Raw genomic sequence first — 218620 nt, 5'->3', positions numbered from 1 at the left:
CCGCCACCCCACATCGGGCGGCAACTTCGTCTACTTCGAAGGCCACGACGAGGTGATCTTCGAGTACTCCAACAGCGACCGGCACATCGTCGGCGACCTGGAGAACTACCGCCCCCGCCAGTTTCCGCTGCATCCCTCGTCGTTCTGCATGTGGGGCTCCAAGCCCGACATCGCGGAGTTCCGCGATTGATGGCCGCGCCACAACCAGCCGAGCTGACCGTGCGCCGCATGGCGCGCGCGCTGGGCAACAACGGCCTGTCCGGGCCGTTCGGTCACTGCAGCGTGCGGCTCGACACCGGCCACTTACTGGTGTGCGCCGCCCGCCCCATGGCCATGGTCGGCGTGGGCGAAGCCGGCACGGTGGTGCCGGTGAATGGCGCGCTGCCGGCCGGTGTGTTGGGCGAGGTGCGGTTGCACCAGCAGATCTACCGGCGCCGGCCCGACGTGCAGGCCATCTGCCGCTTCATACCGCCGCAGATCACCGCGCTGGCCGCGCTGGGCCGCGTGCCGCGTGCGCGCCACGGTTTTGGCAGCTACTTCCAGGCCGGCGTTCCCCTGTGGCCAGACGCCGCGCTGGTGCGCAACGACACCGCGGCCGAACAGGTGGCCGCTTTGCTCGGACCGCACCCGGGCCTGGTCCTGAACGTGAACGGTGCCGTCACCGTGGCCGAAACGCCCGAGCGCGCCGTGGCCCTGGCCTGGTTTCTGGAAGACGCCGCGCGCGTGGAGCTGGCCGCCCTGTCGAGCGGCCTGGCCGACACCGCGCCCGTGCTGGGCACCGAAGTGGCCGCCCAACGCGCCACCTGGGACGGCCGCATTGCCGAGCGGGTGTGGGAATACCTGCTGCGCAACGACCCCGAGCCCCTTCCCCCCTGATTCCCCTGGCCTCGATTCCCTTTCACAAAATGTTCTGACAACACCGGAGACAACCATGAACCCACGCACCCCCCCAACCTTGCGCCTGCTGGGCGCGCTGGCCACCGCCGCCCTGCTGGGCACAGCCGCGCAGGCCGAAGAGATCACCCTCAAGGTCCACCACTTCCTGCCGGCGGGCGCGCCCATCCAGGCCAAGGTGCTGGAGCCCTGGTGCGCCAAGATCGCCAAGGAATCGGGCGACCAGATCAAGTGCAAGATCTTCCCGTCCATGCAACTGGGCGGGACGGCGCCACAGCTGTACGACCAGGTCAAGGATGGCATAGTCGACGTGATCTGGACCATTCCCGGCTACACGCCCGGGCGCTTCCTGGTGACCGAAATCTTTGAACTGCCGTTCATGATGACCACACCCGAGGCCACCAGCCGCGCGCTGTGGGAGTTCCAGACCCGCTACAACGCGGCCGAATACCGCGAAGTGAAGCCACTGGCCTTTCACATGAACGGCCCGGGCAACTTCTACACGCGCAGCAAACCCATCCAGAGCCTGGCCGACTTCAAAGGCCTGAAGATGCGCGGTGCCACGCGCCAGACCACCAAGATGCTCGCGGCCCTGGGCGCCACCCCGGTGGGCATGCCCCTGCCCGCCGTGACCGAAGCGCTGTCCAAAGGCGTGATCGACGGTGCGCTGACGCCCTACGAAGTGGTGCAGGCCACCAAGATGCACGAGCTGACCAAGTTCACCACCGAAAGCGACCCCAAGTCCAACGCGGTGTATGCGCAGGTGTTTGTGCTGGCCATGAACAAAGCCCGCTACGAAAGCCTGCCCGCCGACCTGAAGAAAGTGATTGACGCCAACAGCGGCGCGGCGTTTTCCGCCTGGGTCGGCAAGATGATTCACGAAGCCGACGTGCCCGGCCGCAAGCTGGTGCAACAGGCCGGCAACCCGATCTACACCCTCTCGGCCAGCGAACTGCAAACCTGGAAAAAGGCCACCGACCGGCTGGACGACGAACTGGTGACCGAGATCGGCAAGCGCGGGCTGGACGGTGCGGCGCTGCTCCAATCGGCGAAGGAGTTGATTGAGAAAGCCCAGGGACAGTGAGGTGAGGGGGTTGGCGCAACGCCGCCTCGGGCGTGATCCTGGCCACCAAGGATGCCCCCTTCGACGACCTCAAAGGCCTGGTCGCCTATGCCAAAGCGAACCCGGGCAAGGTCACCTAAGCTTCTGCGGGCCTCGGCTCGGTCGGGCACATGGTGGGCGAATCGCTGAACCAAGCCGCAGGCATCCGCATGACGCACGTCCCCTACCGCGGCACCACCCCGGCGGCGCAGGACCTGCTCGCCGGCAGCGTGACGCTGTTCATCGAAACATCGCTGAGCACCGCCTTGACCTACCTGCCCACCGGCAAGATCAAGGCCATCGCGCTCACGCGCAAGGAACGCTCGCCCCTGCTGCCCGACCTCCCGGGCATGCGGGAGGCGGGCTTCCCGGAAATCGACAGCCCGGCCTGGTTCGGCGTTGTCGGCCCCGCCGGCCTGCCGCCTGCGGTGGTCGACAAACTCAACAAGGCCATTCACGCCAGTCTGCAGGACAAGCAGATCACCGAACAGCTTGCCAAGTTCGGCGCCGAACCGGTGCCCAGCTCGCCCAAGCAATTCAAGACCTACATCGAGCAGGAAATCGTGCGCTGGAAGCAGGTCGTGAAACAGGCCAACATCAAGCCGATGTGACCGGCCTCAGCCCCCGGCTTCACGCCGCTTGATGCGGTACTCCACCTGGCCGCGCCGCAGTTGCAGCAGCCGCGCCACCGCCGACACGTTGCCGCCGCAGCGATCGATGGCGCGGTCGATCAGCATGGCCTCGATGTCGGTGAACGCGGCCTGCTGGTCCAGCAGCCGGTCCACCAGGCTGGGCAGGTCGCCCGCCGAATCGTCGCCAGGCCCCGGGAAACCGGGCGCGGCGTGGCCATGCCCGCCGGCGCGCACCAGATCGCCCGCCGGCCCCAGGCCCCAGGTGGTGCCGCGCAAGGTCTCGCCCCCGGCAAATAGGTGCTGCACATCGATGCTGCCGCCCTCCTCCGCCAGGATAACGCCGCGCTCGATCATGTTTTCCAGCTCGCGCACATTGCCCGGCCAGTCGTAGTCCCACAGCGCGGCGTAAGCCTGCGGACTCAAACCCTTCACGTCTTTGCTGCAGCGGCGCACGCTGCGTTCCAGGAACAGTGCCACCAGCAGCGGGATGTCTTCCAGCCGCTCGCGCAGCGGCGGGATCTCGATCGGGAACACGTTGAGGCGGAAAAACAGGTCGGTGCGAAAGCGCCCTTCGCTGACTTCCTTGCGCAGGTCGACGTTGGCGGCGGCGACGATGCGCACGTCGGCCCGCCGCACTTCGGTACCGCCCACGCGCTCGAACTCCCGCTCCTGGATCGCGCGCAGCACCTTGCCCTGTGCGGGCAGGCTCAAGCTGGCAATTTCGTCGAGAAACAGCGTGCCGCCATCGGCGCGCTCGAAGCGCCCGGGCCGCGCGCGGTCGGCGCCGGTATACGCCCCGCGCTCGACCCCGAACAGCTCGGCCTCGACCAGGTTGGCGGGAATGGCGGCGCAGTTGATGGCGATCATCGGTCCCGCAGCGCGCGGGCTGATGGAATGCAGCGCCCGCGCGAAGCATTCCTTGCCGACACCGCTCTCGCCCCGAAAGAGCACCGTCGAGTGGGTGGGCGCCACGCGGCGCACCAGATGGGCCACGGCGCGAAACCCGGCCGAGGTCCCCACGAAGCCGCCCAGATTCTCACCAGGGTCGGCCACCGCGCCCGCGGGCGCGGCACGGGGCTGACCTGCCGATGCCGCGGCGGCGGTATGAGCCCCCGGCACCGACCACGAACGGCGGTGCCCCACACGGTCCACAAAGGTGTCGACCTGCAGGTAGTCGGTGTCGTCTTCGCCACCCTGGGGCGCTTCCCGTTGCCATTCCACCAGCGGCCGACCGATGACGCGGCAGCGCGCGTGCCCCATGGCCACGCACTCCACCTCGCGCCAGTGAATGGGCATGCCGGTCACGGCCGTGCAATAGCCGTCGGCATACCCCACCATGGTCCAGCAAGCCGGTGAGCCGCTCACGCCGCAGTGCGCGAGGTGGGCCTGCGCCTCCCAGCTCGCGCTCCAGTAGTAGTCGCCCCAGAACTGGCCCTGCGCGATGTCGACCTGCATGGCGTCGACCGGCTGGTTGCGCACAAAGCCTTCCATCTCGCGCAAGCGCGGCCCCAGCACCAGCGCGTCGGCGGGGTCGGCCCCGCCCAGTTGCTCTCGCACCCGCTGCCCGTCGTCGAAGCCCTGCTGGTAGCCCAGCCGCATCATGAGCGCGCGCGTTTTCGCGGTGCCGAGGCTGACGATGAGTTCGCGCCGCAGCTCGGCGAACGACTCGGCCTGCATGAGCAGCATGCGCTGGTCGAACAGCTGGATGTGGCCCGCGTCGGGCGAGAAATGCAGGTGGCCTGCCAGCAGTTTGGCGGGATCGATGGCAGGGGTCTGGAGCATGGTGGCGTGGGGTGTCGAAAAGGTCGGCAACCGTTCTTGAGCGCCGCATCGGTTTCAGCAATTCCCGAAATCGGCGCCAGCCGGTGTTTCCGCAAATCCTGAAGACCGACCCTCTCCCACGCCATCATGGTTTACCCCCGTTTTCCAAAAAACCGTTGCGCGACAACGGCTTGCCGAAGCGTTCCAAGCCGTTCGCGCGATGGCACAACGCTTGCACAGCAAGGCCACAAAGGCCGCGCCCAACGGGTGGTGCAGCGGCCATCACAACGACGGAGACAACACATGAACAACCCGACAGCCGCCGCGGCCAACGGCCTGCTGCGCGTGCGCGTGTCGCACCGCGAGGTGCAGGCCGAGGACGTGGTGGCGCTCACACTGGTGCCCACCGACGAAGCCCCCGATGCGTTGCCCGCCTTCGACGCCGGCGCCCACATCGACCTGCACCTGCCCAACGGGCTGGTGCGCCAGTACTCGCTGTGCAACGCGCCGCACGAGCGCGGCCGCTACCTCGTCGCCGTGCTGCGCGAGCCCGCCGGGCGCGGCGGCTCTGCCTGCGTGCACGAGGCCCTGCACGTCGGCACCACGTTGCCCATCAGTCGGCCCCGCAACGCTTTTGCACTGGCCCCGTGCCCGCACACGTTGCTGCTGGCCGGTGGCATCGGCCTGACGCCGCTGCTGGCCATGGCCGAACAGCTCTGGGCAGAGCAGCGGTCTTTTGCACTGCACGTCTGCGCCCGCTCCGCCGCGCGGCTGCCGTTCCGCCAGCGTTTGCAGACAGCCCCGTGGTCCGCACACGTGCACCTGCACCACGACGACGGGCCGCCCGCGCAAAAGCTCGATGCGCACACGCTGCTCAGCCGCTCACCTCACGGCACCCAGGTCTGGGTGTGCGGCCCGGCGGGCTTCATCGGCCATGTGCGTGAGCGCGCGCAGGCACTGGGCTGGCCGGCCAACCGCGTGCACGCCGAACACTTTTCCGCGGCGCCCGGTCATGCGGCGGGCGCGCAGGCGGCAGACGGTGCGTTCACCGTCGAGTGGCAGCCCACGGGCCAGCGGGTGCCGGTGCCGCCGGGCACCAGCGTCGCGCAGGCGCTGGAGGCCGCCGGCATTGCGCTGGCGCTGTCGTGCGAACAAGGCATCTGCGGCAGTTGCAGCGTGCGGCTGGTGGCCGGCGAGCCCGACCACCGCGACCAGTTCTACACCGCCGCAGAACACGCCGACCCCGGCCACTTCACGCCCTGCTGTTCGCGCTCGCACAGCCCGCTGCTGGTGCTGGCGCACCACTGAAACCGCATCCCCCTTTCCCCCACCCGGCCGGCAACGGCCTTCATTCCCGCAAGCACAAACAGGAGACAACATGGACGCCCCCACCCGAACCACCGCCCCGATCCCCATCTACACCCATCCCAGCGGCAACCCCGTGGGCAAGCCGGACACGCCGTACCTGCTGAACTGCTGGTACGTCGCGGCGATGTCGCGCGAGCTGGGCGCCGAAGCCATGCTCACACGCCAGTTGCTCGACACCTCGGTGCTGATGTACCGCAAGGCCGACGGCACGCCCGTCGCCATGCACGACCGCTGCCCGCACCGCTTCGTGCCCCTCTCGATGGGCGAGCGCCAGGGGGACGACGTGGTGTGCAAGTACCACGCACTGCGCTTCGACTGCAGCGGCCAATGCACGCACAACCCGCACGGCACCGGGCGCATTCCCGCTGCCGCCAAGGTCCGCACCTTCCCGCTGCTGGAGAAGTACGGGTTCGTCTGGATCTGGATGGGCGACGAGCCGGCCGACACGGCGAAACTGCCCGACTTCTCGGCGCTCGACAACGGCCCGGCCTCCGGCGTGGCGCACACCTACATGCCGATGAAGGCGCATTACGAGCTGATCGTGGACAACGTGATGGACCTGAGCCACATCGACCACGTGCACGGCGAGATCATCACCACGCGCGGCCAGCTCTCGCCGTTGATCCCGCCGGTCAAGGAAGAGAACGACACCGTCAACGCGCGCTGGGAATGGCGCCAGACCCCCGCAATGATGATATTCGCCAACTTTCTGCCCGACCCGGCGGCCGAGGCGCGCGGCTTCTTCGACATCACCTGGAGCGCGCCGGCCAACATCCAGTTGAGCGTGGGCGCAATCCAGGGCGAAGGCCAGCTCGACCTGAACGACACCGTGGGGCAGTACGACCTGCACACCTGCACACCCGCCAGCGCCACCGAAACCCACTACTTCTTTGCCACACGGCGCAACCACATCGTGGACGACGGCGAGTACAACCAGATGAAGATCGAGGCCATGCACAACGCCTTCGTCACCGAGGACGGCCCGATCATCGAAGCCGTGCAGAAGGAGATGAACACGAGCGACTTCTTCTCGCTCAACCCGGTGCTGATGAGCAACGACGCGGCGCCCGTGCGGGTGAGGCGCCTGCTGGCCCGGCTGATCGCCCAGCAGAGACGCGGCTGAGCGCTGGGTCAGTAGCCGCCGCTGGCCTGGGGCCGGGCGGCGACCGCGCCGTCCGGCAGAAAGCGCTGGCGCAGGCCGCTCGCCGCCTTCACCAGCAGCGTCGTGTCCACCCCCACCGCCACGAACAACGCGCCCGCGTCCAGGTACTGCTGCGCCAGTGCCGGGTCGGTGGCGAGGATGCCGGCGGCCTTGCCGGCGGCGCGCACGGTGGCGATGCCGTCGAGGATGACCTTCTGCACCTCGGGGTGGCCGGGCTGGCCGCGGTAGCCCATGCTGGCCGACAGATCGGCCGGGCCGAAGAACACGCCGTCCACGCCTTCGGTTTCGGCGATGGCTTGGAGGTTGTTCACCGCGGTCACGGTCTCGGCCTGCACCAGCAGGCACATCTGGCCGTTGGCCTGGTTGAGGTAGTCGTCCACCTGGTTCCAGCGCGAGGCGCGCGCCAGCGCCGCGCCCATGCCGCGGATGCCTTCGGGCGGGTAGCGCATGGCCTGGACCATGAGCGCGGCCTGCTCGGCGGTGTCGATCATCGGGATCAGCAGGGTCTGTGCGCCGATGTCGAGGTACTGCTTGACGAGGGCCACGTCGGCCTGCACCGCGCGCACGACGGCGTGGGTCTTGGTGTAAGGGGCGACCGCGCGCAGCTGGTCGAGCGCGGTGCGCGGGTCGTTGGGCGCGTGTTCACCGTCGATGAGCAGCCAGTCGAAGCCGCAGCCGGCCAGGGCCTCGGCCACATCGGGCGAGGCGAAGCCGACCCAGCAGCCGATCTGCGGCTTGCCGGCTTTCAGGGCATCGCGGAAGGTGTTCTGGGGGGTCTTCATTGCGGTGTCTTCGTCGGTTCTGGGTAGAGGCCGCGCATCTGGCCCATCAATCTGGTGAGGCCCATGAGCGCGTCCATGTTGGGCGTGGCTTCGCCCAGGTGCCGCCCGATCTCGCGCACGGCGCCCACCAGCGCGTCGAGTTCGATGGGGCGGCCGGCTTCCACGTCCTGCAGCATCGAGGTCTTGAACGAGCCGAGCTTGCGCGTGACAGCGTGGCGGTCTTCGGGGTTCTGGTCGATGGGGATGCCGATGCGCGCGCCGATGGCCTGCGCCTCGCGCATCACGGCGCTGCAGAAGCCGCGCACGAGTTCGTCGTCCAGGATGCGGTCGCAGGGCGCACCGGTGATGGCCGAGACCGGGTTCATGGTCATGTTGCCCCAGAGCTTGAACCAGATGTCGCGCTGGATGCGCTCGGACACGGTGACGCCGAAACCGGCCTGCGTGAGCAGTTCGCCCAGCGCCTGCACACGGGCAGATGTTCCGCCCGCGGGCTCGCCGAGGATGAGCTGGTTGTTCTTGATGCGCTCGATGCGCGCCGGCTGGGGCGCGGTGGCGCTGGCGTGCACCACGCAGCCGATGACCTGCGCCGTGGGGATGTGCTGCGCCGTCAGGCCCAGCGGGTCCACCGCCTTGAGCTGCAGGCCCGCGGCTTCGCCCGGCAGACCGTCGAAGAACCACCAGGGCACACCGTTCATGGCGACCAGGACCACGGTGTGCGGGCTCATGAGCGCGCGCACGGCGGGTGCGACCTGCGGCATGGCCGGGCCTTTGACGGAGACGATCACCAGGTCCTGCACGCCCAGGCTCGCCGCGTCGTCGCTGGCGTTGACCGCCACGCTGTGTTCGGCGCCGTCGGCATCGACCCACACCAGGCCGCGCTCGCGCAGGGCGCGCAGGGTCTCGCCGCGCGCCACGGCCGAGAGCTGGATCTGACCGGCCGGCAGGCGCGAACCGAGCCAGCCGGCGAACAGGCCGCCGATGGCGCCGACGCCGACGATGGCGACCTTCTTGAAGCTGGGCGAATCACTCATGCGCGGTACCCCGGGTCGATGCGGTCGATCAGCCGCTGCATGGCGGCAAAGGAGTCTTCGCCGGCGCCGTATTTCGGGTTGAAGTTGAGGGAATCGCGCACGCAGCCTTCGAGCACCGGCACCGGAATCTGCCGCAGCTGGCCGAGCGTGGCCGAGGCCACCTGGATCTCGCAGGCGCGCTGCACCAGCCACATCAGGTTGAACGCCTGCGGCAGCGTGTGGCCGATGACCACCGGACCGTGGTTGCGCAGCAGCAGCACGCGTTTGCCATTGGCTGAAGCGAGGATGCGCGCGCCCTCTTCGCGGTGCACCGTGATGCCCTCGAAGTCGTGGTACGCCACCTGGCCGTACAGCTGCGCAGCGTAGAAGTTGGTGTAGCTCAGGCCCTCTTCGCTGCAGCACACGGCCATGGTCGGTGTGGTGTGCACGTGCATCACGCAGTGCGCGTCGGGCAGGGTGGCGTGGATGGCGCCGTGGAAGGTGAAGCCGGCCGGGTTGATGGGCCAGTCGTCGTTGCCGATGATGTGGCCGTCCACATCGACCTTGACCAGGTTGGACGCGGTGACTTCGGTGTAGTGCAGGCCGAAGGGGTTGATGAGGAAGTGGTCGTCCGGCCCCGGCACGCGCAGCGAGATGTGGTTGTAGATCAGCTCGGCCCAGCCCAGGTGGGCAAAGATGCGGTAGCAGGCGGCCAGCTGCACGCGCGCCTGCCATTCGGCGTCGCTGAAGCGGGCGGGTTTGAGGAAAGCGTCGGCCATGGTGTCTCCTTTGGTCGATCAGATGAACTTGAACTTGAGGCAGCCCAGCGGGCCGTAGTCGGCCTCGAACAGGTCGCCCGCCTTGGCCGCCACGGGCCGCGTGAAGCTGCCGGCGAGCACGATCTCGCCGGCCTGCAGCGTCTCGCCCCAGGGCGCGAGCTTGTTGGCCAGCCAGGCGATGCCGATGGCGGGGTCGCCCTGCACGCCGGCGGCCAGGCCCGTCTCTTCGACCGCGCCGTTCTGCCGCAGGATGGCGCCGCACCAGGGGCGGTTGGTGGTGTGCGGGTCGGCACGGAAGGCCGGGTCGCCCGCGCCAATCACGATGCCGGCGTTGGCCGCGTTGTCGCTGATGGTGTCGTAGACCTTGCGCATCACCTTGGTGTGGCGGTCGAACTGCTCGATGCGCGCGTCGATGATCTCGATGGCGGGCGTGATGTAGTCCGTCGCGGCCAGCACCTCTTCCACCGTCACGTTCGGACCGGCCAGCGGTGCCTTGAGCACGAAGGCCAGTTCGACCTCGACGCGCGACGCGATGAAGTTCTTCACCGGAATCTCCAGCACCTCGCCGGCCTGGGCCACATAGAGCATGTCGTCGAGCAGGGTGCCGTAGTCGGGCTCGTCGATCTGGCTGCTGATCTGCATGGCGCGGCTGGTCAGGCCGATCTTGTGGCCGATGACCTTTTTGCCGGCGGCCTTCTCCAGATCCACCCAGGCGCGGCCGATGCGGTAGCCGTCTTCGATGGTCATGCCGGGGTGGCGCTTGGAGAAGTGCTCGACCTGCGTGCGGGTCTGCTGGGCGCGTTGCAGCTCGGCGGCGAGCTGCTGAACGAGGGCGTCGTCGAACATGGTTTATGGCTTGTTGAAAAGCGGGTGCAAGGAACTGTTCTTGGCGTCGAAGACCTCGTGGCCTTCGTCGACCTGCACGGTGATGCCGATGGGGCGCTTCGCCAGCTGTTCGGCAAAGCGCTCCTTGACCACCGCGTTGAGCGCCTCGCCCACGCGCTGGTGCACCACCGGGGTGCGGCCCATGGCCATGCGCAGGTTCATGTAGATGAAGGCGTAGTCGCCACCCAGGCCCGCGGAAATGCCGGCCGCGCCGCCATCGGACACGGCACTGTGCGCGGCCGGGTAGGCCAGCACACGCGTGCCGCCGGTGGGGAAGACCTGTTTGCCCAGTTCGTCGCGCACGGCGAGCATGGCGTCGGCCAGTGCACGGCACAGGCCACTCATGTCGACGCCGCCCTGCGAGGCGGGCTTGTCGAGGTTGGGGGTGTAGAGGATGACGAGGTGGGGCATGGGGTGCTCCGGTTCACAGGCGCGTGGCCACGGTGGAGAAGCCGTCGGCGCGCGAGGCCACGGGCGGCGGGATGGCCGATCCGCTGACCGGCAGCACCGGGAACAGCGCGTTGATCTGGCCGGTGCCGCTGGCGCCGAAATACGGCGTGACGATCTCGGCCTGGCCGGTGTATTCGCTCCAGCCCAGCACGCCCAGCATCATGGCCGTGTCGTGCATGAAGCCTTCGCCGTGGCCTTTGGCGGCGTACTCGGGCAGCATCTCGCAGAAGTCCTTCCACTCGCCGGCCTTCCACATGCGCACCACTTCGTCGTCCAGGTGCTGCAGGAAAGGGCTCCAGACCTTGAACGCGAATTCGGGCGCCAGGCCGTTCTGCGCGAAGCGGTGGCTGAGCGAGCCGCTGGCGAGGAATGCGACGGTGCCGTCGTAGTGGCCTTCGACCGCCTTGCGCATGGCCCAGCCCAGGCGCGCGCTGTCGTTGAGGTAGTGCGAGGTGCACAGCGCCGAGACCGAGACGGCCTTGAAGTGCTGGTCAGCATTCATGTAGCGCATGGGCACGAGGGTGCCGTACTCGGGCTGCAGCGTGGTGGCGTGGTGGGCCAGGGTCTCGACGCCGTGTTCGTTGGCCACTTTCGCCAGCAGCTGGCCCAGCGCAGGGTTGCCGGGGATGGCGTAGCCCATGTTGCTGATGAAGTGGGGCAGCTCGTTGCTGGTGTAGGTGCCCTGCCAATGCTCGGCGCAGTTGAGGTGGTAGGTGGCGTTGACGAGCCAGTGGGTGTCGAAGACGACGATGGTGTCTACGCCCAGTTCCTTGCAGCGGCGTGCGATTTCCTTGTGGCCGTCGATGGCGTCCTGGCGAGTGCCTTTGCGGGGGCCGTCGATTTCGCTGAGGTACATCGAGGGGACGTGGGTGATCTTGCCGACCAGTGCTACTTTGCCCATTTGGCTTGTCTCCTGTTTTGTGCGTTGTCTTGTCTGACGTTTGTGGTGGAAGGTGAGGTGGGTGGTGTACCTCCGCTCATGTCCCCCGGTCTGCGCTGCGCGCAGCCCTCCTCCTTTACTTCGCTGCGGCACACCACCCACCTCGCCTTCTCTCGCTGCGCATCGGCGCTCGAACCAGGGAGCGCCAACATCGTTTTTGGATCGGCGAGTCTGGGTACTCGGCGCAGCGAAGTAAAGGAGGAGAAACGGGCAAAGCCCGTTTCGGGGGACATGAGCGGAGCCGGGTACCCGGGATCGCCGATCACGCCCAGGTAGTCGAGCGAAACAGAAGAAGAGAGCAAATCAAACACCCCAATGAGGAATGTGGTGCGAACCCATGGACACCGCGACGTTCTTGGGCTCCAGGAAGACCTCGTAACTCCAGGTCCCGCCCTCGCGACCGGTCCCAGACGCCTTGGTGCCGCCGAAGGGCTGCCGCAGGTCCCGCACGTTCTGCGAGTTCACGAAACACATGCCCGCCTCGATCGAGGCCGCCACACGGTGCGCCTTGCCGATGTTCTCCGTCCAGACATAGCTCGACAGCCCGTACTGGATGTCGTTGGCGATGCGGATCGCGTCCGCCTCGTCCTTGAACGGAATCAGGCAGGCCACGGGGCCGAAGATCTCGTCCTGCGCAATCTTCATGCGGTTGTCCACGTCGGCGAACACCGTCGGCCAGACGTAGTTGCCGCCCGCCACATGCGACGGCAGCTCGGCGGCATACGAAGGACGGTCCAGCCCGCCGCACAGCATCGTCGCGCCCTCCTTCGGACCCAGCTCAATGTAACTGCGCACCTTGGCCAGGTGCGCCTTGCTGATCATCGGGCCGATGGTGGTCTTCTCATCCAGCGGGTCGCCCACCACGATGCGCTTGGCGCGCTCGGTGAACTTCGCCACGAAGTCGGCGTAGATGCTCTGCTGCACCAGGATGCGCGAGCCGGCCGTGCAGCGCTCGCCGTTGTTGCTGAAGATCATGAAAACGGCCGCATCGAGCGCGCGGTCCAGATCTGCGTCGTCGAAGATCACGAAAGGACTCTTGCCGCCCAGTTCCATGCTGAACTTCTTAAGGCCCGCGGTCTTCACGATGCGGTTGCCGGTGGCGGTGGACCCGGTGAAGCTGATCGCGCGCACGTCGGGGTGGGCGCACAGCGGCTCGCCGGTTTCCTTGCCGAAGCCGTGCACCACGTTGAGCACGCCGGCCGGGATGCCGGCTTCCAGGGCCAGCTCGCCCAGGCGCGCTGCGGTCAGGGGCGACAGCTCGCTCATCTTGAGCACCGCCGTGTTGCCGAACGCCAGGCACGGCGCGACCTTCCAGGTGGCGGTCATGAAAGGCACGTTCCAGGGCGAGATCAGTGCGCACACGCCCACCGGGTGGAACAGCGTGTAGTTCAGGTGCGTGGGCGTGGGGTAGGTGTGGCCGTCGGTGCGGGTGCACATCTCGGCGAAGTAGTAGAAGTTGTCCGAGGCGCGCGGAATCAGCTGCTTGCCGGTCTGCGCGATCACCTGACCGGTGTCCTGTGTTTCGGTGTTCGCAATCTCGGGCACGTGTTTCGCGATCAGGTCGCCCAGGGCGCGCACCTTCTTCGCGCGCTCGGTGGCCGGCAGGCCGGCCCAGGCGGGAAAGGCATCCTTGGCGGCCTGGACGGCGGCATTCACTTCGGCCTCGGTGCCCGAAGCCACCTCGGCCAGCACGCCCTGCGTGGCCGGGTTGATCGTTTCAAAGTAGTCGGTGCCGGCAACGGTCTTGCCGTTGATGAGGTGGTTGATGCGTTGCGTCATGCCTTGCTTTCGGAAGTGATGGTGTTCGTGAGGGCGCCGATACCGTCGATCTCGGTGACGATCACGTCGCCGGGCTGGCAGTCGACGACGCCGTCGGGCGTGCCGGTGAGGATGAGGTCGCCGGGCATCAGGGTCATGAAGGCACTGAAGTACTCGATGAGCGTGGCGACGTCGAAGATCATGTCCTTCGTGTGGCCCTGCTGCGTGACCTTGCCGTTGACGGTGGTGCGCAGCGCGAGGTTTTGCGGCCCGCCCAGCTGTTCGTGCACATCGGCCGCGTCCACCAGCCAGGGGCCCAGCGGCGTGCAGGTGTCGCGGTTCTTGACCTTGAGGTTGGGGCGGTACCAGTTCTCCAGGTAGTCGCGGATCGCGTAGTCGTTGGCGACCGTGTAGCCGGCGACGTAGTGCAAGGCGTCGGCCTTCTTCACACGCTTCGCAGGCTGGCCGATGACCACCGCGAGTTCGCATTCGTAGTGCATGAAGTTCACGCCGTCGGGCCGCACGGTGAAGGCCTTGTGTCCCGTCAGCGAGGCTTCGCCCTTGACGAAGGCCAGCGGTTCTTCGGGCGCCCTGAAGGCCAGTTCTTTCGCGTGGTCGGCGTAGTTCAGGCCCAGGGCCAGCACGGTGCGCGGGCGGTTGATGGGGGCGAGCGGCGGCAGCCAGACCACCTCGTCGAAGCCGACGCGGCGACCTTTGAAGGCGGGTGTCTGGAGTTCAAGCTGGCCGTCAACTTCAACAGCGTCGTGGACCGCGCCGGCCCAGGCGATGCGGGCGTGCTTCATACGGCCTCCTGCACGAAGTGGTTGACCAGCGGCGCGAAGCCGGTGGCGGTGATCTCGACCGAGTCGCCGGCCTTGGCGCGCGGCCGCGTGCCGTCGTCCAGGCAGTCGGTGCCGACCATCAGCACGTCGCCCGGCCGCATGCTCTGGAAGGCATTGACATCGGCCCAGAGCGTGGCCGCGTCGCGCACCAGGTCGGCGAGCGTCGTGCGCTGGCGCATCACACCGTCCACGCGCAGCTCCAGCACCAGCGACGAGAGTTCGGCCAGCGAGGCCACAGACCGCAGTGCATCGCCGACGCCGAGAAAACCGTCCACGCAACGGAACTTCACCGGCGGGCGGTAGTAGCTCTCGTGCGGAATCGCCACGTCGTTGAACAGCACGGCGCCGGCCACGCGGCCGCCCTCGCCCGCCACCAGCCCCAGGCTGGCCGCGACCTCGACCTCGCTCACGCCCTTGGGCAGGGCGATGGCCTGGCCGCTGCGGGTGAAGGTGTTGGCGGTCTTGATGTAGAGCACCGGTGCGTTCGGCGGCGCCTGGTACGGCGCCTCGTGCATGCGCGGCGCCCACAGCGCGTGTTCGCGCCGGAAGTTCAGCAGCGTGCCGTAGACGGTGCCGCCGGGCAGGTAGGGGTTGGGGTTCATGGGGTCACTCCTCGATGTCGTCGACCTCGACGCCGCCCGGCGCCTCCAGCGCGATCACGTCGTCCAGCAGGTCGTAGAGCTGTGCCAGACGCTGCGGGCCGAGCTGCGCTTCCATCCACTGGTAGTGCGACTCGATGGTCAACGACAGCTTGCGCACCAGCTTCAGGCCCGCAGGCGTGGCGCGCACCACGGTGCGGCGCGCGTCCTGCGGACAGCGGTTGCGGGCGATCAGGCCGTCGCGCTCCATGCGGTTGAGCACACCCGTCAGGCTGGGGCCGAGCAGCAGCGCCTCGCGCGCCACGCGGCCGGTCTCCACGCCGGCCGGGTCGCGCGCGTGTTCGCCCAGCACGCGCAGCACGCGCCACTGCTGGTCCGACAGGCCGTGCTCGCGCAGGCTCGGGCGGGTGTGCTGCATGACCGCCTCGCGCGCCTCCAGCAGCAGGCGCGGGAGGTTGCGGTGGACAAAAGAAAGGGTGCTGTCGTCGGTGGCCATGGGTTTGTGCGATTTATTTAATATGTTAAATGTTTTTCCGACCTTCTCGAAACAGGGGTTAACCCTCACCCCCGGGGACCGACCGACAATCGCGGCATGAACTCGCTCGCCCAACGCCTGAACGTCGATCGCCTGCTGCTGCAGGCGCCCATGGCCGGTTCGCAGGGTTCGGCCCTGGCGCTGGCGGTCTGCCAGGCCGGCGGCATCGGCGCCCTGCCCGCCGCCCTGCTCACGCCCGAGGCGCTGGTGCAAGAGCTGACCACCCTCTCGCAAGGCACCTCCCGGCCCTGGAACGTCAACTTCTTCTGCCACACGCCGCCCGCACCCGACACGGCGCGCGAGGCCCGCTGGCGCGAGGCGCTGGCACCGTTCTACGCCGAGGCCGGGCTGGACATCGCCGCCGTGCCGGCCGGCGCGGGGCGCGTGCCCTTCAGCCACGCGGTGGCCGACCTCGTCGAGCCGTTCCGGCCGCCCATCGTGAGCTTTCACTTCGGCCTGCCAGCGTCCGACCTGCTGGCGCGCGTGAAGGGCTGGGGCAGCGTGGTGCTGTCGTCGGCGACGACGGTGGACGAGGCGCTGTGGCTCGAAGCCCAAGGCGTCGATGCCGTGATCGCGCAGGGTTCTGAGGCGGGCGGCCATAGAGGCATGTTCCTGACCAACGACCTCACAACCCAGGTCGGCACCTTCGCCCTGCTGCCGCAGATCGTGGCCACCGTGCAGGTGCCGGTGATCGCAGCGGGTGGCATCGCCGATGCAGCCGGGGTGCGCGCCGCGCTGGCGCTGGGTGCGGCCGGCGTGCAGGTGGGCACGGCCTACCTGTGCAGCGACGAGGCCCTGACCTCCCCCATCCACCGCGCCGCACTGCAGAGCGAAACGGCGCGCCACACGGCATTGACCACGCTGTTCAGCGGCCGGCCGGCGCGCGGCATCGTCAACCGGGTGATGCGCGAGCTGGGGCCACTCAGCCCGGCGGCGCCCGCCTTTCCCACTGCCACCGCCGCCATCGCGCCGCTGCGCGCGCATTTTGAAAAGCAGGGCAGCGGCGACTTCTCCCCCCTGTGGAGCGGCCAGAACGCCAGCGGTTGCCGCAGCGCGTCGGCGGCCGAGATCACCCGCGATCTGCTGAAAGGCTTCTGAACATGTTCGTCGTGATCTTCCGCGCCAAGGCCCGCGACCTGGACGCCGAGTACAGCGCCATGGCCGCGCAGATGCGCCAGCTCGCGCTGACGCAGTTCGGCTGCCTGGACTTCACCGCCGTCACCGAGGGCGACCAGGAGATCGCCCTGTCCTACTGGCCCGACGAGGCCAGCATCCGCGCCTGGAAGCAGCACACCGACCACCTGATGGCGCAGAAGCTGGGCCGCGAGCGCTGGTACGCCAGCTACTCGGTCGAGGTGGCCGAGGTCACACGGCGCTACAGCCACCCCGCACAAACTCAGAAGTAGTCGTCCGGGTCGCGGTCCGCCCGCACCGGGCGCGGCGCTTCGCGCTGGCGATTGAGCCAGCGCTTGAGCGCCGCCACGTGCTGTGCCGCGGCCAGATCCTGCTCCAGCTGCGCCACCAGTGCTTCCAGCCCCGCCACCTGCGACAGCAGCGCCTGCCTGAGCGTGTTCGGGTTGGCCACCTGGCCGGGCGGCAGCTCGAACTCGGTCGCCAGCTGCCCCTGCCGCGCTGCGCGTTCGCGCTCCAGCCCGGCCACCTGCTGCTTGAGCAACAGCGTCAGCGCGGCCAGCCGGTCGTCCGCCAGGCGGGAGACGGCGGCCGGGTCGGCCAGCTCGGCGCGCAGCTGGATCTGCATCAGCGTCACCAGGTCCTTGCGCGCGTAGGAGGTGTTGGCCTCGCTCATCAGCGCGGTCTTGCGCACCCGTTCGGTTTCGTCGGGCTCGCGGTCGGGGTGCAGGGCGCTGGCCAGCTGGCGGAACAGGGTGCGCAGCTGGGTGTCGGCGTCGGCCGCTTGCGCCTCTGCTTCGGCGGGCCGGCTGCCCGCCTTCTGCCGGGCCTTGCGCGCCTGCGCCTTGGCCTGGCGGCGCGCCTGTTCTTCGTCGCGTGCCGCCCGCAGCCGCGCCATGCCGGCGCGCACCAGCTCGTCCATCGAGAGGTCTTCATCCCCGCGGCCCAGCGGCTCACCCAGCGCGGCCTCCAGACGGGCGCGCATCGCGTCGGCTGCGGCCTGTTTCTTCTGCGCCAGGGTCTGGCGGCTGTGCCGGTCGTGCAGCGCGACCATGTCCGCCTCGCCCTCCTCGGCCAGCGCCTGTGCCAGTGCGCACAGCGCCTCGGTCGCCGTCTCCTGCTGCAGGCGGCTGAGCGCCTTGCCCTGCAGATGCCCCTCCAGCGCCAGGGCGAGCGCACGCATCTGCCGACGCCGCTGCTGCTGCAGGGGCGTGAGCCAGCGGTGCCGCTCGGCCCGGTGCGCACGACCCAGGGCGTCCAGCTCGTCCAGCTGCGCGCGCAGCTTGTCGACGCGGGTCAGCTGCAGGTTGAAGGCACGGGCCGCGGCCGACAGCGGCTGCTCGCCAGGGGCCAGGGCCTGCAGGGCGGCGGCGGGGACGATGCGGTTCGAAGTCGCGGAGCGGGCAGAGGACACGGCGGTGAGGTGCGGAGGGACCGGGCATGGACCGGCCCGTCGGAGTGTCGACTATATTGCCGGCCACATGGCCAAAGAAAAGACGATCTACACCTGCAACGAATGCGGTGGCACCAGCCCGCGCTGGCTGGGCAAATGCCCGCACTGCAACGCCTGGAACACGCTGATCGAGTCGGTCGCCGAATCCGGCGCCCCCACCAGGAACCGCTTCGCCGCCCTGGCCAAGACGGCCGAGGTGACCACCCTGGCCGACATCGAGGCCACCGACGTGCAGCGCACACCCACCGGCCACGACGAGCTGGACCGCGTACTGGGCGGTGGCGTGGTCGAAGGCGGCGTGGTGCTGATCGGCGGCGACCCGGGCATCGGCAAGTCGACGCTGTTGTTGCAGGCGCTGGACGCGCTGCAGCGCGCCGGCCAGAAGACGCTCTACGTCACCGGCGAAGAGTCGGGCGCCCAGGTCGCGCTGCGCTCGCGCCGGCTCGGGCTGGACGGTTCGCAGGTCCAGGTGCTGGCCGAGATCCAGCTGGAGAAGATCCTGGCCACACTGTCTGCGCACCATCCCGCCATCGCGGTGATCGATTCGATCCAGACCGTGTATTCCGAACAGCTCACCAGCGCGCCGGGTTCGGTGGCGCAGGTGCGCGAATGCGCCGCCCACCTCACCCGCGCGGCCAAGGCCTCGGGCACGGCCATCGTGCTGGTGGGCCACGTGACCAAGGAAGGCGCGCTGGCCGGCCCGCGCGTACTGGAACACATGGTCGACACGGTGCTGTATTTCGAGGGCGACACACACTCGAGCTTCCGACTGATCCGCGCGATCAAGAACCGCTTCGGTGCGGTGAACGAGATCGGCGTGTTCGCGATGACGGAAAAGGGCCTCAAAGGCGTGAGCAACCCGAGCGCGATCTTTCTCTCGCAACATTCGGAACCCGTGCCCGGCAGCTGTGTGATGGTGACGCTGGAAGGCACGCGGCCCATGCTGGTGGAGATCCAGGCGCTGGTGGACAGCGGCGGCCCCTCGCCGCGGCGCCTGTCGGTCGGCCTGGACCGCGACCGCCTGGCCATGCTGCTGGCCGTGCTGCACCGCCACGCGGGCGTGGCCTGCATGGACCAGGACGTGTTCGTCAACGCGGTGGGCGGCGTGCGCATCAGCGAGCCGGCGGCCGACCTGGCCGTCATGCTGGCCATCACCAGCAGCCTGCGCGGCCGCGCCCTGCCCAAAGGCTTCATCGCCTTCGGCGAGGTCGGCCTGGCCGGCGAGGTGCGCCCCGCGCCACGCGGCCAGGAGCGCCTGAAGGAAGCGGCCAAGCTGGGCTTCTCCGTCGCGGTCGTGCCCAAGGCGAATGCACCGAAGAAGAACGACAAGGCCTTTGAAGGTCTGACCATCCACGGCGTGGACCGCATCGAAGAGGCCATGGAGCTCGCACGCAGCCTGGCCTGACGGGGTGATCTACGCAGATTCCGCAGTGGCCTCATGCACCGCTGCCCCGACAATCTCGCCATGAACTTCCAGCGCATCGCCGTCCCCCTGCTCGTCATCGGTCTGCTCGTCTTCGCCGGGCGCCAGTACGGCTGGGCGGGCGTGGCCGCCGTCGGCGGGGGCCTGGTGATGTGGCTGCTGCTGCACTGGACTCGGATGATGACGGTGATGAAGCGCGCCGCCCACCGGCCCATCGGCTGGGTCGCCAGTGCGGTCATGCTCAACGCCAAGCTCAAGCCGGGTGTGAACCTGATGCACGTGATCGCCATGACCCGTTCGCTGGGAGAGCGCCTCAGTGCCGAGGGCGAACAGCCCGAGCGCTACCGCTGGACCGACAACGGCGGCTCCACCGTCACCGTCACCCTGCAGGGTGGTCGCGTGACCGCCTGGGAACTGCAGCGTCCGCCAGCCGAGGCCTGAAAACAGGCGGTTCGGCGCCCGGGGCGGGCACCTAAAATGCGTGTTTCTGCGGCGCAAGACCGCACTTGAGACACCCCATTTTCAAAGGACCCCTCATGAGCCCCGTGATTCCCTCGATGTCCGACCGCGACGGCAAGATCTGGATGGACGGCCAGATGGTGGACTGGCGCGACGCCAAGGTCCACGTGCTGACCCACACGCTGCACTACGGTTGCGGCGCCTTCGAGGGCGTGCGCGCCTACAAGACGGCCGACGGCAGCACCGCCATCTTCCGACTGGAAGAACACACCGACCGCCTGTTCAACAGCGCCAAGATCCTGCGCATGGCCATCCCCTTCACCAAGGAACAGGTGAACGAGGCCCAGAAGGCCGTGGTGCGCGAGAACCAGCTGGAGAGCTGCTACCTGCGCCCGCTGACCTGGATCGGCGACAAGAAACTGGGCGTTTCTCCGAAGGGCAACACCATTCACCTGATGGTGGCGGCCTGGGCCTGGGGCGCCTACCTGGGTGAAGAGGGCATGAAGCGCGGCATCCGCGTCAAGACCAGCAGCTACACCCGCCACCACGTCAACATCACCATGACGCAGGCCAAGGCGGTGAGCAACTACACCAACTCCATCCTGGCCAACATGGAAGTGACCGATGAGGGCTACGACGAGGCCCTGCTGCTGGACAGCTCGGGCTTCGTGTCCGAAGGCGCGGGCGAGAACATCTTCGTGGTCAAGAACGGCGTGATCTACACGCCCGACCTGTCGGCCGGAGCGCTCAACGGCATCACGCGCAACACCATCTTCCACATCGCCAAGGACCTGGGTCTGGAGATCGTGCAGAAGCGCATCACGCGCGACGAGGTCTACATCGCCGACGAGGCCTTCTTCACCGGCACCGCCGCCGAGGTGACGCCCATCCGCGAGCTCGACCGCATCACCCTGGGCGAAGGCAGCCGCGGCCCGGTTACCGAAAAGATCCAGTCGGCCTTCTTCGACATCGTGGGTGGCCGCAATCCCAAGTACGCGCACTGGCTCACCAAGGTCTGAGGAACATCCCATGAGCACTTCGTCCAAGATCGAACTGGCCGCCAAGGACCTGAACCCGCAGGGCGGCGTGTTCTGTCCCAACCCCAAGGCCGACATGAAGCTCTGGAACAGCCACCCCAGGGTGTACCTGGACGTGGCCAAGACCGGTGAAGCCCGCTGCCCCTATTGCGGCACGGTGTACGCCCTCAAGGCCGGCGAAGCGGTGGCGCACGGACATTGAACATGGGGACGGTGGGCAGCGTCGAGGTGGTGGTCTCGACCTACAACCACCCCCGTGCGCTGGACCTGGTGCTGCACGCGCTGCTGCGGCAGAGCCAGCCGGACTTCCGGATCTGCATCGCCGACGACGGTTCGGGGCCGCAGACCGCCGAACTCATCGCGGCGTGGCAGCAACGCCTGGGTCCCCGGTTGCGCCACATCTGGCAGGCAGACCGCGGCTTTCGCAAGAACCGCATCCTCAACAAAGCCATCGCCAGTTCGACCGCCGACTATTTGGTCTTCCTCGATGGCGACTGCCTGCCGTCCGAGCACTTCGTGGCGCGCCACCTCGCGCTGGCGCGACCCCGGCGCTTCTGCACCGGCGGGGTGATCCGGCTCACCCTGGCCGCCAGCGAGGCGGTGCAGGCACCAGGGGTCGACTCGGGCGAGGTCTTCACGCCGTCCTGGCTCGCCTCACACGACGCCCTGCGCAGCACCAGCGCCCGGCTCAAGGCGGGCCTCTACCCGCCCTGGGCCTCCCTCCTGGCTGAGCGCCTGACCACCGTGCGCCGCACCTGGAACGGCGGCAACAGTTCCACCGCGCGCATCAACCTGATCCGGGTGAACGGATTCGACGAGAACTTCGGCTACGGCGCCGAGGACATTGAACTGGGTTTCCGCCTCAACAACGCGGGCATCCGGGGGGTCCACCTGCGGTACACGGCACCCGTGCTGCACCTGGAACACCGGCGCGACTATGCCCACCCGGACGAACGCGTGCGCAACAAACAGGCGGCGCGCCAGGCGCTGCGGCAAGGCAAGACCACCACGACCCACGGCATCGTCGAGCTCTGACGATGCCCCGCGCACCGACCAAAAAAAAGCCACCTTGCGGTGGCTTTGAAAGTCCTTGGAAGGACGTCGTTGGGAGACCGGTGCGAGCGACGTTTTGGGTTTGGAATTGAGCCGTCACTCGCTTTGTTGTGACAGCAACCCGTTAATTGTGCGTTGCGGCACACCTTCCGACCATCCCCTGTTTGGGGGAGAACTGTGGACCTTTGTTGCAATTCGCTCAAAACTTGGGCGGCAAATCAGCACCAAATGCTGCCGAGCCCACAATACCGTGACAAACCGCACACCTGGGCAGCCAACAATATTTACACCCAGTTACAGAGGCAATTCGACGACAAAGCGTGCACCGCCCCCGGGGCGGTCTTCGCAGCGCACGCCGCCCAGGTGCCGCAGGGCGATCGACCGCACCAGCGACAACCCCAGACCCACCCCGCCCACGCTCTCGCTGGCGCCCGGCAACCGGTAGAACGGCTCGAAGATGCGCTCCCGCAGTTCGGGCGGAACGCCCGGCCCATGGTCCTCGACGCTCACCCGCACCAGGGTCTGGCCACCAGGCACCGTGATCCGGTCGATGCCCAGACGGGCCGGTTCGGCGGAGCCCCCCGCTTCCGGCCGGTGGCCGTAGCGCCGTGCGTTCTCCAGCAGGTTGCGCAGCAGTCGGCGCAGCAGCTTGGGGTACCCCTGCACCAGCACCGGCGAAATGCCTTCGGCCACGTCCAGGTCGGCGCCGGTGCGCGCGCACTCCTCGGCCGCCAGCCCCACCAGGTCGACCTCCTCGGTCGGGCCCAGCGCCGAGGCCTCGTTGGCATCACGCAGGTCCAGCCGGCTGGCCATCAGGATCTCGTCGATCAGCTGGTCCAGCTCGTCGATGTTGCGCGCGATTTCGGCCCGCTGCGGTGCCCGCGCCGGGTCGTTGCCCAGCAACTCCAGGCCGATGCGGATGCGGGCCAGCGGAGAACGCAGCTCGTGCGAGGCATTGGCCAGCAGGGTCTTGTGCGAGAGCATCAGGGTCTGCACACGCTCGGCCGCCGCGTTGAAGCGCTCGGCGAGGAAGGCCACCTCGTCCTGCCCGCTGACCGGCAGGCGGGCGCTGAGGTCGCCCTGCCCCCAGCGCTCAACGCCGCGCTGCAGCCGTTCCAGCCGCTGGGTCAGGCGCCGCACGATCGGGTAGGCGCCCAGCGCTACCGCCAGCCCAACCAGGCCCAGCAGCCAGGCAAAGCCAATCGGCGACTGCAGGCCGAACAGGCTGCGCCGCCCCGGCGCGGGGCTGCCGGGCTGCCGGTTCGGGCGCGGCAGCTGGATGTACAGCGTCTGGCCGTCCTTCATCTGCACCTGGAATTCCAGCCCCTGGCCAGGCACCCGCACCGCCTGGGCCGGCGCCGCACCGAGCACCTCGCCGGCGCCGTTGCGCAGCACGATCTCGCGCGCGATCCGCGCATCGCGCTCCTCGCGGTCGCGGTCCAGCGCCATCTGCCAGAGCCAGCCGACAACCAGGGTCAGCACCGCGACGGCGGCCACGATGGCCAGCCAGATGCGCAGGTACAGCTTCTGACCGAGCAGGCTTTTCATTCAGTCCTGCTGCTTGGCAAAGACATACCCCACCCCGCGCACCGTGAGGATGCGCTTGGGCTCCTTGCTGTCGGCCTCGATGGCGTTGCGGATGCGGCCGATGTGCACGTCGATGCTGCGGTCGAAGGCCTCAAGCTCGCGTCCGCGCACCGCCTCCATGATCTGGTCGCGCGTGAGCACGCGGCCGGCGCGTTCGGCCAGCGCCACCAGCAGATCGAACTGGTAGGAGGTCAGCTCGCAGGCCTTGCCCGCCACCTGCACCGTGCGCGCGTCGCGGTCGATCTCCAGCGAGCCGAAGCACAGCACCGGCGTGGCGCGCGTCGTGGCCGCGGCGGCGGTCGCCTCACCGCGGCGTCGCAGCACGGCGCGGATGCGCGCCAGCAGTTCGCGCGGCTCGAAGGGCTTGGGGAGGTAGTCGTCGGCGCCGAGTTCGAGGCCGATGATGCGGTCCATCGGGTCGCCCTTGGCCGTCAGCATCAGCACCGGGACGCGGGCGTTGCCATTGGGCAGGGCCCGGATGCGGCGGCAGACCTCCAGGCCGTCGATGCCCGGCATCATCAGGTCCAGGATCACCAGCTCGGGCTGCAGCAGCGGCAGCTGTTCCAGACCCTTTTCGCCGTCGGGAGCGTGGGTGACCTCGTAGCCGGACTGGGCCAGGTACTCGGTGACCATCTGCGCCAGGCGCGCATCGTCTTCGATCATCAGGAGGCGGGTGGGGGTCGGGGCGTTCATGCAGGCAGTTTATAGACCTGGACCATGCATGGTCTCCCATGCGCGTGAACCGTTTGTCTCGCTCACGTAAAGTTGCCGCCATGTTCACGCCCGACGCCCCTGCCCTGCCCGCCCGCTCGCTGCCTGGTCTGCTGCACGGTCTGGTGCAGACCCAGCCCGACGCCCCGGCCATCCGCTGGCTCGACACCGCGACGGACACCCGCAGCGACTGGAGCTTCGCCCGGCTCAACGCGGTCGCCGACACGCTGGCCCGCTGCTTCATGGTGCTGGGTGTGCGACCGGGCGACCGCGTGGCCTGGCTGGGCTTGAACCACCCGGCACTGATCGCCGCGCTGTTCGCGCTCGGGCGCCTGGAAGCGGTGCTGGTGCCGCTGAACACGCGGCTGGCCGTGGCCGAGTGGAGCGCGGTGCTGGACGACTGCACGCCCAAGCTGCTGGTGCACGACACCTCGTTCAACGAGGCGGCGGGCGTGCTCTGCGACGGCCCCGGTCGCCCGGTCGACCTGACGCTCGACCACCTGCTAGCGTGCGCGCCGTCGACCCTGCTGCCGGAAGCCCCGACCGAGGCGCTGGACCGCCCGGCGCTGCTGGTCTATACCTCGGGCACTACCGGCACGCCCAAGGCCGCCGTGCACACCCAGGGCAACCTGCTGGCGAACATGGCCATCGCCGCGCAGGTGCAGGGCCTCACGGCGGAGGACACGGTGCTGACCGTGCTGCCGCTGTTCCACGTGGGCGGCCTGTGCATCCAGACCCTGCCAGCGCTCTCGGTCGGCGCCACCGTGCTGCTGCACAGCCGCTTCGACCCCACGGCCACGCTGCGTGCCATTGCCGAGGAACGACCCAGCCTGACGCTGCAGGTGCCCGCCACCCTGCAGGCGCTGACCGCCCACCCCGGCTGGACCGCCACCGAACTCTCATGCCTGCGCACGGTCTGGGCCGGGTCTTCGGTGCTGCCACCCGAGCCGCTCAAGGCCTTCATGGCGCGCGGCGTGCCGGTGAGCAATGTCTACGGCAGCACCGAGACCGGCCCGTTCTCCATCGCCCTGCCACCGGAGCACGCCGCCACCCACCTCGGCTCCTGCGGCTGGCCGGCGCCGGGCGTGGACATCCGGCTGCTGGGCTTCGACGGCCGGCCCGCGCCCGCTGGACAGGTCGGCGAGATCGCGGTGCGCGCGCCCAACGTGGTCGCGACCTACTGGCCCGACCGGCCCGCCCTCGACGCCGACGGGTTCTTCCACAGCGGCGACCTGGCGCAGCAGGCCGCGGACGGCAGCTTCACGGTGGTTGGCCGCGCCAAGGACATGATCATTTCGGGCGGCGAGAACATCTACCCAGCCGAGATCGAAAACCTGATCGCCACCCACCCGGCGGTGGCCGAATGCAGCGTGGTCGGGCAGGCCGACGCGCGCTGGGGGGAGGTCGCGGTGGCGGTGGTGGTGCTGCGCGACGCATCGGCCGCTGCGGAGGGCTGGGACGCACCGCTGCGCGCCTTCATCGACGGCCGGCTGGCGCGCTACAAGTGGCCGCGCCGCTGGGTGCGGCTGGAGGCCCTGCCGCGCACCGCGCTGGGCAAGGTCCAGAAGGCCGCGCTCAAGGCGTTGCTGGAGACGCCGCCGGCGAACTGACGCGTGTGGCCAGCCAGATCAGCACCAGCACCGGAAGGCCGAGCAGCGCGGTGGCGGTGAAGAAGGTCGGGTAGTCGTAGGCGTCGACGAAGGCACCGGAGTAGCCCGCCAGCCACTTGGGCGCGAGCAGCATCATGGAACTGAACAGCGCGTACTGCGTGGCCGAGTAGCTGACGTTGGTCAGGCTCGACAGGTAGGCGATGAAGGCCGCCGACGCCACACCAGCGCTCAGGTTGTCGGCCGAGACCACGGCGATCAGCGCGGTCACGTCGTGGCCATGGCCAGCCAGCCAGGCGAACAGCAGGTTGCTGGCGGCCGAGAGAATGGCGCCGAGCATCAGCACCCGCATCACGCCCAGCCGCAGCGAGAGCGCACCGCCGACAAAGGCGCCCACCAGGGTCATGATCACGCCGTAGACCTTGGTGACCGCCGCCACCTCGTCCTTGGTGTAGCCCATGTCCACATAGAACGGGTTGGCCATGATGCCCATCACCACGTCGCTGATGCGGTAGACGCCGATCAGCGCCAGGATCAGCAGCGCGTGCGTGCCGTAGCGCTTCAGGAAATCGGCGAACGGCTCGACAAAGGCGCCGCGGAACCACTCGGCCGCGTTGCGGCTGGGCGGCAACGCGACCTGCGCCGGCTCGCGCGAGAACAGCACCGTGACCACCCCCACCAGCATGCTCGCCGCCATGACGAGGTAGGCAGTGGTCCAGGCGGCGTTCTGGTAGAGCGCGCCGGGCGCCGGTTTGGCGGCTTCGACAGCCCCCGCCACCGCAGCCGCCGCAGGCGCCACCTCGGCCCGCGCCGCCAGCCAGAGCACGCCGGCACCGGCCCAGATCATGGCCAGCCGGTAGCCGGTCTGGTAGGTCGCTGCCAGCGCGCCCTGGTGGGCGGCGTCGGCCGACTCGATGCGGTAGGCGTCCAGTGCGATGTCCTGCGTGGCCGAGGCGAAGGCCACCGCGAGCGCGCACCAGACCACCGTGTCCAGGTGGGCGCGCGGATCAGCGAACGCCATGCCCGTCAGCGCCACCATGATCGCGAGTTGCGACAACAGCAGCCAGCTGCGGCGGCGGCCCATGGCGCGGGTCAGCAGCGGGATCGGCAGCCGGTCGACCAGCGGCGACCAGACCCATTTGAAACCGTATGCAAGTCCGACCCAGCTCAGGTAACCGATGGTGGTGCGGTCCAGCCCCGCCTCGCGCAGGCGGAAGCTCAGCGTGCCCAGCACCAGCAGCAGCGGCAGACCAGCCGAAAACCCGAGCGCGAACATGCGCAGGCTGGCCGGTTCCAGATAGGCCTTGAGGGTGTCTCCCCAGCTGGGGCGGGGGGTGGTGGCGTGGGTGTCGGGCGACGCTGGCGTGACGGATGGCTGGTTCATGAACAGGGTGGGCGCGAGGCCAAGCGGCGGACCCGTGGCAGGCGACGGGGGCTTTGCCTATTATTGGCCCATGTGCTTTCTCTGCGACCTCAAACAGCGCTCCCCCGATGCCCCGGCCGCCGGCCCCTGGCAGGCCCGGCGCGCCTTCCTGCTCGCCGCGTCCGCGGCTGCGGCCGCCCCGGCCATGGCCCAGGTCGACGTCGGCAAGGCGTCGGGCATGCGCAAGCTGGTGCCCGCCGAAACCATTGAAAAGGCCGGCGCCCAGCAGTTCGTGGCCACGGTCCAGGAGGCGAAGAAGCAGAACGCGCTGATGCCCGCCGACCACCCGCAGACCAAGCGCCTGCACACCATCGCCAAGAAGATCATTCCGTTCACCGCCGCCTGGAACCCGCGGGCGAAGGACTGGCAGTGGCAGGTGGCGCTGATCAACAGCGACCAGATCAACGCTTTCTGCCTGCCCGGCGGCAAGATCGCCTTCTACACCGGCATCCTGAACAAGCTGCAGCTCAGCGACGACGAGACCGCGATGATCATGGGTCACGAAATGGCCCACGCGCTGCGCGAACACGCGCGCGAACGCCTGGCCAAAAGCAGCGCCACCAACCTCGGCCTGCGCCTGGGCGCCGAACTGCTGGGTCTGGGCAACCTGGGCGCGGTCGCCGCCGACATGGGCTCGCAGCTGCTGACGCTCAAGTTCAGCCGCGAAGACGAGAGCGAAGCCGATCTGGTCGGCCTGGAACTGGCGGCGCGCGGCGCCTACCAGCCCAATGCCAGCGTCAGCCTCTGGCAGAAGATGGCCAAGGCCGGCGGCGGCAATGGCATCGCCTTCCTCTCCACCCACCCCAGCGGACCGGAGCGCATCAAGCAGCTGCAGGCGAACGTGCCGAAGGTGCAAGGCCTGTACGAGCAGGCCCGGCGGGGCTAGCATCCGCCCGTCGGCGTCCGCCGACGCTCATACAAAGGAGACACGCCATGAAAGCCCTGGTGACCGCGTCCGCCCTGATGTTCTGCTCGGCGGCCTTTGCGCACAACTGCCCCAACGAAATGAAGGCGATCGATGCCAAGCTCGGCACCAACCCGAGCCTGTCCGCGGCCGACATGGACAAGGTGAAGTCCTTGCGCGCGCAAGGAGAAAAGATGCACAAGGAAGGCAAGCACGACGAGTCCATGAAGGCCCTCGGCGACGCGAAGAAGCTGCTCGGTCTCTGAGCGGGCGGTGTCCGGGCGGGCCGTTCAGGCCGCCTGGACATACGGGTTGAAACGCCGCTCCTCGCCCAGCGTGCTCTCCGGCCCGTGCCCCGGGATGAACACGGTGTCGTCCCCCATCGGCCAGAGCCGGTCCTTGATGCTGGCGATCAGCTGCGCGTGGTTGCCCTGCGGGAAATCGGTGCGGCCGATGCTGCCGGCGAACAGCACATCGCCGACGAAGACCCGCTGCGCCTCGGGTGAGTGAAACACCACGTGGCCCGGCGTGTGGCCCGGGCAGTGCCGCACGTTGAGCGTGCAGCGCCCGATCTGCACCGTGTCGCCGTCGGCCAGCCAGCGCGTCGGCGTGAAATGGCCCGCTGGCGGGAAGCCGAACATCCGGCTCTGCTGGGGCAGGCCGTCGATCCAGAACTGGTCGCCCGGGTGGGGGCCGATGATGGGCAGGTCCAGCCTTCCGGCCAGCTCGGCCGTGCCGCCCGCGTGGTCGATGTGGGCATGGGTCAGCCAGATGGCCTTGAGCGCGACGCCCAGCTGCTTCGCCGCGTCGACCAGGCGGTCGAGGTCGCCGCCCGGATCGATCACGGCGGCGTCGCGGGTTTCATCGCACCAGACGATGGAGCAGTTCTGGGCGAAGGCGGTGACGGGAATGGTCTGGTAACGGAACATGGTGGGTCGGCATCGCAAAGACGTTGGGGTGGCGGCCAGGCCCCGGATTCTCCACCACCCAGATCAGCCAACCAGGGAACGCGCACCCACCCATTGCCCCTGACGGCAAAGCCGCTGCATCGTCTCCACGGCCAGTGCGGCCACCGCCTGGCAGGCCGTGGAGCGGGGAATGTGCGCCGAACTGCACACCGCCAACACCCGCTCCAGGGGCGGAGGGCCCACCGGCGTGGCGCGCAGCAGGCCCGCGTCGATGTCGGCTTGCAGGGGCATGACCGGCAGCAGCGTGCGGCCCAGGCCGGCCTGCAACGTGGTGCGCAGGATGCTGATCGAACTGATGTCCGCCTCGACCCGCGGTGGCGGCAAGCCTGCGGCGGCCGCCGCGGCCTCGATGATCGGGCGCACACCGTGCGGACTGGCCGGCAGGATCAGCGGCTGCGCCAGTGCCTGCTGGAGGGTCAGCGTGCGGCCCCGGCGCCCGGGCCGGGGCGCGCTGGCCGGCTCGATCAGGCAGAGCTGCTCGCTCAGCACAGGGCTCACCGAAAAGCCCCCGAGCTGGCCATCGTCGAACAGCACCGCCAGCTGGATCTGGCCGGTGCGCAGCTGGCGCGAGAGGTTCCCGGTCAGTTCCTCGGTCAGCTCCAGCGTCACCCGGGGAAAGCGCTGCCTCACCTCGCGCAGCAGCGGCAGCGCCAAGGCGCTGGAGGCGCTGTGCGGCAGGCCGAACACCACCGTGCCTTCGGGCTCCTGGCGGGTGCTGCGGGCACTGGCCACGGCCTCCTCGGCCTGGCGCAGGATCGACACGGCGTGCGGGAAAAACCGCTGCCCGGCCTCGGTCAGGCCGACCCCGCGGCGCGAGCGCTCGAACAGGCTGACCCCCAGCTCCGCCTCCAGCTGCGCGAGCTGGTGGCTCAGCGCCGACTGCGCCACGAACACGCGCTCGGCCGCCTTGGTGACGCTGCCACTGTCGGCGATCGCCACGAAATAGCGCAACTGTCTGAGTTCCATCGCCAGCACCAATCCATCTGTTTTCGAGATGGTAGTGTGAATGCTCTGTATTGGACAGATGACCCTGACCCGCGTTCAATACACCCACCCCAGCGGACCACCGTCCTGCCCGCCACAAGCGGTCAGTCAGCGCCCCACCAGGCCGGCACGGTCGTCCGCAGCACCGCTCACCGGCGGTGTGGCCCAGGGTTTTGAGCAGCGGCTCAGAGCTGGAAGTCGTATTCGATGGTGATCGGGGCGTGGTCGCTGAACTTCTCGCCCTTGTAGATCGCCTCGCTGCGCGCGGTCTCGGCGAACGCCGGGGTTGCCAGGTGGTAGTCCAGCCGCCACCCCACGTTGTTGGCATAGGCCTGGCCCCGGTTGCTCCACCATGTGTAGCAGGTGTCGGTGGTATCGGGCTGCAGCCGGCGGTAGACGTCGACCAGCCCGCCTTCGTTCAGCAGCTTCGTCATCCAGGCGCGCTCTTCGGGGAGGAAGCCGCTGTTCTTCTGGTTGCTGCGCCAGTTCTTCAGGTCTTTTTCCTGGTGCGCGATGTTGACGTCGCTGCAGATCACGAACTCGCGCTTCTGTTTCAGCGCCATCAGGTGCGGGTACACCAGGTCCAGAAAGCGGTACTTGGCCTCCTGCCGCTCGGGACCGGACGAACCGCTGGGAAAGTACACACTGATGACCGAGAACTTGCGCTTGGGGGTGTCGAAGCGCAGCTCGGCCCAACGCCCTTCGGCGTCGAACTCGCCGCCATCGAAGCCAATGACCACGTCACTCGGCTCGTGCCGGGTGTAGACCGCCACGCCCGAGTAGCCCTTCTTCTCCGCGAAATGGAAGTGCCCCTTGAGGCCGACCATCTCTTCGAACCGACCGGCTACGTCGGCGGCCTGGGCCTTGACCTCCTGCACACAAATACAATCCGGCGCATGCCCGGCGAGCCAGGTTTCCAGCCCTTTGTTGCTGGCCGAACGGATGCCGTTGAGGTTGAGGCTGGTCAGTTTGAACAAGGATTTCCCCATGTCGTTGGATGCGGGCGCCGTGGGCGCCGGTGCAAAAAAGGATTCGCTGGCGCAGGACTTCGTGCAGTTCTGCGTGGACTCGGGCGTGTTGCGCTTTGGCGAGTTCAAGACCAAGGCCGGCCGCCTGTCGCCCTACTTCTTCAACGCCGGTCTGTTCGACGACGGTGCCAAGCTCGGCCGGCTCGCACAATTCTATGCACAGGCCCTGATCGCCAGTGGCATTGAGTTCGACATGATCTTCGGCCCCGCCTACAAGGGCATTCCGCTGGGCGCCGCCGTGGCCATCGAGCTGGCCCGCCTGGGTCGCAATGTGCCGTTTGCCTACAACCGCAAGGAAGCCAAGGACCACGGCGAGGGTGGCACGCTGGTCGGTGCGCCGCTCAAGGGCCGGGTGCTGATCGTCGACGACGTGATGAGCGCCGGCACCGCCGCGCGCGAGTCGATCGCCCTGATCCAGGCCGCCGGCGCCACCGCCCACGCCGTGGCCATCGCACTGGACCGGCAGGAAAAGGCCACCGAAAAAGCCGCCGACGGCACGGTGCGGGATGTGGACCACAGCGCCGTGCAGTATGTGCAGAACGCCCTCGGTCTCAAGGTCTGTGCCATTGCGAGGTTGGAGGATTTGCTGCAGTATCTGACGGGCCGTACAGGTGCCGAACTGAACCAGCACCGGGACCGCGTGCTGGCCTACCGCGAACGCTACGGCGTTGCCTGAGGAAACGCCTTGATCCGATCTGTGCCCACCGCCGCCACCACTTGTTGCCACTGCCTGGCCGGTACGGGCATGCTGTTGCTGGCCCTGACGGCCCCGCTGGCCGTGGCCCAGGAAAAGAACAGCGGCGGCATCTACAGCTGTGTGGACAGCAAAGGACGACGCCTCACCTCGGACCGCCCCATCGTTGACTGCCTGGACCGGGAACAGAAGGAACTGGGCGCCTCGGGCACGGTCCGGCGGGTCGTGCCGCCCAGCTACACGGCCGAAGAGAGAGCCCGACTCGAAGAACAGCGCCGTGCGGAAGAACTGGAGCGCTCGCGGATCGCCGAAGAGCGGCGGCGCGAGCGGGCCCTGCTGATCCGCTACCCCAACCAGGCCATGCACGACAAGGAGCGCGCCGAAGCGCTCAAGCAGATCGACGAGGTCATCGAAGCGGTGAAAAAGCGCGTGACCGAACTGGGCAGGCAGCGCCAGGAGATCGACCAAGAGCTGGAGTTCTATCAGGGCGACCCCAAGAAGGCGCCGCCCTGGCTGCAGCGCAAACTGGAAGACAACGCCCAGCAGGTGCAGGTGCAGAACCGCTTCCTGAGCGACCAGAACCTGGAAAAGCAGCGAATCAACGCCCGGTTCGACGAAGAGCTCGCCAAGCTGCGCACGCTCTGGGTGAAACGATAACCCCCCTGCGCCGCTGAAGCGGCTTCCCCCCTGAGGGGACAACGCCTGTGGCCCGGCGAAGCCGGTTCCACGGCGTTCACTTGAAGCAGGCACGCGCTGCGGACGCGCACCATCCGGTCGGGACGCGTTGACCCGCTCAACCCAGCTTTTGCTTGAGCAGCTCGTTGGCCTGCTGCGGGTTGGCCTTGCCCTTGCTGGCCTTCATGACCAGGCCCACCAGCGCGTTGAAGGCCTTGTCCTTGCCGGCGCGGAACTGCTCGACCATGGGGGCGTTGGCGGCCATCACCTCGTCGATGATCTTCTCCAGCGCGCCAGAGTCGTTCATCTGCTTGAGGCCCTTGGCTTCGATGACGGTGTCCACGTCCTGGCCTTCGCCTGCCCACAACGCGTCCATCACCTGCTTGGCGGCGTTGTTCGACACCGTGCCATCGGCGATGCGTTTGAGCAGCGCGGCCAGCGTGTCGGCGCTCACCGGCACCTGGGCGATGTCCTTCTCTTCGTTGTTCAGCCGGCGCGAGACCTCGCCCATGATCCAGTTGCTCGCCATCTTGGCCTGACCGGATGCCTTGGCCGCGGTCTCGAAATACGCCGCCATCGCCGGGCTCTGCGTCAGCGTGGTGGCGTCGTATTCCGGCAGGCCGTAGTCGGCCACCAGGCGCTCGGCCATCTGGCGCGGCAGCTCTGGCATGCTGGCCTTCACCTCATCGACCCACGAACGCGCGATCACCAGCGGCGGCAGATCAGGATCGGGGAAGTAGCGGTAGTCGGCCGCGTCTTCCTTCGTGCGCATGGCGCGCGTCTCGCCGGTGTCGGGGTCGAACAGCACCGTGGCCTGCTGGATGGCGTGGCCGTCCTCGATCTGTTCGATCTGCCAGCGCACCTCGTAGTCGATGGCCTGCTGCATGAACTTGAACGAGTTCAGGTTCTTGATCTCGCGGCGCGTGCCCAGCGGCGCGCCTGGCTTGCGCACCGAGACGTTGGCGTCGCAGCGAAACGAACCTTCCTGCATGTTGCCGTCGCAGATGCCGATCCAGGTCACGATCTTGTGCAGCTCTTTCGCATAAGCCACGGCCTCGGCGCTGGAGCGGATGTCCGGCTCGGTCACGATCTCCAGCAGCGGCGTGCCGGCGCGGTTGAGGTCGATGCCCGACTGGCCGATGAAGTCTTCGTGCAGGCTCTTGCCCGCGTCTTCTTCGAGGTGGGCGCGCACCAGGCGCACGGTCTTTTTCTCGTCGCCGAGGAAGAAGCTGACCTCGCCACCCTGCACCACCGGGATCTCGAACTGGCTGATCTGGTAGCCCTTGGGCAGGTCGGGGTAGAAATAGTTCTTGCGTGCGAACACGCTCTGCTCGGCGATGTGCGAGCCCAGCGCCAGACCCAGGCGGATGGCGCAGGCCACGGCCTCGCGGTTCATCACCGGCAGCGTGCCCGGCAGCGCCAGGTCCACCGCGCAGGCCTGGGTGTTCGGCTCGGCACCGAAGGCGGTGGGCGCGCGGCTGAAGATCTTGCTGTTCGTGGCCAGCTGGGCGTGGGTCTCGAAGCCGATCACGACTTCGTAACCTTGCACCAGCAGGGAAGCTTGTTTCTGGTTGCTCATGTTCAGAAGCCCTCCGGCGTTTTCGTGTGCCAGTCGGTGGCCTCCTGGAAAGCGTGCGCGGTTTGCAATAGCGCGGCTTCCTGGAAGTAGTTGCCGATCAGCTGCAGGCCCACAGGCAGTTGGCCCGAACCGAAGCCCGCCGGCACGCTCATGCCGGGCAGGCCGGCCAGCGAGGCCGGCAGCGTGAAGATGTCGGCCAGATAGTTGGCGACCGGGTCGTCGCTTTTCTCGCCGATCTTCCAGGCGGTGGTGGGCGCGGCCGGGCCGGCGATCACGTCGCATTGGGTGAAGGCGTTCTGGAAGTCCTGCGCGATCAGGCGGCGGATCTGCTGCGCCTTGAGGTAGTAGGCGTCGTAGTAGCCGTGGCTCAGCACGTAGGTGCCGATCATGATGCGGCGTTGCACCTCGGGGCCGAAGCCCTCGCTGCGCGACTTCTTGTACATGTCGATCAGGTCGTCGTACTGCGCAGCGCGGTGGCCGAACTTCACGCCGTCGAAACGGCTGAGGTTGGACGAGGCCTCGGCCGGCGCGATGATGTAGTAGACCGGGATCGACAGCTCGGTGCGCGGCAGCGAGATATCGACCAGCGTGGCACCGAGCTTTTCGTATTCGCTCAGCGCGGCGCGCACGGCGGCGACCACATCGGGCGCACAGCCTTCGCCGAAGAACTCCCTGGGCAGACCGATGCGCAGGCCCTTGAGCGGCTGCGCAGCGGTGGCGCCTTCGCGCGGCGTGCCGAGCAGGCGGGTGTAGTCCTCGGCCGGGTGGTCCAGGCTGGTGGAGTCGCGGTCGATGTCCGGGCCGGCCATGGCCGTCAGCAGCATGGCGCAGTCGGCGGCGCTGCGCGCCATCGGGCCGGCCTGGTCCAGACTGGAGGCGAAGGCGATCATGCCGTAGCGCGAGCAGCGGCCGTAGGTGGGCTTGATGCCGGTCACGTTGCAGAAGCTGGCCGGCTGACGGATGGAGCCGCCGGTGTCGGTGCCGGTGACGGCCGGCGCCAGGCGCGCGGCGACCGCCACGGCCGAGCCGCCCGAGGAGCCGCCCGGCACACGGTCGATGTCCCAGGGGTTGCGGGCCACGCCGTAGGCGGAGTTCTCGTTGCTGCCGCCCATGGCGAACTCGTCGCAGTTGAGCTTGCCCAGGGTCACGGCACCGGCTTGTGCGAGCTTGGCGACCACGGTGGCGTCGAAGGGGCTCTGGTAACCCTGCAGCATCTTGCTGCCCGCGGTGCTGGGGAAGCCCTGTGTGACGAAGATGTCCTTGTGCGCCAACGGCACACCCAGCAACGGGCCGCGTTCGCCGGCCGCGATGCGCGCGTCGGCGGACTTCGCCTGTGACAGGGTCAGGTCTTCGTTGAAGGCCAGATAGGCGCCCAGGTTCTCATGCTGCTTCGCGCGGCCGAGCAGGGCCTGAGCGGCTTCAGCGGCGGACGTCTTCTTGTCGGCAATGGCGGTGGCCAGTTCGGCCACGCCCATTTCATGGATCTGCTTCGAGCTCATTCGATCACCTTGGGCACGAGGAACAGGCCGCGTTCGACGGCAGGGGCGCTGCGCTGGTTGGCCTCGCGGTTGTTGGGCTCGCTGGCCACGTCGGGACGCAGCCGCAGGCTGACGTGGTCGATGACGGCGGTCGGGTGGGCCAGCGGCTCCACGCCGGTGGTGTCCACCGCCTTCATCTGCTCGACGATGTCGAAGAAGCCATTGAGCTGGGTGAGCATGCGCTCGGCCTGGGCCGGGGGCATTTCCAGCCGGGCCAGGTTGGCGATGCGGCCGATGTCGGTCAGGGTCAGGGACATGACGGGGAATTCCGGGACGGTCGGTCGAAAGAAATCAGGCCCGGGCGAACCGCAAGGCGGCTGAAACGGCCTGTAAAGGAGATGATTTCGCCCCCGTTGCGCGCAGTTATGCACAGGGGATACGGTATTATCCAAGGTTTGGCGACCCCGACCGCCCATCGGGCCGTTTTTGTCGCTGAATCAAGGACTTAACCGGATTTCCTCCGACCCGCACCCGGCGGCGGCCACACGAAGCGGCGGTCGCGCCCCACAGGATTTTTCGCACCATGTTTGAAGCGTTCCGTCGGAGTTTCTCGACCGACCTGGCCATTGACCTTGGCACCGCCAACACCCTGATCTACGTTCGCGGCAAGGGCATCGTCCTTGACGAACCTTCTGTGGTCTCGATCCGCCACGAAGGCGGCCCCCAGGGCAAGAAGACCATCCAGGCCGTGGGCCACGAAGCCAAGGCCATGCTGGGCAAGGTGCCCGGCAACATCGAGGCCATCCGCCCGATGAAGGACGGCGTGATCGCCGACTTCACCGTCACCGAGCAGATGCTCAAGCAGTTCATCAAGATGGTGCACCCGCGCTCGATGTTCAAGCCGAGCCCGCGCATCATCATCTGCGTGCCCTGTGGTTCGACCCAGGTTGAGCGCCGCGCCATCCGCGAATCCGCCCTGGGTGCCGGTGCCTCCGAGGTCTACCTGATCGAAGAACCCATGGCCGCGGCCATCGGCGCCGGCCTGCCGGTCTCCGACGCTTCGGGCTCCATGGTGGTCGACATCGGCGGCGGCACCACCGAAGTCGGCGTGATCTCGCTGGGCGGCATGGTCTACAAGGGCAGCGTGCGCGTGGGCGGTGACCGCTTCGACGACGCCATCATCGCCTACATCCGCCGCAACTACGGCATGCTGATCGGCGAACCCACCGCCGAAGCGATCAAGAAAAACATCGGCTCGGCCTTCCCGGGCAGCGAAGTCAAGGAAATGGAAGTCAAGGGCCGCAACCTCTCCGAGGGCGTGCCGCGCAGCTTCACCATCTCCAGCAACGAAATCCTCGAAGCACTGACCGACCCGCTCAACAACATCGTCTCGGCGGTCAAGATGGGCCTGGAGCAGACCCCCCCCGAGCTCGGCGCCGACATCGCCGAGCGCGGCATGATGCTCACCGGCGGTGGCGCCCTGCTGCGCGACCTGGACCGCCTGCTGGCCGAAGAAACCGGCCTGCCGGTGCTGGTGGCCGAAGAGCCGCTGACCTGCGTGGTGCGCGGCTGCGGCATGGCGCTGGAGCGCATGGAGCGCCTGGGCACCATCTTCACTAGCGAATAAGCGCGCGCCGGATCACCGGCCCCGTCGAGAGCCCATCCCGCCATGCCACTGGGCACCCTGGACCGCACCCCGCCCCCGTTTTTCAAACAGGGGCCGTCGGCCCTGTCCAAGCTCATGGTGTTCAGCGCGGTCGCGCTGTTCCTGATGGTCGCGGACACCCGTTTCCAGATCACCATGCCGCTGCGCGCGGCGCTCGCCACGGCCCTGTACCCGGTGCAGTGGCTGGTGATGCAGCCGGTGGACGCCGCCCGCCAGGCCGGCGGCTACTTCACCAGCCTGCACGCCGCCGAGCAGGTGGCGTCCGACGCACGCACGCAACTCGCGACCCAGGCCGAGCGAGCGCTGCAGGTCGAGCAACTGACCCTGGAGAACCAGCGCCTGCGCGAACTGCTGGTGATGCGCGAGCGCATCACCACGCCCGCCACCGGCGCACAGGTGCTCTACGACGCCGCCGACCCCTATTCGCGCAAGGTGGTCATCGACCGCGGCCAGACCCATGGCATCGTGCCGGGCTCGCCCGTGATCGACGACAGCGGCGTGCTGGGCCAGGTCACACGCGTCTACCCCCTGGTGTCCGAGGTCACGATGCTGATCGACCGCGACCAGGCCATCCCGGTGCTCAACACCCGCACTGGTGTGCGCAGTGTGGTCTATGGTCAGCCCGGCGAAGACGGCGATGGGCTGGAGCTGCGCTACACGCTGGCCAACGCCGACATCAACGAGGGCGACCTCCTGACCACCAGCGGCGTCGACGGGGTCTACCCGGCGGGCCTGCCGGTGGGGCGCATCACCAAGGTCGAACGCCGCGCCGAGTCCTCGTTCACCCGCATCAACTGCGCGCCGGTGGCCCGCATGCAGGGGGTGCTGCATGTGCTGGTGCTCACGCCCGTGGGGCAGTCGCTGCCCGCGCCGCCAGCAGGCCCGGCCGCTGCCGGCAAGGGAGCGCCCCCGGTCGCGGCCACCCCATCCGACCGCGGGAGGTCGCCATGATCATGCGCCCCGGGCAGCAGCTGCTGCTGCCGGCCAACCCGGTGTTCATCTGGAGCAGCCTGATCGGTGCGCTGCTGATCAACATCCTCATGAACATGGGCCTGTGGGGCCGCGCCGCCTGGACGCCGGACCTGCTGGTCGTGGCCCTGGTGTTCTGGAGCGTGCACCAGCCGCTGCGCATCGGTGTGGGCACGGCCTTCTTCTTCGGTCTGGTGATCGACGTGCACCAGGGCGCCCTGCTGGGCCAGCACGCCCTGGCCTACACCGTGCTCGGCTACTTCGCGGTGTTCATGCACCGGCGCCTGCTGTGGTTCGACGTGCCGACGCAGGCGGTGCAGGTGCTGCCGCTGTTCTTCGCGGTGCACGCGCTGGAGTGGCTGGTGCGGCTGATCGCCGGCGACGGCTTTCCGAGCTGGAGCCACCTGCTGGCGCCGGTGATCGAAGCCGCGCTGTGGCCAGTGGCCTCGGTGCTGCTGCTGGCGCCACAGCGCCGCGCACCGGACCCGGACGACAACCGCCCCCTCTGACATGACCGAACTTCGCAATGTCGAAGCCGACCTGGCGCAGTTCCGCACCCGGGTGGTGGTGGCGGGGCTGGCGGTGCTGTTTGCGTTCGGCCTGCTGGCCGCGCGCATGGTCTACCTGCAGGTGCTGCGCCACGACGAGCTCGACGCCCAGGCCGAGAGCAACCGCACCGCGGTGCTGCCGGTGGTGCCCAACCGCGGGCAGATCCTGGACCGGCACGGCCGCGTGCTGGCCACCAACTTCTCGGCCTACACGCTGGAGATCACCCCCTCCAAGGTCGAAGACCTGGACGGCACCATCGAGGCGCTGGGCGAGTTGGTCGACATCCAGCCGCGCGACAAGCGGCGCTTCCGCAAGCTGCTCGAAGAGTCGCGGCGCTTCGATTCGCTGCCCATCCGCACCCGCCTGACCGACGACGAGGTCGCCCGCTTCACCGCGCAGCGCTACCGTTTTCCCGGGGTGGATGTGCGCGCGCGCCTGATCCGCCACTACCCCCATGGCGAGGTCGCCAGCCATGTGATCGGCTACATCGGCCGCATCAACCAGCGGGAGAAGGAAAGCATCGAGGAGTGGCCGGAAGAAGACCAGGCCAACTACCGCGGCACCGACCACATCGGCAAGCTGGGCACCGAGCAGCAGTACGAGCGCGAGTTGCACGGCGTCACCGGTTTTGACCGCGTCGAGACCTCGGCCGGCGGCCGCGCCGTGCGTTCGCTGGCCAACACGCCGGCCACCCCGGGCAACACCGTGGTCCTGTCGATCGACATCAAGCTGCAGAAGCTGGTGGAGGACATGTTCGGCGAGCGCCGTGGCGCGCTGGTGGCCATCGACCCGCGCAACGGCGAGGTGCTGGCCTTCGTCTCCAAGCCAACCTTCGACCCCAACCTGTTCGTCGAAGGCATCGACTCGGAAAGCTGGAAAGCGCTCAACGAGTCGCTGGACAAACCCCTGCTCAACCGCGCCCTGCGCGGCACCTACCCTCCCGGCTCCACATACAAGCCCTTCATGGCCCTGGGCGCACTGGAAACCGGCACCCGCAGCGCGAGCTCCGTCATCAACGACCCGGGCTACTGGATGTTCGGCAACCACCGCTTCCGCAGCCACGGCGACGGCGGCCTGGGCGCGGTCGACATGCACCGCAGCATCGTCAAGTCGAGCAACGTCTACTACTACTCGCTGGCCAACGAGATGGGTGTGGAGGCCATGCACGACTTCATGGCGCCGCTGGGCTTCGGCCAGATCACCGGCATCGACCTCAAGGGCGAGGTGCGCGGCGTGCTGCCCAACCAGGAGTGGAAGCGCAAGACCTACAAGCGGCCCGAGCAGCAGAAGTGGTACCCGGGCGAAACCATCTCGCTGGGCATCGGCCAGGGCTACAACAACTTCACCATGCTGCAGCTGGCCCACGCCATGGCCACGCTGGCGGGCGGCGGCATCAAGCGCACGCCCCACCTGACGCTGGCCACCGAGAACGTGCTGACGCGCGAGCGCACGCCCCTGCCCACGCCCGCCGAAGTCAACCTGGGGTTCAAGCGCCAGAACATCGACACCGTGCTGCGCGCCATGCACGGTGTCACTGTCGAAGGCACGTCGACGCGGGTGTTCGCCGGTGCCGGCTACCTCAGCGGTGGCAAGACCGGCACGGCCCAGGCGGTGACCATTGGCCAGAAGGACCGCTACGACGCCCGCAAACTCGAAGAACACCAGCGCGACCACTCGCTCTACCTGGCCTTCGCGCCCCTGGAGAACCCCACCGTGGCGCTGGCCGTGGTGGTCGAGAACGCAGGCTTCGGCGCGGCCGCTGCGGCGCCGATCGCGCGGCGCGTGTTCGACTACCTGCTGATGGACCAGTACCCGAACCCGCAGGACCTGGCCGCGGTGCAGAAGGGAGAAGCCGGCCCGCCCATCGGCACGCCGCTCAAGGCCAGCGAGGTGCCCTGGGACAGCCCCTGAGGCTTCAGCGGAGCCAGGCGTCGTAGCTGGTCTTGAGGATCAGCGCGCTGACCACCACGATGAAGGCCACGCGCACGAAGCCGCTGCCGTGCTTGAGCGCCAGCCGCGTGCCCAGCAGGCTGCCGATCACGTTGGCCGCCGCCAGCGGCAGCACGTAGTGCCACCAGATGTGGCCCTTGAGCGAGAACAGGATCAGCGCCGCGAGGTTGGACGCGGTGTTGAGCAGCTTGGCGCTGGCGCTGGCGTGCAGGAAGTCGTAGCCCAGCCAGCGCACGAACAGGAAGACGAAGAAGCTGCCGGTGCCCGGGCCGAAGAAGCCATCGTAGAAACCGATCAGCAGGCCCAGCGTACAGGCCGCCAGCATCTCGCCGCGCGCCGTGAAGCGCGGCGTGTGGTGACGCCCCAGGTCCTTGCGCATCAGGGTGTAGCCCAGCACCAGCAGCAGGATCAGCGGCAGCGCCTTGCGCAGGAACTCCGGCGAGATCACCGTCACCGTCCAGGCGCCCGCCATGGCCCCGGCAAAACACACGGCCACCGCGGGCAGCAGCGCATGCCAGGGCATCTGCACGCGCTGCGCGTACTGCGCGGCGGCGGCCGCCGTGCCCCAGATCGACGCGCTCTTGTTGACGCCGAACAGCGTGGCCGGGTGGGTGGTGGGAAAGATCGCGAACAGAGTGGGCGTGAGGATCAGGCCACCACCGCCCACGATCGAATCGACGAAGCCGGCGAACAGCGAGGCCAGCGAAACAAGAAAGATCTCCATGCGGCGATTGTCGCCGCCGGTCCGATCAGGCCCGCGGCAACTCGAGCACGAACTCGGCCCCGCCGCCCTCGGCGTTGCGCGCGGTCAGGCTCCCGCCGTGCTGCTCGACGATGCCGTAGCTGATCGACAGGCCCAGACCGGTGCCCTTGCCCACCGGCTTGGTGGTGAAGAAGGGGTCGAAGATGCGCAGCAGGTGCTCGGGCGGGATGCCAGGGCCGTTGTCGCGCACCGTCACCCGCACCGTGGGCGGGTCCGCTTCGCCGGGGCAACCCATCTCCACCCGGACCATGGGCTCGGGCACCGACGACAGCGCGTCGAAGGCGTTCTGCAGCAGGTTCATCATCACCTGCTGCAACTGGCCGGCGCTGCCCAGCACGGTGCAGGCCTGCAGCGGTGCCCAGCGCACCGGCACGGGCACCGCACGGCCCTTCTGCACCCAGTGGATGGCGCGCTCGATCACCTCGACCAGGTTCACCGGCTTGCGCTCCTCCGGGTCCATGGCCGAGAAGCGCTTGAGCCCGTGCACGATGTCGGCGGTGCGCTGCGCGCCTTCGAGCGTGCCGTCGATCAGCGAGGGCAGGTCGGCCAGCAGGTGGTCGATGCGCAGCTTCTCGCGCTGCTGCTGCAGCACGGCTTCGGGCTCGTGGGCGTGAAAGGCGGCGATGTAGCTGCGCAGGCGCTGGCTGTATTTGTTGAGCGCATGCACGTTGCCCAGCACAAAGCTGATCGGGTTGTTCAGCTCGTGCGCCACGCCGGCGACCAGCTGGCCCAGCGAGGCCATCTTTTCCGAATGCAGCAGCTGCTGCTGGGTGCGCTTGAGCGCCTCGTGCGCGGCGCGCATCTCGTGATAGGCGCGTTTGAGCTCGGCCGTCGGCCGCCCGACCCAGACCGTGCCCAGGCGCTTGCCGTTGGCGCCGATGCGCGGCGTGCAGTTCGCATCCACCGGCACCGGCTGGCCTTGCCGGTCCAGCAGGTTGAGCTCGATCCCCTGGCCGCCGTGCGGCGCCTCGCCGCGGTCCATGGCGGCGCGCGCCGCCTGCACGCTGGCCTCATCGGCCAGCAGATCGGCCAGGCCGCTGCCGCGCAGCTGCTCCTCGCGCCGGCCCACCAGCTCGCACAGCGCGGCGTTGGTCTGCTCGATCAGACCGCGCTCGTCGCAGACGATGAGCACGTCCGACATGGCGCTGAGCACGCTGAAGATGAACTGCTGCGACTGCTCCAGCTCGCTGTTCTTCTTCTCCAGCTCGACCTCGTCGTCGATCAGCCGGGTGTAGACCTCGTCCATCTTCTGGATCACGTCCAGCCAGGTCGATTCGTCCACGCCCTCCATGGGCGCGGTGGGCAGCGGGCTGGGGGCGCGGGCCTTGCTCATCTCAATGCACCGTGCAGACCATGCAGGGGTCGAAGGAGCGCACGATGTGCTGCACCGCGACCGGGGTCTTTTCGCCGTCGCGCACCGGCGCCTCCACCAGCGCCTGCTCCAGCGCACCCGGTGTGCCCTGCGCATCGCGCGGCGAAAAGTTCCAGCTGGTGGGTGCGACGATCTGGTAATTCGCGAGGCGCCCGCCGCGCACCACCAGCCAGTGGCCCAGCGCGCCGCGCGCGGCCTCGGACAGGCCGACACCGTGGCCTTCGTCGGGCAGCTCGGTCGGCACACAGAAGGCCTCTGTCGGACGGATGGCCTGCAGCCAGCCCTCCATCATCGGCAGCACGCGCGCGAGTTCGAGCACGCGGCCGAGCACGCGCGTGAACACGGTGCCGCCGTGGCGCGCCACCGCATCGCGCAGCAGCGGGTGGCCGCTGGCGAGCTGGCGCGCGATGGCCCCCGTCTCGACCACCTCTCCGCCCAGTCGCGGCGCCTTGTTCCAGGTGTAGGCGCCGGCCTTGTCGGGCTCGGGCCGGGTGAGACCGTGCAGGGGATGCAGCGGTTCGCGCGGCTGCGCCAGCCAGGCGTGCGTGGCGTCTTCGGTGATGGCGTGCGCGTCCACCGGGTCCAGGCGCTGCGCATCGCCGCGCCACAGACCTTGCGCCAGCGCATGGGAGCCATCCGGCTGCACGTAGGCGCCGTAGCTGAGGTAGCGCCCCGGCCCCGGGCCCAGCGTCTGCAGCGACAGGTCCTGCACCAGGGTGAGGAAGAAGCGCAGGTCGCTGCCCAGCGGATCGCGCGCATGCCAGGCCCAGAGCGCGTCTTCGCTGTCCAGCGCGGTGAAGGTTTCGAGCGCGTCGCCGATCAGCTGCCGTTCCAGGAAGCCGCGAAACTCGCGCAGCTTGGCCAGCAGGCGCACGCGCTCGGCCGCGTCGATCGGGCGAGTGGAGCCGCCCGGCTCGACCGACTGCGTGTGCGGCCACTTGCCGCCCAGCGTGCCCAGCAGCGTGAACCAGCGCTGGCGCGCCGCCGTCGCCGCGCGCACCTGTTCCCCCGTGTCGGGCGCGAAGCGGCGCACCGCCTCGGCGTGCCAGGGCCGGTCGGCGTACACCGGGCGCACGAAGTCGGGCATGAAGAACAGGTAGAAGTGGGTCAGGTGGTCGGCCAGGTTCTCAGTCGCCAGGATCAGGTTGGTCGCGTGCTGCCCGTTGGGTGGCATCACGATGCCCCCGAGGTCGGCCAGCGCACGCGCCGACGCGACCGACTGCGAGACCGAGCAGATGCCGCAGATGCGCGGCACGTAGACCAACGCGTCGTGCGGCGCCTTGCCCTGCAGGATCTGCTCGAAGCCGCGGTACATGGTGGCGTTGACGCGCGCCTCGCGCACGCGCCCGCCCTCGATGGTGAGCGCGACTTCGAGATCACCCTCGACGCGGTTGAAGGGGCCGACGAGCAGGCGGGAGCTCATTTGAGACGGGTTCTCCGGATGGCGGGCTTTTCCACCAGGTGGTCCGCGGTGGCGTTGTGTTTCACCCGCTTCGGCGTGGCGCTCTTGGACAGCGAGGCCAGCGCCACGAACCAGGCCTTGGGCATGTCGGTCGGCAGCCCCACCGGGATGCCGGCGATCTTGGGCGTCTGGTGGAAGGGGTGGCCGGGCTCCTGGAAGCCCGGCTCGGTGCAGGCGATGCAGGCGTAGCCGCCGCGGGTGCAGCTGCCCTCGCCGTTCCAGGGCCGGATGTTGCAGTCGGCGTGCACCTGCGTGCCCTTGCAGCCCATGTGCTCCATCATGCAGCCCAGGTCGGACGGCTTCTCGGCGCTGGCCTTGAACTCGTAGTACTCGTTGCGCGTGCAGCCGTGGTGCACCAGCTGGTCGGCGTAGAAGCGCGGGCGAGCCAGCGGATCGAGGTCGTCGGCGTTGAAGGCGTCGGACGCCAGCGCCATCAGCGTGTCGATGACCCAGCTCGGGTGCGTGGGGCAGCCGGCGATGTTGATCACCGGCAGGCCGCTGCCACTGCGGAAATCCGCCCCCAGCAGACCGCCGGGGCGGTCGTCCTCGTACTGCAGGCCGCAGGCGTCGGTGGGGTTGTCACCGCCGGCCGTGACGCCGCCCCAGGCTGCGCAGCTGCCCACCGCCAGCACGTGGCGCGCCTTCGCCGCCAGCTCGCGCACCCAGTGGATCATGGGCAGGCCGGTGCCGGCGAGCATGTGGAAGCGGCCGGTGCCGTTGGGGCCGCGCAGCAGCGAGCCTTCGACGCAGAGCGCGTCCAGCCGCGTGCCCCCGTCCATGACCGACTGCAGCAGCGCCAGCACGCCCTCACCGCTGGCCAGCGAGAGCGAGGGGTGCCAGAGCATGTGGATGCCCGCGTCGCGCAGGTGGCCCTGGAAGTCGGTCGTGTCGGCGCACAGCAGCGACATGCTGCAGCCGCCGCAGCCACCGGATTGCAACCACAGGACGTTCATGCGGGGACCTCTTCCGTAACGAGTTCGCCAGTCAGCCAGCGGCAGACCCAGGCGACGGCCTGGTCCAGGTCCTTCAACGCTTGGACGCTCGGCGCGGCACCCAGTTCAAAAGCGGACGCGCGAATGGCCAGCAGGGTCGAGGCCGGTGGCGCGTGGCCATGCAGGTCCTCGTACACCTGCAGCACCGCCTCGGGCGCGAGCGCATGGCTGCCGATGCCGCCGCCGCGCGCGGCCTGCAGCGGGCGCACGGTGAACGGCTCTGCGAGGTCCAGCGCGGCATCGACGAACAGCACGCGCTCCCGGCCCACCAGGTCCAGCGCGTGTTCCACCTGCAACTGGAAATCGGTCAGCACCTCGACGCGGCCGGCGAGAGAAGCCGCCTCGGCCTGGGCCAGCAAACGCTCAGCCAGCATCGGCCCGAGCGCGTCGTCGCCGCGGCTGGGGTTGCCCCAGGCCAGCACCAGCAGCGGCGCCACCGGCTCGTTCATTGCGCGCGCTCCATGGGGTGCGGCGTGGCGCCGCGCTGCGTCTCGCCAGTGGACGAGCGCAGCACGTGGTCGAGCACCTCGCCATCCGGTCCGCGCAGCGTCACCGACAGTGGCATCTGGCCCAGCGCGTGGGTGGCGCAGGACAGGCAGGGGTCGTAGGCACGGATGGCGACTTCGAGGTGGTTGAGCAGCGGCTCGGTGATGGTCTGGCCGTCCAGGTACTGCAGCGCGACCGAGCGCACCGCCTCGTTCATGGCCTGGTTGTTGTGTGTGGTCGAGACGATCAGATTGCAGCTCTTGACCAGATCGTCGTCGCCCACTTCGTATTCGTGGATCAGCGTGCCTCGTGGCGCCTCGATGATGCCGACGCCGCTGCGCTGGCGTTCGCCCGTGGCCTGCAGCGGGCCGCCGAGGATGACCGGGTCGTCCAGCAGCTGCGCGATCACCTCCACACCGTGCAGCAGCTCGATCATGCGCGCCCAGTGCGTGGCCAGCACCGCGTGCACCGGCCGGCCGCCGTGTGCCGCGACGAAGGCCTGGCGCCGCGATTCGGCGCGCGGCGTGGGGATGTGGTCGCAGTTCTGCAGCCGTGCCAGCGGGCCGACGCGGTACCAGCCGGCCTCGGGCCCGAGCGCGCGGCGGTAGGGGAACTTCATGTAGGTCCAGGGCTTGACGGCCTCGTCGATCAGCTCGCGGTAGCGCTGGTCCTCGAAGCCGTCCACCGCGATGCGGCCATCGGCCTCGCGCAAGCGCAGCGCGCCGTCGTACAGCTCCATCGCGCCGCCGGGGCCGATGAGCGACATCATGGCCGCGGGCGTTTCGCCGAAGTGCTCGTAGGCGGGTGGCAGGCCGGTGTGCAGGCGCTGCGCCAGGTCCACCGCCGCCTCGGCCCAGGCCAGCACCTCAGGCAATTGCGCGCGCAGCAGGTCGCGGTCTTCGCGCGCCACCGCGCGGTTCATGCCGCCGGGCACCGAGCCGGTGCCGTGCACCCGCTTGCCCGAGGTGATGCGGATCACCTCCTGGCCGAACTTGCGCAGCATCACGCCCTGGCGCGCGGCCTCGGGGTGGGCCAGGGCCACGCCGACGATGTTGCGCTGCGCGACGTCGGCACCGAAGCCGAACAGCAGGTCGGGCGAGGACAGGTGGAAGAAGTGCAGCGCGTGGCTCTGAACGATCTGCCCGTAGTGCATCAGCCGGCGGATGCGGTCGGCCGCTTCGGGCACCGGCCAGCCGCCGACCACGCGGTCCAGCGCCTTGGAAGCGGCCAGGTGGTGCGAGACCGGGCAGATGCCGCACAGGCGCTGCACCATCACCGGCACCTCCCAGTAGGGCCTGCCGACGATGAACTGCTCGAAGCCGCGGAACTCGACGATGTGCAGGCGCACCTGCTGCAAACGCTGCTGGTCGTCGAGCAGCAGCGTGACCTTGCCATGGCCTTCGACGCGCGAGACCGGGTCGATCACGATGCGGCGCAGGCCCTGCAGGTCGGCCGCGGTTTCGAGCGGGCGGGCGGCGTCAGTCATAACGGATCAGGCCTTTTTTCAATGCAGGTTCGCGCCCGGCCATCAGATCCTGCAGCAGCTGCCAGAAGGCATCGGCCGGCGGCGGGCAGCCGGGCAACGCGTGGTCGATCTGCACGACTTCGTGGATGGGCCGCACGCGGTTGAGCGGCAGCGGTAGCTCGGGGTCGTTGGGCACCTCGCCGTAGACGGCTTTCATCATCTCGCCCACGTCCAGGTGGTTGCGCAGCGCGGGCAGGCCACCGGTGATGGCGCAGGCGCCCACGGCCACCAGCACCCGGCACTGGTCACGGAAGGCGCGCAGCACCTCGACGTTCTCGGCGTTGCACAGGCCGCCTTCGATCAGGCCGATGTCGCAGGGGCCGACGGTCTTGATGTCGGTCAGTGGCGAGCGATCGAATGTGACGTGCTCAATCAGGCCGAACAGGCGCTCGTCGATGTCGAGGAAGGACATGTGGCAACCGAAGCAACCGGCCAGCGAGACCGTGGCCACGCGCCACTTGCGGGGGGTGCTGTCGGTGTTCATCCGCGCGTCTCCGCATCGTCGAAGGTCCGCTGTCCGTAGGGCTGGGCAAAGCCGACGCGCTTGGGCAGCAGCGCGCCCACCGGGCAGATGTGGGCCGCGCGGTCCTCCACCGACAACTGGCTGTCGCCGAGCCGGCCACTCTCACTGTCGATCAGCAGCTTCGCACCGATGCCGTGGCCGCCGATAGCGAACACGCGCTTGCCATCGAGCTCGTCGCTGGCGCGCACGCAGAGCTGGCACAGGATGCAGCGGTTGGGCTCGAACCAGACATCGGGGTGGCTGGCGTCCACCGGGCGCTCGGGGTGCAGCGGCTCGTAGTGCAGGTCGGTCATGCCGGCGCGTTCGGCCTGGTGCTGCAGCTGGCAGTTGCCGCTTTTCTCGCAGCCGGGGCAGAAGTGGTTGCCCTCGACGAACAGCATCTGCAGCAGGTGCAGGCGCCGCGTTTTCAAGGCGTCGGTGTGGCATTCCACGCGCTGGCCCGCGACCGCGGGCGTGGCGCAGGCCGCCACCGGCCGGCCATCGGCCACCACGGTGCACAGCCGGCAGGACGCACTGGCCGAGACGCTTTCGTGCCAGCACAGGTGCGGCACCTCGTGGCCAGCGCGTTGGGCGGCCTGCAGGATGGTGTCGCCGGGCTGCAGCGGCACGGGCTGGCCGTCGAAGTCGAAGGTCGTCATGCGCCGTGCTCCGTGTTCAGGTGTGCGCCCCGGTCTTGCCGTCCGGTCGCCCGGCGCGCCGACGACAGCTCGGCGTCGAGGTCGATCCCGGGCTGGAACTGCACCGCCGTGCTGCGCTGCGCATAGGCCTGGCCGAAGTGGGCCAGGGTGTCGCGCAGCGGGTTGCAGGCCGAGACGCCGAGGCCGCAGTGCGTGCCGCTGTGGAGCAATTCGTCCAGCTCGTGCAGGCGGGCGATGTCGAAGGCCGAGCCGCGCCCTGCCCCGCGTTCGTGGGCCAGCTTGTCCAGCCGGCGCACGACCAGCTCGGTGCCGACGCGACACGGCGTGCACAGGCCGCAGCTTTCGTGGGCAAAGAAGCGCGCGAAGTGGCGCGCGACCTCGAACAGGTCGCGAGTCTGGTCGAACACCATCAGGGCGCCGGCGCTGGGCAGGTCTTCGAAGGCGATGGCGCGATGGAAACCACTGGCCGGCACGCAACTGCCCGAGGGGCCGCCCACCTGCACCGCCTGCGCATTCCGCGCGCCGCAGTCGGCCAGGATCTGCGCCAGCGGCGTGCCCAGCGGATATTCGTAGAGGCCGGGGCGCTCGCAGTCGCCCGAGACCGAATGGATCTTGGTACCGGTGGAGGCCGGTGTGCCGAGCCCGGCCCACCAGGCGCCGCCGCGGCGCGCGATGTGGGCCACCGCCACCAGGGTCTCGACGTTGTTGACCACGGTCGGGCGGCCGAGGTAGCCGCGCTGCACCGGGAAGGGCGGGCGGATGCGCGGCGTGCCACGTTGGCCTTCCAGCGACTCGATCAGCGCCGACTCTTCGCCACAGACGTAGGCGCCCGCGCCGAGGTGGATGGCGATGTCGAAATCGAAGCCGACCACACCGCCCGCATTGGACCCGAGCAGGCCGTTCGCGCGGCGCCGTTGCAGCACGGCTTCGAGCTGCGGCAGCAGGAAGCGGTATTCACCGCGCAGGTACACGAGTCCGGTCTGCGCGCCGATGGCGCGTGCGGCCACGGTCATGCCGTCGAACAGCTCGTCGGCGTGGCGGCCGAGCAGCACGCGGTCCTTGAAGGTGCCGGGTTCGCCCTCGTCGGCGTTGCAGACCACGCAGCGCTGGCCGTCGGGCGCGTCGGCCTCGGCGCAGGCGCGCCACTTGCGCGCGGTCGGGAAACCCGCGCCGCCGCGGCCGCGAAGGCCCGAACGTTCGACCTCGGCCAACAGTTCGGCGGGTGTGCGGGACAACACGGCGGGCAGCGACGGGGCATCGGCGGGCAGGCCCTGCAGCAGCACGTCGGCTCGCCGGACGTGGTCTTCCACCGCGAACCAGTCGGCCGGCCAGTCCTCGGGCGGCACACCGGCGAGCAGCCGCTCGGCCAGCTGGTCCACGCGCGCGGCGTCCAGCCGCGTCACCACCTGGTGGTGGTTGACCAGCAGGGCCGGCCCCTGGTCGCACAGGCCGGTGCAGGAGCAGCGGTCCACGCTGAAGCGGCCCTGCGCATCGACCGCTCCAGGCTTCACGCCCAGGCGCTCGCACAGCCTCGCCATCAGCGCCTCGCTGCCCGCCATGCGGTCGGTGATGTTGTCCGAGAACAGCACGCGCACCCGGCCCACAGGCCGCAGGTGGAAGAAGCGGTAGAAGCTGGCCACGCCTTCGACATGGGCCAGGGTCAGGCCCAGCGCGCGGCCGATGTGGGCCAGCAGTTCGCGCGGCAGCCAGTGGGTCTGCGCCTGGGTCTCGCGCAGCACCTGCACCAGCGCGTGCGGGTCGTGGTGCCAGCGCGCCAGCACCGCGTCGGCGACGTGGAAGCTGCCGGGCTGGTCAAAGACGGTCATGGTTTGTCCAGGCCGAAGCGTTGCATCTTGGCCCGCAGGCCCACGCGGGAGAGGCCCAGCTCTGCCGCCGCCTTCGTCTTGTTCCAGCGGTGGCGCAGCAGCGTCTCGCGCAGCACCATGGCCTCGATCACGTCCAGGCGCTCGGTCAGGCTGCCGCTGGCCGGCAGGGCCGCCGTGAGGTCACCGCCGCCGCCGGCCGCACGGCCCTGCAGCACGCGCGGCGAGAACGCCTCGGGCGGCAGCTCGGTGCCCTCGTGCAGCGCCAGCGCGCGGCCGATCTCGTTGCGCAGCTCGCGGATGTTGCCGGGCCAGGGGTAGGCCAGCAGGCAGGCCAGGGTTTCGTCGGTGAGCGTGGCGCCCGGGTGGCCGAGTTCGCCCGCCACGTCCTGCGCGATCTGGCGCGCGATCGGCGGAATGTCGCCCACCCGCTCGCGCAGCGGCGGCACGGTGAGCGTCACGGCCGAGAGCCGGTAGTACAGGTCTTCGCGGAACAGGCCCTCGCGCACCCGCTGCTCCAGGTTGCGGTGGGTGGCGGCGATGATGCGCACGTCCACCGGCACCGGCCGCGCGGCGCCCACGGGCCGCACCTCGCCCTCCTGCAGCACGCGCAGCAGCTTGACCTGGAACGCCGGCGAGGTTTCGCCGATTTCGTCGAGGAAGACGGTGCCGCCGTCGGCGCGCTGGAACAGGCCGGCGTGGTCTTCGAAGGCGCCGGTGAAAGCGCCGCGCTTGTGGCCGAACAGTTCGGATTCGAGCAGGGTGTCGGGGATGGCCGCGCAGTTCTCCACCACGAAAGGTCCGCTCAGGCGCGGGCTCGCGTAGTGGATGGCGCGCGCCAGCAGTTCCTTGCCGGTGCCCGATTCGCCCAGCACCAGCACCGGGATGTCGTAGCGCGCGGCGCGCTCGGCCATGCGGCAGAGCAGGTCCAGCGGACTGCCCGGCGCGCGCACGATGCGCTCGAACCCGAAATGGCTCTTGGCCTGCGCCATCTGCGTGGCGGTGCGCTGGCGCAGCACGCGGGTGCTGGTGCGCAGCTCCAGGTCGAGCCGGCTGGTCTGCTGCTGCAGCACCTGGGCCTCTACCGCGTTGCGCACCGCGTCGAGCAGGTGGTCGGGCGACCAGGGCTTGAGGATGTACTGGTAGATGCCGGCTTCGTTGATGCCGGCGATGATGTCTTCGCTGTCGGTGTAGCCCGAGATGACGATGCGCACGATGTCCGGCCACTGCTCGCGCACCTCCTTGAGGAAGTTCACCCCGGTCATGCCGGGCATGCGCTGGTCGCACAGGATCACGCTGACCGGCTGGCGCTGCAGCAGGCCGCGCGCCTCGTCGGCGCTGCTGGCGGTGAACACGGTGAAGTCCTCGTCCAGCGTGCGGCGCAGCGCGTCCTGCGAACGCACCTCGTCGTCGACCACCAGCACGGTGGGCATCACGTCGTGGAGCGGGGGTGGGGTCATCGGTGCACCGCCAGATGACGCGGTGTCCAGGCGTGCGGCAACTTGTGCACGAAGTGGTGCCGGGCCACGTGGTAGCTCGGGTCGAAGCCGTAGAAGTTGCGGTGCATGCGCGCCAGTTCCTGTTCGCGGTAGCGGGCCAGCGGGCAGTGCGCCTCGTCGGCGGCACGCCGGGCCTGTTTGGCCGCCACCTGTTCGCGATGATTGTAGGAGCCGGCCAGGGCCAGCGCGCGTTCGATGACACGGGTTTCGTAGCCCTCGCGCGGCCCCTCGTCGCAGGCGTCGATCAGGCCCATGCGCTGCGCATCGGCGGCGCGCAGCGGCAGGCGGCCGGCCATCAGGTCGCGCGCGCCGGCCTCGCCCAGGCGGCGCGGCAGCAGGTAGGTCCAGTACTCCGAGCCGTAGAGGTTGCCCATGTTCTTGTAGTGCGGGTTGAGCACCACGCCCTCGTGCGCCCAGACCTGGTCGGCGGCGAGCGCCAGGAACACGCCGCCCGCGCCCGCGTTGCCGCGCATCACGCTCACCGTGAGGCGGTCGGTGGTCTCCAGAACCGCCAGCGCCACGTCGTCCATGGCCTGGATGTTGCGCCAGGATTCGTCGGCCGCGCTGTCGCCGGGGCGGTGCGCCGCGGCCTCGATGCGGTTGAGGTCGATGCCGTTGCTGAAGAAGCCCTCACCGCCCATGAGCAGCAGCACCCGGGTCGGGCGCTGCCGAACTTCCAACAGCGCATCACGCAGGCGCTCGCAGCGGTGGGTGCTCATGGCACCGTTGCAGAAATCGAAGCTCAGACAGCCCACGCGCGCCCCCTCGGGGCCGTGTTCGGTGTAGCGCAGCTCGGCCCACTCGTCGGCGGGCCGCATCAGCGGCGCGGGGCGCTGCGGCAGCGCCGCGGCTTCGGTTGCGAACAGCTCGGCGGCGACCTGCTTGAAATGCCCCTGGCCCGGGGCGGTGCCCGGCGGGTCGGCCCGCCGCGCCTGGCCGATCCACACGCCGCCGTCGACCGTGCGGCGCAGCAGCGCGCCGTCGCGCACTGCGAGCAGTTCACCCGGCGCGCGGTCGGCGAACTCGGCCAGGGTCGCCGCGCTGGCGGCGTGGGCATCGCCGAGGTAACAGGCCTGGCCCCAGAGTGCGTCGAGCACACCGGGCTGGCCATCGGCGCAGCGCAGTTTGGCGAGCACCGTGGTGGTGTCGTCGCGCGACCAGTCGATCGCGCGGTCGGCCTGCTTCATCAACGGTTTCCATGCCGGTGTGGGCAAGGCCAGCGGCGGCGCCTCGCGCTCGCCCGCTGCAAAGCGCTCCACCGCTGCCAGCGTCGCCTGCAGCGCCGCCTGCGTCACCTCGCGCCGGTAGAGGTGGCCCTTGGTGGTGGCGCGCATCGGGAAGCTGGCGTGGGCCCAGACCGGGCCGGCGTCGAACGCGCCGTCGGCCTGCAGCACGGTCACGCCCCACTGCGCCTCGCAGTCGCGCACCGCCCAGTCCAGCGCACTCGGCCCCTGGTCGCCCGGCGGGCCCGGATGCACCACAAAACACGGCACGCGCTGCCAGACCGAGGCCGGGATGCGGCGTTTGAGAAACGGCGCCAGCACCAGATCGGGCCGGGCCAGCGCCACGGCTTCTTCGGTCACGCTGTCGGCGATGTCCAGCTCGACGCCGAGCTGGTGCCCCCGCGCGCGCAGCTCGGCATACAGCCGCTGGCTGAGGCTGTTGAAGCTGTGGCAGAGCAGCAGGATGCGCAGGGACATGGTGTGGTGGTTCGGGTGTTCAGCGGCGCAGGGCGTCGATCTCGCGCTCGGCCTGCTTGCGCCCCATGTAGATGGCCAGCTTGGCCTGGATGGCGTCCAGCGACGCGAGGTACTGCGCGATGCTCCGCGCGGCCAGCAGGTCCTGCGCCACGGTGGGCGTGTCGGGGCCGAAGTGCGGCTGCAGCGTCTGCCAGGCGCGGCGCTGGAGGGCGAGCAGGCGCTGCGGGTCTTCAGATTCGGTCGACGAGTCCGCCTGCACGTCCGGTGCGGGCGACGCTGCCGCGGGAGGAAGTGGCGCGGCCTTGGGCGGTGTCGGCACCGGCTCGATCAGGCGCAGCGACAGCAGCGTGTCCAGATGCCCGCGCACATCGCCCAGCCCCTTGGCCAGCAGCGCCTGCACGCTGTCCACCCCGTTGACCAGGATCAGCAGCTGCCGCGTGGCCGGCGCCAGCCCGGCCTGCCGCTGCGCGATCTCGGCCTTGCCGCTTTCGGTCTTGCGAAACACCAGACTCGACATCCCACGTCTCCTCGTCTCTTGTTTTCATCAGACCCCGCCCCGAGCGAGGTGCCCCTTCCAGGGGCACCGAGGAACCGGCTTCGCCGGGCCTCAGGTGCCGTCCCCCTGCCCAGCGCCGAAGGCGCGCCAGAGCGGGGGGAAGCCGTGCAGCGGCGCAGGGGGGTGTCGTCAACAGATCCTCGGCAGTTGCTCTCCACTGAGCCAGTCCACCACCCGCCGCCCGCCGAAGCGCGTGGCCATCTGCACGAAGTGGTGCGGGTCGGTGGTCACCTCGCCGATGCGCGCCGCGTCCTGCCCCAGCGGGTGCGCGCACATCGCGGCCAGCACGGCCTCGGCCGCCTCGGGCGCAACCACCGCGATCAGCTTGCCCTCGTTGGCCACGTAGAGCGGGTCCAGGCCCAGCAGCTCGCAGGCCGCATCGACCTGCGGCTTGACCGGAATCGCCGCCTCCTGCAGCAGCATGCCCACACCGGACTGGCGCGCCACCTCGTTGAGCGTGGTGGCCAGGCCGCCGCGCGTGGGGTCGCGCAGCACGCGCACCGCGCCGGGTGCGGCCGTCAGCATGGCGGCCACCAGGGTGTGCAGCGCGGCGGTGTCGCTCTCGATCGTGGTCTCGAAGGCCAGCGACTCGCGCTGCGAGAGCACGGCCACGCCGTGGTCGCCGATGCTGCCCGAGACCAGCACCACGTCGCCCGGCCGCGCCTTGCGGCCGCTGATGGACACGCCCGGCGGCAGCACGCCGACGCCGGTGGTGCTGATGAACACGCCGTCGCCCTTGCCCTGCTCCACCACCTTGGTGTCGCCGGTGACCACCGGCACGCCGGCCTCGCGAGATGCCGCGGCCATGGACTTCACGATGCGCTGCAGGTCGATCAGCGGGAAGCCTTCTTCGATGATGAAGCTGGCGCTCAGGTACAGCGGCCGCGCGCCCGACATGGCCACGTCGTTGACCGTGCCGTGCACCGACAGGCAGCCGATGTCACCACCGGGAAAGAACAGCGGCGAGATGACGTGGCCGTCGGTCGCCATCACCAGCCGCCCCTCGGCCGGGTCGAAGGCCGGCAGCGCCAGCACCGCGCCGTCGTCGCCCTGGCGCAGGTAGTCGTTGTCGAAGGCAGCCAGGAACAGCTCCTCGATCAGCTGCGCCGCCGCCTTGCCGCCCGCGCCGTGGCCCATGTCGATGCGGCCGTGCTTGATGTCCAGCGGGCGGATGTAGTTTTTCTTCACGGGCTTGGGGGCGGGGGCCTCGCCAGCGCCGGCCTGGTGGTGTTCGGTTCTCATGGGGTGACCTCCTCGGTGGCGGTGGCGGCGACGATGGGGATGTCGCGGAAGCGGCCATAGGTGTAGTGCGCGGCGCAGGCGCCTTCGCTGGACACCATGCAGGAGCCGACCGGGTTCTCGGGTGTGCAGACGGTGCCAAAGATCTTGCAGTCCGTCGGCCGTTTCACGCCGCGCAGGATGGCACCGCACTCGCAGGCCTTGTTGTCGGGCACCGACTGGTAGGCCAGATCGAAGCGGCGCTCGGCGTCGAAGGCCGCGAAGGCCTCGCGGATCTTGAGCGCGCTGTAGGGCACCTCGCCCAGGCCACGCCACTCGAAGCTGGGCCGCAGCTCGAACACCTCGGACACCAGGGCCTGCGCGCGCAGGTTGCCCTCGGGCGTGACGGCGCGGGTGAACTCGTTCTCGACGTGGGCGGCGCCGCGGTTGACCTGGCGCACCAGCATCAGGATGGCCTGCATCACGTCCAGCGGCTCGAAGCCCGCGATCACCACCGGCTTGCGGTACTCCTCGGCGAAGTGGTCGTAGGGCTGGCTGCCGATCACGATGCTCACGTGCGCCGGACCGACAAAGCCGTCGATGGGCACGGTGCCGAACTGCCGCACCTCGGGCGATTCGAGGATGTGGGTGATGGCCGAGGGCGTGAGCACGTGGCAGCACAGCACGCTGAAGTTGGCCAGGCCTTCGCGCTGCGCGTCGCGGATGGCCAGCGCCGTGGGCGGCGTGGTGGTCTCGAAGCCGATGGCGAAGAACACCACCTCGCGCTGCGGGTTGGCGCGGGCGATGGCCAGCGCGTCGGCGGCCGAATAGACCATGCGGATGTCGCCACCGCGCGCCTTGGCCTTGATGAGGGAGAGGCTGTCGCTGGCCGGCACGCGCATGGTGTCGCCGTAGGTGCAGACGATGGCGTCGCACTCCAGCGCGAGGCGGATCGCCAGGTCGATGCGGCCGATGGGCAGCACGCAGACCGGACAGCCCGGGCCGTGGACCATGCGCACGTTGGACGGCAGCAGTTCGAGCACGCCGTAGCGGCTGATGGCGTGGGTGTGGCCGCCGCAGAACTCCATGAAGCTGTAGGACCGTTGCGGGTCGGCCTCGGCGCGAATGCGCTCACCGATCTGTTTGGCCAACTCGCCGTCGCGGAATTCGTCGATGTACTTCATGACTGAACCTCCGCGCCGGTCATGGCCTGCATCTCGGCGAACAAGGCGAGCGTCTTCTCGGCCTCCTCCGGATCGATCATGCCGATGGCGTGGCCCACGTGCACGATCACGTAGTCGCCGACCTCGGCCTCGGGTACCAGGGCGATGGAGATGGGCTTGCGGATGCCGCCCAGGTCGACCACCGCCTGGTCGTGGTCGCGCTTCTCGACAAGGCGCGCGGGAATGGCTAGGCACATGGGGTGGTCTCCTCAACGGGGGATGTTGTCTGTGATATCTGAAGCTGCTGCACCGCCACCCAGGCCTGGCCGATGGCCAGCCCGGCGTCGCCGCAGCCTTTGTCGCCGGTCTGCCACACCCGCAGGCCGGCGGTCTGCAAACGCTGCACCGTGCGCTCGCGCAGGATGCGGTTGAAGAAGCAGCCACCGCCCAGGGAGGCGGTGTGGACGCCGCGCCCGCGCGCGGCGGCGATCAATGCCTCGGCCAGCGCATCGGCCAGGGCCAGGTGGAAGCCGGCGGCGGCGGTGTCGGCATCGGGGGCGTCGAACAGTTGCGCCAGCACGGCGCGCAGGTCAGTACGGCCGTCGACGTGTTGCAGCGCCCCAGCCAGCGGCGGCACCTCGGGCCGGACCGAGAGAGCGCGGGCCGCGGCCTGTTCCAGCGCGATCGCGGCCTGGGCCTCGTCCTGCTGGTGGTGGCACAGGCCCAGCGCACCCGCCGCGGCGTCGAACCAGCGGCCGGCGCTGCTGGTCAGCGGGCAGTTCAGGTGCTTGTCCAGCATCTGGCGCACGCCCGCCGCCACGGCCTCGCCCACCACCGGTGCGAAGCGCGGCACGATCTGGTCGCGGCGGCCCAGCGCGTGCAGCGCGCTCGCCGCCATGCGCCAGGGTTCGCGCGCCGCGCGGTCGCCGCCGGGCAGGGCCAGCGGCTGCAAATGGCCCAGGCGCTGCCAGCGCGGCCCGTCGAGCCACAGCAGTTCGCCGCCCCAGGGCATGCCGTCCGTTCCCAGGCCCACGCCATCCAGCGCAAGCCCGACCACCGGGCCTTCGATGCCGTGTTCGGCGACCACCGCCGCGAGGTGCGCGTGGTGGTGCTGCACGCCGATGGCCGGCACGCCCAGCGCATCGGCGGTGGCGATGGCCAGCCGGGTGCTGAAGAAGTCGGGGTGCAGGTCGTGTGCGATGGCCTGCACCGGCGCACCGGCGGCTTCCGCCTGCCGTGCCAGCGCCTGCACCGAGCGCTCCAGCGCGTCGCAGGCCGCCGGGTCGCTGAGGTCGCCATGCACCGGCGACCAGTGCGCGCGGCCGTCCAGCACGAGGCAGGCCGCGTTTTTCAGCCAGGCGCCGACGGCGAGCACGGAGGTGGACATCGCGTTCTCAGGCGCCGGTTTCGCCGCCGGGCCGCCCCAAGGCGAAACGCGCCCCCTCGGGGGGCAGCGACCCGCGCAGCGGCGGAGCGTGGGGGACCATGTGTTGCAGCCAGTGCAGCCAGGCGTCCATGCCCTCGCCGGTGGTGGCGGACAGCTGGATCACCTCGATGGCCGGGTTCACGCGCCGCGCCAGGTCGATGCAGCGCGCGACGTCGAACTTCACGTGCGGCAGCAGGTCGGTCTTGTTCAGGATCATCAGCTGCGAGGCCGCGAACATGTCGGGGTACTTCAGCGGCTTGTCCTCGCCCTCGGTCACCGAGAGGATGGCCACCTTGGCGGCCTCGCCCAGGTCCCACACGGCGGGGCAGACCAGGTTGCCCACGTTCTCGATGAACAGCAGGCTGTGGTCGTCGCCGTGGTGGTGGTGGTGATGCCCGTGATCGTGACCGTGGGTGTGGTCGTGCGAGTGGTGGTGTGTGTGCAGCTGCGCAAACGCCTCGGCCACCATGGGCGCGTCGAGGTGGCAGCCCTTGCCGGTGTTGACCTGGATCGCGGGCGCGCCGGTGGCGCGGATGCGGTCGGCGTCGAAGCTGGTCTGCTGGTCGCCCTCGATCACGGCCACGTGCAGGCCGGGCTTGCGCGCCTTGAGCGCCTCGATGGTGGCGCACAGCAGCGTGGTCTTGCCCGAACCGGGGCTGGAGACGAAGTTGAGCGCGGTCACACCGTGCGATTCAAAATGCGCCCGGTTCTGCTGGGCCACACGGTTGTTGGCGCCCAGGATATCGGTCTCCAGCTTGATGGCCCGTTCCTGGCTCATTCCCGGCACCGACACGCGGGCCGCACCGGCGCCGAAGTGCAAGTCGCCGTTGGCCGGGTTGACCGTGATCACGCCGGGTTCGCTGCCCGCGTTCTGTTGCACATGCTGGGCATGGGCCGGGCTGTTGTCACTGCATCCGCACACGACACACATGGTCGGTCTCCTTCAACGTTGCTTCAATCATCACTCACGCGCATGTCCACCACGCGCAATTCCATGCCGCCCGTGGGCTGCAGCTGGTAACCGCCGCAGGCCGGGCAGGCGTCGCCGCGCTGGGCGATGGCCACGGCCTGCGCGCAGGCCATGCACCAGGCCTGGCCGGGCGGTTCGTCGATCTGAATGCTCGCGCCCTCCAGCAGGGTGCCGGGCGCCAGGCTCTCCAGCGCAAAACGCAGCGCACGGATGTCCACACCGGCCAGCTGCCCGGCTTCCAGCCGCAGCTCCAGCAGGCGCGCAAAGCCTTCGCGCCGCGCCGTGTCTTCCACCAGCTGCAGCACGCCGCCAGCCAGACTCGCTTCATGCATGGGCCACCTCCCCTTCCACCGCTGGCGCGGCGTCCACTTCAAACGGCACGCAGGGGTCGAACGCCGCCATCAGCAGGTGCAGCTGGCGCGTGCGCAGGCCGGCGGGCAGCGTGGCATCCAGCGCCGAGATGCGCCGCGCCACCTCGCCGGCCGGGTGGAAGTTCCACTCGGTCGGCGCCAGTACGCGGCAGGCGCGCACCACCGGCGCAGCGTCCTCGAGTTCCACCTGGTGCACCAGCAGGCCGCGCGCCATCTCGACCCAGGCCAGGCCCTGGCCGTCGGCCGTGTGCAGCGCCCCATGGCGCAGCCAGCCGGCGCCCTGCCCCGGCCCATCCGGCAGGCACAGCCGCACCAGTTCGGCCAGGCGGCTGCCCAGCAGGGCCCAGGGCGTGAGCGGCAGGCCGTCGTCCGCGCTGTGCAGGCGCGCCCAGGGGCCGGTGTGGGCGCAGGCGCCGTGCCAGAGCGGCTGCAGGGCAAAGCCCGGCTTGAGCGCCAGCGCCGCGGCCAGCGTGCGCAGCTGGTCGTCCTGACCGTGCACCCGCAGGGCCCGCGCCATGTCGAGCGCGCGCCCGCTGTCGGCCTCGCGGGCGCCGCGCACCAGGGCCGGCAGCCAGCCGCCGTGGCGCGTGCCCCAGTCGAGCAGCCAGTCGGCGCCGCAGGCCTGCCAGGCGCGCAGCCAGGTGGTGGCCGGCATGTGCAGGCACTCGCGCTGCAGCCAGTCAAGTGTGGCGGTCCAGGGGTCGTCGCCGGGCGTGGCCGGGCGCAGCAGCGGGCATGCCTGCAGAGACCGCAGGGCTGCGCCCTGGGCAGTGCCGTCGGCGGGGCCGAGCAGGCGCGGCCAGTCCAGGCCGATGCGGCGCACATGCTCCTGCGCGGTCTCGTGGCGCAGGCGCTGCGCGGTGTCACCGGGCATCGCCATGGCGCCGGGCCGCGCCGCCGCAATCGCGAGCTGGGCGCAGAGCCGGTGCGCGTGGCTGCAGAGGTTGAACAGGCTGGCCAGCAGACCCGGCAGCGCGGTGGCCGGCTGGCCCTGGCCGAGCCGCCCGGCCCAGTCGCGCCGGCTGCTGTGCAGCGCCTGCGCCAGCGGTGCGCCGGGGCGCACGCGCAGGCGGCCGGCCAGATCAGGACCGGTGTTCATGCCACAGCTCCCGGCGCGCCGCGGCGGCCGGTGAAGAAGGCGCGGCGCGCGGGCACGGGCTCGGCGACGGGCAATGGTGTGGGCACGGGCGCGGGCGCCGGCCGCAGCAGGGCCAGCGAGGCCTCGGCGGTTTCGCGCGCCTGCGCCTGCGTGGCAAAGCCGCCCATGGGCGAGAACAGCGCGCAGGTCTCGTGGTAGCCCACCGCCGGGTCGTGCGCGCCGATGAACTCGAAGCGCTCGCTGCCGAAGCCGTGCACCGCCTTGCGCGCGACGCGGCCGCCGTGGCCTTCCACCGCCCGCGGCAGGCGCACCAGACTCATGAACCAGGGGGTGATGAGCACGCCCTCGGCCACGGTCTGCTCGTCGTCGCCCCACCGGAAGCCGACGGCCTCGACGGACAGCGCCGGGTTGAGGATGGGCACGCCCTGCATGCGCTCGGTCTGCACGAGGCGGTAGAACTGCACCAGGGCGGACACGCGGTGTTCCATGGCTTCAGTCCGGCAACAGAAGAAACTGCTCGGCGTCGCAGTCGCAGTTGGGGCAGCGCCAGTGCGGCGGCAGCTCGGCGAACGGCGTGCCGGGCAGGATCTGCCACTGCGGGTCGCCGACCGCGGGGTCGTAGACCCACCAGCAGATCTTGCATTCCAGGCGCGAGCCGGGCCGCAGCACCTCGCGGTTGCCGAGGTACGAACCTTCAAAGCCCTGTCCGTCGAAGCCGCTCATGATTGTTCGAGGTATCCGAGCACGTCCTGCAGCCGCTCGTGCGAGTCGCGCAGGTCTTCCGGCGCCGCCATCGCGACCTCGGGCATGTCCACCACCTCGACCGTGTTGAGGATCACCTTGTCCATGGAGTTGTAGTACACCACGCGCCAGCAGTGCGGCAGGCGCGTGTTGGAGATGCGGCAGTTGCCGTAGCCGCGCGAGAGCAGCAGCACGCGGCCCGTGCCCAGCTGGTGGTCGAGGAAGCCGATGTCTTCGGGCGTCACCGGCAGCAGCGTCAGGTTGACCACGTGCGAGGTGTGGCCCGGCTGCCAGCGCGCCACCTGATCGCGCACCTCGTCCACCAGCAGGGGCGCGTTCTGCACGTTGGGCGGCAGCGGGCCGAGCCAGGGCCGGTACTCGCGCTCCGCATCTTCTTCGGCCACCACCCGCAGCAGGGCCGGCACCGGTCCGACCTCGACCACGTCGTCGACCAGGGCGCCGTCGCTGAAGGTCATGAGGCGCCAGACGCCGGCGAACACCGACTCCTGGATGCGCACTTCCAGCGGCGAGTCCTCCTCGCGCACGATGGCGCTGGCCTCGCCCTCGCCCATCACCTGGTTGACCAGCTGCCGGTCTTCGGCCGGCAGGGCCAGCAGGCTCACCTGCCCGCCCGCCCCGCCGTCGGCGGCCTGGTCCAGCAGCGCCAGCACCTGGACCAGGGCCTCGCGCGCGGCCGCGCGGCCAGCGATCTCTTCGGGCTCGGGCAGCATGGGCGCGCGGTAGGTGTCCATGTCCTTGGGCATGGGCAGGTAGTCGAGGTGCTCGTCCTCGGTCTGGGTGCCGGGGCCGAGGGCGACCACGGGGATGGGAAAGGCTTTCATCAGAGGCTCCTGGTGCGGCGGTGGGGCGTGGTCGGTGGGGTCAGTGGCAGCTGCTGCCGCCGGTCTGGCTGACGACAGGAATGCCGATGGTGGGCGGGCGCGAGGGCGGCATGGCCAGCGCGGCGGCGACGCCGGACAGGTACACGTCCCAGTCCTGCATGCCGGCGATCGCGGTCACGTACTGGCCGTCGCGGAAGAACAGCAGCGTGGGCCAGCGCTGAGAGCCGTAGCGCTTGGCCACCGCGTCCTCGTTGTCGCGCGGCACCACGGCCACAGCGAAGCGGTTCGGGAAGGACTTCATCAGCTCGGGCAGCACCGCCGCCACGTCCACGCCTTCGGGAAAACGCACCGGGTCGCCAGCCAGCAGCACGACGCGGTCGCCGCCGCCGGCGGTCCAGTCGGCGACGCTGGTCTCGTCGACCCAGGTGGCGCCGAACTCGCGCGCGAGGCGCTGGACCAGGGGGGCGTGGGCTTCTGTGGTTTCAATCATGGTGTCTCCTTGTGTTCAGGCGCCGGTCAGGGCGCGCATTTGTTCGGGACTCATCTGCGACGGCAGGGCGAAGCCCGCGTCTTCCTGCGCCTCCAGACCCTGCATGGCACCAAGCACCAGGTCCAGCGCCGCGTTCACCTCGGTCGCACGGTCGGTGTCGATGCGCTCGCGCGCGTCGTCGAGGAAGACCAGCAGCCAGTCGCCGCTGGAGACCTCGCCGACCAGGGCGGTGTTGATGCGGCGGCGCTCGCCGCGGCCTTCGCACAGGGCGAAGCGGCCGTCGGCCTCGACCACTTGCATGGGGATGCCGATGCACATGTCAGAGGTCCTTCACCAGGAACCGGTCGTCGCCGATGCGGCAGGCTTCTTCCGCGGCGGGTCGCTGCGCTTCGTAGGCGGTCAGCGCCAGCTCGTCCAGCGTCACCGCCTCGCGCGCCGCCAGCGGGGTCCGGCGTTCGACGGGGCCTGCGCCCCAGCGCTCGAGTTCGGCCACGCCCAGCGCCAGTGCGTCCTCCATCGCGGCCTTGACGACCGGGCGCAGGCTGCCGCCGTAGTCCTCCAGCTCCTGCGGCTGGCAGCCGATCAGCAGCACGCGCTGCGGGTACTTGCCGGTCAGCGTGGCCAGCGATAGCACCTCCTGGAAACCGGTCTGGTGCAGGCTCATCTTCTTGGCGCCCATGAAGCGCGGCACCTCGTCGTCGCGCACCTGTTTCAGCGTGCCGGGTTCGAGACCGTAGTCGATGGCGTCGAAGATCAGCAGCGCATCGGCCTCCTGCACGTGCTGGATCAGGTACAGGCCCTGGGTGCCGCCGTCGATGAGCTGCACGTGGTCGGCGAACTCCCAGCGGCGCTGCAGGGCTTCGATGCAGCGCACGCCAAAGCCTTCGTCGGCCCAGAGCAGGTTGCCGATGCCCAGCACGACGATGCGGGCCGGCAGAGTGTCACCACCGGGGTGACAGGTGGATTCGGTCGGAGTGGTGCGCATGGCAGGCAAGCCTGTGTGAAATCAGCGGGGGAAAGGGGACGTGGCCGAACCCGAGGACAGGCGCTTCCAGGCGTGGAAGCTGTCCCAGGCGGCCTGCTGCGCGAGCCAGAAGCCGGCGTCGATGCCGAACTGACGCGCACAACGGATGGCGGTGTCGGGCGACATCGCCCGCTGGCCGTGCACCAGCTCGTGCAGGCGGCGGCGCGAGAGGCCCAGCAGCCGGGCCGCCTCGCTCTGGTTGAGCGAGAGCGGCGCCAGGCAGGTGCGCGCCAGCAGGCGACCCGGGTGCAGCGGTGCGCGCACCGGCACACCGCGAGGGGGGATCGACCAGTTGACGGCAGCTTTCTTCATGACCTCAGTCTTTGAAGGTTCTGCGACCAGAGATCATGGTCGACACGATGGACTGGCGGCCCATGATGTCTTCGCGGATCGCGGCGTAGACGTGCAGGGTGATGAACATGATCATGGCCCACATGCCCAGGCGGTGCCAGGTGTGCACGTCCTGGCTCTGGCCGAACAGCGGAATGACCCAGCCGAACATCGTGTCCTGCCACGAGCCCACGCCGGCACCTTCGCTGTAGAGCGCGAAGCCGGTCAGGATCATGAAGACCATCAGCACCAGAAAGCCCGAGAACATCGCCAGCCGCGCCAGCGGGTTGTGGCCCACGTAGCGGCCAGGCCGCGGGATCAGGAAGGCGTACCACTTGAGCATGGTGAAAATCTCGCCCCAGTAGGCCTTCTGGAACAGCGGCACCCAGAACAGCTCGCGCGCATGGTGGTTGCCCACGATGGCCCAGTAGGCGCGGCCCAGCAGGCCGATGGCCAGGATGTAGCCGGCCGTGAAGTGCGCGAAGCGGATGTAGCCCATCAGGTAGTTCGCGCTGGCCTCGCCGGGCATGGTTGGCAGCGGTTGGCCGATGAAGTAGCCGGTGAGGCACAGCACGGTGATGGCCGCGACGTTGACCCAATGCCAGATGCGCACGGGGGCTTCGTACACATAGACCGACTTGGTGCTCTGGCCGTGCGAGACGGCGCTCTCGTCGATGCCGGTGACATCGGCCAGGCGCTGCTGCGCCAGTTCTTGTGCAGACAGGGAGGACATGGTGATCTCCTGTGCGAAGGGGCGGCCGTCAGACGGCCAGCTGGCTGAACAGGTAGACGCCCGCTGCGCTCAGGGCCGTGCCCAGACCGCCCAGCGCCAGACCGCTGCGCCGACCCAGGCCGCGCTTGATGGCCAGGCCGATGCCCACGCCGCCGATGTGCAGCGCCGCGGTGGTCACGAGGAAGCCGGCGGCGTAACCGGCGAAGCCGGTCTCTGGCGTCTCAGAGCCGTGGGCCAGTCCGTGCAGAGACGAGGCCAGCGCGATGAGGCCCAGCCCAACGGCGGCCGACATGGGCCGGGTGGCGACGATCAGCATCAGGCCGAACAGCACCACCGACAGCGAGACGCCGTGCTCCAGGTAGGGAACGGTCACGCCCATGGTGCCGAGCGCGGCGCTGACCACCAGGGCCAGCAGGAAGGTGGCCGGACCTTGCCAGGCCTTGCCCTGCGGCAGGGCGCTGACCGACCAGACGCCCACGGCCACCATGGCCAGCAGGTGGTCCAGGCCGAAGGGGTGGACCAGGCCTTCCATCAGGCTGTGGGTGCCGTGGCCGGTGTGGGCCTGGGCGGCGCCGGCCAGACCGGCCAGCAGCGCGGCGGCGGTGGCGCGGCGGATGTGTTTCGCTTGCATGTGTTTCTCCTCGTGGTCTGGTGTTGTCAACGGACGGTGACCTTGGCCATCTCCTGGCCGTCCGGGCTCATCACATGGGTGGAGCAGGCCAGGCAGGGGTCGAAGCTGTGCAGGGTGCGCAGGATCTCCAGCGGCTGCTCGGGGTTGACCATGGGCGTGTTCATCAGCGAGGCCTCGAAGGCGCCGATCTGGCCCTTGGCGTCGCGCGGCGAGCCGTTCCAGGTGGTGGGCACCACGCACTGGTAGTTCTCGATCTTCCCGTCCTTGATCCTGATCCAGTGGCCCAGCATGCCGCGCGGCGCCGCGACGGTGCCCACGCCCTTGGCTTCCTTGGGCCAGGTCGCGGGGTCCCACTTCTCGACGTTGGCGGTGGACGTGTCGCCGGCCTTGATGTTCTGCACCAGCTGGCGGAAGTCGTCCATCATCATCTCGGCGGCGTACTGGCTCTCCAGTGCGCGCGCCAGGGTGCGGCCGATGGTGGTGGGCAGCAGCTGCTTGGCGCTGTACTGGGTCTCCGGCAGGCCCAGGGCCTTGGGGATGGCGCTGTTGATGGCGACCGCCGAGGCGTCCACCTGTTCCTTGACGCGCTGGCACCACTTGTTGCCCTTCATCGCGTGGGCGTAGCCCAGGATGTAGCGCGAGAGCGGGCCGACCTCGACCGCGTGGCCGCGCCAGCGCGGCGACTTGATCCACGAGTACTTGGCGGATTCGTCGAGCTGCTCGATCTTGGTGCGCGTGCCCTTGAAGTTCGGGCCCTCGGGCTTGTAGTTGGGTTCGGTGATGCCGTCCCAGGGGTGCAGGCCCTTGCTGTCGTTGCCGTAGGTGTACCAGCTGTGGGTCACAAACTCCTGCACCTGCTCGGGGTCGCGCGGGTCGATCTCGTGGATCTTGTCCCAGTTGCCGTCCAGGATCACGCCGCCGGGCAGCTGGTGCGTGCTGTGGTCGTAGGGCACCTTCTCGTAGGTGCCGTAGTCGGCCACGTTGGTGGCCGAGAGGCCGCCGCCGTAGAGCCAGCCGGCCTGCTTGTAGATGGTGCCGATGGCCAGCACGTCCGGGATGTAGACGTTGTTGTTGAACTCGATCATCTCCTTGATGCGGGCTTCAACGAAGTTCAGGCGCTCCATGTTGATGGGCGCGCCGGCCGCGCCGTCGCCGTCGAGGTTGATCGCGCAGGGCACGCCGCCGACCATGTAGTTCGGGTGCGGGTTCTTGCCGCCGAAGATGGTGTGCACCTTCACCCATTCCTTCTGCAGGTCCAGGGCTTCGAGGTAATGGGTCACGGCCATCAGGTTGGCCTCGGCCGGCAACACGTAGGCCTTGCTGCCCCAGTAGCCGTTGCTGAACGGGCCCAACTGGCCGCTCTCGACGAACTTCTTCAGGCGGTTCTGCACGTCGCGGAAGTAGCCGGGCGAGGACAGCGGGTGCGAGGGCGACACCAGCTGCTGCAGCTCGCTGGTCTTCTTGGGGTCGGCGTTCAGCGCCGAGACCACGTCGACCCAGTCCAGCGCATGCAGGTGGTAGAAGTGCACCGCGTGGTCGTGCACCTGCAGCGTCTTGGCCATCATCTCGCGGATGAGGTGGGCGTTCAGCGGGATCCTGATGCCCAGGGCGTCTTCCACCGCACGCACCGAGGTGAGCGCGTGGCAACCGGTGCAGACGCCGCAGATGCGCTCCACAAAGGCCCAGGCGTCGCGCGGGTCGCGGCCCTTGAGGATCACCTCCAGGCCGCGCCACATGGTGCCGGTGGAGACGGCGTTGCGGATGACGTTGTTGCTGTCGAGGTTGACCTCGCAGCGCATGTGGCCCTCGATGCGGGTCACCGGGTCGACCACCACGCGGCGGCCGGAGTTGTCGAGCTTGAAGCCCTGTGTTTCGTAAGCACCCATGTCGTGTTCTCCTGGCCTCAGGCGTGGTTCTTCGATTTCTCTTTGGACGTGTCGCGCGCCCGCTTGGCGACCGAGATCGCGGCGTGCGCGGCGACCGCAGCGCCCACCACCGCGGCGGCCTTGCCACCGATCTCGTCGGCGTTGGCCTCGATGCCGAAGGCGTGGATGTCGGTCAGGCGGTCGTAGAACGAACCCTTGTCCCAGAAGCCGTCTTCCGAGCAGCCGATGCAGCCGTGGCCGGCCTTGATCGGGAAGCTCGTGCCCTCGTTCCACATCACGGTGGAGCAGGCGTTGTAGGTGGTCGGGCCCTTGCAGCCGACCTTGTAGAGGCAGTAGCCCTTGCGCGCAGACTCGTCGTCCCAGGCCTCGACGAACTGGCCGGCGTCGAAGTGCGGGCGGCGGTAGCACTTGTCGTGGATGCGCTGGCTGTAGAACATCTTCGGGCGGCCCTGGCGGTCCAGCTCGGGAATGCGGTCGAAGGTCAGCATGTAGGTGATCACGCCCGTCATCACCTCGGGGATGGGCGGGCAGCCCGGCACCTTGATGATGGGCTTGTCGGTGATGACCTTGTGGATCGGCGTGGCCTGGGTCGGGTTGGGCTTGGCGGCCTGCACGCAGCCCCAGCTGGCGCACGAACCCCAGGCGATGATGGCCTTGGCGTCCTTGGCGACGTGCTTGAGCTTGTCGATGAAGGGCTTGCCCGACTGGATGCAGAACATGCCGTCTTCGTTCAGCGGCGGATTGCCTTCCACCGCCAGGATGTACTGACCCTTGTACTTGGTCATGATCTCTTCGAGGATGGCCTCGGCCTGGTGGCCGGCGGCGGCCATCAGGGTGTCGTCGTAGTCCAGGCTGATCATGGAGAGCACCACGTCCTTGGCCAGCGGGTGGGCCGAGCGGATGAAGGCTTCGGTGCAGCAGGTGCATTCCAGACCGTGCAGCCAGAGCACCGGGGTGCGCGGCTTGTTTTCCATCGCGTGGGCGATCTGGGGCACAAAGCTCGGTGCCAGCCCCAGCGAGGTGGCGGTGAGCGAGCAGTACTTCATGAAACTGCGGCGCGAAATGCCTTTGCGGCGCATGACCTCGTAAAAGGTTTCCATCGTGTGGTGTCTCCGTGGGCTGTGTGGGGCGGATCCGGGTCCCGCCCGCAAACGCTGGGAATGGGCAGGTGTGTGACCGTTCGCAATCCGCGGGCCACGATCGGGGCACCAAGGGAAAACACCGACACGGGCTTGTAAGCCGTTGTCAGGAAACATATATTTTCAATGACCAACAGGCAGCCACTGCCATCCACCATTCAGGGGATTCGAAGACTTTCCGTTTTCTGAAACAAAATGGAAATCAAACTTCCACTCAAAAATCCAGCCACCGTCCGCTGCACAGGCAAAAAAAAGCCGACCCGCAAGGGTCGGCTTATGATTCGGAGCATCTCTTGGGACGCTGAAGGATTTGTTCTGATAGGACTGGGTTGTCTCCTCGGTCCCCCGCGGTCGCGGCGTCTGGCGCCGTTTGCGAGTGGCGGTACTGTAGCCGCCCGCACCAGACCCGTGCATACGGGCTTTCCCTTGGTGCCCGGAACCGGTGGCACAGGAAATGCAGCGCATCCCGTATCGTTGGAAGAGGAAAACACCATGTCGCAAAACGATGCATTCGCCGCCGCCGCCCACCTGCATGTGTTGCTGCGCCGCAAGACCGGCCGCGTGACCGACACCGAGTGGATGGTGAACAACGTGGAATACGCGCAGGCGGTGGTGAGCTTTGCCCGCCAGCGGGCGCGCGAGGACGGCCTGGACGAACTGCTGCCCCTGGCCGAGCGGCTGGAGTCGCTGGTGATACCGGTGCGCCGGCCCAGCGCGCCGGTGTCGGCACCGGCGCCCCTGGCGGCGGCCAGCGACCCCAGCGCCCGCTACATCGGCCGCCTGAGGTAACAAGCCCCCACGCTCCGCCGCTGCGCGGGTCGCTGCCCCCCGAGGGGGCTGGGCCTGCCTTGGGGCGGCCCGGCGGCTGCCCCGTAGCCCCCACGCTCCGCCGCTGCGCGGGTCGCTGCCCCGCCTCACGTCCCGGCGACGATCCAGCGCGCGGCCTTCTCCGCGATCATCAGCGTCGGGCTGTTGGTGTTGCCACTGGTGATGGTGGGCATCACGCCCGCATCGACCACGCGCAGGCCGGCCACGCCGCGCACGCGCAGGTGGCTGTCCACCACCGCCAACGGGTCGTCCTCACGCCCCATCCTGGTCGTGCCCACGGGGTGGAAGATGGTGCTGGCGATGTCGCCGGCCAGGCGGGCCAGCTCCTCGTCGCTCTGGTACTGCACACCGGGCTTGAACTCCTCGGGCCGGTACTTCGCCATCGCCGGCTGGCCGACGATGCGGCGCGTCACGCGCAGGCTGTCGGCCGCCACCTTCCGGTCGTCCTCCGTGGCGAGGTAGTTGGGCGCGATGGCCGGCGCGTCCTCGAAGCGCGGGCTCTTGATGCGCACATGGCCGCGGCTGCTGGGGTTGAGGTTGCAGACGCTGGCGGTGAACGCCGGGAAGCTGTGCAGCGGTTCGCCGAAGGCGTCGAGGCTGAGCGGCTGCACGTGGTATTCGAGATTGGCGTGTGGCTGCGACGGGTCGCTTTTCGTGAAGGCGCCGAGCTGGCTGGGCGACATGCTCATCGGCCCGCTGCGCTTGAGCGCGTATTCCAGGCCGATGGCCGCCTTGCCCCAGAGCGAGTTGGCCAGGGTGTTGAGCGTCTTGGCGCCCTGCACCTTGTACACCGAGCGAATCTGCAGGTGGTCCTGCAGGTTCTCGCCCACGCCGGGCAACTCGTGCACCGGCGCCACGCCCGCCGCCTGCAGCACCGCCGCCGGGCCGATGCCCGAGAGCTGCAGGATCTGCACCGAGCCGATGCTGCCGGCGCTGAGCACCACCTCGCGCGCGGCCGCCACGCGCACGCGCTGGCCGTGGCTCACCACGTCGGCGCCGGTGCAGCGCAGCGCACCCGCCGCGTCCCGCTCCAGCCGCAGGCGCTCGACCTGGGTCTGCGTCCACACCGTGAGGTTGGGCCGGTGCTGCACCGGGCGCAGAAAGGCCTTGCTTGCGTTCCAGCGCCAGCCGGCCTTCTGGTTCACCTCGAAGTAGCCCACGCCCTCGTTGTCGCCGCGGTTGAAGTCGTCGGTGGCCGGGATGCCGGCCTGCTGCGCCGCCTGCGCGAACGCGTCCAGCACGTCCCAGCGCAGGCGCTGCTTCTCGATGCGCCACTCGCCCGAGCTGGCCACGCTGCGGTGGCCGTGCAGGGCGGCAAACGTGGTGTCGCCCTGGCCCTCGGTGTAGCGGTCGAGGCGGTGGTGGTCCTCGTGCGCCTTGAAGTCCGGCAGGCAGCGGTCCCAGCGCCAGTCGCTGTCACCCGTCAGCCGCGCCCACTGGTCGTAGTCGCGCGCCTGGCCGCGCATGTAGATCATCCCGTTGATGCTGGAGCAGCCGCCCAGCGTCTTGCCGCGCGGGTAGCGCAGCTTGCGGCCGTTCAGGCCCGGGTCGGCCTCGGTCTGGTAGAGCCAGTCGGTGCGCGGGTTGCCGATGCAATAGAGGTAGCCGACGGGGATGTGGATCCAGTGGTAGTCGTCCTTGCGCCCGGCCTCGATCAGCAGCACGCGTTTGGACGGGTCGGCCGAGAGCCGGTTGGCCAGCAGACAGCCGGCCGTGCCCGCGCCGACGATCACATAGTCAAAGGTGGCGGTGGCGTCGCTCATGCGCAAGGTCTCCTCGTTGTTCATTGGCCGGGCTCATGATGCAACCCGACGATTGCCAGGCACTTTGCCCGATTCGCCCACAGACTTCCAATGAAATGTGGCAAGGCCAGGTATAAGCTCGCCAAATAATGAACCCGCCGAACCGCCTGCCCGCCACCGACCCGCAGACTCTGCGCGCCTTTGTCGCCGTGGCGCGCGAGGGCAATGTCTCGCGCGCTGCGCAGCGCCTGCACCTGAGCCAGCCGGCGGTGAGCCTGCAGCTCAAGACCCTGGCCGAGGCCACCGGCCTGCAGCTCTTCACCCGCACGCCGCAGGGCATGGCGCTCACGCGCGACGGCGCCGCCCTGCTGCCGCTGGCCGACCGCGCGCTGTCGGCCCTGTCCGACTTCGGGCAGGCCGCCGCCGCGCTGCACCAGACGGTGCGCGGCACGCTGCGCATCGGCACCATCCTCGACCCCGAGTTCACCCGCCTGGGCGCCTTCCTCAAACAGCTGGTGGAAAGCGCACCGCAGGTCCACACCGAACTGGGACAGGGCATGAGCGGCGACGTGCTGGCGCGCATCGCGCGCGGCGAACTGGACGTGGGCTTCTTCCTCGACCTGCCGGCCGACCCGCTGGGCCCGCCCTACCGCCTGCGCGCCCTGACCCGCTTCACCTACCGCGTGCTCGCGCCCGCCGGCTGGGGGCCGCAGGTCAAAGGCAAGGACTGGAAGGCCCTGGCCGCCCTGCCCTGGCTCGCCACGCCCCCGGCCAGCGCGCACCACCGGCTGCAGCGCCGCGTGTTCGGCCCCGGCTCGGTCACCGGCATCGAACCGCGCCGGGTGGCGCTGGTGGACCAGGAGGCGTCGATGCTGGATCTGGTCAAGAGCGGCGTCGGCCTGTCCCTGGTGCGCGACGCGATCGCCATGCGCGAGGCGCAGGCGCACGGGCTGGTGGTGGCCGACCAGGTGGCGCTGGAATGCGACCTGAGCTTCCTCTGCCTGGCCGAGCGGGCGGGCGAACCTGTCATCGCTGCGGCGCTGGGGGCGCTGGACGCGGTGTGGGGGTGACATCCTGAGACAGAATGTCCGTCTCATCAGGTACCGCTCGCCATGCTCACCCGCATCCACCACGCCGCCATCATCTGCTCCGACTACCAACGCTCCAGGCGCTTCTACACCGAAGTCCTGGGCTTGAAGGTCATTGCGGAGCACTTCCGCGAGGCGCGCAATTCCTGGAAGCTGGACCTGGGTCTGCCCGACGGCTCGCAGGTGGAGCTGTTTTCTTTCCCCGGCGCGCCGCCGCGCCCGTCCTACCCCGAGGCGCAGGGCCTGCGGCATCTGGCGTTTGTGGTGGACGATGTGCCGGCCTGCAAGGCGCGGCTGGAGTCGCTGGGCGTGGCGGTGGAGCCGGTGCGGGTGGACGAATACACCGGCCGGCGCTTCACGTTTTTCAGCGACCCGGACGGCTTGCCGCTGGAGCTGTACGAGGCGTGAGGCCCATGAATCCAGCGCCGGGTCGCCCCAAGCTGGATTCGCACCCCCTCGGGGGGCAGCGACCCGCGCAGCGGCGGAGCGTGGGGGCCTAGTTCAGCTCCATGACTCTGGCCGGAAAGTCGTAGTTCTCGTCCAGCGCCCGCGCCGCCATCACCGGCAGCATGTGGGTGATGAACACCTCGCCCACCCAGCGGCGCACATCGGGGTCGGCCGGGTTGGTCTTGGCGTGCAGGGTGAAGGCGCAGAAGCGTGTGATGCCGATGTCCTCCGTCAGGCCCGGCGGCACGTGCGGTGCGTGCAGCTGGCCTTCGGGCAGGGCGTGGGTGGTTTCCAGCCGCCAGGCGCCGAGCATGCGGTCGAAGTGGCCCACCGTGCCCTTGCGCCAGATCTCGGCCACGTAGATGTTCCAGGCGCCGGGCTCCTCGGCGATGAAGCCCCAGTCGAATTCGTGCACGGCATCCGGCTCGGTGTCGAACACGCCGACCTCGCGCGCGTCGTCGCGCATCGAGAACTCGGTGAACATCGCGCCCGGCCCGGTCGGGCGATCGTCGATGAAGCGGTTGACCGCCACCGGGTCGGCCACGAACAGCGGCTCGGGTTCGCTCCAGGCGCGCTTGGCGCGGTTGAGCAGGCGCGCGGTGGCGTCCACGCTCTTTTGCGCGTTGATGACCCAGTCCATGAAGGTCTTGCGGCCTTCGGGTGTGGACAGCTGCTCGACCGCCTGGTCGAAGGCGGCGTCGTCCTTGAGGTGGCCGTCCTCGCGCAGGCGCAGCACGATGTCCAGCAGCGAGTTGCGGGTGATGTGCTCCAGCGTGTAGGCCAGGTCGCCGCCGGGGTAGTCGGTCATGGTGCGGCGGATCCAGTCCATCGTCGCCTCGTGCGACAGGCCCTGCGGCGCGCGCGGCAGGTCGTTGAAGAGGGCGCGCAGCACGCGCACCGTGTCCAGATCGCTGGCCATGTCGGTCCCGGTGTCAGAAAGAGAAGTGAAAGCCCGGGCCGGCGCGCCGCAGCGGCGGACCAGCCCCAGTGGACAGCATAGTCCCGCGCCCCCGGGGTTGAATACCCGGAAAAGTCACGTGTTTGCGGTTCAAATGCAGGCCATGAACGCAGTGACCCCTTCCCTCTACCGCATCCTTTTTGTCTGCATGGGCAACATCTGCCGCAGCCCCACCGCCCACGGCGTGTTCGAGGCCAAGGTGCGCGAGGCCGGCCTGACCGAGCGCGTCGAGGTCGACTCGGCCGGCACGCACAACTACCACGTGGGCGCGCCGCCCGACCACCGCAGCCAGGCGCACGCGCTGCGGCGCGGCTACGACCTCTCGAACCAGCGCGCACGCCAGCTCACCGCGGACGACTTCGAGGCCTTCGACCTGGTGCTGGTGATGGACTGGGAGAACCAGGTGGCGGCCGAGCGGCTGTGCCCGCCCCGGCACATCCGCAAGCTGCGCCGTTTCGCCGAGTTCTGCGAGCGACACGACAGCCCCATCGTGCCCGACCCGTACCAGGGTGGGCCGGACGGCTTCGAACACGTACTCGACCTGGTGGAGGACGGCAGCGAGGGGCTGCTGGCGCATGTGCGCGGGGTCCTCGGGATCGCCTGAGACAGCGGCCGGCAGAAGGCGGGCGCGCCTCAGCCAGAGGCGCCCGCCACGTCCTGCGAACGGATGGCGGCGAAGCGCTGCTCCATCTCGCGCCGCATCGCCTTGCGCAGTTCGGCGCCCGCATGGCGGCGGCGCTCGTCGGGCGTGAACGGGCGCAGCGGCGGCACCGCCGTCGGCTTGCGGTCTTCGTCGACCGCGACCATGGTGAAGAAGCAGCTGTTGACGTGGCGCTTGTCCTGGGTGCGGATGTTCTCGGCGATCACCTTGATGCCGACCTCCATGGACGAGGTGCCGGTGTGGTTGACCGAGGCCAGAAAAGTCACCAGCTCGCCCACGTGGATCGGCTGGCGGAACATCACCTGGTCGACGCTGAGCGTGACCACATAGGTGCCGGCATATCGGCTGGCGCAGGCATAGGCCACCTGGTCGAGCAGCTTGAGGATGGTGCCGCCGTGCACGTTGCCGGAGAAGTTGGCGGTGTCGGGCGTCATGAGCACGGTCATGCTCAGCTGGTGGGCGGGGAGTTCCATGGGGAGTCCGTTGGCGGTGGGGTGGGCACTGCCGCTCAAGAAATTCGTTTGAGGGGCCGATATTGTGGCTGGGCCATTCCGCCCAGCCATCCGTAGGTCCCACGATGTCCATCGCCTCTTCCGCCTCCGCCATCGGCCTGAGCGGCCTGCGCGCCGCGCAGCTGCGGCTGGACGTGGGCGCGCACAACATCGCCAACGCCCAGAAGCCCGGCTTCCAGCGCCAGCAGGTGGTGCAGACGGCCAACCCCGAATCGGGCGGCGTAACGGCGCGCGTCGAGCGCGAAACCCAGGCCGCCGCAGAAGGTGGCGACCTGGGCCATCTCGCCGAAGACCTGGTCGGCGGGAAGATGTCGCTCTACAGCTTCGCCGCCAACCTGCAGGTGGTGAAGACCGGGCAGGAGATGCTCGGCACACTGTTCGACGAACGCGCCTGACACGCCCCGGCCCTCAGGCCAGGTAGTCGCGCACGCAGGCCCCCTGCGTGACCATGCGCCATCCCCGCCACAACAGGTGGGCGGATGTCACGGGCGGCCGCCCACCGTCTTCCCAGCGCCGCGCGCCCGGCCTACGATGGGCCCGCTTCGGCGCATCCTCTCTCTAACTTCAAGGAGCTGACATGGCAGGCTGGTACGAACTCTCTTCGAACGACAAGGGAAAGTTTTCCTTCGTCCTGAAGGCCGGCAACGGCGAGGTGATCCTGCGCAGCGAGCAGTACGACACCCTGGCGGCGGCCGAGAACGGCATCAAATCGGTCCAGACCAACAGTCCGCAGGAAGCGCGCTACGAGCGCAAGCACGCGTCCGACGGCCGCTGCTACTTCAACCTCAAGGCGGGCAACCACCAGGTCATCGGCACCAGCCAGATGTACAAGGACTCCGCTGGCCGCGACAACGGCATCCAGTCGGTCCAGACCAACGGACCGAGCACGACGGTCAAGAAAGCCTGAGTTCGGCGCAGAGCCGCTCGCGCACCGCGCTCATGCCGCGGTAGGCCACCACGGCCTCGCTCATCGAGGCCAGTGCGTCGGCCAGTTCGGCTGCGCGCCCGGGCGCAACGGCCAGCACGTCCACCAGCCGCGCGACCATCACGCGGATGAAGAACACGCCGCGCCGCAGCGCAGGCAGCGGCAGTGTGGTCTGGCGTTCGACGCGGAAGAACACCTGGTCGATCAGCCGGCCCGTGGCCTCCGGTGCGTCGGCCGCGGCGAGCGCGTCCTCCCAGCGGGCGCGGCGCGTCTCGGGGTGCTGGGCCAGGTCGCCGCTGGGCGTGAGCAGCCAGACATGGCGCAACATCGGCGCCTGCCGGAAGGCCATGTCGACGATGCCACGCGCGCCCGCCTGCAGCAGCGCGTTGTCGGCCACCGGTGCGTGGATGGCAGTGAAGTCCAGGCCCAGCTTCTCGGCAGGGTTCCAGTTCGAAGGAAAACACACCGAGAGGAAACGCGCCCGGAAGCCGTCGCCTGGCTCGTCGTGCAGGATCACGAAGTCCTCCTGCAGGCCCTCGGCCAGGGCATCGGCGTCGGGCGCCAGGACCACGCCCGTCTGCGAGGCGTAGGCCTGCGCGATCGCGGCCAGCACGGCGGGGTCGGCTTCACCGACCGGTGCCCTGCGGGTCTGCGCCCGCAGCACCGCCCGCTTGTGGTCGGCGTAGGCGCCGGCCTGTGCATCGCGCACGAACAACGGTGGCGCCAAGGCCGCCTCTCCCGCCACGGCCAGCCGCGACAGCCCGGGTCGCATGCGGAACGGGGTGCCGACCGCCCACGGCACCTCGGCGGCCGGCGTGAGCACACGCGGGTTCATCGCTCGGACCTCAGGGCACCACCGACGCCAGCAGTTGCTGCACCAGCGGGTGCTGCACCTTGCGCGCCGTGCCGATGGCGTAGAAGTGCTCCTGCACGCCCTCGCAGGGCGCGAACCACTCGAGGCCGTAGCCGCTGGAGAGCTTCTCGCGCATGCGCTCGGAGGCAGGGAACACGCCCATGCCCGAGGACCCGAAGGTGACCAGCAGCGCGCTGTCCTCGAACTCGCCGACCACGTTGGGCAGCACCCCCTGCTGCTCGAACCACTGGTCGATGCGCATGCGCACCGAGGCGTGGGCGCTGGGCAGCAGCACCGGCACTTCGGACAGGCAGCGCGGGAAGTCCTTGCGCGCCTGCGCCAGCCATTCCTTCGGCGCGTACCAGCCCAGCGGCGACGACCCCATGGCGTGGCTGTAGAGCTTGAGGTTGGGGTTGGCCGGCGCAGGCCGGTCGGACAGCACCACGTCCAGCCGGTGCAGCGCAAGGTCGGCCAGCAGATCGTCGAATTCGTCCTCGTGGCAGACCAGGCGCAGTCGCGGCTCCTCCAGCGCGGGCGCCAGCAGCTCGCGCACCGCCAGCTTGGCCAGCCCGTCCGAGATGCCCACCACCAGCCGCACCGAGGTCTGGCTGGTGGCGTCGCGCACCGCCGCGTGCAGGTGTTCGCCGAGATGGAAGATCTGCTCGGCCACCTGCAGCGCGGCCTGGCCCGCCTCCGTCAGGGCCAGGCCACGGCCAGCCGGCTTGAACAGCGCGTGGCCCAGCGACTGCTCCAGCAGCCGCACCTGCGCGCTGATGGTCTGCACCGCCATGCCCAGCCGGGCCGCCGCGTGCGACATGCCGCCTTCCTTGGCCGTGACCCAGAAGTAATACAGGTGCTTGTAATTGAGTTCCTGATTCATTCTTCGCCTTTTTGGGAAAAATTCTTCGCCATTGTCTGCTTTTTATGAAGAACGCGAAACCCTATCTTTCAGCCTCCCTTTGTTCCCTTTCAGGAGAACCCTCATGGCACAAGTCCGTCGCATCCCTTCCCTGTCCACCGGCAGCTCCCTGTCGCTGGACCGTCCGCAGGCCGCGAAGGTCCTGCGCAACACCTACGCCCTGCTGTCGCTGACGATCCTGTTCGCGGCCGGCATCGCGGCCCTGGCGGTCGCCAACAGCTGGCCCGCGCCCGGGCTGGTGATCACGCTGGTGGGCTACTTCGGCCTGCTGTTCGCGGTGCACAAGCTGCAGAACAGCGGCTGGGCCCTGCCCGCCGTGTTCGCGCTGACCGGCTTCATGGGCTACACGCTCGGCCCGCTGCTCTCGCGCACGCTAGAACTGCCCGGCGGCGCCGGCACCATCGTGGCCGCGCTGGCCGCCACGGGCGCGACCTTCGTCGCCCTCTCGGCCTACGTGCTGACCACGCGGCGCGACTTCAGCTTCATGGGCGGCTTCCTGTTCGCCGGCATGGTGATCGCCATCGTGCTGGCCCTGGTGGCCTACTTCTTCACCATGCCCGCGCTGGCGCTGGCCGTCTCGGCCATGGTGGCCCTGCTGTCGGTCGGACTGATCCTGTTCGAGACCAGCCGCATCGTCAACGGCGGCGAGACCAACTACGTGCTGGCCACGGTCGGCCTGTTCGTCTCGGCCTTCAACCTGTTCACCAGCCTGCTGAGCCTGTTCGGCATCGGCGGCAACGACTGAGCGTTCTGCCACCCAACCCCCACCAGGAGTCCCGCATGAAAGCCTATTCCGTCAACAGCCCCGAAGCCGCTGCCCGCGTGCTGGCCATGGCCATGCTGGCCGACGGCCAGTACTCGATGACCGAGATCCGTGCCCTGGACCGGCAGCAGGCGCCCGAGCGCCTGGGCCTGAGCCCCGAAGCCTTCAAGGCGGTGGTGGACGACTTCTGCCAGGACCTGCTGCTGGCCGGCGGCGGGCAGTGGACCGGCGTGGTCGACCCCGCCATCCGCGACCAGCTGATGAGCGAGGTCACGGACCGCGGCCTGCAGGACCTGATCCTGCTGCAGTGCGAGACGCTGATGCTGTCCGACGGCCATCTGGCCGATGGCGAGGTGGAGCTGCTGGATGCGCTGAGCGCGGCCTGGCGCCGGCCGGTGCTGGTGTGACGCCATGAAAACACTCATCTGGAGTCTCACCGCGCTGCTGGCGGCCCTGTGGACCGGCTTCATCGCCGCCGTGCACCAGCTCACCGGCTGGCTGCTGTCGGCCATCGACACCGGGTCGCTGCAGGGCGCGGCGGGCACGGTCGGTGGTCTGGCGCTGCCGCCCGTGCCCGCCTGGCTGGAGCCCTGGATCGACACCGCGTCGATCGCCGCCCTGCAGTCGTTCGTGGTGTCGCTGGTGGAATGGCTGGGCGCGGTGATGCCCTCCGGCGACGCCCTGATGGCCTGGGTCGGCCCGCTGCTGTGGGTGGGCTGGGCGATGGTGCTGGTGCCGATGCTGGCCATCGCCGGCCTGCTGCACTGGCTGGTCGGGCGCACCACGGCGCAGCAGACCGGTGCGAGGCCTGTGGGCGCATGAGCGCCATCCGGAGGATCGTCCGGTGAACGGAGGGCATCGCGCAGCGCCTGCGCGGCGCGGCCTCCGAGGGACCGCAGGCCTTGCGCCTGTCGCTGCGGGAGCTGCTGCAGCTGCACGGCGAGGGATCGGGCGCGGTGCTGCTGATGCTGATGGCGCTGCTGAGCACGGCGCCCATCGCCGGGGCGGGCACGGTGCTCAGCCTGGGCATCTTCGCCCTGGCCGGCGCCTGGCTGCGCGGGCGCGACACCCTGCCCCTGCCCGAGCGGCTGGCGCGGCTGACCCTCAACGAAACCTGGACGCGCCGCTGCCTGCACGGGCTGGCCTGGACATACGAGCGCGCCGAGCGCTGGATGTGCCCGCGCTGGCAGGCGCTGTGCCATGCCCGCGCCAGGTTCTGGTGGGCGCTGTGGATCGCGCTGATGGCCGCGCTGATCTTCCTGCCGCTGCCGCTGGGCAATGTGCTGCCCGGCACCAGCCTGATGCTGCTGAGCCTGGGCTGGCTGTTCCGCGACGGCATCGCGCTGCTGCTGTCCGCGGCCACCGGCGCGGTGGGCGTGGGCTACGCCATTTCGGTCGGCCACCTGGCGCTGGCGGCCTGGCAGCACATGGGAACGTGGTTCGGACTGTGACGCCCGGTCAAAGGCGTGAGAAGAAGACGGCGCTCATCACCAGCCCGGTGGCGATGACGCCGCGCCGGACCCAGGCCACTGGCAGCGCCTTGGACCAGCGCGCGCCGAAGTAGCCACCCGCCGTGGCCGCGACCATCATCAGCAGGCCTTCCTTCCAGGCGATCGCGCCCGCGACCACGAAGGCGGCCACGGACAGCCAGGACAGCACCAGCGAGTTGAGGTTCTTGAGCGCGTTGACGGTGTTCAGCCGTGTCTCGCCGGCCACCGTGTACAGCGCCATCAGCAGGATGCCCAGCCCGCCGTTGAAGTAGCCGCCGTAGATGGCCACCGCCATCAGGCCGGGTTCGCGCCAGCGCGCGAGGCCATGACCACTGGCCGAGGCCGCCATCGCCCGGCGGGCGATGGCCGGACCGGCCGCAAACAGCACGGTGGCGAACAGCAGCAGCCAGGGCACGATGCCGGTGAACAGCTTGGCGGGCGTGACCAGCAGCAGCAGCGCACCCACGACACCGCCGATGGCCGCGATCAGCGTCTCGCGCCGCAGCCGCTGCGCCGGCAGTTCGCGCAATTCGGCCCGGAAGCCCAGCGTGCTGCCGAGATAGCCGGGGCTCACCGCCAGCGCGCTGGTTGCGTTGGCGACGATGGGCGGCACGCCGGTGAACACCAGCGCGGGAAAGGTGAGGAAACTGCCGCCGCCAGCGATGGCATTGAGGGCCCCCGCGCCGAACGCGGCGGCCGCCAGCAGCGGCGCGGAACTCAGGAGGTCCAGGCCGGACTCACTTGGCAGCGGGGATGGCCACGTAGCGGAAGCCCTTGCCGCGCATGCAATGGGCCACCATCTGCTCGCGCTCGTCCTCGGGCACCTTGGCCAGACCGACCTGGTACTGGCAATCGGAGAGCTGGGTGTAGGTGTCGTCCTTGCTGGCCTTGGGTTTGACCCACTCGGCCTTGGGGGTGGACGAACAGGCAACCAGGGACAGCAGCAGGGCGGCGGCGGCGAAGACGGTCTTCATGGATGGGGCGGGGTCGGTTTTCAGAGGGAGGCCAGCATACCAAAGCCCCCCGTCCCCGAGCTGCAACCAGATGCATCGCCCCGCGGGCGGGCGGCCTATCGCGAGCGGCCGAGCTTGTCCTGCAGGCGTCCCAGCACCTCGCTGACCGTTTGCGGGTCGGCGGTGGTGCCACCGCAGGCGGTCAGCTCCTGCTCGGCCAGCGAGAGGTTCAGGCGCACATAGGTGCTGTCCAGTGCGTGGCGCGTGGCCAGCAGCTGCTGGGCGATCTTGGCGCAGTCGGCCCCCTCTTCCAGCAGCCTCTGCAGGCCGCGCACCTGGCCCTCGGCGCGGCGCAGCCGGTGCATGAGCTCGGCCTTGCGTTCGGTGGCCAGGGTGCGCGGCGCGGTCATGGACGGCTCCGGTCCAGCTCAGGCGGAAACCGGCGTGATGGCGGCCACCGGCTCGGGCGCGAGCAGCGAACCGTCGCGCAGGCCGCGCACGGTGGCAAAGCCCAGCCACAGCACCACCATGGACGTGGCGGCCAGCAGCAGCACCGCCGCGGTCTGCATCAGACCACCGGGCTGCTCCTGCAGCGCCAGCAGGCGCAGTGTCAGGGTGGTGAAGGCCGCGAGCGGGAAAGACAGGGCCCAGAACGGGATGCCGAAGGGCTGCGCCACCGCCCGCTTGAGCACCGGCAGCACCCACAGCAGGAAGAACAGCGCGATGCCCCACATCGCCTGCGCCGCTCCGAGCGGCGCCTGCCCACGCTCGACCAGCTGCGCCAGCACCAGACCGACCACGGCCGGCGGCGCGACGGTGATCATCCAGGCCGGCAGCAGGCGTTCGGGCAGCGGGCTGTGCGCGATGCGCCTCGCCAGCATCAGCGCCAGCACCACCGGCCAGAAGAAGGCCCCGATGCCGAACTGGGCCGCGGCCCAGTCGCCATGGCCCAGCGGGACGCCCGCCAGCGGCGCGAGCACATTGCCCACCACCGGGATCAGCAGCACCGGCGTGACCGAAGGCCACAGCCCGGTGTTGCCCTGCGTGGCACCCACCGCAGGCGCGAGCCAGCGGCCCAGCACCCACAGCGTGGCCCAGAGCTGCATCAGGCTGCCGGTCCACCAGAGCGCGCGCCACACCGGCGCCAGCTCGCCCGAGGCACCGCCCAGCGCCACCCCGACCGTCGCCAGCAGCAGCAGCGACACCGGGAACGCGGCCACGAAGGCGTGGCGCACCGGGTGCTTCAGGTCCTCGGCCAGCGCCGCCGGATAGCGCTGCCAGCGCAGCAGCGAAGCCACGAGCAGCACGGCAAACACGACCAGCGCCACCAGCCCCGCCACCAGCGCCAGCCCCCCGGCCATCTCGCCGAGCAATGGCCCGGCCCGGTGCCAGGCCAGCGCGAGGCCGCACAGGCCCATGACCAGCGAGAACCAGCCGGGCATGAGGAATTTGAGGGGCGTAGGACTGCTCATGTCACCGGCTTACTTGGTGGAGCAGGCGCTGCCGCCTTCGCGGATGCCCATCTTCTTGAAGAGGATGGCCGGCGGGCAGAAGCCCGTGATGCCCGACTGCGCCAGGTTGAAACCAGCGAAGGCGGTCAGCGCAAGGAACCACTCGCTGACGAAGATGGGGCTGCCGTGGTAACCCAGGGCGAGCGAGATCAGCACGACGGTGCCGGCCATGATGCGGATGAGACGTTCGACGGTCATTTCAGACTCCTTGAAAAAAATGGAAGCACACAGGGTCACGCCGCTTCGTACTTCTTGCGGTACATGGCGTAGTAGAGAACAGGGATGACGACCAGGGTCAGCATGGTCGACACGGCGATGCCGAAGATCAGCGCAATGGCCAGGCCGTTGAAGATCGGGTCGTCGAGGATGAAGAAGGCGCCCATCATGGCGGCCAGGCCGGTCAGCGCGATGGGTTGCGCGCGCACCGCGGCCGACTGCACCACCGCCTGCGCAAAGGGCACACCGCGTTTCGTTTCCAGCTCGATGAAGTCCACCAGCAGGATGGAGTTGCGCACGATGATGCCGGCCAGCGCGATCATGCCGATCATGGACGTGGCGGTGAACTGGGCCTGCAGCAGCGCGTGGCCGGGCATCACGCCGATCATGGTCAGCGGGATGGGCGCCATGATGATCAGCGGCGTGACGTAGCTCTTGAACTGCGCCACCACCAGCAGGTAGATCAGGATCAGGCCGACACCATAGGCGGCGCCCATGTCGCGGAAAGTCTCGTAGGTGATCTGCCACTCGCCGTCCCACTTCACCGCGTATTGGCGGTACGGGTCCTTGGGCTGGCTGATCCAGTACTCGCCAAGCTCGCCGGTGTTGGGCAGCGCGGCGTCCTTCATGGCCGGGCGGATGCCGAACAGGCCGTACAGCGGCGAGTCGAGCTGGCCGGCCATGTCGCCGAACACGTAGGTGACGGGCAGCAGGTCCTTGGTGAGGCGCGGCTGGTCGATCACGCCGCGTTCGACGGTGACCAGTTCGGACAGCGGCACCATGGCGCCGTTGGCGGCCTTCAGCGGCAGGGCCAGCACGGCGTTCAAGCCCACCTGCGCTTCGCGCGGCAGCTGGATGCGCACCGGCACCGCGAACTTGGCGTGGCCGTCGTGCAGGTAGGCGGCGTCGGAACCCGAGAGCGCGGCGTACACCGTCTGCGCGATGACCTGCACCGGAATGCCCAGCGACTCGGCGCGCTGGCGCTGGATGCGCAGGAAGGCGCGCGGCGCGTTCTCCTTGAGCGAGGTGTCCACGCCCACGATGTCGGGCGTGGCGGCAAAGGCCTTGGCCACGCGCTGCGCCAGCTCGGCACGGCCGGTCTGGTCGGGGCCGTAGACCTCGGCCACGATGGGCGACATCACCGGCGGGCCCGGCGGCACTTCGACCACCTTCACGCGCGCGCCGTGGGCGGCGGCGATCTTCTCCAGTTCGGGGCGGTGGCGCTGCGCGATGGCGTGGCTCTTTTCGCTGCGGTCGTGCGCGCCGACCAGGTTGACCTGCAGGTCGCCGCCTTCGGCCTCGGCGCGCAGGTAGTACTGGCGCACCAGACCGTTGAAGGTGATGGGGCTGGCCGTGCCAGCGTAGCCCTGCACGTTGGCCACTTCGGGCTGCATGGCCAGCCAGGCCGTCATGTCCTGCAGCGCGGCGGTCGTGCCTTCCAGCGGGGTGCCGGCGGGCATGTCGACCACCACCTGGTACTCACTCTTGTTGTCGAAGGGCAGCATCTTCAGCACCACCCACTGCACCACGGCCAGGCCCACGGACAGCAGCAGCGCCGCGAGGATGCCGGCCAGCAGCAGCCAGCGCTTGCGGGCGCTCTGCAGGAAGGGCGTGAGGATCTTCGTGAAGGTGTTCTGCAGCGCGCTGGTGAGCTTGCCCGGGCCGTGGTCGGCGTGGCCGTCGGCCTTGGTCAGCTTGAGGGCCAGCCAGGGCGTGACGGTGAACGCGATGGCCAGCGAAATCGCCATGCCCATGCTGGCGTTGATCGGGATCGGACTCATGTACGGGCCCATCAGTCCGGACACAAAGGCCATGGGCAGCAGGGCCGCGATCACGGTGAAGGTGGCCAGGATGGTGGGACCGCCCACCTCGTCGACCGCACGCGGGATGATGAGCGACAGCGGATCGTGCGGCGTGAGCATGCGGTGGCGGTGGATGTTCTCCACCACCACGATGGCGTCGTCCACCAGGATGCCGATGGAGAAGATCAGCGCGAACAGCGACACGCGGTTGAGCGTGAAGCCCCAGGCCCAGCTAGCGAACAGCGTGGCCGTGAGCGTGAGGATCACGGCCGCGCCGACGATGACCGCCTCACGCCGGCCCAGCGCCAGGCCCACCAGCACGATCACGCTGGCGGTGGCGAAGATCAGCTTCTGGATCAGCTTGTTGGCCTTGTCGGCCGCGGTCTGGCCGTAGTCGCGCGTGATGCTGACCTGCACGTCGTCCGGGATGACCGTGTTCTTCAGGTTGTCCAGCCGCTCGGCGGCGCCGCGCGCCACGTCCACAGCGTTCTCGCCGGGCTTCTTGGTGACGGTGATGGTCACGGCTGGGTGGTTCTGGCCTTGCTGGGCGGCGTGCGCCGCATCCGCCACGCCGGGCGTGAACCACACATAGCGCTGCGGCAGCTGGGCGCCGGCCTCGACGCGCGCGACCTCGCGCAGGTAGACCGGGCGACCCGCGTTCACGCCAACCACGATGTCCCCCACGTCCTGCTCGTTCTGCAGGAACTCGCCGGTTTCCACCGACAGCATGCCGGGCTCGCCGGGGGCCGGGTTGGGGTTGACCACCGCCCCCGAAGGCAGCGCCTGGTTGGCCGCCGCGATGGCGCCGTGCAGCTGCTGCACGCTCACGCCGCGCTCGCGCAGCTGGTTGGGGTTGAGCCACACATGCACCGCGCGGCCGGGGCCGCCGATGGTGACCACCTCGCGCGTGCCGGGCACGCGCTTGAGTTCGGTCTCGACCGCGTGCGCCACGCGCTCAAGGTCGTGCGCGCTCTGCGCGTCGACCGTCCACAGCGTGGCCGCCAGCACCGGCACGTCGTCGATGCCCTTGGGTTTGACGATGGGGGTGAGCACGCCCAGGCCCTGCGGCAGCCAGTCCTGGTTGGCGTTGAGCACGTCGTACAGGCGCACCAGCGCCTCGGTGCGCGGCACGCCGACCTTGAACTGCACCGTCAGCACCGCGACGCCCGGGCGTGCGACCGAATAGCTGTGCTCGATGCCCTGGATCTGCGAGAGCACGTGTTCGGCCGGGGCGGCGACCATCTTCTCCACGTCGGCGCTGGACGCGCCGGGGAAGGGGATGATCACGTTGGCCATGGTCACGTTGATCTGCGGTTCCTCTTCGCGCGGCGTGACCAGCACGGCGAACAGGCCGAGCAGCAGCGCGACCAGCGCCAGCAGCGGCGTGATGGCGTTGGCCTGGAAGGCCCGCGCCACGGAACCGGAGAAGCCCAGCTTCTCCAGCGGGGAAGACTCGTTGGGATGGCTCATGGTGGCCCCTTACTTCGTCACGGGCGTTGCGCCGGCCAGACCGGCGCGCACAGGATCGAGCGCCACCTGGTCGCCGGCCTTCAGGCCCGCCAGCACCTCGACACCGTCGCCGTGTGTGGCACCGGTGCGCACCGCGCGCAGCGCGAAGCCTTTCGCGGCGTCGCCCTTGGTGGTCACGACGTAGACGCCGGTCAGCTCACCCCGGCGCAGCAGGGCTGTGGCCGGCACCACCAGGCGCTGCGGCGCGGCCTGGGCGGCGCTGCCGACGAAGCGCACCTTCACCTGGCGGCCGGGCACCTGACCGGCGCCATCGGCGTCGCTCAGGTTCAGGCGCCACTCCACCGTCTGCGACACCGGGTCGGCGGCGGGCACGGTGGTTTTGGCGGCGGGGCTGACCCACTTGTCTGTGCCGGGCAGTTGCACCTCGACCTGCGAGGCCGCCAGCGCCAGCGGCTGCTGCGAGGCCGGCACATGCACCACGGCACGGATCGGTTGCGGCGCGTAGACGGTGAGGATGGGCGCGCCGGGCATGGCCAGGGCGCCGGCCTCGGCGTGCGTCGCCAGCACCCAGCCGTCGTAGGGCGCGGTCAGGCGGGTGAAACCCTGGGCCACGCTGGCCTGGGTCTGGCCGGCGCGGGCGGCGGCGGCGCCGGCTTCGGCGGCGCGGTACTGGGCCAGCGCCGAATCGAGCGCAGCCTGTGCGATGAAGCCCTGCGCGCGCAGTTCTTTCGTGCGCTCGTAGGCCGCCCTGGCGTTGGCCAGGCTGGCCTGGGCCTGCGCGACGCCGGCCTGCGCCTGCGCCACGCCGGCCTGGGTCGCGCGGTCGTCGATCACGGCCAGCACCTGGCCGGCCTTCACGCGGTCACCGGCCTTGACCGACAGCGTGGCGATGCGTCCGCTGGCCTGGGCCGAAAGCACGCTCTGGCGCACCGCCTGCAGGCTGCCGTCGAATTCGGCGCTGCCCGCCACCGCCTGCGCGCCCACAGCGACCACGGGCACCTGGGGGCCCGCCGAAGCGGGGGCCGGATCGGCGGCCTGGGCAGCGCCCATGGCGAGCAGGCCGGAAGCCAGCAGCAGGCGCGCGGAGCGGACCGGGTTCAGGGAAAGAAACAACGGGGCGTGTGCATGGACGGGCATGGCAATCTCCTATACCTGCCGCAGTATACACACATACCCCCAGGGGTACAAGACATCTTCGACCGCCGTTCATCGGCGGCAGAGCCTCAGCGGCGCTGCCGCGCCAGCACCCAGGCCGCCCCGAAGAAGCTCAGCGCCGCCGCCACCAGCACCGCGTAGGCCGCGCGCAGGCCGAAGTGTTCGGCCAGTTCGCCCATCAGCAGGGCCGCAATCTGCGCCCCGACGGTGAAGGAAATCATCAGCAGGGCCGACAGGCGCGGCGCCTCCTGCGGGAAGCCGCGCAGCGCGATGCCCAGCAGGATGGGGAAGCCCACCGAAACGCCCAGGCCGGTGAGGTAGTTGCACAGCGCCAGCCAGACGAAGGGCGCATCGGCCGGGCTCAGCCAGACGCCCGTGATCGCCAGCGCCGCCAGCGCGCCCAGGCCCTGGATCTTCTGTTCCATGCTCCAGCGGCTGTGCACGAAGGCCTGCCAGACCCGACCGGTGACCATGCCGGCCATCAGGAAGCCCAGGGCCATGCGGGCCACCTGGTCGCTCTCGCCCAGCGCCTCGGTGGCGAAGCTCACGAACCAGAAGTACTGGCCCCATTCGCACAGGCCGCTGCACACGCCGGCGAACAGCACCCAGCGCACCACCGGCTGGCGCAGCAGGCCGCCGTAGTCCAGCGGCTGGTGCACTTGTCCGGTGGCCTCGGCGTGCGCGTGGTCGCTGCGAAAAGCCACGCTGCGCAGGTGGCGGCGCTGCAGCGTCATCAGCAGCATCACCAGCGCCATGAAGCCGAACACCACATAAGGGCCGCGCCAGTTCGGGTTGGCCGCCAGCACCGCTGCCGCCATCAGCGGCGAGAACATGGTGCCCAGGCTGTAGCCGACGTCGACCAGGCTGATGATGCGGGCGCGCTGCTCGGGCTCGTCGCTCAGTTCGGCCAGCAGGCCGTGGCCGACGGTGAACAGTGCGGTCTCGAAGGTGGCGATGGTCACCATGAAGAAGGCCAGCCAGCCGAAGCCGGGCGCCAGCAGCACGCCCGCCAGCGCCACCACCACGGCCGCGGTGTAGGCGCGCAGCAGGCGCCGCGGCGGGAAGCGCTTGGCGATGGCACCGCCCAGCAGCGAACCGACCGCGCCGCCGGCGCTCCAGATCGCCATGAGCCAGCCCATCTGCTGGAAGGACACGCCCATCTGGGCGCGCAGGTTGGGCGTCACCGCCCCCAGCAGCGCCCCGAAGATGCCCCAGGTGAGGGCGCAGTACAGGATGATCCAGGCGACATAGGGCAGGCCGCGCAGGGTTTTCAGCGGGGCGGCCAGGAAGGCGGTAGCGGCGTTCACATCAGGCTTTCGATCGGGTTGTGCAATCGATTGTCTTCCGGGAACCACTCCGGTGCCCGGCGGGGCCAGCAAATGAACCTGTGTGGTAACCGGGTTCTACGCCGGATCGGCGAACGGCACGCGCGGGGCCACCGCGCAGAGCAGCTCATAGGAAATGGTGCCGGCCGATCGCGCCACCTCGTCCACCGGCAGCTCGGCCCCGGTCGACGGCGAGACACCCCAGAGCACGACCTCGCTGCCGATGCCGGCTGGCACGCCGGCGGCGTCCAGCGGCTCCAGGTCGACGGCGATCATGTCCATGCTGACGCGGCCGACGGTGCGGGTGCGCACACCGCTCACCAGCACCGGCGTGCCGGTGGGCGCGTGGCGCGGATAGCCGTCGGCGTAGCCGCAGGCGATGACGCCGACACGCATGGGCTGCTCCGCGGTGAAGGCCGAGCCGTAGCCCACGGTGTCGCCGGGCTGCAGGCTCTGCACGCCGATGACTTTGGTGGTCAGGCTCATGGTGGGTTGCAGGCCCCAGCCGGCCGCGGTGTTCTCGGGGTGGTCGGGCGCTCCGCCGTAGAGTGCGATGCCTTCGCGCACCCAGTCGGCCGCCAGCGTGCTCACGCCCACGCCGCGCAGCGGGCTTTGCGCATGGCGCAGGATGGCCGCGCTGTTGCACAGGCTGCGCTCACCGGGCAGGTCGGCGGTGGCGGCCTCGAAGGCGGCGACCTGGTGGGCGATGCCGCGCGGACCGTCGGCGTCCGAGAAGTGCGTCATCAGCGAGATCTCTTCCACCTGCGGCAGTGCGTTCAGCCGCGCCCAGGCGGCGCGGAATGCCTCGGGCCGGAAGCCCAGGCGGTTCATGCCGCTGTTGAGCTTGAGGAAGACGCGGTGCGGCGCGTGCGTCTTGTGCGCGGCCAGCCAGTCGATCTGTTCGGTGCAGTGCACCGCGTGCCAGATGTTCAGGCGCGAGCAGAGTTCGAGGTCGCGCGGCTCGAACACACCTTCGAGCAGCAGCAGGGGACCGCGCCAGTCGAGCGCGCGCAGGCGCTCGGCTTCGGCCAGGTCGATCATGGCAAACCCGTCGGCGCTGCGCAGGGCCGGGAACACACGCTCGATGCCGTGCCCGTAGGCGTTGGCCTTGACCACCGCCCAGACGCGGGCGTCGGGCGCGCGCACGCGGGCCTGGTTCAGGTTGTGTTCGAGCGCTTCGGGATGGACGGTGGCGAGGATCGGGCGGGGCATGGCGGAACCGGACGGGTGGGTGGCAGCAAAGGTCGGCGGAAAGCGCCGACTGTCGCACAAACCCGTCTCGCCACCACCGTTTCTCAGGGCGATTCATGCCGGAGCAGCGCCGCTTCTACAGCTTCTCGAGGTTCACGTAGACCATGGTCTGGTTGAGCAGCTGGTAGGCGATCTCGCCGAAGGTCATGGGCCCGGTGATCGGCCCGGTGCGCTGGCCTTCGAGCCCGCCGTACAGGTAGTTGAGGATGCAGTTGCAGCTCCAGCGCGCGCCCAGCGCGTCGCCCGGCAGCGACTGCGCAAACGAGCGGGCGTAGTCGGGCACCGGTTCGGCGATGCGGTACTCCACGTCGTCGAACACCGGGGCGTAGAAGTCCACGCGCCCGGCCGCCGCGTCCACCGCCTTGAACGAGACGTTGATCATCGCGCCCGAATAGTCGGCCACCAGCGGCAGCCGGGTGTCGATGCCTTTCTGCGCCAGGTACTGCGCCAGGTTCACCAGCTGCCCGTTGACGAAGCACTCCTGCGCCGAAAAGCCGGTGGACGGGAAACGGATCGCGTCGCCGCCGCCCGGCTGGAACAGGTTGAGGATGTCGATGCGCGGGTAGATGGACTCCGGCAGCGGTATGTGCACCGCCAGCGCCTTGTCGTGGCTGAACACCAGGGTCTGGCCGTTGGCCACCACCGGCGCGGCCTGGCCCAGGTCGTCCAGGTGCACGCCCGCGATCCAGCCCACCAGGGGCTTCATGTACATGTCCTCGAAGGCCGGTGCCTCGCGGGCGAAGCGCGAATGCACGTCGGAGAAGGCCGGCACGATCAGCACCGTCAGCCCGTGGGCCGGCGCGTCCAGCGCCACCCTGTGCAGGCTGGCGGCGTCGTACCAGCGCAGCTGCGGCGTGCCGGCGTGGGTGGGCAGCTCGGTGACGAAGAGCTTCTGGCGCGAGGTTTCGCCGCCGTCCTGGGCCATGAAGTACGGGATGCTGCCGGCCAGCCAGTTGCCCGGCGGCAGCCGGCGCAGCAAGGCCTCGTCGGCCGCGATCGAGAGGTAGGCGCCGCTGCGGATCGCCACCAGGGTGTCCTGCAGGTCCATCAGCGTGCCGCTGACGGGCCGCGCCGGCGGGGTTCGGGATGCGTTCATGTCGGGTCAACCCAGCCGCAGCTGGTCCAGTTCGTGGGTGAGCACGCGCTCGTTCTTGACGAAGTAGCGGTGCAGCTCCTTGAGCTTGAGCAGGCGCACCTCCTCGTCGTGGATCAGGTCCAGCTGCGAGCGCAGCTTGGTCAGCATCAGCTTGAGGCTGAGCACCTTGATGTCCAGGCTCAGGTCGCCGTCGAGCAGGCGCAGCCAGACCGGGTCGGTCACATCGGGCACGGCGGTGCTGGCCGGGGCCGGCCCGGTGGGCGTGGCCGCCGGGGCTTGCGCTGGTTCCGCCGGGCGCGCCACGGGCTCGGAGCCCCCGGCGCGCCCGGTGTCCAGCGCATAGCGGTAACGCCAGACGTCCTGCAGGCTCAGGTCCAGCAGCGTGCACACCGACTGCAGCGGCACACCCTCGCCAAACAGCGCGAACACCCGCGCCGCCAGCGCCCGGGTGAAGGGCATGCCGGGCTCGCCCATCCAGCCGATCCCCTTGGACTCGAAGCCCAGCGGCAGGATCACGTGCAGATGAAAACGGACCGGCCCGATCGCCAGGTGCTGCCAGACCGCCAGCTCCCCCGCCGGCGCCGACTTGGGCCGGCCGAACCAGCCGCGCTCGGGCTCCTGTCCGATCCAGACATCGCAGCGGCGCTTGCGCACGTCCAGGCGGTAGTCGCGAACTTCCCAGGGGCGCTCTATCAACAGCAGCTGCCGCAGCAGCGCCTTGTCGATGCTGATCATGTGGGTGTCTCCTCTTGTCGGTTTCGGAGCCGGCCGCAAGACCCGTTCCACCCCTTTCTTGCGCCAAACTGACACACCCGGCGCCATGCCTGCCGGCGCCCCTGACACCAGGCGCAACACCGTCCCGCGCCGGGGTGGGACGGTCAGGGTGGCGTGCTATAACCGCCGGATCGTTGGAGACAGCCCGAGGCCCCCCGCAGCCGCCACCCCCCCCGGACACCGAACGCCGGCCACAACAAGACCCTTGATGAAGCGCGGCTTCTACACCATCATGACGGCGCAGTTCTTCAGCTCCCTGGCTGACAACGCGCTGTTCGTGGCCGCCATCGAGCTGCTGCGCAGCCGCCACGCCCCCGAGTGGCAGAGCGCCGCCCTCGTCCCCCTGTTCGCCCTGTTCTACGTCGCCCTGGCCCCGTTCGTGGGGGCCTTTGCCGATGCGCGGCCCAAGGGCCAGGTGATGTTCATCAGCAACGCGATCAAGGTGGCGGGCTGCCTGCTGATGCTGATGGGTGTGCACCCACTCCTGGCCTACACCCTGGTGGGCCTGGGTGCTGCCGCCTACTCCCCGGCCAAGTACGGCATCCTCACCGAATTGCTGCCGCCCTCCCAGCTGGTCAAGGCCAATGGCTGGATCGAGGGCCTGACCATCGCCTCCATCATCCTGGGCGTGCTGCTGGGAGGCCAGCTCGTCGGCCCCTACCTGTCGTCGCTGCTGCTGTCGGTCGACGCGCCCGGGCTGACCACCGGCATCGACCACCCGGCCGAAGCCGCCATCGCGGTGCTGGTGAGCGTGTACGCGCTGGCCGCGGCCTTCAACCTGCGCATCCCGCTGACCGGCGTGACCCCGCGACCCATGCCCCGGAATCCGCTGGAGCTGCTGCCTGATTTCTGGCGCTGCAACGGCCGCCTCTGGAAAGACCACCTGGGTCAGATCTCGCTGGCCACCACCACCCTGTTCTGGGGTGTCAGCGGCAACCTGCGCTACATCGTGCTGGCATGGGCCGGCGCCGCACTGGGCTACACCACCACCCAGGCCTCGTCCCTGGTGGGCGTGGTGGCGCTGGGCACCGCCGTGGGTGCGGTGGTAGCCTCGCTGCGCATGCGGCTGGACCAGGCCACGCGCGTCATGCCCCTGGGCATCGGCATGGGCCTGCTGGTCATCGGCATGAACTTCATCGACAACGTCTGGGTGGCCGCGCCCTTCCTGGTGCTGCTGGGTGGCCTGGGCGGCTTCCTGGTCGTGCCGATGAACGCGCTGCTGCAGCACCGGGGCCACAACCTCATGGGCGCGGGCCGGTCCATCGCGGTGCAGAACTTCAACGAGCAGGCCTGCATCCTGGGCCTGGGCGCGCTCTACAGCTTCTCGACGGCGGCCGGCCTCTCGGCCTTCGCCGCCATCACCATCTTCGGCCTGATCGTGGCCGGCTTCATGTGGCTGATCATGAAGTGGCACCAGCACAACCAGCGCCACCACGGGGTGGAGCTGGAGCGGCTGCTGGAGATCGCCCGCCGGGACGACCTGCACGGCTAGAAATTGATGTTGGTCGGCTCGAAGCCGTCCAGATTGACCAGCCGGTGCTGCGCCAGCACCCGGTAGAACTCGGCCTCGCCCACCGAGCGGGAGAGGTAGGCGTCGCACCCCGCCAGACCCGCCTTGATGCGGTCCATGCTGCCGGCGGTGGGCGCAAACATCAGGACCACCGGTGCGCTGCCATTGGGCAGCTTGCGCTGCTTGGCGCTGCGGCAGACCGAGTAGGCATCGGCGTCACCCTTGATGCGGTCGATCGCCACCAGACGGTAAGGGTGCTCCTTGAGCAGGGCCAGCGCCTGGGGCGCCTCGCGCGACCAGTCGATGTTCAGGCCGTAGCGCTTGAAGCGCTTGTGCAGGATGCGGCCTTCCACCAGGCTTTCGGCCACCAGCAGCACGTCGCCGCGCTGGACCTCGGGCACCGCCGCCGACGTCCGGCTGTTCCTGGAGCGCATCGACCGGGATGACGGCGCGCGGGATGAAGGTGCGCGTGGGGACGGTGCGGGTGCGGGCACCGGCTCCAGCGCCCCGAAGTCGGTGACCCCCATCACCCCCACCGGCTGCGACGGCAACCGCGGCATGGGCGCCGCCACCTTGCGCAGCACCGGCGGTGCGGAGCCTGTCTGGCGCTCACGGACCATGGGGCGGGTGGGCGGAAACTCGGTGTCGGGCGAACGACGGCGCGTGCGCGCCACAGGGGCGGTGGGCGCAGCGGCCGGCCGCGCCCGTGCGCCCACCAGTTCGTCCAGCGCCGCCAGCACGCCCACCAGCTTGACCGGCTTGCGCTGCAGCGGCCAGCCCGTGCCCGCATCGTTGTGACCGATCAGCAGCACCTTGCCCTGCAGCTCGGCGTGGCGCACCAGGTGAACGGCCTGGGCGTTGTCGGCGTTGACCACCAGCACCTGCGCATCCAGCACCTCGTCCTGCACCACATAAGCCGGCGGTCGACGCGCCGCCAGCCGGAAGAACGACTCGAACGTGGCCGATTCGTTCTCGGGAAAACCGACCAGGGCCAACGAAAATGAGCCTGCCATTCACCTCTCCACCGAATACAAAGGGACTACCCAACTCCCACGAGTATGCCCGCTCGGCCGTCCCGGACTCTGCCATTGCCCGCTTGCGGAACGCCACAACGTGACACAGTGCCAGCCTGTGAGGTCCGCGCGAAACGGCCCCACGCCACCAACCACCTCATGAGGAGTGCTTCCGGTGTCCAGCATCTATGACTTCCAGGCCCAGTCGATCGACGGCCAGCCGGTACCGCTTTCAAAGTACCGCGGGCAGCCCATGCTCATCGTCAACACCGCCAGCGCCTGCGGCTTCACCCCGCAGTTCGCCGGTCTGGAGCAACTGCACCAGACCTACGGCGACCGGGGACTGGTGGTGCTGGGTTTTCCGTGCAACCAGTTTGGCAGCCAGGACCCGGGCAGCGACAGCGAAATCGCCACGTTCTGCCAGCGCAACTACGGCGTGAGCTTTCCGATGATGAGCAAGATCGAAGTCAACGGCGCCGAGGCCCACCCGCTGTACCGCTGGCTCACCGCCGAGGCGCCCGGGCTGCTCGGCAGCAAGGCCATCAAATGGAACTTCACCAAGTTCCTGGTCGGCCGGGACGGTCGCGTGATCAGACGTTACGCACCGCAGGACGCACCGCAGAAGCTGGCCGGTGACATCGAGGCCGCACTGGCCTGAGTCCGGGGCAGCGCCTCTGCCCGCCCTGTCCGATCATTCGCGCCATACGCAACACCGGGGTTTTCACGCGACCGAATTTCTGTGAACCTGAGGCCTGCGTCGTGATCCAACGTTGCAACTCCACAGGAGGTCGCCATGGACGTGATCAGCAGCTTCAGCGCCCGCTTCGAACGCACCCGTGAGGAAGAGATGTCCCTGGAGGACTATCTCGCGGAGTGCAAGCGCAACCCTCTGGCCTATGCCACCGTGGCCGAGCGCATGCTCAAGGCCATCGGCGAGCCGCAGATGGTCGACACGCGCAACGACCCGCGGCTCTCGCGCCTGTTCGCCAACAAGGTCATCAAGGTCTACCCGGCCTTTGCCGAGTTCTACGGCATGGAGGACTCGATCGAGCAGGTCGTGTCTTACTTCCGGCATGCTGCGCAGGGCCTGGAAGAGAAGAAGCAGATCCTCTATCTGCTGGGGCCGGTGGGCGGCGGCAAGAGCTCGATCGCCGAGCGGCTCAAGCAGCTGATGGAACTGGTGCCGTTCTACGCCATCAAGGGTTCGCCGGTCAACGAGTCACCGCTGGGGCTGTTCGATCCGGTGGAAGACGCGGCCCTGCTGGAAGAGCAGTTCGGCATCCCGCGGCGCTACCTCAACCGCATCATGAGCCCCTGGGCCGTCAAGCGGCTGGAGGAGTACGGTGGCGACATCCGGCGCTTCCGCGTGGTCAAGCGCCACCCCTCGGTGCTGCGCCAGATCGCGGTGAGCAAGACCGAGCCGGGCGACGAGAACAACCAGGACATCAGCTCGCTGGTCGGCAAGGTGGACATCCGCAAGCTCGAAACCTATGCGCAGGACGACCCCGACGCCTACAGCTACTCGGGCGGCCTGTGCCTGGCCAACCAGGGCTTGATGGAATTCGTCGAGATGTTCAAGGCGCCGATCAAGGTGCTGCACCCGCTGCTGACCGCCACGCAGGAAGGCAACTTCAAGGGCACCGAGGGCTTCGGCGCCATCCCCTTCGACGGCATCGTGCTGGCGCACAGCAACGAGAGCGAGTGGAAGGCCTTCCGCAACAACAAGAACAACGAGGCCTTCCTCGACCGCATCTACATCGTCAAGGTGCCGTACTGCCTGCGCGTGTCCGAGGAGGTGAAGATCTACGAGAAGCTGATCCGCCACTCCTCGCTCTCGCAGGCCACCTGCGCACCGGGCACGCTCAAGATGATGGCGCAGTTCTCGGTGCTCACGCGCCTGAAGGAGCCGGAGAATTCTTCGCTGTTCTCCAAGATGCAGGTGTACGACGGCGAGAACCTCAAGGACACCGACCCGCGCGCCAAGAGCTACCAGGAGTACCGCGACTTCGCCGGTGTCGACGAGGGCATGAGCGGCATCTCCACGCGCTTCGCGTTCAAGATCATCTCCAAGGTCTTCAACTTCGATTCGACCGAGGTGGCCGCCAACCCGGTGCACCTGATGTATGTGCTGGAGCAGCAGATCGAGCGCGAGCAGTTCCCGCAGGAACTGGAGCAGAAGTACGTCGGCTTCATCAAGGAGCAGCTGGCGCCGCGCTACGCCGAGTTCATCGGCAAGGAGATACAGACCGCCTACCTGGAGAGCTATTCGGAGTACGGCCAGAACATCTTCGACCGCTACGTCACCTACGCCGACTACTGGATCCAGGACCACGAGTACCGCGACACCGACACCGGCGAGGTGTTCGACCGCCAGTCGCTCAACGCCGAGCTGGAGAAGATCGAGAAGCCCGCGGGCATCAGCAACCCCAAGGACTTCCGCAACGAGATCGTGAACTTCGTGCTGCGCGCGCGCGCCAACAACGCCGGCCACAACCCGCTGTGGACCAGCTACGAGAAGCTGCGCACGGTGATCGAGAAGAAGATGTTCAGCAACACCGAGGAACTGCTGCCGGTGATCAGCTTCAACGCCAAGGCCAGCGCCGACGAGGCCAAGAAGCACGAGGACTTCGTCACCCGCATGGTGGCCAAGGGCTACACGCCCAAGCAGGTGCGCCTGCTGTGCGAGTGGTACCTGCGCGTGCGCAAGTCCAGCTGACCGCGGGGGCCGGCGTCCACCAGGAACACCCATGCTGCAGTCCATCATCGATCGGCGGCTGGCGGGCAAGAACAAATCCATCGGCAACCGGGAGCGTTTTCTGCGCCGCTACCGCGATCAGATCGGCGAGGCGGTGCGGCGCGCCATCAGCGGGCGCGGCATCCGCGACGTCGAACGTGGCGAGGAGGTCCACATCCCGCAGCGCGACCTGTCCGAACCCGAATTCCGCCACGGCCCCGGCGGCAAGCGCGAGGTGGTGCACACCGGCAACCGCGAGTACCTGGCCGGCGACCGCATCCAGCGGCCCCAGGGCGGCACCGGACAGGGCAGCGGAAGCGGCCAGGCCAGCGACAGCGGCGAGGGGGAAGACGACTTCACTTTTGCCCTCAGCCGCGAAGAGTTCATGCAGGTCTTCTTCGACGACCTGGCCCTGCCCAACCTGGTCCGCACCCAGCTGGCGCAGGTGCCCGAGTTCAAGACCCGGCGCGCCGGCTTCACCAGCAGCGGCACGCCCAACAACCTGCACATCGTGCGCTCGATGCGCGGCGCCTACGGCCGGCGCATCGCCCTGGGCGGCGCCGTGCGGCGGGAGTGCGCCGAGCTGGAAGAGCGCATTGCCGAGTTGCGCCGCCACGGCGACGACCCGGTGACCCGCAGCCAGGTGGCCGAGCTGGAGGCGCGGCTCAGGCAGCTGCGCTGGCGCATCGAACGCCTGCCCTACATCGACCCGATCGACCTCAAGTTCCGCAGCCATGTGCGGGTGCCGGTGCCCAGCGCCCGCGCCGTGATGTTCTGCCTGATGGACGTCTCTGGCTCGATGGACGAGCAGCGCAAGGACCTGGCCAAGCGCTTCTTCGTGCTGCTCTACCTGTTCCTGACCCGGCACTACGACCAGATCGACCTGGTGTTCATCCGCCACCACACCCAGGCCCAGGAGGTCACCGAGGACGAGTTCTTCCACGCCCGCGAAAGCGGCGGCACCGTGGTCTCCAGCGCGCTGGAGCTGATGGACCGCATCGTGCGCGAGCGCTACAACCCGCACGAGTGGAACATCTACGGCGCCCAGGCCAGCGACGGCGACAACTGGATGAACGATTCGCCCAAGTGCGCCGAGCTGCTGGACTCCCGCCTGCTGCCGGCCTGCCGCTACTACGCCTACATCCAGGTCACCGAGGAAGAGCAGAACCTGTGGCAGGCCTACGAGACGCTGAGCCAGGCACACCCCAACTTCGCGCTGCGCAAGGTCTCGACCGCGGCCGAGATCTACCCGGTGTTCCGCGACCTGTTCCGCAAGGAAGGAGCGCCGGCATGAGCGGTCTCCAGCACCCCCTGCCGATGCTGCCACGGCCGTCCGAGCCCCTGCCCGGCCCCAGCGACTGGACCTTCGAGCTGATCGAGCGCTACCACGAGGTGATCGAACGCACCGCGCGCCGCTTCGGCCTGGACACCTACGCCAACCAGCTGGAGGTGATCACCGCCGAGCAGATGATGGACGCCTACGCCAGCGTCGGCATGCCGGTCAACTACCGCCACTGGCGCTTCGGCAAGGAGTTCATCCTCACCGAGAAGAACTACAAGCGTGGCCACATGGGGCTGGCCTACGAGATCGTCATCAACAGCGACCCCTGCATCGCCTACCTGATGGAGGAGAACACGATGGCGATGCAGGCGCTGGTGATCGCCCACGCCGCCTACGGCCACAACAGCTTCTTCAAGGGCAACTACCTGTTCCGCATGTGGACCGATGCGAGCGCGATCGTCGACTACCTGGTCTACGCACGGAACTACATCGCCGAGTGCGAGGAGCGGCACGGCATCGACGCAGTGGAGGACCTGCTGGACTCCTGCCACGCGCTGCAGAACCACGGCGTGGACCGCTACCGCCGGCCCAGCCGCAAGTCGCTGGCGCAGGAACTGGCCGAGCGCAAGGACCGCGAGGCCTACGCCCAGCAGCAGGTCAACGAGCTGTGGCGCACGCTGCCGCGGCGCGCCGAGGCCGAGGGCGACGCCCTGGCCGTCAAGCGCTTTCCGGCCGAGCCGGAAGAGAACATCCTGTACTTCATCGAGAAGAACGCGCCGCTGCTGGAGCCCTGGCAGCGCGAGGTGGTGCGCATCGTGCGCAAGATCGCCCAGTACTTCTACCCGCAGCGCCAGACGCAGGTGATGAACGAGGGCTGGGCCACCTTCTGGCACCACCGCCTGCTCAGCGAGATGTACGACAACGGCTTCCTCACCGACGGCGTGATGTTGGAGTGGATCAAGTCGCACACCAACGTGATCTTCCAGCCCGGCGTCGGCGACCGCCGCTACAGCGGCCTCAACCCCTACGCCCTGGGATTTGCGATGTACACCGACATCAAACGCATCTGCGACGCCCCCACCGACGAGGACCGGCAGTGGTTCCCCGAACTGGCGGGCACGCCCTGGCTGCCCGCGCTGGACCACGCCATGCGCAACTTCAAGGACGAGAGCTTCATTGGCCAGTACCTCAGCCCCCGGCTGATGCGCGAGTTCCGCCTGTTCGCCCTGGTCGACGACGACCAGCAGGACACGCTGGAGGTCAGCGCCATTCACGACGAGACGGGCTACCGGCGCGTGCGCGAGACGCTCGCCCGCCAGTACGACCTGGGCTCGCGCGAGCCCAACATCCAGGTCTGGGACGTCAACCTGCGCGGCGACCGCTCGCTCACACTGCGCCACACCCAGCACAACGACCGGCCGCTGCACGAGAGTGCGGGCGAGGTGCTCAAGCACGTGGCCCGGCTGTGGGGCTTTGGCGTGCAGCTGGAGAGCGTCAACAGCAAGGGCGAGGTCACCCGGCGCCGCGAGGTGCCGGTGCGGGCCTGATCAGCGCCAGGTGCTGTGTCCGGTCTCGCGGCGCAGCAGGTCGGCCAGCGTCCGGCCCGGCTCGACCGGGAACACCGACGCCTCCACCTGCACCGCCTCCATGCGGTCGAGCCGGAAGTTGCGGAAATCCTGGCGCTGCTCGCACCAGGCCGCCAGCGTCCACACCCGGCCCCAGTAGAAACAGCCCAGCGGCCGCACCTGCCGCTCGGTGCGCCGCTCGCCCTGGTCGACATAGCGCAGTGTCACCCGTCGCCGCCCCTGCGCCGCCTCGCGCAGCGCCTGCAGGCGCTGGCCCAGCGCGGGCTCCAGCCCCACCGGTGCGATCAGCAAGGGCTGGCGCTCCACCTCGGCCCGCACGCCGGCGGGCAGCACCGACAGCACGCGCGACATCGCATCCGACGCGGCCAGCGCCATCGCCGGGTCCAGCCACTGCTGCGCCATGCGGGTGGCCAGCGCCAGGGCGCGCGCCTCGTCGACGGTGAACATCAGCGGCGGCAGCTCGAAGCCTGTGCCGAGCCGGTAGCCCACGCCCGCCTCGCCCTCGATGGGCACGCCCTGCGCCTGCAGGTCGGCCACGTCGCGGTAGACCGTGCGCACCGAGACCTCCAGGCGCCCGGCCAGCCAGGCGGCGGTGGACAGTCGGCGGCCACGGATCAGCTGGACCAGGGCAAAGAGTCGGTCGGCGCGGCGCATGGCAGGACGTCAGACCGTGGTCGACACCATGTCCAGTCGGGTGCGCTCCTCCGCAGTCAGCACGGTGGGTTCGACCACCGGGAGGCCTGTGGCGTCAAAGAACGGGTTGGCCTTGTATGTCCCCGACAGCCGACTGCCTGCGACGATCCGCAGGATGCGCGCCAAGGCTCTGGGGAGGCCGAATGCCCGCGGCTTGGGGTTGCCCAGTGCGCTCTGCGTGTTGGTACTTGCCAGCACAGGCCCGAAGGCCGCCTCCAGCGGCGCGCTGTCCAGACACTGCACGAGCAGGCCGGTGAACGGCATGTTGCGGCTGCTCATGGTGTTGCCCACCGGGGTGCGGCAACACGCGGCGTACCAGCGCAGCATCCCCTTGGACGACAGGCGCATCACCGAGAGGTGTTCGATGCCCTGGATGAACCGGATGCGGTGCGGCGCCAGCTGCACCACGTCCGAACCGCCCTGCGCATCCAGCACGCGCCCCGCCGGACCGAGGTAGCGAGCGAAGGCCTGACAGTCTTTGCAGTAGCACACCATGCGACTGGTCGGTCCACCCCGTTCGATCTGGCCTTGCAGCGCGCCGCAACGGCAGCGCAGGGGATGGGTCTCGGCGATCATGGGGGCTCCCTGAACAGATGGGCATCTATTGTGTGGTCATCTCGACAGGCGCAAGCCCCAACGCCTGCGGCTCGGCGCGCATCGCGTGTGCAATCAGCGCCATGTCCTTCGCCGACACCTCGAACAGGCCGTAGCGGAACTTCTGGCCCCAGTGGCGGCGGTCGTCCACGAAGTCCAGCTCATCGAGCAACGGTGCAATGGGCGCCGGCTCGGCCGCCACGTAACGGACATCGCGTCGGAACGGTACGAAGCCGTTGCCCATGTCGGCCTGGTAGGGCGGGCGCGCCTCCACCATGCCCAGGCTGACAAAGCTCTGCAGGCGGTCCTTGCCGCCCATCGTGGTCGAGGGCGCGTAGTAGGCGACCACGTCGCCAGGTGCCAGCCGCCGCAGTGGCCCACCCTTGCCGTGGCAGACCTGCATGAACCCCACCGGCGCATGGTCGCGGCCGCGCTGCGCGTGTTCGGCGCAGGCCACCGCGATCCAGCACCGGGGCTGTAGGGTGGTGGCGGCGTTCATGCCAGCGCGTGAATGCCCACGCGGTTGCCTTCGCTGTCGATGATGTGGGCGAAACAGCCCATGCCGTCAGGCAAAGTCACCTTGGAAAGCGCCAGGCGACCGCCGGCGGCTTCGATGCGCGAGAGCCAGGGTTCGAGGGTTTCACCGGCGTTGAGGTAGACCACCGTGCCTTGCGCGGCCGGCTGCATGGCCGGACTCTTGAACAGCGCGCCACGCACATCGACTTCGCGGTCACCCGGGAAAACCGCCAGCTCCTGGCCAGGGCCGCCAAAGGCCTCGCGTTTGAGGGACTGGCGGGTCAGCGCCTCGTAGAAGCGCACGGCGCGGTCCATGTCGGCGACGGGGATTTCGAACCAGTTGAGGGTGTGTGCCATGAAAGACTCCGGGTGGTGGTTGAACAGAACCCGGAGTCTGCGGACCCCCTGCTGCCAACGCCTTGTCAGCAGACTGGCAGCGGCTGCATCAACACATCAGAGCAGCTCGGCCGGGATGTTGCCGCCGTTGGCCGCGATGTGGCCCAGCACGTTCTTGTGCAGCCACATGTTCATCTTGGCCGAGTCGGCCATCAGCTCGTCGGGGCAGTACAGCTCCTTGGCCAGTTCCTTGCGCGCGGCCAGGCTGCTGTCCAGGCCCAGCAGCTTGAGCAGGTCGACGATGGAGGTCTTCCAGTTGAGCTTTTCGGGGTGCTTGGCGGCCTTCTCGGCGAGCAGGGCCATCACGTCCACCATGGCGATGGGGTTGACCACGGGCGCGGCCGGTGCCGCAGGGGCCGCGGCGGGTGCGGCGGCCGGAGCGGGTGCGGGCGCTGCGGCGGCGGGCGGGATGATGACCGGCGCGGCGGCCGCGTCCTTCATGCCGAGTTTTTCGAGGATGTTGCTGAAGAAACCCATGCTGCTGCTCCTGTGGCGTCGATTGGAGGGAGTTGCCGGGCCGGACGCGGTCGGCCCTGGTCGGACAGCATAACGGCCTGTGTGCCACCAAAGCATGACAATTTGTCGGGCGCGCCCGGTGCGCGGCGGCACCGTGAGGCAGTGCCCGCGCCTGTGCCGCGGGCGCCACGGATGCGGCACAAGCCGCCGCTCAGAGCCAGCGCAGCAGCCAGCCCGCCACCAGCGGCAGCGCCACCGCGCTGAACAGCGCGGACAGCCCCATGGCCAGGCCGGCGAAGGCGCCCATTTCTTCGCTCACCAGAAAGGCGCGCGCGGTGCCGATGCCGTGCGCCGCCGTGCCCAGCGCGAAGCCGCGCACCGTCGGGTCGGTGATGCGCAGCAGGTCGAACAGGCCGCGCGCGCTGGCCGCCCCCAGGATGCCGGTGCACACCACCAGCACCGCCGTCAGCGTGGGCAGCCCGCCGATCTTTTCGGCGATGCCCATGGCCACCGGCGCCGTGACCGACTTGGGAGCCAGCGAGGCGATGGTGGCCTTGCTCGCCCCCAGCGCCCAGCCGATGCCGATGGCGCTGACCGTGGCCGCCAGCGTGCCCACCACCAGTGCGCCCAGCATGGGCAGCCACAGGCGCTTGAGGCGCGGCAGCTGTTCGTACAGCGGCACCGCCAGCGCCACCGTGGCGGGGCCGAGCAGGAAGTGCACGAACTGCGCGCCCTCAAAGTAGGTGGCGTAGGGCGTGCCGGTGACCCAGAGCAGCGAGCCGAGCGCAATCACCGCCAGCGCCACCGGGTTGGCCAGCGGGTGGAAGCCGCTGCGGCGGTAGACCACGAAGGCGCCCTGATAGACCAGCAGCGTGACCGTCAGGCCCAGCAAGGGCGTGGTCGAGAGGTAGACCCAGACGTCCACCAGCCGCCCGCCGATGGCGCTGCCGGCGACCAACTGGGTCAGCGGGGCTTCAGTGCTCATGGGCCTCGTCCGGCGGCGCCACGCGCTTCATCAGCCAGGCCATGGTCAGGGCCGCGCTGGCCAGGCCGATCCAGGTGCTCAGCACCAGCGCCACGCCGATGGCCAGCGCCTCCTGGCCCAGGCGCTGCAGGTGCAGCATCACGCCCACACCCGCGGGCACGAACAGCAGCGAGAGGTGCTGCAGCAGGGTGGCGGTGGTGGGTTTGAGCGCGGCCAGCCAGGCGGGCTTGTACACCAGCGTGATCAGCAGCCCGGCCATGCCCACCACCGGACCGGGCACCGGCACAGCCAGGGTGCGCACCAGCGCCTCGCCCACCAACTGAAACACCAGCAGGGTGGCGAGGGCTGGGATCACGGTTGCAGGGCCTCGTCGAGCAGCTCGATCCAGTGCCGCACCGGCGTGGCGGTGCCGCTCTGCAGGTGGGTGATGCAGCCGATGTTGGCGCTGGCAATCACGGCCGGCTGCAGCTCGCCCAGGTGACCCAGCTTGCGGTCGCGCAGCTGGTAAGACAGTTCGGGGTTGAGCACCGAGTAGGTGCCCGCCGAGCCGCAGCACAGGTGGGCTTCGTTCTTCGCCACCTGCACCGTGAACCCCAGCGCGGCCAGGTGGGTCTCGACGCCGCCCCGGAGCTTCTGTCCGTGCTGCAGCGTGCACGGCGGGTGGAAGCCGATCAGCTTTTTCGCGTCGGGTTTGCGGGCCAGCCTGGGTTGCAACACCGGCACCAGCGCGGGCAACAGCTCGCTCAGGTCCTTCGTCAGTTCGCTGATGCGTGCGGCCTTGGCGGCATAGGCCGGGTCGTGCTGCAGGATGTGGCCGTACTCTTTGACCGTGACACCGCAGCCCGACGCGTTCATCACGATCGCCTCCACGCCCTGCTCGACATGAGGCCACCAGGCGTCGATGTTGGCGCGCATCTGCGCCATGCCACCGTCCTGGTCGTTCAGGTGGAACTTCACCGCGCCGCAGCAGCCCGCCTCGGGCGCCACCACGGTCTGGATGCCGGCGGCGTCGAGCACGCGCGCGGTGGCGCTGTTGATGTTGGGCATCATGGACGGCTGCACGCAGCCCGCCAGCATCAGCACCTTGCGTGCGTGCGTGGCGGCCGGCCAGCGCCCTGCGTCCTGCCTGGCGGGCACCTTGTTCTTCAGGGTCTCGGGCAGCAGACCACGCACCAGCTGGCCCAGCTTCATGGCGGGGCCGAAAGCGGGCGAGGTCAGGCCTTCCTTGAGCAGCCAGCGCACCGCCTTTTCACCGGCCGGGCGCGGCACCTTGGCGTCCACCACCTTGCGGCCGATGTCCACCAGATGACCGTAGTCCACGCCGCTCGGGCAGGTGCTCTCGCAGTTGCGGCAGGTGAGACAGCGGTCGAGGTGCAGCTGGGTGGCGCGCGTGGGTTGTGCACCCTCGAACACCTGCTTCATCAGGTAGATGCGGCCGCGCGGACCGTCCAGCTCGTCGCCAAGCAGCTGGTAGGTCGGGCAGGTGGCGGTGCAGAAACCGCAGTGCACGCACTTGCGCAGGATGGCCTCGGCGGCAATGCCGTCGAGCGTGCCTTTGAATTCGGGGGCGAGGTTGGTTTGCATCGTGGGTTCAGCCCATCTTGTTCTGGTTGAAGAGGCCCAGCGGGTCGAACGCCTCGCGCAGGCGCTTCGTGATGGCCTGCAGCGCCGGGTTTTCGGCATCGAAACGGCGCACGCCCGGCGCGCCGTCGGCGCCGGCGCGAAACAGGGTCGCGTGGCCCTGCATCCTGGCCGCGGCCGCACGGATCGGCGTGGCCGCCGAGGCCGGCGCCCAGAGCCAGCGCTGCGCGCCCTGCCACTCGATCAGCTGCGCAAACGGCAGCTCCAGCACCGGCGCGGTCTGCGGCAGCGACAGGCGCCACAGGCACAGGTCCGGCGACGGTGCGTTGAAGAACGGCAGGGTCTGGTCGCGGCAGGCGGCCCAGTCGGGCCCGGCCTGGGCGTTGTCCATGCGCTGGCCGCCGGCTTCGCGCGCCAGTCGCTCGCTGGCGGTCTCCACCGCGGCCGCCGCACCGCGCAGGCGCACGAACAGCAGCTCGGGCGCATCGGGTGCGGTGTCGTCCTTCACCCAACAGGATGCGTTCAAAGGCAGCGGCTGGCCACCCCAGCGGTGCAGCTGCTCCAGCGCGTCGCGCTGACCCATGCGGAACACCAGCGTGACCTCGGCTGGCGCCACCGGCAGCACCTTGAGCGACAGATGGGTGATCACGCCCAGCGTGCCCATGGAGCCGGCGAGCGCGCGGCTGATGTCGTAGCCGGCCACGTTCTTCATGACCTGGCCACCGAAGGTCAGCCACTCGGCCTGGCCGTTGATGAACTGGGCGCCCAGCACGTAGTCGCGCACACCACCTGCGGTGGCGCGGGCCGGGCCGGCGAGACCGGCGGCAACGGCGCCACCGATGGTCGAACCGGCACCGAAATGCGGCGGGTCGAACGGCAGGTGCTGGCCCTTCTCGGCCAGGGCCGCCTCGACCTCGGCCAGCGGCGTGCCGGCGCGCACGGTGATCACCAGCTCGCTGGGTTCGTGCGCCACGATGCCGCTGAAAGCGCGCGTGTCCAGCGGCTGGCCGCTCACCGGTTCGCCATGGAAGGCCTTGGTGTCGCCGCCCCGGATGCGCAGCGGCGTGCGCGCCGTGGCGGCGGCGCGGACCTGGTCGATCAGCGCATGCGGGGTGTCGTTCGTGAGGCTGTTCTGCATGGCCGCCATGGTAGCGGCGGGCCTTGCAAGGGCCTTTGAATTTTTTGCACGGCCGGCTGCAATCGGAGCCGGCCCGCGGTCAGCGCGTGTGCCCCAGGCAGGCGCCGGCGTTGGGCCGGCCGCGGCACTCGCGCTTCAGGCGCTTCTCGCGCGCGGCGGGTGTTTCGCTGGACGGCGCGTCGATGAAGCTGACGCGGGCCGGCGGGCGGCGCTCGGTCTTGGCGGGCGGGCTGGCCGCTGCCGCCTGGAGCGCGACGCCCAGGGTGAGTGCGAGCACGGCGAACAGCGACATCGGTTGTGCAGACATGGGTTCCTCCTGAAGTGCGTGACAGCGCGCATGCTCGCGCCTGCTCCAGGCCCTGTCTGTGATGCATTCACCAGGCGAAAAAAGACCCGCGGCCTTGCGGCGCGCGGGTCGAACATCCAAAGGAGGCAATCGTTCGCTGTATCAGCGGTTGTAGGCGGTCTCGCCGTGCGAGCTGATGTCCAGACCTTCGCGTTCCTGCTCTTCGGTCACGCGCAGGCCCATGGTCAGGTCGACGATCTTGTAGGCGATGAAGGCGACGATGGAGGACCACACGATGGTGATGACCACGCCTTCGGCCTGGATCAGCAGCTGGCTGGCGATGGAGAAGTCGTCGCCCTTGACGCCGCCCAGCGAGCCGGCGGAGAACACGCCGGTCAGCAGGGCACCGACGATGCCGCCGACGCCGTGCACGCCGAACACGTCCAGCGAGTCGTCGGCACCGAGCATCTTCTTCAGGCCGGTCACGCCCCACAGGCACAGGAAGCCGGCAACCAGGCCGATGATGATGGCGCCCATGACACCAACGGTGCCGCAGGCCGGGGTGATGGCCACCAGGCCGGAGACGGCACCGGAGGCGGCGCCCAGCATCGAGGCCTTGCCCTTGGTCAGCGCTTCACCCACGCACCAGGCCAGCACGGCGGCGGCGGTGGCCATCAGGGTGTTGATGAAGGCCAGGGTGGTGCCACCGTTGGCTTCCAGGTTGGAACCGGCGTTGAAGCCGAACCAGCCCACCCACAGCAGCGAGGCGCCGACCATGGTCAGGGTCAGGCTGTGCGGGGCCATGGCTTCCTTGCCGTAGCCGATGCGCTTGCCCAGGACATAGGCACCCACCAGGCCGGCCATGGCGGCGTTGATGTGCACCACGGTGCCGCCGGCGAAGTCCAGCGCGCCCTTGTCGAACAGGTAGCCGCCTGCGCCCCAGACCATGTGGGCGATCGGCAGGTAGCTGAAGGTGAACCAGATGGCGCAGAACAGCAGCACGGAGCCGAACTTGATGCGCTCGGCGAAGGAGCCGACGATCAGCGCGCAGGTGATGCCCGCGAAGGTGCACTGGAAGGCGATGAAGATGAACTCCGGGATCATCACGCCGGCCGTGAAGGTGGCGGCCAGCGAGTCGGGGGTGACGCCCTTGAGGAACAGCTTGTCGAAGTTGCCGTAGATCAGGCCCTCGCCGCCGAAGGCGACGCTGTAGCCGTAGACGGCCCACAGCACGGCGATCAGCGAGAACACGACCATGACCTGCATCAGCACGGACAGCATGTTCTTGCTGCGCACCAGGCCGCCGTAGAACAGGGCCAGGCCAGGCACGACCATCAGCAGCACGAGGATGGTGGAGATCATCATCCAGGTCACGTCGCCCTTGTCCACCGTTTCCTTCACGGCTTCGGCGGGCGCAGCTTCTGCCGCAGCCGGTGCGGCCTCGGCGGCAGCGGGTGCTGCAGCGTCGGCAGCAGGGGCCGCTGCGGGAGCAGCCGCGGCATCGGCGGCGGGTGCGGTGGCGGCCGGTGCATCGGCCGGCTTGGCGGCGTCCTGGGCCATGGCGGAGAACCCGCCGAACATAAGGCCTGCCCCCAGGAGCAGGGAAGCGATCAGTTTTTTCATTTGGGTGCTCTTTCTGATGCGGGTGCGGGGATCAGAGGGCTTCCTTGCCGGTCTCGCCGGTGCGGATGCGAACCACCTGTTCGAGGGGGGAGACGAAGATCTTGCCGTCGCCGATCTTGCCGGTGCGGGCGGCGCCTTCGATGGCTTCGATCACGCGGTCGACCAGGGCGTCGTCGACGGCGGCTTCGATCTTGACCTTGGGCAGGAAGTCGACGACGTACTCGGCGCCGCGGTAGAGCTCGGTGTGCCCCTTCTGGCGGCCAAAGCCCTTGACTTCGGTCACGGTGATGCCCTGCACGCCCATGCCGGAGAGCGCTTCGCGCACTTCGTCCAGCTTGAACGGCTTGATGATGGCGGAAACCATTTTCATGCTGTGTTACCTCTTCTAGGGTGGGACGGTGTCGGGGCGGGGCCGGGTGACACCACGGGTTGATGCAATCGCTTACAGCCAGAAGCAGGGACCGTGCCAGCTGCTCACCCACCCCGCTCCCGAGGCGGCCGCCCCGAGGGAAAACGTCCTCCCGACGGGGGCTGCGACCCACCCCGTGGGCATGACATGATCCCCGCGCCGCGGCCATAGAGCCGCACCAAACACGTGCATGCCGGTGTCAAGCCGGTCATGCACCGAAACAGGGATGGAGGACCGGATGGGTTTGTCATTGGTGCACAGCCGCGCGCTGATCGGGCTGGAGGCGCGGCCGGTGCAGGTGGAGGTGCACCTGGCCAACGGCCTGCCCAGCTTCACGCTGGTGGGTCTGGTCGACACGGAAGTGAAAGAAGCGCGCGAGCGCGTGCGCTCGGCGATTGCCAACGCCGGGCTTGAATTCCCCAGCAACAAGCGCATCACCGTGAACCTGGCGCCGGCCGATCTGCCCAAGGACTCGGGTCGCTTCGACCTGCCGATCGCGCTGGGCATCCTGGCCGCGGCGGGCCAGATCGACAGTGCGAAGCTGGCCGGCTGGGAGTTCGCGGGCGAGCTTTCGCTGGGCGGCGAGCTGCGCCCGGTGCGCGGCGCGCTGGCCATGAGCCTGGCGCTGCACCGGGACGGTTCCGCGGGAGCGACCACACGGCTGGTGCTGCCGCCCGGCAGCGCCGAAGAGGCGGCGCTGGTGCCGCAGGCCCAGGTGTGCCGGGCCCGCCACCTGCTGGACGTGGTGGCGCAGTTCCTGCCCGAAGGGGCCGCGGGCACCGGCGATGCACCGCCCGACGACACGGGCTGGGCGCGTCTGTCGCCCACGCCGGTATCGGCCAGCGAAACCTACGCCGACCTGGCCGACGTCAAGGGCCAGGCGGGCGCGCGCCGGGCGCTGGAGATCGCGGCGGCGGGCGGCCACTCGCTGCTGATGGTCGGCCCGCCGGGCTCGGGCAAGAGCATGCTGGCGCAGCGTTTTGCCGGCCTGCTGCCCCCCATGGACACCTCCGAGGCGCTGGAATCGGCTGCCGTGGCCTCGCTGGCCGGGCGCTTCCGGCTGGAAGCCTGGGGCCTGCGCCCCACCTGCGCGCCGCACCACAGCGCCAGCGCCGTGGCCCTCGTCGGCGGCGGCTCACCGCCCCGGCCCGGCGAGATCTCGCTGGCACACCACGGCGTGCTGTTCCTCGACGAATTGCCCGAATTCCCGCGCGCCGCCCTCGAAGCCCTGCGCGAGCCGCTGGAAAGCGGCCACATCCGCATCTCGCGCGCGGCGGTGCAGAGCGAGTTCCCGGCGCGCTTCCAGCTGGTGGCGGCGATGAACCCCTGCCCCTGCGGCTTTCTGGGCCACCCGAGCCAGCCCTGCCGCGACACGCCGGACCAGGTCGCGCGTTACCAGGGACGCCTCTCCGGCCCGCTGCTGGACCGCATCGACCTGCACATCGAGGTGCCCGCCCTGCCCCCGCACGACCTGCTGCACAGCCCGGCCGGCGAACCCAGCGCCACCGTGCGCGAACGCGTGGCCGCTGCCCGGCAGCGGGCGCAGGCGCGCCAGGGCCAGAGCAACCAGGCGCTGTCGGGCCAGGCGCTGGACCGGCATGCGATGGCCGAACCCACCGCGCTCAAGTTCCTGCACACCGCGGCGGCCCGCCTGGGCTGGAGCGCGCGCAGCACCCACCGAGCCCTGCGCGTGGCGCGCACCATCGCCGACCTGGCGGGCAGCGAGTCCGTGGAAGCGGCGCACATCGCCGAGGCGGTGCAGTACCGGCGGGCGTTGCGCGCCACGGGCTGAACGATCAGCGGTACTCGGCCTCGCGGCGCCGCGCCTCGTCCATCTGGCGGAAGCGCACGCAGACGGGGTCGTTGGCAAACACCGCCTTGCCGCATTCGCGGATGCGGCAGAAGTCGCGTGCCAGCACGTTGCCGCTGTCTGCGCACAGCTGGTCGACACCTGCGGCCGGCCGGGTCGCTGATGGAGCTGCAGCTGCAGCGGCCACCGGTGCGGGCGCAGCAGGCGCGGATGTCGCCACGGCAGGCGTTTCGGGGGCCGTCGCATGCGCGCTGGGAGCCGCGGCAGAGGTCGCCTCGGCGCGGCGCCGTGCGTCTTCCTGGCGCTTCTGTTCCTGCGCCAGCTTCTGCCGTTGCGCGGCCTGGGCGGCTGCGCGCTCCCGGTCCTGTTGCTCCAGCAGCTCGACCGAATGGCGCAGCCGGTCGACCGCGGCGGCGGCTTCGGGGGTGTTCGGCGATGCGGCGTCCGCGCCCACCGGTTCCGTGGCGGTCTGCGGGGCGGTGGCCGGTGCCGCGGTACCGGCTGTTGGCGTGGCTGACGGTGAGGCCACGGGCGCTCTCGCCAGGGGCGCGGCCTGCACCGGCGCCGGCGTGGACTGGTGGGCACCGAGCCACCAGCCGATGGCCAGCACCAGCACGCCCGCGGTCATGGCGCCCGCCCAGCGCCACCAGGCGGGCTGTTGTTCGGTGCGCTGGCCCGAGCGCTTGCGCCGGCGGGCGCGGCGCAGCGCGCGGCTGGCGCGCTCGCGGGCCACTGCGTCCGAGCCCGCATCCCCGCCCGGCCGGTCCAGCGGGCGGGCGCAACCCCGGCAGAAACGGGCCTGGTCCCGGTTTTCCTTGCCGCAGGAAGGACACACGATGGCCATGACAATCAGAGGGTGGAACTGGAAGGGCTTGGCGTTGTAGCACAAGCCCCGGCCCTGCTGCCCGGCGCACCGACGGGCTGTCGGGCGGCCGTGGCGAACGGGCGTTGCCGGGTCAGAGGTTGGTGCCGAGCCAGCGCTTGAGCTCGCTGACCGCCACGCCGCTGCGCGCGGCCAGGTCGGCCACCTGGTCCTCGCCGATGCGGCCGACGTTGAAATAGGTGCTCTCGGGGTGCGCCAGGTAGAAACCGCTGACGCTGGCGGCCGGGCTCATGGCCAGGCTTTCGGTGAGCGCCATGCCGATCTCATCGGCCTGCAGCAGCTCGAACATCTGGCGCTTGACGCTGTGGTCCGGGCAGGCCGGGTAACCCGGCGCCGGGCGGATGCCCTGGTACTTTTCCTTGATGAGCTCGTCGTTGGAGAGCGTTTCGCCCGCGGCGTAGCCCCAGAGGTCGGTGCGCACGCGGGCGTGCATGCACTCGGCCAGCGCCTCGGCCAGGCGGTCGGCCAGGGACTTGAACAGGATGGCGTTGTAGTCGTCGTGCGCGGCCAGGAACTGCTGCTCCTTCTTCTCCACGCCCACGCCGGCCGTCACCGCGAACAGGCCCACGTAGTCGGGCGTGCCCTTGGGCGCCACGAAGTCGGCCAGGCAGCGGCTCGGGCGCGTCACGCCATCGACGGCTTCCTTCTCCGTCTGCTGGCGCAGGCCGTGCCAGGTCAGCACCAGCTGCTGACGGGCTTCGTCGGCGTAGAGCGCGATGTCATCGCTGTTCACCCGGTTGGCCGGGTAGAGGCCGATCACCGCGTTGGCCGTCAGCCAGCGGCCTTCGATGATCTTCTTGAGCATGGCCTGCGCGTCGGCGAACACCTTGCGCGCCTGCTCGCCCACCACCTCGTCGTCCAGGATGGCGGGGTACGGCCCCGCCAGGTCCCAGGTCTGGAAGAACGGGCCCCAGTCGATGTAGCGCTCCAGCTCGGCCAGGTCGAAGTTCCTGAACACGCGGCGACCGATGAACTTGGGCGCCACCGGCGGGTGGGCCACGAAGTCCACCGGCGTGGCGTTGGCGCGCGCCTGCGCCAGCGGCCACAGCGGCACCTGCTTCTTGTTGGCGTGCTGCTGGCGCACGCGCTCGTAGTCGGCGTTGAGCTCGGCAATGGTCTGCTGGCGGCCGTCGCCAATGAGGCTCTGCGCCACGCTCACGCTGCGCGAGGCGTCGGGCACGTAGACCACCGGGCCGTCGTAGTGCGGCGCGATCTTCACCGCGGTGTGCACGCGGCTGGTGGTGGCGCCGCCGATCAGCAGCGGAATGCCCTGCTCGCGGAAGTGCGCGTCCTTCTGCATCTCGCCGGCCACGTACTGCATCTCTTCCAGGCTGGGCGTGATCAGGCCCGACAGGCCCACGATGTCGGCGCCGACCTCCTTGGCCTTGGCCAGCACCTCGTGACACGGGACCATCACCCCCATGTTCACCACCTCGAAGTTGTTGCACTGGAGGACCACGGTGACGATGTTCTTGCCGATGTCGTGCACGTCGCCCTTGACGGTGGCGATCACGATCTTGCCCTTGGACTTCACGTCGCCGCCGGCCGCTTCGAGCTGGCGCTTCTCTTCCTCGATGTAGGGCAGCAGGTGGGCCACGGCCTGCTTCATCACGCGGGCCGACTTCACCACCTGGGGCAGGAACATCTTGCCGGCACCGAACAGGTCGCCGACCACGTTCATGCCATCCATCAGCGGGCCTTCGATCACGTGCAGCGGGCGGCCACCGTCGGCCTTGATGGCCTGCCACATCTCTTCGGTGTCTTCGGTGATGTGCTCGTTGATGCCGCGCACCAGCGCGTGCGTCAGGCGCTCGCGGATCGGGAGCGCGCGCCACTCGTTCTTCTTGCTCTCGTCCTTGGCGCCGCTCTTGGCAGTCTCGGCCACTTCCACCAGGCGCTCGCCAGCGTCGGGGCGGCGGTTCAGCACCACGTCCTCGACGCGCTCGCGCAGCGTGGGCTCCAGCTCGTCGTACACGCCCACCATGCCGGCGTTGACGATGCCCATGTCCATGCCCGCCTGGATCGCGTGGTAGAGGAACACGGTGTGGATGGCCTCGCGCACCGGGTCGTTGCCGCGGAAGCTGAACGACACGTTGGACACGCCGCCGCTGACCTTGGCGCCTGGCAGGTGCTGCTTGATCCAGCGCGTGGCCTCGATGAAGTCCACCGCGTAGTTGTTGTGTTCCTCGATGCCGGTGGCAATGGCGAAGATGTTGGGGTCGAAGATGATGTCTTCGGGTGGGAAACCGACCTCGTCCACCAGGATGCGATAGGCACGCTCGCAAATCTCGATCTTGCGTTCGTAGGTGTCGGCCTGGCCTTTTTCGTCGAAGGCCATCACCACGGTGGCCGCGCCGTAGCGCTTGATCAGCTTCGCCTGGCGCTTGAACTCCTCGACGCCCTCCTTCATGGAGATGGAGTTGACGACGCCCTTGCCCTGGATGCACTGCAGGCCGGCCTCGATCACGCTCCACTTGGACGAGTCGATCATGATCGGCACGCGCGCAATGTCGGGCTCGCCCGCGATCAGGTTCAGGAAACGCACCATGGCGGCCTGGCTGTCCAGCATGGCCTCGTCCATGTTCACGTCCACGATCTGCGCGCCGTTCTCCACCTGCTGGCGGGCCACGGCCAGCGCGTCCTCGTAGCGGCCTTCGAGGATCATGCGGGCAAAGGCCTTGGAGCCGGTGACGTTGGTGCGCTCGCCGACGTTGACGAACAGGCTGCCCTCGCCGATGCGCAGCGGCTCCAGGCCGGACAGCAGCATGGGAGGGACGGACGACACGGCAGAAGCGGAAACGGGGGCGACGGAAGCAACGGACATGGGGCTCACCAGATGACATTCGGGGACTGGTGAGCGCCGTTGTGGCCGCCGGGACCGGCGGGGGCGTCGTCGACGCCCGGTGACTCAAGCCTGACGCGGCCCGCAGAGGGGCGGCGCTGCAGCGCTCCTTGAGAGGCCATGATTTTAGCCGGGCATGCCGGGAAAACCCGCGCACCGGGACATCCATCAATCACAACATAATTGATTTCTGATGTTTTGAGCTTGTTCATGCGCCTCCCTTCCCTGTTTTCCATATCCGCCGGCCTGCTCGCCTGGGCCGTCACCTCACCCCTGGCCCACGCCGTCGAGGTGCGCTTCCAGCCCGTTGCGCCCGGCGTCTACGCCTTCATCGGCGAAAAGGTGGGCCGCACCTACGACAACGAGGGCCTGAACGCCAACATCGGCCTGGTGGTGACGCCGGCTGGCGCGCTGCTGATCGACAGCGGCGCGAGCGCCCAGGGCGCGCAGAAGATCCACGCGGCGGTGAAAAAGGTGACGGACCAGCCGGTCAAGTGGGTCATCAACACCGGCGGGCAGGACCACCGCTGGCTGGGCAACGGCCACTTCATCGCCCAAGGCGCCGAGGTCATCGCCCACGCCAGCGGCAAGGCGGACCTGCTGGCCCGCGGCGGCGACCACCTCGCCGCCCTCAGGCCGGTGCTGAAGGACAAGCTGGATGGCACGGTGCCCGCCCTGCCCACGCGCTGGCTCGCGGGCAGCGACGAGACGCTGAACCTGGGCGGCGTGACCGTTGAGGTGAAACACCGCGGCGGCGCGCACACGCCCGGCGACCTGATGGTCTGGCTGCCGCAGCAGCGCGTGGTCTTCAGCGGCGACATCGTCTATGTGGACCGCATGCTGGGCGTGATCCCGGTCAGCCACACCGGCCGCTGGCTGGCCAGCTTCGCGGCGCTGGAAGCGCTCAAGCCTGCGCGCATCGTGCCCGGTCACGGCGAGGTGTGCGAGCTGCCCAAGGCCCAGGCGCAGACGCGCGACTACCTGCAGGCGCTGCGCTCGCACATGAAGCAGGCGGTGGAGAACGGCGAGGACATCGGCGCCGCCATCAAGGCCTTCGACGCGAAGCCGTGGATGGACCTGCTCAATGCGGCCGAGCTGCACCCGGGCAACGCGAGCCGCACGTATCTGGAGCTGGAGCGGGAGTGAGGCGCCGCCTCAGGCGGCGACCACCGGAATGACCCGGCGCGCCGGCTTCTCCGCCCGCGCCCGCAGCTGGCCGCAGCCCCCGTCCACGTCCTGCCCGGCGGACATGCGCAGCTTGGTCAGGATGTGGCGGCGGTGCAGGCGGCGCGCGATGTCGGCGGCCTTCTCCCAGCTCGGCCGCGTGAAGGGCATGCCTTCGGTGGTGTTGTACGGGATCAGGTTGAGGATCGCGTACTTGCCCGTGAGCAGGCGCACGATGCCCTCGATCTCGTCGTCGCCGTCGTTGATGCCGTCCAGCAGCGTCCACTGGTACTGGATCGGATAACCGGTGGCGCGGGCGTAGGCCTCGCCTGCCTCGACCAGTTCTTCGGGCGAGAGCAGCGGTGCGCGCGGGAGCAGCTCGCGCCGCAGGTCGGCGCGGGTGGTGTGCAGCGACAGCGCCAGCGCCGGCTTGACCGCGCCGCGCGGCAGTTCGTCGAACACGCGCGGGTCGCCCACGGTGGAGAACACCAGGTTCTTGTGGCCGATGTTGCCGGCCGTGCCCAGCAGCTCGATGGCCTCCATCACGTTGTCCAGGTTGTGGGCCGGCTCGCCCATGCCCATGAACACCACCTTCTTCACCGGCCGGCGCGTGCGCGCCAGCGCCACCTGGGCCACGATTTCGGCGCTGCCGAGCTGGCGGATCAGCCCCGTGGTGCCGGTCATGCAGAAGCGGCAGCCCACCGCGCAGCCGACCTGGGTGGACACGCACAGGCCGGGCGTGCGGTCGGGCAGCAGCAGCACGCTTTCCACCAGCTGCCCGTCGCCCAGCTTCACCAGCAGGCGCTCGGAGCCGTCGTCGCCGGGGTGGGCGGATTCGAGCTGCGCGAGGCCCGCGAGTTCGGCCTCCAGCGCGGGCAGCGCGGCGCGCAGCGTGGCGGGCAGGAAGTGCTCGATCTGCCGCTTGCCCGCCGTCTGCGGCAGGGCGTTGCTCCACAGGCGGAGCACGCGGTGCTGGTGTTTGGGCAGGGCGCCGAGGGACTGGAGCCGCTGGCGCAGGTCTGAAATACGCATCCCCGGATTGTCCCTGAGGGTCGCGCCGAACGCCCGGCCGGCAGAGAATGCGCCTTCACAAGGAGACCCCACGATGAAGTCCGTGTCATTCATCCAGCGCAACACGCAGGGCCACTGGGTCGGCGACGGTTTTCCCGTGCGCACCCTGTTCTCGTACAACGACGACCCTGCGGCGTTCTCGCCCTTCCTCATGCTCGACTACGGCGGCCCGGTGGAGTTCGAGCCGACCACGAAACGCCGCGGCGTCGGCGCGCACCCGCACCGCGGTTTCGAGACCGTGACCATCGTCTACGACGGCGAGGTCACGCACCGCGACTCGTCCGGTGGCGGCGGCACCATCGGCCCCGGCGAGGTGCAGTGGATGACCGCGGCCGCGGGCATCGTGCACGAGGAGTTCCACAGCGAGGCCTACGCCCGCAGCGGCGGCCCCTTCCGCATGGTGCAGCTGTGGGTGAACCTGCCGGCGCGCGACAAGATGGCAGCGCCCGGTTACCAGGGCATCACCGCCGCGCAGATCCCGACCCTGCCGCTGACCGGCGTGGACGGCCAGGACGCCGGCACGGTGCGGCCCATCGCGGGCAGCTTCGACGGCGCCAGCGGCCCGGCCCGAACCTTCACCCCTATGCAGGTCTGGGACGTGCAACTCAAAGCCGGCCACACCGTCACCCTGCCCGCGCCCGAGGGCCACACCACGGTGCCGCTGGTCTACCAGGGCCGCGTGAAAACCGCCGATGGCCAGGAGGCCGGCGACGCCGAAATGATCGTCTTCACCCGCGACGGCGAAGGTGTGCAGCTGACCGCGCTGGCCGACACCACGCTGCTGTGGCTGTGCGGCGAACCCATCGACGAACCCGTCGTGGGCTACGGCCCCTTCGTCATGAACACGCCGCAGGAGATCCAGCAGGCGTTTGTCGATTTCCAGTCCGGCCGCATGGGGAGGCTTTGAGATGTTGGAGATGCTGATCACCGCCCGCCCCGGCGACCTGGGGCATGGCCTGACCGTGCGGCGCGTGCTGCCCTACGCCAAACGCCGCCACGTCGGTCCCTTTGTGTTCATGGACCACGCCGGCCCGGTCACGCTGGCGCCCGAGCACGTCCGCGCCGCCGACGTGCGGCCGCACCCGCACATCGGCCTGTCGACCGTGAGCTACCTGCTCAGCGGCATGATCACCCACCGCGACAGCCTGGGCATCCGGCAGGACATCAAACCCGGCGACGTGAACTGGATGACCGCGGGCCGCGGCATCAGCCATTCCGAGCGCTTCACCCACCCCGAGTCCTTCGCGGGCGGCGGGCTGGAGCTGATGCAGTTCTGGGTCGCGCTGCCCGAGGCCGACGAAGAGTGCGAACCGGCCTTCGACCACTACCCGCAGGCCCTGATGCCCGAGCACGAGACCGGCGGCGTGTGGTGGCGCCTGTTCGCCGGCAGCGCCTACGGCCAGACGACACCGGTGCGCACACATTCCCCGCTGTTCGCGCTGCACGCGCGCCTGCAGCCCGGCGCCACGCTGGCCCTGACCGGTGGCCACGCCGAACAGGCGGTGTATGTGGCGCGGGGCGCCGTCACCCACGGCGACACGACCGCGGAACCCGGCCAGCTGCTGGTGTTCACCGGCGAGGGTGATTCGGTGACGGCCGGCCCCGACGGCGCCACGCTGATGGTCTTCGGCGGCCAGCCGCTGGGTGAGCGCCACATGTTCTGGAACTTCGTGTCCTCGCGCAGGGAACGCATCGAGCAGGCCAAGGCCGACTGGCGGGAAGGCCGCTTCGCGCTGCCGCCCGACGACCACGACGAGTGGATCCCGCTGCCCTGAGGGCCGGCGCGCATTCGGTCACGCCTGGGCGCGGGGTGGCCGCGGCACAATGCCGGCATGTCCCTTTTTGACCGACTGTTCGGCGCGCGCGCCCGGGAGTACCCCGAGTCGCGCCTGCCCGCCGACCGCCAGGCCGCCGTGAACGGTTCTTCCGCCGCGCACGAAGCCGCCCACCTGCTGCGCGCGCCCACGGCGCTGATGCAACTCAGCGAGACCGAGGCGCTGACCGTGGTCGGCTTCATGCGGCCCAGGCGCTTCAAGCGCGGCACGACCATCATCCGCCAGGGCGAGGCCACCGACACCGGCTTCATGGTCCTGGTGCTCGAAGGCGAGATCACGGTGGAGACGCTGATCGCGCGCCGTGTCAACCCGGTCACCGTGACCGTGCTGGGCCCGGGCAGCCTGATCGGCGAGATGGCCCTGGTCGACGGCGGCGCCCGCTCGGCCTCCTGCACCGCCAGCACCGATGTGGCCTGCGCCGTGCTCACGCGCGATGCCCTGGAGGCGCTGACCGCCGAGCAGCCCGCCACCGCCGCCAAACTCATGACCGCCGTGGCCCAGCGCCTGGCCGAGCGCCTGCGCGACAGCGGCCACAAGCTGCAGGTCTACAGCCAGCTGGTGCAGACCATGCAGGCGGAGATCGACCGGCTGATGCCCACGCCCGACCAGCGCCGCTGAGGCACTGCGCGGCGCGCCGTTCACGTGCTGCGCAGCTTGAACACCTGGACCGCTTCCAGCAGATGCGCGGCCTGGTCGCGCAGGCTGGCGGCGGCCACGGCCGACTGTTCCACCAGCGCCGCGTTCTGCTGGGTCATCTGGTCGAGGTTCGCGACCGCGAGGTTCACCTCGCCCACACCCGTGGTCTGTGCCTGGTTGGCCTGGCGCATGGTGCCGACCAGCGCGTTCACCCGCTGCACCGACTCGACCATCTGCTGCATGGTCTGGCCGGCGCTGTCCACCAGTGCGCCGCCGGACGCCACCCGCTGCACCGATTCGGCGATCAGGTCCCTGACCTCCCGCGCCGCCCCGGCCGACCGGGTGGCCAGCGACCGCACCTCCGACGCCACCACCGCGAAACCGCGGCCGTGTTCGCCCGCGCGGGCCGCCTCCACGGCGGCGTTGAGCGCCAGGATGTTGGTCTGGAAGGCGATGCCGTCGATCACGCCGGTGATGTCGGCGATGCGCCGCGAGGACGCGGTGATCTGGCCCATGGTGCCCACCACGTCGGACACCGCCGCCTGCCCGTCGCGGGCAGACACCGAGGCCGCCTGGGAGATCGCCCCGGCCTGCTCCGCCGCCAGCGCATTCCGCGCCACGGTGCCGTGGATGTCCGACATGGCCACCGCGGTCTGCTTCAGGGCCGAGGCCGCCTGTTCGGTCCGTGCCGACAGCTCCCGGTTGCCGGCGGCAATCTCGCCGGCCGCTTCGTCCATGCGGTGGGCCGAGTCGCGCACCTGCCCGACCATGCGCCGCAGGTTCTGCGTCATGTCGGCCAGGGCCCGCATGAGCAGGCCGACCTCGTCGCGCCCGGCGGGTGGCGCCACGTCCTGGGTGATGTCGCCACGCGCGATGGCCTGTGCCAGCCGGATCGCCTGGTTCAGGCCGTCGACGATGGAGCGGCAGATGCTGCGCGTGAGCACGATGGTCATCGCCAGCGCCAGGCCGATCACCACCGCCAGGCGCTGGACGTACGCCACCAGTTCGTCGCGCAGATCGTCCACGTAGACACCCGAGCCCACCACCCAGCCCCAGGGCTCGAAGCCCTTGACGAAGGACAGCTTGGGCACCGGGTCCACGCTGCCCGGCCGTGGCCATTGGTAGCGCACGAACCCCTGCCGCTCACGCCGCACGGTCTCGACGAAGCGTACGAACAGCGCCTGCCCGTCCGGGTCGCGGATGCCGCTGGCGTCCTGCCCCTCCAGCGCCGGCTGCTCAGGGTGCATGACGATGCGCGGCTGCATGTCGTTGATCCAGAAGTACCCACCCTCGCCGTAGCGCAGGCTGGCCAGCGCCTGCCCGGCCAGTGTCTGCGCACCGGCCTTGTCCACCTGGCCGGCGCGTTCCAGGCCATGGGCCCAGGCCAGCACGCCGTGGGCCAGCTCCACCGTGTGGCGCGTGGCCTCGGCCCGGGCCTGCTGGGCCCGCCGGTATTCCTCGGCCCCCAGCCAGGTGGCCAGCAGCACCAGTCCACCGATGCCCATCAGGGCCATGAAACGCAGCTTGGTCACGATGGACCAGCGCCGAAGCCAGTGTTGCATTCACGTCTCCTTCAATGGGGCCAGTGTGTCGGTCCCGGACACACTGGCATCGGTTGAAAAGACGGGAAATTGAATCCTTTTTGCCCCAGGATTCCGCATTCAGGGTGTCACGGAGACCGTGACAGTAGGCATCAAGTATTCGGGGCGGTCTTGGCGCTCCAGACCATGGTGATGGCCAGGATGCCCAGCACCACGCCCAGCGACACCGCCACCGGGATCTTGAAGATGTCGATCAGCATCATCTTGCTGCCGATGAAGACCAGGATCACGGCCAGCCCGTAGTTCAGCAGGTGGAAGCGGCTGGCCGCGGCCTGCAGCAGGAAGAACATGGCGCGCAGACCCAGGATGGCGAACACGTTGCTGGTGAGCACGATGAACGGGTCCTTGGTGATGGCAAAGATGGCCGGGATCGAGTCCACCGCGAAGATCACGTCGGTCAGGCCCACCATGGCGATCACCATCAGCAGCGGCGTGGCGATCTTCTTGCCGTTCTCGACGGTGAAGAACTTCTCGCCGTCGAACCGCTTGCTCACGGGCATCACGCGGCGCAGCAGCTTCAGGGCCGGGTTGTCGTCCAGGCTTTCTTCCTTGCCGGCGGCCCACCACATCTTGACGCCGGTGAGGATCAGGAAAGCGCCGAACACATAGAGGATCCAGTGGAACTGCTCCAGCAGCCAGGCCCCCACCAGGATCATGATGGTGCGCAGCACGATGGCGCCCAGGATGCCGATCATCAGCACCCGTTTCTGGAAGGCCGGCGGCACCGCGAAGTAGGTGAAGATCAGCAGGAAGACAAAGATGTTGTCCACCGCCAGGCTCTTCTCGATCAGGTAGCCGGTCAGGAACTCCAGCGACTTCTCGTTGGCGACCGCAGTCGAACCGGTGGTGTCCTTGATGGCCCACCACAGCAGGCCGTTGAAGACGAAGCTGACCGCCACCCAGGCGAGCGACCAGTTCAGCGCTTCCTTCACGCCCACGGCGTGGGCGCCCTGCTTCTTGAGCACGACAAAATCGACGAACAGGGCCGCGAGCACGAAGGCGACGAAGACGCCCCAGAGCCAGAGGGGTGCAATGGTTTCCATGGTGGACAAGACCTTTTCTTGAGGACGGTGTTGATCGGATGAAGAACACCCTCCAAGGTCTGGCCGGGACCGGGCATGGCGCCAGGCCCGGGGCATCCGGCGGCCTTCCGGTGAAGACCGCGTACTGACGGACGCCCCACCCGCCGAGGCCGGACGGGGCGTCCGGTGGCGGGCTGGTTACTCCCCTTGATGGGAGCAGCGATTGTGGGGGCGGCGCACCGCCCTCACAAGGCGAAGGTCACTCAGAAAAAAATGGAACATCGCCCAACGACCTGCAGCAGCAGCACAGTCCGGGGTCAGGCCGCCTCTTTGTAGAACATCGCCCGCCCCACCGCCCGGGGCGCCTGCGTGGCCACCGCGTCGTGGATCGCGCCGATGTGCTGCGGCGTGGTGCCGCAGCAGCCGCCCACGATGTTCACCAGGCCCTCGGCCGCGAACTCGCGCAGCAGGCGGCTGGTGACGTCGGGCGTCTCGTCAAAGCCGGTGTCGCTCATGGGATTGGGCAGGCCGGCGTTGGGGTAGCAGCTGATGAAGGTGTCGCCCGCCACCTTGGCCAGTTCCTGGATGTAGGGGCGCATCAGCGTGGCGCCCAGCGCGCAGTTCAGGCCCACGGCCAGCGGCTGGATGTGGCGCACGCTGGCCCAGAAGGCGGTGACGGTCTGGCCGCTGAGGATGCGGCCGGAAGCGTCGGTCACGGTGCCGCTGATGATGACCGGCAGGCGCTCGCCGCTCTTCTCGAAGAACTCGTCGATGGCGAAGAGCGCGGCCTTGGCGTTGAGTGTGTCGAAGATGGTTTCCACCAGCAGTACGTCGGCGCCGCCTTCCACCAGCGCCTCCACCTGCTCCAGGTAGGCGGCGCGCAGCTGCTCGAAGGTGATGTTGCGGGCACCGGCGTCGTTCACGTCGGGGCTGATGCTGGCGGTCTTGGGCGTGGGGCCGAGCGCGCCGGCCACGAAGCGCGGCTTGTCGGGCGTGCTGAATTTGTCGCAGGCCTCGCGGGCGATGCGGGCCGAGGCCAGGTTCATCTCGCGCGCCAGGTGGGCCATGTCGTAGTCCTCCTGCGCAATCGTCGTGGCGCCGAAGGTGTTGGTCTCGATCAGGTCGGCGCCGGCCGCAAGGTAGCCCTCGTGGATGTCGCGGATCACGTCCGGGCGGGTCAGGCTCAGCAGTTCGTTGTTGCCCTTGACGTCCTTGTGGAAGTCCTTGAAGCGCTCGCCGCGGTACTGCGCCTCGCCGAGCTTGAAGCGCTGGATCATGGTGCCCATGGCGCCGTCGAGGACGGCGATGCGTTGGGACAGGATCTGGGGCAGCGCCTGGGCGCGGGTGTAGACGGGCGTTTTCATGATCCCGCGATTGTAGGAAACGCCCCCCGGCCAGCCGTGGTCAGGGGCTTCGGCGCAGCGCCTGTTTTCTATACTGCGCCGCTTCCAGGAGGTGTGTCGTGCAACTGCGTGTGGGCCCATGGGCCGCTGGCCCCGGCCGCTGGGTATTCGCCTGGGGCCTCTGCGCCCTGCTGGCGGGCTGCGACCGGATCGGCCCGTGGAGCGCCGAGCGCAGCCACACCGTGTCGGCGGTGATCGAGCGCGCGCCCGGCCCGTTTGGCCAGGTGAGCTGGCACGCGGACTACCGCGCCGAGGATTGCCCGGCGGGTGCGCCACCCGGGGGCGGCGAGCTGAGCGTGGCGCTGCCGGTCACCCACCAGGGCGGGCACCACTACGAGACCACCGTCCCCGGCCGCCCGGCGGCGGGCACGGGACAGGACCGGTGCCGCTGGCGGCTGGTGTCGACCTCGACCCGCTTTGCGGCCACCGCCGCCGAGGGCGACGAGGTCTTCGAGGCCCGCCTGACGGCGGGGCAACTGGCCCGGGAAAAGCCGGTGGTGCTGTACTACTGGCGCGGCACCTACCCGCGCATGCCGGGGGCGATCATCACCCGCGCGCTCGGGGAGCCGGACCGCCAGGTGTTCCGCCCCGAGTTCCAGAACCAGCTGTTCACGATCACGCTGACGCCCCGGGCCGCGCGCTGAACCGCCCGCCGGGCAGGCGCAGGGGCGTCCCGGCCTCAACGACAATACGCCCCCATGAAACACCTGCTCCCGACCGAAGCCTGGACCTGGCTGCAAGACCGGACCGCGCAGCGCGCCGCCCAGGGCCTGGAGCCCCCGCTGTTCGTCGACGTGCGCATGGAAATCGAGTCGCTCTACGTCGGCCGGCCGCCCGGCGTGGTGCACATCGCCTGGTACGAGTACCCGGACCTGACCGCCGATCCGCAGGCCTTCGCCGCCGCGGTGGAGGCCGAGGCGGGTGACAAGGACCGCCCAGTGCTGCTGATCTGCCGCAGCGGCAAACGCACGCAGGACGCCGCCGCCGCGCTGGAGGCTGCCGGCTTCGCCGAGGTGGCGCACGTGGTGCATGGCTTCGAAGGCGATCTGGACGACCGGTTCAAGCGCAGCACGCTCAACGGCTGGCGCTTCGACGGTCTGCCCTGGGAACAGATGTGATCGACATCTCCTCTGAAGGCGAGACGCTGGAAGCCTGCGCCGAGGTGCTGCAGGCGGTCTTCGGCTACGAGGCCTTCCGCGGCCCGCAGGCGGGCATCGTCACCCACGTCAGCGACGGCGGCGACGCCCTGGTGCTCATGCCCACGGGCGGCGGCAAAAGCCTGTGTTACCAGATCCCGGCCATCGTGCGCCAGCGCGCCGGCCACGGCGTGTCCATCGTGGTCTCGCCGCTGATCGCGCTGATGCACGACCAGGTGGGCGCGCTGCTGGAAGCCGGCGTGGACGCGGCCTTCCTCAATTCCAGCCTCACCAGCGACGAAGCGCAGCAGATCGAACGCCGCCTGCTCAAGGGCGAGATCACCATGCTCTACGCCGCGCCCGAGCGCCTGACCACGCCGCGCTTCCTGGCGCTGCTCGACTCGCTGCACGAGCGCGGGCTGCTCAGCCTGTTCGCCATCGACGAGGCGCACTGCGTGAGCCAGTGGGGCCACGACTTCCGGCCCGAGTACCGCGAGCTGGCAGTGCTGCACGAGCGCTACGCCGGCGTGCCGCGCATCGCGCTCACGGCCACGGCCGACGACCTGACGCGCGAGGACATCGTGACGCACCTGCAGCTGCAGGACGCGCGGCGCTTCGTCAGCAGCTTCGACCGCCCCAACATCCGCTACACCATCGTCGAGAAGAAGGACGGCACGCAGCAGCTGCTGCGCTTCATACGCGACGAACACATGAACAGCCAGGGCCACGACGCCGGCATCGTCTACTGCCAGTCGCGCAAGCGGGTGGAAGAAGTGGCGGCGCTGCTGGTGGACCACGGGCTGAACGCCCTGCCCTACCACGCGGGCCTCGACTCGGCGGTGCGCCAGAAGCACCAGGACCGTTTCCTGCGCGAAGAGGGCCTGATCATGGTCGCCACCATCGCCTTCGGCATGGGCATCGACAAGCCGGACGTGCGCTTCGTGGCCCACCTGGACATGCCCAAGAACATCGAGGGCTACTACCAGGAAACCGGCCGCGCCGGTCGCGACGGCGAGGCGGCCGACGCCTGGATGGTTTATGGCCTGCAGGACGTGGTGAACCAGCGCCGCATGATCGACGAGAGCCCGGCGGGCGACGAGTTCAAGCAGGTGCTGCGCGGCAAGCTGGACGCTCTGCTGGCGCTGGCCGAAGCCAGCGACTGCCGGCGGGTGCGGCTGCTGTCGTACTTCGGCGAAGCCAGCCAGCCCTGCGGCAACTGCGACAACTGCATCTCGCCCCCGGCCCTGCACGACGCCACCGAGGCGGCGCGAAAGCTGCTGTCCTGCATCTACCGCGTGCAGCAGGCCAGCGGCACGGCCTTCGGCGCCGGCCACCTGATGGACATCCTGCGCGGCAAGGCCACCGACAAGGTCGCGCAATACGGGCACGACAAGCTCAGCACCTTCGGCATCGGCGCCGACCTCAGCGAGAGCCAGTGGCGCGCCCTGCTGCGCCAGCTAATCGCGCGCGAAGCGGTGCGGGTGGACGACGCCCCGTACAACACCCTGCACCTGACCGATGGCGCCCGCCCCATCCTCAAGGGCGAAGCCCAGGTCTGGTTGCGCGAGGTCACCGAATCCAAAGGCAGCCGGCGCAGCAGCCGCAAGTCCGCCCGCGACGCGGTGGCGCCCGACGGCCAGCCGCTGTCGCTGTCCGAACGCGAGTGCCTGGACGCGCTCAAGGCCTGGCGCGCCGAGGTGGCGCGCGAACACAACCTGCCTGCCTTCGTGATCTTCCACGACGCCACCCTGCGCGCGATCGCCGCTGAAAAGCCGCGCTCCATGGCCGATCTGGACGGCATTTCCGGCATCGGGCAGAAAAAGCGCGAGGCCTACGGCGCCGAGGTGCTGCGCGTGGTGAGTGCTTTCGATTAAAGCCCTCCGGCTTTGCGTCGATACGGCTGTCAACCATCGTCTGATCACCCGACCGCCCGTCGGAAATGGGGGTGTTTTGCGGCCCATTTCTCTCAAGACACGACCCCCGCCCGCCGAAAAAGCAGAGGAAGCCGGTGAAGTGCCGGCGCCACGACTTCAGCGGAGACCGTTCATGTTTTTCAAGCTGCCCTGGTTCAGACAGAAAGAACCCAGCTTCCACGACACCCAGGTCCTGGAAATGGACTTCCTGGTGAGCGAGTTCGAGGACGCCGTCTCTGACATCCAGGACCCTCTGCGCACGCGGCTGCACGTCGCGCTGCTGGCCTGCCGCAACCCGCAGGACCTGTGGTTCCTGCGCGGCAAGCTGTTCAACCTGATCTCCAAGCACCACTGCGAGGGTGTGGCCCACCAGCGCGTGTCACGGCTGGACCAGAAGCTGATGTTCTTCGTGAACCACCACCCGGACCACACGCCCGAGGAACTGCCGTCGGGTCCCATGGCCCTGTTGCACTGACCGGCGCCCCAGACAAGGCAGGGCCATCGGGGGCTTCCTAGAATCGGGCGCATGTCCCACGCGCCCCTCCTCATCCTCAAGACCGGCTCCACCCACGCCCACATCCGCGACCGCCTGGGCGATTTCGACGACTGGATCGCCGCCGGGCTGCGCGCTGGCGGTGCGACCGTGCTGGCGACCCACGACGCACAGGTTGACGGGTTGCCGGAAGCGCCGCAGCGGTTCTCGGGCGTGGTGCTCACCGGCTCGCACCACATGGTCAGCGAGCGCGAGCCCTGGAGCGAGGCGCTGGTGCCCTGGCTGCAGGCCGCCGTCGAGGCCGGCACCCCGCTGCTGGGCATCTGCTACGGCCACCAGCTGCTGGCCCACGCGCTGGGCGGCGAGGTGGCCCACCACCCCGATGGCGTCGAGATCGGCACGGTGACGGTGGCGCGCCACGCCGCCTCCGAAGCAGACCCGCTGCTGGGCGACCTGCCCGAGCACTTTCCCGCCCAGGCGGTGCACTGGCAGTCGGTGCGCCGCCTGCCCGCAGACGCGGTGCTGCTCGCCGGCAGCGCGCACGAGGCGCACCACGCCTTCCGCGTCGGCGAACGCGCCTGGGGCGTGCAGTTCCACCCGGAATTCTCCGACGAGGCGCTGCGCGCCTACCTGGAAGGCCTGGGCCCGACGCTGGAACAAGAGGGGCTGGATGCGGCACAGATCGCCGACGCGCTCAGGCCGACCCCTGAAGCGGCGTCGGTGCTGCCGCGGTTTGCGCGGCTGGCGCTCAGTGCGTGAATCCGATGGTCCGCGCTTCGCGGACCTCGGGCTTGATGCGGTGCTCGGCTTCGAGCTGCGCCAGGAACTCCTCCGGCGGCAGAGTCTCGGCCAGGATCTCCACCTGGCGCTTGACCGCAGCGAAATCGCCCGGGCACAGCTGCTCCAGCTTGGCCAGCCGTGATCGGACCGGCTCGGTCAGGCCGGCCTCGTCACCGCCCAGCGCCTCGACCACGAACATGCGTTCGCGCTGCTCCCGGCGCAGCGGCTTGAACCGGATCTTGAAGGTGAAGCGCCGCAGCGCCGCCTGGTCGATCGCGTCCATCAGGTTGGTGGTGCAGACGAAGATGCCGTTGAAGCGCTCCATGCCCTGCAGCATCTCGTTGACCTCGGTCACCTCGTAGGTGCGCTGCGCGCCGCGCCGGTCCTGCAGAAAGCTGTCGGCCTCGTCCAGCAGCAGCACCGCCTTCTCGGCCTCGGCCTCGCGGAACATCGCCGCCATCTGCTGCTCGGTCTCACCCACGAACTTGCTCACCAGGTCGCTGGCGCGCCGGATCATCAGCGGCCGCTCGAGCTGTTTGGCGATGTGTTCGGCCAGCGCGGTCTTGCCGGTGCCGGGCGCGCCGTGGAAACACAGGCAGCCGTGGCCGCGCGCCTTGAGCGCGGCCACGATGCGGCCGATCTCGTAGCGCGACTCGACGTTCAGCATGTCCAGGCTGTACTGCGTGACTTCCGGCCGCTGGCCGGCGTCGGGCTGGCGGCCCAGGGCCAGGTCGGCGTTGCGCAGCTGGCGCTCGATCAGCTCGTCCAGCGTGGGGCCGGTGTCGGCCGCCACCTTCTTGCGGCGCCCGGGCGTCTTCGCGGGCGCGGCCGCCAGATGCGCAAAGCGCACCGCGGTGCGGATCTGCGCCGGCGTCAGCCCCTTGCGCGCGGTCAGCCGCGCCACGAGACCGTCGGACACCGGCTCACCTTCCAGCGTCTTGCGCACCAGCTGCTCGCGCGCGCCGGGTGGCGGGCTCTTGAGTTCGAGGTGGTAGGCAAAGCGGCGGCGGAAGGCCGGGTCGATCTGCTCGATGCGGTTGGTGACCCAGACCGTCGGCACCGCATTGGATTCGAGAATCTGGTTCACCCAGGCCTTGCCGCTGACGCTGTTGCTGTGCGGCGCCGACACCTGCTCGGCGCGCGCCATGAACTGCGCCGCCTCGCTGCTGATGGGCGGGAACACGTCCTCCACCTCGTCAAACAGCAGCGCCGAGTGGGCCGTGCCCTTGAGGAACACCTGCGCGATCTGCAGCGAGCGGTAGCGGTCGCGGCCGCTGAGCGCGTTGCCGTCGCGGTCGGCGTATTCCACCTCGAACAGCTCCAATCCGGCGGCCTGTGCCACCACCCGCGCCAGTTCGGTCTTGCCGGTGCCGGGCGGGCCGTAGAGCAGGATGTTCACGCCCGGCTCCTTGCGCGCCACCGCTTCGCGCAGCAGGCCGCTGAGCAGGCGCACGTCATCGGCCACGTACTCGAAGTCCTTGGACGTCAGCGCCGAGCGCGCGGCGGGGCGCGTGAACACCGCCATCAGCTCGCTCTCGCTGCGGTACTCGCGCATCAGCACCGGCGGCAGCTTTTCGCTGACCTTCATCAGGTCGGCCAGGTCGGTGATGTTGTGCTCGGAGATCAGGTTCTCCACCATGCCGATGCGTTCGAGCCGCGAGCCGGCGCGCAGCGCCTCACCCACCTCGCTGGCCTTGACGCCGGCCACGTCGGCGATGGCCGCGTAGGCCTCTGGTGCGTTGTTGACCTTGAACTCGACCAGGATGGAGCGCAGGTCGCGCTGGTAGCGCGCCAGCGTGCCATAGAGCAGCAGCGCGCGCTCGGCGCGGTTGAGCTGCAGCAGGTTGGCCAGCGCGTCGATGTTCTTTTCCACCAGGGTGCTCTGCTTCTTGAGCGCCTGGTTGAGCCAATCGCCCGTCACGGCCAGCACCGACAGCAGGTCCTTGGGTGATTCCTTGGCGTACTCGTCGAGATAGAAGAACAGCGTGCCTTCTTCATAGGGGCCACGCCACACGCCGTAGCGCTCCATGAAGGCGGCGGTCGAGAGCTGTTCGTTGCCGGTCCAGAGTTCGTTGTCCTTGCAGCGGCGGGCCAGGAACTCGCGCAGGCGCGCCAGCACGGTCATGGGCCACACCAGGTGGCGGCCGGCCAGCGCCAGCAGGGTGTTGAGATCGCGGCGCACATTGAAGCGCTGACCCTGGCGGGCGGCGAGCGTGAGCACGAAGTGCGAGCACATCAGGTCCAGCACCGGCGCCTGGCGCAGCCCGGACGGCACGAACACGCGCGCGTCCAAGGCCGGGCTGTGCCGGGGCTCGGGGCTCGGGCGCGCTTCGGCCGGACGCGGCGTCGCCGGCGTGGCGCGCTGCAACAGGCGTTTGCTCATGAGGACACCTCCAGTCTTGACAACGGGGCACGCAGTCCGCAATGCGAATTGGAGCGGACCATAACCCAGCTTGATCCATCATGGAAGAGCATGATCCAGCGCGGTCCGACGAGTTGTGGGGCCTTTCCCGCTCACTTGTGACAATCGTCCGGCGGCACAATCGGCCGATGCTTGAAAAAAGAGACATCGATGCCGCCGCTGAGCGCCTGAACGGCCAGGTGCTGGACACCCCGTGCGTGGAATCACGCACGCTTTCGCAGCTCACGGGCTGCCAGGTGTTTCTCAAATTCGAGAACCTGCAGTACACCGCGTCCTTCAAGGAGCGCGGCGCCTGCAACAAGCTCTCCCAGTTGTCGGCCGACGAACGGGCACGCGGCGTGATCGCCATGAGCGCCGGCAACCACGCCCAGGGCGTGGCCTACCACGCACAGCGCCTGGGCATCCGCGCGGTGATCGTGATGCCGCGCTTCACGCCGGGCGTGAAGGTGGAACGCACGCGCGGTTTCGGCGCCGAGGTGGTGCTGCACGGCGACACGCTGGAAGAAGCCCGCGCCCACGCCTACGCGCTGGCCGAGCAGCAGGGCCTGGTGTTCGTGCACCCCTACGACGACGAGGCCATCGTCGCAGGCCAGGGCACGGTGGCCCTGGAGATGCTGCGCGCGCAACCCGACATCGACACCCTCGTGATCGCCATCGGCGGCGGCGGCCTGATCGCCGGCATGGCGACCGCGGCACGCGCCATGCGCCCCGACATCCAGATCATCGGTGTGCAGACCGAGCGCTTTCCGGCGATGTACAACGCCATCAAGGGCACCCACCTGCCGCAGGGCAGCAGCACGATCGCCGAAGGCATCGCCGTCGGCACGCCGGGTGTGATCCCGCAGGCAATCATCCGCGACAAGGTCGACGACCTGCTGCTGGTCGACGAAGGCGACATCGAGCAGGCCATCGTGATGCTGCTGGAGATCGAGAAGACCCTGGTCGAAGGCGCGGGTGCCGCCGGGCTGGCCGCGGTACTCAAGCACCCCGAGCGTTTCGCTGGCCGCAAGGTGGGCCTGGTGCTCTGCGGCGGCAACATCGACCCGATGCTGCTGGCCTCGATCATCGAGCGCGGCATGGTGCGGGCCGGCCGACTGGCGCGCATCCAGGTGAGCGCGCGCGACGTGCCCGGCAACCTGGCGCGCATCACGGCCATCGTCGCCGAGGCCGGCGCCAACATCGACGAGGTCCACCACCAGCGCGCCTTCACCCTGCTGGCGGCGCAGAACGTGGCGGTCGAGCTGGTGCTGCAGACGCGCGGCCGCGAGCATGTGCAACAGGTGATCGACGCGCTGCAGGCCGCCGGTTTCGACACCCAACGGATGTGACCACCCCATGACCGCACCCGAAGCCCCCCTCAGCACCGACACCCTGCAGGCCTGCCTGTCCGACTGGTTCGCGCCCTGGGTCCAGGCCCTGGGCCTGCGCGTCGAGTCCTTCCAGACGGACGAAGTGGTGCTGCGCCTGCCGCAGAACGACCAGCTGGCGCGCATCGGCGGCATGGTCTGCGGCCAGGCCATGATGGCCGCCGCCGACACGGCGATGGTGCTGGCCATCGTGACCCGGCTGGGCACGCGCCGGCCCATGACCACGGTGCAGCAGAACAGCAGCTTCCTCAAGCCGCTGTCCAACCAGGACGCGCTGGTGACCGCCCGTGTGGTGCGGGCCGGCAAGAACCTGGTGTTCGGGGAAATCGACATCGCCGGCGCCGACGACGGCAAGAGCGTGTGCCGCGCCAGCACCACCTACGCGCTGCTGTGAGGGTTGGGCCGGGTGCGGTCCGGGGCCGTCGGCTTTAGAATCCGCGTTGATTTTTCTCAATTCCGGAGACGCCCCATGGCCCACGCCCCCCACGACAGCCACGCCGATGAACCCCAGGACGTGGTCGAGTCCATCGTTCCGCTCATGCCCATCGTGCTGCCCGTGGCCGGCGGCGTGCTGATCTTCCTGCTGGCCTTCATTGCCGTGTTCATGGCCTGAAACCCGGCACGGCCAGCGAAGAGAAGCCGCCCACCGGGCGGCTTTTGTTTTGAACGTCGCTCAGCCGGCGACCACCGTGCCCTGGTGGTACACCGCCTGCCAGCGCCCGGCCTCCCGACGCCACAGCGTCATGCGCCGCGTGACCCGGCCCGGCTGGCGCAGGCGGTAGGTCAGCAACCAGACGTCTTCACTCACCCGCTGCAGGTGGTGCTGGTCGGTCTGCCATGTCCCGGGGTCGGGACGCCCCGGGCGCTGCGCCAGCACCTGGCGGGCGAAGACCCGGCTGTAGCGGCGGCCGGTGGCACCGGTCTCCCAGAAGCCGGGCGCCACCAGCCGGTCGAAGTCGGCCAGGGTCGCGTCCGGGAAGGCCGCGTGGTAGAGGTCTTCAAGGGTTCTGAGTTCGTCCAGCAAGGACGCCAGACCGGGTTCCAGGATGAGTTCGGGTTCCATGGCCCCACTCTAGCGGTTGCACGACACCGTACCCCCGCCGGCATTCATGCATCAGGTTATGCATGTCTTGCATGTAACTTGCCGGTAACTGACCGACCTTCTTTTTTAAAATTGATGGGTTAGGCCGACACGCGGACCAGAACCCGGGATCATCCGCCCCCTTTCTGGCTGTCGCGCTGCACCGCAACCGCCCTGCAGCCCCGAGCGCCGACCGCCCTTTTTGTCCAAGGGATCTTGCAGAGCCGCCCGCCACCGTTCCGTGGCCAGCGGCTGTTGGTGTCTCTTGGCCGCCGCTTTCAAACTACCGGAGCCTTTTCGATGAACTCTCCCGTGATGCAGGGCCTCAACCTCAACACCCCCGCCTACGTCAAGCACGCCCGCCTGATCGCCTGGGTGGCCGACATGGTGGCCCTGTGCAAGCCCGACAACGTGGTCTGGTGCGACGGCAGCCAGGAAGAATACGACCGCCTGTGCCAGGAACTGGTCGACGCCGGCACCTTCAAGAAGCTCAACCCGGCCAAGCGCCCGGGCTCCTTCCTGGCCTGGACCGACCCGTCCGACGTGGCCCGCGTGGAAGACCGCACCTACATCTGCTCCGAGAAGAAGGAAGACGCCGGCCCGACCAACAACTGGATGGCCCCGGCCGAGATGCGCGCCACCCTGAACCCGCTGTTCGACGGCTGCATGAAGGGCCGCACCATGTACGTGGTGCCGTTCTCCATGGGCCCACTGGGCTCGCACATCGCCCACATCGGTATCGAGCTGACCGACAGCGCCTACGTGGTGGTGAACCAGAAGCTGATGACCCGCATGGGCAAGGCCGTGTACGACGTGCTGGGCGACAGCGGCGACTTCGTGCCCTGCATGCACACCGTGGGCGCACCGCTGGCCGAAGGCCAGAAGGACACCACCAGCTGGCCCTGCAACCCGACCACCAAGTACATCGTGCATTTCCCCGAAACGCGCGAGATCTGGTCCTACGGCTCGGGCTACGGTGGCAACGCGCTGCTGGGCAAGAAGTGCTTCGCGCTGCGCATCGCCTCCAACATGGGCCGCGACCAGGGCTGGCTGGCCGAGCACATGCTGATCCTGGGCGTGACCAACCCCCAGGGCAAGAAGTACCACGTCGCCGCCGCCTTCCCCAGCGCCTGCGGCAAGACCAACTTCTCCATGCTGGTACCGCCCGAGGCGGGCTTTGCAGGCTGGAAGGTCACCACCATCGGTGACGACATCGCCTGGATCAAGCCCCATGCCGACGGAAAGATGTACGCCATCAACCCCGAGGCCGGCTACTTCGGCGTGGCCCCCGGCACCAACATGCACACCAACCCGAACTGCATGCGTTCGCTGGACAAGAACGTCATCTTCACCAACGTGGCCCTGACGGACGACGGCGACGTGTGGTGGGAAGGCATGGAGAAGGACACCGGCACGCTGCCCGAGCACCTGATCGACTGGCAGGGCAAGGACTGGACCCCGGCGATTGCCAAGGAAAAGGGCACCAAGGCCGCGCACCCCAACTCGCGCTTCACCGTGGCCGCCACCAACAACCCCGCACTGGACCCGCAGTGGGACGACGCCGACGGCGTGGCGATCGACGCATTCATCTTCGGCGGCCGCCGCTCCACCACCGTGCCCCTGGTGACCGAGGCCCGCACCTGGATGGAAGGCGTCTACATGGCCGCCACGATGGGCTCCGAAACCACCGCCGCCGCCTTTGGCGCCCAGGGCGTGGTGCGCCGTGATCCGTTCGCCATGCTGCCGTTCTGCGGCTACAACATGAGCGACTACTTCCAGCACTGGCTGGACATGGAACACAAGCTGGAAGAATCCGGCCATACCCTGCCCAAGATCTTCTGCGTGAACTGGTTCCGCAAGGACGAGGCGGGCAAGTTCGTGTGGCCCGGCTATGGCGACAACATGCGGGTCCTCAAGTGGATGATCGACCGCATCGAAGGCCAGGCGCAAGGCCAGGAAACCATGTTCGGCGTAGCCCCACAATACGCCGAGATCAACTGGACCGGCCTGGACTTCAGCGCCGAGCAGTTCGCGCAGGTCACGAGCATCGACAAGGCCGCCTGGGCCGAGGAGTTCAAGCTGCACGACGCGCACTTCGAGCAGCTGGCCTACCACATGCCCCAGGCCCTGATCGACACCAAGAACGCCCTGGAACAGCGCCTGACCGCCGCCTGATCCCGGCCCGTACGGGCCGACCAAAACAAAAAGCCCCCCGGCGCCTGCCGGGGGGCTTTTTTCATGGGCGAAAGCGGAGGCTTACAGGTAGGGCAGGTAGCCCGTCTGGCGGCGCACTTCCATCTGGGCCCAGCGGCGCAGCGGTGCGGAGAAGCCCGTGTCCAGGCCCATCGGCGCCAGCGCGTCCGCATAGTCGTTCTTCGCCGCAACGGGCGAAGGGTTCAGTTCTTCGGCCAGTTCGGCTTCGCGGGCACGGGCCTGCATCAGCTCGGCCTTGAGGCGCGGATCGGTGCGGGCCAGGTCCCAGAGGCGGGCTTCGGCGCGGGCCTCCGCCAGCGAACGCGACCAGCTGTCGAGCGAGCGCAACGTGGCCTTCGCCGCGCGGCGGGCGGTGCCGGCGAACAGGGCGGAGCCCGCGAAGATCACGACCCACAGGGAGACCCACCCCAGGAACAGGTGGCCATCGGCCCAGGAGCCGATCATCTGGTCGGCCAGCACGACAAGGGCGGCCACGGCGGCGGCGAGAAGCATGGTGGCCAGGCTGCGCGAGCCGTCGAAGCGGCTGGTGCGACCGATACCCCGGTCGGCGGCGGTGCCCATGCCGACGGAGGCGGAAGAGGGAGAGAAGACGGTGCTCATGGCGAACTCCTTTGAAAAATTGTCTTTTGGACAGGCGAATACTAGGGTGAACCCTGATGTCACGCCAATTTATTTTTATAATGAATTACATTCACAAAAATGATAAATGAGCTCAACTTCCGCACGCTGGACCTCAACCTGCTGAGGGTGTTCGACGAGGTCATGGCCGAGCGCAACCTCACCCGCGCGGCACACAACCTCGCGATGACGCAGCCGGCGGTGAGCAACGCGCTCAAGCGTTTGCGGGAACACCTGGGCGACGAACTGGTGCGGCGTTCCGGCTACGGTGTGGAGGCGACGCCGGTGGCACAGGCCCTGTGGCCCACGGTGCGGGACGCGCTGGCGCAGCTGCGCGAGTCCCTGTCGCCGGCCGACTTCGACCCGTCGACCGCAGGCAAGGCCTTCGTGCTGGCCATGGCCGACGCCACTGCCGCCAAGCTGGTGCCCGGGCTGGTGGACCTGCTGGAAAAGGAAGCGCCGGGAGTGAACCTGCGCGTCGTGCCGCTGACCACGCGCGACCCGCGCGAGCTGCTGGAATCCGGTTCGGCGGACCTGGCGGTCGGGCATTTCCCCGGCGTGATCGCCGAACTGACCGCGATCCACCTGCAGGAACACACCCCGCGCTTCCTGCACCAGCGGCTCTACGACGGCGAGTACGTGGTGGTGATGCGCCGCGACCATCCGCTGGCGGGACAACCGCTCACCATCGACGCCTACTGCGCCGCGCGCCACCTGCTGGTGAGCTTCTCTGGGCGGCCCTTTGGCTTTGTCGACGAGGCGCTGTCGGCGATGTCGCGCCAGCGCCGGGTGGTGATCACCGTCAACCAGTTCTTCACCGCCGGTCGGGTGGTGGCCAGCACCGACCTGCTGACCGTGCTGCCGCGGCACTTCGTCGAGGTCACCGGGATCGAGTCGGCGCTGACGCTGCGCGAGCTGCCGCTGCCGGTACCGGCGGTGCACGTCGACGCCCTGTGGCACCGGCAGTCGGCGCACAACGGCGCGCACCGCTGGCTGCGGCAGGCGGTCGAGCGCGCGGCGCGGCGGGGCTTTGCGGATGCCGCGGCAGACGCTGCACCGACAATCGCGCCATGAAGCTCCAACTGCTCAGCGACCTGCACCTCGAAACCGACGCCAGCTTTGCCGCCACACCCGCGGCAGACGCCGACCTGCTGGTGCTGGCAGGCGACATCGGCTCCTACCAGAAACGGCGAGACGGCACGGTGATGGACGAGCCCGACTGGGGCCTGCGACGCTTCTCGCCCCTGCCCCAGCACGGCGGCTGGCCGACCCCGGTGCTGTTCGTGCCGGGCAACCACGAATACGACGGACTCGACTGGGACGAGGCGCACGCGGGCCTGCGCCGCGCCTGCGACCGGCTCGGCATCGCCTGGCTGGAGCGCGAGACGCTGCAGATCGACGGGGTGCGCTTCATCGGCACCACGCTCTGGAGCGACTACGACGCGCTGGCCCCGGCAGACGCCACCGAGACCGAGCGACTGCGCCTGCGCGAGAAGGCCTTTCGCGCCGCCAATTTCTACCTGCACAAGATGGCCGGTCTGCGCAGCGGCGCACTGTTCGACGCGGCCGCCATGCGCGAGCTCGGACTGGAGTGCCAGGACTGGCTGCGCGAGGCACTGGCGAAGCCACACGACGGACCCACGGTCGTGGTGACGCACTTCGCACCCACTCTGCACAGCGCCGACCCGCGCTACGGCCTGGCCCCCGGCACGGCCGGCTTCTGCAATGCGCTGGACGACCTGCTGCCCCTGGCCGATCTCTGGCTGCACGGACACCTGCATTGCGCGACCGACGCGCAGGTCGGCCGCTGCCGCATCATGGCCAATCCGCTGGGCTACGCGCGCAAGGGTGAGCAGGCCGATTTCAGACCCACACTGACGGTGCATGTGGAAATCCCATAGGAAAAACCCTGCACCCCGCGCGTACACTGGTGCAATTCGCCCGCCTCAGGGGCACACAACCGGAGAGAGAACATGAAGATCCTGCTCGCTGTGGACGGCAGCGCATACACCAAGAAGATGCTGGCCTACCTGACCACCCACCTCGAGGTGTTCAGCGCCAACAACGAGTTCACCATCTTCACCGTGCAGATGCCCCTGCCTCCGCGCGCGCGTGCCGCCGTCGGTGCCGAGGTCGCCAACAGCTACTACGCCGAGGAAGCCGAGAAGGTCACCGCGCCTGTGGTGAAGTTCCTGAAGCGCCACGGCATCGAGCCCAAGGTCGTGCACAAGACCGGCTCCCCCGGCGAACAGATCGCCAAGCAGGCCGACACCGGCAAGTACGACCTGGTCATGATGGGCTCGCACGGCCACAGCGCCCTGGGCAACCTGGTGATGGGCTCGGTCGCCACGCAGGTGCTGGCGCACTGCGGCGTGCCGGTGATGCTGGTGCGCTGACGCACCGCGCCAGCCTCAGCGCTGGCGCAATCCGTCGAAACAGGTGCTGAGCACCATGTCGATGATCTGGCCGTCGCTGTACAGGCCAGACCCTTTGAGAAACCCCAGCACCGGGTCGCAGGCCCGGGCATAGAGGGTGTACAGCACCGCGATCGGCGGCAGGGCCGGGTTGACGCTGCCCTGCTGCTGGGCCGCCTCGATCCAGGCACCCAGCCGGTCGCTCACATCCATCAAGCCGTCCACATAGGCCTTGTTGGTCGTCAGTGACGCGCGCAGGCTGGAGTTCTCGCTGGGCAGCGAGGGCATTTCACCGGCCAGCTGCACCTCCATGGTCCAGCGCGCCACCTGGCGCAGCAGGTCCAGCGGCGGCGCCTTCGGGTCCAGCGTGTCCAGGAAGGCCCGCGCCCGGTTCATCACCTTGACCATCGCGGCGGCCGCCAGGTCTTCCTTGCTCGGGAAGTGCTTGTAGAGGCTGGCCTTGGCGATGCCCACCTCGGCGGCGACCTCGTCCACCGTCATCGACTCGAACCCCTTTTCGGCCAGCAGCCGATTGACCACCGAGACGATCGCGTCCTCGCGCGCCAGATGCATCTGTTCGCGAAAACTGCGCTTGGGGGAAGAACGGGGAGTCGGAGAGGAAACGGCGGTGGTCATGGTCAATCTTTGGGCAGCACTCGCATTGTGCCGCAAATGGACGCCAAAGTAGATAACCATACTTACAAGTATATTTTTTATACTGATTGGTCACTTTTTGATCTCGTGCGACTAATATCCCGCCCGGACAGCAGCGGACCCTGAATCCGGAGCACCCCGCCCCGGCGCCGGCTGTCTCTATCCACCCCACGCCTGAAGGAGACCGAGATGCCGATTCCGAGATGTTCCCTGTTGCTGGCCGGTGCCACGGCGGGCCTGCTGACCGCCTGCGGTGGCGGTGACGACGACCACGCACCACCCAACATCGTGGCCACTGCCCAGGCCACGCCCAACCTGAGCATCCTGGTGGAGGCCGTGGTTGCGGCCGGCCTGGTCGACGCCCTCAGCGCGCCCGGGCCATTGACCGTGTTCGCGCCCACCAACGCCGCGTTCGCCGCCCTGCTGGCCGAGCTGGGCGTCACCAAGGAAGCGCTGCTGGCCGACAAGCCGCTGCTGACCGCTGTGCTCACCTACCACGTGGTGTCCGGCCGGGTGCTGAAGGACCAGGTGCCGGTCAACACCCCCATCGCGACCCTGCAGGGCGCGAGCTTCACCGTCGGCGGCGATCTGCGCATCACCGACGGCCGCGGCCGCCAGGCGGCCATCGTCGCCACCGACATCCTGTGCAGCAACGGCGTGGTGCACCTGATCGACCGGGTGATCCTGCCGCCGGCCTGATCCCCTGTTCTTTTTTTCCCGTCCCCTGTCATCAACCCCTCCTAGGAGTTACCCATGAAGAAGTCCCTGATCGCCTCCGTCATCGCCCTGGCCACCCTGGGTTCCGCCCACGCCAAGGACATCGTCGACACCGCCGTTGCGGCAGGCTCGTTCAAGACCCTGGCCACGGCTCTGCAGGCCGCCGGTCTGGTCGACACGCTCAAGGGCAAGGGCCCGTTCACCGTGTTTGCGCCCACCGACGAAGCCTTCGCCAAGGTGCCCAAGGCCGATCTGGATGCCTTGCTGGCGGACAAGGCCAAGCTGACCGCCGTGCTGACATACCACGTGGTCCCGGGCAAGGTGATGGCCGCCGACGTCAAGGCCGGCAAGGTCAAGACGGTTCAGGGCAGCGAGATCACCGTGGCCACCACCGGCGGCGTGAAGGTGGATGCCGCCAATGTGGTGAAGACGGACATCGTCGCCGACAACGGCGTGATCCACGTCATCGACAGCGTCATCATGCCGAAGTGACGCCCGCACCCCTGCGCTTCGAACCCCGCCCCGGCGGGGTTTTTTGTGCGCCGGTGGGCAGCAGGTTGTGCTTGGCCGCCCCGGTCAGCGCCGCAGTCAGTGCGTCCAGCACGCCCGAACTCAGGTTCCAGCAGTGCCAGTACAGCGTCACGCTCAGCCGGTGCCGCGGCGCCAGGTTCACCAGCTCGCCACTGGCGAGCTGGTCGCGCACCAGCAGCTCGGGCAGCACGCTCACGCCCCAGCCGGCCTGAACCGCTCGCAGCTGCCCGACGCTGGACGGCACATACAACTGCTTGAGCCCCACTCGCGGCAGGCCGAAGGCCTGCTCCACGAAACCGTGCTGCTGATAGTCCTTGCGATTGAACGCGACAAAAGGCAGCTGATGGAAGTTGTGGGCGCTGAGGCCCTTGGGGCAACGGTTGCGGGCGAAATCCGCCTGCGCCACGGCCACATAGTCCATGCAGCCCAGTGGCACCATCCTGCAGCCGCGCAGCGTCTGCCCCAGCGAGGTGACGCAACCCAGCACCTGGCCCTCGCGCAACCACTCCTGGGTGAATTCCTCGTTGTCGGTGATGATTTCCACCGGCAGGCCCTGACGCACCAGCGCGTCCAGCGCCGGCATCGCCCAGGTGGCGATGCTGTCGGCATTGATCGCGATCGAGATGCGCTCCTCGTCCCGCCCCGCCCCGCCGGCGCCGGGCGCCAGCTCCCTGAGTTCGGTCTCCAGATCGGCCCGCAGCAGCCGCATCATCTTGGCGTGCTTGAGCATGAGCTGCCCTGCGGGCGTGGGCTTGAGCGGCCGGCTGCGCACGATGAGCACCGTGCCCACCTGCGCCTCCAGCGCGCGCAGGCGCTGCGACACCGCCGACTGCGTGATCGACAGGCGCTGCGCCGCGCGTTCAAAGCCGCCCTCTTCGATGATGGCGGCCAGACACTCCAGGGCGTCGGGATCAAATGTGCTCATGCGTTCTCCGCGCGTGGGGTGGTCAGCCGGTTTTCTTCACCTTGACCGGCACCACCTTGGCGTCACCCTCGGTGGGGATGACGCGCTCGCTCATCCAGCGCAGCAGGTCCAGCCACATCTGGCGCATCTCGGCGTCCAGCGGGGTGCGGATGGCGCTGGGCAGCTCGATGGTCACCACCGGCATGCCCTTGTGCACGCCGCCGTAGTTGCCCAGGCTGCCGGGGAAGATGCCGACCTGGTCGAGGTAGAGGCGGCCCAGGCGCGCCGGCGGCACGGTGGGGCCGTCGAAGTCGAGCACGCCGTAGGGCGCGTGGATGCTCACGATCAGGTCCGGCTGGAAGCGCTCCATCTCTTCGTGGAAGAACTTCGACTCGGGCTCGGAAAGCGGCTTGGGGCCGGGCCAGCGGCGCGGGTCTTTCTGCGTCCGTTGTTCCCAGTAGATCTTGGCGTCGCGCGTCCAGTTGGGCGTCGGGAAATTGCGGTTGAGGTCGACGCCGCGGGCGTTGACCCGCTTGGCCGGCCGCGCCATCAGGCCGTCGGGGTTGAGCGCCGGGATGAAGCGCCAGTGCACGTTGGACGGTGTCTCCACGGCGCGCTGGATCCAGTGCAGGGCCACGGCGGCCGAGGACAGCTCGTCGCCGTGCATGGCGCCCACCACCAGCACCCGCACCTTGGCGTCGGGGGCCATCACGTCGCGCTGGTACAGCGTGCGGCCCTGCACCGACACGCCACCGCTGGTGGGCTTGAGCTGGGCCGCGCGGCACAGCGCTGCCTTCACGTTGGGCAGGCGCGCGACGAACTCGATGCAGGGGTCGGCCGGCGCCTTCGCGAACGGCTGCGCCAGTGCCGCCAGGGAAGTCCCACCCAAGGCCGCCAGCAGCGCCAGCGCCACCGGCAGGCGGCACCAAGGGCGAGGTGGGCGTTCAGAAGAAGCGGCAGCGGGGCGTCGGGTCATCCCCGCAATTCTAGGGACCCGCCCCGCTCACTCGTCCTTTTCGCCAGGCTCGTACAAGGTCTCGCGGCCCATGCGGTCGAGGATCAGCTCGGCCGTCCAGGGCAGCATCAGCGCGCCGCAGCGGCTGTCGCGGTACAGGCGCTCCAGCGGCAGGTGCTTGAGCATGCTCTGGCCGCCGCAGGTGCGGATGGCCAGCCGCGCGAGGTCGTTGGCGCCTTCCATCACCGCGTGGTGCGCGGCGTAGAGGCGCAGCTTCTCGTCCTTGCTCGGGTTGGGTTTGGCCTCGAAGATGGCGCGGGTGAACAGGCTCTTCATGGCTTCGAGCTGCAGCCGCATCTGCGCCACCGTGATCTGCTTGGTGGGGAACTGGCGGCGCTTGATCGGTGGCTCGCCCGGCACCTCGCCGCGCAGGTACTGCACCGTGAAGTCGTAGGCCGCGTTCGCCACGCCCAGGTAAGTGGGCGAGAGCGTGAAGAACATGGCCGGCCAGGTCTGCGCGCCCTTGAAGTAGATGCCGCGCGGCATGAGCTGCTCGTCGTCGCTGACGAACACGTCCTTGAACGTGAGGTTGCGGCTGACGGTGCCGCGCATGCCCAGCGGGTCCCAGTCGCCGCTGATGGAGAAGCCCTCGGCCGTGGCGGGCACGCTGATGTAGAGCGTGTCGCGCGCGTCGGGGTGGTGGTCGCCCTTGTCTTCGGTGCAGAGCACGCCGTAGTAGTCGGCCGCGCCCGAGAGGCTCGCCCAGATCTTGCGGCCGTTGATGAGCCAGCCGCCCTCGACTTTTTTCGCCGTGGTGCCAAAGGGCGCACGGCCCGCCGCCGCCGCCGTGCCCTCGCTGAAGGGCTGGGCGTAGAGCTTGCCCTCGTTCACGATGCGCGCGAAGTGCAGCTTGCGCCGCGCCGCGTGTTCGGCGCGCTGCTCCTCGCTCATCGCGATGCCGTCGGCCAGCACGCCGGTCCACATGGTCGAGCAGATGTGCATGTTCCAGGTCAGCGCGGTGGCACCGCAGAAGCGCCCGATCTCGGCCGCCACCATCATGTAGGTCGGGAAGTCCGCCCCCGCGCCGCCGAACTCGACCGGCACGCAGAGCCTGAGGAAGCCCTGTTCGCGCAGGTCGTCGTAGTTGGCGAAGGGGAAGCTCGCTTCCTGGTCCCACTGGGCCGCGCGCGCCGCGAACTTGTCGCGGCCCAGCGCGTGCGCCCTGGCCAGCCACTCGCGCTGCAGCGGCGTGAAGGGCATGTCGCCCACGGCGGGGGTGAAGTCCAGGCCGGTGACCGGGTTGACGGGGCGGGTGCTCATCGGGGTTGTCTCCTCTGGTGGGGGTGTCGGATTCAGTGCAGGTCCGGGCGCGCCCTCGGCGCGGACTCGCGGAGGAAATCCAGCAGGATGCGGTCGAACTCGTCGGGCGCTTCCAGGTTCATCAGGTGGCCCACGCCGGCCATCTCGGTGTAGCGCGCGTTCGGGATCTGCTGCGCCATCTGCTTCATCACCGCGGGCGAGGCCACACGGTCGAACTCGCCGCCCACCAGCAGCGTGGGCACGCCGATGTGGGCCAGCGCGGCCTGCCGGTCGAAGGTGACGATGCAGTCCAGCGCGCGGCGGTAGGTGGCGGCCGGCACGCGGCCCATGCACTGCTCGGCCAGGCGCACGCCTTCGGGCAGCGAGCCCGGGCCGACCATCTGCGGCACCAGCTTCGCGGCCATGTCGGCCATGCTCTGGCCCGCGTCCAGCGGCGCGGTGCGTTGCGCGATGAACTGCTGCGCCCAGACCTCGGCCGACTTGCCGTCGCTGCGCTTGCCGAAGGCGGCCGAGGTGCCGCAGAGCATGAGCTTGCACACTTTCTCTGGGCGCCTGGCCGCGACTTCCTGCGCCACCATGCCACCCATGCTGTGTCCTACAAGAACCACGCTGTCGCACTGCAGCGCGTCGATGAGGTTGATGCAGCTTTGCGCCAGCCCCTTGAAGGTGTAGGGCTCGATGGGCGCGCTGTGGCCGTAGCCGGGCATGTCCCAGGCCACCGCGCGGTAGCCCACGCTGGCCAGGGTCTCGACCTGCGGCGCGAAGGCCAGGTGCCCGCCGCCGATGCCGTGCAGCATGAGCACGGTGGTGGCGCCGTCGCCCAGCGTAGTAAAGGTAGGCAGACTGCTCAAGACACAACCTTTCCGGCGTCAACGACGACCGTGCCATCGAGCGCCACCGTGCAGTCGCGCATCGGCCAGTCGAAGTGGCCTCGGGTGTAGCGGCCGGCGGTTTCGTTGGCGCCGGTGCTGTAGAGGAAGTTGCCGGCGAAGGCGCGCAGCTCGGTGCCGTTGAAGTCGCGCTTGTCGTAGAGCGCCATGCTGTCCCAGCGCGCGGCGTCGTTCAGGCCGTAGCCCACGTGGCTCACGGCATACGCCTCCTTCTCCCCCCAGGCCGCGAAGTAGCTGCGCAGCAGTTCGGCGTCCACGCCGCCGCCGTCGATGTGGGTCACGTAGTCGTGTTCGATGGTCAGCGTGATCGGGCGTTCGATGTAGCGCTTGAAGGTCAGGTTCACGTCGCCCTCGGCCAGCACCAGCCGGCCGCTGACGCTGCCCGCCGCCGGGAAGGCCAGCACCAGGCCGCCGGGCCAGTGGGTCAGCGTGCCGGGACGTGTGGTGCTGCCCCAGTTGCCACCGACCACCGCACCCTGCAGCGAGATGGACAGCTCGGTGCCGGCCGGCGAGCTCACGCGCATGGCTTTGGCACCGCGCAGGCGCTTCACATGGGCCTTCACCCGCGCCTCGGTCGCGTCGTCGGGCAGCAGGCGCGCCAGCGCCTCGGGGTGCTCGTTGCTGACGTAGACGATGCGCGGCTGGGTGATGCCGTTGCCCTGCAGGATGGCGGGCAGCTCGGGCGCATGCATCAGGCCCTCGACCGTGCAATCGATCACCAAGGTGCAGGCCTGCAATGCCGCGATCACCGGCAACTGCTGTTGAATGGCCGGTGATGCCCCGGTGGAGCGCGTCACGGGTTCGCCCGCGGCGCCGAACACGGAGGGCAGGGTCAGCACGAAGGCCGGGGCCCCGAGCCGCGCCGCCGCCAGGCGCGCCAGCTCGACCAGCACCGGACGGCTCTGGCTTTCGTTGAGAATCGCCACCGTGTCGCCCGGCTGCAGCGCGCAGCGCCGCAGCACCGCCTCAAACGCGTCGATCCAGGCGGGTTCGATCCGCTCCTGCAACATGGGTTGTCTCCTGTTTGGGGGGCCTGCCATCGGGGAAATGGCAGTCGCGGGCCCATTATTCATGAATTTTCATATAAATTGCAGCCATGTCCCCGTCCCGTGCCGCCGGCCACGCCGCCCAACCGCCCGATTTTTCGCCGCGCGATTTCCGCGCGACGCTGGGCATGTTCGCGACCGGCGTCACCATCGTCACGGCGCGCAACGACCAGGGTGAGCCCGTCGGCCTGACGGCCAGCTCGTTCAATTCCGTCTCGCTGGACCCGCCGCTGGTGCTGTGGAGCCTGGGCAAGGCGGCCGGCTCGATGGCGGTGTTCAGCAACGGCCGGCACTACGCGATCAACGTGCTGGCCGCCGACCAGCAGGCGCTGGCCGAGCGCTTTGCCGCGCGCGGCGTCGACCGCTGGGCCGGGGTCGCCTACATCGACGGCGCAGGCGGCGCACCGCTGCTCGAAGGCAGCGTCGCCACCTTCGAGTGCTTCAACCGCAGCCAGTACACCGAGGGCGACCACGTGATCTTCGTCGGCGAGGTCGAGCGCTGCGCGCGCCGGGCCGACGCCTCGCCCCTGCTCTACCACGGCGGCCGCTTCTACACCGAGCATCCGCTGCACGGCGCGCCGGCCGACGCCAGCGCGCCGCAGCCGCCCGATGGCCGCTTCGTCGGCAGCTACCTGGGCTACCTGCTCGGCCAGGCCAGCCACGCGGTCTACCGCGACTTCGAGAACGCCATCGCCGCCCAGGGCCTGACCCACATCGCCTGGCGCGTGCTGGCCGTGCTGCACGACGCCGCGCTCAGCCACCCCGAGAACCAGGGCGCCATCGCCGTCGGCCAGCTGGCGCACGACGTGCTGGCCAAACAGCCCACCGTCACCAAGCTCGTGCAGCGCATGGCCGAGGACGGCCTGCTGGCACTGCTGGCCGACCCGGCCGACCAGCGCCGCACCCTGGTGGCCGCCACCGCCGAAGGCCGGCGCATCGCCGCCGCGCTGATCGAACAGGCCCGCGCGCAGGAAAGCCACCTGCTCTCGCGCTGGTCGGCGCACGAGGCGGACACGCTCAAGCGACACTTGCAGAAGCTGGCATCCGGCCAGTAAGGCGCCGCACGCGACATGCGTCGCGCCGCGCCTGCGCTACCCTCCTGCCCCCATGACCGCCGTCCAACGCAAAGACCACCTCGACACCTTCGCCATCACCGTGCTGGTGGCCTGCTGCGCCTTCTGGGGCTTCCAGCAGATCCTGATCAAGTTCGCCGGCCGCGAGATCCCGCCGCTGTGGCAGGCCTCGGTGCGCATGGCCGGCGCCACGGCCCTGCTCTGGCTCTGGTGCCAGCTGCGCGGCGTGAAGCTGTTCCACCGCGACGGCTCGCTCCGGGGCGGGCTGGTGGTCGGCCTGCTGTTCGCGGCCGAGTTCTGCCTGATCTATCTCGGGCTGCAGCACACCAGTGCCTCGCGCCTGACGGTGTTCCTCTACACCAGCCCGTTCTGGGTGGCGGTGCTGCTGCCGCGCTTCGTGCCGTCGGAGAAGCTGCGCACGATCCAGTGGATCGGCCTGGTGATCGCCTTCGGCGCGGTGGGCATCGCCTTCAGCGAAGCCTTCCTGCACGGCTCCGCGCCGGGCCAGTGGAAGGGCGACGCCATGGGCCTGGCGGCCGGCATGTTCTGGGGCCTGACCACCCTCGCGATCCGCACCACCAAGGTGGCCACCATCCAGGCCGAGAAGTCGCTGTTCTACCAGCTGAGCGTGACCGCCCTGGTCTGCCCGGTGCTGTCGCTGGCGCTGGGCGAAACCTGGAGCTTCGACTACTCCGCCCTGGCCTGGGGCTCGGTGTTCCTGCAGACCGCCGTGGGTGCCTTCGCCAGCTACCTGGCCTGGATGTGGATGCTGCGCCACTACCCCGCGACGCAGATGTCCACCTTCACCTTCCTCACCCCGCTGTTCGCGCTGGTCTTCGGCGTGGTGCTGCTGGGCGAACCGCTGACGCTGCAGCTGGTGCTGGCGCTGGTGGGCGTGGCGGCGGGGATCGTGCTGGTGAGCCGCAAGGCCTGAGCGCTCACCCAAGCGCCAGGTTGATCACCAGGAACAGCAGGAAGCCCTGCACCGGTGGCGGGACGTCGGGTGGTACTTCGGCGCACAGCCGGCGCCGCGTGGTGAAAGCCTGAGGCTCGTGGACAAGGCCCAGCGCCTGCCCGTCCCGCCGCAGCTCGAAGCGGGTCTTGAAGAAGCTGCTGCGCCGGACCAGCTCGCCGCGGAAGGGTTCGGTGATGAGCAGCCGGGCGCGCCCGAGCAAGCCCCCGGTCATCACCACCTCGGCCGACGCGAGCCGCGTGCCGCCCTGCATCAGTTCAAAGCACGTGTCGTTGTGCCAGCCGCGGCGCGTGTATTCGAATTCGATCGTGTAGGCCGCGCCCGACAGGCGCAGGTCGATGCTGGAGCGCAGGCGCTGCGGCGCAGGGTTCTTCAGCCGTGCGTTGCGGGCCTCAGCCCAGTCGGGGAAACACAGCTCGCCGATCACGGTGCCGTCGGCCGCCGCCAGGTCGTAGGTGAAGCCGGACAGGGCCGAGCGCTGCTGCGCGATCAGCATGGATCGCTCCGGCAGCGCATCGAAGAAAAAACAGGCATGGCGTGGGCTGGCGGTTGGCGCCAGCCCACTATAGCCATGCCCCGGCGGGTCAGGCCCTCACGGCCCGTTCACCGCAGGTGGTGCACAGCCGCCTGCCCGTAGACCGGCGTGTCCAGGCCCTCGTAGCGCGCCTTGAGCTGCAGCGAGAGGAACTGCGAGTAGTGGCGGCTCTGGTGCAGGTTGCCGCCGTGAATCCAGAGCTGCTTCTGGTTGGTCGGCTTCCACATGTTGCGCAGCTCGCCTTCCCACGGCCCCGGGTCTTTCGTCGTGCTGGAACCCAGGCCCCAGACCTTGCCGACGCGGTCGGCCACTTCGGGTGACACCAGGTCGGCCAGCCAGTGGTTCATCGAGCCGTAGCCGGTGGCGTAGACGATCAGGTCGGCCGGCAGCTCGGTGCCGTCGGTCAGCAGCACACTCTTGGGGTTGATGCGCTCGATGTTCACGCCGCTCTTGAGCTTGATGCTGCCGTTGGCCACCAGCTCGCTCGCGCCCACGTCGATGTAGTAGCCCGAGCCGCGGCGCAGGTACTTCATGAACAGGCCCGAGCCGTCGTCGCCGAAGTCGAGCAGGAAGCCCGCCTTCTCCAGCCGGCTGTAGAGGTCGGCGTCGCGCTTCTTCATCTCCTCGTACACGGGGATGTGGAAGGTGTGCATGATCTTGTAGGGCACGCTGGCGAAGATCAGGTCGGCCTTGTGGTGGTCGATGCCGTTCTTCAACGCCTCCTCGCTGTAGAGCCCACCCAGGGCCAGCTCCATCAGCGAGTTCGACGGCGCGATGTGCGTGCTGCTGCGCTGGATCATGGTGACGTCGGCACCATGCTCCCACAGCGCCGCGCAGATGTCGTGCGCCGAGTTGTTGGAGCCGAGCACCACCGCTTTCTTGCCCGCGTATTTCTCGGGGCCGGGGTGCTTGCTGGAGTGGTGCTGGTCGCCTTCGAAGGTCTCGGCGCCGGGGATCTTGGGTACGTTGGGGTAGCCCGAGACACCGAGCGCGAACACCAGCTGTTTCGGCCGCAGCGTCACTTCTTCACCGTTGCGGTCCACCACCACGGTCCACTCGCCCTTGGCCTCGTCGTAGCTGGCCTTCTTGGCGGTGGTGGAACCCCAGTAGTTGATCTCCATGACCTTGGTGTACATCTCCAGCCAGTCGCCGACCTTGTCCTTGGGCGCGAACACCGGCCAGTCGTCCGGGAAGGGCATGTAGGGCAGGTGGTCGTACCAGACCGGGTCGTGTAGGCACAGGCTCTTGTAGCGGTTGCGCCAGCTGTCGCCGGGCCGCGGGTTCTTCTCGACCACGATGGTGGGCACGCCCAGGCGGCGCAGCCGCGCGGCCAGGATGATGCCGCCCTGCCCGCCGCCGATGATGACCACATACGGCTGCTCTTCGTAGCCCAGCCGGGCCTGCTCGTCCTGCCGCAGTTCGAGCCAGCTCTTGCGGCCCTTGTGCACGCCGTGTTCGGCGCCCTTGATGCGGTTGGCGCCCTTCTTCTCTTCAAAGCCCTTGAGCTCGACCATGGTGGTCAACAGGGTCCAGGCTTTGTCACCTTTGAGGCGCAGGTGGCCACGGCCGCGCGAGACGCGGGTCTCGAAGGTGAACCAGGCTTCGGTGACGCCGTCGGCCTCGGTGGCCTCGCCTTCGAGCTGGAAGTTCGACGCGCCCGCGTCGGCCTGGCGCGCGGCGAGCATGTCGCGCACCGCGTCGTGGCCTTCCTGCGTGCGGATGTTCCAGGTGAAGGACACCAGGTCGCGCCAGTAGCAGTCGGCGTCGAAGAGGGGCAGCACGTTGTCGGGGTTGCCGGAGGCCAGGGCGGCTCCGAAAGCGTCCAGCCAGCGCTGGGCCCGCTGGGAGGGCGTGTTTGCAGTCATGGGTTTGTCTCCTGTGATGCCGGCCTCGGTGCGGGCCGGTGCCTTGTGCATCACAAGACGCGTGCCATGCGGGCGGCGCGCGCAAGTGCTTGATCTGCTTGCAGATTTCAAGCGGTGATGGGTGTCACACCCCGTGCACCTGTCACCCACCCCGAGTGACAGCTGTCACTCCCCCGCGCGTTCACTCCATGCGGTTGGGCGGCACGATGCCAGCGCGCTTCATGCGCCGGTAGAGCGTCATGCGCGAAAGCCCCATCGCCCGCGCCACCGCGCTCACGTTCCAGTGCGCGGCGCGCAGCGCCTGCAGCAGCGCTTCCGGTCCGTCGTCGTGCGCGGCCTCGGTGGTGTCGGCCTGTGACGGCAGCCGCGCCATCGACAGCTCCGGCAGGTCGTCCAGGTCGATGGGGCCGTCCGCGCACAGGCTGGCCGCGTAGTCCAGCACGTTGCGCAGCTCGCGCAGGTTGCCGGGCCAGCGGTGCGCCAGCAGGCGCTGCAGCGCGGCGGGCGTGATGGCGCGGTGCCCCAGCAGGCGCGTGATCATGGCGCCCAGGTCGCTGCGCTCGCGCAGCGGCGGCAGCTGGATGTGTGCGCCCTTGAGGCGGTAGTACAGGTCGTCGCGGAAACGGCCGGCCAGCACCAGCTGCTCCAGCGGCGCGTGCGTCGCCGCGATCACGCGGATGTTCACCGGCACCGGCTTCGTCGCACCCACCGGCAGCACCTCGCGCTCGGACAGCACGCGCAGCAGCCGCGCCTGCAGCGCCAGCGGCATGTCGCCGATCTCGTCGAGGAACAGCGTGCCGCCGTCGGCCTCGGCGATCAGGCCGCGCTTGCCCTTGGGCGAGGCGCCCGAGAAGCTGCCCGGCAGGTGGCCGAACAGCTCGCTCTCGATCAGGTGCTCGGGAATCGCCGCGCAGTTCACCGCCACGAAGGGCCGGCTGCGCCGCTCGCTCGCGGTGTGCACCGCCTTCGCGAAATACTCCTTGCCCGAGCCGGTCTCGCCGGTGATCAGCAGGCTGATGGGCGTGTTCACCAGCCGCGCCACGCGCTCCACCTGCCGGTCCAGCGCAGCGTCACCGGCCGACAGCGCGGCCAGCGGCGCGGGCACGCGGCGTTCCTCGCGCGGCGCGCTCGCCACCGGCCGCGCCGGCGGCGGCACCGCCGAGAGAAACACCAGCTGTTTGCCGCCCGCCAGCATCACCGCGCGCTGGTCCGACGGCTGGGTCATCACGAAGCGGCCGATCTGGCCGAAGGGCAGGCCGAACAGCTGCTCGAAGCCCATGCCCAGCAACGGTTCACCCTTCTGCAAAACCAGTTGCGCCCGCCGGTTGTGGCCCACCACTCGGCCGTTCGCGTCCAGCGCCAGCAGGTAGTCTGGCTGCACATCCAGGAACTGCGGCGCGTGCGAGAGGCGCAGCACCCAGTCGTGCCGGTGGCGGTGCAGAAAGGCCGCGTTCTCGATGTCGTGCGCGTACATCTTCACCAGCTGCAGCGCCAGGTGCTGGCTCTCCTTGGGCTGGTTGGAACTGAGCTGCGAAATGTCCAGCACCGCGCTCAGCTGCCCCGCGCTGTCGTACACCGGCGCGGTGGTGCAGGTAAGTGGGATGTGGGTGGCGTCGAAGTGGTCGTCCAGGTGCACCGTCAGCGCCTGGCCGGTGCTGATGCAGGTGCCCACGCCACAGGTGCCGGCGTGGTGCTCGCTCCAGTCCGCGCCGAGGTACAGGCCCGCCTTGCGCAGGCTCGGCTCGAACACCAGATCGCCCAGAAAGTCCACCGTCACGCCGCGCGCGTCGGTCAGCAGCACCACATAGCCCAGGCCTGCGACCTTGCTGTAGAGCGACTCCAGCCCGTGGCGCGCGATCTGCAGCAGCGCCTCCATCTGGTCCTGGTGCTCGCGCAGCCGCGCCTGCGGCAGGATCACCGCCTCCTGCATGCGCGCCGGGTCCAGCCGGTGCTGCTGGACACAACGCAGCCACGAATCGCGGATCACCTGCTCATGCCGCGCCGCCGCCTGCGCCCCGACGCCGTCCGCGGCCACCTGCATCACGGTGGCGATGTGCTGGTGCGGGCTGGTGGCGGCGTGTGGCATGGCGCGTCTCCGGGTGGAAGGCTGGCGGGCGGCGGAAAGCCTTGCACCTTGGGATCAGCGCGGGGTGGTGTCAATGGAGGGTTTACCCGGAGAAAGGATGCTGACGCTTTTCCGATGCCCAATAGCCGGCGCTCGGCGCTCGGCTCTCGAATCCCCAATCGGTCTGTCGCTTACCGTTGGGAGAAGATCTAAATAGGAAGAATTAAGGCCTCAATGTGTCCTCGGAGCACGGCAAGGAAACGCGCTTCATACTCTTGCTCCTGTCCCTGTGGCGCAGGCTTGAAGCGGCACTCTTCACCGAGATGCGGCATCAGTTCGTCGACCGACTTCTGGGGCCCGTAGCCAGTGCCAATTTCGCGGGGAACCCAGTCATTGTCCTTTGTGACAACCGATTTGATGTACGCGACTCGAAACTCCAACCAAGACGAGATCGCGATGCCCGATTTTCCCACTCCAACAAAGACTTCTGGCCAGCGAGCCCTTTCGCCACCAACGATCCACTCGTTGAACTCACGTTTCGTCAGTCTTATGGTCCCAAGCTTCACTTCGAGCCCGAGATGATGCTCTTCATCTTGGTAATAGACCACATCACCTATGATTGATTTTGTCCCATCAGGATTGATGTAGTCAGGAACCCTTCGTGAAATCTCGAAGAGCTTGGGCACCAAATAAGCGGCTACGAAGTGATGCTCCCCAGGCGGAGGTCGCACGCCTTTTTTGTGACGCACGACGTAACGCTGTATGTACTCGCTGTAGGTCGGAACCATGATGGGCATGAATTGTCATTTGGCACGCTAGCTAAGCGGCCCGGAAGCACGTAGAGCAATGCCACAGGCCATGACAATGCGGCCAATATTGGCGTGCACTCTGCCCTTGTTAACTAGTGCAGCAAGCGTCAGTGAGACTTATGCTAGCGGCTGTAGAAATTGGAGAGCCACTCTTCAAGTTGTTTCTTGTTTTTGTATTTGAGCCCAAGCGCATCCGCAGCGGCTATTGCTCGTCGAGCCATCAATGCTGCTGCAGGCACCTTAAAGAGCGCCACAGACTGGCTTTCTCCGGGCGAGTGATGTTTAACGCTGTTTCGTGGTTCATTGAAGACTCGGTGGACATGCCTTTTTGAGACATCGCTACCACCGTACTTTCGATTCCACTCGTTTATCCCAATCCAGAACTCATCCAACGGATGTGCACCGCCTTGTTCTTCCAGCAGCCTCGACAAAATCTCTTCTGCCGCGCCAAGCAGTGTTAGTGCCGAGACATACCGGCCAATAAAATGAAGGGCGGCGCCATCCTCCAATTGCTCCCTAGCAAAGGTTATTTTCTTTGTTCTGGCTACCACGGCAACGAATCTAAGTTAGGTCAAAGTACGGAGAATAATTTCGTCATGCGGTGCATATATGTTGTGCTGTTCAACGTTTGAGGTGCGGCGGGAGCGACAGCATAGCGGGCTAGGCTTCGCTTCGCGCCGGCTTACAAGCAAAAAACTTGTTGGACCCACGAGTCGTGAGAGAAGGGGCCGTGGATAGATGCAAAGCAACCTTTACTCTCTTCGATATTGCGGTCAAGATTCGTTGCCACCCAATTCACCGTGCAGATTATTTTTTCTGTGTCAAGGATCACACCTCTGATGATCCCCAGGTGAAGAATGCGTATCCCTGTCTGGCCTTGGCCTTTCATTCGCTTGATTGCAATGCGGTCTCCAGGCTGCATCTCCCGGGCGCGTTCCGGCTGCGCGCCGTCCTTCCAGCCGAGCATCCAGATTCCTTGATCTACGAAGCGCTGATCTTGGTGATCAACACCGCCCCAAGAAGCACCGACCACCCAGTACTGAGCCATGTGATTTCCTCAAAAAAATAGAGAGTCTATGGTACTCATGCAGCCTCAGCTTCGATCTAGCGATGAAGTATTGACCGCAACGGCTGAATGCGAGGCTCCACTTTAATTTAAATAGCAAACCGCCGGATACCCACAACCACTGCCGTTAATCAAAGTGGTCTTCCCTGCGGAAAAACTCATTCATACCAAGACAGTAGAACGTCAACAGAGCCCCCTCGGCATTTAACAAAGACCATAACTCCGGCACCCATCACACCGCCGGATAAGCCCCCGTCCCACCCGGCCACGCCGTCAGCACCTCACACCCCTGCTCCGTCACCGCCACCATGTGCTCCCACTGCGCCGAGAGCGAGCGGTCCTTGGTCACCACCGTCCAGCCGTCGGCCAGTTGCCGGGTCTCGCGTTTGCCGGCGTTGAGCATGGGCTCGATGGTGAAGACCATGCCGGCCTCCAGCCGCAGGCCCTGGCCGCGCTGGCCGTAGTGCAGCACGTTGGGTTCGTCGTGGTAGATCTGGCCGATGCCGTGGCCGCAGTACTCGCGCACCACGCTGAAGTGCTCGCGGTGCGCGACGCTCTGGATGGCGTGGCCCACGTCGCCGAGCGTGGCGCCAGGCCGCACCTGCCGGATGCCGGCCAGCAGGGCTTCGTAGGTGGTGTCCACCAGCCGGCGCGCCAGGGTGCTGGGCGTGCCGACGCAGAACATGCGGCTGGTGTCGCCGAACCAGCCGTCCTTGAGCACGGCCACGTCGATGTTGACGATGTCGCCGGCCTTGAGGATCTTGTCGGCCGCGGGGATGCCGTGGCAGACCACGTGGTTGACCGAGGTGAGGATGGTCTTGGGGTAGCCGTGGTACCCGAGGTTGGCGGGGATGGCGCCCTGCACATTCACGATGTGGTCGTGGCAGAGGCGGTCCAGCGCTTCGGTGCTGACGCCGGGCACGACGTGCGGCTCGATCATGGCCAGCACCTCGGCGGCCAGTTGTGCGGACCGCCGCGCCATGACCAGTTCGTCGGCGCTGCGGAGGGGGACGGGGCGCGCCATCAGTGGCGGCCTTTGGCGGTGGCTGCGGCGGCGGTCTTGGGTGGCGCGGCCGTGCCCAGGGTGGCGGCGTTGGTGAGGTCGAGACCACCGCTGAGTTCGGCCTGGATCAGCAGCTGGCAGATGGCGCGGTAGTCGAGATCGGGGTGCATCTCGGTGAGCATGCCCACGCGCATCCAGTGCTCGGCCTGCGCGTTGATGGACCGGCTCAGGGCCGTGCCGGCGACCCGCAGGTTCTCATGCATCTGGTCGGAAATCTTGACGATGCCCATTTGAGGCCTCCATATGAAACATATACGAATTGTATTTGTTTCATACATCACCCGTCGACGCCATAGGTCGGCCCTTTGAGTTCGATGACGTTGCCGTCCGGGTCGCAGAAGTACAGGGAGAGCCCTTCCCCCTCGGCGCCGAAGTTGGTGCTTGCCGGGCCCCTGGGAACAACGCCGTGCTGGGCCAGGTGCGACACGATGCGCTGCTCGTCGAAGGGCTCCACCCGCAGGCAGAGGTGGTCGACGTTGCGTGCTTCCGCCTTCGGCCCTTCTCCGCCCACCCGGCCCAGCGGGCCGTCGATGGACACGAGGTCCACCATGGACGCGCCCGCCCGCAGGTGCACGAGGCCGAGGTCCGGCCGTTCGCGCACAACGTGGCAACCCAGCACGCGCCCGTAGAACGCCACGCTGGCCGCGAGGTCCCGCACGCGGAACACGACGTGATCGATGCGTTCGACAGCGAATGGAAGCATGGGCGGCGGTGTTGGGTGGGATCGCCGCATTCTGGCGTCAAACCAGCGCGGCCAGCTTGAGCGTCGTGCCCCAGTTGCGGCTGGTGACGCCCTTGCCCACCTTGCCCAGCAGCGCCTCCCCGGCCCGGCTCTCCAGCAGGCCGTTCGCGCAATGCAGGTAGGCGGCGTGCGCGGTGACAGCGAGGCGCTCGCCCGGGAGCAGCAGGGGCCGCAGGCTCTCCAGCGCCGCCAACCGGTCCGGCGCCATCGCGAAGGCCACGAGGAAGCGCCCGTGTTCCGCTTCAGGGGGAACGATGGGGTTGCCCTCCACGATCGCCTGGAGCTCGCTGGCGGACTTGACGACGACGGGCGTGGTAACGCCGAAGCTCTCCCGCAGACCGGCGCCGATCTCGTCGGCCAGCTTGTCCGCGCTGCGGCGGGTCGACGTGAACACCGCATTGCCGCTGTTGAGCAGCGTCTTCACATCGCTGTGGCCCAGCGCTTCGAGCATCGCCCGGAAATCGGCCATCGGCACGCGGTTGGCCTTGCCGACGTTGACACCACGGAGAAGGACGGCGAAGCGGGACATGGGGCGGCAGCTCAGGCCAGGACCGCCTGGTAAACCGCCAGGTCGGCCGCTGAAAAACAGCAGAAGGTGACGGACTGCACCGGGCATCCCGCCGCCAGCCCCAGCCGCTCGATCGTCGCCTTCCCGGCCTTGAGAATGTGCTTCATACACTCACCTCGAGAGTGCCGCCGCCACCCGCTGGCGCAGCTGCGGAACGCATTCCGTTTCGAACCACGGGTGCTTCTTGAGCCAGGGGTTGTTGCGCGGACTGGGGTGGGGCAGCACCATGAGCGCGGGGGGCAGATCGCGCCAGGCTTTCACCACGTCCGAGAGGGCACGGGGGTCTGCCGGCAGATGATGCGCCAGGGCGTATTGCCCGATGACCAGGGTGAGGCGGATGTGCGGCATGCCCGCGAGCAGTGCCGCGCGCCAGGTGGGCGCGCATTCCGGGCGCGGCGGCAGGTCGCCCGCGCGTCCGGTGCCTGGGTAGCAGAAGCCCATCGGAAGAATGGCGACCTGGTGCGGGTCGTAGAAGATCTCGCGCGACACGCCCACCCAGTCGCGCAGGCGTTCGCCGCTGGCGTCATCGAACGGCACCCCACTGGCGTGCACCTTGCGGCCAGGCGCCTGCCCGGCAATCAGCAGCCGTGCCGAGGGGTGCGCCTGGAGCACCGGGCGCGGCCCATGGGGCAGGTGCTCGGCGCAGACGCTGCACGCACGGACGCGGTGCAGCAGGTCGTCGAACCGGGAAGTGGTCATACCCTTCGGCGGAGGAGTCCGGCGCCCACGGGGAACCGGGTTCAGGCGCCCGCCTGCGCCCCCGCCAGGTAGTCCGTCTTGCCCACATCCACCCCCGCGTGCCGCAGCAGGGCGTAGGCGGTGGTGACGTGGAAGAACAGGTTGGGCAGCGCCCAGTGCTTCAGGTACGCCTCGCCGGTCATGGTGCGGGTCTTGTCGCGGCCGACGGGGAAGGTGATCTGTGCTTCCTCGCGGCCGTCGATGGATGCGGCGGGCACGGTGGCCAGCCAGTCCAGCGTCCTGGTGATGCGGTCCTGCAGCTCGGCGAAGGTGGTTTCGTTGTCCTCGAACTTCGGCGCCTCGATGCCGGCCAGGCGCGCGGTGCCGTTCTTGGCCGCATCGCAGGCGATGCGGATCTGTGCCGCAAACGGCAGCATGTCGGGCGCCAGCCGCATGGTGACGAACACGTTGGGATCGAACTTGCGTGCGGCCGCATTGGCCTCTGCCTTTTTCAGGCAGTGCAGCAGGTTGGACAGGGCGGTCTGGAAGACGGGCAGGCTGACGGATGAGAGGGTGATGAGCATGGACTTGCAGGCGGGTGGAAGGTGAGGTCCGGCATGCTACGCCAGACCCCGCACCCCTGCAGGCACGCTCACCTCAAGGTGTCGGGCGCGGTGGGGACGTGCTCTGGAGTGACCAGGGGCGCGTCTTGGGGAGCGCCGTCGTCCAGGGTCTGCCAGTCGCTGGTCAGGAGGTCCATCAGCGCGTGGTCCAGGATGTCGATGTCGATATCCAGAGGCGCAACCAGGCCCTCGGGCTGTACAGGAGAAATGCCGCGGTTCATCTGCGTCCTCCGATCCGATCGGTGGCTGCGCGCCGGAATGGGTCATGCGCAGTGCGATCACCCGAAAGTGTTCAACAAAGCGGGCGGCTTGACCAGTAACCAAGCGTTTCACCATGTACACGGCGGGGCTTCAGGCGGGGGTGGTGCCGGCCCGCTGGCGGGCGTAGGCCACGTACCAGTCCAGGCAGCCCGGGTTGGCCATGGCCTCGCGGTTGATCACTTTCTCCAGTGGCTGGCCGAGCAGCAGCTTCTTGATCGGCAGCTCCTGCTTCTTGCCCGAGAGGGTGCGCGGAATCTCGGCGACCTGCAGGATCTGGTCGGGCACGAAGCGCGGCGAGAGCGCGGTGCGGATGGCCCCACTGATCTTCGCGTTGAGCGCCTCGTCCAGCGTGAGGCCAGGGCGCAGCACCACGAACAGCGGCATGAAGCTTTCGCGGCCCAGGTATTCGAGGTCCACCACCATGCTGTCGAGCACCTCGGGCAGGGCCTCGACGGCACTGTAGAGCTCGCTGGTGCCCATGCGCAGGCCGTGGCGGTTGATGGTGGCGTCGGAGCGGCCGTAGATGACGCAGGAGCCGTCGGGGAAGATGCGCAGCCAGTCGCCGTGGCGCCAGACGGCGCCGGCCTCTTTTCCAAGATCGCCGCCACCGGGCTTGCGCCCATGGCCTGGCGGGAAGGTGTCGAAGTAGCTGCCGATCAGGCGCTGGTGGTCGGTGTCGCCGACGAAGTACAGCGGCATGGACGGGATGGGTTGCGCGCAGACCAGCTCGCCCACGGCGTCGGTCACCGGGCGTCCCTGCTCGTCCCAGGACTCGACCGCGCAACCCAGCAGGCGGCACTGCATGCGGCCGGGGGTCTGGGGCAGTTCACGATTGCCGCCGATGAAGGCGCCCGCGAAGTCGGTGCCGCCGGAGATGTTGCACCACCAGATGTCCTTCTGTGCATCGGTCTTCGCGATGGCGGCGAACTGCGCTGTGCCCCAGCGCTGCGCGTCTTCCGACAGCGGCGAGCCGGTGGTGCCCAGGGCCCGTATCGAAGACAGGTCGCCGCACTGCGCGAGGTCCACGCCCGCCTTGAGGCAGTTCGCAAAAAACGCCGCACCGGCGCCAAAGAAGGTCACGCCTTCGCGCGCGGCGAAGCGCCAGAGCACGGTCCAGTCGGGCCGGTCTTTCGAGCCGCCGGGGTTGCCGTCGTAGATGACGCAGGTGGTGCCGGCGAGCAGGCCGCTGACCTGCGCGTTCCACATCACCCAGCCGGTGGAGCTGTACCAGTGGTAGCGCTCGCCGAAGCTGTTGGGCGCGTAGCTGCAGCCCACGTCGTTGTGCAGGGTCTTGAGCGCCATGGCCACGATGACGGTGCCGCCGTGGCCGTGCACGATGGGTTTGGGCAGGCCCGTGGTGCCGCTGCTGTAGACGATCCACAGCGGGTGGTCGAAGGGCAGCCACAGCGGCTCGAAGGCGGCCACCGCCGCGTCGCCGCGCGCGGTGGCGGTGTGGAAGTCGGCACAAGGTTGCGCCGTCTCCAGTGCGTGGTCCACCTCGGCCGGCTCCTGCGCCAGGTTGGTGTGCAGGATCACGTGGCGCACGGTCGGCAGCGCGGCGCGCAGCTCGGCCACCACGGCCAGGCGGTCGTGGTCCTTGCCGCCGTAGCTCACGCCGTCGCAGGCGATCAGCGCCACAGGCTCGATCTGTTTGAAACGGTCGAGCACGGCGTTGGTCCCCATGTCGGGCGCGCACACGCTCCACACGCCGCCGATGCTGACCACCGCCAGGAAGGCGACCATGGTCTCGGGGACGTTGGGCAGGTAGGCGGCCACGCGGTCGCCGGGCATCACGCCCTGGTCCTGCAGGTGCAGCGCGAGCGACGCGACCTGGCGCCGCAGCTCGGGCCAGCTCAGTTCGCGCCGCTGGCCTTTTTCGTTGTCCGAGATCACGGCCGCAAAGCCCGCCGCGTGCGCGGCATCGACATGGCGGAACACCTGCTGCGCGTAGTTGAACTGCGCTCCCGGAAACCAGCGCGCACCGGGCATCACGTTTTTCTCCAGCACGGCCGTGTGCGGCGTGGGCGAGCGCAGGTCGAAGTAGTCCCAGATGCTCTGCCAGAAGGCGTCCAGCTCGGTGGTGGACCAGCGCCAGAGCGCGTCGTAGCTGTCAAAACGCAGGCCGCGCTCGCGGGCCAGCCAGTCCCGGTAGAGGTGGATCTGGGGAACGTACGGGGGCGGTGTCGTGGCCATTTGTTGTCTCCTGCGGCGCAGGGTAGCAGCGGGTGGGCGGCGGCACCTATCGCGCGTTTGTCAGCTCGGCGTGCGCAAGGGTTTGTACGGATGTTCAATATTTTTGTACAAACGTTCAATACCGCTCCATGGTCACCGGATCCACCCCCGCCCGCTCCAAACCCGCGACGACGCGCGGTGCGGCCAGGCCTGACCGCCAGCACGCCATCCTGCTGGCGGCAGAAAAGCTGTTTGCGCAACACGGTTACCACGGCGTGACGATCCGCCAGATCGCCGAGGAGGCGGGCGTCCCGCTCGCGCTGGTGGGCTACTACTACGGCCCCAAACACGAACTGTTCCACGCCATCTTCGCGCACTGGAACCAGACCATCGAAGAGCGCCTGACCGCACTGGACGCCGCCTCGGGCGACCCGGGCGACCCCGACACGCTGAACCGCATCATCGAAGCCTTCGTGAGGCCGGTGATCCGCCTGCGGCACAGCGAAGAGGGTTTTTATTACGCCCAGCTGGTGGGGCGCGAGCTGGCCTATGGCAGCGCGGAGGCCGACCGCGTGTTGCGCGAGTTCTTCGACCCGCTGGCCCACCGTTTCATCGAGGCCCTGCGCACCGTCTTTCAAACCGCCAGCCTGGCCGACGTGGCCTGGGCCTACCAGTTCGCGCTCGGCGCCTTGTTGCACCACCTGGTCGATGACCGGGTGCACCGCTTGTCGCAAGGGCAGAGCCTGGCCGGAGACCCGGCGGCCGCCGACCGGCTCGTGCGATTCATCGTGGGCGGCCTGCGCGCCGCCCTGCCCGCTCCCCCTGTCCCAGCCCCCCCAAAAACCGCCCCCCCATCCCGTAGGAGACACACATGAAACGTCGCATCTTCCAGGCCACTTTGCTGGCCTCCGCCCTCACCCTCGGTGGCCTGCACAGCGCGCACGCGCAGCAGACCATCAAGCTCACCGCCGCGGGCGGCCACCCGCCGGTGTTCCTGTGGGTCAAGCTGCTGGATGAGTTCTACATCCCCGAGGTGGACAAGCGCCTGGCCGCGGCCGGCGGCAAGCACAAGGTGGAATGGACCAAGGCCTGGGGCGGCACGCTGATCAAGATCGGCAGCGAGTCCAAGGGCATTTCCGATGGCGTGGCCGACTTCGGCTTCGTCGGCACGCTGTTCGAAGCGGCCAAGTTCCCGATGCAGAACGTGAGCTATGTGGCGCCGTTCGGCACCGACAACCTGGGCGCGGTCGGCACCATCGTGGCCGACATGCAGAAGAAGATCCCGGCCATGGGCGACACGTGGACCAAGAGCGGCCTGGTCTACCTGGGCGGCACCGCGCTGGACACCTACCACCTCTGGACCAACTTCCCGGTCAAGTCCATCGACGACCTCAAGGGCAAGAAGATCAGTGCGCCCGGCCCCTCGGCCAACTGGATCAAGAACACCGGCGCGGTCGCCGTGGCCGGCTCGCTGCCGACCTACTACGAGGACATCAAGTCGGGCGTGTCCAACGGCGCCATCACCTTCAGCACCGGCGCCTGGGGTGCCAAGCTGCACGAGGTGGCGCCCTATGTGACCAAGGTGAACTTCGGTTCCATGTACGCGGGCGCCATCGTGATGAACAAGCGCCGCTTCGACGCCCTGCCGCCCGAGGTGCAGCAGGTGTTCCGCGAGGTCGGCCTGGAATACGACAAACGCTTTGCCGAAGCGCAGCGTTCCACCGCCGACGCGCTGCTGCAGAAGATGGCCGCCGCCGGCGCCACCGTCAGCGAGCTGCCCGCCGCCGAGCGCCAGCGCTGGGCCGACACCATTCCCAACGTGGCGCAGACCTGGGCCGCCGACCTGCAGGGCAAGGGCGTGCCGGGCACCGAGATCCTCAAGGCCTATATGGAAGGCCTGAAGAAGAGCGGTGCCCAGCTGCCGCGCGACTGGTCGGTCAAGTAAGCCCCTGCCCGGAGACCCCATGAGCCACCCTCCGCAGGATGCCTACAACCTGCCCCTGCCCTTCGGGCTGCACCGGATCACCCAGGCGCTCAACGCCCTGGGCACGCTGCTCATCATCGGCCTGATGCTGCTGATCAACACCGACATCGTCGGGCGCACCGGCTTCGATGCGCCGGTGCGCGGCGTGACCGAGCTGGTGTCGCTGTCCATCGTGGGCATCGTGTTCCTGCAGCTGGCCGACACCCTGCGCTGCGGCCGCTTCACCCGCGCCGACATGCTGCTGGACCGGCTCAAGCGCGAGCGACCGGTGCTGGCCGCGCGGCTGCAGGCGCTGTACCACGGGCTGGGGGCGCTGCTGATGGCCGTGATTCTCTGGGCCGCCTGGCCCTCGCTGATCGAGTCCATCGCCTCGCGCGAGTACGTGGGGGCGCTGGGCGATTTCATGGCGCCGGTCTGGCCGGTGCGGCTGATGATGCTGATCGGGCTGGCCATGACGGCGCTGACCTTTGTGCTGCTGGCCGTGCTCGACCTGCAGCGCGGGCAACGTCTGGCGGCCGGGCGGGAGGATCGCCCATGAGCGCCACCACCGTTGCCGTGCTCTCGCTGGTGCTGATGCTGCTGCTGATCTGGGGCGGACTGCACGTGGCCGTGGTGCTGGGCCTGGTGTCCTTCGTCGGGGTCTGGATCATCCGCGACGACATCGGCGTGGCCGCCAACCTGCTGGCGCAGGCGTCGAGCGACGCCATCGCCAGCCACATTTTCGGCGTGGTGCCGCTGTTCGTGCTGACCGGCTTCCTGGTGGCGCGGGCCGACATCGGCAAGGACGCCTTCGAGGTCGCCAACCAGCTGTTCCGCCGCCTGCGCGGCGGCCTGGGCGTGGCCACCGTCGCGTCCAACGCGGTGTTCGCCGCCATCACCGGCATCTCCATCGCGTCTGCCGCGGTGTTCACCCGCGTGGCCGTGCCGCAGATGATGCGCTTCGGCTACCAGCCGAAGTTCGCGGTGGGGGTGGTGGCCGGCTCGTCGGTGCTGGGCATGCTGATCCCGCCCAGCCTGCTGATGATCCTCTACGGCTTCCTGGCCAACCAGTCGGTGGGCGACCTGTTCACCGCCGGCATCGTGCCGGGTCTGCTGCTGGCCGCGGCGTTCGCCATCGGCATCGTGCTGGCGGCCTACTTCAAACCCTCGATGGTCTACGCTGGCGGCGAGATGCCGGTGCCCGACGGCGAGGACATGAGCCCGCTGACCATGGTGCTCAAGCTGGTGCCCATCGTGCTGATGATCGGCGGCGTGCTGGGCGGCCTGTACGGCGGCCTGTTCACCGCCACCGAGGCCGGCGCGGTGGGCGCGGCGCTGGCGCTGCTGATCGCGGTGCTGCGGCGCAAGCTCACGGCCAGGGCGTTCTGGGAGGTGCTGACCGAAACCGGCCACGTCACGGTGGCGGTCAGCTTCCTCATCATCTGCGCCAGCATCTACACCCGCATGCTGGCCATGTCGGGCATGCCGCAGTTCCTGATGGAGCTGATCAGCCACGCCGGCTTCGGCCCGTTCGCCTTCATGCTGGTCTATGTGTTCATCATCGTCCTGCTGGGCACGGTGATCGACTCGTCCTCGATCCTGCTGATCGTGCTGCCGCTGATGCTGCCCATCGCCGAGCAGTTCGGCATGGACCTGATCTGGTTCGGCGTGGTCACCGTGGTGGCGGTGGAGATCGGCCTGCTCACGCCACCGTTCGGGCTCTCGGCCTACGTGGTCAAGAGCTCGCTGAACGACCCGCGCATCACGCTGGGTGACATCTTCCGCGGCACCGGACCGTTCACGCTGATCATGGTGGGCGTGCTGCTGCTGCTGATGGCCTTCCCGTCGCTGAGTCTGGTGCTGCTCAAGTGAGCACCTGAGCGCACCCCCACACAGAAACCCAAGGAGCACCCCATGACCCGCCGATTCGTCGACCTCTCGATCTACCTGGAAAACGACGTCATCTCCGACCCACCGGCCTTCGCGCCCAAGATCCAGTACTTCGACCACAAGAACTCGTTCGAGCAGATGGCGCCGTTCTTCCCCGGCCTCAAGCAGGAAGACCTGCCCGACGGCGACGTGTGGGCGGTGGAGATGATCCAGCTCTCGACCCACAACGGCACCCACCTGGACGCGCCCTACCACTTCCACAGCACCATGGACAAGGCGCTGGGCGAGAAGAAGAAGGCCTGGACCATCGACGAGGTGCCGCTGGAGTGGTGCTTCCAGCCCGGCGTGAAGCTGGACTTCCGCCACTTCGCCGACGGCTACGTGGTCACCGCCGCCGACGTCGAGGCCGAGCTGGCGCGCATCGGCCACACGCTGAGCCCGCTGGAGATCGTGGTGGTCAACACCCGCGCCGGCAGCCGCTACGGCCACAACGACTTCGTCAGCGCCGGCTGCGGCATGGGCTACGACGCCACCATGTACCTGCTCGAACGCGGCGTTCGCCTGACCGGCACCGACGCCTGGAGCTGGGACGCGCCCTTCGTCTACACCGCGCAGAAGTACGCCGAATCGAAGGACGCCAGCCTGATCTGGGAAGGCCACAAGGCCGGCCGCGACATCGGCTACTGCCACCTGGAGAAGCTGCACAACCTCGAAGCCCTGCCGCCGACCGGCTTCTACATCAGCTGCTTCCCGCACAAGATCCGCGGCGCCTCGGCCGGCTGGACACGTGCGGTCGCGATCTTCGACGACGCCCTGATGCCCTCGGCCTGAACGGAGTCCGCCATGGAACTGAACCACACCCACGACGCCTCTGCCCGCAGCTGGCTGGCCTCGGCCAACGAGCCGGGCTGCGACTTCCCGATCCAGAACCTGCCCTTCGGCGTGTTCCGCCGCCGCGGCGCGGACGAGCCCTTCCGCGGTGGCGTGGCCATCGGCGACCAGGTGATCGACCTGGCCGCCGTGTCGGCGTCTGGCGTGCTGGACGGCCTGGCCGCCGACGCGGCCCGGGCCGCGGCACAGCCCGCGCTCAACGGGCTGATGGCCATGGGGCCGGCGGCCTGGCGCGCGCTGCGCCACGCGCTGTTTGCGGCGCTGCGCCACGACGCCGACGCCACCGTGGTGAGCGCCCTGCACGCGGGCCTGGTGCCACAAAGCGCCGTGGAACACAGCGTGCCCACGCGCATCGGCGACTACACCGACTTCTACACCTCGATCCACCACGCCCGCAACGTGGGCCGCGTGATCCGGCCCGACGACCCGCTCACGCCCAACTTCCAGTGGATTCCCATCGCCTACCACGGCCGGGCGTCCAGCGTGGTGATCAGCGGCACGCCCTTCCACCGCCCGCACGGCCAGGCCATGGCCCCGGGCGCCTCGGCGCCGGTGTACGGCCCCTGCCGCCGGCTCGACTACGAGCTGGAAATGGGTTTCTACGTCGGCCCCGGCAACGCCCTGGGCCAGCCCATTCCGATCGGCGAGGCCGAGCAGCACATCTTCGGCATGTGCCTGCTCAACGACTGGTCGGCGCGCGACCACCAGTTCTGGGAAATGGCGCCGCTCGGCCCCTTCCTGGGCAAGAACTTCTGCACCACGGTCTCGCCGTGGATCGTGACCCTGGAGGCGCTGGCGCCCTACCGCGTGCCCTTCGCCCACCCGGCCGACGAGCCCCAGCCCCTGCCCTACCTGGACAGCCCCGCCAACAGCGCGCAGGGCGGTGTGGACGTGCAGCTGGAGGTGCTGCTGGAATCGGCGCAGCACCGCGCCAAGGGCGTGGCGCCCGACCGGCTGTCGGCCACGAGCTTCCGCCACCAGTACTGGACCATCGCACAGATGCTGACGCAGCACGCCAACAACGGCTGCAACCTGCAGCCCGGCGACCTGCTGGGCACCGGCACCATCTCCGGCCCGACCTACGAGGAAGCGGGCGCCATCGTGGAACTCTCGCTGGGCGGCACCCGGCAGATTCCCCTGGCCGCCACGGGCGAGACGCGCAGCTTCCTCGAGGACGGCGACACCGTGGTGCTGCGCGGCTGGTGCGAGAAGCCCGGCGCGGCGCGCATCGGCTTCGGCGAATGCCGGGGCGAGGTGCTGCCGGCCATCGGCGGCTGAGCGGCGGCCCGGCCCGCCTGTCCCCCACCGGATGGGTGTGCCGGCCGATTTGCGCGCAGAATCCCGGCCCATCACAACACGAGAAGGAGAAACCATGGGCCTGCTCAGCTGGACCGAAAAATCCCCCACCACCCTCGCCAACGGCGGCGTCATCGGCCCCGATGAACGCCTGCCCTGGCCGCAGACGGGCGTGATGGGCGTGCAGCACCTGATCGCCATGTTCGGCGCCACGGTGCTCGCCCCCATCCTCATGGGCTTCGACCCGAACGTCGCCATCCTGATGAGCGGCATCGGCACCCTGATCTTCTTCCTCGTCACCGGCGGCAAGGTGCCCAGCTACCTCGGTTCGAGCTTCGCCTTCATCGGCGTGGTCATCGCCGCCACCGGCTACGCCGGCTCCGGCCCCAACGCCAACATCGGCGTGGCGCTGGGCGGCATCATCGCCTGCGGCCTGCTCTACACCCTGATCGGCGTGGTGGTGCAGGCCATCGGCACCGGCTGGATCGAGCGCTTCATGCCGCCGGTGGTGACCGGCGCGGTGGTGGCGGTGATCGGCCTGAACCTGGCCGGCATCCCGATCAAGAACATGGCGCCGACCGACTTCGACAAGTGGATGCAGGGCATCACCTTCGTCTGCGTCGCCCTGGTGGCCGTGTTCAGCAGCGGCATGGTGCAGCGCCTGCTGATCCTGGTCGGCCTGATCGTCGCCAGCGTCGTCTACGCCGTGCTCACCAACGGCCTGGGCCTGGGCAAGCCGCTCGATCTGAGCGGCATCGCCAGCGCCGCCTGGTTCGGCATGCCCAACTTCAGCGCGCCGGTGTTCAGCGCCAACGCCATGCTGCTGATCGCGCCGGTGGCCATCATCCTGGTGGCCGAGAACCTGGGCCACATCAAGGCCGTGACCGCCATGACCGGCAAGAACCTGGACCAGTACATGGGCCGCGCCTTCATCGGCGACGGCGTCGCCACCATGGTGGCCGGCAGCGCCGGCGGCACCGGTGTGACCACGTATGCCGAGAACATCGGCGTCATGGCCGCGACCAAGATCTACTCCACTGCCGTGTTCCTGGTGGCCGGCCTGATGGCCATCCTGCTCGGTTTCAGTCCCAAGTTCGGCGCCCTGATCCAGGCGATTCCGCTGGCCGTGATGGGCGGCGTGTCCATCGTGGTGTTCGGCCTGATCGCGATCGCCGGCGCCAAGATCTGGGTCGACAACAAGGTCGACTTCTCGGACAACCGCAACCTGCTGGTCGCGGCCATCACCCTGGTGCTGGGCACGGGCGACTACACGCTGAAGTTCGGCGGCTTCGCACTGGGCGGCATCGGTACCGCCACCTTCGGCGCCATCCTGCTGTGGGCGCTGATCGGACGAAAGAAGGCCTGAACCATGGCGCGCGTGTGGAAGCAACCCATCTCCTGCGAGATCCTCACCGCCGTCAGCCGCGGCACGGCCAACGAGCATCTGGGCATGGAGTTCCTGGAGGTGGGTGACGATTTCATCACCGCCCGCCTGCCGGTCGACCGACGGACCATCCAGCCCTACGGCCTGTTCCACGGCGGCGTCAGCGTGGTGCTGGCGGAAACGCTGGGTTCCTGCGGCGCCGCGTTCAGCGTGCCGGAGGGCTACCGCGCGGTGGGCCTGGACATCAACGCCAACCACCTCAAGGGCGCCACCAGCGGCTGGGTGACGGGCACCGCGCGGCCGGTGCACATCGGCCGCACGACCCAGGTCTGGCAGATCGAGCTGAAGAACGACGCCGGCGAACTGACCTGCGTCTCGCGCATCACGATGGCGATTCTTCAACCCCGCTGAGCGGGGCTCCGGCCTCCGCCTCGGTGGGCGCCTCCCACGCCGCCCAGTCCGGCCCGAACAGCTCGGCCGGGTGCTGGGTGCGCTCCGAGCCGTTGCCACACAGCATGCTGTTCGCCGCGCAATAGCGGTCGCAGCCCCAGCAGTTGCGCTCGGGATGGGGCGGGTTGGCGGGAAAACGCTTGCTCATGGTGTGGATGCGCACCAGTGTGCCCCGGTCCGGCCGGAAGGGAACTGACACAGATCAGAAGTGGTCAAGACAGGGCACCGGCGGCCGATATGGATAAAAAGCCGTCCTTTTCCTGACCATGGACCCCATCTTCCCTTCGCCCGAAGACGACCTCAGCCACTACCTGTCGGCCATGGTCTCGCACGGGGCGTCCGACCTGTTTCTCTCGGCCGGCACCCCGCCCGCCCTCAAGGTGCATGGCGTCATGCGGCGCCTGCAGGAAGCCCCCCTGAACCCGGAGCGCATCAAGCGGCTGGCGTACTCCGCGATGCGCGAGTCGCAGATCCGCGAGTTCGAGGCCACGCTGGAATGCGATCTGGCCGTCGCCATCAACGGCCTGGGCCGCTTCCGGATCAATGTGTTCCGCCAGCGCGGCGAGGTGGCCGTGGTGGTGCGGCACGTCAACGCCCGCATTCCCTCGCTGGAGACACTCAAACTGCCGGCGTCGATCAGCCGCCTGTCCATGCTCAAGCGCGGGCTGGTGCTGATCGTGGGTGCCGCAGGATCGGGCAAGTCGACCACGCTGGCGTCGCTGATCGACCACCGCAACCAGAATGCGGCCGGCCACATCCTGACCGTCGAAGACCCGATGGAGTTCGAGCACAGCCATGGCAAGTCCATCGTCGACCAGCGCGAAGTCGGTCTGGACACCAAGTCCTTCGACGAGGCCCTGCGGCACGCCATGCGCGAGGCGCCGGACGTGATCATGATCGGCGAGATCCGCGACCTCAACACCATGCAGCACGCGCTGGCCTACGCCGAGACCGGTCACCTGTGCCTGTCCACGCTGCACGCCAACAACGCCAACCAGGCGATCCAGCGCATCCTCAACTTCTTCCCCGAGGCGGCCCACCGGCAGGTGCTGATGGACCTGTCGCTCAACCTCAAGGGCGTGGTGGGCCAGCGCCTGATCCGCGGCGTGCAGGGCAAGCTGGTGCCCGCGGTGGAAGTGATGCTGCTGTCGCCTTATATCTCCGACCTGATCCAGAAGGGGCAGGTGGACGACATCAAGGATGTGATGGCCAAGAGCAACGAGCAGGGCATGCGCACCTTCGACCAGTCGCTCTACGACCTGTACACCCAGGGCGAACTCACGGCCGAGCAGGCGGTGGAGCACGCCGACTCGCGCACCGACCTCTCGCTGCGCATCCGGCTGAACAGCGGCCAGCGGACCGACACGGCCGGGTTGCACATCGATACCTGACCGCCGGCCGGCGGCGGTTCACACCGCCCGTTCGCAGCGGCCTTGCGACTGGGCCAGGCCGCGGAAGTCGCTCTGCCAGGACAGCCGCGCCACGTCGATCTGGATGCGCTCGTTGTCCAGCGCGGTGAGGATGACCGTGCCATTGACCGCAAAGCTGTGCACCGGCACGCCGTCGATGCCGACCGCACTCACACGCTGGTCGTCGTAGCTGATCTCGACCCGGCGCACCCAGATCTCCCGCGCCGGCGCGTAGACCGCCTCGCAGACCAGGCCGACGCGGCTGGCGGCGGCCGCGACCACCCCGGGCGCCGCGAGCACCAGCGCCAGTGCCATGAGCAGCAGCGGTTTCACTCCTGGCCGCCCTGCTGCAGCCGCTCGCTTTTCCAGTACACGTCGTCGCCGCCGTTCATGCGGTTGAGCACACGCGCGAGCACGAACATCAGGTCGGACAGGCGGTTGAGGTACTGGCGCGGCGCCTCCTTGATGGCCTCTTCGTTGCCCAGGGCCACCAAGTGACGCTCGGCGCGGCGCGCCACGGTGCGGCACACATGGGCCTGGCTGGCGGCGCGGTTGCCGGCGGGCAGGATGAACTCCTGCAGGCGCGGCAGCTGTTCGTTATAAGTGGCCAGGGCCTCGTCCAGCGCCAGCACGGCCTCGGGCTTGAGCAGCTCGTAGCCGGGGATGGACAGCTCACCACCAAGGTTGAACAGCTGGTGCTGGATCTCGACCAGCAGCGTGCGCACATCGGCCGGCATGTCTTCGCACAGCAGCAGGCCGATGTGGGAGTTGAGTTCGTCCACGTCGCCCATCGCGTGCACGCGCAGGCTGTTCTTGGACACGCGGGCGTTGTCGCCCAGACCGGTGGTGCCGGCGTCGCCGGTGCGGGTTGCAATTTGGGATAGGCGGTTGCCCATGGAGGTCTCCTGCTGCCGCGGCGCACCTGTTGCGCGCCGCACCGGACCATTGTCCGTGAAAGCCGGCGACGGGGGCATGGTGCTGTAAGCGAAGGCTCACAAATGTGTCTGAGGCAAGCAGAGCATGCGTGCGGAAACAGGCGGCAAAAACACTGGCCCCGTGGGGTCATCGACGGTGCAATGGGCGTCCCTTCAACATTCAAGGAGCGACCCATGTCCCGACGATTTGTCCGTCTCACCTCGTTCGAAGCCCGCAGCCTGCTGCTGATCGCCGGCGTCACCCTGGGGGTGGCCGGCAGCGCCTACGCGCAGAGCACCGCCGCCCCGGCCAAGCCCGCGGCCACCGACACCGAGATCACGGCCGCCTTCACCAAGGCCGACAAGAACGCCGACGGCAAGCTCAGCAAAGACGAAGCCACCACCCTGCCGGCCCTGGCCGCCAAGTTCGACAGCGCCGACGCCGACAAGGACGGCACGATCAGCGCGGCCGAATTCGGCAAGGCCATGAAGATGTGATGTACCGGGTGGGGGCAGTCCCGTGCGCGCTGTTCGCGGCGGGACGCCCGGTCTACACTGCCGGCTGATCACGGGCGCGACAGGCCCGCACCGACCAGGAGACCGCCATGAACGCCCCCACCACCGCCTCCCACCTCGCGCCCGAGCTTTCGCTGCGCGAGGTGCCCCCCGCACTCATCCAGGCCCTGCAGTCGCGCTTTGGCGCCCGCTGCTCCACCGCCCAGGCGGTGCGCGAGCAGCACGGCCGCGACGAGTCGATCTTCGAAGTGCCGCCGCCCTCGGCCGTGGTGTTCGCCGAGTCCACGCAGGACGTGGCCGACGCGGTGAAACTGGCCGCGCAATACAAGGTGCCGGTCATTCCCTTTGGCGTCGGTTCCTCGCTCGAAGGCCACCTGCTGGCCGTGCAGGGCGGCATCAGCATCGACGTCAGCCGCATGGACCAGGTGCTGTCCATCAACGCCGAAGACCTCACCGTCACCGTGCAACCCGGCATCACCCGCATGGGCGTGAACAACGCGGTGAAAAGCGAAGGCCTGTTCTTCCCCATCGACCCGGGCGCGGACGCCTCGATCGGCGGCATGACCGCCACCCGCGCCAGCGGCACGAATGCCGTGCGCTACGGCACCATGCGCGAGAACGTGCTGGCGCTGGAAGTGGTGACCGCGCAGGGCGAGATCATCCGCACCGGCACGCGCGCCAAGAAGTCCTCCGCCGGCTACGACCTCACGCGCCTGATGGTGGGCAGCGAAGGCACGCTGGGCGTGATCACCGAAATCACGCTCAAGCTCTACCCGCTGCCCGAGGCCATCTCCGCCGCGACCTGCTCCTTCCCCACCATTGAGGCCGCGGTGCGCACCGTGATCCAGGTGATCCAGCTGGGCGTGCCGATCGCGCGCTGCGAACTCATCGACGCCAACACCGTGCGCATGGTGAACGCGCACAGCAAGCTGGGCCTGCGCGAAGAACACATGCTGCTGATGGAATTCCACGGCTCGCCCGCGAGCGTGAAGGAGCAGGCCGAGACGGTGCAGGAGATCGCCGGCGAGTTCGGCGGCAACGCCTTCGAATGGGCGACCACGCCCGAGGAGCGCACCCGCCTGTGGACCGCGCGGCACAACGCCTACTTCGCCGCCATCCAGAGCAGGCCCGGCTGCCGCGCCATCAGCACCGACACCTGCGTGCCGATCAGCCGCCTGGCCGACTGCCTGCTCGACTCGGTGGCCGAGGCCGACGCCAGCGGCATCCCCTACTTCCTGGTCGGCCACGTGGGCGACGGCAACTTCCACTTCGGCTACCTGATCGACCCGGCCAAGCCCGAGGAGCACCACACCGCCGAGGCGCTGAACCAGAAACTGGTGGCGCGCGCGCTCGACCTGGAAGGCACCTGCACCGGCGAACACGGCGTGGGCCTGCACAAGATGGACTTCCTGCGCCGCGAGGCCGGCGACGGCGCCATCACCATGATGCGCACGCTCAAGCGCGCGCTGGACCCGGACAACATCCTCAACCCGGGCAAGATCTTCGCGCTCTGAGCCCGGCACCTCCTCCACGCAGGGGAGCCAGCGGTCCGGAGCCCGAGGGTCGGACCGCTGTGCAGCAAGAAAATGGCGCTGTACACTTTTTTCTTCTGTCACACCCCTGCAGGCGGTCCCATGAAACAACTCTGCCTTTCCCTGCTGCTGGTGTCTTCGGCGGCCTTCGCCCAGGACACCATCCGCATCTGCGACGCCAGCGGCTGCTCCGACCGGCCGCGCAACACCGCGACCTTCGAAGCCGAGCTGGCCGCCCAGCCCGACCCGGCCCAGAACCCCAAGCTGCTGGCGCTGGAGGCCATGGCCGCCAAGGACCCCCGCGCGGCCTACGACCTGGGTCTGCGCTTCTTCCGCGGCGATGGCGTGAAGAAGGACAGCTACCTGGCCATCAAGTGGATGCGCGACGCCGGCGAGCGCGGCGACTTCAAGGCCGCCCAGGCCCTGGGCCGCTTCTACCTGTTCGGCCTGGAAGAAATGGGCTCCGATCCCGTTGAAGCCGAGCGCTGGCTGATGATGGCCGCCGACAAGGGCGACAAGGAAGCCAAGAAGCTGCTCACCCAGGCGCGCAAGGCCAAGGAGCAGGCGCAGACAGACTACGAATGGCGTGAAACCGTGCGCAAGAACGGCTGGGTGGCGGGCTGGTACAGCGGCTACGCCTACCGCACCTACTGGCGCGACGGCCGCTGGCACTACTATTGACCCCCCCGGCGGGCCGGCTCATCCAAAGCGGCCAGCCATGTTTTTTGACTGACACCAGGAAGGTATCCATGAAACTGAACACCACCCCCTCCCGCGTTGCGATCGCCCTGGCCCTGGGCCTGACGCTCACCGCCTGCGGCGGCGCGGGCGGCGGCCGCGTGACCACCGGCTCCAGCCCGACCGCCGCCACCGGCGCCGCCGCCGGCGGCACCAGCGTCGGCGCCAACGAATCGCTGGAGCGCTGCGCTTCGCCGCTGGGCACCCTGGCGGTCGACGACGGCCGCGGCAAAGAATGGTGGGGCAGCTTCGGTGCCGCCACCCAGGTCACCACCATCGAGCCGCTGATCCGCCTGGCTGTGGCCCAGTCCAACTGCTTCGTGATCACCTCGATCGGCAACAACAAGACCGAGAGCAAGATCTCCGCCATCACCGACAAGCAGCGCAACTCGGGTGAGTTCCGCGCCGGTTCGCAGCAGCAGAAGGGCCAGCGCGTCGCGGCCGACTACTACCTCGAACCCGCGATCATCATCGACAACGAGTCGACCGGCCAGGTGGTCGGCGCGCTGGGTGGCCTGCTGGGTGGCCGCAACCGCAACCTGGCCGCCATCGCCGGTGGTCTGGAAAGCAAGGCCTCGGTCGTGACGCTGACCATGTTCGACATCCGCTCGGGCGTGCAGATCGCGATCTCCGAAGGCAACGCCACCGCCACCAACTACGGCGCGGCCCTGAGCGCGTTCGGCCCCAGCGCGGCCGGTTCGCTCGGCGGCTTCTCGCGCTCGCCGGCCGGCAAGGCCACGGTGGCCGCGTTCACCGACTCCTACAACCAGATGGTCATCGCCCTGCGCAACTACAAGGCACAGGAAGTCAAGGGCGGTCTGGGCAAGGGCGGCCAGCTGAAGGTGGGGAACTGATCTCCCCTCCTCCGCGCGACGCAACCAGATAGAGGCTCTCCGGTGAGAGCCGACAGGTCCGCCCCAGTCAACGACTGGGGCGTTTCTTTTTCCAGGGGGGAAGGCCCGTCGCAGCCGTGGCCTCTCGGTGCACGACGCTCTACGTCGTCAGCTTCAGCCCCACGATGCCCGCGAGGATGAGGCCCACGCATGCCAGCCTGCCGAAGGTGGCTGGTTCGTTGAAGAGGAGCATTCCCAAAACGACCGTGCCCACGGCCCCGATGCCCGTCCACACCGCATAGGCGGTGCCGACAGGCAGGGTGCGCATCGCAAGGCCGAGCAATGCGACGCTGACAACCATCGCGCCGATCGTTCCTGCCGTTGGCCAGAATCGCGTGAATCCTTCGGTGTACTTCAATCCAATTGCCCAGCCAATTTCAAAAAGGCCGGCAACAACCAGAAAGAACCAGGTCATGGAGCGGCTCCCTGGTACAGGCGTACCAGACTGCGGGTCGTCCCGTGGGAGAGAAACGCCGACGAGGTCGTCCTCGCCAGCGGCGGGCCACAAGGCGTGTGGTCTCGCGGCATGCCTCTGAATCGAGGGTCACGAGTGTAGCCACATGCCCTGAATGCGGCGTTTTCCAGCCCCAGGAGCCTCATGTTCCATGGGTGGTAAGGACGCCACAAAAACGAAACCTGCCGGAGTCAGCGCTCGTTGCGCAGCCTGTCGATCAGACCGTTGAGCTCGTCCAGCGAGCCGAACTGGATCGCCAGTTCGCCCATCTCCTCGACGCGGCCGTGGCGCTTGACGCGCTTCTTGATGCGCACCTCGACCTCGGCGGTCAGCAGGTCGGACAGCTCTTCCTCGACCCGGCGGATGTCGCGCGACTTTTCCTTCTTGGGCTGCTGCGGCACCAGGTTGAACTCGGCGCCGATCTTCTTGACCAGGTTCTCGGCCTCGCGCACCGACAGCTTCTTGGCCGCGATCTGGTTGCCCGCCGTGATCTGCGCCGCCTTCTCCAGCGACAGCAGCGCGCGCGCGTGGCCCATGTCGATGTCGCCCGCCATCAGCATGGTCTGCACCGGCTCGGCCAGCTGCAGCAGGCGCAGCAGGTTGGACGCGGCCGAGCGGGAGCGGCCCACGGCCTGCGCGGCCTGCTCGTGCGTCAGGCCGAACTCCTTGACCAGCCGCTGCAGGCCCTGGGCTTCTTCCAGCGGGTTCAGGTCTTCGCGCTGGATGTTTTCGATCAGCGCCATCGCGGCCGCCGCCTCGTTGGGCACGTCGCGCACCAGCACCGGCACCTCGCTCAGGCCCGCCAGCTTCGAGGCACGGAAACGCCGCTCGCCCGCGATGATTTCGTACTTGCCGGCGTTCGGACCGTCGGCCAGCCGGCGCACCAGGATGGGCTGCATGATGCCCTGCGCCTTGATCGACTCGGCCAGCTCGTAGAGCGCGCCCTCGTCCATGCGCGTGCGCGGCTGGTAGACGCCGGCGACCAGCTGGTCCAGCGCCAGGCGGCTGGGCGTGCCTTCAGCGGCGGGGGCCGCAGCGGGCGCGTCGGCGACCTTGGGTCCGAGCAGGGCTTCGAGTCCGCGGCCGAGGCCCTTGGGTTTTTTGGTGACCATCTCAGTTGTCTTTCTTTTCTGTCAGTTCGCTCAGCAGCTCACGCCCCTCCGGCCAGTCTCCCAACCCGGACTCCGCGTTGATGTGGCCGCACTCGCCGTAGTCGATGAAACGCGAGCCCCAGCTCCCGGCCAGGGACTGCGCCTTGTTGAAGCTGCAATAGGGGTCGTCGCGGCTGCCGACCAGGATGCTGGGGAACGGCAGGCGCTGGCGCACGATGGGCGCCCAGCTGGGCAGCAGGGGACGCAGCTCGTCGCGCTCCGGGTCGCCGGGCGCGACCAGCAGCGCACCTTGCACGCGGTCGCTGCTGCGCGAAACTTCCGCCCAGGCGGCCGTGAGGATGCAGCCCAAGCTGTGCGCGACCAGCAGCACCGGGCCGTCACAACCCAGGACCACGTCCTCCAGCCGGGCGATCCAGTCGCCGCGTCTGGGCGTCATCCAGTCGTGCTGGTCCACGCGGCGGTAGCCGTGCAGGGCCTCCCAGCGGCTCTGCCAGTGTTCGGGGCCGCTGTTCTGCCAACCGGGCAGGATCAGGACATTCTCTTGTTTCATATGGGGTTCAGCGAAAGCCGGCGCTCACATCACATCTTGCGGATGCGCTCGACCATCTCGTTGGCAAAGGTGATGAAGGCCTGGCTGCCGCGGGCCGACGGGTCGAACACCACGCCGGGCAGGCCGTAGCTGGGCGCCTCGGCCAGGCGCACGTTGCGCGGGATCACGGTGTCGAACACCTTGTCGCCGAAGTGGGCCTTGAGCTGGTCGCTCACCTGCTGCTGCAGCGTGATGCGCGGGTCGTACATGACGCGCAGCAGGCCGATGATCTGCAGGTCGGGGTTGAGGTTGGCGTGGACCTGCTTGATGGTGTTGACCAGATCGGTCAGGCCTTCGAGCGCGAAGTACTCGCACTGCATGGGCACGATGACGCCGTGCGCCGAGCACAGGCCGTTGAGCGTGAGCATGGACAGCGACGGCGGGCAGTCGATGAGCACGAAGTCGTAGTCGGCATCCACCGCGGCCAGCGCGGCCTTCAGGCGCTGGTCGCGGCGCTCCAGTTCGACCAGTTCGACCTCGGCACCGGCCAGTTCGCGGTTGGCGCCCAGCACGTGGTAGCCGCATTTTTCGGAATGGATGGCCGCCTCCGCCACCGAGGCCGACTCCAGCAGCACGTCATAGACCGACAGCGCCATGCTGCGCTTGTCCACGCCCGAACCCATGGTGGCGTTGCCCTGCGGATCGAGGTCGACCATCAGCACGCGCTGCCCTACCTTGGCCAGACCAGCCGCGAGGTTGACGGTGGTGGTGGTCTTGCCGACCCCGCCCTTCTGGTTGGCCACGCAAAAGATCTTCGCCATCTGTTCGGACCTCGGTGCTTATTTGGAGATGGCCAGCTTGACGCCGAAACCGATGAGGAAGACGCCGGCGAGCTTGTTCAGCGTCTGGGTGATGCGCGGGTTGGCGCGCATGCGCTCGGCCAGGAAGTGGGTCAGCAGCACAACCGTCAGGCCGTAGAGGAAGGTCAGGACGGCGATAGTCGCGGCCATGGCGCCGAAGGTGATCAGGCCCTGGTGGCGCGCTGGGTCGACGAAGAGCGGGAAGAAGGCCATGTAGAAGACGATGGCCTTGGGGTTGAGCAGGGTGATGGTGACGGCCTGCTGGAAGAACTGGCTGGGGCGGATGTTGAGCACGGGCGCGTCGCCGGGTTTGGCGGTGAGCATCTTCCAGCCCAGCCAGGCGAGGTAGGCGGCGCCGGCCCATTGCACGAAGCTGAAGGCGGCCGGGTAGGCGGCGAGCAGCGCGGCCACGCCCGCAACCGCCATCCACATGAGCACCTGGTCGCCCGCGATGACGCCGAAGGTGGCCGCCATCCCGCCCCGGATACCGCCTTTGCCGGTGGAGGTGATGAGCGCGAGGTTGCCCGGGCCGGGAATGGCGAGGAACAGGACGATGGCGGCGACGAAGGCGCCGTAGTCAGCGATGCCGAACATGTGGGGCTTTCTCTGGGGTGGAGCGGTCGAGTTTACGTGAGGGGTGTTTTCTTTCGGCTGGCTTTGTGGTTTGAGTGCCGCTTGTTTCGCTCAACCGTTGTTCTGAGGGGGCTGCGTCGCGTGGCCGAGCTCTGGTCCAGCTCGCGGTCTGGCGGGTCTGAACGCTTGCGTAGCCTCGTCAACGCCGTGCTGGTTCGCCTCCTCATTGGCAACCGCGAATCGTCCCGCCGCCCATCCACACGCCACAGCCCCTCCAGCGAAACAGGGCGAGCCATCGGTGGTGCGCCCACATCACCTCTCACAGACCGTTGGCGATGTGCGCGGGCGCAGGCCCCATTCGCGGTTGCCCACGCGGCGGCGAACAGGCCCAGGGTTGACGAGAGGGGTTCAGCGGACCCGGATGTTCGCCCGCGAGGTGGGCCGGAGAACGCGCATGTCGCCAATGGCCTGGCGCGAGGTCTCCACGAGGAACAGCACTCAAGCCAAAGCAGCAGGCCGAAGCCAAACGATGCACCGCTCCGCATCCAGACCTGGCACCTTCAACTGTTCCACGTGAAACACCGACACATCCGCAGGCAAGGCTGACAACTCGTCCGCCGGGTGCCTGCCCTTCATCGCCATCCACACCGCCCCCGGCTTCAGCGCCGAACGCGACCAGGTCGTGAAATCCACCAGCGAGGCAAACGCACGCGAGCAGACCACGTCGTAGCCACCACCCTCCTCCGCCTTCAGCGACTCCACCCGCGCATGAATGCCACGCAGGTTCGGCAGCTTGAGCGACGCCGCCACCTGCTGGATGAAGGTTGCCTTCTTGAGCACCGTGTCCACACAGTGCACCTGGATCTGCGGGCAGGTGATGGCGATCACCACGCCCGGCAGCCCACCACCCGACCCCACATCCAGCAACTTCACAGACTCACCGCCCGTCTGCCGCAGCAGCGGCGCGACGGCGGCCAGACTGTCCAGCAGGTGGTGCGTCAGCATCTCCTGCGGGTCGCGCACCGCTGTCAGGTTGTAGACCTTGTTCCACTTGGCGATCAGGTCCTGGTAGGCCAGCAGCTGGTCCACCTGGGCGTCGCTCAGGGTCAGGCCGAGCTCGCGCAATCCGGCTTCGAGCGCCGGTTTCAAAGCAGCCGCGCTCATGCGCCCTGCTCTTCCGTGGTGCGGGCGAAACCCTTGAAGCCGCCTTTTTTCAGGTGGATCATCAGCAGCGAGATGCTGGCCGGCGTGATGCCCGAGATGCGCGAGGCCTGGCCCAGCGTCTCCGGCCGGTGCTTGGCCAGTTTCTGCCGCGCCTCGAACGACAGCGCCGTGACCTGTGCGTAGTCCAGATCCGGGGGCAGCTTCAGGTGTTCGTAGTGCGCGGCACGCTCGACCTCGTCCTTCTGCCGGTCGATGTAGCCCGAGTACTTGGCGGCGATCTCCACCTGCTCCACCACCGCGTCGTGCAGCTCGCCCAGTGTTTCACGTGAAACCACCGGGCGGGCATCGGTGTCGTCCGGCTTGGCCGCTGGCGCCCAGCGGCCTTCGCCCATGCCCATCAGCTCGGCATAGCCCACACCCGGCCGGCGCAGCAGATCGAACAGGTTGTATTCGCGCTCGATGGCCTTGCCCAGCACCCGCTCGGACTCGGCGGCTTCGAGGATGCGCGGATTTACCCAGGTGGATTTCAGGCGCTCTGTTTCACGTGAAACCGCGTCGCGCTTGCGGCTGAACGCGTCCCAGCGGGCATCCTGAACCAGGCCCAACTGTCGCCCGATTTCGGTCAGGCGCATGTCGGCGTTGTCCTCGCGCAGCTGCAGACGGAACTCGGCCCGGCTGGTGAACATGCGGTAGGGCTCGGTCACGCCCTGGGTCACCAGGTCGTCCACCAGCACGCCGAGGTAGGCCTCGTCGCGGCGCGGCAGCCAGGCGTCCTTGCCCTGGCACTGCAGCGCGGCGTTCAGCCCGGCGAACAGGCCCTGGGCCGCGGCCTCTTCGTAGCCGGTGGTGCCGTTGATCTGGCCGGCGAAGAACAGGCCCTGGATCTGCTTGGTCTCGAAGCTGTTCTTGAGCGAGCGCGGATCGAAGTAGTCGTACTCGATGGCGTAGCCCGGGCGCAGGATGTGGGCGTTTTCCAGCCCCGGCATGCTGCGCACCAGCGCGTACTGGATGTCGAACGGCAGGCTGGTGCTGATGCCGTTGGGGTAGACCTCGTGCGTGGTCAGGCCCTCGGGCTCCAGGAAGATCTGGTGGCTGTCCTTGTCGGCGAAGCGGTTGATCTTGTCTTCCACGCTGGGGCAATAGCGTGGGCCCACGCCCTCGATCTTGCCGGTGAACATGGGGCTGCGGTCGAAACCGGAGCGGATGATCTCGTGCGTGCGGGCGTTGGTGTGCGTGATCCAGCAGGGAATCTGGCGCGGGTGCATGGCCGTCGAACCCATGAAGCTGAACACCGGCACCGGCAGATCCGGATTCATGCCGCCGGGCACGCCGTCGCCGGGCTGCTCGGTGCACTTGGACCAGTCGATGGTCCGACCGTCGATGCGCGGCGGTGTGCCGGTTTTCAGGCGGCCCTGCGGCAGGTTCAGCTCCTTGAGCCGCGCGCTCAGCGACACGGCGGGCGGATCGCCCGCCCGGCCGGCCGCGTAGTTGTTCAGGCCGACGTGGATCTTGCCGTCCAGGAAGGTGCCCGCGGTCAGCACCACCGTGCGGCTGCGGAAGCGGATGCCGACCTGCGTCACAGCGCCGACCACACGATCGCCCTCCACCATCAGGTCGTCCACCGCCTGCTGGAACAGCCAGAGGTTGGGCTGGTTCTCCAGCATGCGGCGGATGGCCGCCTTGTAAAGAATGCGGTCGGCCTGGGCACGGGTGGCGCGCACGGCCGGACCCTTGCTGCTGTTGAGGATGCGGAACTGGATGCCGCCCTCGTCCGTGGCCAGCGCCATCGCCCCGCCCAGCGCGTCCACCTCCTTGACCAGGTGGCCCTTGCCGATGCCGCCGATGCTGGGGTTGCAGCTCATCTGGCCCAGCGTCTCGATGTTGTGGCTGAGCAGCAGCGTGGCGCAGCCCATGCGCGCGGCCGCGAGCGCGGCCTCGGTGCCGGCATGGCCACCGCCAACGACGATCACATCGAATTCCTGGGGGTACAACATATATATAGAGCGCGTAAGGGAGCGGCCCAGTCCGGCCGATGGTTCCTGGCGATGTTTCACGTGAAACACGCTTCGGCGGCCTGCCCTGGCCGCTCGGAAACCCGGTATTGTCCCATCAAGCCTTTTTCCGCGCAGCCATGCCCACACCCCACGATCTCCCCGGCCTCGGCCCCAAGTCGATGGACATGCTCGCCGCCGCCGGCATCCATGGCCGCGCCGACCTGGAGGCGCTGGGCTCGGTGCGCGCCTACCTGCGGGTCAAGGCCGCCGGACAGAACGCCAGCCTCAACCTGCTCTGGGCGATGGAGGGTGCGCTGACCGGGCAGGACTGGCGCAAGGTTGCACGGGCGGAGCGCACCCGCCTGCTGCTCGAACTGGACGCCGCACAGGAAGCGATGCGGCCATGAACCACGCCCTCCTGGACCACCTCACGCACACGCTGGGCGCCCTACCCCCTTCCGCCGCCAACTTGTGCCGGGACGCACAGCCCCTGAACCTGTCCAGGGGCCAGGACCTGCTGCACGAAGGCGGGCACTGGCAACACCTCTGGTGGCTGGAGCGCGGGGCCTTGCGCCTGTATTACCTCGACCGCGACGGCCAGGCCGCCAACAAGAACTTCTATCTGGACGGTGCCCTGGTCTGGCCGATCACCCCGGCGCTGCGCGAACAGCCGGTGCACTTCTGGGTCGAGGCGCTGGAACCGGCCCGGGTCTGGCCGCTGCCCTGGGCCGCCTGGGCCCGCAGCACCGAGGCCTTCGCCCCCTGGCGGGCACTGGAGCACCGCGTACTCGCCTCCCTTCTGCAGGACAAGATGGCGCGCGAACACGCCTTCCTCCAACTCAGCGCCACCGAACGCTACCTGGCCCTGCGGGCCGAACACCCGGACTGGCTCGCCCGCATCCCATTGCGCCAGCTCGCCTCCTGGCTGGGCATCACCGATGTGGCGCTGTCGCGCATCCGGCGGCGGCTGAACCCGGGTTAAGGCGGCACCGCGCCGACAGGCTCACAGTGGTGGCTCCCCCCAAGGAGCACACCATGCCGCCGTCCCTGAACCCCCTCTCCCCGGCCCGTCTCTGGCCACGGCGGCTGCTCATTGCCGCGGTCCTGCTGAGCGTGGGCACCATCGCCGCGCTGGGACTTGCGCACTGGCGCACCGAAGAGCAGATCCAGCAACACCACCTGCGCGTGCTGGCCGCCGCACAGATCGCCACGCCAACGGGCGAGGCACGGTCGGCCCCCTGGCCCGAGGCACTGGGCGACCTCCCGGCACCGGTGCAACGCTATCTCCGGTTCGCCTTTCCCGGTGGACCGGTGCCTGGACACGCCGTGCAACTCACCATGGAGGGACAGTTCCGCCGCCCCGGCCAGGAGAGCTTCCACCCGACCAGCGCCCACCAGACCGCCGGCGTCCGGGTACCGGCCCTGATGTTCGACGCCCGCACGCCGATGGCCCCCGGCGTCTGGGCCCGCGCCTGGGACGCTTACGTCGACGGCCGCATGGAAATGAAGGCCCGCATCCTCTCGGCGCTCACCGTGGTCGATGAAACCGGCTCGCCCCAGCTCGACCGCATCTCCCTGCGCCGCTGGTTGCTCGAAAGCCCGACCTACCCGCAGGCCCTGCTGCCCGGCGGGGCGATCCGCTGGGAGCCCGTGGACACAGACAGTGCGCGGGCCGTGATCAGCCACCGGGGCCAGACCGTGGGCATGCGCGTGCGCTTTGGCCCAGACGGCGGCATCGCCTCGATGGCCGCAGAGGAGGACGGCGACCTCGGCACGCCCTATCACGGCTCGGGCGAACACGTCCGCCGCAGCGACTACCAGCTCATCGGCGAGGTTCGCATCCCCACCCGCTTCGTCATCTCGCGCGCCGCCCGGGGCCAGATTCTCCCGTTCTGGGACGGCCGGATCACCCAATGGCAGCTGCTCTCCCAGCCCTGACCCGCCGCCCACCATGCACCCAACCGCCCACCCGAGGCCATCGCCGCCGACCGCCCTTTCGCTCGTCGCCCAGCTGCTGGCCGTGCTGCTGCTGGGCCTGATGGCCGGCTTCTTCGCCACCTACAGCGCCAACGTCAACCTCGCCACGCTCGAACTCGACGGCCCGACCTATGCACAGGTGCAGTCGGCGTTCAACCGGAACGTGCGGCACGCCGGGTTCTTCGTCTGCTTCTTCGGTCCGGTGCCGCTGGGTCTGCTGTCGCTCGCCCTGGCCTGGTCCGAACGGCCCACCGCCTGGTGGCGGCTGCTGGCGCTGACCGTGCTGTCCTACGCACTGGGCATCGTGCTGTTCACACGGGAGGTCAACCTGCCCCTCAACCACCTCACCGAATCGTGGACCGCGGCCACCCTGCCGACCGACTGGGCCGACGTGCGCGGCGCCTGGAACCGGGCCAACCTGTGGCGCAGCGGCCTGAGCCTGGCGCTGTTCGTGGGCGGCCTGTTCACCTTGGTGCTGCGCCTGCAGCCTCCTTCCCTCCCCGAGAAGCCACGCCCATGAACGACTCCATGCTCCTGTTTTCGACTCTTGCCCTCGTCACGGTGGCCACACCCGGCCCCACCACCCTGCTGGCGCTGAACCACGGCGCGCGCCACGGGGTGGGGGCGGCCCTGCCCGGTTTGGGCGGTGCGGTGCTGTCGGACGCGGTGCTCATCGCCGCCGTGGCCGCCGGACTGGGCAGCCTGCTCGCCACCTCCGCCGCCGCCTTTGAGCTGCTGCGCTGGACCGGCGTGGCCTACCTGGCCTGGCTGGGCTGGCGCCTGCTGCGGTCGCCCGACACCCCCATGGCCTCGGGCCAGGCGCATGCCACGGCGGCGCCACCGGCGCACCGCGAACGCCCCGCCGCCGTGTTCCGCCGCAGCTTCACCGTCGCCGTGACCAACCCCAAGGGCTACCTGTTCTTTTCAGCCCTGCTGCCGTCCTTCATCGACCCCGGCGCCCCGCAATTGCCGCAGTACGCCCTGCTGGCCGCCGTGTTCGCAGGCATCGATGGCGCGGTGCTGCTGGCCTTTGCACTGGCGGGTGCGGGCGGAGCGCGGCGCTTCGGCAGTCCGCGCGCCTTGCGCCACCTCGACCGCGCCAGCGGACTGGCGCTGCTGGTGCTGGCGGGCGGCATGGCGCTGTGGCGGCGGGGCGCACCCTAACCCCCACGCAAAAATCCTGCGCCGGCTGGCTGACACAATGCCGCCCATGAGCACCCCCACCCCCCTCCTCGTCTTCGCGGGCAGCACGCGCGCCCAGTCCTTCAACCGCAAACTGGCCAAGGTTGCGGCCGACATCGGCCGGGAGGCCGGTGCCGCTGTGGCCCACATCGAGCTGGCCGACTTCGACGTGCCGCTCTACAACGCCGACCTCGAAGCCAAGGGCACGCCGCGAGACGTGGTGCGCCTGAAGGAACTCTTCTTCGCCCACCCGGCCTGGGTGGTGGTCTCGCCCGAATACAACGGCAGCTACACCGGCCTGATGAAGAACACCATCGACTGGGTCTCCAGCCCGATCAAGGGCGACCCCACCTGGTCCAGCGGCACCAAGCCATTCGCCGGCAAGGTGGTCGGCATGCTGTCGGCCTCGCCCGGCGCGCTCGGCGGCCTGCGCAGCCTGTCGCACCTGGCGCCGCTGCTGATGAACCTGCAGTGCTGGGTGTCGCCGAAGCAGTTCGCCCTGTCCAAGGCCGGCGAGGCCTTCACGCCCGAGGGCCAGCTGGTGGCCGAGGCCGCGCGCGAGAACGTGCGCGGCGTGGTCGAGCAGGTTCTCTGGGCCGCACGGCGCTTCGGCACCTGAGCCCCTCCCCGCAGCGGCTTGCGCGTCAGCGGCTGCGCAGCAGGATCTGCTCGGCCAGCCCGTCGTAGTTGCCGCCGAAGTGGTGGTCGCCCTTGAGCGGCACCGTGGTCATCTGCTCGGGCGGCAGCTTCGGGCAGATCGTGTCGCGGTCGTCGGTGCCGTAGATGCAGGTGGCGCTGGCGGCCGTGAAGCCGGCCAGCTCGGGCGCCACCGGTGCACCCTTGGCGTCGCGCGAGACCCAGTTGGTCAGCTTGAACTCGAAGGACGCGCGCTCGCCCGGCCCCAGCAGCACGGTCTGCGACACCATGGCCCGCGTCGCCGCCGGCAGCCGGTTGACGGCGAACGGCAGCACGTCGGCGCCCTGCGAATAGCCGATCAGCACCACCCGGTTGCGCTTCCACTGCCGGGCGTAGGCGCGGATGGTGCGCGCGAGGTCGTCGGCAAAGCCCTGCGGCGTGCGCGCCGTCCAGAAATAGCGCAACGAGTCCCAGCCCACCACCGGCACGCCCTTGGCGGCCATCACCGCGGCCACCCGCTTGTCCAGCCCGGCCCAGCCGCCGTCGCCCGAGACCAGCACCGCCAGCGTGTCCGAGGCCACGCCGGACGGCACCTCCACCAGCGGCAGGTCGCCCACCTCGGCACCGGCCTCGGCGCTGAGCCGGCTGGTCGACACCTCGGTGGCCATGCGCCGGTACGACACCTCGTAGGCCGACAGACCCGCCGCCGTGCCCAGCAGGTCCTCCCCCACGCCCGGCACGCCGACCCAGTGGCTGCTGGGCACCTTGGACACGAAGGCCTGCGTCGCCGCCACCGGGCAGCTGCGGTCCTGTGCGCCCTGCAGCGCCAGCCAGGGGGTCTGCATGGCCGTGTCCGGCAGTAAAGTGAGGGCTGACTTTTCCTTGTTAATCCGGAACACCGAGCCCTCACCCTTGCACAGCGGCTTGGCCAACGGCAGGCTCGGGCAGAAGCCGATGGACACCGCGCCGGAGAAGGTGCCCTCGGGCGCCTGCGCCGCCATGGCGTAGGCCAGCGCACCGCCAGAGCCCACCCCCACCGCCAGCGGCGGGTAGTAGGCCGGCAGCCGGGCATAGCCCTGCAGGAAGCGCGAGAGGTTTTCCACATCGCCCTCGGGCAGCACGCAGGTTCCGCCGTCCTGGTTGAAGTTGGCCAGCAGCGAGGGCGTGTCGATCGCCGCCACCACCGCGCCGGTGTCCAGCAGCACCTGGGCCGCCGCGCCGGGACCGCCGGTGCCCCAGCCGTTGGCGCCCGAGAACAGCAGGGCCACGGTCTTGACCTCGCCCTTGGGGCGGTAGAGCCGCACGTCCTTGAAGCGGCCGTGCGAGACGGATTCCTGGGCAGCGGCGGGCACCAGGGCGGCGCCGAGCATGAGCGAAAGAAGCAGGGTTTTCATTTGGTGATCACGCGCCGCCAGCCACCCGCGATCAGCGCGGCGGTGTCCGACAGCACCAGCAACGGGGACAAGCCGCCCGGGGCTGCCAGGTAGCGGGGTTCCCAGACGGGGTCGAATTTTTCCTTGAAAGAACGCAGTCCCTGGAAGTTGTAGAAGTTCTCGCCGTGGTTGAACAGCAGCCGCCCCAGGCGCTGCCAGCGCGGCGCCAGCCGGTGGCTGGCCATGCCCGAGAGCGGCACCATGCCCAGGTTGAAACGCGCCACGCCCTGTTCGCGCAGGTGCAGGATGATCTGCGTGAACAGGAAGTCCATGGTGGTCTTGGGGGCGTCGCCGCGCTGGCGCATCAGGTCCACGGCGGCCTCGGCGGACAGCCCGGTCACCAGCATGGTGGCAAACGCCACGATGCGCCCCTCGTGCCGCACCAGCGCCACCGGCTGGCGCATCACGTACTCGCGGCTGAACGCGCCGAGCGAAAACGCCTTTTCCGCCGTGTCCTGGCGGCCCAGCCAGTCGTCCGACACCGCCTGCAGCGCATCGAACACCGCCTGGGCCGCCCCTGCGGGCAGCCACTCGAAGGCCAGGCCGTCGCGCTGGGCCCGCGCCACCCCGTGGCGCAGGTTGGCGCGCCGCTTGCCTTCCAGGCTGAAGCCGGCCAGCTCCACCGTCGCGCACTCGCCCAGCTTGTAGACCCGCAGACCAGCGTCCAGATACACCGGCAGGGCCTGCGGCCGCACCTGGTAGAAGGCCGCCCGCCCGCCGGACTCGCCCGCCAGCTCGACGAAGCGCCACACCAGCTCCGGCCATTCTTCGCGCGGTCCCACCGGGTCGTACAGCGCCACCCAGGAGCGGCCCTTGCGCGCGAACATCAGGAAGGCCCGGCCAGACTCCGAGAACATCAGGCACTTGTCGCCCATCAGCGCCAGGCCCGCGCCGGCGCTCTCCTGCGCGATCACCACCGCCTGCGCCCGGGCCAGCTGCGCCGGGTCGGGCCGCGGCAGCGCCGGCGGCGCGCGGTGCAGCAGATGCGCCAGCGCCACGCACAGCGTCAGCAGAGCCACGGCCACCATGGCCCGCAGCGAGCGCGGTGCATGGCCATCGAACTCGAAACGCCACCACACCGTGTCCACATAGGCGGTGTCCTGGTAGACGAACACCAGCAGCGCCGCCACCGCCGCCACCACGGCCAGCACCGCCGCCAGCCAGCCGCGCGAGAAGGCCAGCGACAGCAGGGCTGCCCGCCGGTTGAAGTGGCGGTGCGACAGGGCCAGCGACAGCGCCAGCAGGCCCAGCAGCACCGCCTCGGACACCGCGATGCCCTTGGGCAGGCACAGCACCAGGCTCGCCAGCGCCAGCACCAGCCCGGCCCACCAGGCCACGTCCAGCCGCAGCAACATGCCGCGCGCCACGAACAGCAGCGCCAGCCCGATCACGCTGGCCAGGAAGTGCGCCGCCTCCACCGCGGGCAGCGGCATGAACTGGCGCAGGTGCGCGGTGGCGTCTTCGGTGGCGGGCGTGGCGCCCGAGACCAGCAGCACCACGCCGCTGACAAAGGTGAAGGCCGACAGCAGCAGCGGCGCGAGCGCGGACGCTGCCCGCACCAGCGGCGTGGACACCCCACGCCGCCAGGACGAGCCCACCAGCAGCAGCAGCGCCAGGGCCAGTGGCAGCAGGTGGTAGATCACCCGGTACAGCACCAGCGCGCCCACCAGCCGGTCCGCCGGCACCTGCTGGCCCAGCGCCAGCAGCAGCACGGCCTCGAACACGCCCAGGCCACCTGGCACATGGCTGATCACGCCGACAGCGATGGCCAGCGAATAGAAACCGACGAACGCCGGGAAGCCGACCGAGCCCGCCGGCAGCAGCACCCACAGCACGGCCGCGGCGGCCACCACGTCCAGCGCGGAAATCAGCAGCTGCTGGCCGGCCAGCGAGGCGCTGGGCAGGCGGAAGGTCCAGCCGCGGAACGACCAGCGACCGCCGCGCCGGCAGGCGCCCAGCGCCGCCGCCGTCACCAGCAGCGACGCCACCCCGGCGGCGCGCAGCAGCTCGGGCGGAGCCCGCAGCAGCGAGGCCACCGACTCGGCGCCCCAGACCAGCGCCGCCGCGCCGACCACCGCGATGCCCACCGTGAATCCCAGGGCGTTGAAGGCGATGGCGCGCGAAATCTGCCCGGCCTCCAGCCCCGCCGCACCGTACAGCCGCAGCCGCACCGCACCGCCGGTGAACACGCCCAGCCCCACCGTGTTGGACAGCGCGTAGGCAATGAACGAGGTCTGCGCCACCACGCGGTAGGGCAGGCGCGCGCCGGCGTACTGAAGGGCCGAGCGGTCGTAGAGGGTGAGCGCCAGGAAGCTCAGCGCCGTGGCCGCCACCGCCGCCAGCAGGTCCCCCGCCGGGGTGTCCTTGGCGGCGGCCATCACCGCGCCGTAGCTGAACCCGTTCAGCACGCGCAGCACCGCCTCGGCCACCAGACCGAACAGCAGCAGCCCCACACCCAGGCGGAGCCAGAAACGCCAGCGCGTCAGACGCGCGGTCAGCAGCTCGGGCGCTGACAGCAACCATTTGGAAAGGAACCGTGGGGACGACATGCAGACCTTGAAACCGGGGAGCCCAGCCGCCCGAAAGGCGACAATGGTGCCATGGCTTCGAGCACCCCGCCGCCCTGCCGCGCCGCTTGTGCGGCCTGCTGCATCGCGCCCTCGATCAGCAGCCCGATGCCCGGCCTGCCGGACGGCAAGCCCGCGGGCGTGCCCTGCCCCCACCTGGACGAGGCCCTGCGCTGCCGCTTGTTCGGCCGGCCCGAGCGGCCGGCGGTGTGCGGCTCGCTGCAGCCCGGCGCCGAGATGTGCGGCGACACCCGCGAACACGCGCTGCATTTTCTGCAGCGGCTGGAGCAGGCTACGCAGCCGCTTCCGCGCGGATGAAGTCGGCCACCTGGGCACCCACCGGCGCCGCCAGCGCGTCCGGCAGCAGGTGCCCCATGTCCAACACCGTCAGGCGGGCACCGGGAATCAGCCGCGCCAGCGCCTGGCCATGCGCCAGCGGCAGGCAGGGGTCTTCGGCGCCGTGCAGCACCAGGGTCGGCACGCGCAGCTGCGGCAGCCAGCCGGTGCGCGGTGCCGCGCGGTCCACCGCCAGCGCGTGCTGCATCGCGGCCAGCGGATGGTGCCCCGCCGCCATCGCGGCGCGCGCCTGTTCGCGCACGGTATCGGCCGGAAACGGGTGCGAGCCGCCGTGGAACACCGACCAGCCCTGCAGGGCCGCCTCGTCCGGCGGCAGGCCGCGCGCGCGCACCGAGGTCTCCAGCAAGGCCTGCAGAAAGCCCGGCGCCGGCCCGGGCAACCCGTCGGTGGGCACCGGCCGCCCCAGCGTGGCGGCCATGTAGGGCCGGTGGTCGGGCGAGCTGCCCAGCAGCACCAGGCGGCTCACGCGCTGCGGGTGTTCGTGCGCCAGGTGCTGGGCGATGTAGCCGCCCATGGACCAGCCCACCACCGCCACCCGCGCCATGTCCCAGGCGTCGAGCACGCGCAGCGCATCGGCCACCAGGTCGGCCAGCGCATACGGCGGCGCGTGCAGCGGGTGGACAAAGGAACGGCCGGTGTCGCGGTGGTCGTAGCGCAGCACCCGGCAACCGGCCTGCACCAGCGCCGCCACGAAGCCCGGTGGCCAGAAATGCGCCGGGTTCATCGCCCCCATCACCAGCAGCACCGGCGGCCCGTCGGCCGGCCCGCAGGCCTCGCTGAACAGATCGCCCAGCCCGGGCACCGGCACGCGCCGCGGCGTCCAGAGGATGGTGTTCGTGGTCCCTGTGTTCATCGCCCGTTTGTACCGCAGCCCGCAAAGCAAAAGGCCCGCAGCAGCGGGCCTTTGTTCGGGAACGGTGGCGCAGGAATTACTGCTTCACAGCTTCCACTTGCAGCACCAGGCGCACGTTCTTCGGGAAGCCCCAGTCGATGCCGTAGTTCACGCCGAAGGCGGTGCGGTCGATGGTGGCTTCGAAGTCGCCGCCGCAGACTTCGCGCTTGAGCATGGGGCTGTCGTAGCAGTTGAACTGCGTGGCCTTGAGCGTGACGGGCTGTGTCTTGCCGGCGATGGTCAGGTTGCCTTCCACGGCCGAGACCTTGTCACCGCTGAAGACGAACTTGCTGGAAACGAACTGGGCCTTGGGAAACTTCTCGGCGTTCAGGATCTCGGCGCTGGCCAGGTGCTTGTCGAACATGGCGGTGCCGGAATTCACCGAGGCGATGTCGATGCTGATGTCGACCTTGCCGGTCTTGGCGGCCTTGTCGAAGCTGACCTTGCCTTCCTTCTTGTCGAAGCGGGCGCGGTTGGTCGTGGTGCCGAAGTGGCCGATCTCGAAGGTGGCGAAGGTGTGGGTCGGGTCGATCGCGTAGTCGGCGGCCTGGGCGATGCCGGCGGTCGAGAGCACGGCCGCGGCGGCCAGCAGGGAGAGGGACTTGCGCATGGTTGAACTCCTGGATTGAGGTTGGAAAGGGAAACGCGAAATCAGAGCTTGGGCACGCCGGTCAGGGCAATCTTGAACTTCACCTGCACCTCGTCGGCGACCATCGAGGTGTCGGCCCACTCCTTCTCGCCGATGCGGAAGGTCAGGCGCTTGATCGGGAAGGCGCCGCTGGCCACGGTGGTGGCGCCGTTCTGCGCCAGCGTGACGGGCACGACCACGTCGCTGCTCACGCCCTTGATGCTCAGCTTGCCGGCGACTTCGTACTTGGTGGCGTCGATGCGCTTGATGGCGCTGGACTGGAAGGTGGCCTTGGGGAACTGGGCCACGTTGAACCAGGTGGCCTTGGGCAGTTCGGCGTTGGCTTCGCGGCTGATGTCGGCGCTGCCGGTGTCCACGGTGAAGGCGATGCTGCTGGTGGCCAGCTTGGCCGGGTCGAACGCCACCTGGGCGCTGAAGCTCTTGAACTTGCCGTCCACGGGCACGCCCATCTGGCGGCTGGTGAACGCGACCTCGCTCTGGGCGGGCACGATGGCCTGCTGCGCCTGCACGGCCAGCGGGGAGACGCTTGCGGCGACCAGCGCCAGGGAAAGAAGACGGGTGTTCATGAAAGGACTCCTGGGAAGGTCAGCGGCTGAAACCCATGCGGGACATCAGGCCGTCGCGGTCGACAAAGTGGTGCTTGAGCGCCCCGGCCACGTGCAGCAGCACCAGGCCGGCCATGGACAGGGCCGCGATCTTGTGGGCTTCCTTGAGCGCGTCGGCCAGGCCTTCGCTCACCGGCACAAAGTCGGGCAGCGGCAGCACGCCAAACAGCACCACCGGGAAACCGGCGGCCGAGCTGAAGGCCCAGCCGCTCAGTGGCACGGCGAAAAACAGGGCGTACAGGCCGATGTGGGTGACGTGGTGGGCCAGCCTCTGCCAGCCGGGCATGGCGGCCTCGATGGCCGGGGGCAGCGCGGGCGGCGATTTCAGGATGCGTGTCAGCAGGCGGACCGCGGAGAAAGCGAGCACCAGCACACCGGCCCACTTGTGCCAGCTGTAGTACTGCAGCCGGGCGGGCGAGAACGGCAGGTCCGCCATGTAGAGGCCCAGCGCGAAGTTGCCTACGATGAGCAGGGCCAGCGCCCAGTGCAAGGCCCGGGCCAGCGGATGGTAGGGGGTGACGGAGGTGGTAACCATGGCGGCAGTGTAGGGATGGGCCGCGCCGCCCGGGTCAAAAGCGCTTGAAGCCTGAATTCAAAAATTTCGAATGAACTTTGACCGTGCGTTCGCATCTCCCTCCCTCGGACAAGCCCCCGCCCCTACAATGCGCCGCATGTCCCAGACCACCCCTCCCGACCTGCTGACGCTGTACCCCGCGCTGGCCGGACTGCCGGCGCTGGTGGCCCGACTCTCCCCCATGACCGTGCCCGCCGGCACCCGGCTGTTCCGCGAGAACGACCCCTGCCAGGGCTTTCCGCTGGTGCTCTCCGGCGAGGTGCGGGTCTCGCGCAGCGCGGCCAACGGCCGCGAGCTGGAGCTCTACCGCGTCGCCCCCGGCGAGATGTGCCTGGTGTCCTCGGCCGGCCTGTTCGCCCACCAGCCGCTGACCGCGCGCGGCGTGGCCACCAGCCAGACCACGCTGTGCCTGCTGCCGCCGCCGGACTTCCAGGCCGCGCTGGCCGACGCCGGGTTCCGCGAATACGTGCTGGGCCTGTTCGCAGCGCGCATGGCCGACCTCACCGGCCTGATCGAAGCGATTGCCTTCCAGCGCCTGGACAGCCGCCTGGCCACCGCCCTGCTCGGCCACGGCCAGACCCTCAAGACCACCCACCAGGCGCTGGCCGACGAGCTGGGCACGGTGCGCGAGATCGTCACGCGGCTGCTGCACCGCTTCGAGCGCGACGGCCTGGTCGAGCTCTCGCGCGAGAGCATCGCCATCAAGGACAGCGCCGGCCTGCGCACGCTGGCCGCCGGCCAGGCCGGCTGAGCCCGGCCCGGCATTTCCTGTGTGACCGCGGTCACAGACCGACCGGGGCCGCTGCGGCTCCAATACGTCCGCACCCTCTTTCACCCACAGGAGATTCACATGACCAAGAACGTTGGCGGCGTTGACCGCACCCTCCGCATCGTCGTCGGCCTCGCCCTCATCGCCGCCGCCGCCACCGGCACCATCGGCCTCTGGGGCTACATCGGCGTCGTGCCCCTGCTGACCGGGCTGATGGGCTGGTGCCCGCCGTATGCCCTGCTCGGCTTCAACACCTGCTCGATGAAGAAGTAAGCCCCGCGGCTGTCGGACCTGCGACAGCCCGCATGCCGTGTCCGCGCGACCATGTCGCGCACCGCCGCGCACCCTGATGCGGCGCAGGAGACACGGCATGCTCAACATCCCCTCGTTCAAGGACTCGGTCAGCACCGAGGAATGGCAGATCCGCTGCGACCTCGCGGCCTGCTACCGCCTGGTGGCCGCCTACGGCTGGTCCGACCTGGTGTTCACCCACATCAGCGCCAAGCTGCCCGACAGCGTCACCGGCGGCGAGCACCAGTTCCTGATCAACCCCTACGGCCTGATGTTCGACGAGATCACGGCGTCCAGCCTGGTCAAGGTCGACATGCAGTGCAACAAGCTGCACGACACGCCCTTCCCTGTGAACCCGGCGGGCTTTGTGATCCACAGCGCGGTGCACGAGGCGCGGCCCGAGGTGCAGTGCGTGCTGCACACCCACACCCGCGCGGGCGTGGCGGTCAGCGCGCAGAAGGCCGGCATCCTGCCGATCAGCCAGCAGAGCACCTTCGTGCTGGCCTCGCTGGCCTACCACGACTACGAGGGCGTGGCCTTCCGCCCCGACGAGAAGCCGCGGCTGCAGGCCGACCTCGGCCGCGCCAACTTCCTCGTGCTGCGCAACCACGGCCTGCTGACCGTGGGCAGCTCGATCCCGGACGCCTTCCTCTCGATGTACACCTTCGAGAACACCTGCCGCATCCAGATCGACGCGCTAGCCGGCGGCGGTGAGCTCACCCAGGTCGACCCGCGCATCCTCGCCGGCATGGCCGAGGTGATGAAGATCGCCACCGCCGGCCAGGGCGCGATGCTGGCCTGGCCCGCGCTGCTGCGCAAGCTCGACCGCAGCGACACGTCGTACAGGACCTGAGCGTTCTCAGAAGGCGTCTGCATAGCGCGCCAGCTCCCAGTCGCTCACCTGCTGCGCGTAGGCGTCCCACTCGGCGCGCTTGAGCGCCAGGAACTGCTCGCAGAAAGCCTCGCCCAGGTCGTCGCGCAGGATGGCGTCGGATCGCAGCGCGGCCAGGGCCTCGTGCAGGTCGCGCGGCAGCCGCGGCGGCAGCGTCTCGCCGGCCGCGTGTCGCTGGTAGAGGTCGGCGTCGACCGCCTCGGGCGCGGGCAGCTCGCGGTCGATGCCGTCCAGCCCCGCGGCCAGCGTCGCCGCCAGCGCCGCGTACACATTGCATGAAGGGTCGGGCAGGCGCCACTCGATGCGGCCGGCCACCGTGCGCACGAGGCAGGTGCGGTTGTTGTCGCCCGCCGCTTTCCACACCGGCGACCAGGTGGTGCCCGACGCGCTCTCGCTGACCGCCAGCCGCTTGTAGCTGTTGACCGTGGGTGCACACAACGCGGCCAGGGCATCGCCGTGCTCCAGCAGGCCGGCCGCGAACCGCAGGCCGGTGGCACTCAGACCCATTGGCCCGCCGGCGTCGGCCATCACGGGTTTGCCATCGGCGTCCGTCAGGCTGAGGTGGAAATGCAGGCCGCTGCCCGGCGCACCCGCCAGCGGCTTGGGCATGCAGGAGAACACCTGGCCGTGCTGCTGCGCCACCGCGTGCGCGGTGAGCTTGAAGAGCTGGTAGCGGTCGGCCGCGGCCAGGGCCTCGTCGAAGCGGTAGTTGATCTCGTACTGGCCCGTCGCATCCTCGTGGTCCATCTGCTGCAGCTCGAAACCGAGCGCTGTCAGATGGCGCCGCATGTCGTCCAGAAAGCCGTGGTTGCGCACCATGGCCTTGAGGTCGTAGGACGGCTTGCCGAGCCGGTCCTCGCCGTCGGCCACGCCCCAGCGGCCGTCGGCGCCCCGGCGCAGCAGGAAGAACTCGGGCTCGATGCCGACATGGAAGGTCCAGCCGCGCTCGCGCAGGCGCGCCAGCTGTCGCCGCAGCATCTGGCGCGAGCAGGTGGCCAGCGGCTGCCCGCCCGCAAAGCCGTCGCACACCGCGTGCGCCACACCCGGCAGCCAGGGCAGCGGTCGCAGGCTCTCGGGCACGACGCGGCCGAAGTACTCGCCGCGCGCGCCCATGCGCGGCAGGCCCGTGCCCCAGATGCTGGGGCCCGCAAAGCCGGCCCCCGTGACCACCGCGTCGGGCAGGCCCTCCAGCGGCACCAGCTTGCCCTTGGGCACGCCGTGCAGGTCGGTGAAGGTGGCCATCACCGAATGCACACCCTGCGCCCGCAGGGCCTCCATGCGCTGCGCCAGCATCTTCAGACCGGGCTGTCGATGCGAATCCAGGTGGTTTTGGTCTCGGTGTACTTGTCGAACGCGTGCAGGGACTTGTCGCGCCCCACCCCGCTCTGCTTGAAGCCACCGAAGGGCACCGTGATGTCGTCCTCGTCGTAGGAGTTCACGTGCACCGTGCCGGCGCGCAGCGCGCGCGCCACGCCGTGCGCCTTGTTGATGTCGCGCGTCCACACCGCGGCCTGCAAGCCGTAGATGTTGTTGTTGGCCTGCTGGACCACGTCGGCCGCGTCGGTGAACGACAGCACCGACAGCACCGGGCCGAAGATCTCCTCGCGCGCGATGGTCATGCTGTTGGTCACGCCGTCGAAGATGGTGGGCTGCACGTAGCAGCCGCCGGCCACGGGCGCCACGCGCTCGCCGCCGGCGAGCAGCTTCGCACCTTCGCTCTGCCCCAGGCCGATGTAGCGCATCACGTTGTCCAGCTGCACCTGGTCGACGATGGCGCCCATCACCGTGTTCTTGTCCAGCGGGTTGGCCGGCTGGTACTGCGGCACCAGCTTCAATGCCTTCTCCAGGAAGGCGTCCTTGATCGAGGCCTCGACGAACAGGCGCGAGGGCGCGTTGCAGCTCTCGCCCTGGTTGAAGAAGATGCTGCCCACCGACGCCTCCACCGCCTTGTCCAGGTCGGGGCAGTCGGCGAACACGATGTTGGGCGACTTGCCGCCCAGCTCGGTCCAGGCGCGCTTGAGGTTGCTCTGCCCGGCCATCACGTGGATCTGCTTGCCCACGCGGGTGCTGCCGGTGAAGGCGATGCAGTCCACGTCCATGTGCAGCGCCAGCGGCGAACCGGCCTCGGGGCCGTAACCGGTCACCACGTTGAAGACGCCGGCCGGGATGCCGGCTTCCAGCGCCAGCTCGGCCAGCTTGAGCGCCGTGAGCGGACTCTTCTCGGACGGCTTCAAGACCACCGAGTTGCCCGCCGCCAGGGCCGGCGCGATCTTCCACGCCGCCATGATCATCGGGTAGTTCCAGGGCACGATGACGCCGACCACACCCACCGGCTCGCGGGTGATCAGGGCCAGCGCGGTGTCGGGCGTGGGCGCGATCTCGTCGTAGACCTTGTCCACCGCCTCGCCGTACCAGCGGATGCAGTTGGCCGCGCTGTTCACGTCCACGCCCTTGGCGTACTTGACGGGCTTGCCCATGTCGAGCGACTCGGTCAGCGCCAGCAGGTCGCCGTTGGCCTGGATCAGCTCGGCGAACCTGATCATCACGCGCTTGCGCTGCGCGGGCGCCTTGCCGGCCCAGCGGCGGTCTTCAAAAGCGGCGCGGGCGGCGGCCACGGCGGCGTCGATGTCGGCCTGGCCGCAGCGCGCGACCTGGGTCAGCACGCGGCCGTCGACCGGCGAGATGCAGTCGAACAGCTGGCCGTCGCGGGCGGCGACGCGTTCACCGTTGATGAGCGCGCGGCCGTCGAAGGAAGGGATGGTGGTGTCGGACATGGGCACGGGTCTCCACATTGAATTGGCACCATGCTAAGACAACATCCCGTGAAATGTTGCGTCCACTTCCAACGCCCGGAAGGGCCGAGTGGACTCAGCGGTGGCGCGTGGGAAGCCCGTTCACTGCGCCGCGTCCCGCTCGAACCGCCGCCGCAACCAGGTGCGCCGCTCGTAGTCGCTCTGCACCACCGGCACCCCGTACAGCGCATGGCAACCGTAGGCCCGCAGGTCGTCGCGGTGCGGCAGCACCACATACGGCTCGCCGCTGCGGCGCCAGTCCTGCGCCAGCCGCTTGCAGACGCGGCGCAGCTTGTCGCGGGTCACGGGTTCGAGCGTGGTCGCGGCCTCGATGAAGCGCTCCTGGCCCAAGACGAAGCGCCCCAGCTGCACCCCGGCCAGCGCCACCGCCAGTACCAGCCCGCCCCACAGCGGCACCCGCCAGGCCTGCCCGGTGGGCGGCCAGCGCGCGATCACCAGCAGCGCCAGCAAGGGCAGCGGCAGCATCATCCGGTAGAGCGAGAAGAAGGGCGAGCCGGCGTTGTACTCGGCGAACTTGTTGTTGCCCACCATCAGCGCGATCAGCAGCAGCAGGCCCGCCGCGCCCAGCACCCAGCGCCAGCCGTCTGTGCCCGCCAGCGACGCCGGGTCGCGCCGTTCGGCCCTCATCACCAGCGCCCCGGCGCCCAGGCCCAGCAGCAGCAGGCCGCCGAGAGCCACCACCACGTCGGGGTTCTGCAGGTTGCCCAGCAGGTAGCCCGGAGTGAATGCCAGGTCGGGAAACCGATGCACCACATGGTCGGGGTTCCACACGTAGAACAGGCCCAGCGCCTTGAATAGCGCATAGCCCAGCAGCAGCCCGGCCCCGGCCAGCAGCCAGCGCCGCCGGTCGGGCAGGAACACCAGCGCCGGCAGCATCAGCACATTGCTCATGTACGAGCCGGTGCAGAAGCCCACCAGCGCCGCCCAGCCGATCTGCGCTCCCGCCGGGGCAGGCGCCGGGCGCAGCAGCAGGGCCAGGCCCAGCCAGGCCAGCGCGATGCCGGTGATGAAGCCGCGCGGCAGCGCCGCGGCCAGCGTGTACTCCAGCGGCAGCGCGAAGAACAGCACGGTCACGCCCAGCGCCGCCCAGGGCCGTTCGCGGCCCAGCCACCAGGTGGTCAGCACCCAGGGCATGTAGAAGCTCAGCGCCGCCACCGCCTTGACCCCCACCAGCGGGTCCAGGTCCAGCCAGACCGCGGGCACGGCGAGGTAGGCCTCGAACGGCAGCAGGTAGGCCTGGCCGTAGAAAAAGGGTTCATGGAACTCGCCGCGCGCCATCCAGGCGGCCTGGTCGGCCACCACCAGCTGGTCCGGGTCCAGCCAGACGGCGTGGAAGCCGGCCTGGTGGACCACGGCGTGCAGAGCGCAGAGAAGCAGCAGCCAGAGGCGGCTGTCTCGAAGCAACACGGTGGGGCCGACCAGGTCTCGCAAGGCGGTCAGCGCGCCGACAGCGCCGACAGCTCGGCCCGCGTGGCGGCCTGGATCTCGCGCTCGCGCTTGCGCGTCTGGCGCGCCACCCAGACGCTGTAGCCGATGATCACGATGGTCACCGTGGTGATGAGCAGCGTGGCGGCGGCGTAGATGGTCGGGTTGATGCCGCGGCGGGCGTAGCCGAAGATCACCTGCGGCAGCGTGGAAACGCCGGGGCCGGAGAGGAATTCGGAGATCACCACGTCGTCGAACGAGAGCGTGAAGGAGAGCAGGAAGGCCGCCAGGATGCCCTGGAAGATGTTGGGCAGGGTGATCAGGAAGAACACCTGGTGCGGGCGCGCGCCGAGGTCCATCGCGGCCTCCTCGATGCTGCGGTTCATCTCCATCAGCCGGCTCTGGATCACCACCATGCCATAGGCCATGCCCAGCAACGTGTGGCCCAGGATGATGGTCAGCATGCCGCGCTCGGGCCAGCCGAACACGTTCTGCGCGCCCACCATCAGCAGCAGCAGCGACAGGCCAATCACCACCTCGGGCATCACCAGCGGCGCATTCACCATGCCCGAGAAGATGGTGCGCCCCAGGAACTTGCGGTAGCGCACCAGCACGAAGGCGGCGAAGGTGCCCAGCACGGCCGAGAGCAGGCCCGTGACCGCCGCCACCTTCACCGACAGCCAGAAGCCCTCGACGATCTTGGTGTCGCGCGTGAGCGCCTCGTACCAGCGCAGCGAGAAGCCGGTGAAGTTCGCGTCCTGCCGGGTGCTGTTGAAGCTGAACACGATCATGAAGAACAGCGGCAGGTACAGGAACAGGTAGACCAGCGCCATCCAGGCCTTGCCAAAGTGTTTTTCCAGAAGGCGTTTCATGCCTTGCCCCCTTCGGTTCGGTCACCGGTGTAGTGGTAGTACACGGCCAGCGGCACGATGATCAGCAGGATCATCACCACCGCCAGCGCCGAGGCGCGCGGCCAGTTGTTGCTGGTGAACATCTCGTCCCAGACCACGCGGCCGATCATGATGTTCTCCGGCCCGCCCAGCAGCGAGGGGATCACGAACTCGCCCACCGCCGGGATGAACACCAGCATGAAGCCGGCGATGATGCCGGCCTTGGACAGCGGCACCGTCACCAGCCAGAAGGCCTTGAAGGGTGTGGTGCCCAGGTCGTAGGCGGCCTCCAGCAGGCGGAAATCCATCTTCACCAGATTGGCGTAGAGCGGCAGGACCATGAAGGGCAGGTAGACGTAGGTCATCCCCACCAGCATCGACACATTGGTGTAGAGCATCTGGATCGGCTCGCTGGTGAGGCCCACCGCCATCAGCACTTTGTTGACCACACCCTGGTCGGCCAGGATGCCTTTCCAGGCGTAGACGCGCAGCAGGAACGAGGTCCAGAACGGCAGCATCACCATCATCAGCAGGGCCGGCCGCACCGCCGGCGACGAGCGCGCGATGAAGTAGGCGAAGGGGTAGCCGATCAGCAGGCACAGCAGGGCTGTGAGCAGGGCGTACCAGATCGAGCGCAGGTAGGCCTCGATGTAGATGGTCTGGAACAGCGCGCCGCCCTCGTCGTCGCGGAAGATGGTCCAGTAGTTCTCGTACTTCAGGCTCAGGATGCCCGTCACAGGGTCCCAGATCGGCTTGAAGGGGTTGATGCTCTCGCCCTGGTCGACGAAGCTGATGTACAGCAGGATCAGGAAGGGCAGCAGGAAGAAGAAAAACAGCCAGACATAGGGCACGCCGATGACGAAGCGCTTGCCTGGAACCGGAAGGGGTGACGCCATGGTGGTGCTCCTCGGTTCGGGTTCAGTCGCGCAGCACCACGGCGTCGAGGTCGTCCCACCAGAAGAACACGTCGTCCTCCCAGGTGATGTCCAGCAGTTCGTGGCGCGAGCCGTTGGGCTCGGTGATCTTCACCTTGGTGCCCTGTGGCGTGACCACGATGTAGTTGTTGTACGACCCGAAGTAGCCGATTTCCTTGACCCGTCCGGCAAACAGGTTGTGGTCGATGTGGGATGGGCGCTCCTTGGCGATCTCGATCTTCTCGGGCCGCACCGCCACCGCCACCGGCATGTCGAGGGTGCCGCTGATGCCGTGCCCCACGTGCACCTCGCCGATCGCCGTGCCCACCGCGCAGCGGTCGGGCTCGTCCAGCGTCAGCTTGCCGTCGAACAGGTTGACGTTGCCGATGAAGTCGGCCACGAAGCGGTTGCCCGGGTACTCGTAGATCTGCTGCGGCGTGCCCACCTGCAGCACGCGGCCCTTGCTCATGACGGCGATGCGGCTGGCCATGGTCATGGCCTCTTCCTGGTCGTGCGTCACCATCACCACGGTCACGCCCACCTTCTCGATGATGTTGACCAGCTCGAACTGCGTCTGCTCGCGCAGCTTCTTGTCCAGCGCGCCCAGCGGCTCGTCCAGCAGCAGCAGCTTGGGCTTCTTGGCCAGGCTGCGCGCCAGCGCCACGCGCTGCTGCTGCCCCCCCGAAAGCTGGTGCGGCTTGCGCTTGGCGTACGGGGTGAGCTGCACCAGCGCCAGCATCTCGTCGGTGCGCCGGGCCACCTCGTCCTTGGGCAGGCCCTCGCGCTTGAGGCCGAACGCCACGTTCTCCCAGATGTTCAGGTGCGGGAACAGCGCGTAACTCTGGAACATCATGTTCACCGGCCGCTCGTAGGGAGGCATGTTGGCCACGTCCTGACCACCGAGCAGGATGCGGCCCTTGGTCGGCGTCTCGAAGCCGGCCAGCATGCGCAGCAGCGTGGACTTGCCGCAGCCCGAACTGCCCAGCAGGGCGAAGATCTCGCCCTTGCCGATGGACAGCGAGACCTCGTCGACAGCCACCGCCTCGTCGAACCGCTTGACCAGTTTTTCCGTGACCAGATAGCCTTCTTGCGTGCCGGCTGCTGCCATGGTGACCCCTCGTTGTTGGTGATTCAGAAACAGAAAGGGCTGTTCATACACAGGGTACGAACAGCCCGTGCAGGCTATGCCTGGGTGCCGGTGGTGCTTACTTGCCCTTCTTGAAGCTGTTGTAAGCGTTGGACATCGCCTCACGCGCCTCGTTGGTGAAGCTGCTGGGCGGGATCATCTTGGCCATGTAGTCCGACTCCACGAAGATCGTCTTGTTGCCGGCGATCTCGGGGTTGACCTTGTCCATGCCTGCCTTGTTGCCGGTGGGGTAGCCCATCTCGTTGGCCATGGCGGCCGCGTTCTCGGGACGCAGGAAGTAGTCGATGAAGGCCATTGCGTTGTTCGGGTGCTTGGCGTCCTTGGTGATGGCCATGGCATCGACAAACAGCAGCGCACCGGAGGAAGGCAGCAGGGCCTCGATCACATCCTTGCCTCCGTTTTCCTTCACGCGGGCAGCGGCCTGGTTGATGTCGCCGGACCAGCCAATGGCCACGCAGGCCTTGCCGCCGGCGATGTCGTCGATCATGGTCGAGCTGAACAGGCGGATGTCCTTGCGAACCTTGGCCAGCATCTCGTTGGCGGCCTTGTAGTCGGCCGGGTCGTTCGAGTAGGCGTCCTTGCCGATGTAGTGCAGCGCCACCGGGATGATCTCGGTGGGCGAATCCAGGTAGGCGATGCCGCAGGACTTGAGCTTGCTGGTGTACTCGGGCTTGAACACCAGGTCCCAGGCGTTTTCCGGCATGGGCATGCCGCCCAGGGCCTTCTCGAGCTTGGTCTTGTTGATGCCCACGGTGGTGAAGCCCCAGCCCCAAGGCACCAGGTGCTGGTTGTCCGGGTCGGCCTTGGTCAGCGTCTTCATGAACTCGCCGTCCAGGTTGGCCAGGTTGGGGATCTGGTCCTTCTTCAGCGGCTGCAGCAGACCGCCCTCGATCTGGGGCTTGGCGAACACGGTGCCGGGCACGACGATGTCATAGCCGGAGTTGCCGGCCACCAGCTTGGCGTGCAGGGCCTCGTTGGTCTCGAAGGTGTCGTAGTTGACCTTGATGCCGGTTTCCTTCTCGAAGGTGGCGATCATGCCCTCGGGGATGTAGTCGGGCCAGTTGTAGATGTTCAGGACTTTCTCGTCGTCGAACACCGGGCCGGCCGGCTTGGCGGGTTCGGCGGCGGGCGCCGGGGCGGCGGCGACCGGGGCGGCCGGCGCGGGCGCGGGCTCTTCCTTCTTGCCGCAGGCGGCCAGCAGGACGGCTGTGATGGCCAGGGCCAGGACTTGCTTCTTCATGATGAGGAACGCTCCAGGTTTGAGGGGAATAATTCCCAACGGTTGATGTACAGACACCCTGCTTCAACGCTTGCGTTGAACAAGCAAATAGCAGACCAACTTTATCCCCAATCCGGGGCGTCATTTACTGTAACAAACAATCGCATCGGCTCGGTCAGCCGAGCAGGCCCTGCGAGCGCAAATCGTCCAGCGTCGCGTCCAGACAGAGGCGGATCAGACCCATCATCTCGTCGATCTGCGCCCGGGTCATCACCAGCGGCGGCGCGATGATCATGCGGTCGCCCACGGCGCGCATGATCAGGCCGTTCCTGAAGCAGTGGCCGCGGCAGATCATGCCCACCGCCAGGTCGGGGTCGAACATGGTGCGCCGGACCTTGTCCTTGACCAGCACCAGGCCGGCCACGAAGCCGCAGGTCTCGGCCTCGCCCACCAGCGGGTGGTCCTTGAGTTCGGCGAAGCGCTGGGCCAGGTAGGGGCCGGTGTCGTTCTTCACCCGGTCCACCAGGCCCTCGCGCTCCATCAGCTCCAGGTTGGCCAGCGCCACCGCGCAGGCCACCGGGTGACCGCTGTAGGTGTAGCCGTGGTTGAACTCGCCGCCCTTCTCGATCAGCACCTCGGCCACGCGGTTGCCCACCATCACGCCGCCGAGCGGGATGTAGCCGCTGGTCACGCCCTTGGCAAACGTCACCAGGTCGGGCTTCATGCCGAACTTCTCGTAGGCGAACCAGTGGCCCAGGCGGCCGAAGGCGCAGATCACCTCGTCGGCGATCAGCAGGATGCCGTACTTGTCGACGATGCGCTGGATCTCGGGCCAGTAGGTCTCGGGCGGGATGATCACGCCACCGGCGCCCTGCACCGGCTCGCCGATGAAGGCCGCCACCTTGTCCGGGCCGATGGCCAGGATCTTCTCTTCCAGCCAGCGGGCCGCGCGCACACCGAACTCGGCCGGGGTTTCGCCGGCGCGCGCGTTCTCCCAGTGGTGCGGCTGCTCGATGTGGGTGATGTTGGGGATCGGCAGGTCGCCCTGCGCGTGCATGCCGCTCATGCCGCCGAGCGAGGCGCCGGCCATGGTGCTGCCGTGGTAGGCGTTGTGGCGGCTGATGATGACCTTGCGCTGGGGTTGGCCCATCAGGTCCCAGTAGCGGCGCGCCATGCGCACGTTGGTGTCGTTGCTCTCGCTGCCGCTGCTGCTGAAGAACACGTGGTTGAAGCTGCGGTCGCCCACCTTGGGCGCCAGCGCCGCCAGCTTGGTGGCCAGCTGCACCGCCGGCACGTTGGTGGTCTGGAAGAAGCTGTTGTAGAAGGGCAGCGTCATCATCTGCTGGTAGGCCGCGTCCGCCAGCTCTTTGCGGCCGTAGCCGGCGTTGACGCACCACAGCCCGCTCATGCCGTCGAGCACCTTCTTGCCCTCGGAGTCCCAGACGTAGATGTTGTCGGCGTGGGTCATCACGCGCGCGCCGCGCGTGGCCAGATCACCGTGGTCGGTGAAGGGGTGGATGTAGTGCGCGCTGTCCAGCGCCTGGATGGCCTTGGTGTCCTGTTGCTCGGCGCGGCGGACCAGGGCGGGGGGAGCGATCAGAGTGGAAGTGTTCATCACAGTCTCACGAATGAAGGGGTTGTTTCAAGAACGCCGCGGAACCGGCTTTGCCGGGCCGCCAGCGTTGCCCCCTGGGGGGTGACGCCAAAGGCGGCGCGGGGGGGGTCAAACATGCAGCAACAAATGTTCGCGTTCCCAGGGAGAAATGACTTTCATGAACTCCTCGAACTCCAGCTCCTTGATCTCGGTGTAGATGGTGATGAACTCCTTGCCCAGCACCTCGTGCAGGTCGGTCTCGCGGCGCAGCCAGTCCAGTGCCTCGCCCAGGCTGCGCGGCAGCGCGTAGGGCGAGAGGTAGGCGTCGCCGCGCATCTCCGGCTTGGGCTTGATCTGGTTCTTCATGCCCAGATAGCCGCAGGCCAGGGTCATCGCCATCGCCACATAGGGGTTGGCGTCGGCACCGATCACGCGGTTCTCCACGCGCCGCGCCTGCGGGCTGGAGATCGGCGAGCGGATGCCCACCGTGCGGTTGTCGTGGCCCCACTCGATGTTGATGGGCGCAGCCGTGTGGCGCGACAGGCGCCGGTAGCTGTTCACATAGGGCGCCACCAGCGCCATGGCGGCCGGGATGTAGCGCTGCAGGCCGCCGATGTAGTGGTGGAAGGCGTCGGACGCGCTGCCGTCCTCCTTGCTGAAGATGTTCTTGCCAGTCTGCTTGTTCACCACGCTCTGGTGGATGTGCATGGCGCTGCCCGGCTCGCCGGCAATCGGCTTGGCCATGAAGGTGGCGTACATGTCGTGGCGCAGCGCGGCCTCGCGCACCGTGCGCTTGAAGAAGAACACCTCGTCGGCCAGGCCCAGCGGGTGGGCGTGGAAGAAGTTGATCTCCATCTGGCCGGCGCCGATCTCGTGGATCAGCGTGTCCACGTTCAGCTGCATCTTGTCGCAGTAGTCGTAGATCTCCTCGAACAGCGGGTCGAACTCGTTCACCGCGTCGATCGAATACGCCTGGCGCGAGGTCTCGGCGCGGCCGCTGCGACCGATGGGCGGGCGCAGCAGGGTGTTGGGGTCGGTGTTGCGCGCGGTCAGGTAGAACTCCAGCTCGGGCGCGAGCACCGGGTCCCAGCCCTCGGCGGCGTAGAGGTCGCACACATGGCGCAGCACCGAACGCGGCGCAAACGGCACCAGCTTGCCGGTGTGGTCGAAGCAGTCGTGGATCACCTGTGCGGTGGGGTCGGTGGCCCAGGGCACGATGCGCACCGTGGCCGGGTCGGGCCGCAGCTGCATGTCGCGGTCGGTCGGCTCGATGACGTCGTAGTAGGGACCGCTGGCCGGGAACTCGCCCGTCACGCCCATGGCCACGATGCCCTGCGGCAGCCGCATGCCGCGATCTTCGGTGAACTTCTCGCGCGGCAGGATCTTGCCGCGGGCCACGCCGGTCAGGTCGGGCACGAGGCATTCGACCTCGGTCACGCGGTTCTGGTTGAGCCACTGCTCCAGGTCGTTGAAGGTCTGGGGACTGGTGATCGGCTGGTTCATAAAGTGCTGTCTCTCTGTGTTGATTCTGTCGGGCCGGACCGTCTCGAGACCGTCAGGCCGGTGTGTGTCGCGCCAGGTCGGCGGCCTGCAGCCGCAGGCTGCGGCGCTGCCGGCAGGCCTTGCCGAAGGCCTGGAAGATGGCGGTGTAGAAGGGGTTTTCCCAGCAGCGCCATTCGGGGTGGAACTGCACCGCGTAGGCAAACGTGCGGGCGCCCTGCACCGCCACCGCCTCCACCTGGCCGTCGGGCGCGTGGGCCAGCGCGTCCAGCCCGGGGGCGAGCTTGCTGATGCCCTGGCCGTGCAGCGAATTGACCATCACCTCGGGGCCGCCGGCCCAGGTCTCGAACACGCTGCCCGGCACCAGCCGGATCGGGTGGCTGGGTGCGTACTGCACCTCGAACGGCGCGGTCTTGGACTCGCGGTGGTCCATCCGGCCGGGCACCTCGTGCACCCGCTGGTGCAGCGTGCCGCCCAAGGCCACATTGATCTCCTGGAAGCCGCGGCAGATGCCCAGCAGCGGCACGCCCTCGTGCACGCAGGCCTTGATCAGCGCCAGCGTCAGCGAGTCGCGCACCGGGTCCAGCGGCAGGCTGGGATCGGCCACGTCCTCGTCAAAATGGGAAGGGTGCACATTGGAGGGTGAGCCGGTCAGCATCACGCCGTCGACCAGCGGCAGCAGCTCGGGAATCTGCCCGGCGTCGGCCAGCGGGAACATGACCGGCTGGCACTCGGCGCCGACCTTGACGGCCCGGGCGTACTTGTCGCCCAGCAGCAGGAAGGGCATCTGGTGGCCGTGGTCGCCCATGAGGCGGTGGTCGGCCGGCAGCCAGACCATGCAGGGTGATGAATTCATGGCTTTGAAGCTCCAGACTTGATTGTGGCGAGGCAATTGGATCACAATCAGGGCCATTTGTTAAAACAAGATGGTGCCATTTGACCGCTGTCATGGCCCGCCCACACCCGCATGCTGTCCGAATTCCTCCTCGCCGAAATGCACCGCCTGGGCGCGCAGGACGCGCTGCCGCTGCACCGCCAGCTCTACGAGGCGCTGCGCCGCGCCATGCTCGACGGCAAGCTCGGCCCGGGCGAGCGCCTGCCCTCCAGCCGCGACCTGGCGCAGGACCTGGACCTCTCGCGCAACACCGTGGTGGCGGCCATCAACCAGCTCTCGGTGGAGGGCTACCTGGTCAGCCGGGTCGGCAGCGGCACCTATGTGAACGACAGCGTGCCACGCGCCACGCCGGGCCGCCACCCGGGCCTCACGGGCGTGCGCAGCCCCGCCCCGGCGCCCCGCATGTCGGCGCGCGGCCAGGCCCTGGCCACCCGCTTCTGCGCCACCGAACTGGAGGTCCAGCCCTTCACGCCCGGCATCGCCGACTTCAACGCCTTCCCGCTCACACTCTGGCAGCGGCTGCAGAACAAGCACTGGCGCATGACCTACCCGGACATGCTGGACTACAACAGCTCGGGCGGCTACGCGCCGCTGCGCCGGGCCATCGCCGACTACCTGCGCGTGTTCCGCAGCGTGCAGCTGGACGCCGACCAGGTCATCGTCACCACCGGCACGCAGCAGTCGCTCGAACTCTGCGCCCGCCTGCTGGCCGACCACGGCGACACCGTCTGGGTGGAAGACCCGGCCTACTGGGGCGCGGTCAAGGCCTTCATGGCCACCGGCCTGACCCTGCACCCGGTGCCGGTGGACGACGAGGGCATCCGGCCGACGGCGGGCGACGACGCCAAGCCGCCGCGCCTGATCTACCTGACGCCCTCGCACCAGTACCCCAGCGGCGCGGTGATGAGCCTGCCGCGGCGCCACCAGCTGCTGTCCACCGCACGCACCCACAACGCCTGGGTGCTGGAAGACGACTACGACAGCGAGTACCGCTTCAGCGGCCCGCCGATCAGCAGCCTCGAAGGCCTGGACACCGACGGCCGCGTGCTCTACATGGGCACCTTCTCCAAGGTGCTCTACCCCGGCATCAAGCTGGGCTACCTGGTGGTGCCCAAGGCCCTGGTCGCGGCGTTTCGCCAGGCCCACTACGACCTCAACCGGCCGGGCCAGATGCCGCTGCAGGCCGCGCTGGCCGAGTTCATGGAGATGGGCCACTTCAGCAGCGCGCTGCGCCGCGCCCGCCAGACCTACGGCGAGCGGCGCCAGTGCCTGCTGGAGGCGCTCAAACCCGTGCTCGCCCCCGCCGGCCAGGAAGGCCCCTTCATCAGCGGCGCCGAACAGGGCCTGCACCTGTGCCTGCGCCTGCCGGCCCAGACCGACGACCGCGCGCTGGCCCAGCGCATCGCCCAGCAGGGCCTGACGGTGCGGCCGCTGTCGGCCTACTGCCTGGCGCGCCAGGACCTCAAGGGTCTGGTGATCGGCTACGGCTATGCACCGCTGTCGGGCATCGCGCGCGGCGGGCCGCTGCTGGCCGCCGCGGTGCAGCAGGCGCTCAAGGCCTGAGCCGCCGGCGCATCAGCCGATCACGTCCTTCATCCGGTGCCAGAGCATGCCCAGCGCCAGCGTGGGCGTGCGCAGCAGCGGGCCGCCGGGAAACGCGTGGTGCTTCAGGCGGGCGAACAGGTCGAAGCGCGCGGCCTGCCCCGCCACCGCCTCGGCCACCATCTGGCCGGCCAGGCCGGTGAGCGCCACGCCGTGCCCGCTGAAGCCCTGCAGGTAGTAGAGGTTGTCGCCCAGCCGCCCGAAGTCTGGCGCGCGGTTCATGCTGATGTCGACGAAGCCACCCCAGACGTACTCGACCGGCACGCTCTTCAGCTCCGGGAACACCACGCCCATGCGCCGCGCCATCACGCCCTTCAGGTCGGGCGGGGTCATGGTGGTGTAGCTCACGCGGCCACCGAACAGCATCCGGTGGTCGGCGCTGAAGCGGAAGTAGTCGAGCACGAAGTTGTTGTCGCAGACCGCCGCGTTACCGGGGATCAGGCGCTCGCACAGCGAAGGGTCCAGCGGCGCCGTGCCGACGATGTAGGTGCCCACCGGCATGATGCGCGGCGCGATCTCGGGCGCCACCGCCGGCCCGAACTCCGGCAGCATGCAGTTGCCCGCCAGCACGCCAAAGCGCGCCGTCACCTGGCCTCGGGCGGTGCGCGCCACCAGCGTGCGGCCGCGGTCCAGCCCCGTCACGGGCGAGTGCTCGTGGATGCGCACGCCCGCCGCCCGCGCCGCCTGGGCCAGGCCCAGCGCGTACTTGAGCGGGTGCAGGTGGCCCGAGGTGTTTTCGCGGAAGGCCGCCACGTAGCGCGGGCTGCGGATGAAGCGCGCCACGTCCGCGCCCTCGGCCCAGTCGCAGGCCACGCCGCGCCGGCTGTGGTCCTCGAATTCTTCGTGCAGGGCCCGCGCCTTCTTTGGCGAATCGGCGACGTAGGTGTAGCCGCGCCGCCAGTCGCAATCGATGCCGTGCGCCGCGATGCGCTGCTCGATCAGTTCCACCGCCTCCACCGACAGGTCCCAGGCGCGCTGCGCGTCCGCCGCGCCCAGCTGCGCCTCGAACGGTCCCTGGCCGCTGGCGTAGCCGACGATGGCCTGGCCACCGTTGCGGCCGCTGGCGCCCGAGCCGATGCGGTCGGCCTCCAGCAGCACCACGCTCAACCCCTTCTGCCGCAACCCCAGCGCCGCCGACAGCCCGGCGAACCCGCCGCCCACCACCACCACGTCGGCCTCGACCGCCCCTTCCAGCGGCGCACAGGCCGCCGGCCGGACCACGCTGGCCTCGTAGTAGCTCTTCTGGTTGAGCTGGGTGTCGGAGCCGGTGAGAGATCGCGCGAACATGGTCAACGTTTTGCGACCTGGCCGCAGAGGTAGCTCCACACGAAGGTGGCGGCCGCGTTGGTGGTGAGTTCGGCGTGGTCGTAGGCCGGCGCGACCTCGACGCAGTCCATGCCCACCCAGTTCAGCCCGGCCAGTTCCTCGATGAAGGTCAGCACCTGGGCGCTGGTCAGGCCGCCCGGTTCGGGTGTGCCGGTGCCTGGCGCAAAGGCCGGGTCCAGCACGTCGATGTCCAGCGTGAGGTAACAGGGCCGGTCGCCGATGCGCTCGCGGATCGCTGCCAGCACGGGACCCAGCGCCGCGCCGTCCAGACCACGCAGCGCCCGCGCCGTGAAGATCTGCCCGCCCTGGTCGGCCACGTACTCGCGCGCGGCGCGCACGCCGGCCGATCGGATGCCGATCTGCACCGTGTGTTCGGCGCTGATCAGGCCCTCCTGGATCGCCTCATAGGTCCAGGTGCCGTGGCCCGAAGGCTCGCCGAAGTGGTCCGTCCAGGTGTCGCAGTGGGCGTCGAAGTGCACGCAGGCCAGGGCCTCGCCGTGGCGCGCCTTGGCGGCGCGCAGCAGCGACAGCGTGACCGAGTGGTCGCCGCCGAGGAACACGCAGTGGTGCTTCGCCATCAGCTCGGCCGCCTGCCGCTCGATATGCGTGCGCACCTCGGGCAGCGGCGAGGCGTTGGGCAGGCGCATGTCCAGCGCGTCGCCCAGCAGCTCCAGCGGCGAGACGTCGAACACCGGGTGGATGCCGTCGCACAGCATCAGGCTGGCGGCGCGGATCGCCTGCGGCCCGAAGCGCGCGCCAGGGCGGTTGGTCACCACGCCGTCGTAGGGCACGCCCGAGATGGCGAACGGCTGGTCCGCCAGCGGCGCGCAGGCCAGGAAGCGGTTGGTGTTGAGGGCGAAAGCGAATTGACCGGTGGCCATGGATCGTAGGAAGTGACGGGCCGCCGGGGCCCAAGTGGCCTGAAAGATACTTCGAAGCAAGCCATTCGACAGGACCACTTGAAGCCCCGCGAGCCGGGCCAGACCCGCTGTCAGCAGAAAACCCGGCGGCCCGATAGCATCACCCGCTTTCGTCGTTCACACCAAGGAGACCCCCATGCTCAAGCTCTACTACTCCCCCGGCGCCTGCTCGCTTTCGCCCCACATCGTGCTGCACGAATCCGGTCTGCCCTTCGAGGCCATCCCGGCCCCGACCAAGACCCACCAGCTGCCCGACGGCACCGACTACTACACCATCAACCCGCTGGGCTATGTGCCGCTGCTGGTGATGGCCGACGGCGAGAAGCTGCGCGAAGGCCCGGTCATCGTCCAGTACATCGCCGACCAGGCGCCCGAGAAGAACCTCGCCCCGGCCTACGGCACCCTGGGCCGCTACCGCCTGATGGAGTGGCTGACCTTCATCGGCACCGAGCTGCACAAGAGCTTCTCGCCCCTGTTCAACCCGGCCATGCCCGCCGAAGCCAAGCAGTCCTTCAAGGACCGCCTGGAGCAGCGCCTGGCCTGGGTCGACGGCGAGCTGGCCGGCAAGCAATACCTGCTGGGTGACGCCTTCAGCGTGGCCGACGCCTACCTGTTCACCGTCACCAACTGGGCCGCCTTCGTCGGCGTGGACATCAGCGGCCTGGCCAACCTGAATGCCTACCGCGCACGCGTCGGCGCGCGCCCTGCCGTGCAGGCAGCCCTCAAGGCCGAGGGTCTGGCCAAATAAACCTCAGAGGGCACGCTGTCGCAAGGCCAGCAGTGCGCCCAGCCACAGCGCGCCGGCCGAGAACACCAGGCCGCGCGCCAGGCCGCCGGGGCCGTCGGCGATGAAACCCACCACCGTGGGGCCAACGATCTGCCCGGCTGCGAAGGTCACGGTGAACGCGCTGATGCCGGCCGCCCACTGCGTCGGCGGCAGGTTGTGGCGCACCAGGGCCGTGGTGCTGGCCACCACCGACAGGAACACCGCGCCGAACAGCAGGCCCGAGGCCAGCAGCAGCGGCCAGGCGGTGGTCAGCGCCGGCACGATGGCGGCCACCCCCAGCAGCGCGTTCAGGCGCGCCAGCGGCTGGCCGTCGCGGTGGCGGTCCAGCAGGCCGGCCCAGATGCGCGAGGACGCGATCACCGCCAGGCCCAGCAGCGCGTAGAAGGTGGACACCGCCGCCGCGCTGGCGCCCTGCTCGCGCAGCAGCGCGATCACGAAAGTCATGTAGCCGATGTAGCCGATGCCGAAGCCCATGTAACCCAGCAGGCCGAAGGCAAAGTCGCGCCAGCGGAAGGGGCGCAGCGACACCGTGGACCCGGCGGCACCGCTGGCGGCCTGCGGCGGCGTGGCCTCCAGCCGGTCCAGCACGCGGGCCGGCCAGACCATCAGCGCCGTGGCGCCCGCGCACAGCAGCGCCATCGCCCACCAGCCCCAGGACCAGGCGTGCGGCCGTCCCTGCGCCATGTCCAGCACCAGCGGCACCCCCAGCGCCGACAGCGCGATGCCGATGCCCGTGCCCCCGTAGTACAGGCCCAGCAGCAGGCCGCTGCGCTGTGGCTGCCGCGTCCCCAGCCGCGCCGCCAGCAGGCCACCGGTGCTGAACACCAGGCCGCTGGCCACACCCGCCAGCAGCCGCTGCAGCAGCAGCGCCGCGGCACTGGTGAAAAAGCCGCTGGCCGCCATGAACAGCGTGGCCAGCACGGCCCCGACCACGAACAGCCGGCTGGGCGACGTGCGCTGCAGCAGCCGGGCCATGGCCATCGCGCCGAGCAGGTAGCCCACGGCGTTGGCCGTGTTCATCGACCCGGCCAGCGCATAGCTCCAGCCCAGGTCCTCGCGCATCGGTGGCAGCAGCAGCCCGTAGGCAAAGCGTGTGATGCCCAGCGACACCGCCGCACCGAGCGAGAGCGCCAGGGCCAGGCGCCCGTAGGGAATGGGGTCGTGCGGCGAGGAAAGGGGCATCCGCCCATTGTGGCGCGTCAAGGCACCCGCGACCCGCGCAGCGGCGGAGCGTGGGGGCCAAGGAATCCAGCGCCGGGCCGCCCCAAGCTGGATTCGCGCCCCCCTGGGGGGCAGCGACCCACGCCAGTGGCGGAGCGTGGGGGACCTCCTTCAGCCGCCGAGACCGACCGGCGCCGGCGCCTTCATCACGATGCGGGTAAACAGGCGGTCGAACTGCGGGTCGCGCGGAATGCGGCCGTTCAGCGGGTCCTGGTTGGTCGCGAAGGCGGCGTTCAGCGCGTGCCAGTCGGTTTCGGTGAGGTGGCGCTCGGCCTCCGGCAGGATCACGGTCTCTTCCAGCCGCATGTGCTCCAGATAGAAGTCGACATAGCGCGTGACCTCGTCGACGAAGGCCGCCCGGCGCCCGTCGCCCAGCAGCTCCCAGGCCACCAGCATGTGCATGAGTTCGCGGACCCGGGGCTCGCCGCGCAGGTGGTCGCGCTCGAGCTGGTCGATGGTGGCCATGGTGTGCGGTGCGGCCTTGACCACGCGCGGGAACAGCAGGTCCGACTCCTTGGGGTGGTGGTGCCGCTCGGGGAACTCGTCGATGTAGAACAGCATCGCGCGCAGCACATCGAAAAAGCGACCGGAATCGTCCAGACCGTTGACCTCGGGCCCGCGCCGCACCAGCTGCATCAGCGACTGCAGCATGGCTGCCAGGGTGGCGTGTTCTTCGCGAATGACGCGCAGGGCTTCGTGGGTCATGGGTGTTGTCTCCGGCTGTGCATAGCCGACCGTCCGGTCGGCGAATGGTTCCCCTAATATGGCGGAACCGGGTGCCAGGGGGTTTGATACATGTCAAGCCTCGCGGGGCGGCACCCGCCGAAGGGGGTGGGTCTTACAAGTCGTTGCATACCAAAGTGCTAGCATTTTTGGGGTTCCCGGGCCTTGCCTGGTTCTGTCCACCGCTGTCACACCACCCACCATGAAACCCATCCGAATCGCCCTCCTCGCCCTGTCCCTGGGCGCCGCCAGCTGCGCCACCACCGCCAGCGAAACCCCGGAAGCCCCGCCCCCGCTCGGGCTGCTGGAAAGCAAGACCTACCTGGACTGTATGAAGAAGGCCAACGGGCGCGTGGAGCAGGCGCCGTGCATCCAGAAAGAGCTGGCCTGGCAGAAGGATCAGCTGAACCAGTTGTACGAAGCCCTGGCCAGACAGCTGAACGAGTCGCAGCGGGCCGAGCTGACGAAGTCCCAGAACGCATGGAAGACGTTCATCGAACAGGAAGGCACCCTGGCACAGAGCGTCTACGACCCGCAGGGACTGGACATGGGAGTCGACGAGAACGAAATCCGCTGGACCGCACAGCGTCGCCAGCAGCTGCAACGCCACCTGACCATCACCAGGCTCGGCAAATAAGCACCACGGTCCAGAGAGACCGATTCAGGGGGAAAGACAATGAAACACATCGATATCAATGACGCGGCACAACGTGCCGGAGCGGTGTACTTCGTCGTGGGACGAGGCACCGAAGGAGGCCCTGCCTCGTACCGCTTGAGCGTCGCCGGGGTGGGCCCCCAGGAATGGGGAACCGTCTCTGCCGTAGCAGCGAACAGTGGTTATTCGCTCGGGTCCATCCAGGTCGACCTCGGGCAGCGTGGCACCTGGCCATTGGGAGCCGTGAACGGCAGGTCTCTCCTGCCCGGAGAGACCACCTATGTGGATGCGGTGATCACCCAGACTTCGGCCTATGCCCGTACCCACCAGCTGCCCTTCCCCGACGACAGGGCCGGCCTCGCTGAACTGAGAAGCGATCTGCTCAGTCATGGCAACGGCCAGCGGAACCGACCTTCCATTCGGTTCATCTCCGCCGAGCACCGGGACACCTTCAACGCCTGGGCGGGTTCAGATGCAGGAAAGCAGTGGATTCACAGAAACATCGACTTTCCACAGGTCCAGGCGGTGGCCGACGCAGCCAAGGAGGTCATCGACCAGCATGGCCAACACATTCCGGAACAGCGCCGCTTCGAGGTGCTGTGCATCCTCGCAAAGAACGCCAACCAGCACCCTGCCTCGTACCGGGAACTGGTCGGTTCGTTGAAGGGGGGAGCGGACTATGAGAGGTTCATGAACAAAGTGGCCGAACTGAACGGTTCGGTGCCCAACTACGACGCGGACAAAGCCGGCGAACTCGCCCGCCAGTACCAGGAGAACTTCCAGAAACCCGGCAACGCGCTGGCGATGGAAGCCGCGCACCGCCAGGTGGCCAGCGACCGCTACCGCCCTTCCGAAGAACGCCACATCCCCGAGATCCAGACCGCCCTCGCCGCCTACCGGCGCGATGTCAACGACCCGTCGGTGCTCGACCGCGGGGACCAGGGCAACGAGGTCCGGCTGCTGCAGCAGGCCTTGCAGCGCAACGGCAAGTCCCTCAAGGACGACAGCGATTTCGGCGCGGGCACCGAGCGCCTGCTCACCGAGTTCCAGCGCGAACACCGGCTCGCCCCGACCGGCTTTGGCGACCACCCCACCCTGCAGGCGCTGGGCATTGCGCCGGCGCTGGACGCCACCAGCTCGGCCTCCCTGCAGCGCATGGTGGACGGCCTGCGCACGGGTGGCCGGTTCAGCGGCGACCAGATCGACCGCATCGCCGAGTCGTCGCACCACTACCTGCTGGAGCACCGCGCCGCGCTGGGCGAGGTCACCCGCGTCCAGCTGCGCAACGACGGGCAGAAGATCCTGTTCCAGAACGGCTTCAGCCAGATGCGCGAACTGGACACCCGGCAGGCGCTCGACGGCTACCGGCCCGCACAGCCCCTGGTGGAGGCGCCGGCCACTCCTGTGCAGGCGCCCGAACGCACGGCCGACGCCGTGCGGCAGTGACCGTCCGCCACCGCCTCAGCGCCCGGGCTTCCAGCGCTTGAGCAGCAGCGCGTTGCTCACCACGCTGACCGAACTGAGCGCCATCGCCGCGCCGGCCAGCACCGGGCTCAGGTAGCCCAGCGCCGCCAGCGGGATGCCGGCCGCGTTGTAGGCGAAGGCCCAGAACAGGTTCTGCCGGATCTTGCTCACCGTGCGGCGCGAGATGTCCAGCGCCGCCGGCACCATCGCCGGGTCGCCGCGCATCAGGGTGATGCCGGCCGCGTGCATGGCCACGTCGGACCCGCCTTCGCGGCTGCCCATGGCGATGCCCACGTCGGCGGCGGCCAGGGCCGGCGCGTCGTTGACCCCGTCGCCCACCATGGCCACGGTGTGTGTGTGACCGGCCCCCGCTTCTTCGCGCAGGCGTTTGACGATATCCGCCTTGTCGCCCGGCAGCACCTCGGCGATCACCGCACCGCCGTCCACATCCATGCCCAGCCGCCGCGCCATGGCCTCGGCCGCGCCGCGGTTGTCGCCCGAGACCATGTAGGTCTTCAACCCCTGGGCCTTGAGCGCCGCCAGCGCCCCGGCCGCACCGGGCTTGGGCTCGTCGCCGAAGGCCAGCAGGGCCAGGGCCGACCAGGGCTGGTCCTCGCCCGCACGGCTGGCCAGCAGCGACACCGTGGCGCCATCGGCCTGGTGCCGGTGCACCGACAGCGCCAGCGGCCCCAGCGGCACACCCAGTTCGTCCATCCAGCGCAGGCTGCCCAGCACCAGGGTCACGCCCTTGATCTGCCCCAGCGTGCCGCGGCCGGTCACCGCCTGCACCTCCCGGGCCGCGTCGGCGGCCACCACCAGGCCGCGCGCCGTGGCCGCCTCCAGCACCGCATGCGCCAGCGGGTGGGCACTCTGCGCCTGCAGCGCCGCCGCCGCGCCCAGCACCGCCTCCTCGTCGGCCCCGGACACGGCCTCGATCAGCAGCAGGCGCGGTTTTCCCACCGTCAGCGTGCCGGTCTTGTCGAAGGCCACGGTGTCCACCTTGTGCGCGATCTCCAGCGCCTGTGCGTCCTTGATCAGGATGCCGTGGCGCGCCGCCACGCCGGTGCCCGCCATGATGGCCGCGGGCGTCGCCAGGCCCAGCGCACAGGGGCAGGCGATCACCAGCACCGCCACCGCGTGCAGCAGGGCATCCTCCATCGGCGCGCCGGTCCAGAGCCAGCCCGCCAGCGTGACCAGCGCGATCACCAGCACCACCGGCACGAACACCGCCGCCACCTGGTCCACCATGCGCTGCACCGGCGCCTTGCCGGCCTGCGCGTCCTGCACCAGGGCGATGATGTGGGCCAGCACGCTCTGCGCGCCCACCGCTTTCACCCGGATCTCGACCGACCCCTCGCCGTTGAGCGAGCCGCCGGTGATGCGGTCGCCCGGGCGCTTGGCCACCGGCATTGCCTCGCCGGTCAGCATGGATTCGTCGGCCTGGGTCTCGCCCAGCAGCAACTCGCCGTCGGCCGGAAAACGTTCGCCGGGCAGCACGCGCACGATGTCGCCCGCCAGCAGTTCGTCCACCGGCACATCGCTCATCTCGGTGCGCTTGACGCCATCGGGCACCAGGTGGGCCCTTTCCGGCCGCAGCGCGTGCAGCGCGCGAATCGCGTCGGTGGTCTGGCGCTTGGCGCGCGCCTCCAGCCACTTGCCCAGCAGCACCAGGGTGATCACCACCGCGCCGCCCTCGTAGTAGAGGTGCACCATCTCGCCAGGTTCGGCCTTGAACCACAGCCAGGTGGACAGCGCCCAGGCCGCCGTGGTGCCGATGGCCACCAGCAGCTCCATGTTGCCGGTCAGGGCCTTGAGCGCGTGCCAGCCGGCCTTGTAGAAGCGCGCACCGAGCCAGAACTGCACCGGCGTCGCCAGCAGGAACTGGATCCAGGCCGGCAGCATCCAGTGTCTTCCGAACAGGTCGCCCACCATGGGCAGGGCCAGCGGCGCCGACAGCAATGCACCGATCACCACCGGCCAGAGGTCCAGCGGCAGGCCCCACAGACGCTCCTGTTCCACCTCGGGCGCGTCCATCGCGCGCGGCTCGTAGCCCGCGTCGCGCACCGCGCGCCGCATCAGTGCCGCGGCGTGGGTGGCGTCGCTGCCGCGGTAGACGATGCGCGCCGACTCGGTCGCCAGGTTCACCGTCGCCGCCTCCACGCCCGGGTGTTTGCGCAGGGCCTTCTCCACGCGCGAGACGCAGGAGGCGCAGGTCATGCCACCGATGCCCAGGTCGATCTGGCAGGTGTCGTCGTTCAATTCCATCGTGACTGAGTTCATGGGGTGAGCATAAGGTTTACCCCCATGGGAAGGTCAAGCCACAAGGTGTATCCACCGAGGCCACTTGACCTTGACACCATGTCAAGGTGCATCATTGCGCTGTTTTCAATCCACTGGAGCTACTCCATGAGCCAACAGACCTTCACCGTGCAGGGCATGACCTGCGGCCACTGCGAACGCGCCGTGCAGACGGCCATCAAGACCCTCGACCCGCAGGCCGAGGTGCGGATCGACCGGGCGCAGAACCTCGTCGAGGTGAACACCGCCCAGCCGCGCGAAGCGGTGGCGGCCGCGATCCGGGAAGAGGGTTACCAGGTCGCCGCATGAAATCCGACCCGGCCGGCACTCCGGTGTCGGACAGCGACGCCGTTCAGGACGCGGCCATCCGCTGGCCGGTCAGCATCGGCACCGCCGCGCAGCTCTCGGGCATCTCGCCCAAGATGCTGCGCCACTACGAGTCGCTGGGCCTGCTGGGCGCGGTGGCGCGCACCGGCAGCAACTACCGCCAGTACAGCCTGGCCGATGTGCACACGCTGCGCTTCATCCGCCGCGCGCGCGACATGGGCTTCGGGCTGGACGCCATCACCGAGCTGGTGAGCCTGTGGCACAACCGGCGGCGCAGCAGCGCCAGCGTCAAGCGCATCGCCCAGAAGCACCACGACGACCTGGCCCAGCGCATCGAGGCGCTGCAGGCCATGCAGCGCAGCCTGCACACCCTGCTGTGCCACTGCCCCGGCGACGAACGGCCCGACTGTCCGATCCTGGACGATCTGGCCCATCCTTGACCGGGATCAAACCCCAGGCTTCCCCGGTCGCAGGTTCCGGAACAAATCTTTACCGGACAGCATCACAAAGGCAGACAGCGGTACACACGGGGGTATGACACTGAACCCAAGGCACAAGGCCCTCCCGCCCGGTGTCCTCCCCCCTCAACCTCAAGGAGCCTTCGCATGAAACCCCTCGTCAAACGCAGCCTCACCGTCGCCGCCATCCTCGCCGGCATCGCAGGCGTCTCGGCCACCGCCATCGCCCAGGGCATGGGCCAGCACCACGGCATGGACCCGCAGATGCACGCCCAGCACATGGGCCAGCGCGGCCAGGGGACCCAGGCCGGAGCCGACAGCAAGCAGTGGGAAGAGCGCCGCGCCCAGCGCCTGGAGCAGATGACCAAGCGCCACGCCGAGCACCAGGCGCAGCTCAAGTCGGCCCTGAAGATCACCGCCTCGCAGGAAGCCGCCTGGAACGCTTACGTCGCCGGCACCGCGCCGAACCCGCCGGCCGGCGCGCCCGGTATGGCCCGGGAAGACTGGAGCCAGCTGACCACGCCGCAGCGCCTGGACAAGATGCAGGCGCTGCGCGCCGAGCGCGATGCCGCGATGGCCAAGCGCATCGAGGCGGTCAAGACTTTCTACGCCGCGCTCACGCCCGAGCAGCAGAAGGTGTTCGACACCCAGGCCCACGGCGGTTTCCACCGCGCCGGCATGAAGGGTGAACACCGCATGGGCGGCAAAGGCGGCCACGGTGGCCACCGCGGCATGGGCGCCATGGGCGGCGGCATGGGCTGCGACGGCCCCGGTGCCAAGGCCAGTTGATGCGTCACAGCCTTCATTGAACGGTTCTCCTCAGCCCTCACAGCCCCGGTTCGCCGGGGCTTTTTTGTGCCCGTTGACCTGAGTCAATCCCGTGGCCGTGGCACACACGTAAGCTGCCGCGCCATGGAACACGACCTCCTCATCGTGGGCGCCGGGCCGGCCGGCCTGAGCCTGGCCCGGGCGCTGCGCGGCAGCGGCCTGCGCACCACCCTGATCGAACAGAGCCCCCTCGAATCGCTGCAGAAACCTGCTTTTGACGGCCGCGAGATCGCGCTGACCCAGCACAGCGCCGAACAGCTGCGCCAGCTGGGCCTGTGGCCGCGGCTCGGCGACGAGAACATCGCGCCGCTGAAGGACGCGCTGGTGCTCGACGGCGGCTCTGGCAGGGCGCAGTCGCGCATGCGCATCGGCCACGACCTCAGCCCGAAGTCCGAGCTGGGCTTCCTGGTTGCCAACCACCACATCCGCCGCGCCGCCTTCGAGGCCGCCATGGGCGACGGCCCGGGGGACGCGCCCGAGCTGCTGTGCGGCCAGCAGGTCACGGCCATCCAGACCGACGCCCAGTCGGCCCGCCTGACCCTGGCCGGCGGAGAGACCCTGTCGGCCCGCCTGGTCGTGGCCGCCGACAGCCGCCACTCCAGCACCCGCCGCGCCATGGGCATCGCCGCCGACATGCACGACTACGGCCGCACCATGCTGGTCTGCAACATGACCCACGAGCGGCCGCACGAAGAAACCGCCTGGGAGTGGTTCGACCACGGCCAGACCCTGGCCCTGCTGCCGATGAACCCCGACCCGGTCAGCGGCCGTCCGCGTTCCTCGGTGGTGCTGACCCTGCCGCACCAGGCCATCCAGCCGCTGCTGGGCCTGGACGAGGCTGCCTTCGGTCTCGAAATGACGCGCCGTTTCGGCGGCCAGCTGGGCGACATGCGCCTGGTCAGCACGCGCCACGCCTACCCGCTGGTGGGGGTCTGGGCCCGGCGTTTCGTGGCACAGCGCTTCGCCGTCGTGGGCGACGCCGCGGTCGGCATGCACCCCGTCACCGCACACGGCTTCAACCTCGGCCTGCGCAGCATCGACACGCTCTCAAAAGCCTTGATCAGCGCCCACCAGAACGGGCAGGACATCGCATCGCCCCAGCTGCTGGAGCGCTACCAGCTGGTCCACCAGCGCGCGGCGCGCGGCCTCTACATGGCCACCCACGCCGTGGCGACCCTCTACACGCGCGAACACGTGCCCGCACGCTGGCTGCGCCGCGGCATGGTGGAACTCGGGGAGCGCTTCACCCCTTTCAAGCGGGCGGTCGCGGCTTCTCTCACCGGGCTGGGCTGAACCCGGCGCACCACAGGGCCTTGTTGCGTTGCGTCAAGGCAGCCGTCAGGCTTCGGGTCTAGATTGACACAAGTCAATCTGCACGGGCGCGCAGTCGCCCGGCAGGCATCCGCCGCCCGAGGAGACCCGAACCATGCTGTCCGCCTTCATCAGCCACGCCGACTGCGCCCGCCACGACATGGGCGCGCACCACCCCGAGTGCCCGGAGCGCCTGGGTGCCATCAACGACCACCTGCTGGTCAAGGGGCTGCTGGACTACATGGTCCCCTACGACGCGCCGCTGGCCACCGAGGAACAGCTCGGCCGCGCCCACGCCTCGCTCTACGTCAAGGAAATCTTCGATGCCGCACCCACCGAAGGCCTGCGCGCGGTCGACCCCGACACCAACATGTGCCCCCACACCCTGCAGGCCGCGCTGCGCGCCGCCGGTGCGGCCGTGCAGGCCACCGACCTGGTGCTGGCCGGCGAAGCACCCACCGCCTTCTGCAACATCCGCCCGCCCGGCCACCACGCCGAACGCTCGGCCGCCATGGGCTTCTGCTTCTTCAACAACGTGGCCGTCGGCATCCGGCACGCGCTGGACGTGCACCACCTGGAGCGCGTGGCGCTGATCGACTTCGACGTGCACCACGGCAATGGCAGCGAAGACATCTTCCGCGGCGACGAGCGTGTGCTGATGTGCTCGATCTTCGAGAAGGGGCTCTACCCCTTCAACGGCGAGAACGCGACCGGCCCCAACATGGTCAACGTCGGGCTGCCCAGCCGCTCCGGCAGCGACGCCTTCCGCGCCGCGGTCACCGAGCACTGGCTTCCCGCGCTCGAGGCCTTCCGGCCCCAGCTGATCTACATCTCCGCCGGCTTCGACGCCCACCGCGAGGACGACATGGGCAACCTCGGCCTGGTCGAGGCCGACTACGCCTGGGTGACACAACAACTGATGAAAGTCGCCG

General features: G+C 68.9%; 230 protein-coding genes and 2 pseudogenes (2 of these 232 cut by a window edge). 90 read left to right on the top strand and 142 right to left on the bottom strand.

All coding sequences use genetic code 11. The annotated features are described in order from the left end of the window. The 4 genes and pseudogenes from BC358_RS15465 to BC358_RS15450 form a co-directional block, all read left to right on the top strand. On the top strand, window positions 1–190 hold the 3' portion of the coding sequence (locus BC358_RS15465; protein WP_079366516.1) for a VOC family protein. Its footprint begins 671 nt before the window's first position; 190 of the gene's 861 nt are visible here — the last part of the coding sequence; the start codon falls outside the window, past its left edge; the stop codon is at window positions 188–190. Beyond that, window positions 190–876, top strand: coding sequence for a class II aldolase/adducin family protein (locus BC358_RS15460; protein WP_066786810.1), 687 nt, complete (start codon window positions 190–192; stop codon window positions 874–876). Before BC358_RS15465 ends, BC358_RS15460 begins: the two co-directional genes overlap by 1 nt. 55 nt (window positions 877–931) lie before the next feature. After that, window positions 932–1978 (top strand): TRAP transporter substrate-binding protein, encoded by a 1047-nt coding sequence (locus BC358_RS15455; RefSeq protein ID WP_079366515.1) that lies wholly within the window; start codon window positions 932–934, stop codon window positions 1976–1978. 131 nt (window positions 1979–2109) lie between these two features. Next, window positions 2110–2607 (top strand): annotated as a pseudogene (locus BC358_RS15450) (Bug family tripartite tricarboxylate transporter substrate binding protein); the annotation flags it as partial. A 6-nt stretch (window positions 2608–2613) separates the two neighbouring features. On the opposite strand, the gene BC358_RS15445 reads toward BC358_RS15450, so the two are convergent. Further along, on the bottom strand, window positions 2614–4410 hold the full coding sequence (locus tag BC358_RS15445) for a sigma-54-dependent Fis family transcriptional regulator (protein WP_079366574.1): 1797 nt from the start codon (window positions 4408–4410) through the stop codon (window positions 2614–2616). Window positions 4411–4692: 282 nt separating this feature from the next. On the opposite strand from BC358_RS15445, the gene BC358_RS15440 reads away from it, so the two are divergent. Beyond that, entirely contained in the window at window positions 4693–5697 is a 1005-nt protein-coding gene (locus tag BC358_RS15440; protein WP_066786799.1) for a PDR/VanB family oxidoreductase, read from the top strand. Between the two features lie 70 nt (window positions 5698–5767). After that, window positions 5768–6880, top strand: a complete 1113-nt coding sequence (locus tag BC358_RS15435; RefSeq protein WP_079366513.1) for an aromatic ring-hydroxylating dioxygenase subunit alpha — start codon at window positions 5768–5770, stop codon at window positions 6878–6880. 8 nt (window positions 6881–6888) lie between these two features. On the opposite strand, the gene hpaI is transcribed toward BC358_RS15435, so the two are convergent. The 10 genes from hpaI to hpaR form a co-directional block, all read right to left on the bottom strand. After that, a complete protein-coding gene (hpaI, locus tag BC358_RS15430) occupies window positions 6889–7701 on the bottom strand; it encodes a 4-hydroxy-2-oxoheptanedioate aldolase (protein ID WP_079366512.1) in 813 nt (270 codons plus the stop codon). Then, window positions 7698–8732 (bottom strand): 2-dehydropantoate 2-reductase, encoded by a 1035-nt coding sequence (locus BC358_RS15425; RefSeq protein ID WP_079366511.1) that lies wholly within the window; start codon window positions 8730–8732, stop codon window positions 7698–7700. Before BC358_RS15425 ends, hpaI begins: the two co-directional genes overlap by 4 nt. Beyond that, window positions 8729–9490, bottom strand: a complete 762-nt coding sequence (locus tag BC358_RS15420) for a class II aldolase/adducin family protein (protein WP_079366510.1) — start codon at window positions 9488–9490, stop codon at window positions 8729–8731. Before BC358_RS15420 ends, BC358_RS15425 begins: the two co-directional genes overlap by 4 nt. 18 nt (window positions 9491–9508) lie before the next feature. After that, complete coding sequence (gene hpaH, locus BC358_RS15415) at window positions 9509–10336, bottom strand: 2-oxo-hept-4-ene-1,7-dioate hydratase (RefSeq protein ID WP_079366509.1); 828 nt, start codon at window positions 10334–10336, stop codon at window positions 9509–9511. Window positions 10337–10339: 3 nt separating this feature from the next. Further along, a complete protein-coding gene (locus BC358_RS15410; protein ID WP_079366508.1) occupies window positions 10340–10786 on the bottom strand; it encodes a 5-carboxymethyl-2-hydroxymuconate Delta-isomerase in 447 nt (148 codons plus the stop codon). Window positions 10787–10799: 13 nt separating this feature from the next. Then, window positions 10800–11726 (bottom strand): 3,4-dihydroxyphenylacetate 2,3-dioxygenase, encoded by a 927-nt coding sequence (gene hpaD, locus BC358_RS15405; protein WP_079366507.1) that lies wholly within the window; start codon window positions 11724–11726, stop codon window positions 10800–10802. A gap of 342 nt (window positions 11727–12068) precedes the next feature. Beyond that, entirely contained in the window at window positions 12069–13544 is a 1476-nt protein-coding gene (hpaE, locus tag BC358_RS15400) for a 5-carboxymethyl-2-hydroxymuconate semialdehyde dehydrogenase (RefSeq protein ID WP_079366506.1), read from the bottom strand. Continuing rightward, window positions 13541–14326 (bottom strand): fumarylacetoacetate hydrolase family protein, encoded by a 786-nt coding sequence (locus BC358_RS15395; protein WP_079366505.1) that lies wholly within the window; start codon window positions 14324–14326, stop codon window positions 13541–13543. Before BC358_RS15395 ends, hpaE begins: the two co-directional genes overlap by 4 nt. After that, on the bottom strand, window positions 14323–14967 hold the full coding sequence (locus tag BC358_RS15390; RefSeq protein WP_079366504.1) for a fumarylacetoacetate hydrolase family protein: 645 nt from the start codon (window positions 14965–14967) through the stop codon (window positions 14323–14325). The genes BC358_RS15395 and BC358_RS15390 overlap by 4 nt, the downstream gene beginning before the upstream one ends. Window positions 14968–14971: 4 nt before the next feature. Further along, window positions 14972–15460, bottom strand: coding sequence for a homoprotocatechuate degradation operon regulator HpaR (hpaR, locus tag BC358_RS15385; protein WP_079366503.1), 489 nt, complete (start codon window positions 15458–15460; stop codon window positions 14972–14974). A 96-nt stretch (window positions 15461–15556) separates the two neighbouring features. Here hpaR and BC358_RS15380 point away from each other — a divergent pair, with 96 nt between their 5' ends. Together BC358_RS15380 and BC358_RS15375 are read left to right on the top strand one after the other, a co-directional pair. Further along, window positions 15557–16597, top strand: a complete 1041-nt coding sequence (locus BC358_RS15380; protein ID WP_079366502.1) for a nitronate monooxygenase family protein — start codon at window positions 15557–15559, stop codon at window positions 16595–16597. Between the two features lie 2 nt (window positions 16598–16599). Next, window positions 16600–16905, top strand: a complete 306-nt coding sequence (locus BC358_RS15375; protein WP_079366501.1) for an antibiotic biosynthesis monooxygenase — start codon at window positions 16600–16602, stop codon at window positions 16903–16905. Here BC358_RS15375 and BC358_RS15370 read toward each other — a convergent pair. Beyond that, window positions 16896–18044 carry a hypothetical protein gene (locus BC358_RS15370; RefSeq protein WP_079366500.1) on the bottom strand — a complete coding sequence of 383 codons (1149 nt, stop codon included), beginning with the start codon at window positions 18042–18044 and terminating at the stop codon, window positions 16896–16898. The genes BC358_RS15375 and BC358_RS15370 overlap by 10 nt on opposite strands. A gap of 67 nt (window positions 18045–18111) precedes the next feature. Between BC358_RS15370 and radA the strand changes: the two genes are divergently transcribed. The 5 genes from radA (at window position 18112) to BC358_RS15345 (ending at window position 22037) form a co-directional block, all read left to right on the top strand. Next, entirely contained in the window at window positions 18112–19488 is a 1377-nt protein-coding gene (gene radA, locus BC358_RS15365; protein ID WP_079366499.1) for a DNA repair protein RadA, read from the top strand. A gap of 60 nt (window positions 19489–19548) precedes the next feature. Beyond that, the gene (locus BC358_RS15360; protein ID WP_079366573.1) at window positions 19549–19947 is read left to right on the top strand and encodes a glycerate kinase; all 399 of its coding nucleotides are present in this window, start codon (window positions 19549–19551) and stop codon (window positions 19945–19947) included. A 95-nt stretch (window positions 19948–20042) separates the two neighbouring features. Next, entirely contained in the window at window positions 20043–20984 is a 942-nt protein-coding gene (locus BC358_RS15355) for a branched-chain amino acid transaminase (protein ID WP_079366498.1), read from the top strand. 10 nt (window positions 20985–20994) lie between these two features. After that, window positions 20995–21204, top strand: a complete 210-nt coding sequence (locus tag BC358_RS15350; RefSeq protein WP_079366497.1) for a zinc-finger domain-containing protein — start codon at window positions 20995–20997, stop codon at window positions 21202–21204. A gap of 2 nt (window positions 21205–21206) precedes the next feature. Next, window positions 21207–22037, top strand: coding sequence for a glycosyltransferase (locus tag BC358_RS15345; RefSeq protein WP_079366496.1), 831 nt, complete (start codon window positions 21207–21209; stop codon window positions 22035–22037). Between the two features lie 312 nt (window positions 22038–22349). Here BC358_RS15345 and BC358_RS15340 read toward each other — a convergent pair whose 3' ends face one another. Continuing rightward, the gene (locus tag BC358_RS15340; protein WP_079366495.1) at window positions 22350–23603 is read right to left on the bottom strand and encodes an ATP-binding protein; all 1254 of its coding nucleotides are present in this window, start codon (window positions 23601–23603) and stop codon (window positions 22350–22352) included. Continuing rightward, window positions 23604–24335, bottom strand: coding sequence for a response regulator transcription factor (locus tag BC358_RS15335; protein WP_066159968.1), 732 nt, complete (start codon window positions 24333–24335; stop codon window positions 23604–23606). An 80-nt stretch (window positions 24336–24415) separates the two neighbouring features. Here BC358_RS15335 and BC358_RS15330 point away from each other — a divergent pair, with 80 nt between their 5' ends. Further along, window positions 24416–25963 carry a class I adenylate-forming enzyme family protein gene (locus BC358_RS15330; RefSeq protein ID WP_079366494.1) on the top strand — a complete coding sequence of 516 codons (1548 nt, stop codon included), beginning with the start codon at window positions 24416–24418 and terminating at the stop codon, window positions 25961–25963. Here BC358_RS15330 and BC358_RS15325 read toward each other — a convergent pair. Next, window positions 25929–27344 carry an MFS transporter gene (locus tag BC358_RS15325; RefSeq protein ID WP_143434322.1) on the bottom strand — a complete coding sequence of 472 codons (1416 nt, stop codon included), beginning with the start codon at window positions 27342–27344 and terminating at the stop codon, window positions 25929–25931. The two genes, BC358_RS15330 and BC358_RS15325, sit on opposite strands and share 35 nt — an antisense overlap. A gap of 70 nt (window positions 27345–27414) precedes the next feature. Here BC358_RS15325 and BC358_RS15320 point away from each other — a divergent pair, with 70 nt between their 5' ends. Both BC358_RS15320 and BC358_RS15315 read left to right on the top strand, forming a co-directional pair. Beyond that, complete coding sequence (locus BC358_RS15320; RefSeq protein ID WP_079366492.1) at window positions 27415–28269, top strand: M48 family metallopeptidase; 855 nt, start codon at window positions 27415–27417, stop codon at window positions 28267–28269. 47 nt (window positions 28270–28316) lie between these two features. Next, a complete protein-coding gene (locus tag BC358_RS15315) occupies window positions 28317–28553 on the top strand; it encodes a hypothetical protein (protein ID WP_079366491.1) in 237 nt (78 codons plus the stop codon). Between the two features lie 24 nt (window positions 28554–28577). Here BC358_RS15315 and BC358_RS15310 read toward each other — a convergent pair whose 3' ends face one another. From BC358_RS15310 to BC358_RS15300, 3 genes are all read right to left on the bottom strand, one after another. Beyond that, window positions 28578–29216, bottom strand: coding sequence for an MBL fold metallo-hydrolase (locus tag BC358_RS15310; protein WP_079366490.1), 639 nt, complete (start codon window positions 29214–29216; stop codon window positions 28578–28580). Between the two features lie 63 nt (window positions 29217–29279). After that, window positions 29280–30221 carry a LysR substrate-binding domain-containing protein gene (locus BC358_RS15305; protein ID WP_079366489.1) on the bottom strand — a complete coding sequence of 314 codons (942 nt, stop codon included), beginning with the start codon at window positions 30219–30221 and terminating at the stop codon, window positions 29280–29282. A 203-nt stretch (window positions 30222–30424) separates the two neighbouring features. Beyond that, window positions 30425–31216 carry an exodeoxyribonuclease III gene (locus tag BC358_RS15300; protein WP_066159948.1) on the bottom strand — a complete coding sequence of 264 codons (792 nt, stop codon included), beginning with the start codon at window positions 31214–31216 and terminating at the stop codon, window positions 30425–30427. A gap of 10 nt (window positions 31217–31226) precedes the next feature. Here BC358_RS15300 and pyrE point away from each other — a divergent pair, with 10 nt between their 5' ends. After that, window positions 31227–31943, top strand: a complete 717-nt coding sequence (pyrE, locus tag BC358_RS15295) for an orotate phosphoribosyltransferase (protein ID WP_079366488.1) — start codon at window positions 31227–31229, stop codon at window positions 31941–31943. 9 nt (window positions 31944–31952) lie between these two features. Continuing rightward, window positions 31953–32618 carry a DUF4124 domain-containing protein gene (locus BC358_RS15290; RefSeq protein WP_256861534.1) on the top strand — a complete coding sequence of 222 codons (666 nt, stop codon included), beginning with the start codon at window positions 31953–31955 and terminating at the stop codon, window positions 32616–32618. A gap of 136 nt (window positions 32619–32754) precedes the next feature. On the opposite strand, the gene gatB is transcribed toward BC358_RS15290, so the two are convergent. The 3 genes from gatB to gatC are packed head-to-tail and all read right to left on the bottom strand — an operon-like array spanning window position 32755 to window position 36010. Continuing rightward, a complete protein-coding gene (gatB, locus tag BC358_RS15285; RefSeq protein ID WP_079366487.1) occupies window positions 32755–34215 on the bottom strand; it encodes an Asp-tRNA(Asn)/Glu-tRNA(Gln) amidotransferase subunit GatB in 1461 nt (486 codons plus the stop codon). Between the two features lie 2 nt (window positions 34216–34217). Further along, window positions 34218–35714 (bottom strand): Asp-tRNA(Asn)/Glu-tRNA(Gln) amidotransferase subunit GatA, encoded by a 1497-nt coding sequence (gatA, locus tag BC358_RS15280; RefSeq protein ID WP_079366486.1) that lies wholly within the window; start codon window positions 35712–35714, stop codon window positions 34218–34220. Next, window positions 35711–36010, bottom strand: a complete 300-nt coding sequence (gene gatC, locus BC358_RS15275) for an Asp-tRNA(Asn)/Glu-tRNA(Gln) amidotransferase subunit GatC (RefSeq protein WP_066159933.1) — start codon at window positions 36008–36010, stop codon at window positions 35711–35713. Before gatC ends, gatA begins: the two co-directional genes overlap by 4 nt. Window positions 36011–36276: 266 nt before the next feature. On the opposite strand from gatC, the gene BC358_RS15270 reads away from it, so the two are divergent. From BC358_RS15270 to mrdA, 4 genes are read left to right on the top strand one after another with little or no spacing between them, the layout of a single operon-like run. Then, window positions 36277–37320, top strand: a complete 1044-nt coding sequence (locus tag BC358_RS15270) for a rod shape-determining protein (protein WP_066159930.1) — start codon at window positions 36277–36279, stop codon at window positions 37318–37320. A 42-nt stretch (window positions 37321–37362) separates the two neighbouring features. After that, complete coding sequence (mreC, locus tag BC358_RS15265) at window positions 37363–38310, top strand: rod shape-determining protein MreC (RefSeq protein WP_066159927.1); 948 nt, start codon at window positions 37363–37365, stop codon at window positions 38308–38310. Next, window positions 38307–38837 carry a rod shape-determining protein MreD gene (gene mreD / locus BC358_RS15260; protein WP_066159924.1) on the top strand — a complete coding sequence of 177 codons (531 nt, stop codon included), beginning with the start codon at window positions 38307–38309 and terminating at the stop codon, window positions 38835–38837. Before mreC ends, mreD begins: the two co-directional genes overlap by 4 nt. Window position 38838: 1 nt before the next feature. Then, complete coding sequence (mrdA, locus tag BC358_RS15255; protein ID WP_066159921.1) at window positions 38839–40788, top strand: penicillin-binding protein 2; 1950 nt, start codon at window positions 38839–38841, stop codon at window positions 40786–40788. Window positions 40789–40792: 4 nt separating this feature from the next. Here mrdA and BC358_RS15250 read toward each other — a convergent pair whose 3' ends face one another. The 30 genes from BC358_RS15250 to BC358_RS15105 form a co-directional block, all read right to left on the bottom strand. Beyond that, on the bottom strand, window positions 40793–41551 hold the full coding sequence (locus BC358_RS15250) for a TSUP family transporter (RefSeq protein ID WP_066159918.1): 759 nt from the start codon (window positions 41549–41551) through the stop codon (window positions 40793–40795). A 25-nt stretch (window positions 41552–41576) separates the two neighbouring features. Next, window positions 41577–42923, bottom strand: a complete 1347-nt coding sequence (locus tag BC358_RS15245) for a sensor histidine kinase (RefSeq protein WP_066159916.1) — start codon at window positions 42921–42923, stop codon at window positions 41577–41579. Window position 42924: 1 nt separating this feature from the next. Continuing rightward, complete coding sequence (locus BC358_RS15240; protein WP_079366485.1) at window positions 42925–44385, bottom strand: nickel-dependent hydrogenase large subunit; 1461 nt, start codon at window positions 44383–44385, stop codon at window positions 42925–42927. After that, window positions 44382–45377, bottom strand: coding sequence for a HupU protein (locus tag BC358_RS15235; protein WP_079366484.1), 996 nt, complete (start codon window positions 45375–45377; stop codon window positions 44382–44384). Before BC358_RS15235 ends, BC358_RS15240 begins: the two co-directional genes overlap by 4 nt. Further along, the gene (locus tag BC358_RS15230; RefSeq protein WP_079366483.1) at window positions 45374–45865 is read right to left on the bottom strand and encodes a hydrogenase maturation protease; all 492 of its coding nucleotides are present in this window, start codon (window positions 45863–45865) and stop codon (window positions 45374–45376) included. Before BC358_RS15230 ends, BC358_RS15235 begins: the two co-directional genes overlap by 4 nt. Next, on the bottom strand, window positions 45862–47388 hold the full coding sequence (locus tag BC358_RS15225) for a Ni/Fe hydrogenase subunit alpha (RefSeq protein WP_079366482.1): 1527 nt from the start codon (window positions 47386–47388) through the stop codon (window positions 45862–45864). Before BC358_RS15225 ends, BC358_RS15230 begins: the two co-directional genes overlap by 4 nt. Further along, entirely contained in the window at window positions 47381–47911 is a 531-nt protein-coding gene (locus BC358_RS15220; protein WP_066159902.1) for an NADP oxidoreductase, read from the bottom strand. The genes BC358_RS15225 and BC358_RS15220 overlap by 8 nt, the downstream gene beginning before the upstream one ends. Continuing rightward, on the bottom strand, window positions 47908–48588 hold the full coding sequence (locus tag BC358_RS15215; RefSeq protein ID WP_066159899.1) for a 2Fe-2S iron-sulfur cluster-binding protein: 681 nt from the start codon (window positions 48586–48588) through the stop codon (window positions 47908–47910). The genes BC358_RS15220 and BC358_RS15215 overlap by 4 nt, the downstream gene beginning before the upstream one ends. After that, entirely contained in the window at window positions 48585–50414 is a 1830-nt protein-coding gene (locus BC358_RS15210) for an NAD(P)H-dependent oxidoreductase subunit E (protein WP_079366481.1), read from the bottom strand. The genes BC358_RS15215 and BC358_RS15210 overlap by 4 nt, the downstream gene beginning before the upstream one ends. After that, window positions 50411–51871: a sigma-54 dependent transcriptional regulator gene (locus BC358_RS15205; protein WP_079366480.1), complete on the bottom strand. Its 1461-nt coding sequence runs from the start codon at window positions 51869–51871 to the stop codon at window positions 50411–50413. The genes BC358_RS15210 and BC358_RS15205 overlap by 4 nt, the downstream gene beginning before the upstream one ends. Beyond that, complete coding sequence (locus tag BC358_RS15200; RefSeq protein ID WP_079366479.1) at window positions 51868–53610, bottom strand: enoyl-CoA hydratase-related protein; 1743 nt, start codon at window positions 53608–53610, stop codon at window positions 51868–51870. The genes BC358_RS15205 and BC358_RS15200 overlap by 4 nt, the downstream gene beginning before the upstream one ends. 19 nt (window positions 53611–53629) lie before the next feature. Further along, entirely contained in the window at window positions 53630–54127 is a 498-nt protein-coding gene (locus BC358_RS15195) for a hypothetical protein (protein WP_079366478.1), read from the bottom strand. A 168-nt stretch (window positions 54128–54295) separates the two neighbouring features. Then, entirely contained in the window at window positions 54296–55408 is a 1113-nt protein-coding gene (hypE, locus tag BC358_RS15190; RefSeq protein WP_079366477.1) for a hydrogenase expression/formation protein HypE, read from the bottom strand. Then, window positions 55405–56568: a hydrogenase formation protein HypD gene (gene hypD, locus BC358_RS15185; RefSeq protein WP_079366476.1), complete on the bottom strand. Its 1164-nt coding sequence runs from the start codon at window positions 56566–56568 to the stop codon at window positions 55405–55407. The genes hypE and hypD overlap by 4 nt, the downstream gene beginning before the upstream one ends. Continuing rightward, a complete protein-coding gene (locus BC358_RS15180; protein WP_079366475.1) occupies window positions 56565–56804 on the bottom strand; it encodes a HypC/HybG/HupF family hydrogenase formation chaperone in 240 nt (79 codons plus the stop codon). The genes hypD and BC358_RS15180 overlap by 4 nt, the downstream gene beginning before the upstream one ends. After that, a complete protein-coding gene (locus tag BC358_RS15175; protein ID WP_079366474.1) occupies window positions 56795–57934 on the bottom strand; it encodes a hydrogenase maturation protein HypF in 1140 nt (379 codons plus the stop codon). The genes BC358_RS15180 and BC358_RS15175 overlap by 10 nt, the downstream gene beginning before the upstream one ends. 7 nt (window positions 57935–57941) lie before the next feature. Next, on the bottom strand, window positions 57942–58904 hold the full coding sequence (hypB, locus tag BC358_RS15170; protein WP_256861533.1) for a hydrogenase nickel incorporation protein HypB: 963 nt from the start codon (window positions 58902–58904) through the stop codon (window positions 57942–57944). A gap of 23 nt (window positions 58905–58927) precedes the next feature. Beyond that, complete coding sequence (locus tag BC358_RS15165; protein WP_079366473.1) at window positions 58928–59275, bottom strand: hydrogenase maturation nickel metallochaperone HypA; 348 nt, start codon at window positions 59273–59275, stop codon at window positions 58928–58930. After that, window positions 59268–60413 carry a hypothetical protein gene (locus BC358_RS15160; protein WP_079366472.1) on the bottom strand — a complete coding sequence of 382 codons (1146 nt, stop codon included), beginning with the start codon at window positions 60411–60413 and terminating at the stop codon, window positions 59268–59270. Before BC358_RS15160 ends, BC358_RS15165 begins: the two co-directional genes overlap by 8 nt. Continuing rightward, a complete protein-coding gene (gene hybE / locus BC358_RS15155) occupies window positions 60410–60901 on the bottom strand; it encodes a [NiFe]-hydrogenase assembly chaperone HybE (protein WP_079366471.1) in 492 nt (163 codons plus the stop codon). Before hybE ends, BC358_RS15160 begins: the two co-directional genes overlap by 4 nt. A gap of 4 nt (window positions 60902–60905) precedes the next feature. Beyond that, a complete protein-coding gene (locus BC358_RS15150) occupies window positions 60906–61136 on the bottom strand; it encodes a rubredoxin (RefSeq protein ID WP_079366470.1) in 231 nt (76 codons plus the stop codon). Next, window positions 61133–61996, bottom strand: coding sequence for a hydrogenase expression/formation protein (locus BC358_RS15145; RefSeq protein ID WP_079366469.1), 864 nt, complete (start codon window positions 61994–61996; stop codon window positions 61133–61135). The genes BC358_RS15150 and BC358_RS15145 overlap by 4 nt, the downstream gene beginning before the upstream one ends. Before the next feature lie 40 nt (window positions 61997–62036). Then, entirely contained in the window at window positions 62037–62486 is a 450-nt protein-coding gene (locus BC358_RS15140) for a hydrogenase (RefSeq protein WP_079366468.1), read from the bottom strand. Between the two features lie 15 nt (window positions 62487–62501). After that, window positions 62502–62804: a HypC/HybG/HupF family hydrogenase formation chaperone gene (locus BC358_RS15135; RefSeq protein ID WP_079366467.1), complete on the bottom strand. Its 303-nt coding sequence runs from the start codon at window positions 62802–62804 to the stop codon at window positions 62502–62504. 1 nt (window position 62805) lies between these two features. Continuing rightward, window positions 62806–63471, bottom strand: coding sequence for a HyaD/HybD family hydrogenase maturation endopeptidase (locus BC358_RS15130; RefSeq protein ID WP_079366466.1), 666 nt, complete (start codon window positions 63469–63471; stop codon window positions 62806–62808). A 21-nt stretch (window positions 63472–63492) separates the two neighbouring features. Then, window positions 63493–63822, bottom strand: a complete 330-nt coding sequence (locus BC358_RS15125; RefSeq protein ID WP_218669499.1) for a HigA family addiction module antitoxin — start codon at window positions 63820–63822, stop codon at window positions 63493–63495. Window positions 63823–63826: 4 nt separating this feature from the next. Then, on the bottom strand, window positions 63827–64573 hold the full coding sequence (gene cybH, locus BC358_RS15120; protein WP_079366465.1) for a Ni/Fe-hydrogenase, b-type cytochrome subunit: 747 nt from the start codon (window positions 64571–64573) through the stop codon (window positions 63827–63829). A 28-nt stretch (window positions 64574–64601) separates the two neighbouring features. Further along, the gene (locus BC358_RS15115; protein ID WP_079366464.1) at window positions 64602–65204 is read right to left on the bottom strand and encodes a HupE/UreJ family protein; all 603 of its coding nucleotides are present in this window, start codon (window positions 65202–65204) and stop codon (window positions 64602–64604) included. Between the two features lie 26 nt (window positions 65205–65230). Next, entirely contained in the window at window positions 65231–67090 is a 1860-nt protein-coding gene (locus BC358_RS15110; RefSeq protein ID WP_079366463.1) for a nickel-dependent hydrogenase large subunit, read from the bottom strand. A gap of 17 nt (window positions 67091–67107) precedes the next feature. Next, window positions 67108–68190 (bottom strand): hydrogenase small subunit, encoded by a 1083-nt coding sequence (locus BC358_RS15105; RefSeq protein WP_066161125.1) that lies wholly within the window; start codon window positions 68188–68190, stop codon window positions 67108–67110. A 531-nt stretch (window positions 68191–68721) separates the two neighbouring features. Here BC358_RS15105 and BC358_RS15100 point away from each other — a divergent pair. Then, entirely contained in the window at window positions 68722–69018 is a 297-nt protein-coding gene (locus BC358_RS15100) for a hypothetical protein (protein WP_079366572.1), read from the top strand. Between the two features lie 125 nt (window positions 69019–69143). On the opposite strand, the gene BC358_RS15095 is transcribed toward BC358_RS15100, so the two are convergent. Next, a complete protein-coding gene (locus BC358_RS15095) occupies window positions 69144–70820 on the bottom strand; it encodes a GMC family oxidoreductase (protein ID WP_066152608.1) in 1677 nt (558 codons plus the stop codon). Between the two features lie 128 nt (window positions 70821–70948). On the opposite strand from BC358_RS15095, the gene BC358_RS15090 reads away from it, so the two are divergent. Both BC358_RS15090 and BC358_RS15085 read left to right on the top strand, forming a co-directional pair. After that, window positions 70949–71869: a LysR family transcriptional regulator gene (locus tag BC358_RS15090; protein ID WP_066152517.1), complete on the top strand. Its 921-nt coding sequence runs from the start codon at window positions 70949–70951 to the stop codon at window positions 71867–71869. A gap of 42 nt (window positions 71870–71911) precedes the next feature. Then, window positions 71912–72295 (top strand): VOC family protein, encoded by a 384-nt coding sequence (locus BC358_RS15085; protein WP_066152514.1) that lies wholly within the window; start codon window positions 71912–71914, stop codon window positions 72293–72295. 88 nt (window positions 72296–72383) lie between these two features. On the opposite strand, the gene BC358_RS15080 is transcribed toward BC358_RS15085, so the two are convergent. Then, on the bottom strand, window positions 72384–73253 hold the full coding sequence (locus BC358_RS15080; RefSeq protein ID WP_066152511.1) for a hypothetical protein: 870 nt from the start codon (window positions 73251–73253) through the stop codon (window positions 72384–72386). 142 nt (window positions 73254–73395) lie between these two features. Between BC358_RS15080 and BC358_RS15075 the strand changes: the two genes are divergently transcribed. After that, a complete protein-coding gene (locus BC358_RS15075) occupies window positions 73396–73896 on the top strand; it encodes a low molecular weight protein-tyrosine-phosphatase (protein ID WP_079366571.1) in 501 nt (166 codons plus the stop codon). A 29-nt stretch (window positions 73897–73925) separates the two neighbouring features. Here BC358_RS15075 and BC358_RS15070 read toward each other — a convergent pair whose 3' ends face one another. Further along, window positions 73926–74426: an acyl-CoA thioesterase gene (locus BC358_RS15070; RefSeq protein WP_079366462.1), complete on the bottom strand. Its 501-nt coding sequence runs from the start codon at window positions 74424–74426 to the stop codon at window positions 73926–73928. 104 nt (window positions 74427–74530) lie between these two features. Here BC358_RS15070 and BC358_RS15065 point away from each other — a divergent pair, with 104 nt between their 5' ends. Both BC358_RS15065 and BC358_RS15060 read left to right on the top strand, forming a co-directional pair. Further along, on the top strand, window positions 74531–74860 hold the full coding sequence (locus BC358_RS15065) for a flagellar basal body protein (protein ID WP_079366461.1): 330 nt from the start codon (window positions 74531–74533) through the stop codon (window positions 74858–74860). A gap of 182 nt (window positions 74861–75042) precedes the next feature. Continuing rightward, entirely contained in the window at window positions 75043–75372 is a 330-nt protein-coding gene (locus tag BC358_RS15060; protein ID WP_079366460.1) for a YegP family protein, read from the top strand. On the opposite strand, the gene BC358_RS15055 is transcribed toward BC358_RS15060, so the two are convergent. Together BC358_RS15055 and BC358_RS15050 are read right to left on the bottom strand one after the other, a co-directional pair. Beyond that, window positions 75359–76225, bottom strand: coding sequence for a heme-dependent oxidative N-demethylase subunit alpha family protein (locus BC358_RS15055; protein ID WP_079366459.1), 867 nt, complete (start codon window positions 76223–76225; stop codon window positions 75359–75361). The genes BC358_RS15060 and BC358_RS15055 overlap by 14 nt on opposite strands. Before the next feature lie 10 nt (window positions 76226–76235). Then, window positions 76236–77123 carry a LysR family transcriptional regulator gene (locus BC358_RS15050; RefSeq protein WP_066152452.1) on the bottom strand — a complete coding sequence of 296 codons (888 nt, stop codon included), beginning with the start codon at window positions 77121–77123 and terminating at the stop codon, window positions 76236–76238. Between the two features lie 103 nt (window positions 77124–77226). Here BC358_RS15050 and BC358_RS15045 point away from each other — a divergent pair, with 103 nt between their 5' ends. From BC358_RS15045 to BC358_RS15030, 4 genes are read left to right on the top strand one after another with little or no spacing between them, the layout of a single operon-like run. Then, on the top strand, window positions 77227–77907 hold the full coding sequence (locus BC358_RS15045) for a Bax inhibitor-1/YccA family protein (protein WP_079366458.1): 681 nt from the start codon (window positions 77227–77229) through the stop codon (window positions 77905–77907). Between the two features lie 35 nt (window positions 77908–77942). Continuing rightward, complete coding sequence (locus BC358_RS15040) at window positions 77943–78332, top strand: hypothetical protein (protein WP_079366457.1); 390 nt, start codon at window positions 77943–77945, stop codon at window positions 78330–78332. Window positions 78333–78336: 4 nt separating this feature from the next. After that, window positions 78337–78747 (top strand): hypothetical protein, encoded by a 411-nt coding sequence (locus tag BC358_RS15035; RefSeq protein ID WP_066152442.1) that lies wholly within the window; start codon window positions 78337–78339, stop codon window positions 78745–78747. Between the two features lie 35 nt (window positions 78748–78782). Next, a complete protein-coding gene (locus tag BC358_RS15030; RefSeq protein ID WP_079366456.1) occupies window positions 78783–79376 on the top strand; it encodes an exopolysaccharide biosynthesis protein in 594 nt (197 codons plus the stop codon). Window positions 79377–79383: 7 nt separating this feature from the next. On the opposite strand, the gene BC358_RS15025 is transcribed toward BC358_RS15030, so the two are convergent. The 11 genes from BC358_RS15025 to BC358_RS14980 all read right to left on the bottom strand — a co-directional run bounded on the left by BC358_RS15025 (window position 79384) and on the right by BC358_RS14980 (window position 90929). Then, complete coding sequence (locus BC358_RS15025; protein ID WP_079366570.1) at window positions 79384–80136, bottom strand: sulfite exporter TauE/SafE family protein; 753 nt, start codon at window positions 80134–80136, stop codon at window positions 79384–79386. Between the two features lie 16 nt (window positions 80137–80152). Next, window positions 80153–80389, bottom strand: a complete 237-nt coding sequence (locus tag BC358_RS21920; RefSeq protein WP_143434321.1) for a hypothetical protein — start codon at window positions 80387–80389, stop codon at window positions 80153–80155. A 95-nt stretch (window positions 80390–80484) separates the two neighbouring features. Further along, window positions 80485–80778: a metal-sensing transcriptional repressor gene (locus BC358_RS15020; RefSeq protein WP_066152432.1), complete on the bottom strand. Its 294-nt coding sequence runs from the start codon at window positions 80776–80778 to the stop codon at window positions 80485–80487. Between the two features lie 18 nt (window positions 80779–80796). Beyond that, a complete protein-coding gene (locus BC358_RS15015; RefSeq protein ID WP_079366455.1) occupies window positions 80797–81840 on the bottom strand; it encodes an SLAC1 anion channel family protein in 1044 nt (347 codons plus the stop codon). Window positions 81841–81849: 9 nt separating this feature from the next. Continuing rightward, window positions 81850–82077, bottom strand: coding sequence for a DUF2892 domain-containing protein (locus BC358_RS15010; protein WP_066152427.1), 228 nt, complete (start codon window positions 82075–82077; stop codon window positions 81850–81852). 35 nt (window positions 82078–82112) lie between these two features. After that, window positions 82113–85367 carry an efflux RND transporter permease subunit gene (locus tag BC358_RS15005; RefSeq protein WP_079366454.1) on the bottom strand — a complete coding sequence of 1085 codons (3255 nt, stop codon included), beginning with the start codon at window positions 85365–85367 and terminating at the stop codon, window positions 82113–82115. Window positions 85368–85376: 9 nt separating this feature from the next. After that, a complete protein-coding gene (locus BC358_RS15000) occupies window positions 85377–86504 on the bottom strand; it encodes an efflux RND transporter periplasmic adaptor subunit (protein WP_256861531.1) in 1128 nt (375 codons plus the stop codon). A gap of 86 nt (window positions 86505–86590) precedes the next feature. Beyond that, complete coding sequence (locus BC358_RS14995; protein WP_179130086.1) at window positions 86591–87829, bottom strand: sugar MFS transporter; 1239 nt, start codon at window positions 87827–87829, stop codon at window positions 86591–86593. A 96-nt stretch (window positions 87830–87925) separates the two neighbouring features. Then, complete coding sequence (alr, locus tag BC358_RS14990; RefSeq protein ID WP_079366568.1) at window positions 87926–89059, bottom strand: alanine racemase; 1134 nt, start codon at window positions 89057–89059, stop codon at window positions 87926–87928. A 115-nt stretch (window positions 89060–89174) separates the two neighbouring features. Next, window positions 89175–90194, bottom strand: a complete 1020-nt coding sequence (locus BC358_RS14985) for a hypothetical protein (protein ID WP_079366452.1) — start codon at window positions 90192–90194, stop codon at window positions 89175–89177. A 6-nt stretch (window positions 90195–90200) separates the two neighbouring features. Further along, complete coding sequence (locus BC358_RS14980; protein WP_218669498.1) at window positions 90201–90929, bottom strand: hypothetical protein; 729 nt, start codon at window positions 90927–90929, stop codon at window positions 90201–90203. Window positions 90930–91176: 247 nt separating this feature from the next. Between BC358_RS14980 and lplT the strand changes: the two genes are divergently transcribed. Further along, on the top strand, window positions 91177–92460 hold the full coding sequence (gene lplT, locus BC358_RS14975) for a lysophospholipid transporter LplT (protein WP_079366451.1): 1284 nt from the start codon (window positions 91177–91179) through the stop codon (window positions 92458–92460). Here the strand turns inward: lplT and BC358_RS14970 are convergent. After that, on the bottom strand, window positions 92457–93491 hold the full coding sequence (locus tag BC358_RS14970) for a response regulator (protein WP_079366450.1): 1035 nt from the start codon (window positions 93489–93491) through the stop codon (window positions 92457–92459). The genes lplT and BC358_RS14970 overlap by 4 nt on opposite strands. Window positions 93492–93666: 175 nt before the next feature. Here BC358_RS14970 and BC358_RS14965 point away from each other — a divergent pair, with 175 nt between their 5' ends. The 4 genes from BC358_RS14965 to BC358_RS14950 all read left to right on the top strand — a co-directional run bounded on the left by BC358_RS14965 (window position 93667) and on the right by BC358_RS14950 (window position 99054). Beyond that, complete coding sequence (locus tag BC358_RS14965; RefSeq protein ID WP_066152408.1) at window positions 93667–94149, top strand: glutathione peroxidase; 483 nt, start codon at window positions 93667–93669, stop codon at window positions 94147–94149. A gap of 135 nt (window positions 94150–94284) precedes the next feature. Beyond that, window positions 94285–96207, top strand: coding sequence for a PrkA family serine protein kinase (locus tag BC358_RS14960; protein WP_066152405.1), 1923 nt, complete (start codon window positions 94285–94287; stop codon window positions 96205–96207). Window positions 96208–96238: 31 nt separating this feature from the next. Beyond that, on the top strand, window positions 96239–97519 hold the full coding sequence (locus BC358_RS14955; RefSeq protein WP_218669497.1) for a YeaH/YhbH family protein: 1281 nt from the start codon (window positions 96239–96241) through the stop codon (window positions 97517–97519). Then, on the top strand, window positions 97516–99054 hold the full coding sequence (locus tag BC358_RS14950) for a SpoVR family protein (protein WP_079366449.1): 1539 nt from the start codon (window positions 97516–97518) through the stop codon (window positions 99052–99054). Before BC358_RS14955 ends, BC358_RS14950 begins: the two co-directional genes overlap by 4 nt. Here the strand turns inward: BC358_RS14950 and BC358_RS14945 are convergent, their stop codons facing one another. The 12 genes from BC358_RS14945 to BC358_RS14890 form a co-directional block, all read right to left on the bottom strand. Continuing rightward, window positions 99055–99747, bottom strand: a complete 693-nt coding sequence (locus BC358_RS14945; protein ID WP_079366448.1) for a YafY family protein — start codon at window positions 99745–99747, stop codon at window positions 99055–99057. Between the two features lie 9 nt (window positions 99748–99756). After that, window positions 99757–100362, bottom strand: coding sequence for a DUF6151 family protein (locus BC358_RS14940; protein WP_079366447.1), 606 nt, complete (start codon window positions 100360–100362; stop codon window positions 99757–99759). A 25-nt stretch (window positions 100363–100387) separates the two neighbouring features. Continuing rightward, entirely contained in the window at window positions 100388–100879 is a 492-nt protein-coding gene (locus BC358_RS14935) for an EVE domain-containing protein (protein ID WP_079366446.1), read from the bottom strand. Next, the gene (locus BC358_RS14930) at window positions 100876–101253 is read right to left on the bottom strand and encodes a VOC family protein (protein ID WP_079366445.1); all 378 of its coding nucleotides are present in this window, start codon (window positions 101251–101253) and stop codon (window positions 100876–100878) included. Before BC358_RS14930 ends, BC358_RS14935 begins: the two co-directional genes overlap by 4 nt. Before the next feature lie 96 nt (window positions 101254–101349). Next, entirely contained in the window at window positions 101350–101769 is a 420-nt protein-coding gene (locus BC358_RS14925) for a DUF3597 domain-containing protein (protein WP_079366444.1), read from the bottom strand. Between the two features lie 190 nt (window positions 101770–101959). Further along, window positions 101960–102733, bottom strand: coding sequence for an LrgB family protein (locus tag BC358_RS14920; RefSeq protein ID WP_079366443.1), 774 nt, complete (start codon window positions 102731–102733; stop codon window positions 101960–101962). Then, complete coding sequence (locus BC358_RS14915; RefSeq protein WP_079366442.1) at window positions 102723–103088, bottom strand: CidA/LrgA family protein; 366 nt, start codon at window positions 103086–103088, stop codon at window positions 102723–102725. The genes BC358_RS14920 and BC358_RS14915 overlap by 11 nt, the downstream gene beginning before the upstream one ends. Further along, window positions 103085–104317 carry a glycolate oxidase subunit GlcF gene (gene glcF / locus BC358_RS14910; RefSeq protein ID WP_079366441.1) on the bottom strand — a complete coding sequence of 411 codons (1233 nt, stop codon included), beginning with the start codon at window positions 104315–104317 and terminating at the stop codon, window positions 103085–103087. Before glcF ends, BC358_RS14915 begins: the two co-directional genes overlap by 4 nt. A gap of 7 nt (window positions 104318–104324) precedes the next feature. After that, window positions 104325–105461, bottom strand: a complete 1137-nt coding sequence (glcE, locus tag BC358_RS14905) for a glycolate oxidase subunit GlcE (protein ID WP_079366440.1) — start codon at window positions 105459–105461, stop codon at window positions 104325–104327. Between the two features lie 70 nt (window positions 105462–105531). Next, the gene (locus tag BC358_RS14900; protein WP_079366439.1) at window positions 105532–105759 is read right to left on the bottom strand and encodes a hypothetical protein; all 228 of its coding nucleotides are present in this window, start codon (window positions 105757–105759) and stop codon (window positions 105532–105534) included. Between the two features lie 141 nt (window positions 105760–105900). Next, complete coding sequence (locus tag BC358_RS14895; protein WP_079366438.1) at window positions 105901–107361, bottom strand: ammonium transporter; 1461 nt, start codon at window positions 107359–107361, stop codon at window positions 105901–105903. A gap of 31 nt (window positions 107362–107392) precedes the next feature. Beyond that, window positions 107393–107731 carry a P-II family nitrogen regulator gene (locus BC358_RS14890; protein WP_066152377.1) on the bottom strand — a complete coding sequence of 113 codons (339 nt, stop codon included), beginning with the start codon at window positions 107729–107731 and terminating at the stop codon, window positions 107393–107395. 277 nt (window positions 107732–108008) lie between these two features. Between BC358_RS14890 and BC358_RS14885 the strand changes: the two genes are divergently transcribed. Continuing rightward, window positions 108009–109562 (top strand): YifB family Mg chelatase-like AAA ATPase, encoded by a 1554-nt coding sequence (locus tag BC358_RS14885; RefSeq protein WP_079366437.1) that lies wholly within the window; start codon window positions 108009–108011, stop codon window positions 109560–109562. A 4-nt stretch (window positions 109563–109566) separates the two neighbouring features. Here BC358_RS14885 and BC358_RS14880 read toward each other — a convergent pair whose 3' ends face one another. The 3 genes from BC358_RS14880 to BC358_RS21915 all read right to left on the bottom strand — a co-directional run bounded on the left by BC358_RS14880 (window position 109567) and on the right by BC358_RS21915 (window position 113517). Further along, a complete protein-coding gene (locus BC358_RS14880; protein WP_143434319.1) occupies window positions 109567–110424 on the bottom strand; it encodes a zinc ribbon domain-containing protein in 858 nt (285 codons plus the stop codon). 112 nt (window positions 110425–110536) lie between these two features. Next, window positions 110537–113287, bottom strand: a complete 2751-nt coding sequence (gene metH, locus BC358_RS14875; protein ID WP_079366435.1) for a methionine synthase — start codon at window positions 113285–113287, stop codon at window positions 110537–110539. 5 nt (window positions 113288–113292) lie between these two features. Next, on the bottom strand, window positions 113293–113517 hold the full coding sequence (locus tag BC358_RS21915; RefSeq protein WP_143434318.1) for a hypothetical protein: 225 nt from the start codon (window positions 113515–113517) through the stop codon (window positions 113293–113295). Here BC358_RS21915 and BC358_RS14870 point away from each other — a divergent pair. After that, window positions 113516–114451, top strand: a complete 936-nt coding sequence (locus BC358_RS14870; RefSeq protein ID WP_079366434.1) for an MBL fold metallo-hydrolase — start codon at window positions 113516–113518, stop codon at window positions 114449–114451. The two genes, BC358_RS21915 and BC358_RS14870, sit on opposite strands and share 2 nt — an antisense overlap. 9 nt (window positions 114452–114460) lie before the next feature. Here BC358_RS14870 and BC358_RS14865 read toward each other — a convergent pair whose 3' ends face one another. Further along, window positions 114461–115501 (bottom strand): RNA methyltransferase, encoded by a 1041-nt coding sequence (locus BC358_RS14865; RefSeq protein ID WP_079366433.1) that lies wholly within the window; start codon window positions 115499–115501, stop codon window positions 114461–114463. A gap of 73 nt (window positions 115502–115574) precedes the next feature. Here BC358_RS14865 and BC358_RS14860 point away from each other — a divergent pair, with 73 nt between their 5' ends. Genes BC358_RS14860 through BC358_RS14850 form a run of 3 tightly spaced genes read left to right on the top strand, consistent with a single transcriptional unit; the run spans window position 115575 to window position 117993 of the window. Then, entirely contained in the window at window positions 115575–116447 is an 873-nt protein-coding gene (locus tag BC358_RS14860) for a pirin family protein (RefSeq protein ID WP_079366432.1), read from the top strand. 10 nt (window positions 116448–116457) lie between these two features. Beyond that, window positions 116458–117315 carry a pirin family protein gene (locus BC358_RS14855; protein ID WP_306292800.1) on the top strand — a complete coding sequence of 286 codons (858 nt, stop codon included), beginning with the start codon at window positions 116458–116460 and terminating at the stop codon, window positions 117313–117315. 57 nt (window positions 117316–117372) lie between these two features. Continuing rightward, the gene (locus tag BC358_RS14850) at window positions 117373–117993 is read left to right on the top strand and encodes a cyclic nucleotide-binding domain-containing protein (RefSeq protein WP_079366431.1); all 621 of its coding nucleotides are present in this window, start codon (window positions 117373–117375) and stop codon (window positions 117991–117993) included. A 20-nt stretch (window positions 117994–118013) separates the two neighbouring features. Here BC358_RS14850 and BC358_RS14845 read toward each other — a convergent pair whose 3' ends face one another. The 3 genes from BC358_RS14845 to BC358_RS14835 all read right to left on the bottom strand — a co-directional run bounded on the left by BC358_RS14845 (window position 118014) and on the right by BC358_RS14835 (window position 121998). Then, a complete protein-coding gene (locus BC358_RS14845; protein ID WP_079366430.1) occupies window positions 118014–119573 on the bottom strand; it encodes a methyl-accepting chemotaxis protein in 1560 nt (519 codons plus the stop codon). Between the two features lie 131 nt (window positions 119574–119704). After that, window positions 119705–120655, bottom strand: a complete 951-nt coding sequence (locus tag BC358_RS14840; RefSeq protein WP_079366565.1) for a TerC family protein — start codon at window positions 120653–120655, stop codon at window positions 119705–119707. A 296-nt stretch (window positions 120656–120951) separates the two neighbouring features. Then, complete coding sequence (locus BC358_RS14835; protein WP_079366429.1) at window positions 120952–121998, bottom strand: homocysteine S-methyltransferase family protein; 1047 nt, start codon at window positions 121996–121998, stop codon at window positions 120952–120954. Between the two features lie 98 nt (window positions 121999–122096). Here BC358_RS14835 and BC358_RS14830 point away from each other — a divergent pair, with 98 nt between their 5' ends. From BC358_RS14830 to BC358_RS14810, 5 genes are all read left to right on the top strand, one after another. After that, on the top strand, window positions 122097–122681 hold the full coding sequence (locus BC358_RS14830) for a hypothetical protein (RefSeq protein WP_066152342.1): 585 nt from the start codon (window positions 122097–122099) through the stop codon (window positions 122679–122681). Between the two features lie 54 nt (window positions 122682–122735). Continuing rightward, window positions 122736–123155 (top strand): rhodanese-like domain-containing protein, encoded by a 420-nt coding sequence (locus BC358_RS14825; protein ID WP_079366428.1) that lies wholly within the window; start codon window positions 122736–122738, stop codon window positions 123153–123155. Beyond that, the gene (gene recQ / locus BC358_RS14820) at window positions 123152–125047 is read left to right on the top strand and encodes a DNA helicase RecQ (protein WP_079366427.1); all 1896 of its coding nucleotides are present in this window, start codon (window positions 123152–123154) and stop codon (window positions 125045–125047) included. The genes BC358_RS14825 and recQ overlap by 4 nt, the downstream gene beginning before the upstream one ends. Before the next feature lie 172 nt (window positions 125048–125219). Next, a complete protein-coding gene (locus BC358_RS14815; protein ID WP_079366426.1) occupies window positions 125220–125561 on the top strand; it encodes a hypothetical protein in 342 nt (113 codons plus the stop codon). Between the two features lie 51 nt (window positions 125562–125612). Beyond that, complete coding sequence (locus tag BC358_RS14810; protein WP_079366425.1) at window positions 125613–126338, top strand: glutamine amidotransferase; 726 nt, start codon at window positions 125613–125615, stop codon at window positions 126336–126338. Here BC358_RS14810 and BC358_RS14805 read toward each other — a convergent pair. Then, window positions 126328–128595: an ATP-binding protein gene (locus BC358_RS14805; RefSeq protein ID WP_373270142.1), complete on the bottom strand. Its 2268-nt coding sequence runs from the start codon at window positions 128593–128595 to the stop codon at window positions 126328–126330. The genes BC358_RS14810 and BC358_RS14805 overlap by 11 nt on opposite strands. A 314-nt stretch (window positions 128596–128909) precedes the next feature. Here BC358_RS14805 and BC358_RS14800 point away from each other — a divergent pair, with 314 nt between their 5' ends. The 3 genes from BC358_RS14800 (at window position 128910) to BC358_RS22140 (ending at window position 130761) form a co-directional block, all read left to right on the top strand. Further along, complete coding sequence (locus BC358_RS14800; protein WP_079366423.1) at window positions 128910–130109, top strand: threonine ammonia-lyase; 1200 nt, start codon at window positions 128910–128912, stop codon at window positions 130107–130109. Between the two features lie 7 nt (window positions 130110–130116). Further along, window positions 130117–130542 (top strand): PaaI family thioesterase, encoded by a 426-nt coding sequence (locus tag BC358_RS14795; RefSeq protein ID WP_079366422.1) that lies wholly within the window; start codon window positions 130117–130119, stop codon window positions 130540–130542. A 75-nt stretch (window positions 130543–130617) separates the two neighbouring features. Further along, on the top strand, window positions 130618–130761 hold the full coding sequence (locus BC358_RS22140) for a hypothetical protein (RefSeq protein ID WP_164868389.1): 144 nt from the start codon (window positions 130618–130620) through the stop codon (window positions 130759–130761). A 60-nt stretch (window positions 130762–130821) separates the two neighbouring features. Here the strand turns inward: BC358_RS22140 and BC358_RS14790 are convergent, their stop codons facing one another. Then, window positions 130822–131211, bottom strand: a complete 390-nt coding sequence (locus tag BC358_RS14790; RefSeq protein WP_066152316.1) for a DUF4440 domain-containing protein — start codon at window positions 131209–131211, stop codon at window positions 130822–130824. 318 nt (window positions 131212–131529) lie between these two features. Between BC358_RS14790 and BC358_RS14785 the strand changes: the two genes are divergently transcribed. Further along, entirely contained in the window at window positions 131530–133404 is a 1875-nt protein-coding gene (locus BC358_RS14785; protein WP_079366421.1) for a phosphoenolpyruvate carboxykinase (GTP), read from the top strand. 81 nt (window positions 133405–133485) lie between these two features. Here the strand turns inward: BC358_RS14785 and BC358_RS14780 are convergent, their stop codons facing one another. Continuing rightward, window positions 133486–134043, bottom strand: a complete 558-nt coding sequence (locus BC358_RS14780; RefSeq protein ID WP_079366420.1) for a hypothetical protein — start codon at window positions 134041–134043, stop codon at window positions 133486–133488. 102 nt (window positions 134044–134145) lie between these two features. Between BC358_RS14780 and BC358_RS14775 the strand changes: the two genes are divergently transcribed. From BC358_RS14775 to BC358_RS14765, 3 genes are all read left to right on the top strand, one after another. Beyond that, window positions 134146–135135, top strand: coding sequence for a LysR family transcriptional regulator (locus BC358_RS14775; protein ID WP_066152582.1), 990 nt, complete (start codon window positions 134146–134148; stop codon window positions 135133–135135). Continuing rightward, a complete protein-coding gene (locus BC358_RS14770; protein ID WP_079366418.1) occupies window positions 135132–135962 on the top strand; it encodes a metallophosphoesterase in 831 nt (276 codons plus the stop codon). The genes BC358_RS14775 and BC358_RS14770 overlap by 4 nt, the downstream gene beginning before the upstream one ends. A 72-nt stretch (window positions 135963–136034) precedes the next feature. After that, window positions 136035–136457, top strand: coding sequence for a universal stress protein (locus tag BC358_RS14765; protein WP_066152303.1), 423 nt, complete (start codon window positions 136035–136037; stop codon window positions 136455–136457). A gap of 15 nt (window positions 136458–136472) precedes the next feature. Here BC358_RS14765 and BC358_RS14760 read toward each other — a convergent pair whose 3' ends face one another. Further along, complete coding sequence (locus BC358_RS14760; protein WP_066152300.1) at window positions 136473–137111, bottom strand: TetR/AcrR family transcriptional regulator; 639 nt, start codon at window positions 137109–137111, stop codon at window positions 136473–136475. A gap of 207 nt (window positions 137112–137318) precedes the next feature. Between BC358_RS14760 and BC358_RS22370 the strand changes: the two genes are divergently transcribed. Both BC358_RS22370 and BC358_RS22365 read left to right on the top strand, forming a co-directional pair. Continuing rightward, a complete protein-coding gene (locus BC358_RS22370) occupies window positions 137319–137828 on the top strand; it encodes a fasciclin domain-containing protein (protein ID WP_256861530.1) in 510 nt (169 codons plus the stop codon). A gap of 54 nt (window positions 137829–137882) precedes the next feature. Then, window positions 137883–138338, top strand: a complete 456-nt coding sequence (locus BC358_RS22365) for a fasciclin domain-containing protein (protein ID WP_066152297.1) — start codon at window positions 137883–137885, stop codon at window positions 138336–138338. Here BC358_RS22365 and BC358_RS14750 read toward each other — a convergent pair. From BC358_RS14750 to BC358_RS14730, 5 genes are read right to left on the bottom strand one after another with little or no spacing between them, the layout of a single operon-like run. Next, window positions 138325–139302, bottom strand: coding sequence for a LysR family transcriptional regulator ArgP (locus tag BC358_RS14750; RefSeq protein WP_079366417.1), 978 nt, complete (start codon window positions 139300–139302; stop codon window positions 138325–138327). The two genes, BC358_RS22365 and BC358_RS14750, sit on opposite strands and share 14 nt — an antisense overlap. A gap of 22 nt (window positions 139303–139324) precedes the next feature. Beyond that, on the bottom strand, window positions 139325–140257 hold the full coding sequence (locus BC358_RS14745; protein ID WP_079366416.1) for a M14 family zinc carboxypeptidase: 933 nt from the start codon (window positions 140255–140257) through the stop codon (window positions 139325–139327). A 27-nt stretch (window positions 140258–140284) separates the two neighbouring features. Continuing rightward, entirely contained in the window at window positions 140285–141556 is a 1272-nt protein-coding gene (locus BC358_RS14740) for an acyl-CoA dehydrogenase family protein (protein ID WP_066152293.1), read from the bottom strand. 32 nt (window positions 141557–141588) lie between these two features. Then, entirely contained in the window at window positions 141589–142407 is an 819-nt protein-coding gene (locus tag BC358_RS14735; protein ID WP_079366415.1) for an alpha/beta fold hydrolase, read from the bottom strand. After that, window positions 142404–143456: a peptidase M29 gene (locus tag BC358_RS14730; RefSeq protein ID WP_079366414.1), complete on the bottom strand. Its 1053-nt coding sequence runs from the start codon at window positions 143454–143456 to the stop codon at window positions 142404–142406. The genes BC358_RS14735 and BC358_RS14730 overlap by 4 nt, the downstream gene beginning before the upstream one ends. 86 nt (window positions 143457–143542) lie before the next feature. Here BC358_RS14730 and BC358_RS22360 point away from each other — a divergent pair. Both BC358_RS22360 and BC358_RS14720 read left to right on the top strand, forming a co-directional pair. Beyond that, window positions 143543–144061, top strand: a pseudogene (locus tag BC358_RS22360) (flavin reductase family protein); the annotation flags it as partial. Between the two features lie 538 nt (window positions 144062–144599). Then, the gene (locus BC358_RS14720; RefSeq protein WP_079366412.1) at window positions 144600–145499 is read left to right on the top strand and encodes a DMT family transporter; all 900 of its coding nucleotides are present in this window, start codon (window positions 144600–144602) and stop codon (window positions 145497–145499) included. Between the two features lie 4 nt (window positions 145500–145503). Here BC358_RS14720 and BC358_RS14715 read toward each other — a convergent pair whose 3' ends face one another. From BC358_RS14715 to BC358_RS14655, 15 genes are all read right to left on the bottom strand, one after another. After that, a complete protein-coding gene (locus BC358_RS14715; RefSeq protein ID WP_079366411.1) occupies window positions 145504–146034 on the bottom strand; it encodes a hypothetical protein in 531 nt (176 codons plus the stop codon). A gap of 107 nt (window positions 146035–146141) precedes the next feature. Next, entirely contained in the window at window positions 146142–147938 is a 1797-nt protein-coding gene (locus BC358_RS14710; RefSeq protein WP_079366564.1) for an NAD(P)/FAD-dependent oxidoreductase, read from the bottom strand. A 181-nt stretch (window positions 147939–148119) separates the two neighbouring features. Further along, window positions 148120–150024 carry a sigma-54-dependent Fis family transcriptional regulator gene (locus BC358_RS14705; RefSeq protein WP_079366410.1) on the bottom strand — a complete coding sequence of 635 codons (1905 nt, stop codon included), beginning with the start codon at window positions 150022–150024 and terminating at the stop codon, window positions 148120–148122. 188 nt (window positions 150025–150212) lie between these two features. Next, entirely contained in the window at window positions 150213–150800 is a 588-nt protein-coding gene (locus tag BC358_RS21910; protein ID WP_143434317.1) for a hypothetical protein, read from the bottom strand. Between the two features lie 134 nt (window positions 150801–150934). Then, entirely contained in the window at window positions 150935–151363 is a 429-nt protein-coding gene (locus BC358_RS21905) for a hypothetical protein (RefSeq protein WP_143434316.1), read from the bottom strand. Window positions 151364–151494: 131 nt separating this feature from the next. Continuing rightward, window positions 151495–151860: a hypothetical protein gene (locus BC358_RS14695; RefSeq protein ID WP_079366408.1), complete on the bottom strand. Its 366-nt coding sequence runs from the start codon at window positions 151858–151860 to the stop codon at window positions 151495–151497. A 250-nt stretch (window positions 151861–152110) separates the two neighbouring features. Further along, on the bottom strand, window positions 152111–152902 hold the full coding sequence (map, locus tag BC358_RS14690) for a type I methionyl aminopeptidase (protein WP_079366407.1): 792 nt from the start codon (window positions 152900–152902) through the stop codon (window positions 152111–152113). After that, a complete protein-coding gene (locus BC358_RS14685) occupies window positions 152902–153171 on the bottom strand; it encodes a ParD-like family protein (protein WP_079366406.1) in 270 nt (89 codons plus the stop codon). The genes map and BC358_RS14685 overlap by 1 nt, the downstream gene beginning before the upstream one ends. 47 nt (window positions 153172–153218) lie before the next feature. Continuing rightward, on the bottom strand, window positions 153219–153644 hold the full coding sequence (locus tag BC358_RS14680; protein WP_079366405.1) for a VOC family protein: 426 nt from the start codon (window positions 153642–153644) through the stop codon (window positions 153219–153221). Window positions 153645–153681: 37 nt separating this feature from the next. Further along, complete coding sequence (locus tag BC358_RS14675) at window positions 153682–154212, bottom strand: DUF1697 domain-containing protein (RefSeq protein ID WP_179130085.1); 531 nt, start codon at window positions 154210–154212, stop codon at window positions 153682–153684. Between the two features lie 11 nt (window positions 154213–154223). Continuing rightward, window positions 154224–154358 (bottom strand): hypothetical protein, encoded by a 135-nt coding sequence (locus BC358_RS22355; RefSeq protein WP_256861527.1) that lies wholly within the window; start codon window positions 154356–154358, stop codon window positions 154224–154226. Window positions 154359–154362: 4 nt separating this feature from the next. Then, complete coding sequence (locus BC358_RS14670) at window positions 154363–154950, bottom strand: uracil-DNA glycosylase family protein (protein WP_079366403.1); 588 nt, start codon at window positions 154948–154950, stop codon at window positions 154363–154365. A gap of 41 nt (window positions 154951–154991) precedes the next feature. Continuing rightward, on the bottom strand, window positions 154992–155513 hold the full coding sequence (locus BC358_RS14665; RefSeq protein ID WP_079366402.1) for a DUF1993 family protein: 522 nt from the start codon (window positions 155511–155513) through the stop codon (window positions 154992–154994). Window positions 155514–155581: 68 nt separating this feature from the next. Further along, a complete protein-coding gene (locus BC358_RS14660) occupies window positions 155582–155773 on the bottom strand; it encodes a hypothetical protein (RefSeq protein WP_079366401.1) in 192 nt (63 codons plus the stop codon). A gap of 130 nt (window positions 155774–155903) precedes the next feature. Continuing rightward, window positions 155904–158006 (bottom strand): acetoacetate--CoA ligase, encoded by a 2103-nt coding sequence (locus BC358_RS14655; RefSeq protein WP_079366400.1) that lies wholly within the window; start codon window positions 158004–158006, stop codon window positions 155904–155906. A gap of 128 nt (window positions 158007–158134) precedes the next feature. Here BC358_RS14655 and BC358_RS14650 point away from each other — a divergent pair, with 128 nt between their 5' ends. The 8 genes from BC358_RS14650 to BC358_RS14615 all read left to right on the top strand — a co-directional run bounded on the left by BC358_RS14650 (window position 158135) and on the right by BC358_RS14615 (window position 165820). After that, the gene (locus tag BC358_RS14650; protein ID WP_079366399.1) at window positions 158135–158860 is read left to right on the top strand and encodes a TetR/AcrR family transcriptional regulator; all 726 of its coding nucleotides are present in this window, start codon (window positions 158135–158137) and stop codon (window positions 158858–158860) included. Next, the gene (locus BC358_RS14645; protein ID WP_079366398.1) at window positions 158857–159930 is read left to right on the top strand and encodes a C4-dicarboxylate TRAP transporter substrate-binding protein; all 1074 of its coding nucleotides are present in this window, start codon (window positions 158857–158859) and stop codon (window positions 159928–159930) included. Before BC358_RS14650 ends, BC358_RS14645 begins: the two co-directional genes overlap by 4 nt. Before the next feature lie 19 nt (window positions 159931–159949). Next, window positions 159950–160507 (top strand): TRAP transporter small permease subunit, encoded by a 558-nt coding sequence (locus tag BC358_RS14640; protein ID WP_066152245.1) that lies wholly within the window; start codon window positions 159950–159952, stop codon window positions 160505–160507. Further along, window positions 160504–161820, top strand: coding sequence for a TRAP transporter large permease (locus tag BC358_RS14635; RefSeq protein ID WP_079366397.1), 1317 nt, complete (start codon window positions 160504–160506; stop codon window positions 161818–161820). Before BC358_RS14640 ends, BC358_RS14635 begins: the two co-directional genes overlap by 4 nt. A 42-nt stretch (window positions 161821–161862) precedes the next feature. Further along, window positions 161863–162669, top strand: coding sequence for a cyclase family protein (locus BC358_RS14630; protein WP_066152237.1), 807 nt, complete (start codon window positions 161863–161865; stop codon window positions 162667–162669). A gap of 12 nt (window positions 162670–162681) precedes the next feature. After that, window positions 162682–164007, top strand: a complete 1326-nt coding sequence (gene fahA / locus BC358_RS14625) for a fumarylacetoacetase (RefSeq protein ID WP_079366396.1) — start codon at window positions 162682–162684, stop codon at window positions 164005–164007. Window positions 164008–164101: 94 nt separating this feature from the next. Then, a complete protein-coding gene (locus BC358_RS14620; RefSeq protein ID WP_079366395.1) occupies window positions 164102–165391 on the top strand; it encodes a solute carrier family 23 protein in 1290 nt (429 codons plus the stop codon). A gap of 3 nt (window positions 165392–165394) precedes the next feature. After that, window positions 165395–165820: a hotdog fold thioesterase gene (locus BC358_RS14615; protein ID WP_066152227.1), complete on the top strand. Its 426-nt coding sequence runs from the start codon at window positions 165395–165397 to the stop codon at window positions 165818–165820. Here BC358_RS14615 and BC358_RS14610 read toward each other — a convergent pair. After that, a complete protein-coding gene (locus BC358_RS14610; RefSeq protein WP_079366563.1) occupies window positions 165792–166007 on the bottom strand; it encodes a DUF3079 domain-containing protein in 216 nt (71 codons plus the stop codon). The genes BC358_RS14615 and BC358_RS14610 overlap by 29 nt on opposite strands. Window positions 166008–166125: 118 nt before the next feature. Between BC358_RS14610 and BC358_RS14605 the strand changes: the two genes are divergently transcribed. After that, a complete protein-coding gene (locus BC358_RS14605) occupies window positions 166126–167250 on the top strand; it encodes a PilT/PilU family type 4a pilus ATPase (protein ID WP_079366394.1) in 1125 nt (374 codons plus the stop codon). An 18-nt stretch (window positions 167251–167268) separates the two neighbouring features. Here the strand turns inward: BC358_RS14605 and BC358_RS14600 are convergent, their stop codons facing one another. After that, on the bottom strand, window positions 167269–167601 hold the full coding sequence (locus tag BC358_RS14600; protein WP_066152221.1) for a hypothetical protein: 333 nt from the start codon (window positions 167599–167601) through the stop codon (window positions 167269–167271). Beyond that, complete coding sequence (locus BC358_RS14595) at window positions 167598–168164, bottom strand: cob(I)yrinic acid a,c-diamide adenosyltransferase (protein WP_079366393.1); 567 nt, start codon at window positions 168162–168164, stop codon at window positions 167598–167600. Before BC358_RS14595 ends, BC358_RS14600 begins: the two co-directional genes overlap by 4 nt. Window positions 168165–168377: 213 nt before the next feature. On the opposite strand from BC358_RS14595, the gene BC358_RS14590 reads away from it, so the two are divergent. From BC358_RS14590 to BC358_RS22135, 4 genes are all read left to right on the top strand, one after another. Then, window positions 168378–168680, top strand: coding sequence for an EF-hand domain-containing protein (locus BC358_RS14590; RefSeq protein ID WP_066152215.1), 303 nt, complete (start codon window positions 168378–168380; stop codon window positions 168678–168680). Between the two features lie 107 nt (window positions 168681–168787). After that, the gene (locus BC358_RS14585; RefSeq protein WP_079366392.1) at window positions 168788–170212 is read left to right on the top strand and encodes an FAD-binding oxidoreductase; all 1425 of its coding nucleotides are present in this window, start codon (window positions 168788–168790) and stop codon (window positions 170210–170212) included. A gap of 120 nt (window positions 170213–170332) precedes the next feature. After that, complete coding sequence (locus tag BC358_RS14580) at window positions 170333–170911, top strand: tetratricopeptide repeat protein (RefSeq protein WP_066152566.1); 579 nt, start codon at window positions 170333–170335, stop codon at window positions 170909–170911. A 68-nt stretch (window positions 170912–170979) separates the two neighbouring features. After that, window positions 170980–171822 carry a hypothetical protein gene (locus BC358_RS22135; protein WP_066152209.1) on the top strand — a complete coding sequence of 281 codons (843 nt, stop codon included), beginning with the start codon at window positions 170980–170982 and terminating at the stop codon, window positions 171820–171822. Window positions 171823–171961: 139 nt separating this feature from the next. Here BC358_RS22135 and sugE read toward each other — a convergent pair whose 3' ends face one another. From sugE to mnmG, 7 genes are all read right to left on the bottom strand, one after another. Then, window positions 171962–172276 (bottom strand): quaternary ammonium compound efflux SMR transporter SugE, encoded by a 315-nt coding sequence (sugE, locus tag BC358_RS14570; protein WP_066152204.1) that lies wholly within the window; start codon window positions 172274–172276, stop codon window positions 171962–171964. Between the two features lie 230 nt (window positions 172277–172506). Beyond that, window positions 172507–173427: a ParB/RepB/Spo0J family partition protein gene (locus BC358_RS14565; RefSeq protein WP_079366391.1), complete on the bottom strand. Its 921-nt coding sequence runs from the start codon at window positions 173425–173427 to the stop codon at window positions 172507–172509. A 1-nt stretch (window position 173428) separates the two neighbouring features. Further along, window positions 173429–173977 (bottom strand): alpha/beta hydrolase, encoded by a 549-nt coding sequence (locus tag BC358_RS14560; RefSeq protein ID WP_079366390.1) that lies wholly within the window; start codon window positions 173975–173977, stop codon window positions 173429–173431. 29 nt (window positions 173978–174006) lie between these two features. After that, the gene (locus BC358_RS14555) at window positions 174007–174777 is read right to left on the bottom strand and encodes a ParA family protein (protein WP_079366389.1); all 771 of its coding nucleotides are present in this window, start codon (window positions 174775–174777) and stop codon (window positions 174007–174009) included. An 18-nt stretch (window positions 174778–174795) separates the two neighbouring features. Continuing rightward, complete coding sequence (locus BC358_RS14550; protein WP_079366388.1) at window positions 174796–175410, bottom strand: LysE family transporter; 615 nt, start codon at window positions 175408–175410, stop codon at window positions 174796–174798. A 477-nt stretch (window positions 175411–175887) separates the two neighbouring features. Next, on the bottom strand, window positions 175888–176553 hold the full coding sequence (gene rsmG / locus BC358_RS14545) for a 16S rRNA (guanine(527)-N(7))-methyltransferase RsmG (protein ID WP_079366387.1): 666 nt from the start codon (window positions 176551–176553) through the stop codon (window positions 175888–175890). Continuing rightward, window positions 176550–178547: a tRNA uridine-5-carboxymethylaminomethyl(34) synthesis enzyme MnmG gene (mnmG, locus tag BC358_RS14540; RefSeq protein WP_079366386.1), complete on the bottom strand. Its 1998-nt coding sequence runs from the start codon at window positions 178545–178547 to the stop codon at window positions 176550–176552. The genes rsmG and mnmG overlap by 4 nt, the downstream gene beginning before the upstream one ends. Before the next feature lie 137 nt (window positions 178548–178684). Here mnmG and BC358_RS14535 point away from each other — a divergent pair, with 137 nt between their 5' ends. Genes BC358_RS14535 through BC358_RS14510 form a run of 6 tightly spaced genes read left to right on the top strand, consistent with a single transcriptional unit; the run spans window position 178685 to window position 182325 of the window. Next, complete coding sequence (locus BC358_RS14535) at window positions 178685–178954, top strand: TfoX/Sxy family protein (protein ID WP_066152564.1); 270 nt, start codon at window positions 178685–178687, stop codon at window positions 178952–178954. Next, on the top strand, window positions 178951–179529 hold the full coding sequence (locus BC358_RS14530; protein ID WP_133155448.1) for a Crp/Fnr family transcriptional regulator: 579 nt from the start codon (window positions 178951–178953) through the stop codon (window positions 179527–179529). Before BC358_RS14535 ends, BC358_RS14530 begins: the two co-directional genes overlap by 4 nt. Before the next feature lie 53 nt (window positions 179530–179582). Then, window positions 179583–180485, top strand: a complete 903-nt coding sequence (locus BC358_RS14525) for a DUF6544 family protein (RefSeq protein WP_079366385.1) — start codon at window positions 179583–179585, stop codon at window positions 180483–180485. 13 nt (window positions 180486–180498) lie between these two features. After that, entirely contained in the window at window positions 180499–181044 is a 546-nt protein-coding gene (locus BC358_RS14520) for a DUF1772 domain-containing protein (RefSeq protein WP_066152175.1), read from the top strand. After that, a complete protein-coding gene (locus BC358_RS14515; protein ID WP_066152173.1) occupies window positions 181041–181688 on the top strand; it encodes a LysE family translocator in 648 nt (215 codons plus the stop codon). The genes BC358_RS14520 and BC358_RS14515 overlap by 4 nt, the downstream gene beginning before the upstream one ends. 46 nt (window positions 181689–181734) lie before the next feature. Further along, on the top strand, window positions 181735–182325 hold the full coding sequence (locus tag BC358_RS14510) for an NADPH-dependent FMN reductase (protein ID WP_079366561.1): 591 nt from the start codon (window positions 181735–181737) through the stop codon (window positions 182323–182325). Between the two features lie 25 nt (window positions 182326–182350). Here BC358_RS14510 and BC358_RS14505 read toward each other — a convergent pair whose 3' ends face one another. Together BC358_RS14505 and mprF are read right to left on the bottom strand one after the other, a co-directional pair. Next, entirely contained in the window at window positions 182351–183736 is a 1386-nt protein-coding gene (locus BC358_RS14505; RefSeq protein ID WP_079366384.1) for a virulence factor family protein, read from the bottom strand. Beyond that, entirely contained in the window at window positions 183733–186324 is a 2592-nt protein-coding gene (gene mprF, locus BC358_RS14500; protein ID WP_143434315.1) for a bifunctional lysylphosphatidylglycerol flippase/synthetase MprF, read from the bottom strand. The genes BC358_RS14505 and mprF overlap by 4 nt, the downstream gene beginning before the upstream one ends. 51 nt (window positions 186325–186375) lie before the next feature. Between mprF and BC358_RS14495 the strand changes: the two genes are divergently transcribed. Continuing rightward, entirely contained in the window at window positions 186376–186660 is a 285-nt protein-coding gene (locus BC358_RS14495) for a YkgJ family cysteine cluster protein (RefSeq protein ID WP_079366383.1), read from the top strand. On the opposite strand, the gene BC358_RS14490 is transcribed toward BC358_RS14495, so the two are convergent. From BC358_RS14490 to BC358_RS14475, 4 genes are all read right to left on the bottom strand, one after another. Beyond that, window positions 186635–187552: an alpha/beta fold hydrolase gene (locus BC358_RS14490; protein WP_079366382.1), complete on the bottom strand. Its 918-nt coding sequence runs from the start codon at window positions 187550–187552 to the stop codon at window positions 186635–186637. The genes BC358_RS14495 and BC358_RS14490 overlap by 26 nt on opposite strands. A 76-nt stretch (window positions 187553–187628) precedes the next feature. After that, on the bottom strand, window positions 187629–188201 hold the full coding sequence (locus BC358_RS14485) for a YceI family protein (protein WP_079366381.1): 573 nt from the start codon (window positions 188199–188201) through the stop codon (window positions 187629–187631). Between the two features lie 41 nt (window positions 188202–188242). Continuing rightward, window positions 188243–188806, bottom strand: coding sequence for a YceI family protein (locus BC358_RS14480; protein ID WP_079366380.1), 564 nt, complete (start codon window positions 188804–188806; stop codon window positions 188243–188245). Window positions 188807–188825: 19 nt separating this feature from the next. Next, the gene (locus BC358_RS14475; protein ID WP_079366379.1) at window positions 188826–189380 is read right to left on the bottom strand and encodes a cytochrome b; all 555 of its coding nucleotides are present in this window, start codon (window positions 189378–189380) and stop codon (window positions 188826–188828) included. A gap of 136 nt (window positions 189381–189516) precedes the next feature. On the opposite strand from BC358_RS14475, the gene BC358_RS14470 reads away from it, so the two are divergent. From BC358_RS14470 to BC358_RS14460, 3 genes are all read left to right on the top strand, one after another. Continuing rightward, entirely contained in the window at window positions 189517–190170 is a 654-nt protein-coding gene (locus tag BC358_RS14470; protein WP_079366559.1) for a Crp/Fnr family transcriptional regulator, read from the top strand. A 99-nt stretch (window positions 190171–190269) separates the two neighbouring features. Further along, on the top strand, window positions 190270–190461 hold the full coding sequence (locus BC358_RS14465) for a DUF2892 domain-containing protein (protein ID WP_079366378.1): 192 nt from the start codon (window positions 190270–190272) through the stop codon (window positions 190459–190461). Between the two features lie 97 nt (window positions 190462–190558). Further along, window positions 190559–191332: a class II aldolase/adducin family protein gene (locus tag BC358_RS14460; RefSeq protein WP_079366377.1), complete on the top strand. Its 774-nt coding sequence runs from the start codon at window positions 190559–190561 to the stop codon at window positions 191330–191332. 6 nt (window positions 191333–191338) lie between these two features. On the opposite strand, the gene BC358_RS14455 is transcribed toward BC358_RS14460, so the two are convergent. From BC358_RS14455 to BC358_RS14410, 10 genes are all read right to left on the bottom strand, one after another. After that, window positions 191339–192664, bottom strand: coding sequence for a glutamine synthetase family protein (locus tag BC358_RS14455; protein ID WP_079366376.1), 1326 nt, complete (start codon window positions 192662–192664; stop codon window positions 191339–191341). 2 nt (window positions 192665–192666) lie between these two features. Next, complete coding sequence (locus tag BC358_RS14450) at window positions 192667–194145, bottom strand: aldehyde dehydrogenase (RefSeq protein ID WP_079366375.1); 1479 nt, start codon at window positions 194143–194145, stop codon at window positions 192667–192669. Between the two features lie 120 nt (window positions 194146–194265). Continuing rightward, window positions 194266–195615, bottom strand: a complete 1350-nt coding sequence (locus BC358_RS14445) for a hypothetical protein (RefSeq protein ID WP_079366374.1) — start codon at window positions 195613–195615, stop codon at window positions 194266–194268. Between the two features lie 5 nt (window positions 195616–195620). Beyond that, window positions 195621–196481, bottom strand: a complete 861-nt coding sequence (locus tag BC358_RS14440; RefSeq protein ID WP_066152139.1) for an ABC transporter permease — start codon at window positions 196479–196481, stop codon at window positions 195621–195623. After that, window positions 196478–197395 carry an ABC transporter permease gene (locus BC358_RS14435; RefSeq protein WP_066152136.1) on the bottom strand — a complete coding sequence of 306 codons (918 nt, stop codon included), beginning with the start codon at window positions 197393–197395 and terminating at the stop codon, window positions 196478–196480. The genes BC358_RS14440 and BC358_RS14435 overlap by 4 nt, the downstream gene beginning before the upstream one ends. A gap of 22 nt (window positions 197396–197417) precedes the next feature. Continuing rightward, window positions 197418–198521, bottom strand: coding sequence for an ABC transporter ATP-binding protein (locus BC358_RS14430; RefSeq protein ID WP_066152134.1), 1104 nt, complete (start codon window positions 198519–198521; stop codon window positions 197418–197420). 97 nt (window positions 198522–198618) lie between these two features. Then, window positions 198619–199800 carry an extracellular solute-binding protein gene (locus BC358_RS14425; RefSeq protein ID WP_079366373.1) on the bottom strand — a complete coding sequence of 394 codons (1182 nt, stop codon included), beginning with the start codon at window positions 199798–199800 and terminating at the stop codon, window positions 198619–198621. A gap of 154 nt (window positions 199801–199954) precedes the next feature. Continuing rightward, window positions 199955–201394 (bottom strand): aspartate aminotransferase family protein, encoded by a 1440-nt coding sequence (locus BC358_RS14420; protein WP_079366372.1) that lies wholly within the window; start codon window positions 201392–201394, stop codon window positions 199955–199957. Window positions 201395–201502: 108 nt separating this feature from the next. Continuing rightward, window positions 201503–202876: a glutamine synthetase family protein gene (locus BC358_RS14415; protein ID WP_079366371.1), complete on the bottom strand. Its 1374-nt coding sequence runs from the start codon at window positions 202874–202876 to the stop codon at window positions 201503–201505. Window positions 202877–202928: 52 nt separating this feature from the next. Then, window positions 202929–203729: a gamma-glutamyl-gamma-aminobutyrate hydrolase family protein gene (locus BC358_RS14410; protein ID WP_079366558.1), complete on the bottom strand. Its 801-nt coding sequence runs from the start codon at window positions 203727–203729 to the stop codon at window positions 202929–202931. A gap of 111 nt (window positions 203730–203840) precedes the next feature. Between BC358_RS14410 and BC358_RS14405 the strand changes: the two genes are divergently transcribed. Next, on the top strand, window positions 203841–205331 hold the full coding sequence (locus tag BC358_RS14405; RefSeq protein ID WP_079366370.1) for a PLP-dependent aminotransferase family protein: 1491 nt from the start codon (window positions 203841–203843) through the stop codon (window positions 205329–205331). A gap of 12 nt (window positions 205332–205343) precedes the next feature. On the opposite strand, the gene BC358_RS14400 is transcribed toward BC358_RS14405, so the two are convergent. Then, entirely contained in the window at window positions 205344–206657 is a 1314-nt protein-coding gene (locus tag BC358_RS14400) for an FAD-binding oxidoreductase (RefSeq protein WP_079366369.1), read from the bottom strand. A 2-nt stretch (window positions 206658–206659) separates the two neighbouring features. Next, window positions 206660–207577 (bottom strand): agmatinase, encoded by a 918-nt coding sequence (gene speB, locus BC358_RS14395; protein WP_079366368.1) that lies wholly within the window; start codon window positions 207575–207577, stop codon window positions 206660–206662. Window positions 207578–207752: 175 nt separating this feature from the next. Between speB and gstA the strand changes: the two genes are divergently transcribed. After that, on the top strand, window positions 207753–208364 hold the full coding sequence (gstA, locus tag BC358_RS14390; protein ID WP_066152115.1) for a glutathione transferase GstA: 612 nt from the start codon (window positions 207753–207755) through the stop codon (window positions 208362–208364). A 3-nt stretch (window positions 208365–208367) separates the two neighbouring features. Here gstA and BC358_RS14385 read toward each other — a convergent pair whose 3' ends face one another. Further along, complete coding sequence (locus BC358_RS14385) at window positions 208368–209585, bottom strand: YbfB/YjiJ family MFS transporter (protein WP_079366367.1); 1218 nt, start codon at window positions 209583–209585, stop codon at window positions 208368–208370. A gap of 150 nt (window positions 209586–209735) precedes the next feature. Beyond that, window positions 209736–210329 carry a hemerythrin domain-containing protein gene (locus BC358_RS14380; protein WP_066152108.1) on the bottom strand — a complete coding sequence of 198 codons (594 nt, stop codon included), beginning with the start codon at window positions 210327–210329 and terminating at the stop codon, window positions 209736–209738. A 220-nt stretch (window positions 210330–210549) separates the two neighbouring features. Here BC358_RS14380 and BC358_RS14375 point away from each other — a divergent pair, with 220 nt between their 5' ends. Then, window positions 210550–210984, top strand: a complete 435-nt coding sequence (locus BC358_RS14375) for a lysozyme inhibitor LprI family protein (RefSeq protein WP_164868422.1) — start codon at window positions 210550–210552, stop codon at window positions 210982–210984. A gap of 261 nt (window positions 210985–211245) precedes the next feature. Continuing rightward, window positions 211246–212448, top strand: coding sequence for a peptidoglycan-binding protein (locus tag BC358_RS14370; RefSeq protein ID WP_164868423.1), 1203 nt, complete (start codon window positions 211246–211248; stop codon window positions 212446–212448). 15 nt (window positions 212449–212463) lie between these two features. Here BC358_RS14370 and BC358_RS14365 read toward each other — a convergent pair whose 3' ends face one another. Then, window positions 212464–214746: a cation-translocating P-type ATPase gene (locus BC358_RS14365; protein ID WP_079366364.1), complete on the bottom strand. Its 2283-nt coding sequence runs from the start codon at window positions 214744–214746 to the stop codon at window positions 212464–212466. A 126-nt stretch (window positions 214747–214872) separates the two neighbouring features. Here BC358_RS14365 and BC358_RS14360 point away from each other — a divergent pair, with 126 nt between their 5' ends. From BC358_RS14360 to BC358_RS14340, 5 genes are all read left to right on the top strand, one after another. Beyond that, window positions 214873–215073 carry a heavy-metal-associated domain-containing protein gene (locus BC358_RS14360; protein WP_079366363.1) on the top strand — a complete coding sequence of 67 codons (201 nt, stop codon included), beginning with the start codon at window positions 214873–214875 and terminating at the stop codon, window positions 215071–215073. Continuing rightward, complete coding sequence (cueR, locus tag BC358_RS14355; RefSeq protein WP_079366362.1) at window positions 215070–215531, top strand: Cu(I)-responsive transcriptional regulator; 462 nt, start codon at window positions 215070–215072, stop codon at window positions 215529–215531. Before BC358_RS14360 ends, cueR begins: the two co-directional genes overlap by 4 nt. 165 nt (window positions 215532–215696) lie before the next feature. Next, window positions 215697–216338 (top strand): Spy/CpxP family protein refolding chaperone, encoded by a 642-nt coding sequence (locus tag BC358_RS14350; RefSeq protein ID WP_079366361.1) that lies wholly within the window; start codon window positions 215697–215699, stop codon window positions 216336–216338. Between the two features lie 123 nt (window positions 216339–216461). Beyond that, window positions 216462–217670, top strand: a complete 1209-nt coding sequence (gene ubiM / locus BC358_RS14345; RefSeq protein ID WP_079366360.1) for a 5-demethoxyubiquinol-8 5-hydroxylase UbiM — start codon at window positions 216462–216464, stop codon at window positions 217668–217670. A 133-nt stretch (window positions 217671–217803) separates the two neighbouring features. After that, window positions 217804–218620 carry the 5' portion of a histone deacetylase family protein gene (locus tag BC358_RS14340; protein WP_066152086.1) on the top strand. It continues 110 nt past the right edge of the window, so the window shows 817 of its 927 coding nt (coding positions 1–817); it begins with the start codon at window positions 217804–217806; the stop codon falls past the right edge of the window.

The sequence above is a fragment of the Hydrogenophaga sp. H7 genome (assembly GCF_002025745.1).
Taxonomy (GTDB): Bacteria; Pseudomonadota; Gammaproteobacteria; order Burkholderiales; family Burkholderiaceae_C; genus Hydrogenophaga; species Hydrogenophaga pseudoflava.
Note: the sequence above shows the minus strand (reverse complement) of the source record. Positions and strands in the feature narration are given on the sequence as shown.

Coding starts and splice junctions, on each gene's coding strand:
- BC358_RS15225 (WP_079366482.1), bottom strand. CDS start 47,388: ATGACTGACGCCGCCCGCCCGCTCGAAACCGCGGCCGACCTGCAGGGC.
- BC358_RS14520 (WP_066152175.1), top strand. CDS start 180,499: ATGCACCCAACCGCCCACCCGAGGCCATCGCCGCCGACCGCCCTTTCG.
- BC358_RS14565 (WP_079366391.1), bottom strand. CDS start 173,427: ATGGTCACCAAAAAACCCAAGGGCCTCGGCCGCGGACTCGAAGCCCTG.
- BC358_RS15000 (WP_256861531.1), bottom strand. CDS start 86,504: ATGCCCGTCCATGCACACGCCCCGTTGTTTCTTTCCCTGAACCCGGTC.
- BC358_RS14945 (WP_079366448.1), bottom strand. CDS start 99,747: ATGCGCCGCGCCGACCGACTCTTTGCCCTGGTCCAGCTGATCCGTGGC.
- mnmG (WP_079366386.1), bottom strand. CDS start 178,547: ATGTTGTACCCCCAGGAATTCGATGTGATCGTCGTTGGCGGTGGCCAT.
- BC358_RS15085 (WP_066152514.1), top strand. CDS start 71,912: ATGCTCACCCGCATCCACCACGCCGCCATCATCTGCTCCGACTACCAA.
- BC358_RS15205 (WP_079366480.1), bottom strand. CDS start 51,871: ATGACCCCACCCCCGCTCCACGACGTGATGCCCACCGTGCTGGTGGTC.
- BC358_RS15090 (WP_066152517.1), top strand. CDS start 70,949: ATGAACCCGCCGAACCGCCTGCCCGCCACCGACCCGCAGACTCTGCGC.
- BC358_RS14375 (WP_164868422.1), top strand. CDS start 210,550: ATGAAACCCATCCGAATCGCCCTCCTCGCCCTGTCCCTGGGCGCCGCC.
- BC358_RS14720 (WP_079366412.1), top strand. CDS start 144,600: ATGACCGCCGTCCAACGCAAAGACCACCTCGACACCTTCGCCATCACC.
- BC358_RS15455 (WP_079366515.1), top strand. CDS start 932: ATGAACCCACGCACCCCCCCAACCTTGCGCCTGCTGGGCGCGCTGGCC.
- BC358_RS14405 (WP_079366370.1), top strand. CDS start 203,841: ATGCTGTCCGAATTCCTCCTCGCCGAAATGCACCGCCTGGGCGCGCAG.
- hypD (WP_079366476.1), bottom strand. CDS start 56,568: ATGAAGTACATCGACGAATTCCGCGACGGCGAGTTGGCCAAACAGATC.
- BC358_RS15035 (WP_066152442.1), top strand. CDS start 78,337: ATGAAAACACTCATCTGGAGTCTCACCGCGCTGCTGGCGGCCCTGTGG.
- BC358_RS15410 (WP_079366508.1), bottom strand. CDS start 10,786: ATGCCCCACCTCGTCATCCTCTACACCCCCAACCTCGACAAGCCCGCC.
- BC358_RS14985 (WP_079366452.1), bottom strand. CDS start 90,194: ATGAACGCATCCCGAACCCCGCCGGCGCGGCCCGTCAGCGGCACGCTG.
- BC358_RS14850 (WP_079366431.1), top strand. CDS start 117,373: ATGTCCCTTTTTGACCGACTGTTCGGCGCGCGCGCCCGGGAGTACCCC.
- BC358_RS14810 (WP_079366425.1), top strand. CDS start 125,613: ATGTCCCACGCGCCCCTCCTCATCCTCAAGACCGGCTCCACCCACGCC.
- BC358_RS14515 (WP_066152173.1), top strand. CDS start 181,041: ATGAACGACTCCATGCTCCTGTTTTCGACTCTTGCCCTCGTCACGGTG.
- BC358_RS14935 (WP_079366446.1), bottom strand. CDS start 100,879: ATGAACGCCGCCACCACCCTACAGCCCCGGTGCTGGATCGCGGTGGCC.
- hpaH (WP_079366509.1), bottom strand. CDS start 10,336: ATGTTCGACGACGCCCTCGTTCAGCAGCTCGCCGCCGAGCTGCAACGC.
- BC358_RS15050 (WP_066152452.1), bottom strand. CDS start 77,123: ATGAATCAGGAACTCAATTACAAGCACCTGTATTACTTCTGGGTCACG.
- BC358_RS14860 (WP_079366432.1), top strand. CDS start 115,575: ATGAAGTCCGTGTCATTCATCCAGCGCAACACGCAGGGCCACTGGGTC.
- hypB (WP_256861533.1), bottom strand. CDS start 58,904: ATGTGTGTCGTGTGCGGATGCAGTGACAACAGCCCGGCCCATGCCCAG.
- sugE (WP_066152204.1), bottom strand. CDS start 172,276: ATGACCTGGTTCTTTCTGGTTGTTGCCGGCCTTTTTGAAATTGGCTGG.
- BC358_RS15435 (WP_079366513.1), top strand. CDS start 5,768: ATGGACGCCCCCACCCGAACCACCGCCCCGATCCCCATCTACACCCAT.
- BC358_RS15135 (WP_079366467.1), bottom strand. CDS start 62,804: ATGTGCATCGGCATCCCCATGCAAGTGGTCGAGGCCGACGGCCGCTTC.
- BC358_RS14790 (WP_066152316.1), bottom strand. CDS start 131,211: ATGGAACCCGAACTCATCCTGGAACCCGGTCTGGCGTCCTTGCTGGAC.
- BC358_RS14835 (WP_079366429.1), bottom strand. CDS start 121,998: ATGAAAACGCCCGTCTACACCCGCGCCCAGGCGCTGCCCCAGATCCTG.
- metH (WP_079366435.1), bottom strand. CDS start 113,287: ATGTCCGTTGCTTCCGTCGCCCCCGTTTCCGCTTCTGCCGTGTCGTCC.
- BC358_RS14365 (WP_079366364.1), bottom strand. CDS start 214,746: ATGAACTCAGTCACGATGGAATTGAACGACGACACCTGCCAGATCGAC.
- BC358_RS15070 (WP_079366462.1), bottom strand. CDS start 74,426: ATGGAACTCCCCGCCCACCAGCTGAGCATGACCGTGCTCATGACGCCC.
- BC358_RS14465 (WP_079366378.1), top strand. CDS start 190,270: ATGACCAAGAACGTTGGCGGCGTTGACCGCACCCTCCGCATCGTCGTC.
- BC358_RS14970 (WP_079366450.1), bottom strand. CDS start 93,491: ATGGCAGGCTCATTTTCGTTGGCCCTGGTCGGTTTTCCCGAGAACGAA.
- hpaR (WP_079366503.1), bottom strand. CDS start 15,460: ATGGCCACCGACGACAGCACCCTTTCTTTTGTCCACCGCAACCTCCCG.
- hpaI (WP_079366512.1), bottom strand. CDS start 7,701: ATGAAGACCCCCCAGAACACCTTCCGCGATGCCCTGAAAGCCGGCAAG.
- BC358_RS14950 (WP_079366449.1), top strand. CDS start 97,516: ATGAGCGGTCTCCAGCACCCCCTGCCGATGCTGCCACGGCCGTCCGAG.
- BC358_RS14650 (WP_079366399.1), top strand. CDS start 158,135: ATGGTCACCGGATCCACCCCCGCCCGCTCCAAACCCGCGACGACGCGC.
- ubiM (WP_079366360.1), top strand. CDS start 216,462: ATGGAACACGACCTCCTCATCGTGGGCGCCGGGCCGGCCGGCCTGAGC.
- BC358_RS14530 (WP_133155448.1), top strand. CDS start 178,951: ATGAACCACGCCCTCCTGGACCACCTCACGCACACGCTGGGCGCCCTA.
- mreD (WP_066159924.1), top strand. CDS start 38,307: ATGATCATGCGCCCCGGGCAGCAGCTGCTGCTGCCGGCCAACCCGGTG.
- BC358_RS14885 (WP_079366437.1), top strand. CDS start 108,009: ATGGGTTTGTCATTGGTGCACAGCCGCGCGCTGATCGGGCTGGAGGCG.
- BC358_RS15390 (WP_079366504.1), bottom strand. CDS start 14,967: ATGAACCCCAACCCCTACCTGCCCGGCGGCACCGTCTACGGCACGCTG.
- BC358_RS14980 (WP_218669498.1), bottom strand. CDS start 90,929: ATGATCAGCATCGACAAGGCGCTGCTGCGGCAGCTGCTGTTGATAGAG.
- BC358_RS15060 (WP_079366460.1), top strand. CDS start 75,043: ATGGCAGGCTGGTACGAACTCTCTTCGAACGACAAGGGAAAGTTTTCC.
- BC358_RS15125 (WP_218669499.1), bottom strand. CDS start 63,822: ATGAAGAAAGCTGCCGTCAACTGGTCGATCCCCCCTCGCGGTGTGCCG.
- BC358_RS15115 (WP_079366464.1), bottom strand. CDS start 65,204: ATGCAAGCGAAACACATCCGCCGCGCCACCGCCGCCGCGCTGCTGGCC.
- BC358_RS21910 (WP_143434317.1), bottom strand. CDS start 150,800: ATGCCCATCATGGTTCCGACCTACAGCGAGTACATACAGCGTTACGTC.
- BC358_RS14730 (WP_079366414.1), bottom strand. CDS start 143,456: ATGTTGCAGGAGCGGATCGAACCCGCCTGGATCGACGCGTTTGAGGCG.
- BC358_RS14505 (WP_079366384.1), bottom strand. CDS start 183,736: ATGAAAACCCTGCTTCTTTCGCTCATGCTCGGCGCCGCCCTGGTGCCC.
- BC358_RS14660 (WP_079366401.1), bottom strand. CDS start 155,773: ATGAACCGCGGCATTTCTCCTGTACAGCCCGAGGGCCTGGTTGCGCCT.
- BC358_RS14495 (WP_079366383.1), top strand. CDS start 186,376: ATGGCTTCGAGCACCCCGCCGCCCTGCCGCGCCGCTTGTGCGGCCTGC.
- BC358_RS15010 (WP_066152427.1), bottom strand. CDS start 82,077: ATGACCGTCGAACGTCTCATCCGCATCATGGCCGGCACCGTCGTGCTG.
- BC358_RS14745 (WP_079366416.1), bottom strand. CDS start 140,257: ATGACCCGACGCCCCGCTGCCGCTTCTTCTGAACGCCCACCTCGCCCT.
- BC358_RS15375 (WP_079366501.1), top strand. CDS start 16,600: ATGTTCGTCGTGATCTTCCGCGCCAAGGCCCGCGACCTGGACGCCGAG.
- BC358_RS14675 (WP_179130085.1), bottom strand. CDS start 154,212: ATGTCCCGCTTCGCCGTCCTTCTCCGTGGTGTCAACGTCGGCAAGGCC.
- BC358_RS15145 (WP_079366469.1), bottom strand. CDS start 61,996: ATGAAAGCCTTTCCCATCCCCGTGGTCGCCCTCGGCCCCGGCACCCAG.
- BC358_RS14510 (WP_079366561.1), top strand. CDS start 181,735: ATGAGCACCCCCACCCCCCTCCTCGTCTTCGCGGGCAGCACGCGCGCC.
- BC358_RS15360 (WP_079366573.1), top strand. CDS start 19,549: ATGAACTTCCAGCGCATCGCCGTCCCCCTGCTCGTCATCGGTCTGCTC.
- BC358_RS14740 (WP_066152293.1), bottom strand. CDS start 141,556: ATGAGCACCCGCCCCGTCAACCCGGTCACCGGCCTGGACTTCACCCCC.
- BC358_RS15015 (WP_079366455.1), bottom strand. CDS start 81,840: ATGAGCAGTCCTACGCCCCTCAAATTCCTCATGCCCGGCTGGTTCTCG.
- BC358_RS14450 (WP_079366375.1), bottom strand. CDS start 194,145: ATGTCCGACACCACCATCCCTTCCTTCGACGGCCGCGCGCTCATCAAC.
- BC358_RS22355 (WP_256861527.1), bottom strand. CDS start 154,358: ATGAAGCACATTCTCAAGGCCGGGAAGGCGACGATCGAGCGGCTGGGG.
- hypE (WP_079366477.1), bottom strand. CDS start 55,408: ATGAGAACCGAACACCACCAGGCCGGCGCTGGCGAGGCCCCCGCCCCC.
- BC358_RS14940 (WP_079366447.1), bottom strand. CDS start 100,362: ATGATCGCCGAGACCCATCCCCTGCGCTGCCGTTGCGGCGCGCTGCAA.
- BC358_RS15175 (WP_079366474.1), bottom strand. CDS start 57,934: ATGTCCACCTCCGTGCTCGCCGTCGGCGCCTGGCTGAAAAACGCGGCC.
- speB (WP_079366368.1), bottom strand. CDS start 207,577: ATGGCCACCGGTCAATTCGCTTTCGCCCTCAACACCAACCGCTTCCTG.
- BC358_RS14815 (WP_079366426.1), top strand. CDS start 125,220: ATGTTTTTCAAGCTGCCCTGGTTCAGACAGAAAGAACCCAGCTTCCAC.
- BC358_RS15110 (WP_079366463.1), bottom strand. CDS start 67,090: ATGGGTGCTTACGAAACACAGGGCTTCAAGCTCGACAACTCCGGCCGC.
- BC358_RS14415 (WP_079366371.1), bottom strand. CDS start 202,876: ATGAACCAGCCGATCACCAGTCCCCAGACCTTCAACGACCTGGAGCAG.
- BC358_RS14920 (WP_079366443.1), bottom strand. CDS start 102,733: ATGAGCACTGAAGCCCCGCTGACCCAGTTGGTCGCCGGCAGCGCCATC.
- BC358_RS15325 (WP_143434322.1), bottom strand. CDS start 27,344: ATGAACCAGCCATCCGTCACGCCAGCGTCGCCCGACACCCACGCCACC.
- BC358_RS14555 (WP_079366389.1), bottom strand. CDS start 174,777: ATGGCGAAGATCTTTTGCGTGGCCAACCAGAAGGGCGGGGTCGGCAAG.
- BC358_RS14865 (WP_079366433.1), bottom strand. CDS start 115,501: ATGCGTATTTCAGACCTGCGCCAGCGGCTCCAGTCCCTCGGCGCCCTG.
- BC358_RS15005 (WP_079366454.1), bottom strand. CDS start 85,367: ATGAGCCATCCCAACGAGTCTTCCCCGCTGGAGAAGCTGGGCTTCTCC.
- BC358_RS22365 (WP_066152297.1), top strand. CDS start 137,883: ATGAAGAAGTCCCTGATCGCCTCCGTCATCGCCCTGGCCACCCTGGGT.
- hpaE (WP_079366506.1), bottom strand. CDS start 13,544: ATGACGCAACGCATCAACCACCTCATCAACGGCAAGACCGTTGCCGGC.
- BC358_RS15445 (WP_079366574.1), bottom strand. CDS start 4,410: ATGCTCCAGACCCCTGCCATCGATCCCGCCAAACTGCTGGCAGGCCAC.
- BC358_RS14480 (WP_079366380.1), bottom strand. CDS start 188,806: ATGAACACCCGTCTTCTTTCCCTGGCGCTGGTCGCCGCAAGCGTCTCC.
- BC358_RS14890 (WP_066152377.1), bottom strand. CDS start 107,731: ATGAAAATGGTTTCCGCCATCATCAAGCCGTTCAAGCTGGACGAAGTG.
- BC358_RS14900 (WP_079366439.1), bottom strand. CDS start 105,759: ATGTCTGCACAACCGATGTCGCTGTTCGCCGTGCTCGCACTCACCCTG.
- BC358_RS14580 (WP_066152566.1), top strand. CDS start 170,333: ATGAAACAACTCTGCCTTTCCCTGCTGCTGGTGTCTTCGGCGGCCTTC.
- BC358_RS14930 (WP_079366445.1), bottom strand. CDS start 101,253: ATGGCACACACCCTCAACTGGTTCGAAATCCCCGTCGCCGACATGGAC.
- BC358_RS14635 (WP_079366397.1), top strand. CDS start 160,504: ATGAGCGCCACCACCGTTGCCGTGCTCTCGCTGGTGCTGATGCTGCTG.
- BC358_RS14560 (WP_079366390.1), bottom strand. CDS start 173,977: ATGAAACAAGAGAATGTCCTGATCCTGCCCGGTTGGCAGAACAGCGGC.
- BC358_RS14485 (WP_079366381.1), bottom strand. CDS start 188,201: ATGCGCAAGTCCCTCTCCCTGCTGGCCGCCGCGGCCGTGCTCTCGACC.
- BC358_RS14610 (WP_079366563.1), bottom strand. CDS start 166,007: ATGAGCAAGCGTTTTCCCGCCAACCCGCCCCATCCCGAGCGCAACTGC.
- BC358_RS14460 (WP_079366377.1), top strand. CDS start 190,559: ATGCTCAACATCCCCTCGTTCAAGGACTCGGTCAGCACCGAGGAATGG.
- BC358_RS15460 (WP_066786810.1), top strand. CDS start 190: ATGGCCGCGCCACAACCAGCCGAGCTGACCGTGCGCCGCATGGCGCGC.
- BC358_RS14400 (WP_079366369.1), bottom strand. CDS start 206,657: ATGTTCGCGCGATCTCTCACCGGCTCCGACACCCAGCTCAACCAGAAG.
- BC358_RS14615 (WP_066152227.1), top strand. CDS start 165,395: ATGGCGCGCGTGTGGAAGCAACCCATCTCCTGCGAGATCCTCACCGCC.
- BC358_RS15210 (WP_079366481.1), bottom strand. CDS start 50,414: ATGACCGTCTTTGACCAGCCCGGCAGCTTCCACGTCGCCGACGCGGTG.
- BC358_RS15075 (WP_079366571.1), top strand. CDS start 73,396: ATGAACGCAGTGACCCCTTCCCTCTACCGCATCCTTTTTGTCTGCATG.
- BC358_RS15240 (WP_079366485.1), bottom strand. CDS start 44,385: ATGAGCTCCCGCCTGCTCGTCGGCCCCTTCAACCGCGTCGAGGGTGAT.
- BC358_RS14825 (WP_079366428.1), top strand. CDS start 122,736: ATGAAACACCTGCTCCCGACCGAAGCCTGGACCTGGCTGCAAGACCGG.
- BC358_RS15440 (WP_066786799.1), top strand. CDS start 4,693: ATGAACAACCCGACAGCCGCCGCGGCCAACGGCCTGCTGCGCGTGCGC.
- gatC (WP_066159933.1), bottom strand. CDS start 36,010: ATGTCCCTGACCCTGACCGACATCGGCCGCATCGCCAACCTGGCCCGG.
- gstA (WP_066152115.1), top strand. CDS start 207,753: ATGCTCAAGCTCTACTACTCCCCCGGCGCCTGCTCGCTTTCGCCCCAC.
- BC358_RS14535 (WP_066152564.1), top strand. CDS start 178,685: ATGCCCACACCCCACGATCTCCCCGGCCTCGGCCCCAAGTCGATGGAC.
- BC358_RS14705 (WP_079366410.1), bottom strand. CDS start 150,024: ATGCCACACGCCGCCACCAGCCCGCACCAGCACATCGCCACCGTGATG.
- BC358_RS14795 (WP_079366422.1), top strand. CDS start 130,117: ATGACCGCACCCGAAGCCCCCCTCAGCACCGACACCCTGCAGGCCTGC.
- BC358_RS15065 (WP_079366461.1), top strand. CDS start 74,531: ATGTCCATCGCCTCTTCCGCCTCCGCCATCGGCCTGAGCGGCCTGCGC.
- BC358_RS15380 (WP_079366502.1), top strand. CDS start 15,557: ATGAACTCGCTCGCCCAACGCCTGAACGTCGATCGCCTGCTGCTGCAG.
- BC358_RS14685 (WP_079366406.1), bottom strand. CDS start 153,171: ATGGGCATCGTCAAGATTTCCGACCAGATGCATGAGAACCTGCGGGTC.
- hpaD (WP_079366507.1), bottom strand. CDS start 11,726: ATGGGCAAAGTAGCACTGGTCGGCAAGATCACCCACGTCCCCTCGATG.
- BC358_RS22135 (WP_066152209.1), top strand. CDS start 170,980: ATGAAACTGAACACCACCCCCTCCCGCGTTGCGATCGCCCTGGCCCTG.
- alr (WP_079366568.1), bottom strand. CDS start 89,059: ATGCCCCGCCCGATCCTCGCCACCGTCCATCCCGAAGCGCTCGAACAC.
- BC358_RS15330 (WP_079366494.1), top strand. CDS start 24,416: ATGTTCACGCCCGACGCCCCTGCCCTGCCCGCCCGCTCGCTGCCTGGT.
- BC358_RS15100 (WP_079366572.1), top strand. CDS start 68,722: ATGTCGCAAAACGATGCATTCGCCGCCGCCGCCCACCTGCATGTGTTG.
- BC358_RS14870 (WP_079366434.1), top strand. CDS start 113,516: ATGCGCCTCCCTTCCCTGTTTTCCATATCCGCCGGCCTGCTCGCCTGG.
- BC358_RS14620 (WP_079366395.1), top strand. CDS start 164,102: ATGGGCCTGCTCAGCTGGACCGAAAAATCCCCCACCACCCTCGCCAAC.
- BC358_RS14475 (WP_079366379.1), bottom strand. CDS start 189,380: ATGGTTACCACCTCCGTCACCCCCTACCATCCGCTGGCCCGGGCCTTG.
- BC358_RS15270 (WP_066159930.1), top strand. CDS start 36,277: ATGTTTGAAGCGTTCCGTCGGAGTTTCTCGACCGACCTGGCCATTGAC.
- cybH (WP_079366465.1), bottom strand. CDS start 64,573: ATGTCCTCCCTGTCTGCACAAGAACTGGCGCAGCAGCGCCTGGCCGAT.
- BC358_RS14640 (WP_066152245.1), top strand. CDS start 159,950: ATGAGCCACCCTCCGCAGGATGCCTACAACCTGCCCCTGCCCTTCGGG.
- BC358_RS15045 (WP_079366458.1), top strand. CDS start 77,227: ATGGCACAAGTCCGTCGCATCCCTTCCCTGTCCACCGGCAGCTCCCTG.
- BC358_RS14955 (WP_218669497.1), top strand. CDS start 96,239: ATGCTGCAGTCCATCATCGATCGGCGGCTGGCGGGCAAGAACAAATCC.
- BC358_RS14710 (WP_079366564.1), bottom strand. CDS start 147,938: ATGACTGCAAACACGCCCTCCCAGCGGGCCCAGCGCTGGCTGGACGCT.
- BC358_RS15340 (WP_079366495.1), bottom strand. CDS start 23,603: ATGAAAAGCCTGCTCGGTCAGAAGCTGTACCTGCGCATCTGGCTGGCC.
- BC358_RS14455 (WP_079366376.1), bottom strand. CDS start 192,664: ATGCTGGCGCAGCGCATGGAGGCCCTGCGGGCGCAGGGTGTGCATTCG.
- BC358_RS15130 (WP_079366466.1), bottom strand. CDS start 63,471: ATGCGCACCACTCCGACCGAATCCACCTGTCACCCCGGTGGTGACACT.
- BC358_RS15355 (WP_079366498.1), top strand. CDS start 20,043: ATGAGCCCCGTGATTCCCTCGATGTCCGACCGCGACGGCAAGATCTGG.
- BC358_RS14435 (WP_066152136.1), bottom strand. CDS start 197,395: ATGGCGTCACCCCTTCCGGTTCCAGGCAAGCGCTTCGTCATCGGCGTG.
- BC358_RS15150 (WP_079366470.1), bottom strand. CDS start 61,136: ATGAGCGGCTTCGACGGACAGGGCTTTGAAGGTTCGTACCTCGGCAAC.
- BC358_RS14550 (WP_079366388.1), bottom strand. CDS start 175,410: ATGTTCGGCATCGCTGACTACGGCGCCTTCGTCGCCGCCATCGTCCTG.
- BC358_RS15395 (WP_079366505.1), bottom strand. CDS start 14,326: ATGAAGCACGCCCGCATCGCCTGGGCCGGCGCGGTCCACGACGCTGTT.
- BC358_RS21920 (WP_143434321.1), bottom strand. CDS start 80,389: ATGAAGACCGTCTTCGCCGCCGCCGCCCTGCTGCTGTCCCTGGTTGCC.
- glcE (WP_079366440.1), bottom strand. CDS start 105,461: ATGGCGGCCATGCAGAACAGCCTCACGAACGACACCCCGCATGCGCTG.
- BC358_RS15195 (WP_079366478.1), bottom strand. CDS start 54,127: ATGTCGAGTCTGGTGTTTCGCAAGACCGAAAGCGGCAAGGCCGAGATC.
- BC358_RS14585 (WP_079366392.1), top strand. CDS start 168,788: ATGAACGCCCCCACCACCGCCTCCCACCTCGCGCCCGAGCTTTCGCTG.
- BC358_RS15105 (WP_066161125.1), bottom strand. CDS start 68,190: ATGGAAACCTTTTACGAGGTCATGCGCCGCAAAGGCATTTCGCGCCGC.
- BC358_RS14490 (WP_079366382.1), bottom strand. CDS start 187,552: ATGAACACAGGGACCACGAACACCATCCTCTGGACGCCGCGGCGCGTG.
- BC358_RS15080 (WP_066152511.1), bottom strand. CDS start 73,253: ATGGCCAGCGATCTGGACACGGTGCGCGTGCTGCGCGCCCTCTTCAAC.
- BC358_RS15140 (WP_079366468.1), bottom strand. CDS start 62,486: ATGATTGAAACCACAGAAGCCCACGCCCCCCTGGTCCAGCGCCTCGCG.
- BC358_RS15180 (WP_079366475.1), bottom strand. CDS start 56,804: ATGTGCCTAGCCATTCCCGCGCGCCTTGTCGAGAAGCGCGACCACGAC.
- BC358_RS15315 (WP_079366491.1), top strand. CDS start 28,317: ATGAAAGCCCTGGTGACCGCGTCCGCCCTGATGTTCTGCTCGGCGGCC.
- BC358_RS15235 (WP_079366484.1), bottom strand. CDS start 45,377: ATGAACGTCCTGTGGTTGCAATCCGGTGGCTGCGGCGGCTGCAGCATG.
- BC358_RS15335 (WP_066159968.1), bottom strand. CDS start 24,335: ATGAACGCCCCGACCCCCACCCGCCTCCTGATGATCGAAGACGATGCG.
- BC358_RS14645 (WP_079366398.1), top strand. CDS start 158,857: ATGAAACGTCGCATCTTCCAGGCCACTTTGCTGGCCTCCGCCCTCACC.
- BC358_RS14800 (WP_079366423.1), top strand. CDS start 128,910: ATGCTTGAAAAAAGAGACATCGATGCCGCCGCTGAGCGCCTGAACGGC.
- lplT (WP_079366451.1), top strand. CDS start 91,177: ATGAAGCGCGGCTTCTACACCATCATGACGGCGCAGTTCTTCAGCTCC.
- BC358_RS14525 (WP_079366385.1), top strand. CDS start 179,583: ATGCCGCCGTCCCTGAACCCCCTCTCCCCGGCCCGTCTCTGGCCACGG.
- BC358_RS15165 (WP_079366473.1), bottom strand. CDS start 59,275: ATGCATGAAGCGAGTCTGGCTGGCGGCGTGCTGCAGCTGGTGGAAGAC.
- BC358_RS15020 (WP_066152432.1), bottom strand. CDS start 80,778: ATGACCGCGCCGCGCACCCTGGCCACCGAACGCAAGGCCGAGCTCATG.
- BC358_RS15305 (WP_079366489.1), bottom strand. CDS start 30,221: ATGGAACTCAGACAGTTGCGCTATTTCGTGGCGATCGCCGACAGTGGC.
- BC358_RS15345 (WP_079366496.1), top strand. CDS start 21,207: ATGGGGACGGTGGGCAGCGTCGAGGTGGTGGTCTCGACCTACAACCAC.
- BC358_RS15215 (WP_066159899.1), bottom strand. CDS start 48,588: ATGACGACCTTCGACTTCGACGGCCAGCCCGTGCCGCTGCAGCCCGGC.
- BC358_RS14440 (WP_066152139.1), bottom strand. CDS start 196,481: ATGAAACGCCTTCTGGAAAAACACTTTGGCAAGGCCTGGATGGCGCTG.
- cueR (WP_079366362.1), top strand. CDS start 215,070: ATGAAATCCGACCCGGCCGGCACTCCGGTGTCGGACAGCGACGCCGTT.
- BC358_RS14840 (WP_079366565.1), bottom strand. CDS start 120,655: ATGGAAACCATTGCACCCCTCTGGCTCTGGGGCGTCTTCGTCGCCTTC.
- BC358_RS15200 (WP_079366479.1), bottom strand. CDS start 53,610: ATGTCCCTGCGCATCCTGCTGCTCTGCCACAGCTTCAACAGCCTCAGC.
- BC358_RS15310 (WP_079366490.1), bottom strand. CDS start 29,216: ATGTTCCGTTACCAGACCATTCCCGTCACCGCCTTCGCCCAGAACTGC.
- fahA (WP_079366396.1), top strand. CDS start 162,682: ATGGAACTGAACCACACCCACGACGCCTCTGCCCGCAGCTGGCTGGCC.
- pyrE (WP_079366488.1), top strand. CDS start 31,227: ATGTCGTTGGATGCGGGCGCCGTGGGCGCCGGTGCAAAAAAGGATTCG.
- BC358_RS14595 (WP_079366393.1), bottom strand. CDS start 168,164: ATGGGCAACCGCCTATCCCAAATTGCAACCCGCACCGGCGACGCCGGC.
- BC358_RS14855 (WP_306292800.1), top strand. CDS start 116,458: ATGCTGATCACCGCCCGCCCCGGCGACCTGGGGCATGGCCTGACCGTG.
- BC358_RS14430 (WP_066152134.1), bottom strand. CDS start 198,521: ATGGCAGCAGCCGGCACGCAAGAAGGCTATCTGGTCACGGAAAAACTG.
- BC358_RS14470 (WP_079366559.1), top strand. CDS start 189,517: ATGTCCCAGACCACCCCTCCCGACCTGCTGACGCTGTACCCCGCGCTG.
- radA (WP_079366499.1), top strand. CDS start 18,112: ATGGCCAAAGAAAAGACGATCTACACCTGCAACGAATGCGGTGGCACC.
- BC358_RS14895 (WP_079366438.1), bottom strand. CDS start 107,361: ATGAAAAAACTGATCGCTTCCCTGCTCCTGGGGGCAGGCCTTATGTTC.
- BC358_RS14845 (WP_079366430.1), bottom strand. CDS start 119,573: ATGCAACACTGGCTTCGGCGCTGGTCCATCGTGACCAAGCTGCGTTTC.
- BC358_RS14605 (WP_079366394.1), top strand. CDS start 166,126: ATGGACCCCATCTTCCCTTCGCCCGAAGACGACCTCAGCCACTACCTG.
- BC358_RS15320 (WP_079366492.1), top strand. CDS start 27,415: ATGTGCTTTCTCTGCGACCTCAAACAGCGCTCCCCCGATGCCCCGGCC.
- BC358_RS14760 (WP_066152300.1), bottom strand. CDS start 137,111: ATGACCACCGCCGTTTCCTCTCCGACTCCCCGTTCTTCCCCCAAGCGC.
- BC358_RS15420 (WP_079366510.1), bottom strand. CDS start 9,490: ATGGCCGACGCTTTCCTCAAACCCGCCCGCTTCAGCGACGCCGAATGG.
- BC358_RS14960 (WP_066152405.1), top strand. CDS start 94,285: ATGGACGTGATCAGCAGCTTCAGCGCCCGCTTCGAACGCACCCGTGAG.
- BC358_RS15245 (WP_066159916.1), bottom strand. CDS start 42,923: ATGAGCAAGGCCCGCGCCCCCAGCCCGCTGCCCACCGCGCCCATGGAG.
- BC358_RS21915 (WP_143434318.1), bottom strand. CDS start 113,517: ATGAACAAGCTCAAAACATCAGAAATCAATTATGTTGTGATTGATGGA.
- BC358_RS14880 (WP_143434319.1), bottom strand. CDS start 110,424: ATGGCCATCGTGTGTCCTTCCTGCGGCAAGGAAAACCGGGACCAGGCC.
- BC358_RS14385 (WP_079366367.1), bottom strand. CDS start 209,585: ATGCCCCTTTCCTCGCCGCACGACCCCATTCCCTACGGGCGCCTGGCC.
- BC358_RS14665 (WP_079366402.1), bottom strand. CDS start 155,513: ATGCTCATCACCCTCTCATCCGTCAGCCTGCCCGTCTTCCAGACCGCC.
- map (WP_079366407.1), bottom strand. CDS start 152,902: ATGGCGCGCCCCGTCCCCCTCCGCAGCGCCGACGAACTGGTCATGGCG.
- BC358_RS15250 (WP_066159918.1), bottom strand. CDS start 41,551: ATGGAGATCTTTCTTGTTTCGCTGGCCTCGCTGTTCGCCGGCTTCGTC.
- BC358_RS15350 (WP_079366497.1), top strand. CDS start 20,995: ATGAGCACTTCGTCCAAGATCGAACTGGCCGCCAAGGACCTGAACCCG.
- BC358_RS14420 (WP_079366372.1), bottom strand. CDS start 201,394: ATGAACACTTCCACTCTGATCGCTCCCCCCGCCCTGGTCCGCCGCGCC.
- mrdA (WP_066159921.1), top strand. CDS start 38,839: ATGACCGAACTTCGCAATGTCGAAGCCGACCTGGCGCAGTTCCGCACC.
- BC358_RS14590 (WP_066152215.1), top strand. CDS start 168,378: ATGTCCCGACGATTTGTCCGTCTCACCTCGTTCGAAGCCCGCAGCCTG.
- rsmG (WP_079366387.1), bottom strand. CDS start 176,553: ATGAGCGCGGCTGCTTTGAAACCGGCGCTCGAAGCCGGATTGCGCGAG.
- BC358_RS14680 (WP_079366405.1), bottom strand. CDS start 153,644: ATGCTTCCATTCGCTGTCGAACGCATCGATCACGTCGTGTTCCGCGTG.
- BC358_RS15055 (WP_079366459.1), bottom strand. CDS start 76,225: ATGAACCCGCGTGTGCTCACGCCGGCCGCCGAGGTGCCGTGGGCGGTC.
- BC358_RS22140 (WP_164868389.1), top strand. CDS start 130,618: ATGGCCCACGCCCCCCACGACAGCCACGCCGATGAACCCCAGGACGTG.
- glcF (WP_079366441.1), bottom strand. CDS start 104,317: ATGCAAACCAACCTCGCCCCCGAATTCAAAGGCACGCTCGACGGCATT.
- BC358_RS14750 (WP_079366417.1), bottom strand. CDS start 139,302: ATGAGCACATTTGATCCCGACGCCCTGGAGTGTCTGGCCGCCATCATC.
- mprF (WP_143434315.1), bottom strand. CDS start 186,324: ATGTCGTCCCCACGGTTCCTTTCCAAATGGTTGCTGTCAGCGCCCGAG.
- BC358_RS15040 (WP_079366457.1), top strand. CDS start 77,943: ATGAAAGCCTATTCCGTCAACAGCCCCGAAGCCGCTGCCCGCGTGCTG.
- BC358_RS14925 (WP_079366444.1), bottom strand. CDS start 101,769: ATGGGTTTCTTCAGCAACATCCTCGAAAAACTCGGCATGAAGGACGCG.
- BC358_RS14780 (WP_079366420.1), bottom strand. CDS start 134,043: ATGAGCACCGTCTTCTCTCCCTCTTCCGCCTCCGTCGGCATGGGCACC.
- BC358_RS14785 (WP_079366421.1), top strand. CDS start 131,530: ATGAACTCTCCCGTGATGCAGGGCCTCAACCTCAACACCCCCGCCTAC.
- BC358_RS14380 (WP_066152108.1), bottom strand. CDS start 210,329: ATGACCCACGAAGCCCTGCGCGTCATTCGCGAAGAACACGCCACCCTG.
- BC358_RS14655 (WP_079366400.1), bottom strand. CDS start 158,006: ATGGCCACGACACCGCCCCCGTACGTTCCCCAGATCCACCTCTACCGG.
- BC358_RS14425 (WP_079366373.1), bottom strand. CDS start 199,800: ATGAAGAAGCAAGTCCTGGCCCTGGCCATCACAGCCGTCCTGCTGGCC.
- BC358_RS14670 (WP_079366403.1), bottom strand. CDS start 154,950: ATGACCACTTCCCGGTTCGACGACCTGCTGCACCGCGTCCGTGCGTGC.
- BC358_RS15160 (WP_079366472.1), bottom strand. CDS start 60,413: ATGAACACCGGTCCTGATCTGGCCGGCCGCCTGCGCGTGCGCCCCGGC.
- BC358_RS14765 (WP_066152303.1), top strand. CDS start 136,035: ATGAAGATCCTGCTCGCTGTGGACGGCAGCGCATACACCAAGAAGATG.
- BC358_RS15230 (WP_079366483.1), bottom strand. CDS start 45,865: ATGAACGAGCCGGTGGCGCCGCTGCTGGTGCTGGCCTGGGGCAACCCC.
- BC358_RS15220 (WP_066159902.1), bottom strand. CDS start 47,911: ATGAACACCGACAGCACCCCCCGCAAGTGGCGCGTGGCCACGGTCTCG.
- BC358_RS14770 (WP_079366418.1), top strand. CDS start 135,132: ATGAAGCTCCAACTGCTCAGCGACCTGCACCTCGAAACCGACGCCAGC.
- BC358_RS14360 (WP_079366363.1), top strand. CDS start 214,873: ATGAGCCAACAGACCTTCACCGTGCAGGGCATGACCTGCGGCCACTGC.
- BC358_RS14805 (WP_373270142.1), bottom strand. CDS start 128,595: ATGTGCTCGCACTTCGTGCTCACGCTCGCCGCCCGCCAGGGTCAGCGC.
- BC358_RS15425 (WP_079366511.1), bottom strand. CDS start 8,732: ATGAGTGATTCGCCCAGCTTCAAGAAGGTCGCCATCGTCGGCGTCGGC.
- BC358_RS14350 (WP_079366361.1), top strand. CDS start 215,697: ATGAAACCCCTCGTCAAACGCAGCCTCACCGTCGCCGCCATCCTCGCC.
- mreC (WP_066159927.1), top strand. CDS start 37,363: ATGCCACTGGGCACCCTGGACCGCACCCCGCCCCCGTTTTTCAAACAG.
- BC358_RS14410 (WP_079366558.1), bottom strand. CDS start 203,729: ATGAATTCATCACCCTGCATGGTCTGGCTGCCGGCCGACCACCGCCTC.
- gatA (WP_079366486.1), bottom strand. CDS start 35,714: ATGAGCTCGAAGCAGATCCATGAAATGGGCGTGGCCGAACTGGCCACC.
- BC358_RS14715 (WP_079366411.1), bottom strand. CDS start 146,034: ATGCTGATCGCGCAGCAGCGCTCGGCCCTGTCCGGCTTCACCTACGAC.
- BC358_RS14630 (WP_066152237.1), top strand. CDS start 161,863: ATGACCCGCCGATTCGTCGACCTCTCGATCTACCTGGAAAACGACGTC.
- gatB (WP_079366487.1), bottom strand. CDS start 34,215: ATGAGCAACCAGAAACAAGCTTCCCTGCTGGTGCAAGGTTACGAAGTC.
- hybE (WP_079366471.1), bottom strand. CDS start 60,901: ATGGAACACCGCGTGTCCGCCCTGGTGCAGTTCTACCGCCTCGTGCAG.
- BC358_RS14695 (WP_079366408.1), bottom strand. CDS start 151,860: ATGGCTCAGTACTGGGTGGTCGGTGCTTCTTGGGGCGGTGTTGATCAC.
- BC358_RS15095 (WP_066152608.1), bottom strand. CDS start 70,820: ATGAGCGACGCCACCGCCACCTTTGACTATGTGATCGTCGGCGCGGGC.
- BC358_RS22370 (WP_256861530.1), top strand. CDS start 137,319: ATGCCGATTCCGAGATGTTCCCTGTTGCTGGCCGGTGCCACGGCGGGC.